Origin of the sequence: Chryseobacterium cupriresistens (genome assembly GCF_046614675.1) — a bacterium.
Taxonomy (GTDB): domain Bacteria; phylum Bacteroidota; class Bacteroidia; order Flavobacteriales; family Weeksellaceae; genus Chryseobacterium; species Chryseobacterium cupriresistens.
Map to the genome: position 1 here is coordinate 1 of NZ_JBKKJT010000005.1, position 230686 is coordinate 230686.

The 230686-nt window shown below is 37.3% G+C and carries 222 protein-coding genes and 2 tRNA genes (1 of these 224 cut by a window edge); 106 read left to right on the forward strand and 118 right to left on the reverse strand.

Translation table 11 applies throughout. From position 1 onward, the window contains the following. Positions 1–135: 135 nt before the first annotated feature. On the reverse strand, positions 136–639 hold the full coding sequence (locus tag ACLI50_RS14415; RefSeq protein WP_062672846.1) for a superoxide dismutase family protein: 504 nt from the start codon (positions 637–639) through the stop codon (positions 136–138). A gap of 238 nt (positions 640–877) precedes the next feature. On the opposite strand from ACLI50_RS14415, the gene ACLI50_RS14420 reads away from it, so the two are divergent. From ACLI50_RS14420 to ACLI50_RS14465, 10 genes are all read left to right on the forward strand, one after another. Continuing rightward, positions 878–1525 (forward strand): 4'-phosphopantetheinyl transferase family protein, encoded by a 648-nt coding sequence (locus tag ACLI50_RS14420; RefSeq protein ID WP_343643835.1) that lies wholly within the window; start codon positions 878–880, stop codon positions 1523–1525. A 90-nt stretch (positions 1526–1615) separates the two neighbouring features. Then, the gene (locus tag ACLI50_RS14425) at positions 1616–2518 is read left to right on the forward strand and encodes an AraC family transcriptional regulator (RefSeq protein WP_343643834.1); all 903 of its coding nucleotides are present in this window, start codon (positions 1616–1618) and stop codon (positions 2516–2518) included. Positions 2519–2611: 93 nt separating this feature from the next. Continuing rightward, on the forward strand, positions 2612–4858 hold the full coding sequence (locus ACLI50_RS14430) for a TonB-dependent receptor (RefSeq protein ID WP_411414092.1): 2247 nt from the start codon (positions 2612–2614) through the stop codon (positions 4856–4858). A gap of 49 nt (positions 4859–4907) precedes the next feature. Next, positions 4908–5567 carry a hypothetical protein gene (locus ACLI50_RS14435; RefSeq protein ID WP_411414093.1) on the forward strand — a complete coding sequence of 220 codons (660 nt, stop codon included), beginning with the start codon at positions 4908–4910 and terminating at the stop codon, positions 5565–5567. Positions 5568–5706: 139 nt separating this feature from the next. After that, entirely contained in the window at positions 5707–7020 is a 1314-nt protein-coding gene (locus tag ACLI50_RS14440) for a 2TM domain-containing protein (RefSeq protein WP_411414094.1), read from the forward strand. A gap of 4 nt (positions 7021–7024) precedes the next feature. Next, positions 7025–7330 carry a 2TM domain-containing protein gene (locus ACLI50_RS14445; RefSeq protein ID WP_411414095.1) on the forward strand — a complete coding sequence of 102 codons (306 nt, stop codon included), beginning with the start codon at positions 7025–7027 and terminating at the stop codon, positions 7328–7330. A 33-nt stretch (positions 7331–7363) separates the two neighbouring features. Further along, on the forward strand, positions 7364–7933 hold the full coding sequence (locus ACLI50_RS14450) for a methyltransferase family protein (RefSeq protein WP_411414096.1): 570 nt from the start codon (positions 7364–7366) through the stop codon (positions 7931–7933). A 124-nt stretch (positions 7934–8057) separates the two neighbouring features. Then, positions 8058–8354, forward strand: a complete 297-nt coding sequence (locus ACLI50_RS14455) for a 2TM domain-containing protein (protein WP_202842121.1) — start codon at positions 8058–8060, stop codon at positions 8352–8354. A 27-nt stretch (positions 8355–8381) separates the two neighbouring features. Further along, positions 8382–8657 (forward strand): 2TM domain-containing protein, encoded by a 276-nt coding sequence (locus ACLI50_RS14460; RefSeq protein WP_227941314.1) that lies wholly within the window; start codon positions 8382–8384, stop codon positions 8655–8657. Between the two features lie 60 nt (positions 8658–8717). Then, complete coding sequence (locus tag ACLI50_RS14465; RefSeq protein ID WP_082798753.1) at positions 8718–9461, forward strand: LytR/AlgR family response regulator transcription factor; 744 nt, start codon at positions 8718–8720, stop codon at positions 9459–9461. Positions 9462–9552: 91 nt separating this feature from the next. On the opposite strand, the gene ACLI50_RS14470 is transcribed toward ACLI50_RS14465, so the two are convergent. Then, the gene (locus ACLI50_RS14470; protein WP_343643829.1) at positions 9553–10779 is read right to left on the reverse strand and encodes a DUF6051 family protein; all 1227 of its coding nucleotides are present in this window, start codon (positions 10777–10779) and stop codon (positions 9553–9555) included. 209 nt (positions 10780–10988) lie between these two features. Then, positions 10989–11885, reverse strand: a complete 897-nt coding sequence (locus ACLI50_RS14475) for a hypothetical protein (protein ID WP_343643828.1) — start codon at positions 11883–11885, stop codon at positions 10989–10991. A 114-nt stretch (positions 11886–11999) separates the two neighbouring features. Between ACLI50_RS14475 and ACLI50_RS14480 the strand changes: the two genes are divergently transcribed. Together ACLI50_RS14480 and ACLI50_RS14485 are read left to right on the forward strand one after the other, a co-directional pair. Beyond that, entirely contained in the window at positions 12000–12728 is a 729-nt protein-coding gene (locus ACLI50_RS14480) for a glycine-rich domain-containing protein (protein WP_411414097.1), read from the forward strand. 14 nt (positions 12729–12742) lie between these two features. Further along, positions 12743–13093 carry a hypothetical protein gene (locus ACLI50_RS14485; RefSeq protein WP_411414098.1) on the forward strand — a complete coding sequence of 117 codons (351 nt, stop codon included), beginning with the start codon at positions 12743–12745 and terminating at the stop codon, positions 13091–13093. 63 nt (positions 13094–13156) lie between these two features. On the opposite strand, the gene ACLI50_RS14490 is transcribed toward ACLI50_RS14485, so the two are convergent. Next, positions 13157–13366 (reverse strand): hypothetical protein, encoded by a 210-nt coding sequence (locus tag ACLI50_RS14490; RefSeq protein WP_411414099.1) that lies wholly within the window; start codon positions 13364–13366, stop codon positions 13157–13159. 127 nt (positions 13367–13493) lie between these two features. Continuing rightward, the gene (mnmA, locus tag ACLI50_RS14495) at positions 13494–14681 is read right to left on the reverse strand and encodes a tRNA 2-thiouridine(34) synthase MnmA (RefSeq protein WP_411414100.1); all 1188 of its coding nucleotides are present in this window, start codon (positions 14679–14681) and stop codon (positions 13494–13496) included. Positions 14682–14870: 189 nt separating this feature from the next. Here mnmA and ACLI50_RS14500 point away from each other — a divergent pair, with 189 nt between their 5' ends. Next, the gene (locus ACLI50_RS14500) at positions 14871–15398 is read left to right on the forward strand and encodes a hypothetical protein (RefSeq protein ID WP_202842112.1); all 528 of its coding nucleotides are present in this window, start codon (positions 14871–14873) and stop codon (positions 15396–15398) included. 142 nt (positions 15399–15540) lie between these two features. Here the strand turns inward: ACLI50_RS14500 and ACLI50_RS14505 are convergent, their stop codons facing one another. Further along, a complete protein-coding gene (locus ACLI50_RS14505; RefSeq protein WP_202842110.1) occupies positions 15541–18075 on the reverse strand; it encodes an ATP-dependent Clp protease ATP-binding subunit in 2535 nt (844 codons plus the stop codon). 150 nt (positions 18076–18225) lie between these two features. Here ACLI50_RS14505 and ACLI50_RS14510 point away from each other — a divergent pair, with 150 nt between their 5' ends. Genes ACLI50_RS14510 through ACLI50_RS14525 form a run of 4 tightly spaced genes read left to right on the forward strand, consistent with a single transcriptional unit; the run spans position 18226 to position 20985 of the window. After that, on the forward strand, positions 18226–18450 hold the full coding sequence (locus ACLI50_RS14510) for a uroporphyrinogen decarboxylase (protein WP_110008987.1): 225 nt from the start codon (positions 18226–18228) through the stop codon (positions 18448–18450). Continuing rightward, entirely contained in the window at positions 18450–19547 is a 1098-nt protein-coding gene (locus ACLI50_RS14515) for a glycosyltransferase (protein ID WP_202842108.1), read from the forward strand. The genes ACLI50_RS14510 and ACLI50_RS14515 overlap by 1 nt, the downstream gene beginning before the upstream one ends. 44 nt (positions 19548–19591) lie before the next feature. Then, positions 19592–20011, forward strand: a complete 420-nt coding sequence (locus ACLI50_RS14520; protein WP_062672886.1) for a SufE family protein — start codon at positions 19592–19594, stop codon at positions 20009–20011. 50 nt (positions 20012–20061) lie between these two features. Then, complete coding sequence (locus tag ACLI50_RS14525; protein ID WP_202844224.1) at positions 20062–20985, forward strand: glycosyltransferase family 9 protein; 924 nt, start codon at positions 20062–20064, stop codon at positions 20983–20985. Here the strand turns inward: ACLI50_RS14525 and ACLI50_RS14530 are convergent. From ACLI50_RS14530 to ACLI50_RS14545, 4 genes are all read right to left on the reverse strand, one after another. Next, positions 20975–22096 (reverse strand): hypothetical protein, encoded by a 1122-nt coding sequence (locus tag ACLI50_RS14530; protein WP_343643502.1) that lies wholly within the window; start codon positions 22094–22096, stop codon positions 20975–20977. The genes ACLI50_RS14525 and ACLI50_RS14530 overlap by 11 nt on opposite strands. A gap of 117 nt (positions 22097–22213) precedes the next feature. After that, positions 22214–22288: transfer RNA gene (locus ACLI50_RS14535), tRNA-Val, on the reverse strand. A gap of 33 nt (positions 22289–22321) precedes the next feature. Next, positions 22322–22396: transfer RNA gene (locus ACLI50_RS14540), tRNA-Val, on the reverse strand. 42 nt (positions 22397–22438) lie between these two features. Then, entirely contained in the window at positions 22439–23683 is a 1245-nt protein-coding gene (locus tag ACLI50_RS14545) for a bifunctional folylpolyglutamate synthase/dihydrofolate synthase (RefSeq protein ID WP_202842104.1), read from the reverse strand. A gap of 182 nt (positions 23684–23865) precedes the next feature. Between ACLI50_RS14545 and ACLI50_RS14550 the strand changes: the two genes are divergently transcribed. The 5 genes from ACLI50_RS14550 to ACLI50_RS14570 are packed head-to-tail and all read left to right on the forward strand — an operon-like array spanning position 23866 to position 28061. After that, positions 23866–25188 carry a TolC family protein gene (locus ACLI50_RS14550; protein ID WP_330744787.1) on the forward strand — a complete coding sequence of 441 codons (1323 nt, stop codon included), beginning with the start codon at positions 23866–23868 and terminating at the stop codon, positions 25186–25188. Position 25189: 1 nt separating this feature from the next. Beyond that, positions 25190–25780, forward strand: coding sequence for a SprT-like domain-containing protein (locus ACLI50_RS14555; RefSeq protein WP_202842101.1), 591 nt, complete (start codon positions 25190–25192; stop codon positions 25778–25780). Positions 25781–25782: 2 nt separating this feature from the next. Beyond that, on the forward strand, positions 25783–26865 hold the full coding sequence (locus tag ACLI50_RS14560) for a mannose-1-phosphate guanylyltransferase (protein WP_238349672.1): 1083 nt from the start codon (positions 25783–25785) through the stop codon (positions 26863–26865). A 31-nt stretch (positions 26866–26896) separates the two neighbouring features. After that, positions 26897–27559: a hypothetical protein gene (locus ACLI50_RS14565; protein ID WP_202842099.1), complete on the forward strand. Its 663-nt coding sequence runs from the start codon at positions 26897–26899 to the stop codon at positions 27557–27559. Continuing rightward, positions 27528–28061 carry a GNAT family N-acetyltransferase gene (locus ACLI50_RS14570; protein WP_110008996.1) on the forward strand — a complete coding sequence of 178 codons (534 nt, stop codon included), beginning with the start codon at positions 27528–27530 and terminating at the stop codon, positions 28059–28061. Before ACLI50_RS14565 ends, ACLI50_RS14570 begins: the two co-directional genes overlap by 32 nt. An 89-nt stretch (positions 28062–28150) precedes the next feature. On the opposite strand, the gene bcp is transcribed toward ACLI50_RS14570, so the two are convergent. Then, complete coding sequence (gene bcp / locus ACLI50_RS14575; RefSeq protein ID WP_411414101.1) at positions 28151–28600, reverse strand: thioredoxin-dependent thiol peroxidase; 450 nt, start codon at positions 28598–28600, stop codon at positions 28151–28153. A gap of 33 nt (positions 28601–28633) precedes the next feature. On the opposite strand from bcp, the gene ACLI50_RS14580 reads away from it, so the two are divergent. The 5 genes from ACLI50_RS14580 (at position 28634) to ACLI50_RS14600 (ending at position 33135) form a co-directional block, all read left to right on the forward strand. Beyond that, on the forward strand, positions 28634–29254 hold the full coding sequence (locus tag ACLI50_RS14580; protein ID WP_343643500.1) for an endonuclease III domain-containing protein: 621 nt from the start codon (positions 28634–28636) through the stop codon (positions 29252–29254). Positions 29255–29561: 307 nt separating this feature from the next. Further along, positions 29562–30335 carry a GLPGLI family protein gene (locus ACLI50_RS14585; protein ID WP_343643499.1) on the forward strand — a complete coding sequence of 258 codons (774 nt, stop codon included), beginning with the start codon at positions 29562–29564 and terminating at the stop codon, positions 30333–30335. A 22-nt stretch (positions 30336–30357) separates the two neighbouring features. Then, entirely contained in the window at positions 30358–31974 is a 1617-nt protein-coding gene (locus ACLI50_RS14590; protein WP_411414102.1) for a vitamin K epoxide reductase family protein, read from the forward strand. Between the two features lie 81 nt (positions 31975–32055). After that, positions 32056–32238: a TIGR04149 family rSAM-modified RiPP gene (locus ACLI50_RS14595; protein ID WP_110009001.1), complete on the forward strand. Its 183-nt coding sequence runs from the start codon at positions 32056–32058 to the stop codon at positions 32236–32238. 66 nt (positions 32239–32304) lie between these two features. Further along, positions 32305–33135 (forward strand): DUF6625 family protein, encoded by an 831-nt coding sequence (locus tag ACLI50_RS14600; RefSeq protein WP_202842090.1) that lies wholly within the window; start codon positions 32305–32307, stop codon positions 33133–33135. A 236-nt stretch (positions 33136–33371) separates the two neighbouring features. On the opposite strand, the gene ACLI50_RS14605 is transcribed toward ACLI50_RS14600, so the two are convergent. Genes ACLI50_RS14605 through ACLI50_RS14625 form a run of 5 tightly spaced genes read right to left on the reverse strand, consistent with a single transcriptional unit; the run spans position 33372 to position 37519 of the window. After that, on the reverse strand, positions 33372–34058 hold the full coding sequence (locus tag ACLI50_RS14605; RefSeq protein WP_411414103.1) for a hypothetical protein: 687 nt from the start codon (positions 34056–34058) through the stop codon (positions 33372–33374). Beyond that, positions 34048–34650, reverse strand: a complete 603-nt coding sequence (locus ACLI50_RS14610) for a hypothetical protein (protein WP_411414104.1) — start codon at positions 34648–34650, stop codon at positions 34048–34050. The genes ACLI50_RS14605 and ACLI50_RS14610 overlap by 11 nt, the downstream gene beginning before the upstream one ends. Positions 34651–34703: 53 nt before the next feature. Beyond that, positions 34704–35150 (reverse strand): DinB family protein, encoded by a 447-nt coding sequence (locus ACLI50_RS14615; RefSeq protein ID WP_227941290.1) that lies wholly within the window; start codon positions 35148–35150, stop codon positions 34704–34706. Between the two features lie 8 nt (positions 35151–35158). Continuing rightward, entirely contained in the window at positions 35159–35716 is a 558-nt protein-coding gene (locus ACLI50_RS14620) for a hypothetical protein (protein ID WP_411414105.1), read from the reverse strand. Positions 35717–35722: 6 nt separating this feature from the next. Beyond that, positions 35723–37519 (reverse strand): DUF885 domain-containing protein, encoded by a 1797-nt coding sequence (locus ACLI50_RS14625; RefSeq protein ID WP_411414106.1) that lies wholly within the window; start codon positions 37517–37519, stop codon positions 35723–35725. Positions 37520–37687: 168 nt separating this feature from the next. Here ACLI50_RS14625 and ACLI50_RS14630 point away from each other — a divergent pair, with 168 nt between their 5' ends. The 4 genes from ACLI50_RS14630 to ACLI50_RS14645 all read left to right on the forward strand — a co-directional run bounded on the left by ACLI50_RS14630 (position 37688) and on the right by ACLI50_RS14645 (position 40361). Continuing rightward, positions 37688–38149: a hypothetical protein gene (locus tag ACLI50_RS14630; protein WP_110009008.1), complete on the forward strand. Its 462-nt coding sequence runs from the start codon at positions 37688–37690 to the stop codon at positions 38147–38149. 170 nt (positions 38150–38319) lie between these two features. Next, entirely contained in the window at positions 38320–39024 is a 705-nt protein-coding gene (locus ACLI50_RS14635; RefSeq protein WP_047426580.1) for a MotA/TolQ/ExbB proton channel family protein, read from the forward strand. Positions 39025–39036: 12 nt separating this feature from the next. Then, entirely contained in the window at positions 39037–39435 is a 399-nt protein-coding gene (locus tag ACLI50_RS14640) for an ExbD/TolR family protein (RefSeq protein ID WP_062672905.1), read from the forward strand. 35 nt (positions 39436–39470) lie between these two features. Further along, positions 39471–40361, forward strand: a complete 891-nt coding sequence (locus ACLI50_RS14645; RefSeq protein WP_202842080.1) for a ferric siderophore ABC transporter substrate-binding protein — start codon at positions 39471–39473, stop codon at positions 40359–40361. A gap of 15 nt (positions 40362–40376) precedes the next feature. On the opposite strand, the gene ACLI50_RS14650 is transcribed toward ACLI50_RS14645, so the two are convergent. The 9 genes from ACLI50_RS14650 to ACLI50_RS14690 form a co-directional block, all read right to left on the reverse strand. Next, complete coding sequence (locus ACLI50_RS14650; RefSeq protein WP_137904524.1) at positions 40377–40769, reverse strand: hypothetical protein; 393 nt, start codon at positions 40767–40769, stop codon at positions 40377–40379. Between the two features lie 65 nt (positions 40770–40834). Continuing rightward, positions 40835–42238, reverse strand: a complete 1404-nt coding sequence (locus ACLI50_RS14655; RefSeq protein WP_411414107.1) for a nucleoside recognition domain-containing protein — start codon at positions 42236–42238, stop codon at positions 40835–40837. 268 nt (positions 42239–42506) lie between these two features. Next, complete coding sequence (locus tag ACLI50_RS14660) at positions 42507–43016, reverse strand: DUF6973 domain-containing protein (protein WP_227941283.1); 510 nt, start codon at positions 43014–43016, stop codon at positions 42507–42509. Between the two features lie 54 nt (positions 43017–43070). After that, positions 43071–43925, reverse strand: coding sequence for an acetyl-CoA carboxylase, carboxyltransferase subunit beta (accD, locus tag ACLI50_RS14665; protein WP_002982142.1), 855 nt, complete (start codon positions 43923–43925; stop codon positions 43071–43073). An 89-nt stretch (positions 43926–44014) separates the two neighbouring features. Further along, the gene (fbaA, locus tag ACLI50_RS14670; RefSeq protein ID WP_137904522.1) at positions 44015–45085 is read right to left on the reverse strand and encodes a class II fructose-bisphosphate aldolase; all 1071 of its coding nucleotides are present in this window, start codon (positions 45083–45085) and stop codon (positions 44015–44017) included. Positions 45086–45156: 71 nt separating this feature from the next. After that, positions 45157–46023, reverse strand: a complete 867-nt coding sequence (locus tag ACLI50_RS14675; protein WP_110009016.1) for an NAD kinase — start codon at positions 46021–46023, stop codon at positions 45157–45159. A gap of 1 nt (position 46024) precedes the next feature. Continuing rightward, a complete protein-coding gene (locus tag ACLI50_RS14680; protein WP_110009017.1) occupies positions 46025–46678 on the reverse strand; it encodes a CBS domain-containing protein in 654 nt (217 codons plus the stop codon). 187 nt (positions 46679–46865) lie between these two features. Continuing rightward, on the reverse strand, positions 46866–47396 hold the full coding sequence (locus ACLI50_RS14685; protein WP_110009018.1) for an RNA methyltransferase: 531 nt from the start codon (positions 47394–47396) through the stop codon (positions 46866–46868). Positions 47397–47401: 5 nt separating this feature from the next. Beyond that, positions 47402–48022, reverse strand: coding sequence for a toxin-antitoxin system YwqK family antitoxin (locus ACLI50_RS14690; protein ID WP_227941282.1), 621 nt, complete (start codon positions 48020–48022; stop codon positions 47402–47404). A 55-nt stretch (positions 48023–48077) separates the two neighbouring features. On the opposite strand from ACLI50_RS14690, the gene ACLI50_RS14695 reads away from it, so the two are divergent. Continuing rightward, positions 48078–48677 carry a hypothetical protein gene (locus tag ACLI50_RS14695; RefSeq protein WP_227941281.1) on the forward strand — a complete coding sequence of 200 codons (600 nt, stop codon included), beginning with the start codon at positions 48078–48080 and terminating at the stop codon, positions 48675–48677. A gap of 12 nt (positions 48678–48689) precedes the next feature. Here the strand turns inward: ACLI50_RS14695 and ACLI50_RS14700 are convergent, their stop codons facing one another. Then, positions 48690–49568: a bestrophin family protein gene (locus tag ACLI50_RS14700; protein WP_110009020.1), complete on the reverse strand. Its 879-nt coding sequence runs from the start codon at positions 49566–49568 to the stop codon at positions 48690–48692. 263 nt (positions 49569–49831) lie between these two features. Here ACLI50_RS14700 and ACLI50_RS14705 point away from each other — a divergent pair, with 263 nt between their 5' ends. Next, on the forward strand, positions 49832–50701 hold the full coding sequence (locus ACLI50_RS14705; RefSeq protein WP_202842068.1) for a cupin-like domain-containing protein: 870 nt from the start codon (positions 49832–49834) through the stop codon (positions 50699–50701). A 196-nt stretch (positions 50702–50897) separates the two neighbouring features. On the opposite strand, the gene ACLI50_RS14710 is transcribed toward ACLI50_RS14705, so the two are convergent. Next, entirely contained in the window at positions 50898–51428 is a 531-nt protein-coding gene (locus tag ACLI50_RS14710) for a GNAT family N-acetyltransferase (protein WP_411414108.1), read from the reverse strand. Positions 51429–51554: 126 nt separating this feature from the next. On the opposite strand from ACLI50_RS14710, the gene mutS reads away from it, so the two are divergent. Then, positions 51555–54146 (forward strand): DNA mismatch repair protein MutS, encoded by a 2592-nt coding sequence (mutS, locus tag ACLI50_RS14715; RefSeq protein WP_343640969.1) that lies wholly within the window; start codon positions 51555–51557, stop codon positions 54144–54146. Positions 54147–54364: 218 nt separating this feature from the next. Here mutS and ACLI50_RS14720 read toward each other — a convergent pair whose 3' ends face one another. The 4 genes from ACLI50_RS14720 to ACLI50_RS14735 all read right to left on the reverse strand — a co-directional run bounded on the left by ACLI50_RS14720 (position 54365) and on the right by ACLI50_RS14735 (position 56016). Further along, positions 54365–54532, reverse strand: coding sequence for a bacteriocin (locus tag ACLI50_RS14720; protein WP_202842062.1), 168 nt, complete (start codon positions 54530–54532; stop codon positions 54365–54367). 154 nt (positions 54533–54686) lie between these two features. Then, entirely contained in the window at positions 54687–54845 is a 159-nt protein-coding gene (locus ACLI50_RS14725; RefSeq protein ID WP_162800871.1) for a hypothetical protein, read from the reverse strand. A gap of 42 nt (positions 54846–54887) precedes the next feature. Beyond that, entirely contained in the window at positions 54888–55049 is a 162-nt protein-coding gene (locus ACLI50_RS14730) for a hypothetical protein (RefSeq protein WP_343640964.1), read from the reverse strand. A 121-nt stretch (positions 55050–55170) separates the two neighbouring features. Beyond that, positions 55171–56016 carry a hypothetical protein gene (locus ACLI50_RS14735; protein ID WP_343640962.1) on the reverse strand — a complete coding sequence of 282 codons (846 nt, stop codon included), beginning with the start codon at positions 56014–56016 and terminating at the stop codon, positions 55171–55173. A gap of 135 nt (positions 56017–56151) precedes the next feature. Here ACLI50_RS14735 and ACLI50_RS14740 point away from each other — a divergent pair, with 135 nt between their 5' ends. The 3 genes from ACLI50_RS14740 (at position 56152) to ACLI50_RS14750 (ending at position 57780) form a co-directional block, all read left to right on the forward strand. Further along, positions 56152–56637: a TlpA family protein disulfide reductase gene (locus ACLI50_RS14740; RefSeq protein WP_343640960.1), complete on the forward strand. Its 486-nt coding sequence runs from the start codon at positions 56152–56154 to the stop codon at positions 56635–56637. Positions 56638–56650: 13 nt separating this feature from the next. Continuing rightward, on the forward strand, positions 56651–57307 hold the full coding sequence (locus ACLI50_RS14745) for a thioredoxin family protein (RefSeq protein ID WP_202842055.1): 657 nt from the start codon (positions 56651–56653) through the stop codon (positions 57305–57307). Between the two features lie 71 nt (positions 57308–57378). Continuing rightward, positions 57379–57780: a ribosomal maturation YjgA family protein gene (locus tag ACLI50_RS14750; protein ID WP_411414109.1), complete on the forward strand. Its 402-nt coding sequence runs from the start codon at positions 57379–57381 to the stop codon at positions 57778–57780. 18 nt (positions 57781–57798) lie between these two features. Here the strand turns inward: ACLI50_RS14750 and ACLI50_RS14755 are convergent, their stop codons facing one another. The 5 genes from ACLI50_RS14755 to ACLI50_RS14775 are packed head-to-tail and all read right to left on the reverse strand — an operon-like array spanning position 57799 to position 62327. Further along, positions 57799–58719, reverse strand: a complete 921-nt coding sequence (locus tag ACLI50_RS14755; RefSeq protein WP_411414110.1) for a YARHG domain-containing protein — start codon at positions 58717–58719, stop codon at positions 57799–57801. Beyond that, complete coding sequence (locus tag ACLI50_RS14760) at positions 58716–59354, reverse strand: DUF2306 domain-containing protein (RefSeq protein WP_343640955.1); 639 nt, start codon at positions 59352–59354, stop codon at positions 58716–58718. The genes ACLI50_RS14755 and ACLI50_RS14760 overlap by 4 nt, the downstream gene beginning before the upstream one ends. Positions 59355–59360: 6 nt before the next feature. Next, entirely contained in the window at positions 59361–59780 is a 420-nt protein-coding gene (locus ACLI50_RS14765) for an energy transducer TonB (RefSeq protein ID WP_202842047.1), read from the reverse strand. Between the two features lie 14 nt (positions 59781–59794). Next, positions 59795–61093 (reverse strand): alpha/beta fold hydrolase, encoded by a 1299-nt coding sequence (locus ACLI50_RS14770; protein ID WP_411414111.1) that lies wholly within the window; start codon positions 61091–61093, stop codon positions 59795–59797. Between the two features lie 31 nt (positions 61094–61124). Then, complete coding sequence (locus ACLI50_RS14775) at positions 61125–62327, reverse strand: BaiN/RdsA family NAD(P)/FAD-dependent oxidoreductase (protein ID WP_202842043.1); 1203 nt, start codon at positions 62325–62327, stop codon at positions 61125–61127. Positions 62328–62441: 114 nt separating this feature from the next. On the opposite strand from ACLI50_RS14775, the gene ACLI50_RS14780 reads away from it, so the two are divergent. The 5 genes from ACLI50_RS14780 (at position 62442) to ACLI50_RS14800 (ending at position 67600) form a co-directional block, all read left to right on the forward strand. After that, positions 62442–62936, forward strand: coding sequence for an acyl-CoA thioesterase (locus tag ACLI50_RS14780; RefSeq protein ID WP_202842041.1), 495 nt, complete (start codon positions 62442–62444; stop codon positions 62934–62936). A gap of 95 nt (positions 62937–63031) precedes the next feature. Continuing rightward, positions 63032–64084 carry a thiamine-phosphate kinase gene (gene thiL, locus ACLI50_RS14785; RefSeq protein WP_202842039.1) on the forward strand — a complete coding sequence of 351 codons (1053 nt, stop codon included), beginning with the start codon at positions 63032–63034 and terminating at the stop codon, positions 64082–64084. Positions 64085–64383: 299 nt separating this feature from the next. Then, a complete protein-coding gene (locus ACLI50_RS14790; protein WP_411414112.1) occupies positions 64384–65205 on the forward strand; it encodes a helix-turn-helix domain-containing protein in 822 nt (273 codons plus the stop codon). 167 nt (positions 65206–65372) lie between these two features. Then, positions 65373–66593 carry a multidrug effflux MFS transporter gene (locus tag ACLI50_RS14795; RefSeq protein ID WP_411414113.1) on the forward strand — a complete coding sequence of 407 codons (1221 nt, stop codon included), beginning with the start codon at positions 65373–65375 and terminating at the stop codon, positions 66591–66593. 98 nt (positions 66594–66691) lie between these two features. Further along, complete coding sequence (locus ACLI50_RS14800) at positions 66692–67600, forward strand: DUF6268 family outer membrane beta-barrel protein (protein ID WP_395972127.1); 909 nt, start codon at positions 66692–66694, stop codon at positions 67598–67600. Between the two features lie 53 nt (positions 67601–67653). On the opposite strand, the gene ACLI50_RS14805 is transcribed toward ACLI50_RS14800, so the two are convergent. The 8 genes from ACLI50_RS14805 to pepT form a co-directional block, all read right to left on the reverse strand. Further along, positions 67654–68388 carry a LytR/AlgR family response regulator transcription factor gene (locus ACLI50_RS14805; RefSeq protein ID WP_395972129.1) on the reverse strand — a complete coding sequence of 245 codons (735 nt, stop codon included), beginning with the start codon at positions 68386–68388 and terminating at the stop codon, positions 67654–67656. After that, entirely contained in the window at positions 68378–69439 is a 1062-nt protein-coding gene (locus ACLI50_RS14810) for a sensor histidine kinase (RefSeq protein WP_411414114.1), read from the reverse strand. The genes ACLI50_RS14805 and ACLI50_RS14810 overlap by 11 nt, the downstream gene beginning before the upstream one ends. 78 nt (positions 69440–69517) lie before the next feature. Continuing rightward, positions 69518–70111 (reverse strand): porin family protein, encoded by a 594-nt coding sequence (locus tag ACLI50_RS14815; RefSeq protein WP_110009040.1) that lies wholly within the window; start codon positions 70109–70111, stop codon positions 69518–69520. A gap of 245 nt (positions 70112–70356) precedes the next feature. Then, positions 70357–71946, reverse strand: a complete 1590-nt coding sequence (locus ACLI50_RS14820) for a DUF3472 domain-containing protein (protein WP_411414115.1) — start codon at positions 71944–71946, stop codon at positions 70357–70359. A gap of 296 nt (positions 71947–72242) precedes the next feature. Next, a complete protein-coding gene (locus tag ACLI50_RS14825) occupies positions 72243–72494 on the reverse strand; it encodes a hypothetical protein (RefSeq protein ID WP_041461961.1) in 252 nt (83 codons plus the stop codon). A 152-nt stretch (positions 72495–72646) separates the two neighbouring features. Next, positions 72647–73954 carry a hypothetical protein gene (locus ACLI50_RS14830; protein ID WP_411414116.1) on the reverse strand — a complete coding sequence of 436 codons (1308 nt, stop codon included), beginning with the start codon at positions 73952–73954 and terminating at the stop codon, positions 72647–72649. A 155-nt stretch (positions 73955–74109) separates the two neighbouring features. Beyond that, positions 74110–74676, reverse strand: a complete 567-nt coding sequence (locus ACLI50_RS14835) for an energy transducer TonB (protein WP_411414117.1) — start codon at positions 74674–74676, stop codon at positions 74110–74112. 6 nt (positions 74677–74682) lie between these two features. Beyond that, a complete protein-coding gene (gene pepT, locus ACLI50_RS14840; RefSeq protein WP_411414118.1) occupies positions 74683–75930 on the reverse strand; it encodes a peptidase T in 1248 nt (415 codons plus the stop codon). Positions 75931–76117: 187 nt separating this feature from the next. Here pepT and ACLI50_RS14845 point away from each other — a divergent pair, with 187 nt between their 5' ends. Beyond that, positions 76118–76966, forward strand: coding sequence for a hydroxymethylglutaryl-CoA lyase (locus tag ACLI50_RS14845; protein WP_227941256.1), 849 nt, complete (start codon positions 76118–76120; stop codon positions 76964–76966). A 175-nt stretch (positions 76967–77141) separates the two neighbouring features. After that, entirely contained in the window at positions 77142–77978 is an 837-nt protein-coding gene (locus tag ACLI50_RS14850) for a sulfurtransferase (protein ID WP_411414119.1), read from the forward strand. A gap of 54 nt (positions 77979–78032) precedes the next feature. Here the strand turns inward: ACLI50_RS14850 and ACLI50_RS14855 are convergent, their stop codons facing one another. Further along, positions 78033–78359: an SUF system Fe-S cluster assembly protein gene (locus ACLI50_RS14855; protein WP_047376050.1), complete on the reverse strand. Its 327-nt coding sequence runs from the start codon at positions 78357–78359 to the stop codon at positions 78033–78035. Between the two features lie 3 nt (positions 78360–78362). Next, positions 78363–79064 (reverse strand): 3'-5' exonuclease, encoded by a 702-nt coding sequence (locus ACLI50_RS14860; RefSeq protein WP_110009046.1) that lies wholly within the window; start codon positions 79062–79064, stop codon positions 78363–78365. Between the two features lie 82 nt (positions 79065–79146). Between ACLI50_RS14860 and ACLI50_RS14865 the strand changes: the two genes are divergently transcribed. Continuing rightward, complete coding sequence (locus ACLI50_RS14865; protein WP_411414120.1) at positions 79147–79917, forward strand: DUF4382 domain-containing protein; 771 nt, start codon at positions 79147–79149, stop codon at positions 79915–79917. 68 nt (positions 79918–79985) lie between these two features. Here the strand turns inward: ACLI50_RS14865 and ACLI50_RS14870 are convergent, their stop codons facing one another. Then, positions 79986–80333 carry a tRNA-binding protein gene (locus tag ACLI50_RS14870; protein WP_076595106.1) on the reverse strand — a complete coding sequence of 116 codons (348 nt, stop codon included), beginning with the start codon at positions 80331–80333 and terminating at the stop codon, positions 79986–79988. Next, on the reverse strand, positions 80330–80839 hold the full coding sequence (locus tag ACLI50_RS14875; RefSeq protein WP_411414121.1) for a hypothetical protein: 510 nt from the start codon (positions 80837–80839) through the stop codon (positions 80330–80332). The genes ACLI50_RS14870 and ACLI50_RS14875 overlap by 4 nt, the downstream gene beginning before the upstream one ends. 287 nt (positions 80840–81126) lie before the next feature. Between ACLI50_RS14875 and ACLI50_RS14880 the strand changes: the two genes are divergently transcribed. From ACLI50_RS14880 to ACLI50_RS14905, 6 genes are all read left to right on the forward strand, one after another. After that, positions 81127–84780 (forward strand): hypothetical protein, encoded by a 3654-nt coding sequence (locus ACLI50_RS14880; RefSeq protein WP_411414122.1) that lies wholly within the window; start codon positions 81127–81129, stop codon positions 84778–84780. Between the two features lie 31 nt (positions 84781–84811). Beyond that, positions 84812–86374: a hypothetical protein gene (locus tag ACLI50_RS14885; protein ID WP_411414123.1), complete on the forward strand. Its 1563-nt coding sequence runs from the start codon at positions 84812–84814 to the stop codon at positions 86372–86374. Between the two features lie 11 nt (positions 86375–86385). Further along, positions 86386–86865, forward strand: a complete 480-nt coding sequence (locus tag ACLI50_RS14890) for a hypothetical protein (protein WP_411414124.1) — start codon at positions 86386–86388, stop codon at positions 86863–86865. A 62-nt stretch (positions 86866–86927) separates the two neighbouring features. Next, on the forward strand, positions 86928–89117 hold the full coding sequence (locus tag ACLI50_RS14895; RefSeq protein ID WP_411414125.1) for a toxin glutamine deamidase domain-containing protein: 2190 nt from the start codon (positions 86928–86930) through the stop codon (positions 89115–89117). A gap of 14 nt (positions 89118–89131) precedes the next feature. Further along, positions 89132–89485 carry a hypothetical protein gene (locus ACLI50_RS14900; RefSeq protein WP_202842009.1) on the forward strand — a complete coding sequence of 118 codons (354 nt, stop codon included), beginning with the start codon at positions 89132–89134 and terminating at the stop codon, positions 89483–89485. Positions 89486–89563: 78 nt separating this feature from the next. Further along, positions 89564–90217, forward strand: coding sequence for a hypothetical protein (locus ACLI50_RS14905; protein WP_202842007.1), 654 nt, complete (start codon positions 89564–89566; stop codon positions 90215–90217). A gap of 127 nt (positions 90218–90344) precedes the next feature. Here the strand turns inward: ACLI50_RS14905 and ACLI50_RS14910 are convergent, their stop codons facing one another. The 7 genes from ACLI50_RS14910 to ACLI50_RS14940 all read right to left on the reverse strand — a co-directional run bounded on the left by ACLI50_RS14910 (position 90345) and on the right by ACLI50_RS14940 (position 95731). Next, positions 90345–91355 (reverse strand): trypsin-like serine peptidase, encoded by a 1011-nt coding sequence (locus tag ACLI50_RS14910; protein ID WP_411414126.1) that lies wholly within the window; start codon positions 91353–91355, stop codon positions 90345–90347. A 72-nt stretch (positions 91356–91427) separates the two neighbouring features. Then, positions 91428–92273 (reverse strand): caspase family protein, encoded by an 846-nt coding sequence (locus ACLI50_RS14915; RefSeq protein ID WP_411414127.1) that lies wholly within the window; start codon positions 92271–92273, stop codon positions 91428–91430. A 263-nt stretch (positions 92274–92536) separates the two neighbouring features. After that, positions 92537–93181, reverse strand: a complete 645-nt coding sequence (locus tag ACLI50_RS14920) for a response regulator transcription factor (protein ID WP_062672986.1) — start codon at positions 93179–93181, stop codon at positions 92537–92539. Then, complete coding sequence (locus tag ACLI50_RS14925) at positions 93178–93948, reverse strand: sensor histidine kinase (RefSeq protein WP_411414128.1); 771 nt, start codon at positions 93946–93948, stop codon at positions 93178–93180. Before ACLI50_RS14925 ends, ACLI50_RS14920 begins: the two co-directional genes overlap by 4 nt. A gap of 13 nt (positions 93949–93961) precedes the next feature. Continuing rightward, a complete protein-coding gene (locus ACLI50_RS14930) occupies positions 93962–94606 on the reverse strand; it encodes a hypothetical protein (RefSeq protein ID WP_411414129.1) in 645 nt (214 codons plus the stop codon). A 13-nt stretch (positions 94607–94619) separates the two neighbouring features. Continuing rightward, a complete protein-coding gene (locus tag ACLI50_RS14935) occupies positions 94620–95165 on the reverse strand; it encodes a hypothetical protein (protein ID WP_137904498.1) in 546 nt (181 codons plus the stop codon). 218 nt (positions 95166–95383) lie between these two features. Further along, complete coding sequence (locus ACLI50_RS14940) at positions 95384–95731, reverse strand: winged helix-turn-helix transcriptional regulator (protein WP_343640896.1); 348 nt, start codon at positions 95729–95731, stop codon at positions 95384–95386. Between the two features lie 120 nt (positions 95732–95851). Between ACLI50_RS14940 and ACLI50_RS14945 the strand changes: the two genes are divergently transcribed. Continuing rightward, entirely contained in the window at positions 95852–96799 is a 948-nt protein-coding gene (locus ACLI50_RS14945) for an NADP-dependent oxidoreductase (RefSeq protein ID WP_411414130.1), read from the forward strand. A 114-nt stretch (positions 96800–96913) separates the two neighbouring features. On the opposite strand, the gene ACLI50_RS14950 is transcribed toward ACLI50_RS14945, so the two are convergent. Beyond that, positions 96914–97738 carry a universal stress protein gene (locus ACLI50_RS14950; protein ID WP_330744838.1) on the reverse strand — a complete coding sequence of 275 codons (825 nt, stop codon included), beginning with the start codon at positions 97736–97738 and terminating at the stop codon, positions 96914–96916. On the opposite strand from ACLI50_RS14950, the gene ACLI50_RS14955 reads away from it, so the two are divergent. The 12 genes from ACLI50_RS14955 (at position 97716) to ACLI50_RS15010 (ending at position 115690) form a co-directional block, all read left to right on the forward strand. Further along, positions 97716–99086, forward strand: coding sequence for a sensor histidine kinase (locus tag ACLI50_RS14955; protein ID WP_411414131.1), 1371 nt, complete (start codon positions 97716–97718; stop codon positions 99084–99086). The two genes, ACLI50_RS14950 and ACLI50_RS14955, sit on opposite strands and share 23 nt — an antisense overlap. Continuing rightward, positions 99083–99847, forward strand: coding sequence for a LytR/AlgR family response regulator transcription factor (locus tag ACLI50_RS14960; protein ID WP_411414132.1), 765 nt, complete (start codon positions 99083–99085; stop codon positions 99845–99847). Before ACLI50_RS14955 ends, ACLI50_RS14960 begins: the two co-directional genes overlap by 4 nt. A 270-nt stretch (positions 99848–100117) precedes the next feature. Then, positions 100118–101239 carry an efflux RND transporter periplasmic adaptor subunit gene (locus ACLI50_RS14965; protein ID WP_411414133.1) on the forward strand — a complete coding sequence of 374 codons (1122 nt, stop codon included), beginning with the start codon at positions 100118–100120 and terminating at the stop codon, positions 101237–101239. Positions 101240–101268: 29 nt separating this feature from the next. Next, positions 101269–104427, forward strand: a complete 3159-nt coding sequence (locus ACLI50_RS14970) for an efflux RND transporter permease subunit (protein ID WP_411414134.1) — start codon at positions 101269–101271, stop codon at positions 104425–104427. Then, a complete protein-coding gene (locus tag ACLI50_RS14975) occupies positions 104414–105829 on the forward strand; it encodes an efflux transporter outer membrane subunit (RefSeq protein WP_411414135.1) in 1416 nt (471 codons plus the stop codon). Before ACLI50_RS14970 ends, ACLI50_RS14975 begins: the two co-directional genes overlap by 14 nt. A gap of 253 nt (positions 105830–106082) precedes the next feature. Further along, positions 106083–106661 carry a DUF4840 domain-containing protein gene (locus ACLI50_RS14980; RefSeq protein ID WP_411414136.1) on the forward strand — a complete coding sequence of 193 codons (579 nt, stop codon included), beginning with the start codon at positions 106083–106085 and terminating at the stop codon, positions 106659–106661. 105 nt (positions 106662–106766) lie between these two features. Next, complete coding sequence (locus ACLI50_RS14985) at positions 106767–107333, forward strand: RNA polymerase sigma factor (RefSeq protein ID WP_343640881.1); 567 nt, start codon at positions 106767–106769, stop codon at positions 107331–107333. Continuing rightward, a complete protein-coding gene (locus tag ACLI50_RS14990; RefSeq protein ID WP_411414137.1) occupies positions 107326–108702 on the forward strand; it encodes a porin family protein in 1377 nt (458 codons plus the stop codon). The genes ACLI50_RS14985 and ACLI50_RS14990 overlap by 8 nt, the downstream gene beginning before the upstream one ends. A 38-nt stretch (positions 108703–108740) precedes the next feature. Next, positions 108741–109703 (forward strand): T9SS type A sorting domain-containing protein, encoded by a 963-nt coding sequence (locus tag ACLI50_RS14995; RefSeq protein ID WP_110009072.1) that lies wholly within the window; start codon positions 108741–108743, stop codon positions 109701–109703. 452 nt (positions 109704–110155) lie between these two features. Continuing rightward, positions 110156–111691, forward strand: a complete 1536-nt coding sequence (locus ACLI50_RS15000) for a YifB family Mg chelatase-like AAA ATPase (RefSeq protein WP_343640875.1) — start codon at positions 110156–110158, stop codon at positions 111689–111691. 440 nt (positions 111692–112131) lie between these two features. Continuing rightward, a complete protein-coding gene (locus tag ACLI50_RS15005; protein WP_411414138.1) occupies positions 112132–115239 on the forward strand; it encodes a non-ribosomal peptide synthetase family protein in 3108 nt (1035 codons plus the stop codon). Positions 115240–115399: 160 nt separating this feature from the next. Then, the gene (locus tag ACLI50_RS15010) at positions 115400–115690 is read left to right on the forward strand and encodes a hypothetical protein (RefSeq protein WP_411414139.1); all 291 of its coding nucleotides are present in this window, start codon (positions 115400–115402) and stop codon (positions 115688–115690) included. Positions 115691–115771: 81 nt separating this feature from the next. On the opposite strand, the gene ACLI50_RS15015 is transcribed toward ACLI50_RS15010, so the two are convergent. The 3 genes from ACLI50_RS15015 to ACLI50_RS15025 form a co-directional block, all read right to left on the reverse strand. Continuing rightward, positions 115772–116998 (reverse strand): spondin domain-containing protein, encoded by a 1227-nt coding sequence (locus ACLI50_RS15015; protein WP_411414140.1) that lies wholly within the window; start codon positions 116996–116998, stop codon positions 115772–115774. 131 nt (positions 116999–117129) lie between these two features. After that, on the reverse strand, positions 117130–117606 hold the full coding sequence (locus tag ACLI50_RS15020; protein ID WP_202841968.1) for a YdeI/OmpD-associated family protein: 477 nt from the start codon (positions 117604–117606) through the stop codon (positions 117130–117132). A gap of 88 nt (positions 117607–117694) precedes the next feature. Beyond that, on the reverse strand, positions 117695–119899 hold the full coding sequence (locus ACLI50_RS15025; RefSeq protein WP_343640976.1) for a S46 family peptidase: 2205 nt from the start codon (positions 119897–119899) through the stop codon (positions 117695–117697). Positions 119900–119985: 86 nt separating this feature from the next. Between ACLI50_RS15025 and ACLI50_RS15030 the strand changes: the two genes are divergently transcribed. Next, entirely contained in the window at positions 119986–120420 is a 435-nt protein-coding gene (locus ACLI50_RS15030; protein ID WP_202841964.1) for an META domain-containing protein, read from the forward strand. 104 nt (positions 120421–120524) lie between these two features. Here ACLI50_RS15030 and ACLI50_RS15035 read toward each other — a convergent pair whose 3' ends face one another. From ACLI50_RS15035 to ACLI50_RS15050, 4 genes are all read right to left on the reverse strand, one after another. Then, positions 120525–120944 (reverse strand): hypothetical protein, encoded by a 420-nt coding sequence (locus ACLI50_RS15035; protein WP_110009079.1) that lies wholly within the window; start codon positions 120942–120944, stop codon positions 120525–120527. Between the two features lie 6 nt (positions 120945–120950). Then, positions 120951–123473 (reverse strand): beta strand repeat-containing protein, encoded by a 2523-nt coding sequence (locus tag ACLI50_RS15040; RefSeq protein WP_411414141.1) that lies wholly within the window; start codon positions 123471–123473, stop codon positions 120951–120953. Positions 123474–123479: 6 nt separating this feature from the next. After that, on the reverse strand, positions 123480–123953 hold the full coding sequence (locus ACLI50_RS15045) for a T9SS type A sorting domain-containing protein (RefSeq protein ID WP_202841958.1): 474 nt from the start codon (positions 123951–123953) through the stop codon (positions 123480–123482). A gap of 147 nt (positions 123954–124100) precedes the next feature. Further along, entirely contained in the window at positions 124101–124808 is a 708-nt protein-coding gene (locus ACLI50_RS15050; RefSeq protein ID WP_238349669.1) for a LytR/AlgR family response regulator transcription factor, read from the reverse strand. 193 nt (positions 124809–125001) lie between these two features. On the opposite strand from ACLI50_RS15050, the gene hflX reads away from it, so the two are divergent. The 9 genes from hflX (at position 125002) to ACLI50_RS15095 (ending at position 134470) form a co-directional block, all read left to right on the forward strand. Beyond that, complete coding sequence (gene hflX, locus ACLI50_RS15055; protein WP_062673053.1) at positions 125002–126225, forward strand: GTPase HflX; 1224 nt, start codon at positions 125002–125004, stop codon at positions 126223–126225. After that, positions 126225–126860 (forward strand): DUF4919 domain-containing protein, encoded by a 636-nt coding sequence (locus ACLI50_RS15060; RefSeq protein ID WP_202841956.1) that lies wholly within the window; start codon positions 126225–126227, stop codon positions 126858–126860. The genes hflX and ACLI50_RS15060 overlap by 1 nt, the downstream gene beginning before the upstream one ends. A 20-nt stretch (positions 126861–126880) precedes the next feature. After that, the gene (locus ACLI50_RS15065) at positions 126881–128167 is read left to right on the forward strand and encodes a cation:proton antiporter (protein ID WP_411414142.1); all 1287 of its coding nucleotides are present in this window, start codon (positions 126881–126883) and stop codon (positions 128165–128167) included. A 6-nt stretch (positions 128168–128173) separates the two neighbouring features. Continuing rightward, positions 128174–128890, forward strand: a complete 717-nt coding sequence (locus tag ACLI50_RS15070) for a DNA alkylation repair protein (protein ID WP_411414143.1) — start codon at positions 128174–128176, stop codon at positions 128888–128890. Between the two features lie 132 nt (positions 128891–129022). Next, the gene (locus ACLI50_RS15075; protein WP_411414144.1) at positions 129023–129691 is read left to right on the forward strand and encodes a hypothetical protein; all 669 of its coding nucleotides are present in this window, start codon (positions 129023–129025) and stop codon (positions 129689–129691) included. Positions 129692–129786: 95 nt separating this feature from the next. Further along, positions 129787–131727 (forward strand): hypothetical protein, encoded by a 1941-nt coding sequence (locus tag ACLI50_RS15080; RefSeq protein ID WP_411414145.1) that lies wholly within the window; start codon positions 129787–129789, stop codon positions 131725–131727. Beyond that, entirely contained in the window at positions 131728–132966 is a 1239-nt protein-coding gene (locus ACLI50_RS15085; protein WP_411414146.1) for a hypothetical protein, read from the forward strand. Between the two features lie 28 nt (positions 132967–132994). Continuing rightward, on the forward strand, positions 132995–133333 hold the full coding sequence (locus ACLI50_RS15090; protein WP_202841947.1) for a DUF6122 family protein: 339 nt from the start codon (positions 132995–132997) through the stop codon (positions 133331–133333). Positions 133334–133399: 66 nt separating this feature from the next. Next, entirely contained in the window at positions 133400–134470 is a 1071-nt protein-coding gene (locus ACLI50_RS15095) for a calcium:cation antiporter (RefSeq protein WP_411414147.1), read from the forward strand. A 96-nt stretch (positions 134471–134566) separates the two neighbouring features. Here ACLI50_RS15095 and ACLI50_RS15100 read toward each other — a convergent pair whose 3' ends face one another. Beyond that, entirely contained in the window at positions 134567–134947 is a 381-nt protein-coding gene (locus ACLI50_RS15100) for a group III truncated hemoglobin (protein ID WP_202841943.1), read from the reverse strand. A gap of 200 nt (positions 134948–135147) precedes the next feature. Between ACLI50_RS15100 and ACLI50_RS15105 the strand changes: the two genes are divergently transcribed. From ACLI50_RS15105 to ACLI50_RS15120, 4 genes are all read left to right on the forward strand, one after another. Further along, a complete protein-coding gene (locus ACLI50_RS15105; RefSeq protein WP_411414148.1) occupies positions 135148–136140 on the forward strand; it encodes a hypothetical protein in 993 nt (330 codons plus the stop codon). Between the two features lie 271 nt (positions 136141–136411). Then, the gene (locus tag ACLI50_RS15110) at positions 136412–137383 is read left to right on the forward strand and encodes an ion channel (RefSeq protein ID WP_202841939.1); all 972 of its coding nucleotides are present in this window, start codon (positions 136412–136414) and stop codon (positions 137381–137383) included. After that, positions 137383–137871, forward strand: coding sequence for a YkgJ family cysteine cluster protein (locus ACLI50_RS15115; protein WP_202841937.1), 489 nt, complete (start codon positions 137383–137385; stop codon positions 137869–137871). The genes ACLI50_RS15110 and ACLI50_RS15115 overlap by 1 nt, the downstream gene beginning before the upstream one ends. Positions 137872–138091: 220 nt before the next feature. Further along, positions 138092–138394 (forward strand): hypothetical protein, encoded by a 303-nt coding sequence (locus ACLI50_RS15120; RefSeq protein WP_110009093.1) that lies wholly within the window; start codon positions 138092–138094, stop codon positions 138392–138394. A 57-nt stretch (positions 138395–138451) separates the two neighbouring features. On the opposite strand, the gene ACLI50_RS15125 is transcribed toward ACLI50_RS15120, so the two are convergent. The 4 genes from ACLI50_RS15125 to ACLI50_RS15140 form a co-directional block, all read right to left on the reverse strand. Then, positions 138452–138805 carry an iron chaperone gene (locus ACLI50_RS15125; RefSeq protein ID WP_202841929.1) on the reverse strand — a complete coding sequence of 118 codons (354 nt, stop codon included), beginning with the start codon at positions 138803–138805 and terminating at the stop codon, positions 138452–138454. Between the two features lie 130 nt (positions 138806–138935). After that, complete coding sequence (gdhA, locus tag ACLI50_RS15130; protein WP_062673086.1) at positions 138936–140294, reverse strand: NADP-specific glutamate dehydrogenase; 1359 nt, start codon at positions 140292–140294, stop codon at positions 138936–138938. A gap of 190 nt (positions 140295–140484) precedes the next feature. Further along, a complete protein-coding gene (gene dprA / locus ACLI50_RS15135) occupies positions 140485–141594 on the reverse strand; it encodes a DNA-processing protein DprA (protein ID WP_411414149.1) in 1110 nt (369 codons plus the stop codon). Between the two features lie 33 nt (positions 141595–141627). Further along, the gene (locus ACLI50_RS15140) at positions 141628–142395 is read right to left on the reverse strand and encodes a rhomboid family intramembrane serine protease (RefSeq protein WP_227941208.1); all 768 of its coding nucleotides are present in this window, start codon (positions 142393–142395) and stop codon (positions 141628–141630) included. A gap of 249 nt (positions 142396–142644) precedes the next feature. Here ACLI50_RS15140 and ACLI50_RS15145 point away from each other — a divergent pair, with 249 nt between their 5' ends. Continuing rightward, on the forward strand, positions 142645–143571 hold the full coding sequence (locus tag ACLI50_RS15145) for a DUF3078 domain-containing protein (RefSeq protein ID WP_343643820.1): 927 nt from the start codon (positions 142645–142647) through the stop codon (positions 143569–143571). 227 nt (positions 143572–143798) lie between these two features. Next, positions 143799–144722, forward strand: a complete 924-nt coding sequence (locus ACLI50_RS15150) for a DUF3078 domain-containing protein (RefSeq protein ID WP_202841914.1) — start codon at positions 143799–143801, stop codon at positions 144720–144722. Positions 144723–144792: 70 nt separating this feature from the next. Here the strand turns inward: ACLI50_RS15150 and sufD are convergent, their stop codons facing one another. The 4 genes from sufD to ACLI50_RS15170 form a co-directional block, all read right to left on the reverse strand. Further along, on the reverse strand, positions 144793–146100 hold the full coding sequence (gene sufD / locus ACLI50_RS15155) for a Fe-S cluster assembly protein SufD (RefSeq protein WP_202844212.1): 1308 nt from the start codon (positions 146098–146100) through the stop codon (positions 144793–144795). A gap of 158 nt (positions 146101–146258) precedes the next feature. Next, positions 146259–147002 carry a Fe-S cluster assembly ATPase SufC gene (gene sufC, locus ACLI50_RS15160; protein WP_110009100.1) on the reverse strand — a complete coding sequence of 248 codons (744 nt, stop codon included), beginning with the start codon at positions 147000–147002 and terminating at the stop codon, positions 146259–146261. 232 nt (positions 147003–147234) lie between these two features. Further along, entirely contained in the window at positions 147235–148683 is a 1449-nt protein-coding gene (sufB, locus tag ACLI50_RS15165) for a Fe-S cluster assembly protein SufB (RefSeq protein ID WP_062673097.1), read from the reverse strand. 81 nt (positions 148684–148764) lie between these two features. Next, positions 148765–149094 (reverse strand): HesB/IscA family protein, encoded by a 330-nt coding sequence (locus tag ACLI50_RS15170; RefSeq protein ID WP_062673099.1) that lies wholly within the window; start codon positions 149092–149094, stop codon positions 148765–148767. Between the two features lie 296 nt (positions 149095–149390). Here ACLI50_RS15170 and ACLI50_RS15175 point away from each other — a divergent pair, with 296 nt between their 5' ends. Beyond that, positions 149391–150251, forward strand: coding sequence for a GLPGLI family protein (locus ACLI50_RS15175; RefSeq protein WP_110009101.1), 861 nt, complete (start codon positions 149391–149393; stop codon positions 150249–150251). Between the two features lie 60 nt (positions 150252–150311). On the opposite strand, the gene ypfJ is transcribed toward ACLI50_RS15175, so the two are convergent. The 13 genes from ypfJ to ACLI50_RS15240 form a co-directional block, all read right to left on the reverse strand. After that, entirely contained in the window at positions 150312–151175 is an 864-nt protein-coding gene (gene ypfJ / locus ACLI50_RS15180; protein ID WP_202841912.1) for a KPN_02809 family neutral zinc metallopeptidase, read from the reverse strand. A 65-nt stretch (positions 151176–151240) separates the two neighbouring features. Further along, positions 151241–153319, reverse strand: a complete 2079-nt coding sequence (locus ACLI50_RS15185; protein ID WP_202844205.1) for an LTA synthase family protein — start codon at positions 153317–153319, stop codon at positions 151241–151243. A 168-nt stretch (positions 153320–153487) separates the two neighbouring features. Further along, complete coding sequence (ribH, locus tag ACLI50_RS15190; RefSeq protein ID WP_034691815.1) at positions 153488–154006, reverse strand: 6,7-dimethyl-8-ribityllumazine synthase; 519 nt, start codon at positions 154004–154006, stop codon at positions 153488–153490. A 3-nt stretch (positions 154007–154009) separates the two neighbouring features. Next, positions 154010–154717 (reverse strand): YfgM family protein, encoded by a 708-nt coding sequence (locus tag ACLI50_RS15195; protein WP_062673110.1) that lies wholly within the window; start codon positions 154715–154717, stop codon positions 154010–154012. 238 nt (positions 154718–154955) lie between these two features. Next, complete coding sequence (locus ACLI50_RS15200) at positions 154956–155492, reverse strand: adenine phosphoribosyltransferase (RefSeq protein WP_110009105.1); 537 nt, start codon at positions 155490–155492, stop codon at positions 154956–154958. A gap of 3 nt (positions 155493–155495) precedes the next feature. Continuing rightward, positions 155496–156692, reverse strand: coding sequence for a hypothetical protein (locus tag ACLI50_RS15205; protein WP_202841910.1), 1197 nt, complete (start codon positions 156690–156692; stop codon positions 155496–155498). A 114-nt stretch (positions 156693–156806) separates the two neighbouring features. Then, the gene (locus ACLI50_RS15210; RefSeq protein ID WP_411414150.1) at positions 156807–157823 is read right to left on the reverse strand and encodes a hypothetical protein; all 1017 of its coding nucleotides are present in this window, start codon (positions 157821–157823) and stop codon (positions 156807–156809) included. An 84-nt stretch (positions 157824–157907) separates the two neighbouring features. Then, the gene (locus ACLI50_RS15215; protein ID WP_034691800.1) at positions 157908–159239 is read right to left on the reverse strand and encodes a hypothetical protein; all 1332 of its coding nucleotides are present in this window, start codon (positions 159237–159239) and stop codon (positions 157908–157910) included. A gap of 8 nt (positions 159240–159247) precedes the next feature. Next, positions 159248–159937 (reverse strand): c-type cytochrome, encoded by a 690-nt coding sequence (locus ACLI50_RS15220; RefSeq protein WP_110009109.1) that lies wholly within the window; start codon positions 159935–159937, stop codon positions 159248–159250. 1 nt (position 159938) lies between these two features. After that, positions 159939–160460: a DUF3341 domain-containing protein gene (locus tag ACLI50_RS15225; RefSeq protein WP_027371993.1), complete on the reverse strand. Its 522-nt coding sequence runs from the start codon at positions 160458–160460 to the stop codon at positions 159939–159941. Continuing rightward, positions 160447–161844 (reverse strand): NrfD/PsrC family molybdoenzyme membrane anchor subunit, encoded by a 1398-nt coding sequence (gene nrfD / locus ACLI50_RS15230; RefSeq protein WP_034691792.1) that lies wholly within the window; start codon positions 161842–161844, stop codon positions 160447–160449. Before nrfD ends, ACLI50_RS15225 begins: the two co-directional genes overlap by 14 nt. Positions 161845–161869: 25 nt before the next feature. Next, positions 161870–164932, reverse strand: coding sequence for a TAT-variant-translocated molybdopterin oxidoreductase (locus ACLI50_RS15235; RefSeq protein WP_110009110.1), 3063 nt, complete (start codon positions 164930–164932; stop codon positions 161870–161872). 23 nt (positions 164933–164955) lie between these two features. Further along, positions 164956–166314: a c-type cytochrome gene (locus tag ACLI50_RS15240; protein ID WP_047426932.1), complete on the reverse strand. Its 1359-nt coding sequence runs from the start codon at positions 166312–166314 to the stop codon at positions 164956–164958. A 184-nt stretch (positions 166315–166498) separates the two neighbouring features. Between ACLI50_RS15240 and ACLI50_RS15245 the strand changes: the two genes are divergently transcribed. After that, positions 166499–167056, forward strand: coding sequence for an SPOR domain-containing protein (locus ACLI50_RS15245; RefSeq protein WP_227941202.1), 558 nt, complete (start codon positions 166499–166501; stop codon positions 167054–167056). A gap of 55 nt (positions 167057–167111) precedes the next feature. On the opposite strand, the gene ACLI50_RS15250 is transcribed toward ACLI50_RS15245, so the two are convergent. The 6 genes from ACLI50_RS15250 to ACLI50_RS15275 all read right to left on the reverse strand — a co-directional run bounded on the left by ACLI50_RS15250 (position 167112) and on the right by ACLI50_RS15275 (position 175267). Further along, the gene (locus ACLI50_RS15250) at positions 167112–168389 is read right to left on the reverse strand and encodes a DUF6080 domain-containing protein (protein ID WP_411414151.1); all 1278 of its coding nucleotides are present in this window, start codon (positions 168387–168389) and stop codon (positions 167112–167114) included. Between the two features lie 74 nt (positions 168390–168463). Then, complete coding sequence (locus ACLI50_RS15255) at positions 168464–169327, reverse strand: T9SS type A sorting domain-containing protein (RefSeq protein ID WP_202841903.1); 864 nt, start codon at positions 169325–169327, stop codon at positions 168464–168466. Between the two features lie 86 nt (positions 169328–169413). Continuing rightward, positions 169414–170955, reverse strand: coding sequence for a protein adenylyltransferase SelO (locus ACLI50_RS15260; RefSeq protein WP_202841901.1), 1542 nt, complete (start codon positions 170953–170955; stop codon positions 169414–169416). A gap of 75 nt (positions 170956–171030) precedes the next feature. Beyond that, positions 171031–173409: a transglycosylase domain-containing protein gene (locus ACLI50_RS15265; protein WP_110009115.1), complete on the reverse strand. Its 2379-nt coding sequence runs from the start codon at positions 173407–173409 to the stop codon at positions 171031–171033. 6 nt (positions 173410–173415) lie between these two features. Continuing rightward, entirely contained in the window at positions 173416–173880 is a 465-nt protein-coding gene (locus ACLI50_RS15270) for a gliding motility lipoprotein GldH (RefSeq protein ID WP_411414152.1), read from the reverse strand. After that, on the reverse strand, positions 173873–175267 hold the full coding sequence (locus ACLI50_RS15275; protein ID WP_411414153.1) for a PSP1 domain-containing protein: 1395 nt from the start codon (positions 175265–175267) through the stop codon (positions 173873–173875). The genes ACLI50_RS15270 and ACLI50_RS15275 overlap by 8 nt, the downstream gene beginning before the upstream one ends. A gap of 430 nt (positions 175268–175697) precedes the next feature. Here ACLI50_RS15275 and ACLI50_RS15280 point away from each other — a divergent pair, with 430 nt between their 5' ends. The 4 genes from ACLI50_RS15280 (at position 175698) to ACLI50_RS15295 (ending at position 180137) form a co-directional block, all read left to right on the forward strand. Continuing rightward, on the forward strand, positions 175698–176936 hold the full coding sequence (locus ACLI50_RS15280; RefSeq protein ID WP_110009118.1) for an OmpP1/FadL family transporter: 1239 nt from the start codon (positions 175698–175700) through the stop codon (positions 176934–176936). Positions 176937–176948: 12 nt separating this feature from the next. Then, entirely contained in the window at positions 176949–178409 is a 1461-nt protein-coding gene (locus ACLI50_RS15285) for a G-D-S-L family lipolytic protein (RefSeq protein ID WP_343643873.1), read from the forward strand. An 85-nt stretch (positions 178410–178494) separates the two neighbouring features. Further along, the gene (locus ACLI50_RS15290; RefSeq protein ID WP_110009120.1) at positions 178495–179433 is read left to right on the forward strand and encodes a ribose-phosphate pyrophosphokinase; all 939 of its coding nucleotides are present in this window, start codon (positions 178495–178497) and stop codon (positions 179431–179433) included. A 56-nt stretch (positions 179434–179489) separates the two neighbouring features. Continuing rightward, positions 179490–180137, forward strand: a complete 648-nt coding sequence (locus ACLI50_RS15295; protein WP_411414154.1) for a 50S ribosomal protein L25/general stress protein Ctc — start codon at positions 179490–179492, stop codon at positions 180135–180137. A gap of 11 nt (positions 180138–180148) precedes the next feature. Here ACLI50_RS15295 and ACLI50_RS15300 read toward each other — a convergent pair whose 3' ends face one another. Then, positions 180149–180295: a hypothetical protein gene (locus ACLI50_RS15300; RefSeq protein ID WP_411414155.1), complete on the reverse strand. Its 147-nt coding sequence runs from the start codon at positions 180293–180295 to the stop codon at positions 180149–180151. Positions 180296–180420: 125 nt separating this feature from the next. Between ACLI50_RS15300 and ACLI50_RS15305 the strand changes: the two genes are divergently transcribed. Next, positions 180421–181641 (forward strand): cysteine desulfurase, encoded by a 1221-nt coding sequence (locus ACLI50_RS15305; RefSeq protein ID WP_202841890.1) that lies wholly within the window; start codon positions 180421–180423, stop codon positions 181639–181641. Positions 181642–181694: 53 nt separating this feature from the next. On the opposite strand, the gene ACLI50_RS15310 is transcribed toward ACLI50_RS15305, so the two are convergent. Further along, positions 181695–181820, reverse strand: coding sequence for a GNAT family acetyltransferase (locus ACLI50_RS15310; protein WP_202841888.1), 126 nt, complete (start codon positions 181818–181820; stop codon positions 181695–181697). Positions 181821–181957: 137 nt separating this feature from the next. Here ACLI50_RS15310 and ACLI50_RS15315 point away from each other — a divergent pair, with 137 nt between their 5' ends. Beyond that, the gene (locus tag ACLI50_RS15315) at positions 181958–182779 is read left to right on the forward strand and encodes a T9SS type A sorting domain-containing protein (protein ID WP_395972184.1); all 822 of its coding nucleotides are present in this window, start codon (positions 181958–181960) and stop codon (positions 182777–182779) included. 78 nt (positions 182780–182857) lie between these two features. On the opposite strand, the gene hemE is transcribed toward ACLI50_RS15315, so the two are convergent. From hemE to hemA, 4 genes are all read right to left on the reverse strand, one after another. Beyond that, positions 182858–183889, reverse strand: coding sequence for a uroporphyrinogen decarboxylase (hemE, locus tag ACLI50_RS15320; protein WP_089692984.1), 1032 nt, complete (start codon positions 183887–183889; stop codon positions 182858–182860). Between the two features lie 46 nt (positions 183890–183935). Further along, entirely contained in the window at positions 183936–184619 is a 684-nt protein-coding gene (locus ACLI50_RS15325) for a uroporphyrinogen-III synthase (protein ID WP_202841884.1), read from the reverse strand. Positions 184620–184683: 64 nt separating this feature from the next. Next, positions 184684–185592, reverse strand: coding sequence for a hydroxymethylbilane synthase (gene hemC, locus ACLI50_RS15330; protein ID WP_202841882.1), 909 nt, complete (start codon positions 185590–185592; stop codon positions 184684–184686). Next, complete coding sequence (hemA, locus tag ACLI50_RS15335; RefSeq protein ID WP_110009152.1) at positions 185579–186853, reverse strand: glutamyl-tRNA reductase; 1275 nt, start codon at positions 186851–186853, stop codon at positions 185579–185581. The genes hemC and hemA overlap by 14 nt, the downstream gene beginning before the upstream one ends. Positions 186854–187244: 391 nt before the next feature. On the opposite strand from hemA, the gene ACLI50_RS15340 reads away from it, so the two are divergent. The 6 genes from ACLI50_RS15340 to ACLI50_RS15365 all read left to right on the forward strand — a co-directional run bounded on the left by ACLI50_RS15340 (position 187245) and on the right by ACLI50_RS15365 (position 193589). Beyond that, positions 187245–188270 (forward strand): rod shape-determining protein, encoded by a 1026-nt coding sequence (locus tag ACLI50_RS15340; RefSeq protein ID WP_002982450.1) that lies wholly within the window; start codon positions 187245–187247, stop codon positions 188268–188270. A gap of 28 nt (positions 188271–188298) precedes the next feature. After that, complete coding sequence (mreC, locus tag ACLI50_RS15345) at positions 188299–189153, forward strand: rod shape-determining protein MreC (RefSeq protein WP_202841879.1); 855 nt, start codon at positions 188299–188301, stop codon at positions 189151–189153. After that, positions 189146–189652, forward strand: a complete 507-nt coding sequence (locus ACLI50_RS15350; RefSeq protein ID WP_002982456.1) for a hypothetical protein — start codon at positions 189146–189148, stop codon at positions 189650–189652. Before mreC ends, ACLI50_RS15350 begins: the two co-directional genes overlap by 8 nt. Continuing rightward, positions 189649–191694 carry a peptidoglycan D,D-transpeptidase FtsI family protein gene (locus ACLI50_RS15355; protein ID WP_227941190.1) on the forward strand — a complete coding sequence of 682 codons (2046 nt, stop codon included), beginning with the start codon at positions 189649–189651 and terminating at the stop codon, positions 191692–191694. The genes ACLI50_RS15350 and ACLI50_RS15355 overlap by 4 nt, the downstream gene beginning before the upstream one ends. Continuing rightward, positions 191691–192920, forward strand: coding sequence for a rod shape-determining protein RodA (gene rodA, locus ACLI50_RS15360; RefSeq protein ID WP_411414156.1), 1230 nt, complete (start codon positions 191691–191693; stop codon positions 192918–192920). Before ACLI50_RS15355 ends, rodA begins: the two co-directional genes overlap by 4 nt. Before the next feature lie 87 nt (positions 192921–193007). Next, positions 193008–193589, forward strand: a complete 582-nt coding sequence (locus ACLI50_RS15365; protein ID WP_395972193.1) for a pentapeptide repeat-containing protein — start codon at positions 193008–193010, stop codon at positions 193587–193589. 186 nt (positions 193590–193775) lie between these two features. On the opposite strand, the gene ACLI50_RS15370 is transcribed toward ACLI50_RS15365, so the two are convergent. The 4 genes from ACLI50_RS15370 to ACLI50_RS15385 all read right to left on the reverse strand — a co-directional run bounded on the left by ACLI50_RS15370 (position 193776) and on the right by ACLI50_RS15385 (position 198992). Beyond that, entirely contained in the window at positions 193776–194486 is a 711-nt protein-coding gene (locus ACLI50_RS15370) for a C40 family peptidase (RefSeq protein ID WP_395972195.1), read from the reverse strand. Positions 194487–194824: 338 nt separating this feature from the next. Further along, positions 194825–197020, reverse strand: a complete 2196-nt coding sequence (locus ACLI50_RS15375; protein ID WP_137904454.1) for a glutamine synthetase III family protein — start codon at positions 197018–197020, stop codon at positions 194825–194827. A gap of 252 nt (positions 197021–197272) precedes the next feature. Then, on the reverse strand, positions 197273–197677 hold the full coding sequence (locus ACLI50_RS15380; protein WP_110009134.1) for a hypothetical protein: 405 nt from the start codon (positions 197675–197677) through the stop codon (positions 197273–197275). Next, a complete protein-coding gene (locus ACLI50_RS15385) occupies positions 197667–198992 on the reverse strand; it encodes a hypothetical protein (protein WP_411414157.1) in 1326 nt (441 codons plus the stop codon). The genes ACLI50_RS15380 and ACLI50_RS15385 overlap by 11 nt, the downstream gene beginning before the upstream one ends. 173 nt (positions 198993–199165) lie before the next feature. Between ACLI50_RS15385 and ACLI50_RS15390 the strand changes: the two genes are divergently transcribed. The 3 genes from ACLI50_RS15390 to ACLI50_RS15400 all read left to right on the forward strand — a co-directional run bounded on the left by ACLI50_RS15390 (position 199166) and on the right by ACLI50_RS15400 (position 203539). Continuing rightward, positions 199166–200857, forward strand: coding sequence for a DUF6909 family protein (locus tag ACLI50_RS15390; RefSeq protein ID WP_202841869.1), 1692 nt, complete (start codon positions 199166–199168; stop codon positions 200855–200857). A 192-nt stretch (positions 200858–201049) separates the two neighbouring features. After that, complete coding sequence (locus ACLI50_RS15395; RefSeq protein WP_202841867.1) at positions 201050–201541, forward strand: DinB family protein; 492 nt, start codon at positions 201050–201052, stop codon at positions 201539–201541. A gap of 159 nt (positions 201542–201700) precedes the next feature. After that, positions 201701–203539: a M1 family metallopeptidase gene (locus ACLI50_RS15400; protein ID WP_202841865.1), complete on the forward strand. Its 1839-nt coding sequence runs from the start codon at positions 201701–201703 to the stop codon at positions 203537–203539. A 50-nt stretch (positions 203540–203589) separates the two neighbouring features. On the opposite strand, the gene ACLI50_RS15405 is transcribed toward ACLI50_RS15400, so the two are convergent. After that, a complete protein-coding gene (locus ACLI50_RS15405) occupies positions 203590–204192 on the reverse strand; it encodes a hypothetical protein (RefSeq protein WP_343640843.1) in 603 nt (200 codons plus the stop codon). Between the two features lie 189 nt (positions 204193–204381). Here ACLI50_RS15405 and ACLI50_RS15410 point away from each other — a divergent pair, with 189 nt between their 5' ends. After that, positions 204382–205140: a type III pantothenate kinase gene (locus tag ACLI50_RS15410; protein ID WP_110009141.1), complete on the forward strand. Its 759-nt coding sequence runs from the start codon at positions 204382–204384 to the stop codon at positions 205138–205140. 68 nt (positions 205141–205208) lie between these two features. Further along, positions 205209–205736: a GNAT family N-acetyltransferase gene (locus ACLI50_RS15415; protein WP_411414158.1), complete on the forward strand. Its 528-nt coding sequence runs from the start codon at positions 205209–205211 to the stop codon at positions 205734–205736. Positions 205737–205804: 68 nt separating this feature from the next. Here ACLI50_RS15415 and ACLI50_RS15420 read toward each other — a convergent pair whose 3' ends face one another. The 12 genes from ACLI50_RS15420 to ACLI50_RS15475 form a co-directional block, all read right to left on the reverse strand. Next, positions 205805–206236 carry a nucleoside deaminase gene (locus ACLI50_RS15420; RefSeq protein ID WP_411414159.1) on the reverse strand — a complete coding sequence of 144 codons (432 nt, stop codon included), beginning with the start codon at positions 206234–206236 and terminating at the stop codon, positions 205805–205807. After that, entirely contained in the window at positions 206236–206853 is a 618-nt protein-coding gene (locus tag ACLI50_RS15425) for a hypothetical protein (RefSeq protein WP_395972201.1), read from the reverse strand. The genes ACLI50_RS15420 and ACLI50_RS15425 overlap by 1 nt, the downstream gene beginning before the upstream one ends. A 53-nt stretch (positions 206854–206906) precedes the next feature. Further along, positions 206907–207827 (reverse strand): helix-turn-helix transcriptional regulator, encoded by a 921-nt coding sequence (locus ACLI50_RS15430; protein ID WP_411414160.1) that lies wholly within the window; start codon positions 207825–207827, stop codon positions 206907–206909. A gap of 117 nt (positions 207828–207944) precedes the next feature. Then, a complete protein-coding gene (locus ACLI50_RS15435) occupies positions 207945–208235 on the reverse strand; it encodes a toxin-antitoxin system YwqK family antitoxin (RefSeq protein ID WP_034691694.1) in 291 nt (96 codons plus the stop codon). A 31-nt stretch (positions 208236–208266) separates the two neighbouring features. Further along, positions 208267–210843 carry a hypothetical protein gene (locus ACLI50_RS15440; protein ID WP_411414161.1) on the reverse strand — a complete coding sequence of 859 codons (2577 nt, stop codon included), beginning with the start codon at positions 210841–210843 and terminating at the stop codon, positions 208267–208269. A gap of 65 nt (positions 210844–210908) precedes the next feature. Continuing rightward, a complete protein-coding gene (locus ACLI50_RS15445; RefSeq protein WP_411414162.1) occupies positions 210909–214718 on the reverse strand; it encodes a hypothetical protein in 3810 nt (1269 codons plus the stop codon). A gap of 6 nt (positions 214719–214724) precedes the next feature. Next, positions 214725–216902: a hypothetical protein gene (locus tag ACLI50_RS15450; protein ID WP_411414163.1), complete on the reverse strand. Its 2178-nt coding sequence runs from the start codon at positions 216900–216902 to the stop codon at positions 214725–214727. 13 nt (positions 216903–216915) lie between these two features. Next, positions 216916–217674, reverse strand: a complete 759-nt coding sequence (locus tag ACLI50_RS15455) for a leucine-rich repeat domain-containing protein (RefSeq protein WP_411414164.1) — start codon at positions 217672–217674, stop codon at positions 216916–216918. Positions 217675–217682: 8 nt separating this feature from the next. Further along, positions 217683–218324: a leucine-rich repeat domain-containing protein gene (locus ACLI50_RS15460; protein WP_343640824.1), complete on the reverse strand. Its 642-nt coding sequence runs from the start codon at positions 218322–218324 to the stop codon at positions 217683–217685. Between the two features lie 227 nt (positions 218325–218551). Continuing rightward, on the reverse strand, positions 218552–218722 hold the full coding sequence (locus ACLI50_RS15465; protein ID WP_167497887.1) for a hypothetical protein: 171 nt from the start codon (positions 218720–218722) through the stop codon (positions 218552–218554). A 234-nt stretch (positions 218723–218956) separates the two neighbouring features. Then, a complete protein-coding gene (locus ACLI50_RS15470) occupies positions 218957–219994 on the reverse strand; it encodes a patatin-like phospholipase family protein (protein WP_137904442.1) in 1038 nt (345 codons plus the stop codon). A 191-nt stretch (positions 219995–220185) separates the two neighbouring features. Next, positions 220186–220686, reverse strand: coding sequence for a M15 family metallopeptidase (locus tag ACLI50_RS15475; protein WP_110008332.1), 501 nt, complete (start codon positions 220684–220686; stop codon positions 220186–220188). 223 nt (positions 220687–220909) lie between these two features. Here ACLI50_RS15475 and ACLI50_RS15480 point away from each other — a divergent pair, with 223 nt between their 5' ends. From ACLI50_RS15480 to ACLI50_RS15505, 6 genes are all read left to right on the forward strand, one after another. Beyond that, the gene (locus ACLI50_RS15480) at positions 220910–222493 is read left to right on the forward strand and encodes a Na+/H+ antiporter (RefSeq protein ID WP_411414165.1); all 1584 of its coding nucleotides are present in this window, start codon (positions 220910–220912) and stop codon (positions 222491–222493) included. A gap of 155 nt (positions 222494–222648) precedes the next feature. Beyond that, positions 222649–223947 carry a Y-family DNA polymerase gene (locus ACLI50_RS15485; protein ID WP_411414166.1) on the forward strand — a complete coding sequence of 433 codons (1299 nt, stop codon included), beginning with the start codon at positions 222649–222651 and terminating at the stop codon, positions 223945–223947. A gap of 55 nt (positions 223948–224002) precedes the next feature. Next, complete coding sequence (locus ACLI50_RS15490) at positions 224003–224278, forward strand: hypothetical protein (protein ID WP_411414167.1); 276 nt, start codon at positions 224003–224005, stop codon at positions 224276–224278. 224 nt (positions 224279–224502) lie between these two features. Further along, positions 224503–225363, forward strand: coding sequence for a complement C1q domain-containing protein (locus tag ACLI50_RS15495; RefSeq protein WP_411414168.1), 861 nt, complete (start codon positions 224503–224505; stop codon positions 225361–225363). A gap of 10 nt (positions 225364–225373) precedes the next feature. Then, a complete protein-coding gene (locus ACLI50_RS15500; RefSeq protein ID WP_411414169.1) occupies positions 225374–226186 on the forward strand; it encodes a hypothetical protein in 813 nt (270 codons plus the stop codon). A gap of 8 nt (positions 226187–226194) precedes the next feature. Beyond that, positions 226195–227109, forward strand: coding sequence for a hypothetical protein (locus tag ACLI50_RS15505; RefSeq protein ID WP_411414170.1), 915 nt, complete (start codon positions 226195–226197; stop codon positions 227107–227109). Here ACLI50_RS15505 and ACLI50_RS15510 read toward each other — a convergent pair whose 3' ends face one another. The 4 genes from ACLI50_RS15510 to ACLI50_RS15525 are packed head-to-tail and all read right to left on the reverse strand — an operon-like array spanning position 227110 to position 230433. Then, positions 227110–228669, reverse strand: coding sequence for a tetratricopeptide repeat protein (locus tag ACLI50_RS15510; RefSeq protein ID WP_411414171.1), 1560 nt, complete (start codon positions 228667–228669; stop codon positions 227110–227112). Positions 228670–228682: 13 nt separating this feature from the next. Then, positions 228683–229027: a YdeI/OmpD-associated family protein gene (locus ACLI50_RS15515; RefSeq protein WP_411414172.1), complete on the reverse strand. Its 345-nt coding sequence runs from the start codon at positions 229025–229027 to the stop codon at positions 228683–228685. A 21-nt stretch (positions 229028–229048) separates the two neighbouring features. After that, positions 229049–229294 carry a DUF1801 domain-containing protein gene (locus tag ACLI50_RS15520; RefSeq protein ID WP_411414173.1) on the reverse strand — a complete coding sequence of 82 codons (246 nt, stop codon included), beginning with the start codon at positions 229292–229294 and terminating at the stop codon, positions 229049–229051. 8 nt (positions 229295–229302) lie between these two features. Beyond that, positions 229303–230433 carry a serine hydrolase domain-containing protein gene (locus tag ACLI50_RS15525; protein ID WP_411414174.1) on the reverse strand — a complete coding sequence of 377 codons (1131 nt, stop codon included), beginning with the start codon at positions 230431–230433 and terminating at the stop codon, positions 229303–229305. A 98-nt stretch (positions 230434–230531) separates the two neighbouring features. Between ACLI50_RS15525 and ACLI50_RS15530 the strand changes: the two genes are divergently transcribed. Continuing rightward, positions 230532–230686, forward strand: partial view of a M48 family metalloprotease gene (locus tag ACLI50_RS15530; protein WP_411414175.1) — the 5' end (the start) only. It continues 1174 nt past the right edge of the window; the window shows 155 of its 1329 coding nt (coding positions 1–155); it begins with the start codon at positions 230532–230534; the stop codon falls past the right edge of the window.

The window sequence follows — 230686 nt, forward strand, 5'->3', positions numbered from 1 at the left end:
AATGCATAACCAATCACAAATTAAAATGAAAACCTATAAAAACAAAAACCAAAGCAATAGTAAAATTACTCTGGTTTAATTATTTATTTTTGTACTATAATCTGTATCAGTTTTTCAGGACTAGTCAAAAGTAGATTACTTAATTTCTACACATCCCACTCTTCCTCCTGCATTTCCGGTAGGCTGAGTATGGAAGTCATCTGCAGCGGCATGTACAATAAGACCTTTTCCAATGATGTTTTTAGACTCATCTGTACAGCCCAGACACCATTTGTCTGTCTTGAAAGTCAATGTTGCTGTTCCGTTCTGATCAGCAACCAGGTTTCCTATATCTCCCATATGGAAATGTTCAGCACCCCATTTACCATGATCATTCTTCGAAGGATTCCAGTGGCCGCCAGTAGAAGTTCCGTCTGCAGCAGAGCAGTCTCCTTTTTCATGAATGTGTACCGCATGGATTCCAGGAGTAAGGTTGGTAATATCCAGCTTCATTGTTACTTCATTTCCATTTTGAGTAAACTTCGCTGTTCCTCCTGTCTGTGTTCCGCTTTTGGCATTTACAGAATAGGTTTTTGTGGTTCCGCATGAAACGGCAAAAACTGCAAATCCCGCCAATAATGCTAATGTTTGTACTTTCATTTGTTAAATGATTTATAGTGATTTTACGATAAATTTAAAAAAGATTTTCCAAAGCGCTTTATGATCTCACTCTTTTTTGAAAAACTTAGTTTAAATGATTGCTTTAATACAGGCTGTTGTAACCTTAAATTCCGAAACTTAGCTCTGAGGCTTACTGATTTAAAACGAGGTAGAAAAAAGCTTATTTTAGTAGCTGGGAAGCAGTGTATAATCTGATCCTTGGAGAAAGAAAAGAAAAATGATTATTCTGTATACATTCATTAGCGAAGAAAAACATCAGTCACGTTTAGACCGATACCTGCCTGCTTTTTCTCAGGAGGTTAATCAGAATATCCTGCGATACAGAAGATGGCAGGATGTGCAGCTTTCTTTACTGGGAAAGGTGCTTTTACAATATGGTTTAAAAACGTATTATAATATTTCTGATGTAAAAACAGATGTTCTTCCCAATAAAAAGCCTTACTTAAAAGACCATCATCTTCATTTTAATATATCGCATTCCAAAGAGCTTGCGGTCTGTGCTATTGCAGAATATCCTTTGGGAATAGATGTTGAATTCAGAGATCCGAAGATCAATTATCAGGATTTTATATTTCAGATGACGGCCAGAGAGCTTCAGGAAATTCATGATGCTGAGGATAAAACGAAAGAATTCTTCACTTATTGGGCAAGAAAGGAAGCTGTAATAAAGGCTCATGGAGCAGGGATGATGCTTCCGCTGGATTCTTTTGAAGTGGTCAATAACGAATGCAGGATTGAAGAAGAAAAGTTCTTTACCAGAGAAATTTTTATTCATGAAGATTATCAGGGGTATATTGCATCTTCAGATCAGAAAATTAAAGAAGATGTTCTTTTATTTAAACGTTTTGAAGAAGATATCTCGTGACAAAAAAGCGAAATGACCTCCAGACAATAGCAATAAAAGACAACAGACTTTCATTCCGGAAAAATATCTTTGTAAACTAATAATTTTGAAGTGGAAGAGTATAAAAAACGGATTGTAAAAACAATTCAATATATTGATAACCATATTGATGCAGATCTTTCTCTGGAGAAAGTTTCAGAGGTAAGCGCTTATTCTCCGTTTCATTTTCACAGAATTTTCAAGCTGGTTACAGGAGAAACCCTTCAGAACTATATCATCAGAAAGAAAATAGAGAAAAGTGCTCTTCATCTGGCGGTTCATAAAAATATGGAGATCAAGGAGATCTATTGGGATCTTGGTTTCTCCAATCATTCAGTTTTCTGTAAAACATTCAAAAAATATTACGGTCTCGCACCCACTGAGTTTCGCAGATCGGCTCCGGAAAAATTTCACAGGATTTTACAAATACAAAGCAAGAACGGACAAGTTGATACGGTTTTCAGCCAATACATTTGCAATATCGAAAACCTGTTAAACTGGACTAAAATGAATTTAAAAATCGAAGTAAAAGAAATGCCGGAAATGAATCTGGCCTCTGTTATGAGTCTTGGAATGGCTAATGTAGAATCTTCTTTCAACATTTTAATAGACTGGGCAAAAAAGAAAAACCTGTTTCCGCGGCAAAATCTTAAAATGATTTCTGTATATCATGACAGCTGTAAAATCACACCTCTCGATAAAGTCAGGATTCACGCCTGTATGCTTTTGGATGAAAAACTTCAGCAACAGGAGGGAGAAATATTTTCAGAAACATTAGAGGGCGGAAAGTACATTGTAGGGAGCGGAGAGGTGACATTGGATGATTTTGAACAATGTTGGGTTTCTTTGTTCTTATGGATGAATGAAAACAATTACACCATGAGAAGAACCTTCCCTTATGAAATCTATCATTCCAATTTTAAAGAACATCCGGAAGGAAAAATGATCGTGGATTTTTGCATTCCGGTTCATTAATTACCATTCGGTAGCAAAAGAATGCCTTTCAGTAATAAATTTTTTACAGAAAGGTATTTCTCATGCTATTTTTGATTCCAGAAAACAATAAAAATGAAAACACAAGGACAAAACATCCTATTTCTGATTCTTCTTCTCACTTCCATTATGGGATATTCCCAGGTGAAAATATCGGGGAAAGTATCCTTCAAAAACAAAGGAGTCGCCGAAGTAAATGTAACACTGAAAGACACCTATGATGGGGCTACAACAGATGCCCAGGGTAATTTTACCTTTGAAACTTCAGAAAAAGGAGCTCATACAATTACTTTTACCCACCCGAAATATGAAAATGTGGAAAGCTCAGTTTCTATTGAAAGTCAGGATATTACCTTGAATATTGATCTTAAAGAACAGATCAGTGAGATTGATGCAGTGGTGGTTTCTGCAGGATCTATTGAAGCCAGCGATAAGAAAAGAGCAACAGCATTACTCACTCCCATTGATATTTATACCACAGCAGGAGCAGACGGACAGATTTCTTCAGCATTGACTTATCTCCCGGGAGTACAGAAAGTAGGTGGAACAGAAGGGCTATTTATCCGTGGAGGTACAGGAACCGAGTCTAAAATCTTTATGGACGGAAGTCTTATCAATAATTATTTTTCCAATTCAGTTCCGGGAATTGCGGGAAGAGATCAGTTCAATACTTCACTTTTTAAAGGAAATATCTTCTCAAGTGGTGGTTATTCGGCGTTGTACGGCCAGGCCCTTTCGGGAGCTTTAATGCTGGAAAGTGTGGATCTTCCGGAAGAAACTTCTTATAATGTTGGGATTTCACCCATTTTCCTGAATGCCGGATTTCAGAAGTTAGGAGATAATAAAAACTATTCTTACGGAGCTACGGCAGGATATTCTCTGCTAAGCCTGATGCAGAAAGTTTTTAATTTTAATACAGATTTTGTTGAAGCTCCGCAAGGTCTCAACGGAGATCTGAATTTCAGATTTAAAACAAAATCAGGAGGCTTTTTCAAATATTACGGAATGTTCAATTCCAATAAAATGGGAGTAAAGTCGGAAAGCCTTGAACCCGGATCCGATTTCAGTCTGGTAAAGCTTAAGGGTAAAAATACATTTCACAACCTTTCTTTTAAACAAAAATTCGGAAAATATCTGCTTAATGTGGGCGGTTCTTATTCCTACAACAGATCGGATCTTCATTTTTCTACAGAAACCAATGATGTTGAATCCAACAGAAGCCAGCTTCTCACTGATGGAAACTATGTGAACTTCAAAGCAGTTCTTGAAAGAAAGATAAACAGAATCAGTGCCGTAAGAGGAGGAATTGAACTGAATAATACCGATGAAAACCTGAATTTTGAAGCTGTACAGAAACATTATAAAGACCTGATCTCTTCTGCTTTTGTGGAAACAGACCTTGGCTTCAGCAATGCATTGTCAGCAAAAATAGGGGTGAGAGCAGAGCATTCTTCTTTTTTAGGAAAGGATAATATTGCGCCTCGTTTTGCGATTGCCTACCGTCTTGCAAAAGACTGGACCACTTCATTAGCTTACGGGATTTTTTATCAGAATCCGGAAAGTAAATACATCAATGGACCTGCCAATCTTGGTTTTCAGAAATCACAGCATTATATTTTCCAGGTTCAGAGAGCTTCAGAAGGCAGAACTTTACGTTTTGAGGCATTTTACAAGAAATATGACCAGTTGATTAAGACGTTCAATATTACCCAGGACAAAGAGCAAAATCAGCAGATTCAGACCGCTTTAAACAATGATGGCTACGGATATGCAAAAGGACTGGAGTTTTTCTGGAGAGATAATAAAAAGACATTTGAAAATATCGATTATTGGATCAGCTACTCTTATCTGGATTCAAAAAGGGATTTCCTGAATTATCCGGTAAGCCTGCAGCCGAGTTTTGCAGCAGAACATACCCTTTCAGCCGTTGCAAAAAGATTTATTCCGGAATGGAAGCTTGGGGTCAATTTATCATATACTTACGCCAAAGGACGGCCTTATTATGACATTGCCTCCACATTTAAAGATGGAAAAACTGTAAATTTTATCCGGAATGAAGGAACACTTAAGGATTACAACGCGTTGAATTTCAGTGTCAATTATCTTCCGAATATCGGTAAAAAAGATGCGAAAGCCTTTCCTGTATTTGTATTGAGCATCAGCAATATTTTAGGATCAAAGAATGTATATGGCTATAATTTTTCAGCCAATGGTTCCAGAAGCTCTGCTATTGTTCCGCCAGTCAATACTTTTGTATTCATAGGAGCATTTATAAGCTTTGGAGTAGATAAAACAGATGATGCCATCAATAATAATTTATAAAAAACATATCTTAGAACACACAATAAACTAACTTTTAAAATTTAATATCATGAAAAAATACCTTTTAAGTTTTGCTTTAGCTTTCGTGAGCTTAACGGCTTTTGCACAGGCAGATTACGATAAAATAATGTCTGAGAAAATTGCGAAAATTGAAACCTGTAAAACCCCGGAAGATTTCCAGGCTCTTGCAAATGATTTCCAGAGAATAGGAAGCAAGGAAAGCTCAAAGTGGTTACCTGCTTACTATGCAGCATTTTCTTATATCCAAAAAGGAAGAACCCTGATGAGGGACGGAAAAATGCAGGAATTGGATGGTATTGCAGATCAGGCAGAGAAAAGTCTTTCATTGGCTCAGAACCTTGCAGGAGCAGATAATGCGGAAATTCATCTGTTGAAAAAAATGTCTTATTCCCTGAGAATGATGGTGAATCCTGCCCAGCGTTATATGACAGACGGGGCAAGAGCTGCTGAGGAACTTAATATTGCAGAAAAATTAGACCCGGCAAACCCAAGAATTGCATTGATCAAAGCAGAAGATGTCTATTTTACTCCCGAACAGTACGGAGGAAGTAAAACCAAAGGATTGGAACTATTTAAAGATGCCAAGGCCAAGTTTACAACATATAAGCCTAAAACAGCTTTAGATCCTAACTGGGGAAGAGGAGAAGCCGATTATTTCCTAAGCTTACCGGCAGAAAAAGCAAAGTAGTTTTCTTTGTATTTCAAATCAATCGACCTTCATTCGTGAAGGTTTTTTTATACCATTCGGAAAGAAAAATCAGCCCTTCGGTAACAATTAATTTTTGATACCTTTAATAAAAACTAATTTTGAGTCAAGAAAACAGATCATGAAGCGTACATATTTGACAACCTTACTTTGGACATCATTGGGAACTACATTGTTTTTCTTTTTGTTTTTTAATGATGAAAAAACTTTGCAGACTTTTTTGATTACGCTGCTCCTTTCCACCATGTACTCGTTTGTTCTGGGATTTGGAAACGGATTTATCAATGAATTCCTCAACAGAAAATTTCCATGGTCCGAAGCTACCCGAACGAGAGCTATTTTAAGTATCATTTCCATTATTATCGGAAACTTTATTCTGGTGTATTTCTGTAATTATATGAACTATGTGGTGATTCAGAAAACAGCAACCACGCAAGAGTTCTTTTCCTCTAAATATGGGGTAACCAATTGGTTTATGATCAATATTGCCCTTCTGATTTCTGCTTTCCTGCACGCGAAAGGTTTTATGGAAGAACTGAAGAAAACTTCCAAAAAAGAAGTGGTGGAACAGAAGCTTATCGCCAAATCCGCCAATGCCCAGTTTGAAAGCTTAAAAAACCAGCTGGATCCGCATTTTCTTTTCAATTCCCTGAATGTTTTAAGCTCTCTGATTGATGAAAATCCCCGACAGGCACAAAAGTTTACCGCTTCAATGTCAAAGATTTACCGGTATGTACTTGAACAAAAAGATAAAGAGCTGGTAACGGTGGAAGATGAAATAGAATTTGCCAGAACTTATTGCGAACTTTTAAAAACAAGGTTTGAAGACAGTGTAGACTTTACTTTTGATGTCGCTAAAGAGGATTATCAAAAATATGTAGTTCCACTGGCTTTGCAGCTCTTGCTGGAAAATTGTATCAAACACAATTTTGCAACGTCATCAAAACCTTTGGTCATCAGAATTTTTTCAGACGGAAATACCCTTTGTATTGAAAATAATCTTCAGGTAAGGGAGCAGATCAAAGAAAGCTCAGGAATTGGCCTTGCCAATATTGTACAGCGTTATTCCCTTATTACAGAGCGAAATGTCTTCATTGAAAAATCCGAAGATTATTTTAAAGTAAAACTTCCGATGCTGATGGCTAAACCGCATATTTCTACATCAAAACCTGAAGATGATTCTGCCGCTTACCAAAGGGCACAAAAGAGAGTAAAAGAGATTAAGAGTTTTTATATGAACCTTATTTCTTACTGTACCGTAAGCGCCTTTTTAATCTTTATTAATCTTTTTACAAGCAGCAGAAATCATTGGTTCTGGTTTCCCGTACTGGGATGGGGAATAGGCGTTGCTTCCCATGCATTTCAGGTGTTTGGAGTAGGAGAATCATGGCAGGAAAAGAAGATTCGTGAAATTATGAACAAACAAAAAAAATAACACCATGGGAAGATTTGACGAAAACAATATTGAATATCAACGGGCAAGAAGGCAGGTAGAAAGACTGCGTGGATTTTACGGACATGTATTCGCTTATATCGCTGTGAATGCTCTGATCGTTGTCTATAATTATATGCACCTGAAGCCTGGTGAAAGCTATTTTCAGTTTAAAAACTTTTTTACGGCAATTTTCTGGGGAATAGGGCTTGCAGCTCATGCGGTGACCGTTTTTCTGCCGCACGTTAATTTTATCAGGAAATGGGAAGATAAGAAAATCAAGGAACTGATGGATAAACAGAAAGATCACTAAAAAGGAAATTTTAATCTAAAAAAATTCTTTACAATGAATACCTTATCAACGCTGTTCTACATTTCAATGGCTGCTTGGTTTCTCACGGAATTCCTTTACAAGAACATGCTGAAGTCCGGCAAAGAAGATCAAAAGAACAAGGATAAATCAACTCTGAATATCCTATGGCTGGCTATTCCGTTTTCTATTGCAAGTTCAGTATTTATTTTTTACAATACTCATTTTCCGATAGTTAATGGAATTTGGATTGTATATCTGGGTGAACTTTTTATCCTTATCGGGATCATTGTCAGATACATGATCATCAGGTCATTAGGGAAATATTTTACAGTAGATGTAACCATCAGACAGGATCATAAAATCAAAAAAGAAGGATTTTATAAGTATCTGAGGCATCCTTCCTATGCTTTTTCTCTGCTGACTTCTCTCGGTCTTGGTTTGTATTTAAATAACTGGCTTTCATTGATTTTTGCTTTTGTTCCTCATTTTTTAGCCTTTGCCTACAGGATTAAGATTGAAGAACAGACGCTGATAGAACAGTTTGGGGATGAATATATTGAATACAGAAAAAGCACCAAAAAATTGATCCCATTTATTTATTAATGACAGGTTTTTACAGTTCAGACAGCATAATCTACCATTCGGTCACATAAAATTGATTCGTAGCACTTTCCTGAGCTAACTTTGATTCAAGAAAAAACAAACCAACCTTTTAAAACAAATCATTATGGAAATTTTACCAGACAAAGAAACAATAGCTTACAGAAAAGCTTCAAGAAGAGTGAAAGACCTGAAAGAATTTTATGGAAACCTTACCTCTTACTGTATCATTATTCCTTTTTTAGCAATACTGAACATTGTAACTGCTCCCGGATATTTATGGTTTCTATGGCCTGCACTGGGATGGGGAGTAGGAATTGCATTTCATGCCATAAGCGTATTCGGGATTGGTAAAAGCTGGGAAGAAAGAAAAATCAGAGAACTGATGGAGAAGGATGAAAAACAGAAAATTAAAACACTATAAACAATTATAATTTAAAAACTTACCATCATGGATTACGAAACTGCTCAAACAAAAACCCGCAACATCAGAAAATTCTATAAAAGCCTTTTTATATTTGCCTTATTTGCCGTTCTGATCATTCCTGATGATATTTTTGGTGAAAAAATGATCAGCTTTCATTGGTTTGACCGATATACTATTCTTGGAATCTGGGGATTTATTATTCTGGTAAAAGCGGCAAAACTATTTCTCTTTGATTCCGAATGGGAAAAAGATATGATTGAAAAAGAACTCAGAAAAGAGAAAAAAACGATACACTATTAAAATCTGTCCACTTTTATATAAATTTATTTCCTAAAATCTGAAAACCAAAACTTAAACTCAATGATCAAAACTGTCATTATAGAAGATGAAAAACCGGCTTCAAGGAAATTAGAGAGAATGCTGAATAACTTTCCTGAAATAGAGATCGTTGCCAAAATAGAATCAGTAGAAGAAGGTGTTGCCTGGTTTTCTGAAAATGAACATCCGCAGCTGATCTTTTCCGATATTGTTTTAGGTGACGGACTGTCTTTTGATATCTTCGAAAAAGCACCTACCAAAGGTTTCATTATCTATACAACAGCATTTGACCAATATACCCTGAAAGCCTTTAAGCTGAACAGTATTGATTATCTTTTGAAACCTATTCTTGATGAAGATCTGGAAGGAGCAGTGGAGAAATTTAAATCCTTCATTCCTGCCAGCGATACCAATGGTTCTCAGGATATCAAACAGTTAATCCGAAAAGAAAAGTCTACGCTTTCCAGAGTTCTGGTGAAAATAGGATACAACCTTAAGATTATTCAGACTCAGGAAATAAGCTGCTTTTTCAGTGAGAATAAAATCGTTTATCTTCAGACGGAAGACCGTACCTATCCATCAGATTTTACACTTGATGAGCTGGAAGATGTACTCGATGAGAAAAAGTTTTTCCGGGTGAACAGACAGTTTATTATCAGTTCGGATTATATCAAAAACATCCATACTTCGCCTTACTATAAGGTGGACCTTGAGTTTCAGCCTGAAGAAGAAATAACGGTCAGCAGAGACCGTGTGAAAGATTTTAAAGACTGGTTGGTCAGTTGATAAAGATTAACTTAAAAACAAACACCATGGATCTTATTCTATTTATTTTTAAACTATTTCTCTCTCTATTTTATCCCTGAAAAATTAATCATCAGGCATTATAGAAATCACTGGCAGATTGTACAAACTGGTGGAATGCGTCGGTAACTTCTTTTGAATGCTTGTGGGTAAGCGGAAATGGAACCATATGGGAATATTCAAAGGGGAAATCTTTGATTTCAATATCTACATTGATGTTCCTGTAGCCACCCTGCAGCGTATTGAGTGCTTCTATCGGAGGAGCTACACTGTCTTTCTCTAATACATAAGCCTTGATCTGAGATTGGATTTCCTGAATTCTTTCCTCTCTTTCCTTCTGGAAATAATTGTAGCGGAGCATTTTTTTGAACCAGCTTTCCTGTGGATGCAATGCTTCATTCTGATAATGTTTCAGACGTGAATCTGACTTAAAATCAGAGCTCAACAGTTCCGTAAAAACAGATTGCATTTTAACTGTTGCCTGAGTATCCATGATGTATTTGGATATAGGAAACATCCTGTCGATCGTCATTCCTCCACAAAAACAAAATACTTTTGATCGGGTAAAATAATGATGAGGATCAGCCATTTTGATAATTAAAGCAAGAAATGATCCTATAGAATACCCAAATAAATCCAGATCTGCTTCTGTAGAAATACCCTTTATTTTACCCTTTTTAATATCTTTTACCACTTCTGTAATATCAGAATAGGTCTGTAGCCCGGACCAGAATATTCTTTGCGGATGCGCTTCCAGTCTGGAACTTATCGCAGCATTTACATAGGAATAATTCATGTTTTCCGGATACTTTTTTTTCCTGAAATTAACCACTTCCATCATGTGACGGCGGTCACTCCAGATAGGTTCTGCTCGATCCATATGAAACGCAATAGGGAACAGTATGATGGCCTTTTGTGTTTTTTGGGCCAATTCATACGCCCATGGCAGGTATTTATCCCATTTCTTTTCATTCAGTCCATGGAAAAAAAACAAAGCTCCTTCGGCTGTTTCTATATCTGCCCGCTTCAGGATATGATATTCAAATCTTTTATTGCATTCAATATCAAAATCTTTGATGTCTACAGCAGGTTGGTTGTATAAGAGATAACCATTTTTGTTGATTTCTAGGGTTTGCTGATGTTTGTTGCACTGTTGTTTCTCTGAGCCATAAAGCAGATCACATACCTTGGATTCAAAAGGAATTGATTCAATGCTTACATTCAGTTCCTGAAGTTCAGCCCTGTCTTTTTCGGAATCAAAATGATTTTTCAAAACTTCATACAATTCATAATATTCCATAGCAAGACGATTGAAGGGTTTATATTTAGAACCATCAAGTTAGAGAATTATTGCGGTAATTAATTGATTTTTAAGGTTTAAATATATTCCAGGCATAAGAGAAATACAATAAACCCCGAAATAGTCTTATTCCGGGGCCATGGTATAGAGATTGATGATGATGTTTATTGTTGAATTATTTTTTGTCCGATAATCTTTATTTTTTTTAACTATCTGTAATCTATTCTGTTAGATTCGGTATCTTCAAGTTGTTTAACAATTGATTCAGGTATTTCGTCACTGTCAATGGGAAAACTGATGGAATCAGAAATGAAGTTTTTTCTGTCCGCTTTTCTGAAGATTTCAAATAAAGCAATCGGCTCCTGATTGAAACTAATGCAGGTGCTTATAAAGTGGATTTCGTGGAGTTTATAGTCTGGGTTCTTAAGTTTTTCTTTAATATCCTTTATCCTTGAAATGAAATGTCTCTGACGAATAAAAGTATTGCTGTTCATGATGATGAAAACATAATCAGAATAGGCGGTTACTTTTCCAAAGTATTTGTGATGATCACCACCGCTTCTTTCAATAAAATATTCTCCTGTGGTTTCCGACTTATAAATTTCCATGGCAGAACGCCATATGCGGTCTTCTTTTGCCATCAAAGGATTATCGGGCAGATTTCTGTTATAAGAATACCAGCACCCTACTAAACGGTCTAAAAGAGCGGTATTCATATTGGTATTATTCATATCAATCCTTAGATCATTAAAATTGAATGCTTCCGTATTTGAATTTATGAAATCTATGTAATTGGAATATCCCAAAACTTTGACAATTAAACTCAGTTTAGCAAGGTTGGGTCTGCTTAAAACTGCATTCTCGTTCTGTTTGAATTTTTTCAGTTTATTGATGATCAGATGCTCATACAGATAATTTGTTCCCAGAATATCAGGTTCTTTTTTAATCTCTTTTTCTGAATGATCATTGATAATCAGTTCATTCAGTTCAGCGCTTATATAAGACCATTCGGTTTTGGTCACATCTTCCCAATGGTTTTTCTTTAAAAATTGCCGGCTTAAGAAATTCATAAGCTTTTCAAGATGCAGGATATCTTCCTTTTTCATGGTATATATTTTATAAGACTAATTTAAGATTTTTATGAAACCAAAAAAGATTTTTGAAAGACTTTTATATTATATAATCCATTGATATTTGAATAGAAAACAAAAATCAAAACAATGGAAACAAAAATGCTATTACTAGATGAGTCCCTTTGGAAAAGGATACAGGAGTTTTCTCTGGATGCTCCCGGGGTCGAGTTCCCTTTCTCAAAAAAACTCGCCAAAGAAGAACGCTGGAGTCTTGATTTCGCAAGAAAAGCAATTGAAGAATACAAAAAGTTCGTGTATCTCTGCTGTATTCTTCCCCACGGAGCTTCTCCCAGTAACATCGTTGACAAGGTTTGGCATATGCATCTGATTTATACGCAGAATTATTGGGAGGAATTCTGTCCCCATATCTTAAAAAGGCCACTTCATCATCATCCATCCAAAGGTGGTTATGCGGAAAAAGAAAAACATCAGAACTGGTTTGAAGATACTTTAACAGGTTATCGGCAGATTTTCCGGCAAGAAGCACCTGAAGAAATCTGGAGAGAGCGTAAGAAAAAGTCAACATTGCAATCATGGCTTAGAAAAATGGCCTTCTTTGCTCCCATATTGGTGTTATTGCTTTTATTTTCGTGTACAGAAGGAGATAACTTTTCAGGGTTAATAGTTACTGCAGTTGTATTTGGGATTATTTTTATTCTGGGAACTATCGTTTCAATCATAGGAGATCAGGAGGTTTCTGACCCTAACAGAAAAGATAAACAAAATAATGACGGAGGAAGTTGTGGCGGATCAAGCTGCAGCGGAGGAGGTGGTTGTGGAGGAGGCTGCGGTGGTTGTGGGGGATGCGGAGGATAATAAAACTAATCATTATGAAAAAACTCATCATTTATTCAGTTCCGGTTGTGATAGGCTTTATGTGGCTTATGGCAGTCCATCAGACATTTAATCCGGTTATTCTTAAAGGACCTGACTTTCTGAGGTTCTATCTCATCCTGATCCTCGGATTTTATGCTTCGCTTTTTATTCTAAAGTCTTTGAAAATAGCTATTTCGAGTACAACACTTTATTTTGCGGGATTTATTTTATTATTGGGAATTATCAAACTTATCAGAGGGTTCTTGTTGGGAAAACCTGTTGGGTTTCTTGTTGTGATATTAATAGCAGAAGGTATTGTTACATTGGTTTTTATCTCAGGTTATGTAAATGAAAAGATAAAATAAAATTTATTATTAAAAACAAACCCGAAACAAAAATGTTCCGGGCTTTATTATGTGTTGTTGATATTAAATATCTTTCTTTTCTTCTTTTGCGGGCTGATAGCCATATTTTCGAACCATAACGGAAGTCAGGACTACCAAAATAAGACTGATCGCGATATTGGAGTTTTCCGGATGTACAATGGCCTGATAAAGATTATAACCGAAAATAGCGGATACAACTGCAATCAGAATATTGTTTACATAAGCATACTGGTTTTTTGTAGATGTTTTCATAGTAGTATTTTTTATTGTTATTTACTCAGTAAGTATGATAACTTAAAAAACGTTACAGAAAAATTTCAAAAAAATATTTTCTTTAAAAAAACAATCTCAATGACCCGAATCCCGTACCCCGAAACTCTTATGAAATAACACCACTGCCGATCAGCTCCTCATCAATATACCATGATGCAAACTGTCCTTCAGCAATAGCAGACTGAAGTTCATCAAATTCAATATAAAAAGCATCCTCAAACTGATACAGGGTTGCTTTCTGCAAAGGCTGTCTGTATCTGAATCTGGCCATTACTTCCATAGATCCTCCGTTCTGAAGTCTCAAATCCTCTCGCACCCAGTGCAGTTCAGAATTGTCTATTTTCAAAGCTTTTTTATGAAGACCCGGGAAATGGCTTCCTTCTCCTACGAAAAGGATGTTGTTTTCCATATCTCTGGAGATGATAAAACAGCTTTCTTTATGGCCGCCTATACCAAGTCCTTTACTTTGTCCGATCGTGAAAAACTGGGCACCCTGATGTTTCGCGATTACTTTTCCGTCAGATTTTTTATAATGGATTTTTCTTGATAAAAATTCAAGTTCTTCTTCTTTGGATGAGAATTCAGGTTTTTCTTCCGAAAATAGAGGAGAATCTTTGAAAATTTCTACGATTTCCCCTTCATTTGGTTTCAATTGCTGTTGTAAAAACTGGGGAAGACTTACTTTTCCGATAAAACATAATCCCTGAGAATCTTTTTTATCTGCCGTTACCAGTCCGATTTCTTTTGCAATTTCTCTTACCTGAGGCTTTGTAAGTTCTCCAATTGGGAATAACGCTTTTGAAAGCTGATCCTGGCTTAGCTGGCAAAGAAAGTAAGACTGATCCTTATTGTTGTCTTTTCCGGCCAGAAGATGGAAAATTTCTTTTCCGTTTTCATCAAAAGTAGAATTTACCCTTGCATAATGTCCTGTTGCTACCTTATCGGCGCCCAAAGACATTGCGGTCTTCATAAACACATCGAATTTTACTTCTCTGTTACACAATACATCAGGGTTGGGAGTTCTGCCTTTTTCATATTCGGCAAACATATAGTCAACGATACGCTCCTTGTAAAGTTCACTCATGTCTATCACCTGGAAAGGAATTCCAAGTTTTTGTGCTACCATCAGAGCATCATTACTGTCCTCAATCCAGGGACATTCATCTTCTAATGTTACGGAAGCATCGTTCCAGTTTCTCATAAATAAAGCCACTACGTCATGGCCTTGCTGCTGCAGCAAATATGCTGTAACACTAGAATCTACACCTCCAGAGAGGCCTACTACTACTTTCATTGTATTCAATTTTACGAAACTCTTAACGGGAGTTCTTAGTTTGATGCGGCAAAAATACAATTAAAAAATTCGTAAAAAAACCATAATTTTAAACATTGATAAAAACGATAGCATATTGATTACCTTTTATCAGTCTCTCTGCAGACGGAAACAGAGGAGAACATAACTTTAAAAACAAAAATAGTATATATGAAAAAGTTTATTATTTCTATGATGCTGATAAGCTCAGGATCAGCATTTTCCCAAATTTCAGTAGGTGCACCGGTACAGGAAAACAGCAAATGGACTTTCGGAGGAGGTATTGGATTAGGATTTGGAAGCAACAGTGCCTTTAATCTGTCGGCTTCACCAAGAGTAGGTTACAGGTTTACAGATGATTTTGAAGGCGGTGTGGTAGGAAGTGTTTCGTGGCAGACTTCTGATTACTATAAATCTACTATGTTTGGAGTAGGTCCTTTTGTCAATTATTATTTTGCCAGATCATTTTACGTGGGAGCCAACTATCAGCATTATTTTGTTGATTACAAGGATAAATACTACGATTATAAATACAATACGGAAGAAAATGCATTGTACCTTGGAGGAGGATATATGCAGCGGATCGGGAATAATTCCTTCATGCAGCTGGGGTTAATGTACAATGTGCTTTGGAAACAGAATTCCAGTGTATTTTCCAGCGGTCTGATCCCGACTATTGGTTTTGTGGTGGGGCTTTAAAGGTTCATTTATCAAGAGGAACGGGCTTTAACCCGTTTAGTCAGAAAACAAAATTCATCCGGCTTCAGCCAAAGCTTACAAAACAAAAATCCCCGGGAAACTTCCCGGGGATTTTCTATTTGAAATTAAATTATTTATTTAATTAAGATTGAGAAGACTTTTCAGCCGATTTCTTAGCTTTCTGTGTTTTCCCGATCAGTCCGTCTTTTGCTTCATTAAGATCAAGAATTACGGTTTCTCCTTCGCTCAATTGCTTGTTTACCAGCATTTCTGCCAATAAGTCCTCAATATATTTCTGAATTGCACGTTTCAGTGGTCTTGCTCCGAAATCTTTATCCCATCCTTTTTCAGAAATAAAGTCTTTTGCTTCTTCAGTAAGATCCACTTTATATCCTAATTTTTCAAGTCTGCCATAAAGCTTATTCAGTTCAATATCAATGATTTTCTTGATATCATCCTGTACAAGAGAGTTGAAGATCACAATATCATCAATTCTGTTTAAGAATTCCGGTGCAAATGCTTTTTTAAGGGCATTTTCAATGGTACTTCTCGCTCTTGAGTCTGAAGTGGTTTTCTTCGCAGAAGTTCCGAATCCTACACCGTCTCCAAAGTCTTTAAGATCTCTTGTTCCGATGTTTGAAGTCAGAATAATGATGGTATTTCTAAAATCAATTTTTCTTCCCAAGCTGTCTGTAACGTGTCCTTCATCCAAAATCTGTAGCAGGATATTGAATACATCCGGGTGAGCTTTTTCAATCTCATCCAAAAGAACCACTGCGTAAGGCTTTCTTCTTACCGCTTCTGTCAGCTGACCTCCTTCTTCGTATCCTACGTATCCCGGAGGCGCACCTACTAATCTTGACACCGCAAATTTCTCCATGTATTCGCTCATGTCGATTCTGATCAGAGATTCATCGGATTCAAAAAGCTCTCTTGCCATTACTTTTGCCAATTCGGTTTTACCAACCCCGGTTGTTCCAAGGAAAATAAAGGTACCGATGGGGCGGTTAGGATCTTTAAGACCAGCTCTGTTTCTTTGAATAGCTTTAACAACTTTCTTCACAGCATCTTCCTGACCGATTACTTTTCCGTTCAGTTTCTCATCCATTTGGGCAAGTTTGTCAAGCTCGTTCTTACCAACTTTCGTTACAGGAACTCCGCTCATCATAGAAACCACTTCCGCTACATTTTCTTCTGTTACGGTTTCTTTTTTCTCTTTTACATCCTTATCCCATTTTTCCTGAGCTGAATTCAGTTCCATCTGAAGACGTTCCTCTTCATCTTTCAGTTTTCTTGCTTCAAGATAGTCCTGAGCTTTTACCGCTTTCTGTTTCAGTTCTTTGATATCTTCGATTTTCTTTTCAAAATCAATAATTTCAGTAGGAACTTTCATGTTTTTGATATAAACACGGGATCCGGCTTCGTCCATTGCGTCAATTGCTTTGTCCGGTAAGAAACGGTCTGTTATATATCTTGATGTCAAATTGACACACGCCGCAATCGCTTCAGGTGTATAAATGACATTGTGATGCTCTTCATACTTATCTTTGATCTGGTTCAGAATCTGAATGGTTTCATCAATAGAAGTAGGTTCCACCATTACTTTCTGGAATCTTCTTTCTAAAGCTCCGTCTTTTTCAATATACTGACGGTATTCATCCAGGGTAGTTGCCCCGATGCATTGAATTTCACCTCTTGCCAAAGCCGGTTTGAACATATTGGAAGCATCTAAACTTCCTGTGGAACTTCCAGCTCCTACAATCGTATGAAGCTCATCAATAAATAAGATGACATCCCTGTTTTTCTCCAGTTCCGTCATGATGGCCTTCATTCTTTCCTCAAACTGACCACGGTACTTAGTTCCGGCAACTAAACTTGCCAGGTCTAAAGTGATCACACGTTTTCCGTAAAGAACTCTCGACACTTTTTTCTGTTGAATTCTTAATGCTAAACCTTCAGCGATCGCAGATTTACCAACTCCAGGCTCCCCGATAAGAAGCGGGTTGTTCTTCTTTCTACGCGATAAGATCTGAGAAACTCTCTCAATTTCTTTTTCACGACCGATCACAGGGTCCAGTTTTCCGTCTCTGGCCAAAGAAGTAAGGTCTCTACCAAAGTTGTCCAATGTAGGGGTTTTACTTTTTGCAGAACCTAGATTTCCTGTAGGTTTTCTCATTTGCTCAAATTCCTCTCTCTCATCATCATCATCGTAAGCACTCATCTGTGGAGACTGGCCTGAATTTTTAAGCATAGTCTGGTACTCTCTTGAAACTCCTTCGTAGTCGATGTCATAAGCTCCCAGAATATTTGAAGTAGGGTCCTCATATTTATAAAGAATACCTAAAAGCAGGTGAACGGTATTAATTTCATTGCTTTTATACTGTCGGCATTCTAACTCTGCACGTTTGATCGCATGATCTGCCATCTTAGTGAAAGAAATATTGGTAACCTCCTCAGAAATAGGATTAAGACTTGCTGTATTTAAAGTTTCAATTTTTCTTCTGATTTGTGTTAAATCCGCATTAAGGTTTTGAAGGATTTCTTTTGCAGAGTTTTCCGTTTTTATAATACCTAAAAGTAGATGTTCTGTATTAAGAAATTCACTTTTCAGCCTTTTAGCTTCGCTTTTGCTTTGTTTGAACACCTGGCTCAAACCTTGTGAAAACTTATAATCCATAATATATCTCATTAGAACAAAGGCAACATTACCTTTTATTCATTATCTAAATTACAAATATTTTACCAAAAATCAATTAATGACTTTATGGCAGAAAAAAATTTATTATCTTATTGAAAATGATTAAGTTTGTAACCTTAAATTTTCCCCATGAATCCTGAACTTACCACTTACATTGGCTATTCTGCTTCTCTTTTTATCGTATTGAGTTTCATACTGAAAGATGTAAAAAAAATCAGAGTGGTTAACATGATTGGCTGTATTTGTTTTGTCATTTATGGTATCTTTAATGGAATGCTTTGGCCGGTTATCATACCAAACGGGCTTATTTGTTTCATTCAAATCTATTATTTAATACTAGACAAGAAAGATTGATGAGGAAAAAAATTATTACTTCTGCTTTTAGTAATCTGTATACTGACCAACGGATAGAGAAGGTATGCAAAACCCTTTTTGATAACGGGTATTCCATAGATCTGATTGGTAACGATTGGGAAGGAAATGAAAAAATGGAACGTCCTTATCCCTTTTCCAGAATAGGATTGAAGTCTAAAAGCCTGAAGACCGCTTATTTTGAATTCAACTGGAAATTATACAAAGAACTGAAGAAAAAAGCGGACAAAGATACGATTCTCCATGCCAATGATATTGATGCACTTCTGCCAAATTATCTCATTGCCAGAAAACTGAACATCCCTTTGGTGTTTGACAGCCATGAAATTTTCACGGAAATGCCATCGGTTCAAAACAGGTTTTCTCAGAAATTCTGGAGAGTGCTGGAAAGAAAGCTGGTTCCCCATATGGAACTGATGATGACAGAAAGTGAAAGCTATGCCGAATGGTTTCATGAACAGTATAATGTCAATCCGGTAGTGGTTAGAAATATTCCGAGAAAAATTCTTTCAGCACCGGAAATTCCTGAAAATCATCCAAAGATCATTCTGTATCAGGGAGCAATTAATCAGTCGAGGGGAATTGAAAAAATGATTGTGGCCATGCATCATATTAAAGATGCTGTTCTGAAAATTGCAGGTGACGGCCCGAAGAAAAAAGAATACGAAGAACTTGTTATTCAGGAGAAACTTCAGGATAAAGTCTTTTTTCTGGGTAAGCTGAAACCGGAAAATCTCAGGGAAATAACAAAAACCGCTGATGCAGGATTCAGTCTCGAAGAAAATAATGGAGTAAGCTACTATTATTCACTTCCTAATAAGGTTTGTGACTATATCCAATCGAGAGTACCGCTTGTGATGATTAATTTTCCGGAAATGCAAAGGATAAAAAATCAATTTAATGTAGGAGAAGTTATTCCGGATCATCAGCCTGAAACCATTGAAAAAGCAATCAATCTTGTTCTTCAGAGAGGAAGACATTATTATCAGAGCGAATTAAATAAGGCAGCAGATGTATTTTGCTGGGAGAATGAAGAGACAAAAATCCTCCAACTTTTTGAAAAAGCATCCTGTAAATAATTTTTACAAAATTGGTTATCTTTGCAAAAGAAATTTGATTTAAAATGACCATTAAAGAAAAACAGCAGGAAATAATAGATGAATTCGCTTTTCTTGAAGATTGGGAGCAAAAGTATGAGTACATCATTGATCTTGGAAAAGAACTGAAAGGCTTGGCTGAAGATAAGAAAACAGAAGAAAATCTGATTAAAGGCTGCCAGAGCAAAGTTTGGATTGATGCTGAATTTAAAGACGGGAAACTTTTCTTTAATGCAGATTCTGATGGTATTCTACCAAAAGGGATCGTTTCTCTTTTAGTAAGTATTTACAGTGGACATTCCACTCAGGAAATCCTGGATTCTGATTTTGATTTTATCGGAGAAATAGGACTACAGGAGTTTCTTTCACCTTCCAGAGCCAACGGACTTATGGCGATGACAAAGCAGATCAAGTTTTATGCAGTTGCTTACCAACTGAAATCATAACCGTGACCAGAATTTTAGCATATCGTTTTTCCGCATTCGGAGATGTTGCGATGACCGTACCTGTTTTCAGAGAATTTCTGGAGCAGAACCCCGGTGTGGAAATTATTATGGTCTCCAGGAAAAATTTTGAGGCGTTGTTTACTGGAATTTCCAATGTAACTTTTAAAGGGATTGACCTGGATGATTACAAAGGTCTTTTCGGATTGAGAAAACTGAGTAACGAACTGATCCGTGAATTTAATCCGGATTGTATTGCCAATCTCCATGATGTAATCCGAACCAAGGTTTTAGACAGAATATACAGGAGGAAAGGGCTCAAGGTCTTTAAAATTGATAAAGGCAAGGAAGAAAAAGAACATCTTACAGATATCTGGAATCTGGAAAAGGTACAGCTGAAAAAAACAGTGGAACGTTATGCAGATGTTTTCCGTGAAATGGGCTTCAAAGTTGAACTCTCTCATCAATTAAGACCGGTTTCGGCGCAAAAATCCGGGATTGGTTTTGCCCCTTTTGCCCAGCATAAAGGGAAAATGCTTCCTTTGGCGAAATCGTATGAACTGGTAAGAATTCTTGCTCAGAAACATACGGTGTATTTCTTTGGAGGAGGTAAAAAAGAAACGGAAACTCTAGAAAAATGGGAAGCAGAGATTCCTAATACAGAAAATCTTGCCGGAAAATTAAATCTTACGGAAGAGCTCAATTATATTGCCGGACTGGAACTGATGATATCTATGGATTCTGCCAATATGCACCTCGCAAGTCTTGTGGGAACCCGATGTATTTCTATCTGGGGAGCTACTCATCCTTATGCAGGATTTCTGGGATTTGGACAAAGTGAGGAAGATGTTGTTCAGGTAAAAGACCTGAGCTGCAGACCATGTTCTGTCTTTGGAGATAAGGAATGTTACAGAGGTGACTGGGCCTGTCTTGAAGAATTTAATATCCAGAAAGTGGTGGACAGGGTTAATTTTTAAAAATTAGCTTTACTATTTCTTCTGCTTTAGCTTTGTCAGAGTGACTTGCTTCTAAAATATTCTTTCTTTTTTCATTGTCATCATAGTCTTTTTCAGCCGAGATGATAATCTGCTGACGGATTTGGCTCATATCATCGCCATACAGGCATAAATTTGTTAAAACCGGATCATCTGTAATATTCCCGTTAATAATCACGAAACGGCTGTTGTAAAGCGTATTGAAAAGCTTCACTTTTGTTCCTGAATTTTGGTAAGAAATTAAAATATTGGCATGAGCACCTTCCAGAAGACGGTAAAGGTTCTCTCTGGTTTGAATAGGAGTAAGGCTGATATTTTCAACGGCTGAGATTTTGTTTTTAATATCTTCACTGGCACGATCGGAGGCAACAATCAATTTATATTGTGGAAGCGTTTTAAATAAACCGATAGTCTCATTTAATGCTCTTTTATTGTCTGCAGTGGTGAGATCTCCATGAAATAGAAAATACTTTCCTTTTTGATCCAATTCCTTTACCGATTCATTACCGTGAAAGATATGAATCAGGTGTGCATTCTTTGAATAGGATTCAACTTCATGATATTCTTTCTCAGACAGACAGAATACAGCGTCAAATTTCTTTAAAAGTTTTTTCTGATATCCTGTATATTTTAAAGATTCAATGGAGTAGATGATCTTTTTGAATAGGTTGTTCTCCGATCCGGAAAGACCTTTATAGTACTCCTTTTCGTTATTGTGATAACGGAGGTAGAGTTTGTGGTCATTCTCTCTCAAAAACCGTATAATTTGCGTGGTTTGTAAACCCTCAAACAAGATGGGAGCTTTATTCCTGTCCAGATTTTTAATAAGTTCTTCAGATTTTCTGATCGCAGCAGCGAAAGGCGTTGATGAAAAATAAAGCAGAGGATTCTTCTTCTTTTTGTAAAAAAATACATTTTCTGTAATCTCTTTAATTTCTCTGTCAATGGTTGAAGGGATCTGATCTATGAAACAGTGAAGATGAATTTTTATTCCCATATCAGATATGGCCTTGATTTTATAATATACATCAATGATTCCACCATAGGAAGGAGGGTAGGGATAATTGAATGATATGATGTGGAGCTGCTTCAAGTTCGGCTATTCGATGTAGGCAAAGGTAGATAAATATAAGGAAAAGTGGAGGAGAAGCTTTATAAATTGCTTAGGGGTAAAATAAAAAAATCTCCCAGAAATCTGAGAGATTTTTTGTGGGTCCTGAGGGATTCGAACCCCCGACCCTCTGGGTGTAAACCAGATGCTCTGAACCAACTGAGCTAAGAACCCGAATTTTTTTGAAAGGTTTCGTTTCCTTTTCTGTGGGTCCTGAGGGATTCGAACCCCCGACCCTCTGGGTGTAAACCAGATGCTCTGAACCAACTGAGCTAAGAACCCTCTAGACTTGTTCTCTTGTTTAGAGTGGTGCAAATATACGACTTATTCTTTAATCTCCAAATTTTTTTCCAAAAAATCTCCCACTACAAAGTTGCTTCCGCCGATAAAAATCATTTCTTCATTTGTACATCGTTCTTTTGCAGAGAGATACGCTTCCTGTACAGAATCAAAAATTTTATAAAAAATTTTCGCCTCCTGAAGCAGATTTTCATAATCTTCCGGGTGTCTTCCCCTGTTGATGGATGGTTTTGCAAAATAGAACTCAGAATTTTCGGGAAGTAATTTCATCACATCATCTATTTTTTTGTCGTTCACAAACCCCAAAATAATATGCTTGTGCCTGTCAATTGAATTTAATTGTGAAAAAACATACTCCAAACCTGCCTGATTGTGTCCCGTATCACAAATCGTAAGCGGATGTTGTGAAAATTCAAACCAACGGCCAATAAATCCTGTATTCTGGTGAACATGGAGAAGTCCTTTTTCCAATGCTTCATCAGAAATATTTACTTTAAGTTTCCTTAATTCTTCTACAGCGGCCAGAACGACTCTGACATTTTTCTTCTGGTAATTCCCTTTCAGATCAGATTCCAGATCTGTATTGATAAGAGTGGCATCTATCAAAGCAGCATTTTCTTTCGTAGCTTTCTTTTTAATGATATTTTTGACAACTTCATTTTCGTCACCGGAAATAATCGGGATATGTTGTTTAATAATTCCAGCCTTCTCTGATGCAATTTCTTCGATGGTATCTCCAAGAATATTCTGATGATCCAGCTGAACATTAGTAATAGCCGAAATCAACGGTTTGATAATATTTGTTGAATCCAGTCTTCCTCCCAATCCAACTTCAATAATGGCAAAATCTACCTGCTGCTGATAAAAATATTCAAAAGCCATGATGGTCGTAAACTCGAAGAAAGAGGGACGGATGTCTTCCGGAATCGTTTTCAGTTTTTGAATAAAATCAAAGACAAATTCTTTATTACAGTTTTTTCCATTCACCTTTATGCGCTCTGTGAAGTCTATAAGGTGTGGAGAATTGTATAATCCTGTTTTATAACCGGCTTCCTGAAGAACAGATGCCAGCATATTGCTTGAAGAACCTTTTCCATTGGTGCCGCCAATATGAATACACTTTATTTTATCCTGAGGATTTCCAAAAAAAGCACAAAGCTTTGTTATATTATCAAGTCCAGGTTTATAAGCCTTCTGTCCATCTATCTGATAGTTGGGCATCTGTACGAAAAGCCAGTCGATAGCTTCCTGATATTGTTCATTTGTCATGGTGCAAAATTCCCAAAAGTTTTTTTAAAATAAAATATAATTTTTCAATCTGTAACTTTTTTATATTTAATTCGTCTAATATTGAAAAATCTTAATATGAAATCGCTGTGATTCACAGATAACAGTACTGATGAAGATGACACGGTTCCATATGACCATTAAAAACAAATAAACATATACATATGAAAAAAGTTTGGATCATCGTTTTTGGATTAGGTTATCTGGGTTTAAGCGCTCAGAAGAAATGGTCCTTAAAAGAATGTGTAAGCTATGCAGTGGAGCATAATCTTCAGGTTATCCAAAATCAGTATAACAAACAAAACCAGGAATATAATCTTAAAGCAGCCCAAAAAGAATATTTACCATCTGTATCGGGGAGTATGACGAATGGGGTGAGTTTCGGGCAAGGGTCATTAGGAGCGGGAAGTTTTAGAAACGATAGATTCAATAACAGTGTTGGTCTGGGAGCCGATATTTTGCTCTATAATAATGGAAGATTAGAGAAAAATGTACGAAAAGCCCAGTTTGATGTAGAAGCAAGCCAATATGACATTGAAACCATTAAAAATGATATCTCTCTTCAGATTGCTCAACAATATCTGACAGCCTTGTTGAATAAGGAGATTGTTAAAATCTCTCAGAGTGCTGTGGATAATGCCCAGAAACAGTTTGACAGAGCTAAGATCACAACCCAGGTTGGGACAACTGCCCAGACGGTTCTAGCTGAGGCTGAAGCTGCGCTGGCAAGAGAGAAACAAAACCTTAAAACGGCAGAAGTAAATGTTGGACGTGCTTTATTTGCCATCGCTCAGCTATTACAGCTTTCAGATTACAAAGGTTTCGATGTGGAAGATGTAAACGTTCCGGAAAAACTTGATTTACAGCTTAATACTGTGGATGAAGTGCTTACAACGGCGTATGAGATACAACCTCAGATCAAAGCAGCCGAAAGCAGGATAAGATCTGCCGAAGCACAAACTGAAGTAACCAAAACAGCATTCTGGCCAACGTTAACGGCAAGTGCGGGTCTTAACACTTTCTATAACAGGCAGTTTGATCCTATGCCAGGTACTGTGCAGGGAACTTTTTTTGAACAATATAAAGATCAGTTCGGGCAAAATGTTGGATTATCATTGAATATTCCTATCTTCAATAAAGGAAAAACAAAACTTCAGGTAGAACAGTCTAAGGTCAATGAGAGTATAGCCAGAAATACACTAGAACAACAGAAACAGACGGTAAGACAAAATGTTCAGAAAGCTCAGTTTGATGCTGATGCCAATTATGAAACCTATCTGGCTGCAGTGGAAGCTGAAAAAAGCTCAAAACTGGCTCTTGATTTTGCCGATAAAAGTTATGCTGCCGGAAGAACCACCATCTACGACGTCAATGTGGCGAGAAATAATTATGCAAATGCACAGGGATCAGTAGCGCAGGCAAAATATAATTATCTTTTTAGTCTTAAACTATTGAATTTCTATGCAGGAATTCCATTAAGTTTGTAAAATGCCAATTCAATCATTAGAAAAATACTTACCTCAAAATACACTTAAATATTTAAGAATCTGGTTTGCAGATTACTATATACATATAAAAGTTACAAGAAACAGAAATTCAAAACTGGGAGATTACAGAAAACTTCCGGACAATTCGCATGAAATTACGGTAAATTCAACCCTTACCCCACAACTTTTTTTCTTTGTGCTCACTCACGAGCTCGCACATCTGATTGCTTTCGAAAAATATGGACGGAGAATTTCGCCCCACGGCAACGAATGGAAAGAAACTTTTAGAAATATGCTTCTGGAAAGCCTTGAAATATATGATGAAGAGCTCAAACCTATCATTATAAAATTTTCAAAATCGCCTAAAGCCAATTTCATGGCAAGCCCTGATCTGGTAAGATATTTTCATACTGAGAAACAGGATGATAGTCTTCATTTTATCGAGGAGCTTAAAAAGGGAGAATTCTTTATCTATCGCAACGAAAAGTATTTATTAGAAGGTCTGGTTAAAAAAAACTATCTTTGTAAGAACCTGGCTACTGGAAGGAAGTATTCTTTCAAGCCTTTAGCGAGGGTAGAAAAATGTAGCTAATAATGTTAAAATCAGATAGATATTGCGTTATAATGGCGGGAGGAATCGGGAGCCGGTTCTGGCCGATGAGTACGCAAAAATTTCCAAAACAGTTTCAGGATATTTTAGGAACCGGGCGCACTATGATTCAGCAGACCTATGACAGAATCAGCAAGGTAATTCCTAAAGAGCAGATATTCGTAATTACGAATAAAGAGTATGTTCCTGTTTCCCATCAGCAGCTTCCGGAAATTCCTGAAGAGAATATTGTGGGCGAGCCCTTGATGAAGAATACAGCCGCTTGTAATCTGTATATGGCCAACAAAATTGCTGAGATTAATCCGGATGCAACGATGATTGTATTGCCGGCAGATCATCTGATCCTTAAAGAAGATGTATTTTTGGAGAAAGTGGAGCTGGCATTTGAGCTGGCTTCAAAAAATGATTATCTGGTAACATTAGGGATTACCCCTACAAGGCCTGATACCGGATACGGATATATTCAGTTTGTAGAAAAAAAGGGTTCGGAATATTTTAAAGTGAAAACATTCACAGAAAAGCCTATCCTTGAAATTGCCCAAAGCTTTCTGGAAAGCGGTGATTTCCTTTGGAATGCAGGAATTTTTGTATGGAATGTGAAAAGTATCCATCATGCCTTTGATCTTTATCTTCCAGAAATGATGCAGCATTTTATGGCTTGTGAGTACAACTCAGAAAAAGAAAATAGCTGTATTGAAACCATTTATCCGAAGGTTCAGAAGATTTCTATTGATAACGGAATTTTAGAAAAAGCAAAGAATGTTTATGTGATTCCATCAGATTTGGGATGGAGCGATCTTGGAACATGGACTTCTGTATATGAAAATACAGAAAAAGATAAAGACGGAAACGCGGTAAAACTGAAACATTTACTTGCTTATAATTCAAAAGGAAATATCATCCGTTTAAAGAATAATAACAAGGCCGTAATCATTGATGGTCTTGAAAACTATATTGTTGTAGATACAGATAAGGCACTTCTGATCTGTCCGCGTGATAATGACCAGCTCATTAAAGACTATGTTCTTGATCTGAAAAACTTTAAGAAAGGCGAGAAGTTCATGTAATATTTGGTATATTTCTGCTGATTTTTAAATTATGAGTAACACTGCAACCCGATTTACAATTCTTACATTTTTACTTCTGGGAATCTTAGGATATTCTCAGGAGAAGAAAAAGTTTTCAAATATACCTTCTGTTTTGCAGCAGATCAACCCAGGAAGCAGAGTAGACTCGTGGGTGCTGATATACAACAGCTACGGTAAAGGTGAAGAAATAAAGACTTCGGGTAAGGTAAATTACACTCCTCAGTTCTCAGGATTCAATCTTTTCCCTAGTGAAGACAGCTTTTATTATATTGCTTACTCAGAAGGAGGTAAAGTAAATTATGTAACGGATGTAGAGGGATTGAAGAAATTTGTTGACAGAATTGATAATGCTCAGGAGGCTGCGGTTGTATTAGCTGCTGAAGGATATATGGTGGATGAGGAATTCAAGGATCTTGCAGGCAATTACCATGAAGATCAATCGAATTATTATCTGGATCTTGGAAAACTCACTTCGAAAGAATGCCCCTATCAGAAAACACATTATACAGTAACGGTAAATAAATCAACCGGTGCCATAAGCAATGTAAAAGATAATGGAACATATATTGAGCTTTACAATAAAAAATGTGCTAATAACCCGAGACTGTTGAAAATCGAAAAAAAAGAAGAACCCAAGAAAGATGAGTCTAAAAAAACACCCAAACGCAGATAATATCTATGAGACTGAGCGATTAATCCTTCGTCCCATGTCCCGTGAAGATAAAGATTTTGTCTTTGACCTTTATAACAGGCCAAAATTCATTCAACATATCGGCAACCGCAACGTTAATTCTGTTGAAGATGCCGAAAATTATATTCTCAACAGATTTGCTCCCCAGATTGAAAGACTTGGATTTGGAAACTATCTTTTAATAACCAAAGAAGGCAATGAAAAAGTAGGGGCAGTAGGAATCTTTGAAAGAGAAGGTCTTGATATCGTGGATATAGGATATTCTCTGCTGGAAGAGTTCGAAGGTAGGGGATATGCCTACGAAGCAGCTCAGAAAGTGAAGTCTATTGGAATGGATGATTTCGGATTAACAAAAATATCAGCCATTATTTCAAAGGATAATATTTCTTCCCAAAAACTGATCGAAAAATTAGGGTTGAGGTTTAAAAAACACGTCATACTTCCAGGCGAAACCGAAGAACTCAACTATTACGAAACCGAATAAAACTTCTAAAAATGCTTTCACAAATAACGTATAGATCGTAAATCGTGTTATTTGTGAAAGCATTTGTGATATTTGTGTTTCAAAAAGAATTATCCTTCCAGAATCTGCTCAGCAGCAGTCTTTGACGTTACTTTTTCAATCACTCTTGTACAGACACCATTTTCATCGAAAATAAAAGTCGTTCTTACAATTCCCATATACGTTTTTCCAAACGTTTTTTTCTCCTGCCAGACCCCGAATTTTTCAATGATATCTCGGTTTTCATCAGCAATAAGATCATAAGGAAATGCAAATTTACTGTGAAAGTTCTTCTGTTTCTTTACACTGTCACCACTTACTCCCAGTAACTGATATCCTGCTTTTTCAAGCTTGGAATAATTATCACTCAGATTGCAGGCTTCCACGGTACACGTTGGGGTATTCGCTTGCGGGTAGAAGAAAACCACCAGTTTTTTTCCTATTAACTTTGATGAGGTTACCGTTTCTCCGTCTTGATTGAATTCTTCAAATTCAGGTAATTTATCTCCAACTTTCAGCATAATGATTTAATTTTGTTCAAATTTAAGGGTTACATGACAAAAAAACAAAGAGCTGAGCTCGTTCAGATAGAACTGGATAAATTATATCCGACTACACCTATTCCGTTAGATCACACCGATCCGTATACATTAATGGTGGCCGTAGCGCTTTCCGCGCAGACCACAGATAAAAAAGTTAACCAGGTTACGCCTGATCTTTTTGCCGTGGCAGGAACTCCACAAAGAATGGCCAGGCTGGAAGAATTTGAAATCAAAGAACTCATCAAAGAAATCGGACTTTCCAATACCAAAGCCAAAAACCTTAAAAGAATGGCAGAACTTCTGCTGGAACGTCATAATGGTATCGTTCCGCAAACTTATGAAGAATTGGAAGCCCTTCCGGGCGTAGGGCATAAAACTGCTTCAGTGGTGATGAGCCAGGGTTTCGGATTTCCTGCTTTTCCGGTAGATACCCACATTCACCGTCTGATGGCACAGTGGAAACTTACCTCAGGAAAAAACGTGGTGGAAACAGAGCGCGATGCCAAGAAATTATTCCCTGAAGAAGTATGGAATAAACTTCACCTTCAGATTATTTTCTACGGAAGAGAATATTCTCCGGCAAGAGGAAAAGGAGAGAAAGATTTTATTACAAAAATGTTATTTGAAAAATAGAATTTAACATTATTTAGGATTTTAAGAACTATTTTCAGTTACAAATAGAACAAGAAGAGCACTATTTTATAGTGTTTTTTTTTATCTCATAATTTAAATTCTAAATTTTTTTTTCACCAATAAAGGATATTTGTAAAATTTCACGATAATTCTTTTATTTCATAAAGAAAACTTTATCTGCTTGATTTATAATATCATTTAGAGACAATAGTTTTCTTTTTCGTAATTTTCTTTACTGTAAATTGTTACAGAAGTATTGTATTTCCATAAAAAGAGATATATTTGGCTCAGTACCATGAAGACCAAAATGAAAAAAATTAATCTTTTCGTTTTTTTTATAGTTTTATATTCCTGTGCCTGTAAAGGGCAGGTTCATCGGTTTTATTATGAACTTACCTATAAACCCTCTACCAAAAATAAGACGATAAAGACCGACATATTCTATCTGGACAGTCTTGATAAAAGGTCTGTATTCATTCGAAAAGAAAAGTGGGAATCTGATTCTCTTTTCACAACACAATCCCCAGTTTTATCATTACGAACAATGAATTTTAAGGTAATAAAAGATCTTGGTAATTCATCAGTTATTCTGAAAGATGATTTATTTATAGGTGTTATTTCCTATAAAGAATATCCTGATCTTCATTGGAAGCTTTTACCGGAAAAAAGAAATACCGGGACTTTTCAAGTACAAAAAGCAGAAGCCAATTATGGAGGAAGACATTGGATAGCATGGTTTACTCAGGATATTCCGGTTTTTGATGGTCCTTATGTTTTTATGGGGCTTCCAGGGTTGATTATAGAGCTGAAAGATGCTAATAATGAATATCAATGGAAATTGAAAGGCAGTAAAAAAAATGTCCGGTCTACATTGCAAACAGAATCAGTAATGGATGAGAGTTTGATGTCAAAAGAAGCCTACATTAAAAATAAAGAAAACTTCATAAATGATCCCTTGCCTGTTTTGATGCAAAGTATGGCAGATGTTAGTAAAAGTCTGGAAATCATGAATAAGATGAATCAACAGGCCGAATCAATAAAAAAATATCACCGGGAAAACGATAATACCATCGAAAGATAGTATCAACAATTCAACTATAACCATGGAATTAAGAAAAGAAATTAACGCTGTTTTTTTATATCTGAAATCGATTGATGTAAAAATTGATAAGAATGATTACATCTATCAGGTAGAATCGCATCCGGAGACACCTAGTCTTCTGGCTTTTAGTGATGCTCTTGGTTTTTTTGGTATTCCAAATGGTGCCTTTACGATTGATTTTCAGGATTTTGATCATTTACCGGAAACATTTCTAACCATATTAGATATAGGAAACGGGCATTTGATTTTATCATATATTGAAAAAAAGGAGCAATCGGTTTTATATACAGATCATGAGGGTGTGCAGAAGACTATCTCCATTCCTGAAATGGAGAGTTTGTGGACTGGTGCGGTACTGGCCGCTGAAAATAACGGAGAAATCACAAAACCGTCTAATGTCTTTTACAATAAACTCCTGCCAGCATTCATCTTTTGTGCAGTATTTGTAGTGTTGTATTTTATCGGAGGCTGGTTTATAAGTGGTTTCGGTGCGATTACAATGGTGGGGTTGCTTTTAGCCTTTGAAGCTATAAAAACAGAGCTGGGGCTGGAGTCTGGTTTTTCTGCGCAGTTTTGTGATGGAAATGAGAAGTCAAGCTGCAGCCAGATTATCAACTCTGAAAAAGGAAAAATTGCAGGGTTCAAATTGAGTGATCTAAGTGTTTTTCTTTTTGGGATTCAGCTTTTTTCACTGCTTGTTTTTAATAAGGAGCTTATCAATAATTATTATTTTTTAATTGGTTTTTCTCTGCTGGGATGTATACCATTTACATTATATTCTGTTTATTTTCAGATGGAAGTAGAAAAGAAGTGGTGTCCAATATGTTTGAGTATTATAGGAGTAATCTATGCACAGCTTATCTATTTGTCATTTAACATGACGGAGATACTGAATAATGTACATCTTGACCTCCTAACAGTTTTGCTTTTGTCATCAGTAGTGATCGCTTTTTCCGGAACCTATATTTTTATTAAAAAAGCTTTGATAACCTATGCAGTGCTGAAAAAGGATGCGGAGTTTGACTCAAGATATATAAGGCATTATCCTTACTTTAAAAATATTCTTACAAGCACAGAACCTCTTGTTTTAAAAGCTGAGCCAATCCTGCTGGGAAATCCAAATGCTCCTGTTACAATTACTTTTATTACAAGCCCTTTGTGCGGATACTGTAGAGAAGCGCATGATTTCTTGCAGAGAATTTACAACCAATATAAAAATCAGGTCAACATCAAAATCAGATTTAATATGACAGGAGTCGTAACTGCTGAAGTAGAAGAGATGTTGATCCAGCTCCTGAACATTTATCAAACAAAAGGCGAAGGCAAATTTATTGAAGCTCTTCATGACTGGTATAGTCACAGACAGGCAGAGAAATGGTTGAAAAAATATAGTACAACTCTTGATAACAGAACCTTTCTACTGAATAAACTGGTTTCTGTTTCTTATGAAAATTTACAGAATAACCTGTTTTTCACACCACATTACTTTATCAACGACTATGCATATCCTGTAAGACTTAATAAAAAGTATATAGAAGTATTTATGCCGGATCTTATTGAGGACGAATGGAATGAACAGCATGATTCTGTAAAGGAATTGGAGGTTGAATACAGATAAAAGAAGAAAATTATTATAATAATTATACAAAGAGGAAGCCGAAAATCTAAAGAGTAGGCAAACAAATTAAAACAAATTTCTATGAAAAAATTACAAAAGCTGAGCTTAAATGCTATGAAAAACGAAATGAGCAGAAACGAAATGAGAGTTATTAAAGCGGGTTCAGGAGGTGAGCCAGGAACTTGTAACTGTAACTCACAGTACTGCTATATGAATGGTATGAGAGCTATATGTGGCGGTGGATGGCCAGCAAAATGCTGCTAATCAATCAAAAATAACTTATATTTTTTCTGTAATTGCAATTCTGCAATTACAGAATTTTTTTAACCTATGAATACACCAAGTTTAGTTTTAATTACATGCTGGTATGGTAAATATCCATGGTATATGCCCTATTATCTGCATTCTTGTGCTTTTAATCCAAGTGTAGATTTTGTGATTATAACTGATAATACAGAGGAGGTAAAAAACTTACCCTCAAATGTAAAAATAGTCCATAAAAATCTGAAAGATATCATCTGCGATACATCTGATAAACTTGGGTTTCCAATCAACATAGATTATCCTTATAAGCTGTGTGATTTTAAGCCTGCGTATGCTTTTATGTTTCCGGAACTTATAGAAGGATATGATTTCTGGGGGCACTGTGATCTCGATCTTATTTACGGAGATATAAGAGCTTTTTTTACCAATGAATTTCTCGATAGCTATGATTATATCAGTGTAAGAGATGATTATACCACCGGATGCTTTGGTCTGTACAGGAATAATGAACTGATGAATACATTCTTTAAAAGAAGTAAAGACTATAAAAAGGTATTTTCTATGCCGGATCACTTCTGTTTTGATGAATGTAATTTTGTTTGGGACGATCTAGCAGAAGGTATTCCTATTTTCGAAATTGAAACAGAAATTGAAAGTTTTACCCATATCATGAAAAATGCTGAAAGAGAAGGAATTCTCAGAACTCATTTTGATTTTATTCTTATGGAGGGCTATACGGGGAGAGTAAAATTTGATAATGGAAAAGTTATTTATAAAAACAAATATGAGGCAATTATGTTTCATATGTTTTGGCTTAAAAAAGTATACAACCCCGAAAAAGTACCTGCAAAAATCCCCAACAGGTATAATGTAAGCCCCACTAGAATTTATTGGTAATTACTGTACTACTAATTAAAAAATAATAGCATGAAAAAATTACAAAAAATGAGCATGAATGTTATAAAGAATAACATGAGCAGAAAGGAAATGAGAGTTATTAAAGCAGGATCGGGCCCAACATCATGTAACTGCCAGGCAGTGATGTGTCTAGTCCATGGGAGTATGGAGGCTTATTGTGGACCTTCAGGAGTGATCTGTTGCTAATCATTTTATGAAAAGAAAAAGAGAGAACCTTATATTGTTCTCTCTTTTTTATTATTTAAAACCAATTGTTTGTACTTTTTTTGATAGATACCAAGGGCAAGATCTGCTGTTTTAAAATAATGTTCAATATTTCCATTAATATTATTCTCTGCAGTAATATCAGAATATCCGAAATCTTTCTGAACGGAGACAAAAGGATATAATACCATTTTATGAGCTGACAGTTGTGATAAAAAGTTATCTGCAGTGTCTTCCGGGCCAAAGTCTGCATTGAGTATATGATCAAAAAAACGACTGTATACCACCATAAACTGGGTACACCAGAAATGATTGATCCAAAACCTGTTTTCTGTAATAGGAACAACAAATCTAAAGCCTCCTCCAATGCCTCCGGCCAGAATATCAGCACCCTGCTCATTAGATTGTATAATATTATTTATAAACGCATCTCTTTCATAATGTTCTGTAAAAACATGGTCATCTTCTACAATGATAATCACATCATCTTCGTTTTCAATAGCAAGAGATACCGTTTTTTTTATGCTTTCCCAGAGGCCTACATTCCCTTTCTCATGCATACATGCCTCTACAATTTGGCAGCCAAATTCCGGTCTGCCTTCAAACTCTTTTAACACACTTTCCCTTCTGTCTTCTCTATGTTTCAGATTGATAATGTAAGTGGGGATCATAATTTCTGAAAAGCTGTTATGGCTCATAGCTGTAGTATTTTTTTATTTGGGAAAGTTCATCAAGAAAAACTTCCGGATTGTCATATATATATTGAAAATCAGTGGTGTTTTCGAATGATTGAAGGTTTCCGTCATCTTCAAACTGAGAAATGAATGGATGCATTACAAAGACATCTTCCAGATGTGATGATAAAAAAACATCAAGAGGCAGCTTAGCATTGAAATTCCTTTGCAGGAAAAGAGAATATGTTTTTTTGAAAATAATCATGAACTGTGATCCCTTGAAACCATCAACCCAGAATATATGATCAGAGACTTCGATCACTTTTTCAAAGCCTAGGAGACCTCCCAGCAATAAATTACCGTCAAGTCTTTTTACCTTTTCAATACATTTTTCAAGATGATCTTGTGAAAAACTAGAACAAAACCGATGTTGAGAGGTTGAAATAATGATATAGTCTTCATCATTACTTTCTTTTATTACCTTTTGTATTCCTTCTGTGAAACTTAAATGCTCATCTGTGGCAATAAATTCAGGTGTAAAATTTCTCTCTGCATAATGCTCTAAGGCACCAGAAAGTTTTTCAGGATTTGAAGATAAAACAAATATTTTCTTCATGATGATTGGGGTTTTCAGGATAAATTAGTTTTAATAAAAATAAAGAAATCAGATTAATTATCCAACAACCTTCTGTGATAATTAACCTGCCCCAGATGATAATCCAGATGAGCAAGCAGATGGATCAGGAAGTAATCGGTTGTCATGGCACTTTCAAAAACAACCAATGGATATTCTTTTTTCAGGTCTTCATCGGACAATTGGGAAAGTACTGAATCTATCATTGCCGCAGTGGCTTTCACCTTTTCAATAAGTTCCGCTTTGGGAATATCCTTTGAAGAAAATTCCAGGTCACGCTGTCTTACATATCCGGTATTTCCAAGGTGTGTTCCTATAAAATGATTAAGATTTCCCACCAGATGAAGGGCGAGGTTACCCGCAGAGTTGGCAATGTTTTTATCCGTTTTCCAAAGATTTTCTTCGCTTTGATAGGCTTCCAGTTCCGTTTTTAACTTATTTAAATCTCTGTTGTAAAGAGATCTTAGGCTTTCTGTGATCATACTAGTTATTATTGTATTATAGTTTTAAAATATCCTTTAAAGTGTTTGTCAACCAAACTGTCAATATTGCATTTGTAATCTATAAAACCATATATGCTGTCATTTGTGGCGAATTTATGGCTGTTAAGAACTAATTTTTGACTACAAACTTCAGATTTTATGAATTTTTCTTCCTTTTTTAAGGTTTTAGGATCAATATCTCTGATGTAAAATTGATTATTAAAAACTTTAATCAAAATACCATTTCCAAAATATCCATTATTGTTATTCAATTTGATAGTAAGAGTGTCATTCAGGTATTGAGTTTTACATTTATAATCATTGAATAAAAACGTTCCCTTACGAAAGCCATCCGAATAACTTGCAGTTTGAACAATATGTGCTGTTCTTGTTTTGCTTTCAACAACTTCACTATTATAAAGCTTCAGTTCCGGATATTTTGAGAGAACTAGAATACTATCATGGTTAGGTAAGCTACTATCAACAGTAAAATTTCCAAAATTATGCTCTTTTTGACAACTCAAAGCCATCAATAAAATACCTGAAAAAAATAAAAATAGTTTCATAAGAAACTATTTTTGTTTTTGAGCCCAAAGCTCCATTTTTCTGTTCAGAACGTCCAGCGGAAGACATCCCTGGCTTAAAACTTCATCATGGAAGCTTGCCAGATTGAATTTGTTTCCCAGTTCTTTCTGATATTTTTCTCTCAGCTCACGGATTCTTAAAGACCCTATTTTGTAGCCTAAGGCCTGACCAGGCATTGCCATATATCTTTCCACTTCTGCAGTGGCCGATGCTTCATCATAAGAAATGTTGCTTAAGAAATATCTGATGGCTTCTTCTCTTGACATTTTTCCGGTATGAAGTCCCGTATCTACAACAAGTCTTACCGCTCTCAGCATCTGATCGCTTAAATATCCCATCTTCTGGTAAGGATCTGTATATAAACCGAATTCAGGGCCTAATGTTTCACAATAATGAGCCCATCCTTCACCATATGCTCCCAACCATCCGAATCTCATGAATTTAGGAAGCCTTGTATTTTCCTGCTGAAGAGAAACCTGATAGTGATGCCCCGGAATCGCCTCATGAAGGAAAAGAGATTCCATTCCCGAAGTAACGTTGAATTTAGTAGGATCAGGAAGCGGAACATAAAATATCCCTGCTCTTTTTCCATCCGGAGTTCCCGGCATATATTCTGCGCTGGCACTTGCTTCCCTAAATTTCTCCGTTTGTCTGATCTCAAACTTTGTTTTTGGCGTTACATTAAACATTGTTTTCAGCTTCGGAGTGATTTTAGTTAAGATCCCGTTGAATGCATTTAAAACTTCCTTAGATGTTTTAAAAGTCATTGCCTTTGGATCCGTCTTAACAAAGGTGATAAATTCTTCCAGAGATCCGGTAAAACCTACCTGCTGTTTTACTTTCTCCATTTCTGCGCGAAGCATTGCGACCTGTTGAAGCCCGATCTTATTGATCTCTTCAGGTGATTTCTTCGTGGTAGTCCAGCTTTTTACATAATAGTTGTAGATCTCATTGCCGTTAGGAAGGCTGTTATATCCATCCGTATCTCTTGCTTTTGGCAGGTATTCTTTTTCTAAAAATGTTCCCATTTTAGTATAAGCCGGGATGATTTTTTTCGTAATAGCATCTTTGTAAAGTGCTGAGAATTTTTCTTTCTGAGCCTCTGTAAAGTTTTTAGGGAAATTTTTAATAGGTCCGTAGAAAATATTCTTTTCCATATCGGAAGTAGTGATTTCCTCAGCTTTCATTTGAGGAATCATTTTGACAACCAGTTTTTTTGGAAGCACTATTTTATTGTTGATTCCCTCACGGAAGTTGTCCGCAGCAGCATTCATCCACTCCGGAAATTTTTCCATTCTTTTCAGCCAGTCACTATAGTCCTTTTCGGTTTTAAAAGGCTGATTGCCCTGTCCGCTTCCATACAATGGGAAAGTAAGTGGCAGCCCTCCGAACTGAGTGAAAGGAATATATTCCGGATGATAGGCATAGCCCTCAATTTTATCTTTTAAAGTATAATCCAACACATCATATACCACTTTATCCTCATCAGAAAGACTTTTGTAATCTACATGTTCCAGCTGTTTCTGTACAGAATTGTAGAACGCTACCTCTCCTGAGATAAAATCTTTATCAATATTAATCGGAAGCTGGTCATTATATCTTGTATCTCCCTGTGCTGTAGCATCTAAAGGATATAGCTTAAGATATTGCTCATAATAGTTCGAAGCGATAGAATCCAGGTTGCTGGGTGTCACTTTTGTAAGGGGAGAATCCGATTTTTTGCAGGAAGCAAGACCAATCATCAACCCTAATCCCAGAATACTTTTTGATAAAATGTTTTTCATCTCACAATCTTTATGAAAACAAAAGTAAGTATTATTGGGATATTCATGCTTATTGAATGCATTGATTTTAAAAAATTATTTTCAAAATCCTTTTAACTTTGAATCAATTTTTTATCTTTGTCTAAAACGTTTAACAATCATATTATTACAGTTCTTTTTTAAGAAAAAATGAAAGGGATTTTAAAAATTTACCATCCGGACGAAACGCTAAAATACAATATCAGAAATACTTATTGTAAGGCCGTTTACAGCAACCAGCAACATTTTTTAGAGGTTGAAGTGATTACGGATGACAGTTTGGATCACGTGGACGATGATTCATTACAGTACAACTTTCCGCAGCTTTCACTTGAAGTTTTTGATTTTCCTATCGAATCGGCGGAAATAGAAGGGAAGACCATCATCATCAATGACTCTGATGAAGAAACCTATACAGAAGTAGACCTTTTTGATGACGAAGATGCCTATATCTATGATAACGAGCTTCTTTTTGAAAAAAATGAAGAAGGAGAGCTTCAGGTTATCTGGAAAGGAACTATTGATGATTTCTATACCGGATCAGATACACCGATCCCTTTTAGATTAAAATGCGAATTTAAACAAGATGATATTGAGGTAGAAGAAGACTAACCGAGCTTCTGCCTTTTTAACTGTACATTTCTTTTCAAATTATTTTTGGAAAGAAATTTGCTGTTTGTAAAATGGTAACAAATTTTAAGTTGTTTTTAAGCAATTTTTAAGAGTTCAATTCATAATATTCTCCTACATTTGTCGTTGAAATTTAATAAAATTTACATTTAATGCTGTTAACGGAACTTTCTCAGATTTTATTCGCACAAATCGCTACCCCTGCAGTTGCTGCAGACAACTTGGAGTTCTCATTCTGGAAAATCATGTTCCATGGAGGAGCTTTCGCTAAAATAGTGATGGTCACTGTATTACTATTGGGAGTGTTTTCTCTATACCTGTTTTTTGAAAGGTTTTTCTTTATCAAAAGGCTGACATCAAAAACAGATTCCAACTTCATGAACAATATCGAAGACTTCATCAAGGCCGGAAAAATAGAGGCAGCAGCAGATTACTGCAAAACCCAGAACTCTCCGGAAGGAAGAATTTTAGAAAAAGGAATTTCAAGATTAGGACGTCCCGTTTCTGATATTGTAAGTGCTATGGAATCACAGGCGCAGGTAGAGGTTGCCAATATGGAAAAAAACCTGAACCTTTTGGCTGTTGTACCGAGTATCGCACCGATGCTGGGACTTTTAGGTACGGTAATCGGGATGATTATTGCTTTCTTTAATCTATCACACGCAACAGGATCATTCTCTCCAAAAACACTTTCAGAAGGTATTTATACCGCTTTAGGGCAGACCGCTGTAGGTTTGGCTGTAGCGATTCCTGCTAACTTCTGTTATAATATTCTACTGACAAGAATTGATAAATTTGTCCTGAAAGCCCAGAATATGTCAGGAGAATTTTTAGACCTTATCAACAAACCTTTATAAATCTTTCTTACGATGAAAATTCAAAGAAGAAATAAAGCGAATCCGGAATTCAGTTTAGCAGCGATGACAGACGTTATCCTGTTGATGCTGATTTTCTTTATGATTACCTCTTCGGCGGCCAATCAAAGCGCCATCGATGTGAATCTTCCGAAAGCCGGAGCAGTTGATGATAATATTCCCAATCCTTTAACGGTAAGCATCAAGCCGGACGGTTCATTTTTTGTAGATGATAATCCTGCCAATAAAGGAGAATTGGAGCAAATTATTGTAGATAAATTAGCCAGCCAGACCAATAAATCATTTACGATCAGAGCTGATGAAAACACATTGCATAAAGATGTTGTTTTTGTGATGGAAATTGCTGAGAAACATAAATTTAATATTGCTATTGCAACCGTTAAAGACAAATAACATATCCGGATTTCCGGAAAGAATTACGTTTTAAGATGAAAAGCTATACAGCAAACAGAAACGAAGAAAATAAAGACAGAGTAAAGAGTGCATTGCTTTCTATTCTCATCTGGGCTGCTATTCTGCTTTTTGTTTTTTTGTATAAATTAAAACCTGAACTGGATAAAGATCCTGAGGTGGTTACTACCATGCTGGTGAACTTTGGAGATAACAGAAACGGAAAGGGAATTGAAGAACCTGCCGAACAGCCGGGAAGCCTTGCCGCTGCAACTGAAGAAGTGGCACCCGAGCCTGCAGAAACTCCGGTTCCGGAAACAAAAACAGTTATAAAACCAGAACCAGTACCAACTCTGGAGCCAAAGAAAACAGAGGTTAAAGAGAAGGTTATTACAGGAAACAATTCAAAAACAACCGTTCCTAAAAAAGAGGAATCCAAAAAAGCTGAGAAAAAAGAAGCAACCAGCACAAGTGCTTCTAAAAATACTAAAAAATCCGGAGCGACCACTGCCAATTCAAAAACAGGAAATGGTGACGGAAAAGGAACCGCAGCCATAGGCAACCTGATTAAAGGCAGAGGAACTAAAGCCGGAAGCCAGGGAACCGGTGATGGTATCGGAAACGCGGGAGATCCTTTAGGCGGTGACGGAAACGGTGACAGTAAAGTAGGAATCGACAGAAAATTGGTTGGTTATATTCCGGGAACAATGGGAAGAGGTGGAGCGCAGCCCTCACACAGTTGTACAGCAAGCGGATCAATTACCATTGCTTACACTGTAGATAAAGCAGGGAATGTAGTATCCGCAAGAAGAGCCGGCGGGATTTCAGATCCTTGTGTCTCATCCACATCTGTGGCCTGGGTTAAGAAATATGTAAAAGCAGAAAAAGCCAATACATCTTCAACCGGAACTTACAAAATTACCTTCTAACAATACAAAAGCACTTTATTCAAGTGCTTTTTTCAATTCATTTATTCTGTTGATGACCGGAAGGGCAAAAATACCGCTTGTCTGAAGATAAAGCTCGTAGAATGTCTTTGCTTTATCCTGAAAATCTTTGTTTTGATCGTGTCTGCTGTTAAAGTAGAAAAGATTTCCCAGCATTTCATAATAATCTTTGTGATCTCTTTCCTGTCTTTCATTGACGATGGCAATCATTTCTTCCTTGGTTTTAGAAGCAACTTCTGTAAAGTTCATTTTGAAAATGTCTCTCATCAATGTGTCAAAATCCAGTTCTTTCTGCATTAGACTTTCTTCAGGTTTATCCAGAATCAATTTTTCCAATGCCTGGGTTAATTGGCGGATGAGTCTTAAGGTGAATTCTTTATCTGTGATCATAATGGATTTAAAGTTTTAAGTTTAATGTTTAAAGTTAATAGCATCTGCTCAACCTGCAGATTTCATTAAGCAAAGAATAAGTAAGCTAATGCAATGGCAGTCATAACGCCGACTAAATCGGCCAGAAGCATGGCAATTACCGTGTATCTTGTATTCTTAACGGCTACGGCACCAAAATATACTGCAATCACGTAGAACGTTGTATCTGAGCTTCCCTGAAGCACTGCGGCTAATTTCCCCTGGAAACTATCAGCTCCAAATGTTGTCATCGTATCTACCATCATTCCTCTGGCTCCTGAACCGGATAAAGGTTTGATCAATGCAGTTGGAAGTCCATCCACAAATCTGGGATCCATATTGGCAACATTGGCGACCCACTTCATTCCATCAATGATTACATCAAATACACCGGAAGTTCTTAGTAACGAAATCGCAATCAGCATTCCAACCAGATAAGGAATAATCTTAACACAGGTGGTGAATCCTTCTTTTGCCCCTTCTATAAAGGCATCAAAAACGTTGATCTTTTTATAAACGGCTCCCAATACAATCGCAAGGAAGATAAACAGAATTAAACCATTACTTAATACTTTACTGAAATCATCCAGTTCATCTTTACTCAATTGTACAAGATACAGTACCAAAAGGGCAATAATAGCCGAAATTCCGCCTACATAAGCGATTACTACCGGACGGAGAAGATTTATTTTCTGATACAAAGAAACGATAATCATTGCAGCCAGTGTAGCGGCAAAAGTGGCAATCATACATGGCAGGAAAATATCTGTAGGGGTTTTAGATCCCATTGAGGCTCTGATGGCAATAATGGAGACCGGGATCAACGTCATTCCTCCGGCATGAAGACACAGAAACATAATCTGTGAATTGCTGGCGGTATCTTTATTAGGATTTAAGGTTTGAAGGCTTTCCATGGCTTTTAAACCAAAAGGAGTCGCAGCATTGTCTAATCCCAAAAGATTCGCGCTGAAGTTCATCAGCATATGCCCGAATGCAGGGTGGTTTTTAGGAATATCAGGAAATAACTTAGAGAAAAAGGGCTGAATCAAACGGCTTAGAAGATTGATGCCGCCTGCTTTTTCAGCAATGCTCATGAATCCCATAAATAAAGTCATGATTCCGATAAGACCAAGACAGATCTTCACTGCTGTTTCTGAAGTTCCGATCACTCCATCGGCTTCCTGAACGCGATAAACATTTACATTCTGTTTTAAAGAATCTGTTTTATAGTGAATTCTGCTGTCTGCAAAATCGTTTTTTTTCATCAGGCTGTCTCTGACAACAGGAGAGAGGCTGTTCATAGGTTGAGAAGCAATCTTTACGGTATCACCTCCTTTTCCCACCACCATATCATTGAAAATGGTTTTGTAGTTACCTGACGAAACGTATTTTATACTGGCAATGGCAATGGCAATGATAATGAAAGCCGACCAAATTCTGCTGAGAACCATCTGATTGATTTAATTGTTTAAACTTATCAAAAATACTTTAAACCACAAAAATAACTAAAGTCTTTTGTTATTCCGGTGCCAAAGAGAACTAATGATGGCTTCTAATCTTAAAATCTATTGTTAACGCAATGCACGCAAAGGCGTTAGTACTAAGCAAAGAGAACTTCATTCATGGAACATAGCTGAATGAAATGCCATTGCGGACGGAAATGCATAAAGTCTTTAAATTTTCCTTGCGATCTTTAGCGTTTAAAATAAAATGATTTATTTACTCCTTCAGGTAAACAAGATGACCTTCAAAATCATCATCCAAATTTTTCAGAATTTTAGCATCATCCATTTTTTTGATTAATGCATCTACAAAGAAGCTTTTTTCAAAAAACTGGCGGTGAATTCCCGGTAAAATTTCCATGAAATAATCCATTCCGATTTTGTTGTTATGGAGATCCATTTTGGTTTCCAAAGGCTCATTCGGGAAAAGCTCTTCATGCATATCTGTTATTCTTTTGCAGAAATCAAGTGCTTTTTTCGGAGAAGAAATTTTACAACAGTACATCATAATGAAGCAGCACCAAAGCGCATGTCTGAAGGCGTTTCCAATTCCATTGTTGGAGGCTGTATCAGGGAATTTTTTCTGTGCAATGGAAAACGCTTTTACTGTTGCATAAAAACTCAGTAAAGCGAAAAGAGGATGGGGAAGGATCAGTGATAAAAGACGCATAATCTTTTTAAAACTCATGCTTCTGATGGTATTGAAAAATATCTTAAAAGTCCTCATAAATAAAAATCTCTCCCTAATTAGAGAGAGATTGTATTGTTTTTGTTACAGATACTATGCTTTTACAGCTAATAAATTAACTGTTTTGGCAACAGTATCCTGAATTTCAGTTCTTTTTACGATGAAATCTACAAATCCTTTTTCCTGTAAGAATTCTGATGTCTGGAATCCTTCCGGTAGATCTCTACCAATCGTTTCACGGATTACTCTTGGTCCTGCGAAACCAATCAGTGCTCCCGGTTCTGCCATGATGATATCAGCGGTCATTGCGAAAGAAGCAGTGATTCCTCCGAATGTAGGGTCGCAAAGGTAAGCGATGTATAAAAGTCCTGCTTCAGAAAGCTGAGCTAATTTAGCCTGAACTTTTGCCAGCTGCATTAAAGAGTAAGTGGCTTCCTGCATTCTTGCTCCTCCGGACTGACAGATAATCATATACGGAAGTTTGTGTGCAATACAGTAATCTACTGCTCTTCTGATCTTTTCTCCCATTACAGAACCCAAAGATCCACCGATGAAAGCAAAATCCATACATGAAACTACCATTTCAGTTCCTTTTACAGTTCCTACAGCGTTTCTGATAGAGTCTGTAAGCTTTGTTTTAGCTTTTACTTCTTTCAAACGGTCTTTATAAGGCTTTGTATCTTTGAAGTTTAAGATATCAATACTTTCAACATTGGCATCCAGTTCGGTAAATTTACCACCGTCAAAAAGGATGTCAAAAAATTCTGCACTTCCTATTCTTACATGAAATCCGTCTTCAGGAGAAACATAGTTATTTCTCTTTAGTTCATCATGTTCCACTACTTTTCCGGATGGAGTCTGATGCCAAAGGCCTTTGGGAACGTCTTTTTTCTCATCAGTAGAAGTGGTAATGTTTTTTGCTTTTCTTTTAAACCAGTCGAATGCCATTTTTGCTTGTATTAATGTATAAATGTAAAAAGTACCAATGTAAATGCATTTCTATGAATACTTTTTACATTGGTACAAATGTACAGTTCTTATTTTAAAGTATCTACGTTATTTAAATCTTCAAATGCTTTCACCAATCTTGCAGAGAATGTGTCCTCACCTTTTCTTACCCAAACTCTTGGGTCATAGAATTTTTTGTTAGGTTTTTCTTCTCCTTCAGGGTTTCCGATCTGAGCTCTTAAATAATCAATATTGTTTACCATATAATCTCTGATACCTTCTGTGTATGCAAACTGAAGGTCAGTATCGATGTTCATTTTGATAACTCCGTAGTCGATAGCCTCTCTGATCTCTTCTAATGTAGATCCTGAACCTCCATGGAATACAAAGTTGATAGGCTTGGCAGCTGTTCCGAATTTTTCCTGAACATATTTCTGAGAATTGTCAAGGATTTTCGGCGTAAGAACTACGTTACCTGGTTTGTAAACTCCGTGTACGTTACCAAAAGCAGCAGCGATTGTGAAGTTATCAGAAATAGCTTTTAATTTTTCATAAGTATAAGCTACGTCTTCAGGCTGAGTGTATAATTTTGAGTTATCAACATCTGAGTTGTCAACACCATCTTCTTCACCTCCTGTTACCCCGATTTCTACTTCAAGAGTCATCTGAAGCTTAGCCATTCTTTCGAAATATTTAGCAGAAATTTCAAGGTTTTCTTCTAAAGACTCTTCAGAAAGGTCCAACATGTGAGAAGAGTAAAGAGATTTTCCTGTCTGCTTGAAGAATTCTTCGTTAGCATCCATCAATCCATCGATCCAAGGAAGTAATTTCTTTGCACAGTGGTCTGTGTGTAGAATTACAGTTGCTCCGTAAGCTTCTGCAAGAGTGTGAATATGTTTTGCTCCAGCAATTGCTCCTAAGATTGCAGACTTTTGTCCGTCATTGCTTAATCCTTTCCCTGCATTGAAAGCAGCCCCTCCATTTGAAAACTGAATAATTACAGGAGCGTTTAATTTCGCTGCAGTTTCCATCGTAGCGTTTACGTTGCTTGATCCAATTACGTTTACTGCAGGTAATGCAAATTTGTTTTCTTTAGCATACTGAAAGATATCAGTAACTAACTGACCTGTGGCAACTCCTGCCGGAAAAATTCTGCTCATGTTTTACTTTTTATTATAAATTTTATTAGGTGTTTTAATTTCGTGTAAAGGTAATCATTTTTAAGAAATTACTAGTTTCTTTTATCTCTGCCCCAAAGGAGCTTCTGACGGATGGTTTCATAGAAACTCAAACTGTTGGGCTGCACCAGAAGAAGCTGGAATTTTGCCTTTTTAATGATGATTTCCTTGTCGGTTTCTATATGTATCAGTCGGGAGTCTAAAGAAAGAGAGTATTGTGGTACACGGCTTTCCACCCTGAATTTTATTTCTACTTTATCATTCACAACCAACGGCCTCACATTCAGATTGTGAGGAGCAATAGGAGTAATGACAAAATTTTCATTATTGGGAGAAATGATAGGGCCTCCGCAGCTCAGAGAGTAGGCGGTAGAACCTGTAGGTGTTGAAATGATCACGCCGTCACCCCAGAATACATTCAAAAACTCGTCATTGATATATGAGTCAACGGTAATCATGGATGTTGTTTCTTTTCGGGAAACGGTAACGTCGTTTAATGCGTAAGGAAAAACTCCCTCCAGTTTTGGAGAAACCACTTCAATGACAGAACGGCGGCTTGTTTTTACATTTCCTTTTAAGATGGAATCCAGTTCCTTAAAGGCTTCTTCTTTTGTGAAAAAAGCTAAAAATCCAAGTCTTCCTGTATTCACTCCTACCACCGGAATTTCAAGATCTTCAATAAATGTCAGAGAGTTGACAATGGTTCCGTCTCCACCAAAAGTGAAAAACAGATCCACTTCTTTATCCAGAAGATCCTGTTTGGAATTGAAAGTTTCGAATATTTTTGAAAACTGAAGTGCTTCAGCCATTTCATCATACAGAACAGATTTTACATCTCTTGCTTCAAGTTCAGAGATAAACTTACTTAAATATAGAAAAGTATCAAGATCCTTTTTCTGAGAATATATGGCTGCCTTCATGTTATATTTCTATGAATTTTTGTAAAAAACCATAACGGTCTTTAAACAGATCGGTTTTCTCATCAGAATAATATTTTTCAACGATTCTGTAGTCATACCGGTCAAAAGTAGCGTCTATCGAGGCCAGATTTTCATTGCTGATCTTTATGGTGACCTGAACTACCTCTTCAGACATAAAGCTTATAAACCCTCCGTAAAATTTCGAATTGTTGCTTTCCACAATGTTGGTAATTTCCGTCATAGAATATTTTCTGGCCGGAGTTTCTACGGTAAGAATAGCCCCTGTTTCTGAAAATAAAGGATAACGGGAAAGGTCCTGAAAAACATCTTCACAGGTAATATACCCAAGATATTTCTCATTTTTATTAATCACCGGAATCACATTGCTGCTGAAGGTATAAAACAGACGGATACTGTCCATAATATTATTGTCCTCCAGAATGGCAAAACGTTCAATCTGGTGTTCCAGATCCTTCAGTGTTCCGCCATCTTCCTCATACAGGAAATCCATAGCAAGAGCTCCGTAGAAGTGATGGGATTTTTTGATGAAAACATGGGAATATCCAAAGTCTTCCAACATATTTCTGGCCGACTCTATAGAGTCAGAAAGGCTAAAACACGGAAAGTCTTTTGAGATATAGTCCTTGATAAACATTGTGCTAATTTATAAAAAATTAAATGAAACTTTTTCTGAAAACACGACTTTTTTTAAGATGAAACAAAAAAAGTGCCGTCAAAATTTGTTTGTAAAAAAAAATAAAGTACCTTTGTCGCCTTTCATTTTTACTTTTTATTAGATTTATTTCAAACTGCACTGTCTACTAAGGACATATGCAGTTTTTTTATTTTAATGCTTTTGCAAATTCCCACATCACAATTCCGGCGCACACACTTACATTAAGAGAATGCTTTGTTCCAAGCTGAGGAATTTCTAAAAATACATCAATATTCGGAAGTACTTCATCACTGATTCCTTCCACTTCGTTTCCTAAGATCAAAGCATATTTTTTCGATCTGTCGATCGTGAAATCAGTAATAAGCCGGCTTCCTGTAGTCTGCTCAATCCCGATAATTTCGTATCCTTTGCTTTTCAGGTCAGCAATTGCGTTATTGGTATCTGCGTCATGAGACCAGTCTACACTTTCCGTGGCTCCCAATGCCGCTTTATGAATCTCCCGATGGGGCGGCTGCGGTGTAATTCCGCAAAGGATTATTTTTTCAATTAAAAACGCATCTGCCGTTCTGAAAGCTGCACCTACGTTGTGCATACTTCTGATATTATCTAAAATGATGACCAACGGAATTTTTTCAACCTTCTTAAATGTTTCTACATCTATTCTGTTAAGTTCTTCCAGTTTTAGTTTCTGTACCAATTGTATTATTTTGTTGAGATTAATTTTCCGTCTTTATAGACCTCTGTTTTTTCTATGCTTCCGTCTTCACGGTAATGAACTCTGTTGCCGTTTCTTTTATCGTTGGCAAGTTCAGTTTCACGCTGTAATTTTCCAGATGGATAAAAAACTTTCCACTTTCCGGTAGCCAGCCCGTTGTCATAATGGCCAATATCTTTTATTGATTTTCCATCTTCATGAAAGGTCTTGCTTTCACCCTGTAATTTATTGAATTTATAATTGGAAATTTCAGTTATTTTACCTGCAGGAGAATAAAAAGTGGCGGTAAGACTGTTATCATAAATATTCTTCTCCCCATTTCTGAAAACTTCCTTGGAAGTAAGAACTCCATTTTTATCAAAATACGACCATTCTTTTACTTTGTATCCTTTTTTATATTCTCCTTTCGACTGCACTTTTCCGTTATCATAATAAAAAACAGCATCGCCATCCAGTTTCCCTTTTTTCCATTCCACAGTATTTTTTACCTGGCCATTGTCATAAAATTCTTTACAGGCTCCTTCCTGTAATCCGTCTTTATATCCACAAGGTTTCTGTGCCGTGATCAGGACAGAAGTGGAAAAAAACAATAGAAATAGGTGCTTCATAGCTATTTTTAATTCAAAAATAGTAAAATACTTATATTTGACTCAAAAATATACTATGAAAAAATTATTCACATTATTCATATTAATATGGGGATTTATTTACCTGAGTGCACAAAATACTTATTATCCTCAAGCTTTTTTTGATAAAAAGCTCGCAAGAGACATGCTTGGATTTGGAAACTCTACCATTGAAGGAGTGGCTTCTACCAAACAAAAAAACAACTGGGGAATCAAACCGTTACTTGGAGAAAAGCATTATGCTCCCAAAGGTACGGTTGTTATGCTTTTTCCTGTTACTCCTTATTTTGAGGAATTTTATAACATGAGAAAGAAATATGAAAATAAAAAGACCACTGTATATATGTCAGAAGAGGCTTTTAAATACAGAGTGGAAGCTTTAACCGATGACCATGGGAGATTTAAATTTGAAAAACTCAAACCCGGGAAATATTATCTTGAAACCATTGTCAACTTTACTGCAACGGCAAGTTATCAGCAGCAGACAGGAACCTCAGATGCTTATAACGGCTATGGAGCTTATCTGTATTCCACTCCTATATACAGCACCTTTTTCTACGGATATTCTGCTGCCAACAGGGAAAGCAAATTTGTAGAGATAAAACAGGATGGCGAACTTAAAGAAATCAAGCTTTAAAAGCTTGATTTTTTATTTTCTGATCATAATCTGCTGTACATTTTTCTCAATGTTCTGAGCTAAGGTTTCCATGGGAATATCATTTTCATCATTATTGAACGGGTCTTCAATTTCTTCTGCAATAAGCTCCAGGCTCATCAAAACATAATACACAAAAACAGTAAGCGGAATCATAAAAAGCCCTATTGTAATAACGTACGCAATAGGCAGCGCAAAAACATACAGAATAATAAATTTCTTGATGAAAGAAGAATAGGAGTAAGGAATCGGAGTATTTTTGATTCTTTCACAACCTCCACATACATCCAGAAATCCTGAAAGCTGGGTGTCTAAGTACAGCATTTCAACTTCAGAAACTTTTCCTTCTTTTTTTAATTGATTCAGTTTATGGCTTAATAGAATAACAATTTCACTTGGTCCATGGTTTTTCAACGAGCTTTCAATTTCAGAATAATCTTCATCCAAAGCCAGCCTTGTAGATTCCTTGGAAAGATGTTTGGCTAAAAAGTGCGGGAAATATTTTAAATATCTGGCAATCTGCTCAGCATCCTGGCGGTTATCACCAAGAATAGTATTGATTTTTATCGCAAAGTTTCTCGTGTCATTCACCAGTTTTCCCCAAAGTTTTCGACCTTCCCACCATCTGTCATAGGCAGTATTCGTTCTGAAAACCAGCAAAAGTGAAAGCACAAAACCCAGCAAAGAATGGATCATACCTACATTGCTCACTCCAGATTTTGTGGTAAGGTGCAGATATTCAACTTCCAGATACTGAATTCCCCATGAATACAGCCCTACAAGAACCATACTCGGAAAAAGAATTTTTAAAGTATCACTTTTGTGTAAGCTGAAAAGGATTTTAATGAAATGTTTGGTATTGTAGACTCTCATAAATTCACTTATTACTACAAATATAAATTTTTCATATGAGCTCTGCCAATAAAGTAAGGAAGTATGAAGCAGGAAGAGGGACGTTATTGAAGCCGAACAGAGGTCTATGTCATTTCATAAAATCTTTTTATGAAATGATGTATAGGCGTTTACAGACAAATATTAACTTCCAGCATCTATCCTCCAGCTTCCCTCGCTTTTAATCTAAATTTTCTCAGGTTTCAAAAAAACACTATTTTTATTTCGCATTAAATACAAAGTACATGATCCTCGAAAACGTAGATATTGTAGATGATATCAGTAAAGAAGATTTTCAGAAGAATTATTTTAAAAAGCAGAAACCTCTTTTAATTAAGAATTTTGCCAGCCGGTGGGAGGCTTTTGACAAATGGAATCTTGCCTATATCAAAGAAAAGGCAGGAGATCAGGAAGTTCCTTTATATGATAACAAACCGGCTGATGCCGCCAAAAGTTCTGATGCTCCGGTGACCCGGATGAAAATGAAGGACTATATTGATACCATCAAAAGCAAACCTTCAGATCTGCGAATTTTTTTCTATATCATCACAGACAGGCTTCCCGAGTTACTGAAAAATTTCACCTATCCTGATCTTGGAATAAAGTTCTTTAAAAGACTGCCGACTTTGTTTTTCGGTGGAAGTGAGGCTCATGTTTTAATGCATTACGATGTGGATTTAGGTGATTTTATGCATATCCATTTTGAAGGAAAGAAAAGGATTTTATTATTTGATCAGAAGCAGTCGCCCTTTTTATATAAAGTTCCTTTGTCTGTGCATACCATTTACGAGGTTGATTATGAAAATCCTGATTATGAGAAATTTCCGGCACTGAAATATGCCAAAGGATACGAAATCTTCATGGAGCATGGTGATGCCCTCTTTATTCCAGGAGCATTCTGGCATTTCAACAGATATCTTGAACCTGGGTTTTCCCTTTCTTTAAGAGCGCTTCCCAATAAGCCCAATGTCTTTGCCAGTATGCTGTACCATGTCTTCATTATGAGGTACACGGATAAACTGATGCGAAAACTTTTCAAAGCTAAATGGGTGAATTACAAGCAGAAATGGGCCTATAAGAAAAGTTCAGATGCTTTGGAAAAGCACCTTTCTTAATGATAAGAATTAGAGTTTAGATAATTTTTAACGCATTGAACGCTAGTTTAATGCTTATCTGTTTATAAAGGGTCGCAAAGGCGTTTCACTCAGCGAGGAAAGCACTTCAATTGCTAAATGAAATGCCTTTGCGAACGAAAATAAGAAGCATCAATATCAATTTTCTTTGCTTCTTAGCATTAAATTTAAAATCAATTTATTTATTAATAAGACCGAAGATCGTTGCATCTACAAATTTCCCTTTTTCAAAGAAATAATCTTTCAACGTTCCTTCTTTGCTGAAATTTAAAGAAGATAACAGCCTTTCAGAAGAAATATTGGAAGGATCTATGAAAGCATCTACACGGTGGAGCCTCATACTTTCAAATCCATAGGTCAGAATCGGAAGAATCGCTTCTTTCATATAGGATTGCTGCCAGAATTTGGGATTGAGTTCATAACCAATTTCAGCCCGGAAATGCTCTTTGTACCAGTTGTGATAGCCGCAGGTTCCAATAACTTTTCCATGGGATTTTAGTTCCAGAGCCCATCTGAAACCTTTTCCTTTTTCGAATTCACTGTTAAAATGCTGGATAATGCGCCGGGAATCATCTTCGGTTTTGAAGGTTTCCAGGTCATAATATTCCATAACTTCATCCAGAGAAAAGTATTCAAACAGGTCCTGGGTATCATTAAAAGTAAGCTGGCGCAAAATAAGCCTTTCAGTCTCTAAGACAGGAAATTCCATAAATAATGTGATTTGACAGGCGAAAAGTACGATTAATTACTGATAAAGAAAAGTCGGGAAGATTAACCCTTAAACAATTCTATTACCCTGAATTTATTTTTTTAAATTTGGGGCTCATTTTTTACTATGGCAAAAACGAAGAAGGAAACTCCATTAATGACTCAGTATAATACCATCAAGGGTAAATATCCGGATGCGCTTTTACTTTTCAGAGTGGGAGACTTTTATGAAACTTTTGGGCAGGATGCCGTGAAAACATCCCAGATTCTGGGTATTGTTCTTACCAAAAGAAATAACGGCGAAGGAAGCGTGGAACTGGCTGGTTTCCCACATCATTCCATAGATTCTTATCTTCCCAAGCTGGTAAGAGCCGGGATGAGGGTTGCAATCTGTGATCAGTTGGAAGATCCTAAAATGGTGAAAGGAATTGTAAAACGTGGTGTTACTGAATTGGTTACGCCTGGTGTTACTTTCAATGACCAGGTTTTGAATTCTAAAAAGAACAACTTCCTTCTTTCATTACATAAGGAAAAAGAGAAGTACGGAATTGCTTTAGTAGATATCTCCACAGGAGAGTTTCTGGTAAGTGAAGGAAACCTGGAAAAGCTTTTGCACATTGTCAATACTTTTGACCCGAGTGAAATTATTTTCCAGAGAAGCACACAGATTCCGGAGCAGATTAAAAATAAAAATGCTTTTAAGCTTGAAGACTGGGCTTTCCAATATAATTTTGCCTATGAAAAATTAACCAATCACTTTAAAACCAATTCATTAAAAGGGTTTGGAGTGGAAGGTCTTCCACTGGCGATTACAGCAGCAGGAGCTATTTTTGCATATCTCGTAGAAGATACCCATCATAATCTGCTGGCTCATATTACGAAACTGCAGATCATTCCTCAGGAAGATTATCTGATGATGGATAATTTTACCCTGAGAAACCTTGAAATTGTTTATCCAAGCAACCCACAGGGGAAATCTCTGCTGGATATCATTGATAAAACATCTACTCCGATGGGAGGAAGATTATTGAGAAGGAGAATTATCCTTCCTTTAAAATCTGTGGATGAGATTATGAGGAGACTTTCCCTGATTGATTTCTTGAACGAAAATGATCCTCTGAAATATGAAATCTGCCAGCTTCTGAAATCCATTTCAGATCTTGACAGGTTGATGGGAAAACTGGCCGCAGAGAAAATTTCACCTAAAGAACTTGGGTATTTACGCCAAAGTTTAATTAATATCCATAAAATCAAAGCGTTATTGCATCCTCATGCAGATGTGCTGGCGTGGTTAGAGCCTTTATTTGATCTGGAAGAATTGATTAAATTCCTGCAGAATCATCTTAACGAAGAACTTCCGGTAAGTATTGCCAAAGGAAATATCATTAAAGAAGGCGTTTCTGAAGAGCTGGACCGACTGAGAAATCTTCAGAGCAAAGGACGGGGTTTCTTAGATGAAATGTGCCAGAGAGAGATTGAAAGAACAGGAATTACCAGCCTTAAAATTGATTTTAATAATGTGTTCGGATACTATATTGAGGTTCGGAACACTCACAAAGATAAAGTTCCTGATGACTGGGTAAGAAAGCAGACTTTAGTAAATGCTGAAAGATATATTACCGAAGAATTAAAGGAATATGAAAACCAGATTCTTGGTGCCGAAGAAAAAATAGGCGTTCTGGAAACATCACTGTACAGAAATGTATGTGGAGAAACAATGGTTTACATCGATCAGATTCAGGGGAATTCCAATATTATTGCCCAGCTTGATGTGGCTGCGGGATTGTCTGAACTTGCTGTATCTGAGAGTTATACAAAGCCCGTTTTGAATGACGGTTATGCTATAGATTTAAAAGAAGCAAGACACCCGATCATTGAAAATGCACTTCCGTTAGGAGAAAAATATATCCCGAATGATATCTTCCTGGATAAGGATTCTCAGCAGATTATCATGGTAACAGGACCTAACATGGCCGGTAAATCGGCAATTCTGCGTCAGACAGCTATTGTATGTCTTCTGGCACAGATCGGAAGTTTTGTCCCTGCAAAACATGCGGAGATCGGGATGCTGGATAAAATTTTTACAAGGGTAGGTGCTACCGATAATATTTCTGCCGGAGAATCTACTTTCATGGTAGAAATGAACGAGGCAGCCAATATTCTGAACAATATTTCAGAACGAAGCCTGATCTTATTAGATGAAATCGGCCGTGGAACTTCTACTTATGACGGAGTTTCTATTGCATGGGCGATTGCAGAATATCTTCATCAGCATCCAACGCAGGCAAAAACATTATTTGCTACGCACTATCATGAATTGAATGAAATGACCGTCAATTTCGAAAGGGTGAAAAATTTCCACGTTTCTATTCAAGAAAACAAAGGAAATATCATTTTCCTGAGAAAGCTTGTTCCGGGCGGAAGCGAACACAGTTTCGGTATCCACGTGGCAAAACTGGCCGGGATGCCTGCCAAAGTGGTAAACAGGGCCAATGAAATTCTTAAAACACTTGAAGCGAGCAGAACTCAGGGAAGTGGAAGTACTTCAGAAAGCATTAAAAGAGTGACAGAAGAAAATATGCAGCTTTCATTCTTCCAGCTCGATGATCCTGTTCTGGAGAATATTCGTGAAGAACTAACGAAAATAGATATCAATACGTTAACACCGATTGAAGCTTTAATGAAGCTGAATGCGATAAAAAAAATGATTGGAGGGTAATCCAATCATTTTTTTAATGCTAAAAGTCTGATTAGCAGCAGTAGCCGTCACTGCCCCTCGGGCCGATAATAAGGAAGTGGCTGACTCCTCTTAGTTTGCATAATCCTTCAGCGCAGGCAGCTGCCCCTCCGTTGATTTCCTTGAGCTCAGCTTTGTTGAGTTTCCTCGTTTTCAGGTTTGAATTTTTCATATTCCTTGTTTAAATAGTATAAACCTGGTTAACAACAAAATCCATCCTGCATGCCGGGAACTCCGTATCGCTCTTCTCCGGTATTCGGATCTGTGCAGCTTATCACTCTTGGGCAGATCGGTCTGTTGGCTCCCCCGCTGATCTCTTTCAGCTCATTTTTGCTAAGTTTTCTTTTCTGATTTTTTGAATTTTTCATAATAATTTTAATTTGGTAAAAGCTAATTTACAAGTTATTTTAATAGCTGCAAAATATTGTGATTCAAATTGTTAACTTTTTGCAAAAGATTTCTCCTTCACAAAAAAAGATTGAGGCCGCACCTCAATCTTAGTATCTAACAAAGCTTTTGCTATTAACAGCAATATCCGTTTCTTCCTACGGGCCCGATTACATATTCCCCGTCACCTCTGTCGCAAAGTCCTTCCGGGCATACAACAGGTCCATTACCTCCGTTAATTTCTTTCAGTTCGCTTTTTGTTAATTTTCTTTTCTGAGCGTTTGATTTTTTCATGATGATTTGATTAGGGTTATTGTTTTATTTAATTTGTATACATTAACAGCAGAAACCGTCTTTTCCTACAAGACCCGGTACCGGTTCGACAGAGTCAGGCAGCATGCAGAATCCACGCAGACACCTTGGAGAAAATGCTCCTCCGTTAATTTTTTTTAATTCACTTTTTGAAAGCTTTTTGGGCTGAATGTTTTGTTTTTTCATGGTAATTTAGTTTTTGATTCAACCCAAATATACAAAACCATTCATATAATTCTATCAATTGTGATAAAATTAACATATGTGTTAATGAAAACAAAAAGAGCGCCTTAAGCGCTCCATTGTATTATAAATGATTATATTCGTAAGTGTTCATTTCACTATTTGTTACCCCAGTTCCTGTCTTATTATAGTATGTTTTGACATTCTTTGTAGGATATCCGCTGCTATTATACTCATAAACGCATTTAAAGATTCCCCATTCCCCACTTCCTGCTCCGTTGTTATAATTAAGAACATGATTATAACTTAGTATATTGTGTACGGATCCGTTTTCATCTTCCGTATCAATAATTTTTAAAAACCCTGTTATATTTTTAAAAGGGACATTTTTGGTATCATACACAATAGGTTGTAAAGCACCTGTTGCACTGTGAAAACCGCCTGTATTACTGGGTACTGATGCCGTTTCTGTCCAGCTGCTAAGAGAACCGTCGGCATTTAATGTGGCCGTTTTGCTGCCTGTTCGTACGGCTGAAGATCCGGTAAAGCTTGCTGTATACGTGATTTTTACACTATTACCGGAAAGATAGTTATAATTGGTTTCTACCGTAGAAATAGTTCCGGACGTAAGGTAAGTCTCACTGTATGTTTTTTTGCTCAATCTGCTGCTTCCATCATAAACATAGGTTGTTTTATAGCTGGTGCTTGAACCCGTTGTTACCTGCTGGGTAATCAGATCTCCTGAATAACTGAAAGAGGTCACTTCACCATTGGTAATGTTTTTAATCTGGGAGATTTTTGAGCCATTGTAAGTATAGGTTGAGGTCTCTCCGTCCGCAACCATTTTTGTTACTAAAACCGGGCTGTTATCATTATTATTTTGATTGTTGTTGGATGAATCTGTATCATCATTGCTGCTTGAGCAGGATGCCAAAAAGAAAACTGGCAGCAGTAAATAAGCTTTTTTCATGGTTTTAATTTAAGCCGTAAAAATATCAAAAAAATGAATCAATGGACAAATAAATTATTCTTTTGTAAGAAATTGATCCAATAGGTGAATTTTATTTTTGTATATTGATGATTTGTAGTTGTTTGTATTTTAAAAATGAAAAATATAGTAAAAATATCAGCCCTGTTTTTGTGCTGCTCGGTTTTCAAAGCCCAGCAGACGGAAGTTTCTGTCGTAAGATATGAAGACCTGGAGAAGCGTATTCAGCAGGAACATGATAAATTGCTTGTTGTGAACTTCTGGTCTACAACCTGCGGTCCATGTGTAAAAGAGCTGCCTCATTTTATGGAAGTAAATACTAAATATGCAGGTAATCAGATGTATAAGATGATTCTGGTTTCATTGGACAGGTCAGCTGATAAAGAAAGAGTAATTAAATTCATTAAAAATAAAAACCTTACTGCTGAAGTACTTCTGTTGGATGATATCAAAAGAATGAATACCTGGATTCCAAGGTTTGAAAAAGACTGGGACGGGAATATTCCGGTAACGCTGTTCTATAAAAACGGATCAAAAATCTATTTCAACGACGGTGAAATGAGCAAAGAAGATCTCGAAAAAACAATTAAAGAAAACCTGTAATAAATAATCGATTATGAAAAACCTGAAAATTGTAATGACCGCATTTGTCGTTGGGCTGGGATTACTGAACTTTACAACGAAAGATGATCATAAGACTACAGATAAGAGCGTGAATGTTTCATCTGTAAAAGGCTACGAAATAGGGGATGAAGCCACTGATTTTAAGCTTAAAAATATTGACGGGAAAATGGTTTCGTTAAGTGATTTCAAAAGCGCAAAGGGATTCATTGTAGTATTTACCTGCAATCATTGCCCGTACGCAAAGAAATATGAAGACAGGATTATTGAGCTGGACAAAAAGTATAAAGCTCAGGGATATCCGGTCATTGCCATCAATCCGAATGATCCCAACGTACAGCCGGAAGACGGTTATCAGCAGATGATTGAAAGAGCAAAGCAGAAAGGATTTACTTTTCCCTATCTTGTAGATGAAGGGCAGAAAATTTATCCACAGTACGGAGCAACAAAGACACCGCATGTTTTTGTACTGAAAAGAGAAAACGGAAAGAATATCGTAAAATACATTGGTGCTATCGATAATAATTATGATAACCCGAATGATGTATCAGAATATTATGCACAGGATGCAGTAAATGCTCTGATCAAGGGGGAAATGGTGAAAACATCTAAAACTGTAGCCATCGGATGTACAATTAAAGTGAAGAAATAATATATTTGTTCCTGTAAAAATAAATCGGTGTTCATTGAATACCGATTTTTTATGCCTAATACCAATTTGAAATGAAATTCCAATTCAGCCTGAAATATCTCCTTCTTACAATTTTTATTTTTCTGGCAGAAGTACTGATTGCCACCAAACTTAATGATATTTTCTTTGTGAGAGCTTATCTTGGAGATGTTATTGTGGTCATGCTTCTTTACACGTTTGTAAAAAGTTTTGTAAAAGTAAATGATCAGAAGCTGATCCCGGGAATTCTTATTTTTTCCTTTGCGGTAGAATTTGCACAGTATTTCCATATTGCAGAAAAACTAGGCTTCCGTCCTGGAAGCCTGATGTATATTGTCATTGGAAACTCTTTTTCCTGGATTGACAACCTTTGCTATGCCATAGGCTGTCTGCTGCTCTATATTTTCGTAAAGATGACAAACAGTGATGGCTTAACCTCAACCCCTAATCCCTGATTCCCTACAACCTATTCTCTATCTGCCAAAACTATCATATTTATCCTCTGCATATTTGGTAAATCGGTTCAGTAAAGCCACATTTTCTTTTTCCAGAGGAGAAAGATCATTGTCCACATTATTAGAAACGGGGATATACCAATCTGTCTGCTCAAAGAAATTTCTGTAGGTTTCTTTTTTGAAAGAGTAACCATGTCTTGCAAATACAGAGTTTTTGATGATCTCGAGATCCAGTTTTCTTAAGTTTTTAAGGTCTTTTTCTGTGAGTTTCTGCTTAGATGCATTCAGCTTGAAAATTGCTTCAGAGGCTATACGGTTTTTAGAGGTTTTATAGCTTTCTGTTTTTCCGGTCTCTTCATCGGTATACTTTTCGGTAAACTCTTTCGGGTTTGACCAGTCTACGAGGTCAGAATCCTTATCCAGCATGAAATTCGGATTGTAAACAAACTCTTTTTTAGTCAGTTTAAGCGTTTTTGAAGGTGCTTTAACACTTGTTTTATCAAAAGCATTCCACTTTCCGGTTAAGCTGTCTCCCTTTAATTTTACTTCAAATCTTCCGTCTGTTTTGTCATTGCCCGGTTCATCAAGCACAAAAGATGCCGTGGATTCATTGAAAACACCTCTGAACGGGCGCTGATTCCCATTTACGATACTTTGTCCATATACGCTATCCTGGGTGATTCTGTTGATCTTTAAAGAAATCCTCTTGTAGTTGCTGACATCATATTCTGAGCCGTCTGTTGGGTCAACAACCTTTTCCATGCCGGCAAATTCACCGGTATAAATTCCGTAATATTCTTTGTGAACCTCGGGGATTATCACAGAGTCTTTCTTTGCAGTCAGAGAATCTTTTCCTGATTCAGTAGTCTTTCGCTCTTTTTTGCAGCTTAACAGAGAAACTGTAAGCAGGGAAATCAATGTGTAATTTAGAATTTTCATATAAGTTTTTTTGTGATTAAATATTCAATAATAAGGATGTTGGGAATCCAGCCCAGCCATGCAATGATCTGATAAACATCCATAGGATTGGGATGAAATAAATATACAATAATTACTTTCCACATTCTCAAGGTAATAGCAGATAAAGTAAAAGCAAAGCTCCGCCACATCCATTGTTTGTGTTCTTTGAACCTTTTCTGTCTCGCCAGCAGATACGCTTTCAACGTTGAAAACCACCATAAAAATCCTAAAATAACAAAAGAAATTTTTGACAGAAGGCCTCCGTTGGCAAAAACTCCCATATAAATTCCTGAAGGTGCTGCAAAAATCAGAATGAGAAAAATATATATTTTTCCCATATTCCTGTGGAAATTTTTTACACCAAAATTCTTTCTGAGGAGGGCAAGAAAGCCTGAAAGAAGTACAAAAATACTCGTATAAACATGAGTATAGAAAAACGAAAGATATTCCGGTCTTTCCAATACTTCTGTCTGTTTAATCATCAGAAAGCTGACTTCAGGATTATAAGGAATATATTCTAATGTAATCTCAAGCATCAGCCAAAAGAAATACCCGAACCCTAAAACTAAAAGGGTTTTAAAGAAAAAGGCAGTATTTCTTTTGGCAGAGAGCATCGGCTGTTAATCAAGTTTTATCGTAAGAGGAAAAGTATAATAGCTACGGGCAATACGACCCTTGGATTCTGCTGGTTTCCATTTAGCTTTCAGAGATTTTATAGCTCTTTCTATTTCTTTATTGAAATCGGCATTATCACCAGTTACTGTGATATCTTCTATTTTACCTTTGATATTAACTATAAACTTTGCCCTCGCTGTGATTGTTCCTTCTATTCCTCCCACATTTATTTTTTTCGTCCTTATTCTGTCAGCAATATCTTTTCGAAGTGCCATCCATCCTCCGGGATATTCTGCAGATTTTGAGTCTTTCGACAAAACATGCTCTTCAGACTGATCTTTAGCCGGTAGAATTTCAGTTTCCTTTACCTGAGAAAATGCGAACCCAAATCCAAGACATAAAATGAATGTTATTATTTTTTTCATGATTTGGTTTTTAGTTATTTATTTTCAAAGAAATCAAGCACTAATTCATTGAATAATTCCGGTTTTTCTTCAGGAACATAATGATTGGCATTGGGGATAATAGCTAATTGTCCTTTTGGGATGGATTCTGCGATTTTTACCGTATGTTCTGTTTTTATAAGATCATTATCACCAGCAATGATTAATGATGGGCACTGAATTTTATTCAGGTCTTCATATTTCCATTGAGGATACTTCAAATCCAGATTCAGAAGATCAATAAAGATGTCATTTTTATGGTCTTTGTTCTCTTTAGTAAGGCTTACAAGCATTTCTTTCATGGATTTTAAATCATGATCTTTCACTCCTTCCGGAAAAATATTGGCTCCTGAACAGGCAATTTTGTCTACCATTTCGGGGTATTTCATGGCCATAGACAGTGCGAGAATTCCTCCGTCACTCCAGCCCAGAATTTTTGTTTTTTTGATGTTGAGCTTCTCTAAAAACTGCTTAAGATCCTCTGTCTGAATATCAAAAGTAAGTTCTTTTGTTTTGTCATAAGTAGACCTTCCTCTTTCGCGGCAATCGACAATTATCACTTTATATTTTTTAGCAAAGGTGTCCTTCTGGTTCATAAAGGCACTGATGGATTGGCCATTGCCATGAAGCATAAGAACCGGCTCACCTTCTCCATAGACTTCATAATATAATTTGATACCATTAACATCCATAAATTTTCCTTCCGGCATTGTTCCGATAATACCACGACCTTTGATCAACAAAGATTTGTTGCCACTGAATGGATGATAATCCGAAGTTTCAATGGTAAAATGTTTTACGTGCTTTATGTTCTGAGAATGGATTCCTTCAAACCAGCCGCCGGATGTGATATCTTTCTCAAAACCTGAGTTTTCCAAAGGGATTTCAATCCACTTTTTTGACTTTCCATCATTAACTTCCAGCTTAAAATCGTCAAAATAAAAATCGCCGTTGTTTTGTGCAAAAGCTCCGATAGTCATGGTCTTCGCAGATGGATTGATGGTTCCCTTTATTTCGTAGGTTTTCCATTCATGGGTTACCTGGATTCCATAATATTGATTTTCAAAGAAACTTGTAGAGTCATCTTTATTATTTATTCTGCTCCATAATCCACAATTGGAGCCATTATCCTCATTATCTTTTCTGATTTTTGCCGTTATACGGAAGTTCCAATTCTGTTTATGCTCTATATTGACAGCTTGTGTGAATGATGTCCAGTCAGAGATGATTGTTTTTTCCTGGCTGTATCCTAAAAAGAACCAGAGTAAAAGAAAGAAACCGAAATTTTTTTTCATGTATTTAGTTTTTATTAAAAGTAATCATTTTTTACAAGCTGTTAAGATCCTGTGCAATCAGCCATCCTTCACTCCAGCATGCCTGGAAATTGAATCCTCCGGTCACGGCGTCAATATTCAGAACTTCTCCGGCAATATAGAAATTGGGAAGTAATTTGGAAGACATGTTTTTGAAGTTAATTTCCTTTAAATCAATGCCTCCGGCCGTTACGAACTCGTCTTTAAATGTCGATTTTCCGGTTACTTGAAACTTCTTTTTGCAAAGATTTTCCAGAACTTTCTGCATTTCTTTTCCGGAAATATTAGCCACCTGTTTGTTGAGATCAACCTTTGAGATCTCTAAAATTTTCTGCCAGAACCGGTTGGTAATATCAAAGATCTTAGATTGTCCGATGGTTTTTTTAGGATTGCTTTGCTTGAAATTCTGGAACATTTCTTCCGCTTCATCTATTTCAACAGAAACGAAATTCACTTCAATTTCAAAGTTATATTTCAACTTTGCCAGGCTTATCGCTTCCCATGCAGAAATTTTCAGAACAGCAGGCCCGGAAAGCCCCCAATGCGTAATAAGCAAAGGTCCGCTTTCTTCAGTTTTCAGCTTAGGAATAGAAATTCCTGCATTTTCAAAGCTTGTTCCCGGAAGATCTTTCAGCAATTCATCTTTAATATTGAAAGTAAAAAGGGAAGGGACAAGGTCTACAATCTTATGACCCAGATTTTCAACGATTTTCAACGATTTTGGCGAACTTCCGGTCGTATAAACGATATAATCTGCTTCAAAATCACCTGAATTGGTTTTCACTATATATTTTTCGTCCTGTTTTTCAATCTCTTTTACCGTACATCTTGTCTGCACAGTGACATTTTTCTTTTGAGTTTCATTCAGGAAAGTATTGATGATAGTCTGGGAAGAGTTACTTTCAGGAAAAGTTCTGTTATCATTTTCAATTTTCAAAGGAACATTACGCTGGTCAAACCATTCCATGGTATCACCAGGCTGAAATTTAGTAAAAACACTTAGCAATTCTTTATTTCCACGGGGATAAAATTGAACCAGTTCTCTTGGATCAAAGCATGCGTGCGTCACATTACAGCGTCCGCCTCCGGAAATTTTAACTTTCTGAAGGACATCTGAGTTCTGTTCTAAAATCGTAATAGTATATTTCTTTTCGTCAAGATTAGATGCGCAGAAAAAGCCTGCAGCACCGCCTCCGATAATAATGATCTGTTTCATGTATGGGTAATCCTATGCGGAAGATTATTTTTTCAAAAGTACAATTTTTATAAACCATCTTATTTGAGTATTTTTGAAGATTATAATTTTAATTATATCAAAAACGATTTTCATATGATTTTCTACCATAAATTTGAAGTAAGATGGAGCGACCTTGATGCCAATAAGCACCTGGCCAATTCATCATATGTGCAATATTGTGCACAGGCCAGAATGGCTTTTATGACTAAAGAGAAAATGGGGGTTACCCAGCTGAGCAGATGGGGAATCGGCCCGGTGATCCTGCATGAAAGATATTCTTTCTTCAAAGAGATCTATGCTGATCAGACGGTAATCGTAAGTGTGGAAATAGACGGATGTGCAGAGGATTCTTCCATCTACCGTTTCGTACACAAATTCTATACACCGGACGGAATGCACTGTGCCACGGCAGAAGCTACAGGCGTATGGATTGATATGATGCTTAGAAAAATGACCACACCACCGGATGATGTAGTGGAAGCAATGAATAAGTATAAAACCCCGGACACTGTTGTATTATCGAAAGAAGACTTCAAAAAGTTTCCTTTCCACCCGCACAATATTGACCCGGCAGAACTTACCCAATAATTCAAAGTTTAAAATTCAAGGTTTAATGTTTAAAGTTTGAGAAGCAATTTTTACATCATTCATACTTTTTACATTGGACATTAATACAAAAAATCATGTTTGAAGATAAATCACAGGAGCTGACGCCCATTTCAAAATTAGGAGAATTTGGTCTTATTAAACATTTGACAGAGTATTTTCCGTTATCCAATGAATCTTCAGAACTTGGAGTAGGAGATGATGCGGCGGTCATTAATCCAGACAGCAAAAAAGTAGTTCTAACAACAGATGTACTGGCGGAAGGAGTTCATTTTAATCTGGGTTATGTTCCTTTAAAGCATTTAGGATATAAAGCGGTGGTCGTGAACCTAAGTGATATTGCTGCGATGAATGCGACACCTACACAGATATTGGTTTCCCTTGCGGTATCCAACCGTTTTCCTGTGGAAGCTTTAGAAGAAATCTATTCAGGAATTCAGGCTGCTTGCGGAAGGTACAAAGTTGATCTGGTTGGAGGTGATACAACAAGCTCCAATTCAGGGCTGGTGATGAGCATTACGGCTGTAGGAATTGAAAATGAAGAAAACATCGTAAAAAGAAGCGGAGCAAAGCCGAATGATCTGCTTGTAGTAACAGGAGACTTAGGTGGAGCCTATATGGGATTACAGATTCTGGAAAGAGAACATGCGGTTTACCTTGCTGATCCGAATATGCAGCCTGAAATGGAAGGCTATGATTATATCCTGGAAAGACAGCTCAAACCTGAAGCAAGAACAGACGTTAAAACAATCCTGGAAGAACTGGATATTAAACCAACTTCTATGATTGATATTTCAGATGGTCTGGCTTCCGAAATCCTTCACCTTTCAGACCAATCCAAAGTAGGTTTCAGATTGTATGAGGAAAAAATTCCGTTGGATAATCTTACCATCTCTACGGCAGATGAAATGAATTTAAACCCGGTAATGACTGCTTTAAGCGGTGGTGAAGATTATGAACTTCTGTTCACGATTTCACCGAATGATTTTGATAAAATTAAAAACCATCCGGATTTTACCATTATAGGACATGCCGTAGAAAAAGAAGATGGAAACTTTATGGTAGCAAGAGGATCCAACCAGCTGGTAGCGCTCACCGCTCAGGGATGGGATGCTTTTTTAAACCAATAAAATGTATACTTTTACAGTACTACCATGTTTAGTAATTATAACGTTTGTAATAGTTACTTTATATAAACATTACATAAAAAAACGAAATCAGAACTTGAAAGAGTCTTTCGTTTTTGTCTTATTTTTTGTGAGCATCTGGAGCTTAATTTATTATTTTGTTTTCAGCTGAACGAAAGGTAGGCCGGAAAAGCATATCAATAAAATTGAAAAATTATATTTAATTTTAAATATTGTAAGAAAACCGCAGCACTTTTTTTGCTGTGGTTTTTGTTTCCAGTTAATTATTTTACACCATAATAATGATTACGCCTGAAAAAGAAATTCCCGTTCACCATCTGACCTCTGAAGAGTTTCAGATGAGTACACTAAGCGCAGCGGGCCCGGAGAATTTTCATGATGTTCACCGGCATAATTTTTTTGAAATCATCTGGTTCAGGGAAGTGTATGAAAACAGCCGCTTGGAACTGGATTTTGAAAGCTATAAACTGGAAAATAATCAAATCTGTATCATTGCACCCGGGCAGGCATTCAATATGAAACTGGAAGGAGAGGAAGGGTATGCAATGGCGATAAGCAGGGAAATTTTCACCGAAGTATGTGATATAGAATCAGTACTTAACGGAGGTGAGCTTCCCTTTTTTTTACATCCAAAAAACGAAAAAACCTGCAGTACAATCATATCTCTGATGGAGCAGGAGTATACGACAACATCAAGAACAGCGCTTTTAAAGGCCTATCTGAAAGCATTTTGCATCATCATCGGGGAGCAGATTATCCCTCAGGAGCCTTTATTGAATGACCGCCAGCGTATTCAGGAGCTGGTGGGACTTATTGACAAACATTATATAGTGCATAAAGAGACTGGTTTTTATGCCGGTCAGTTAAAGATAAGTACCCATCATCTTAATGATATTGTGCGCCATCTGAGAGGAACGACTGTAAAAAAGATGATTTCTCAGCGTCTTGTCCTCGAGGCGAAAAGAGAGCTTAGCTTCGGAGCGCTCACGGTGAAGGAAATTGCTTTTAAACTAGGATTTAACGATGCTTCATATTTTTCAAGGTTTTTCAAGAAACATACGGGGCAAAATCCCGACAATTTTAAGAATAATGAAAAAAGATAATCCTCAATATTTACCACAATAACGGGGATAAATTAATATTTTTCATTTGTTTTTCAGTTTAAATCTTCAGTTTGTCCTATACTTCCTTCAGTTCTTTTATTGAAAAGCGATGCTTTTTACAGCAATTTTGCAGCTGAAAAATCGCCTGCGAAGGCTTATTGTTATTTATGAAGAAGAATTTAAGTATTGTAGTGTTTATTCTTGCACTGCTCAACACGCTGGAGTCGTTAAGTATAGATCTTTATCTTCCCGCTTTCCCAAGTATGGCCGAAATCTTTAAAACGGATATCGGGCATATTCAGGTCTCTATTTCGGCGTTCTTTGCCGGATTTGCATTCGGGCAGCTCTTGTGGGGACCTTTATCTGATAAAAAAGGGCGTAAACCAATGCTGTATTGCGGGCTTTTACTTTTTATTATCGGAGCTACAGCCATCTATTTTACCTCGGATATTTATGTTTTGTGGGCCATGCGTTTTCTGCAGGCATTTGGTGGAAGCGCCGGGATTGTGATCGGAAGGGCTATTATTATTGATCTCTATGATAAGCATAAAGCAGTCACCATCTTTTCGCAGCAGTCGCAGATCAGTGGAATCGCACCCATTGTGGCCCCGCTGTTGGGAAGTGTATTCCTTAAATTCTGGGGCTGGAACAGTTCATTTGCTTTTTTATGCATCATGGGACTGATCACATTTTTCATGGTTTATAAGTATGTACCGGAAACCAATACCAGAATCAAGCTTTCCGATGATGAAATACCGGATGAAAAAGGATTAAAGGATCAGCTGAAAATGATTATCTCCAACAGGGATTTTATCAACAGTACCATCGTGGGAAGTATCGCGTTTGCCTCTTTGATTATTTACATCTCCAATGCCCCGTTTTTATTCATGGAGATCCATGGGTTTTCGAGCAGCACATTCAGCTTTATTTTTGCTTTTAATTCTTTAGCATTGATAACGGCAGCTTATATTACGCCTAAACTGATCAAAAGAATAAGCAATTCCACCCTTTTATTCGCTGCTACCATTGTGTTGCTGGTGGTATGTACACTTCACATATTGATTGCGGCTGAAAATCTTTCTGTAGCATTGGAAATTGCAATGCTGTATCTGTCATTGCTGGCCATTGGTATATTATTTCCCATCACATCAGCTCATGCCTTATCGCCATTCAAAGAGGGAAGAGGAACAGCTGCTGCATTACTTGGTTTTATGCAGCTGATGGTTACATTTTTAATGTCAGCTTTACTTGGCTTTTTGGAAACGGATTCTATTATTCCAATGGTGGTAACGCGTTCTGCTATGGCGTTGATTGCTGTATGGTTCGGGTATCGTATCTTTAAGACTCAAAAAGTGACTGCAGCATTGGTTGCCCAACCTGGAAATTAATCCTCGTATTTGATCCTGTTGTCATACAATCCGGGCACTTAATCAAGTAATTTTTGTAAAAAATAGCCAAAGGGTTCTCTTTGCATAAAATTTAAAATATGAAAAGAACCCTTTCGACAGCTTTATGCTGTATATTACCATTAGGATACTGGATAAATGCACAGTCCGGGCTCTCTGCAGAGCTTAAAACAGAATACATTCCTGCATCCAATTACATCCGTCCGGAAGACAGTACAAAGACCAATTCCAAAAGCGATTTTAAAAGAGTAGATCTGAATCTAAGCATTCCTTTGTCTGTAAAAAAAGATAATGATGGAAAAGTAAGGGCATGGTCTATGCTGCTGAGCGGATCATACGCAAAGATGACTCACAAAAATTACGAAACAGCATTATTTCCGGATCAGATGCTGAACGCACAGGTCGGAATACAGCATATGAGACCGCTGGGTAAGAAATGGAGTTTGATGATGACGGCATCCGTAGGAGTATATACAGACCTTGAGAAAATAGATTTCGATGATGTACTGGGGCAGGGCGGAATTTTGTTTATCAGGCATTTTAATCCAAACCTTTCGTTAGGAGCCGGGCCGGTGCTAACTACTGCTTTTGGGGTCCCTATGATTTTACCATGGATTTATTTCGACTGGAAGACCAACGGAAAGATTAAATTCAAGATCAACTTCCCGGAAGGAATGGAAGCCGGATATCTTTTCTCGGATAAATTTGCTTTAAAAGCTGTTGTGGAACTGAACGGAATGACGGCAGAGAGAAATATAAACGGAAAATCGATGTTGTTAGGGTATCAGCAGATCACCGCAGGGCTCAGACCGGAATTAAAAATCAATGACAGGCTCACCGTACGTCTCACGGGAGGAACAGCGATATTGAGAAGCTTTAGTGAAAATGACCGGAAAATCAGCAGCATTTTCAGAGACAAAAAAATAGCTGATCCAAGATTTTCAAGTACATTTTACGCTGCAGTATCATTACGCTGGAATCTGCCATAAAAAACAGCCGGAAACGGGGAATGTAATAATTTCCGGTTTCCGGCTTCTTTCAGTTACTTACTGATTAATTTCTTATAAACCACTTGGTTAAGCAATTCTTCTTTGCGGGTCCGGGAGATGGGAAGCTCAATTTTATTAATAAAAAGACGTCCTCCGGAAATCATATCAATATGGGTAATATTGATGAGGTATGATTTATGAATCCTGAAAAAATGATCCGAAGGAAGTGATTCTTCAATCGCTTTCATCGTCTGATGGATAATCAATGATTTATCTTTAAAATGAAGCCTGGTATAATTCTGCATACTCTCAATGTACAGAATATCAACCCAGGAAACTTTAATGAAAGTATCAGACTGTCTTACATACAGAAAAGGATCATCCAGCAAAGTGTTTTTTTTCAGCTTTTCACTGATGATAAATTGCTGCTGAGCCTTATTTACTGCCTGGTAAAACCGGTTGAAGGCAATGGGTTTTAAAAGATAATCAACCACCTGCAGCCGAAATCCTTCCAGCGCATATTCGGAATAAGCGGTAGTGAGAATACATAAAGGAGGATTCTCAAGCTGTTCCAGAAATTCAAGGCCCGTAAGATAAGGCATATTGATATCGAGGAAAAGAAGGTCTATTTCACTCTCCTTTACCTTTGCGTCGGCTTCCAATGCTGTTGCGCATGTTCCTTCAACCGATAAAAAATCAATCTGACCGGCCAGTTCTTTAAGATGGAATCTCGCCAGAGGCTCATCATCAATAATAAGGCATTTCATTTTAGGAATATTAGAGCTCATAACTGTCGGATAATGTTAGTATTAATGTTATTCTAAAGATGTGATTATCGGATTCGATTTTCAGATCATGGGAGTCCGGATATTGTAATTTTAAACGTTTTTTTACATTTTGAAGACCGATTCCGCCCGTTCCGTCCTTCTTTTTATAGATTGCCATATCCGAATAGGAGTTTTCGACATAAAAATACAGACTGTTATTCTTTTCTTTACAGGAGATTTTCACATAACCTTTATGTCCCGGAAGCCTGCAAACGTATTTAAATGCATTTTCTATGAAAGGAACCAAAAGTAGTGGAGCAATAGAAGCTTTTCTGTTATTGATCTGCCATTGGGCTTTTACGTCCAGCTCGTTTCCCCACCTCAGTTTTTCTACCTCAACAAGGTTTTGGAGATACTCAATCTCTTTATCCAAAGGAACCAGTGGCTGGTTGCAATGATACAGCTGGTACCGTAGAATATCCGAAAATTTCATCAGTAAAAAATCGGCAAGCTGGGTATCTGTTTTCATCAGGATATGAATATGATTCAGGATATTAAATACTACATGCGGGTTGATCTGATCCTGCAGAAGCTTGAGCTGGTTTTCCAGATGAGCCTGCTGAAGGAGAATATGATCACGCTCTATTCTTCCATGTTCATTATAAAATTTTACACCACACGCTGCTCCGTTGATCAGAAATGAGGCAGGCAGGGACATATAAAAGCCCTTCCACAAAAAAGGTAAATGATCTCTGAAGTTGTCCGGAAGCTCATCTTTGGGTTCCACTTCAAGATAGGTGAATATAACGGAGAAAACCAGACTAAGCATGAAAATCACCATGACCAGCTGTATCAGGAACAGTTTCATTTTCTTTTCCCGAAGTGCTTTCGGAAGAAGCTTATTGGTTAAAAAGTGAGTAAATGTAAACGAAAATGCCGCAATGATCGCAGCCTGGGTCATCGCAAGATAACTTTCTGTTGTACTCTGGAAATTAAACCACAATACAATCGCTAATACAAGCCAGAAAATAAAAGTAAATATGTATTCTTTTGCAACAAAAGATTTTGTCATGGAATTGGAAATAGGTTGATAAAAAAATTAGAAACTGCAGGGAAAACAGTTTCTAATGGTAAAGATAATTTAAGTTTTTTAGAACAGGAAATAACCTATCCCAAGGGAGAAACTGTGGGGTTTGGACTTAAATTCTTTACTGATGCTTGTAAGGCCGGTTTCATATCTCAAATCTACCGTGAAGTTCTTATAATCTAATCCTACACCTCCCGTAATGCCAATATTGGATTTGTCAAACTTTTTAAATCCTTCATGAAGGGCCTGAGACGCAGACACTTTATTGTTGAAAGCATAGCTGTAAACGCCTCCGGCAAATACTCTCACATTAAAGTCATCTGCTTTAATCAGTTTATATCCTACTACCACTGGAATATCAATAGCGTTCCATGAAAGTTTTGAAGAGCTTCCGTCTTGGGACTGGTATGATGTTTTTCTTTTGTTGAACAGAGCTTCTCCCTGCACATACAGTTTTCCGATATCCACTCTTGTCATTACACCTGCCTGATAACCGAATCCGTATTTCCCTTCTAAAGAAGATTCCGTGGAGGTTTTTGTAAAGTTTGCCCCTCCCTTTACCCCAATGTGAAAAGCCGGAGTCTGCTGTGCTTTAGTTTCCATACTGCAAAAAATACATAATAGCAATGCACTTAAAGCGAAAAATTGCTGCTTCATAATTTTATTATTGTTAAAAATCTGATGCAAAACAACAACTATGAAGGATGGAATTAAATTTTATTTGATGAATGGCAGAGATGCTTTGACAAAGATCTGTTTTTAGGTGAAAAATAAAACCGGAAGTTGTCATACTCCCGGTTTTTATTATTTAATAACGCAGCCTTTCTTACAAGGTGTTTACGTGGTTAAATACGTGATATCTGTGTTTGTTTCTGATTGGAAAGACTAAGCCCGCTTTCCATTTAATTTTTAATAAACTTTAAACTTTTTCTGATGGTAGCACCATCATATATATTGAGCATATAGATACCATCCAGCAATGTTGAGATTGATATTTCCTCTCCGTTTGTATGTCCGGTATTAATTATTTTACCCTGCACATTCATGATGCTGTACGAAGCCTGCTTACCTTCCAGTCCGTTTACCTGAATGAAGCTATGAGCAGGATTCGGGAACAATCTGATAGGATCTGTGTTTTCAGGAGCCGCTGCAGAACGCTGTTGTATGGTGCCGGTATTATTGCAGTACGGCAAAGATGATAGATTAATATTTGGAGCCTGAGCAGGTGCAGTAACGCTCAGCAACGTATTTACCGGAGTATATTCATTGGTAAATCCTCCGTTTCTTAAGAAAAATTTATTATTCACAGTTCCTCCGGAAGCATCCACTCTCTGATTGGCGGAGTAAGTAGCATCCACAGTAAAATTCGCTTTTGAAACCGGCATCCATTGTCCCTGTGCGGTTCTTATCCACTGGTTTCCGAATTCAGCCCTTCTGCCCAGATAACCATTTTCAGGCTCAAAATTTTCTACAAAACTGTAAAATCCTTTTAAGTAAGTATTGGTATAAGGTCTTTTCCAGCTTGCAATCAGTTTCCAGTTACCGGCTGTCGGTTCAAAAAACCAGGCTGTATAATCTGTACTGCCTGCTCCATCCGGATTTGCTTTCAGCAGAAATTTATAGGTAAGGCCGGCTTTCCATGGAAATTTCAGGTAGCTTTGCCCTCCAGAGCCTTCATTACCGAATTCTCCAATGGTAACATTCTCCCCTTTACAGTTTAATTTTATCTTTTTATCATCAGGAATTGAATCAGGGTTGTCTGTTGCAAAGGGACTCCATACTGAAAATAAGATACGTCTTTCCTGGGCAGTATTTACCTGCATTCCAAAATATCCTTCTCCAAAACCGTTCACCATAAAATAAGATCCCACCTTATCCTGGCCAACAGGCACCGTTACTTCATTGTAGTAGTAAGAAACATTCTCAGAAGTAGGAATAACATAGCCCAAGTGGCATGAAGGGCCTCTTCTTGCCCAATAATAGTAATCCGGATTGTTAGAGAAAACAGTATTTCCTGATGCTGTAGGTCCGTCAATCAGCAGATCAGATATGCGCCCGAAATAGAGTCCGTTTTTGCTGACACCCTGCAGATCTACTTTTACATATCCTGCGGGTACATAAAAGCTTCCTGCAGAATAAGTATTAAAAGAGGTTCCCTTCATAAAGATTTTGTGTGAAACTCCATTGACAGTAACCTTAATTGTGCTGCTTTTATCAAAAAATACTTTTGCGATTACTTTAATGTTTAACGTTCCGCTGCTGCTTACTTTAAAATAGGTGCTTACTACCGCTTGGGAACTTGTCCAGTTTGTCAGTCCGTAATCGGTAATCTTCTCCGTCCCATTACTTACCGGGCGGGTTATAAAGGCATTTCCTGCAAGAGGAATTTTGTAAGTTTCTCCGTTACAGGTAATGCCTGATCCTGAAGCCGATACAAGATTGGCCGCGAAAAAGAATGTAATTAATGAGAAAATAGATTTTAATACTTTCATTTTTGTGATTTTTAATAAAAATAATAATGTAAAAGATTATAATCGAAAGAAAATTGAAGTAATTTCAAATTTGATATAAATTCACTTATACAGGATTTTTTTTGTTAAAAATATTTTGATTTTAAGACTGTTAGATTTAAAAATAAAAGAAGTACTAGCGCATTTTTTTGACCATAAAGAGTGTTTTTTGAGATTTTTGCATAGATAAATGACAAAATTCCATAGAAGAGGTATCATTTTGAATATAAATGATAATAATATAAAACCGGAAGTAATACTACTTCCGGTTTTTTTATTTAATAAGGCTGTTCTTCACAAATAGAAGGAGGAATGCATCCGCCAGTGCCTCCACCACCAGGATTTCCACCACCGCCAACAGCGATGCATTGCCCCGGTGTTCCGTCTTCATACATTTCACAGGCTTTTCCCCATGCACACTCACAGTCACTCTGACAGTTATAGGAATCTCCGCCCATATGGCACTCATTTCCTCCGCTGCCCAGAATGGCAGATAAATCTTTTCTCAAAAGTTTTTTCATTGTTTTCATGATAATTGGTTTTAATGTTATTGTTTACAATTGTAGTTGATTGTAAATATAATAAAATTGACTTAATGTGTTGTAAATGAATTTCATGTGGAACATTAATAAAGAAAAGCCACTGTAAAAGAGGCTTTCTTATGTTGATTAGTAAAGATATCTTAAAAACTGAACTCCTTCTGATACAGCATACGTTCTTTTTTGAAAAGAGGAATAGTTCCTTCATATCGTAAAGGAGCAATTCCAAAACCATAGAACATATCAGCCTGAATTTTACCTTTTACAGAAATCACACCTTTTCTTTGAGGAACAAGTGTTAATCCCAAAGATGAAAGGGCAGAAGCTCTTCCTTTTACACCTGAATTAGCAATAGGAATGGTAAGGAACATTAGTCCTACAGCTCCTTTTGCTTCTAAACCTCCTTCGGCAGATAAATTCCCCTCTGCAACAGTGATGGCTGGTTCTGATTTCTTTTGGAGATTAATGTTAATCTCTGGATTTTTGCTTACTAAAAAGTTAGCATTTCCTTCAAGATCCAAAAGCTGTGCCTGGACTTTTCCTGTAGCCTGTACTCCCAGGAAAGGACCTGCAGAAAGAGTAGGGCTTAAGATCAATCCTGTAGGTCCTAAAACGATAGGAACAATAGGAATATTCAGGTAGTCTGTTGTACTTGCTGTGTAGCCCAGACTTCCTGTGATACTTACAGAGCTTTTAAGTTTAATATCATCCATGATGAGGTTAACATAGAAGTTGGATAAATGTCCCCATGAGAAGGTGATATTATAATCAATTTTGGGAGTAAAACCTCCTTGTAGGTTAACACTGGATGTTCCTGCTGAAGTCAAGGGAAACGAAAAGGTTTTATTAAAATTATAACGGTTGAATGCAATTAATTTCTGGTTTTGAAGGTTTTTAGCTTCAATAGAAAGTATTCTCTGATTGATTTGTTCTGAAACCATTCCTTCTACTGGAACGTAATTAACCATTTTTCCATCAATATTGACAGGAGCTTTGCCAGATGGATCATACACGCCGCTCAGAGTTCCGCTGTAGATAAATTCTTCAAGCTTTGCACTGGAAGTCTGTACGGTGAATTGGTTATTCAGTTTTGAAACAGAATTTACTTTTGAAAGAATGGTATTCACCTGATCACCTTCTATCTTTGTCCCAACAATAACAGTTCCTACGGAAATGCTATCTGTTTGAGGAGTTTTACGGCTAAATATGATTTCTCCGTTATTATGAGCAGAAATTGCGTTCACTGATTCATCATTCAGAATAATAACATTCTTCTGTAAAGTCAGATTTCCCAACGTTTTCATTTGGGCAGACTCTGCAGGTTTTTCAGCAGGCAGATCGGCAGGATCATCCTGAGAACAAGACGTTAAAATAAACAAACAGAAAATAGATACAAGGAAAGAAAAACAAAAATTTCTGTTGATTTTGAAAGGGTTGGATTTCATTTTCATATAAAGTGATTTTAAGTTTTAATCAAAATTAGGTGAATTATTTAAAACTTACAAAAGAATTGTGTTAAATTAATATCAACAACATAATGATCTTTAATTATGTTTTTATTATATGAAAAATAAAAACCCGCTATCATCATAGCGGGTTCTGTATATTATTTTTTAAAGGACATTGTTAAAGGAACAGAAACATTTGAGGAGACTGGTTTCCCTTTGTCTTCTGCCGGTTTCCATTTGCCTTTATCTTTAATCCGGTAAAAAGCGGCTTCGATGAATGCGTTTACATCTTCATTATTTCCTTTTACATTGGGATTGAGGGCGTTCCCTTTGGAATCTACAACAAAACTTATCGTTGCTTTGTAGGTTTCCGAAGAAAAGTTCAAAAAGTCAAGATCTACAGCCTCATATAAAAGCTTTTGAAAAGCTGCCTTACCTTTATCATATTCTGCGTCCTTGCTCACTTTTGTTTTTACAGGAGGGTCTGCCGAGATCATTTTTTGATCTTCAAGAGAAGCTTTATCCAAAGCGGTCTTGTAAGCTGTTATTTTATCCTCTGTCAAAAGCCATTCTTTCTTGGTTCTTAAATCATTAGGCTTAGGATATTTATTATACAGAGCCGTTTTCTTTCTTTCATAGCGTGAGTCTGCCCTCTGAAATTCAGAAATCTGGGCAGTGCTGAAAATAAAAGTGAAAATGAATGCTGATGCTAAGACCTTTTTCATGATTTATTAAGCTTTTACAATGTTAATAATGACTTCAGTTGCTTTTTCCATGCTTTCCAAAGCTACATACTCGTATGGTCCGTGGAAGTTGATTCCTCCCGCGAAGATATTCGGGCATGGAAGTCCCATATAAGAAAGCTGTGCACCGTCTGTACCTCCTCTGATCGCTTTGATCTTAGGCTCAATACCAGCTTCGGTCATTGCCTTTGCTGCAAGGTCTACAATGTGCATTTTGCCTTCAAACTGCTGCTTCATGTTTCTGTACTGCTCTTTGATTTCCACTTCAGCAGTTCCTTCACCATGTTTCTGATTGAATTCAGATACTTTTTCCTCCATAAATTTCTTTCTGGCTTCAAATTTATCTGCATCATGATCACGAATGATATATTGTAGTTTGGCTTCAGAAATATCAGCAGTAATATCCATTAAATGGTAGAATCCGTCAAAACCTTTCGTAGTGGCTGGAGTTTCGTCAGCAGGAAGCATTTGAGCAAATTCAGCGGCTAAAAGAGCTGCGTTGATCATTTTTCCGTAAGCATAACCCGGGTGAACACTTAATCCATGGATTTTTACCACCGCTCCAGCAGCATTAAAGTTCTCATATTCAAGTTCTCCGACTTCTCCTCCATCCATTGTATAAGCCCATTCTGCGCCAAATTTGGCAACATCGAATTTATGCGCTCCTCTTCCAATCTCCTCATCCGGAGTAAATCCTACAGCAATTCTTCCATGTTTGATTTCCGGATGCGCGATAAGATATTCAGCTGCTGTTACAATCTCTGCACAGCCGGCTTTATCATCAGCACCAAGAAGCGTATTTCCGTCAGTAGTAATTAATGTCTGACCAACATATTTTTTCAAGCTTTCAAATCTTGAAGGAGATAGTGTGAATCCTGTTGCCTGGTTCAAAAGAAGATCATTTCCATCATAGTTTTCCCATACCTGGGGCCTTACATTTTCTCCGCTGAAGTCCGGTGAAGTATCATAATGGGAAATAAACCCTATGGTAGGTCTGTCATCATTTTCCAGATTAGAAGGAACATATCCCATGATATAGCCGTTGCTGTCTATAGAAACATCTTCCAGGCCGATGGTCTTAAGTTCTTCTGTAATATAGTTGGCAATATCCCACTGACGTTCAGTAGAAGGTGTTGTTTCACTTTCTGCATCACTGGTAGAATATATTTTTACATAGCTAAGAAAACGGTTCAGTAATTTTTCTTTCCACAAAGGGTTGAATTCTATTGTACTCATCAGATATCATAAATTTTAACAAAGTTAGCAAATTTGGTGCTGAGAATACATTATTTGCGATTTAATATCAGTTATTGAAATTATGAATCAGATATAAATCTTTGAAAATCAAAATAGTGTTAGCTTTGTATGTACAGTATACCAAGTAGTTTAGTTTTATTATATTTGAGAAAATCAAAAAGTAAAAATGTTTCTTACCGAATGTCCTAGAGATGCTATGCAGGGATGGGGAGAATTTATCCCTACCGATAAAAAAATAGATTATATCAACTCCTTAATGGATGTTGGTTTTGATGTATTGGATTGTCTGAGTTTTGTTTCCCCAAAAGCAATTCCGCAGATGGCTGACTCTGATGAGGTGGCAAAAAATATTGACAAATCACGCTCAAAGACTAAAGTTTCTGCCATTATAGGTAATTACAGAGGTGCCGAAAAAGCATTGAAACATGAGTCTGTAGATATTCTGGGCTTTCCGTTCTCTATTTCTGAAACGTTCCAGCACAGAAATACCAATAAAAGCCAGGAGGAAGCTTTTAATGAAATCATTAAAATGCTTGAACTGGTAAAAAGTGAAGGGAAACAGCTTAATATCTATTTCTCTATGGCTTTTGGAAATCCGTACGGTGAAATGTGGAAATGGGAAGATGTTGACCAGTGGGCACAAAAATTCTCAGATATCGGAGTAAAAGATATCTTATTATCAGATACTACCGGAGTGGCTACTCCTGAAACCATTGCCCTTTTGTTTGAAAAAATACCTTCAAAATATCCGGATATCAACTTCGGAGGTCATTTTCATAACCGCTATGAAGATTCCTATTCGAAATTAAAAGCGGCTTACGATCAAGGCTGCCGAAGATTTGACAGTGCGATCAAAGGAATCGGAGGATGTCCTATGGCTAAGGATGATCTTGTAGGAAATATGCCTACAGAACAGGTGATCAATTTTATGAGTGTGGAAAAAGCTGAACATAAGCTGAACCTTCTGAACTTTGAGAGCTCTTACAACAAGGCGAAGGATATTTTTCATTTTTAAGAAGAATGAATTTCTCGCAAATTCTGCAGATCCCACAGATAGAAAAGTAGATCTGCTTAATCAGCAGAATCTGCGAGAAAACTATCAATAGGAGCGGGCTTTAGCCCGCTTTACTATATTGAAATATACATGGCTTTAACCAAAACGTAATTAAATTAACTCAAAATCAACAAACATGTCTCCAATCATCTCATCATTCGAACTCAAAAATATCCCTGGTGAAAATCTTATTATTCTTGATGCAAGAACCGGAAAAGAGGTAAAACAAAACTACCTTGACAAGCACATTAAAGGAGCAAGGTTTATTGATCTGGATAAAGATCTGGCTGAAATAGGAGAGAATGCAGCTTTTGGTGGAAGACATCCGCTTCCTTCGGTAGACAAGTTTGCTGAAACCCTTTCAAACCTTGGAATTGCTTCAAATTCTCATCTTGTTGTCTATGATGACAAAAATGCTTCCAATGCAGCAGCACGTGCCTGGTGGATGCTGAGATCTTTTGGCTTTAAAAATGTTCAGGTCCTTGATGGCGGAATGCAGGCAGCGGAAAAAGCAGGTTTGGAATTTGCTTCAGGAGAAGAGATCTTTGAGAAAGCTTCTTTAATTAAAAAAGATCATTGGAGTTTTCCGGTTTCAAGTCTGGAAGTAGTTGAAAATGAATTGGAAAACGATTCTTCTACAGTTATTGATGTAAGAGATGCCTACCGGTATAAAGGAGAATCTGAGCCGATTGATCTGGTCGCGGGGCATATTCCGGGGGCGATCAATATTCCTTTTTCTGAAAACCTTGATGAAAGCGGAAATTTTCTGAGCCCGGAAATCTTAAAAGAAAAATACAGCCAATTCTTAAAAGATAAACCTGAACACCTTATTATTCATTGTGGGTCTGGAGTTACAGCCTGCCATACAATTTTAGCCCTGGATTATGCAGGATTTCCGGTTCCGGATCTGTATGTAGGTTCATGGAGTGAATGGAGCAGGAGAGAAGGAAAGGAAATAGCAAAAGATATTTAAAAATAAAAACCCCGAAAATACTTCTTCGGGGTTTTATATTGTTAAAGGTAATTTCTAAAGCATTCCCAGCTCAAACTTCGCCTCTTCGCTCATCATATCCTTATTCCAGCTCGGTTCGAAAGTAAGCTCTAAATCTACACTTTTTACATGCTCTACTTCAGCTACTTTATCTTTTACTTCCTGAGGAAGTGTTTCTGCTACAGGACAGTTGGGAGTAGTAAGTGTCATTATAATTTTTACGTCAGCATCATCGGAGATCTGGACATCGTAAATCAGCCCTAATTCGTAGATATCTACCGGAATTTCAGGGTCATATACGGTTTTTAATACACCAATGATTTCCTCACCAATGTCAGCAATTTGATCGTCTGTAAATTTCATTTTTTAATCTAGATTGATATTCCTTTTCAACAAATCTTCCTGACGCATGCGCCGGAAAATATTTGCCAAAGTTAAGACATCTTTTTCACAATAGTCAACAATTCTCTGCAAGTCTTTTTCTATGTAGTAAATTGATGAAACCATTGAGCCGTCAATATCATCTTTCGGAGTAGGAATACCAAAAACATGCGCCAGTAATTCCAGGGAGACAAAACTTTTATAATCCCCGAACTTCCAGAGTTCCATAGTATCTATATGCGGAATTTCCCAGGGCTTTTTCCCAAACATCTGAAACGGTGCCGGTGGCTGCATCCCATTGATGAGATAGCGTCTGGCAATCCAGGGAAAATCAAATTCTTTTCCGTTGTGGGCACAGAGAATCACATTATAAAGCCGTGGGCTGTTGAAGATTTCTCCAAATTCCTGAAGCATTTTCTTTTCATCATGCCCGGAAAAACTCTTTATTTTTAATGTTTCATTCTTTTCAACCATTCCAATGGTAATACAGATGATTTTTCCAAACTCGGCCATAATACCGGCTCTGTCATAAAATTGTTCAGCCGTAACATCTTCTTTTCTCTGAAATTTTGTTTTTTTATCCCACAGATATTGCTCTGTTTCTGATAACTCGTTCCAGGAGGCGGATTGTGGAACCGTTTCAATATCAAGAAATAAAATTCTTTCTAAAGGAATATTTTGGATCATTTTTTGTTTTTTATAACCGAAATATATGACATAATAAATCAATTATCCAAAACGTTTTTTATTATACATAAATTTTAAGCTTATGAAGAATTTATTCATTATAGGAAGCAGTATCTGCTTATTATACTTGGCATCATGTAATGATTCCGATGAAAAAGGTTCTGCTACAGTGAATGTAAGGCTTACAGACGGCCCTGCTGCATATAATGCCGTTAATATTGATATTCAAAAAATTGAAATTAACAGCAATGGAGAATGGACAGCATTAAACTTTCCAAATCCGGGAGTTTATAATCTTCTTAATTTTAAAAATGGAACTGATTTAGTTTTAGGACAGGCTACGCTCCCTGAGGGAAATGTTTCGCAGATGAGAATGGTACTGGGTCCTAATAATAGTGTGGTTGTAAACGGAGTAACTTATCCGCTGCAAACCCCATCGGCTCAACAGAGCGGACTGAAATTCAACTGGAATCAGACATTATCAGCAAACGGAGCATATACCGTGTGGATTGATTTTGATGCCGGAAGATCTATTGTAACGACAGGGAATGGAGCATATATTTTAAAACCGGTGATACGGGCGTTCTCTGAACTTACCAACGGGCAGATTAAAGGATATGTGCAGCCTCAGGCGGCGCAGGCAGTTGTTCACGCCATTATGGCTTCAGATACGATTTCTACGGCAATCCCTAACACTGATGGATTTTTCATGTTTTCAGGACTTCCGCAAGGAAGTTATACCGTTTCTTACGATGCCGGAAACAGCACTGGATATATGGATGAAAATACACCCAATGTATCAGTAAGCTTTGGACAGGTTACCAATCTTGGGGTAAAAACCCTCCATCAATAAATAATAATATCAAATAAAAAAACCTTAGTGAAAGTCTTCCTAAGGTTTTTTTATGTTTTATTGGCAGGTTATCCTACCTGCATTCCGTTTTTTGTGGGTAATGATGGCGTTAAAAGAGTGACATCTTTTTTGTCTTCACCATAAAGCCCTAACACCAGACATTCACTGAAGAAATTAGCAATCTGCTTTTTAGGAAAATTCACTACGGCTAAAATCTGTTTTCCAATAAGCTCTTCTTTTTCGTAGAGAGAAGTAATTTGTGCAGATGATTTTCTGATTCCTAGGTCTCCAAAATCTATTTCGAGCTGGTACGATGGATTTCTTGCTTTTTCAAAATCATTTACTGAGATTATAGTTCCGCATCTGATGTCTATTTTTTCAAAATCTGCCCAGGTGATGTCTGGTTTTACTGTCATGGTAATTCGTTAATTAGATGTTCTACTTCTGTTTTCTGTTCTGCATACTTTTGCTGCAATACTGAGCCTTCACCCATTCTTTTGTAGTATTCCAATGCTTTTCCTCCAAAGAATTTTTTATGAAAATCCGAAACTTCAGGGATCTGTGGAAAGACTTTGTGAAAAAGCATTTCATAATACGCCTGAAATTCTCTTTCGTTTTTGTCTTCAATCATCTGTCCGGGAGCTTTCTGTCTTACATGAAGCATTTCGTGGGCAACCATATTCAGGACAAGGTTCAGGTCAAAATCAAATAAATTTCGTGGGATCATTACGGTTTGGGGTCCTCCCAGATCTCCTTCTGCTGTCAGAAGCATCGAGGTGGGAGAAAGCTCTTCCCTGAACCCGAATCCCGCAAAGTTTTCATGTTCCAGATTAAAAGAATGGATCAGATATTTTGCTGCATCCAGAATCTGGTTGTGTTCTTTGTAAGCCTCAAGGTGTAAGTTGATCTGCTCGAAATTCATCTGAAGTATGTTTTAAACAAATGTATTAAAATATTGAGAATACCAATAGTTTTTGTTCCAAAGGTTTAGAGTAGAAAAATAAATTTTTTTTTATACGTCAAGTTCTGTCGCTTCTGGGGGTGATCTTTGCTTCAAGAAAAAAACACAATATGAAACTAGACTTAAAAATTCCAGGTGGATATCTTTTGCCGGAAACCACCTAAAAAAATAAGGCTAAAACCTGAAGACAATCTACTAAAAAGAGCTTCAGATCTCAACCTATTTTAACCTACACAAAATTACACAAAATGAACGATATGGAAAATAATACTACAGGCGCACCTGTAGAAAATACACCATCACAAACACTTTTCAGATTTGTAAGTCTCAGAAGCCCGGAACTTTCCGATGATACCAAGCAAGATAAGAGATTCATTGTTATTCCTCAGGATCTTAAAAATAATAATGCTTTTTATGTTCCGGTTGTTAATGGAACCGAAGCTAAGCAAAAGCTGCTGCAGACCTGTGCAGCCAATTATGTAAATAATCCAGAACGTATTTCAATAGAATCAAGCAGCCAGAATAGTTTAGAAGGTTTTAAAAGGACTTATAAGGCTTATTATACATTCGGAACCTGGTTGGCTAAAAATAAAAATACATGTACCTATGAGGAGGTTATTGCTAAAAGAGCAGTATTAACAGATCCACAGGCAGCTTCAATAGCACCGCCATTAATTGGTTTATGGAATAATTTAATTTATCAGGTAGTAACTCAGAAAGATTTTTATGTTAAGGAAGTTGTTATGCAGCAGCTATTGGCTCATCATATTCTTTCTGTATCCAATGAAGAAGAAATGAAAACAGCACTTGCTGCAAGAGTTATTTTGCCCAAAGAACTGATGATGGAAGACGAGAGTATTTCTACATTACAAACTGTTTCAAGAATGGCTTCTGAAGGACCTAAAGAGACTTCTCCAACAGAAGAAATGAAAAGTCAGCAACTTATTTCTGCTACAAAGATTAAACTTGAAAGATATGAAGCTTTAAAGAAAAACCTTTCTACGATTGAAAGATTATATAAAGCAGAGTATCAAAAAGATTATGCAGCAAAAGAAGAAATTCATCAAAGCGAAATTACTTCAATTCTTGAAGGATATAAAAGAGAACTGGCTGCCCATAAACAAAACTATTGTCAGGTAAGAAATCCTGAGGTAAAATATGATCCTTTAGATCCCTGCCAACAAATTCCGGGTATTCCTGAACCTGTATTACCAAAGTTCAATTTTCAGTTCAGAGCCGAAATAGAACCGGATTCTTTATTAAGAGCATTAAAACCTGAAAACTTAGATGCGTTGCTTGATATCTTAGGACATAATTTTCAGTCTGAACCAAATCAAGAGAAGTCTGCAGCACTTAGTTCCTCGGATCTTGCAATACTTTTGGAAGGAAGAAGTACTTTTTTGGAGATTGATTCTCTATTAAAACAAGCCGTTGAAAAAGCCGCCAGTACCATTGTTGAAAATACCAATGTAGATAATGAAGCATATACCAGTATAGGAGGTGTTTTGATTCCAGTTGCAAGAACCATTGCTGTTCCTTTCAGTTATCAGATCTGTCCGAAGTATGTTTATACAGGATTTACATTTGATGCGGCACTTACAGTTCCGGATTCATCATGGGACGTAAATGCACTCTCTTATACTTTAGCCCCTAATAATGGCTCTGCGGCTTTCAACAGTAATTATTTTGTGAAATCAAGATCAGGAAACATCATTTTTCTAAATGATCTTTGTATGCCGGGATTAGATTTTAATACCATACAGGATGCCTCTTTAAGTGTAAAAATCATGTTTACTAATGGAAAAACAGCTAATATTTATGTCAGTAAACTACAGGCAAGAACTTGTTTATCAGATCGTTTTTTACTTGAAGTTGATGAAGAAGAACCTGTAGATACTGAAGATGAAAATAATTTTATTCCATCAGGATTCGGATTCAAACAAATCGGTATTGCAGATTATTTGAAAGTGGAGCAGACAACTCATGCCTATGTTGAAGGAGAAGTTGCCCATATTGAGAATATTATGGCTAGAGAATATCGTGAGAAATCTACCAGAAGGTTAAGAAGAAGTGAAAATACTACGACAACATCTTCCGATACTGAAAGAGAGCAGCTTACTGATACTACTACAGCTACCCGTTTTGAAATGCAGAATGAAATTGCAAAAATGATGCAGGAAGCATCAGACAGCAATACTCAGTTTGGGGTAAATGCGAGCTACAAAACAGGAAATGCAAATATCAATACGAGTTTAGGATTGGGAAACGCCAGCCACAGTTCGAGAGATGAAAGTACCAGACAAGCAGTTACCCAGGCTCAGGATATTACATCAAGAGCTATGGACAGAATTGTTTCAAAAGTTCACGAAGAAAGAATTGAGAAAATTATTGAAGAGTTTGAAGAAAACAATTCTCATGGCTTTGATAACAAGAAAGGAGATAAACATGTCGTAGGTGTTTACAGATGGGTGGATAAGCTGATGAAAAACCAGATCTATGATTATGGGAAACGTATGATGTTCGAATTTATGATACCCGAACCCGCAAAGCTCCATTTGTTAGGAATATCTTCCAATAAAAACACCCAATCATTGGTGAAGCCAGAAGATCCTAGAACGTCACAAACTATGACAATGAAAGACCCTGGGGCATTGGATGATGATACCATCTTTAAATATTGGGTAGGAAAATATAATATTACTGCAGATAAAAGATTAGATCCTGTTATTTATATTTCAAATGCATTTTCTGATAAAAATATTGGAGTTGATAATGAATATGGAGTAGGAAGATGGACCGGTGTGTACCATAATAATGACTTTAAAATTCCCGAAAATTATGAAGCTATTTATATAAAAGGCTCTTTAAGAGCAGGTGCAGGAGCGATGAATGATGGACAGGGAATGAATCCTAAACATACAGTATATGTTTGTGGTAAGGAATCCGGAACTGCAGTAGATATGGCTTTAAATTCTATAAAAGATAAAATTACTGTTTCTTTTATTTCTTGGGATATGAAAGGGATTTCAGGTTCATTGATTGCAACATGTCAGCTAACGCAGGAAGCAAAAAGAGAATGGCAACAGGAAGCTTTTAATGCGATCATCAATGGATATGAAGTGGCTTTGGCAGAATATAATAATGCTATATCTGAAGAGAATAATAAAGCTTCTGCAATTAAGGATTCAAATCCGAATTTTTACAGACAGATTGAAAATACTGTTCTCAGAAAAAACTGTATTTCCTATATGGCAGACAGAGCTTCAAACTCAATTCATGGCTATGGCTTATCAGGTTTAACACAAGGAAGTTCATTTACAGATTATGAAACGAAACTTTCTAAGAATCTAGACAAATACTCTGCTTTTGTAAAATTTATGGAACAGGCATTTGAATGGGAAAATTTATCCTACCACTTGTATCCTTACTATTGGGGTAATAAAGAGAACTGGGTAGAAATGTATAAAGCAGAGAATACTGATCCTGTTTTCAAAGCATTTTTACAAAGTGGTATGGCCAGAGTGGTAGTGACGGTGCGTCCGGGCTTTGAAGGTGCTGTACAATTTTATCTGGCAACAGGAAAAATCTGGAATGGAGGTGAAGTTCCTGTCATCGGTGATGATCTTTATCTATCAATTGTAGATGAATTGAAGCAGCCAAAAGGCAAAAAACATGGAAAAGCATGGATTACCAGACTTCCTACTACCTTAAATATTCTTCAGGCAGAAAGTATCGGACTGAAAGTCGCTCATGCATTACCATTTACTACCGAGAATCCAGATGATTTTGAAGTGCCTTCCGAAGTAATTACTGAGGATAGATTCAATTTCGCCCCTAACAATAACCTTCTTGGAGTAGAATCGCTGGAAGGACAGAAAGTGATTTTGGGAGACTGGAAATAACATAATTATTAACCTTAAAAATTAAAAAAAAATGCCAATTATAGGAAAAATTATACGTGTCAATGAATTGCCTCCCATTGGAGAAAGAGAAGCGAATGCGATCTATCAGGTAGCTGCATTAGGTTCTCCCACTTACACAGATTATGCTGTTGATGAAAACGGAGATTTAAAAACGCATGCCGTTGTTGATGGAACCATTCCCCTGGAATTAGCTGATAGTCATGTCAGTATTTCAAATGCGGATCTTTTAGCAGAAGGGATGGCAAGTCAGGCTCAATATAATATCAAGACACAAGAGAAATTAGCTAAAAAATTAGAAATTCCTCTAACAGATGGAAATGCGCAGGATTATCCTAAAATCATAGGAATGAATGATAACGGAAGTGTTGCCAAACTTCCGGCAGGTGATCTGGGAAAAAATATAGCCAATTCATCACTTACATCTGTTGTGGGAGCAGGACTGAAATTAGGAGCCAACTGGACGTTAGATACTTCAGGACTTTATTATTCGATCACAGGCTTGAATGATGTTTCCAATGATGCTACCTTTAGTACTTTCTTATCTCAGAACTCTTCAGGACGTGTAGGTAAAACAAATGGAAAGCAGCCGTTCTTAAGCTTGCCTGCTACTCTTTCCGAAGCAGAGAAATCAGCATGGAAAACAGCAATGAACGGAGGCTGGACGACTAATACTATGAGTGTTGCTGTTATCACTCCTCCGGTTGTGGATAGGCAGAATAAAAACTACTGGATCAGCTTAAGAGGAGCCAACCTTAACCTCCCTCCCACATCTTTCTCCATAGATATCATGGATGAAGGCGGCTCTACGAAATTAGCGACTGTTCCTAATTCACAGGTACAATTATATACCAATGGATTAGACCTGACATTCTATTACAACTTTAAGGATTTACCCATAGGACAGTATAAGATAAGACTATGGAATGGAGTCGCTTATTATGTGACACCCCTTGCAGTTTCAGTAGTGCAGAATCTACAGATTGCAGATGTATCAGCATTGACATGGACCAAAAAAATTTATAATGATGCATCCAATCCCGACACATTTGGTAGCGGAGGATCAGCTATTTATCAAAGCAACTCTGCTGTAAAAGCTTACAGTACGGATGATCCTACTATCGTAGCAGCACTTAAATCCTCAAAGCTTAATAGTGCCGGAGAAAACTTTTATCTGGAATTTTCTGTCAATTATCAGCATGCTGCTAATATGACCTCAAAAACACAATATGTGGGACTAATGAATAATGCATCGAATGTAGAATTATTGGATCAGACAATTACCCGTTTGAAAACAGTAGGAACACTGGGAAACAGTATAGGATACAGAGTTCATTATCTTAATAATACAGTAGTGGGAGCCGTTAGTGCAGGGACTACCGGAACCAACGAGACCATCAATGTTATTATTGTTAAAAACGGAACCTCAATGACTGTTTCTATGACAGCAAGGGGAGTTACATCACTGGCCATTATTTCTGTTCCTGACGTTGAATACAGCCTGAATATGGCCGTCAACAATATGGGAGGAAATGCAACAACATCGTTAAATATTATCAATTTATACAAATTTTAAAAACAAAAATTATGAACGAACATTTAATTATACCGGAAAACATTAAAGAAATCCTTAATAATGTAGAGAGTATTTCATTAAGCCTGGCGGAACTCCCGCTTCAGGAACATCCGAAGCTTACACAATTTCAAAGAAGTATTCGTGTATTGGATATTGATGCTAAATCTGAACAACAGTTCATCAGTTTCAGATATAAGCAGATACTGAAAGACAAGGAAACAGGAGCAGATATTAATATTTCACTTCCTTCTCCGGAATGGGTAATCTATAAAGATACGTGGAGCTACCTTCGTGATAGTAGTAATAATCCTGTAGAGCTTCCTCTGGCTGAGCCTACGGAGGAGGTGCGTACGGATAAGGTAAAAATTCAGAGCTATAAGTATATGCTTTGGTTGTTGAAAAATAATAAGACTGGCTTTACTGAACTTTTAGCCTCTTATCTTGATGAATTTGTGAAAGACCACAAGGATCAGCTGGACAAGCTTTCTTAAACTTTTTTAATTACTGGCAGGGTCTTAAAACCCTGCCTTTATTCACCTTAAAAAATCACAAAATGAGTTTAGAAATTTTAAATAATCCTTTATTGAGGAACATCACGGATTTCTCTCCCGGAAATGAGAATCCTGATTTTATTAAGACTATTTTTCCGGTTCAGGAATCTCCTCCGGAATTAAAACAAAAAACCTCACTGCAGATTGCAAATACTTACTATGGAGGAAAGCCGGTTGTGGACGGTAATGGATTTCAGATCTATTCGGATGATCCTGTATTTGGAGGAAATATCGATGAAGTTGTTGTCTATAAAAGCAGGTTTAGCCAGACCATAGCCGGAGTTGATGTTGTTCTTTTTGCCAGTAAAAACGGAGCTTTTCTTTTACAGCGTTATTTGGAAGCTTTACCCAATAGCAATGAACTGATTCTATTTTTAGAAATTGATGACCGTTACAATCATAATACGGTAATGCGTGCTGTAGCGGGAGCAGGGCTTACAAATAAAAAGGATATGCCTTTTGCAGACATTCTCGGTTTTACAAGGAAACATGAAGTAACCGTTACACCAAAATCCCTCAAAAACCTTATTGAAAAAGGTCTTTACAGAAATAAAGTAGATTTTATAAGCTGGTTTCTGGGTTTGAAAGACAAAAGCATCGGGGAAATATTCAGTTTTTTTAAGCAGGAAGCTTTGGAAGCAGCTTCAACTTTTTTTACAAAAGGTATTGCCGAAAATATTGTCAAACTAAGAATTTCAGAAAACGGATGGAATCCCAATCCGAAAGAAGGAGAATACAATCCCACTTTTATTCCGGAGGTCTTTTATAAAGAGATAAAAGATTTCTATGAACATAAAGCATCCCAGAATCCTTATGAAAATCTTGCAGGCCAGAAAAAAATCAATGCCAAAATTGTAAAATCATTTTTTGAAAGCATCAATGAAGCAAAAGAAGATTTTAATAGTCTGCTGAACAACGCTGAAACTTTCTTCCCTGCTTTTATCTATAAAAGAATCAATAAATCCCTGACTTTCTTTTTTAACCAGATCGACAAGCTGGAGAAGTTTATTGCAGACCCACTTACCGGAATGCAGCATATTGTCTACAAAAACTATCAGATTGCCAATGCTTTTCTTTGTGGAATTTATAACAGCCTGGTTGATATTATTGCCGGAATCTTTTCCATCATCGGCTTTATCTTCAAAGCAGTCGCTGCCATGGATAAAGTAAATGACAGAAAAGAGGAATATGGGGAAATGTTCCTGGAACTGATGGAAGATTTGCTGGAAGGCATTCTGACTTTTGATTATGTGGAATTCTTTAAGCAGTGCATTACCTTCCAGATAAAAACCATTGTCCGTCTGGTAAATTGGGTGGAAGAAATGATTCCTCAGATCACACTGGAAAAAGGGGCTTATTATTACGGATATATCATTGGGATTATCATCGATATTATTGTGGAAACACTTCTTACAGGTGGAACGGCGGCCGTAGCCAAGCTGGCCAAATCCGTAGAAAGTTTTGTACTGAATCCACTGGAAAAGATCACCAAGGCAATTACAACAGCAGAGAATGGACTGACCAAGATAATAGAATTTATTCGAATGATTCTCCGGGAATTTAAAAAGGGATCAAAAGAAATTTTTTCTAAATTAGAAAAGATTTTAAATGAGGTCTTTGGTTTTGGTGAAGAGGTAGCAGATCATGGTCTGTCTCCAAAACAGAAGATGGCGAAGGATAAGCAGAAGAGGATTCAGGAGGAAATAGACAAGAAGAAAAATGTAGAGAAAAAATCTTTAGATGAAATAGAAGGAGGTGGAATAAGTAAAAAATTATTTTCTATTTGGAAAGTTAATTTGCAGGAAGGAAAATTTAATTGTGCAAACTGTGCTATTGCAACAGATGCTATATTAGCAGGAAAGCCGGCATCTGCATTACCCTATACAATTCAGAAACGATTTAGAAATGGGAATTGGGAAAATTATGTTTCTTTATATGAAGGTACAAAGCCTATAATTTTAGAAAAAGAATTCGGAACTAAGTTTTCAAATTGGACAACTAATTTAAATGACTTAATAAGAGATTTAAAACCAGGTAAAAGAGGAATTATTTTTGGATATAAAGAAGGAACAAATATGGGACATTACTTTAATGTAATTAATGAAAACGGAGTGATTAAATTTCTTGATGGACAAATTGGTAAGAGAGCAAAATTAGTCTATGATTATTATCAATTTTTACCAACAAATTAATTAAAAAAACTATTATGTACACAAAAGAGCAAGCAAGAGCAAAAATGCAAAGATTTGTAGATTATCAGAATAATTTAATAATCTGGAATGAAGAAGGAGATCCAGATATTGTCATATATGATCATCTTACAGAAGAACGTCCTTTCGGGTGGGTGTTTTATTGGCAGGTAAAGAATATTAAAGAAGATTTTTCTAATTTTTTAGCAGGAAATGGTCCTATTATTATTGAGAAAGATACACTAAATGTGTATAAAATGATGACTGCTATTTCTGTGGAAGAAAATATTATGCTTTATAAAAAGGATAAAAATAAATTATTACAGTTGGAAGAAGATCAAGATGGGTTTTTCGATCCTATAAATCTGTAAAAGTCATAACCAAACTAAAAATGGAAATAAAATTCAAGATTTTTTTATTAGTAGAGTTTCAACTTTAAAATTTATTACATGCTAAAAACAAGTTTGATTTTCATTATTATGCTGTTTTTTTGTAAAGGTTATGCCCAAACTAACCTCTATGACTATTATGAAAATGGAAGATACCTTGATAATATAAGTATTAATAATACGGGATATTTTGCGAAAAAAGATCTGATGAAAAGCTATTTTGAATTGTACCCAGCTAAAAAACTAAAGGGTTTGTTTGAAACTTTGGCCTCTCCTAAAGGCTATCATACTGTTTATGAAATAGAAAACAATGAAATCTATGTTAAGGAGTTTTGGATTCTTAAAAAGGAAGATAATGGATTATATACAAATATCACTAATGAGATATTTCCAACCAAAACGGATAGGAAAATAGATTGGTATTCGGGGTTGGTTCTTTTTACTTCGGGTAAGGGAACATTGAATGAAATGAATGTAAACTACGAGAAGAATGCCCTTTTTGAAATCAATAAAGGGAATATTGTAATGAGCCAGCATTTTAATTTAGAACAAATTTTGGATTATAAAGCAAGGTTATTTCAGATATTTAAAAAAACAGAAGAATATAAAATACATAAAAAAGAAGGTAGAGATCGAGGATGGAGAGATAGTACAACAGATGCATTCGAACAAGATATTGTTTTAGATTATTACAATACGATTATTATTAAATAACAGATGCATTTAAATTTTACGCTTTTTAGAAAATGGTTTTTGAGTGTTAAATAAAAGAATATAGAAAAGATTCTTAAAAAATATCCCGCTTTCAAAGCGGGATATTAATTTAAACTAAAAAAATAAATTAAGGATGTTCATTTCTCGCTCTGATGACCAGATTGACTAAATCTGAGCCGCCACTTGCAAAATTATTGCTTGGATTATGTGCGCTTTGGGTTGCTACAGCATACGGAGAGCCATCCCAATATCCCCAGAAAGGACCTCCGCTTTGTCCAGGCCATATATCTGCTTTATGGCTCATGCTTTCGTTGTCATCAGCACTCCAGAAATCTCCATCCAGTGCGATACCTGTCTGGTAGGTAGGTCTTTGCGTTCCGGTAAGGTCTCCCGGATATCCTGCGTGGGTCCAGTAGGCACCACCGTCCCATGAATCTGAATAGGATTTTGAACCTAACCAGCCTGTGCTGTTTCCGATAGGTCTGTCCAATACAATTACCACATAATCATATTGTATCTCTGTAGAATCAATAGAAGGTCCTGCAACTTTATACTTGTAATACGTTAAGGTACCCCAGGCAGTTCCGTAAGGAGCGCTTCCGTTGTAATACATGGGTGTGAATTTCAGCCATCCTGTTGTATTATTAGGCTGCCAGTCTACAATGTGAGAGCAGGTAAGAAGGTGTCTAGGCCCGATCATCACACCGCTTCCAGACCCCAGAGAACTTTCTACTCTGCCGACACATCTCCACGGATAGGCTGTAGAATTGTATACTTTTCTCTGATCGACTCCAAAAATGGTTCTTGCATTTTCAGGAGTCAGGAAAGAATCCCTGTCGATAAATTTAGGTTTACGGTCTCTTTTCGGTTCAAGCTTTGGATTGTACTCAAAATCAGCATGGGTAGGATAGAAATGGTCGGTTTCCAGTGCCCGGTTTTCTGCTGTTTTTTCGTCCATAGGCATTCCTATTGTTTTCATTCCTTTAGGAAAAGTTCTTCCGTTAATGGTTTCCATAGCGGGAGCCTGCTTAAATAGTTTTTCAACTGCTTCTGGTTTTTCAGTTGATTTTGCTTTAACAGTTCTAAGTCTTAGAACTTCTTCAGCGGTCATTGGGTTGTTGTTTTCGGTTTTTGACATGATTATTATTTTAATCTGGTATATTCCTACTCTTTTGATGGCTTTTCGGATTCCGCCGGTAATGGTTATTAGTTAAGTGAATATTTTTTGTGAAAATTCTCCAGTGATGCTTTCTGTCTGGTTGATCTGGGCTGCTCCCATAGCCGCTAAGGCAATGGCAACCTGTTTATCAAGAGTTTTTCTTACAATATTACCGTTGGTAGCACGTAATATTTTACAGAAATGATGCGTAAAATAGCCTCGTATCTGTCCGCTGATATTTCCTTCCATGGACACCTGATTGTCTTTTGCTGCAGCCCATAACGTATGATTCATTCCGGTAACAGGCACAAGCGCTTTAGTGAGAACGGTTGATTTTTTTGAACTTTTAGAAGTCTCCATTTCACTGGCGTAAGTGAGATAAAATTCATCCTCAAGCATTGGAGGGATATAGCGGGCTGTTTCGTTGAGAAGATCAGCTTCCAGTCCCAGATCCATTTTTCTGGTTCCTGTTCCCGAATAACAGCAGTCGAAGATAACTTCCATATTTACTCCGGCTTTTAGCTTGCTGAGAACAGTTTTAAAATCATCATCCCGAATGACACCGTTATTGGCGTAATCATGCGGACAAATAGCCTCGTCCAAACCATCCAGTTCAAGATCCGATCCGATATTGGCCACTCTGGTTCCGTGTCCTGAATAATAAAAAACAAGAGAATCTCCTTTTACACTCGTGCTGATCATGGATTTCAGATAGTTCAATATATTCGCTCTTGTAGCATTCTGATTGGTCAGGATTTTAATCTTTGCCGGACTAAAACCACAGATCACCAATGTGTTTGCCATATCTCTCGCATCGTTTACACAGCCGTTAAGATCCGGACCTCCGTATCCGATGGGTGCATAATCATTAATTCCTACGATAAGTGCTTTTTTCATTGTATTAGTTTTAAAAATATTCCCTACTCTGTTCCGGCTTTTCGGGGGCTGCCTTTTTGTGTTTTTTTCTATGACAAAATTCCATCTTTCAGAAGAGCAAAAACAGAGGAGAAAACCGTATTTTGAAAAAGGAAAAACACCTTTTCGTTTGCAAATGAATGAGTTGTGAAATAAAAATCCGGCAGGTTGAAAAGCTGCCGGATTCGTCAATAGAATGTAAAAATGTTTATTTTTTCAGGAAATAAATAGGATTAAAAATTAAGTCAGCACAAATCATGCTTCAAAGCAAAAAGTACCAGACCCGCTCTGTTTTTTATATCCAGTTTCACAAAAACCGAATCTCTGTAGCCATCAATGGTTTTAGGACTGAGGCACATTTTGTCAGCAATCTCCTTATAAGTAAGTTCGCTGCAGGCCCATTTGATAAATTCTTTCTCCCGGTCTCTCAGCTCAGAAAGCAGGGAGGCATTTTTCGCTTCCTCTGTTTTTACTTTCAATAACTTTTGGGCTACAAAATCAGTATAAAAGCTGCCTTTCTCAAATACCGTTTCAATAGCCTGGAAAAGGATAGAAGGCTGCATGTCTTTCAGCAGATAGCCTTTAGCGCCGGCCTTTAACATTTTAATTAATATTCTTTCATCATCATCCATGGTAAGGGCAATGACTTTAATATCGGGATAATGCTCTGTAAGCCATTCTGTAGTTTCTATACCATTTTTATAAGGCATATTAACATCCATCAGGACTACGGCAGGTAATTCAGAAGCTTTTTCCACGCCCGCAATAAATTCTTCTCCGTTGGGATGATTCATAATGACCCGATATTGAGTGTTTTCTGTGATCATATTCTCCAGTGCTTTGGAGATTAAGGTATGATCATCAACGATCGCTATGGGAATTGTTTTCATAATAAATTTTTATGATAGGTTATCAAAGTTTGTGTTCCTTTATTCAGTTCTGAATGTATAGACAGTTCAGCGTGAATCAGTTTGGCTCTCAGTTCCATGTTTTTTAATCCTGAGCCGTCCTGATTACTATCGATATCAAAGCCTCTTCCGTTGTCCGAGATACTGATATGTAGTTTTTCACAGTCATCCTCCATGTGTATGGAAACATTTTTGGCTTTGGAATGTTTCAAAATATTATTGATACTTTCCTGAATAATTCTGAAAAGGATCAGTCCGTGTTTAGGCGAAATATCAATATCCTGCTTTTGTGTGATGAATTCTATTTTTAATAATTTCAGTTTTTTAATCCTCTTAACTTCTCTTTCAATGGATTCTGCCAGTCCGAAATGAATGATCTGTTCAGTGATTAATGTCTTAGAAAGATTTCTTATATCCTGTATACATTCTCCCAATAATTCATTGAGCTCGATGAGGTCTTCTTTTTCTGAATTCCGGAGTTTGGTAATCAGCTGGTTTTGGCGTAAGCGGACCACAGATAATTTCTGTCCCACATCATCATGCAGTTCCTGCCCTATATAATTGAGCGTTTGTTCTTTCATTTCTACCTGTGAAGTTGCCAGTTCCTTTTCAAACCGAAGATCTTTTTCCTTCTGCTCAATCAGCAGGGTTGTTTTTTTCCGGATAAAAACCGCATAAATGAAGACCATTGTCAAAACAACGATGAATAAAGTAATCGTAAAGATGATAACCAGATTATTCTCTTCCATATCTGCAAAGCATTTATCTTGTTCTTTCCTGTTTGTTCCAGATTAAACCCAATATGAGTATGCCATTACTGATCAGATTCAGCATAAATAAAATAAAAAAATAAATAGTCTCTGATACAGTAGTTCTAAAAAAGAATATCGGGATGCTTCCAATAAAGAATATTAGCAAAGCAACTGATATCCAGAATGGTAAATAATTTTTGATTTCCAATACTTTATCAGAATTAAAGGTTTGGTACAGGAACAAAATGATTGAAAACAGCAACAGGAGGATATCTGCATAGAGCATATTAAAAGAAAAATGATGAAGCAGATCATCTTCTGTATAAAACATCACAACAATATTGAGGACAAAAAGAACCAGGATGATGATCTGTATCTTTTTGAGCAGCGGAACATATAATAATTGGTAATAATACAGTAAGTACAGAAAAAATACAATCATTAAAAAACCAATTACATAGAAGATGTCCGTAGGCAGATTGGTCAGCTTGAAATAGAAATAACAGGAAATATCAATCACGGAAAACAACAGATATCCTATGATAAAAAATAAATTCTCCTTTCCGGTTTTTCTGTATTTTATGACCATTAGAATCATCACTACAATGGATATGGCCATCGATATCTGTTTCCCTGTTTCAATATTCCAGTTCATAATGCTGTGTTTTTTAAGGCATTGTTTCCGATAACGTTTTTGGTGGCGGGGCCAGATTGGTCATGTTCATAGATTCTATAGAAGTAACGTCTGTGTTTTCTTCGGTGGTGGCTGATCTGGCCATGGCCTTCTCTCTTTCTCTTTTTTGGGCAGTAGGCACTAAAAATATAGTTTGATAGCCTGCATATTCCGGTTTTGCCATTCTGTTTTTAGGATGATTCATCGGGTATTTTCCCATGTAGATCCTGATTCCTGGATTTTTTAATTTTTGTTTTCTGGCATTTTCTTTTACATATTTAATATAGCCTTCCATATCTTCAAGCGAAAACCAGTACCATCTCGAATCAGGTTCACCGTTTCTGTACTTCATGAGAATTTCATGATTGGTTCTGGTGTATTCATCAAAAAGAACTCGCCCTTCACGGTAGCTGATCAGTTTCTTTTTATAACTGTTGCTTACAGGTTCTTTAGGAGGTTCGGTGCAGCTAAGCAGACAAAATGCCAGAATAAGAGCTGCACATAAGGGACTTAAAATCTTAGTAAAAAAGGAAGTTTTCATTTTTATGGTTTTAATTTTATGGAACAAAATTAGCGAACGGCACAACTATAAAAAAGGGTGAAAACACTGTTTTTATCCCTTACTAAATTTACGACTTTTTGATATTCAGTTGAATAGGAATTACGAGGTTTGTTTTTTTAATTAAAAATATCCAATGGTATTCCTTCAGCAATAAAATTAAAACCATGATGAACATTCATGGTTTTGAAGGAAACTGTTTACCTTTTTATTCTCTCTTTTTCAATCTGCTGTTCACCCCATAGCCTCAGGTAATCAATAAAAGGAATGAGCTCGGCACCGGTTTTCGTTAGAGAATATTCTACCTTAGGAGGAACTTCGTGATACACTTCTCTATGGATAAGCCCGTCATCTTCCAGCTCCCGGACAGTCTGGGTAAGCATTTTAGGGGTAATATCAGAAAGGGTTTTACGAAGTTCGCCATACCGCATAACTGTCTTCAGATGGAGATACCATAAAATACGGCCTTTGTACTTTCCTCCAATCCGTTTAAAGGCATAGTCAACAGGACAGGATGGCTCATTGGTAACTTTTTTTATTTTTAACATTTTTTCAATGGTTTGATAATCAGTATTAGTATGTTTTTAGTATGTAGATTACCAAAAAGTACATACTTGCTGCAAAGATATGATGAGACTACATTTGCCCGATAATTAAAATCAAAAAAAATGAAAGCTGTTATTGTAAACGAAGCAGGAGGCGTTGAAAATCTTCAATTTACGGAAATAGATAAGCCTGTCATAGGAAATGATGAAGTATTGGTAAAAGTAGTATCGGTAAGCATTAATCCTGTAGATGTAAAGTCCAGAGCATATGAAGGAGTTCTGAACTGGATTTTTGAAGAAAAGAGGCCCGTTATTTTAGGATGGGATATCTCGGGAGAAGTCGTAGAAACCGGGAAAAGTGTAACTGATTTTAAACCGGGAGATGAAGTCTTCGGAATGGTCAATTTTTTTGGAAAAGGAAATGCCTATGCAGAATATGTGGCTGCTCCGGCGGCTCATCTGGCATTAAAGCCTCAAAACATTACCCATCAGCAGGCTGCCGCGGCCTCAATGGCTGCTTCAACGGCATATCAGGCATTGGTAGATGTTGCCGGAATTAAAAAAGGAAGCAGGGTTCTGGTCCATGCCGCTTCAGGTGGTGTCGGCCATTTTGCTGTTCAGATGGCGAAGCATTTCGGAGCGTATGTTATCGGTATATCATCCGGTAAAAATAAAGAATTTGTTTTGTCGCTTGGGGCTGATGAACATATTGATTATACAACGGAAAACTTTTATGAAAAGGTGCAGGATGCAGATATCGTCATTGATACCCTTCAGGGAAAAGCTTTGTCGGATTCGGTAGATATTGTAAAAGAGAATGGTATTATTATAACACTTCCGACGCCTGAGATTCCTGAGGATATTGCATTGAGAGCCAGGAAGAAAAAGGTGAATATTGAGTTTATGATGGTACAGTCTAAAAAAGAAACTGCAGAAGCAATTGCGGGCTTATTGAAGCAGGAAGCATTGAAACCATTTGTTTATAAAACTTTCCCGTTTGAAGACATAGCACTGGCACACCTGGAGGTTGAGACCAGCCGCGTTGCAGGAAAAGTAATAGTAAACCTCTGAAATAAAAACAGGACCGGAAATCTATTCCCGGTCCTGTTAAACAAGATTAAGTGTAAAATTCAGCCTTTACAGGCAAAAAGGATAATTCAAATGTGAACAGATTTTTATTGATTCTTAATCTATGTTTAAGGGAATTGATAGTAATGGTAATTTATTTTTATAGGCCATTATGGCTGTTTTGCTTCGATGGAAAAGAGATTCTACAAGATTGTATTTATAAGGAATCATGGTTAAAAGGTCTGGACTGGTCAGTTTTATTTCCTCCTCAATCGCTTTGATGACTTCAATGGACTGAATCATTTTAAAGCTGTACTTAATATCATCCAGATCGTACCCGGAATTCAGGTCAATATCATGAATAACCTCAGCAAAATCTTCTAATCTTTCACTTACATTGAATACCTCAATCTCAGCATTGAATTCATTAATAAAGTGGTAAATATCATTCATGGCAGACCAGGTCATGCTTTTGTGCGTATCATAAGCAAAAAGAATTTTTCTGATTCCTGTATATTCTATATGAGCGGGAACAATGAGTATCGGTTTTTTAATTCTGTGGATAGCTCTTGTTACACTGTTTCCCAAAAGCTTTTGTTCCAGAGTTTTTTCAGCCATTCCCATCACAATAAAATCACAATCGTGAATCTGCATACAGTTTTCAAGCTCTTCAATAAAATTGCCGGAAGCCAGATGATGCTGGGTTTCGACAGTATATAATCTTTTAAGCTCCGCCGCCTTATCCTCCATTTTTTTCTGATTTTTAAGCGTTTGAGTGTAGAAAAAATCAGCTGAAACCTGTGCATTCAGGGCATGGATGGAAACGGACTGAAGATTGAAAAGCACAATCCTGTATTTGTTTTCTTTAGCCATAGATGCTGCATAATGAGTAGCGTTTTCAGCTTCGTGGGAAAAATCTGTGCAGACAATTATTGTTTTCATTGTACCGGATTTAATACCACAAAACTATGATAGACAGCTATTCCCTGATTATAAAAATACTGTGATGTTGCATAAAATGATGATGAAATGTCTTTTTCTGGTGATGAACCGTCACATTCATTTTAACTCTGCTATTTTACGTTTCAGGTATTGTTTTGGCGGTCTCGTCCAAAATAGAAGATATTCATATAAAATCTATTTCTATATTTACATTCATAAAGTCCCGGATATGAACAGGATTTCTGCCATCAGGAAAAAAATAGTACGGAATAAGAAGATTCTTTCCACCATGAAAAGAAGGCTGGTGATCTGGGCGTTAGCAGTGGTCACTTTCTGTGTTTTTTCCTACCTTATTGATCCCTTTGATCCCGTTTGGAAAGGCTACCTTGATGCTCCTTTAAAAATGATTTTGGAAGACGCCACATGGATTGTCTTTTTTTCCATCATTATTTCTGAGGTAAGTATTTTTATAGACAGGACGCTCAATAAGTGGCTTCCTTGGAGAAACAGGACCGTAAAGCGATTATTCATTCAGTGTTTGCTTCAGATCGTGGGAAGTGTTTTGATTGTGATTATTATTAATGCAATCGTAGATGGCACTTCAGTCACATTACCTGAAATGGATTCCCGCAAAGAATATACACTTCTGGGACAATGGATCGCTACTAATATTGTCATATCATTGATTATCAGCGCTTTTAATACCGTTGATTATTTATTGGAAAACTGGAAAAAAACAGCAGTAGAAGCTGCCCAGCACAAACTGAGGGCATCAAAACACAAGCAGGCTGCAATGGCGGCAGAACTTCAGGCACTTAAGCTTCAGATAGACCCGCATTTTATTTTCAATAACTTAAGTGTGTTGTCAGAACTTATCCTTGAAGATCAGCAGTTGGGGTATGATTATTCCGAGAAATTTGCGAGAGTATACAGATACTTATTGGTGAATTCCAAAAAAGACATTATTGCCGTAGAAGAGGAACTTAAATTTTTAGAATCTTACATCTTTCTGATTGAAAAAAGAATTGGGGAAGGCGTTATATTCAAAATAGATATTCAGGAAGAATACAGATCCAGATTCACCCTTCCGCTGTCTTTACAATTGTTGGTTGAAAATGCCATTAAACATAACCAGACTTCAAAGGTAAATCCTCTGGAGATTCATGTTTATACAAGCCCTGAAGGAGAATTGGTAGTTTCTAATACATTTCTACCTTTAATCAATAAGCCGGATTCCTCAGGAGTAGGGCTTACCAATATCATTGCACGATACGAAATCTTAGGATATCCTAAACCTGTGATTGAAAAAACAGAAGATAAATTTATAGTAAAACTCCCATTGATATGAAGATTAATAAAGTTTTAATCGTTGAAGACGAAAGACCCAATGCAGACAGGTTAAAAAGACTGTTGTTGAAGTTAAGACCCCATATCGAAATTCTGTCTGTGGAAGACTCGATTACCTCAACAATACACTGGCTGGAAAATAATGTGGTTCCCGATGTTATCATGATGGATGTAAGACTTGCAGATGGCCTCAGCTTTGAAATATTTAACAAACATGAAGTTAAAAGTGCCGTCATATTTACAACAGCATACGATGAATATGCTGTACAGGCATTCAAATACAATAGTGTGGATTATCTTTTGAAACCTATTGAAGAAGAAGAGCTGGATGCCGCCTTAAAACGCTATGAAACCTTTATGGAAGCCGTCCCGGTAGTAGGAACAGCCATTGAAGGATTATTAAATTATATCCAGCCGAAAGACTACAGAAAACGTTTTCTCATTGCCCATAGAGATGGATATAAAACCGTGCTGGCAGAAGATATCCTCTACTTTTATACCGAATTGGGAATCAGCAAAGCCATGCTGAATACGGGAGTGGTAGAAAATGTTCCCCAAACCCTGGAAGAACTTGAAAAACAATTGGATCCTAAATTCTTTTTCCGTGCCAACAGACAATTTATCATTCACATCAATTCCGTTAAGCAGATTTTAAATCATTTTAATGGAAAACTAAAGCTGGAGTTGAGGAAACAGCCTGATATGGAAGTGATTGTAAGCCGGGAGAAAGCTTCCGTTTTCAAATCCTGGATGGATTATTAATCCTGGAAAAATACAGACAAGACTGCTTCTATAAAAGCAGTCTTTTTTTGCTTCACTTATATCGTCCACAAATTTGTATTTGACAATTTTACTTATATTTTCATCCGAAATATTCTTTTTTACCACATTTATAAACGAAAATAGCTGCTTTCCCTTCATTTTTCCTATCATACGTTTCATCTGCGATTAATGACACTTCACCCAACTTCTGAATGAATATCACTGTAAGATGAAGTTATTTTGCTCCTGTAAAATTTAAAAACCAATGTTATGAATTACAGAAAAGGATATCTGGTACTTTCACTTACAGCTGCAGCGATATTGTACTCGTGTGGTTCCGGGAGCGGTCAGGAGAATGCCCATCAGATGCAGCAGGCATTGCCTACAGATTTTATTCAGGTAAAATCCGGAGATGCAGATGTGTCTACAGGATATCCGGGAAGTATAGAAGGACAGGACAATGTGGATATCAAAGCACAGGTAACAGGATATCTGGAAGCAGTATATATCAAAGAAGGACAGTATGTAAATAAAGGGCAGACCCTTTTCAGAATAAATCCATCGGTGTACAACGAGCAGGTCAATACCAATGAAGCAGCCTTGAAATCAGCACTGGCGGCACAGGAAACAGCAAGACTTGAAGTAGAAAAGCTGAAACCTCTTGTAGAAGGAAAAGTAGTTTCCGATATGCAGCTGAAAACCGCTCAGGCAAGTTATAAAGCAGCATCAGCACAGGTTGCACAGGCACAGTCATCATTGGGATCCTCAAAGATTAACGCCAATTTTACGTATATCAAAGCGCCAGTGAGCGGATACATAGGCAGAATTCCGAACAGAGTAGGAAACCTTATCAGTCCGTCTGATCCATCACCACTAACAACGCTTTCAAGCATCAACAGCGTGAATGTGTACTTCTCAATGAATGAAGCTGATTTTATTGCACACAGCAGAGCTGCGGCATCAGGAAATACAGCAGAAGATGTAGAACTTATCCTGGCAGACGGTTCCACTTATTCTCTTAAAGGAAAACTGGAAAATGCCAGCGGAAACTTCGACAGAAATACCGGAAGCATTCAGATGAAAGCTGTTTTCCAGAATCCGGATAAATTATTAAGAGCCGGAGGAACAGCCAGAGTGATGATTCATAATGCCCTGAATGGGGTGATTAAACTTCCGAAAACCTCTGTAAAAGATATTCAGGAAAAATTCTTTGTTTATAAACTGAATGGTAAGGATAAAGTGAAAATGACCCAGATTACCGTTTCAGGAAGTACCTCCCAGGATTACTTCATCAAAGAAGGCGTGAATGCAGGAGATAAGATTGCCATTAACAGAATTGATGCTCTTACAGACGGAGCACAGGTGGTGGCACACACTGTTCCTTTGAAATAGTTGTATAACCTTTCTTAGAAAATTCAAAAATGTTAAAAAAGATAATAGACCGTCCTGTACTGGCGACGGTAATATCCCTTATCATTGTTATTTTAGGGATTATAGGATTAAACCAGCTGGCGGTGACCAGATTTCCGGATATTTCTCCGCCCACGATTACCGTTTCAGGATCATATCCCGGAGGAAACAGTGAAACCGTGATCCGTTCTGTGGTAACACCGCTGGAAGAGCAGATCAATGGGGTGGAAGATATGGAATACATGAAATCTACGGCAAGTAATGACGGTACATTCTCGATCTCCATTATATTCAAGCAGGGAGTGAATGCTGATCAGGCAGCCGTAAACGTGCAAAACAGAGTACAGCAGGCCACCCCGATACTACCGCAGGAAGTAGTGAGAATGGGATTGACCACCTCCAAGCAGCAGAACAGTATGGTATTGATCTTCAATATTTATACGGAAGATAATAAACAATATGATGAAACTTTCCTTCAAAATTATGCGAATATCAACCTTATTCCACAGGTTAAAAGAGTAAAAGGGGTTGGGCAGGCCATGGTTTTCGGGCTTAAGGATTATTCCATGAGAATATGGCTTAATCCTCAGAAAATGTCATCTTACGGACTCGAGCCGGCAGATGTTTCCAGAGCGATCGCAGACCACAGTTTGGAGTCTGCTCCGGGTAAACTGGGAGAAGAATCGGATGCTGCTTTAGAATATGTCATCAGATACAAAGGAAAAAAGAACAAGCCGGAACAATATGAAAATATTATTGTTAAAAATACCGGAAGCCAGATCATCAGGCTTAAAGATGTTGCCCGTGTGGAATTCGGAGCGATTTCAAATACGGGAGATAACCTTTCCAATGGGAAAAATGCAGTGACTGTGGCGATTATGCAGACTACAGGTTCCAACGCCAACCAGATTGAAATTGGGGTGAACAAAGCTCTTGACCAATTATCAAAATCATTCCCTCCTGGTATCAAATACACAAAGGTAATGAGTACCAAAGAAAGATTGGATGAGGCTACAGGACAGGTAAAATCAACACTTATAGAAGCTTTTATCCTTGTATTTATCGTGGTTTTTATATTCCTGCAGGATTTCAGATCTACGATTATTCCGGCAGTGGCAGTTCCGGTGGCGATTATCGGTACCTTCTTCTTCCTTCTGGTTTTAGGATTTACGATCAACGTACTGACGCTTTTTGCTCTTGTACTGGCCATCGGGATTGTAGTAGATGATGCCATTGTAGTGGTGGAAGCCGTTCACAGTAATATGGAAGGAACGGACCTTTCCGGAAGAGAAGCTACTCATAAGGCAATGAGCGAGATCACAGGAGCGGTTATTTCCATTACTTTAGTGATGTCGGCGGTATTTATCCCAATTGGATTTATGTCCGGTTCAGCAGGATTATTCTATAAGCAGTTTGCGTATACATTGGCCATAGCCATTATTATTTCAGCGGTTAACGCATTGACATTAACTCCGGCTTTGTGTGCCGTGTTTCTGAAAAACAATCACTCGGGAGAAGGTAAAAAACCACAAGGATTCGGGCAAAGATTTGCTGTGGCATTTAATGCAGGATTTAATAATATGACCAATCGTTATGCGAAAGGCGTTAGATTTTTAATAGGAAGAAAATGGATTGCAGGAGGATTAATCATAGCCGTTATCGGGGTTGCAGGATGGCTGATGTCAAGTACGCCAAAAAGTTTTGTACCAATGGAAGACGACGGATTCTTTATGTACACTTTAAGCATGCCTCCGGGGACAGCATTGGCCAAAACGACAGAGGTTTCCAACAAGATCAATGATATCTTAAAAGGAGTGGAAGCGGTGCAGGAAAATACTTCCATTACAGGATACAACTTACTCAGCAATAGTGCGGGACCTGCTTATGCGATGGGATTTGTTAAACTGAAACCTAAGAAAGAAAGAGGTGATGTTCAGGATATCCAGGAAGTGGTAGACATGGCGACGGCAAAATTGGGAGTGATCAAAGAAGGAAGTGTAATGACCTTCAGAATGCCTCCGGTAGAAGGATACGGAATGACGAATGATGCCGAAATCGTACTTCAGGACCGTATGGGAAGAGATCCTCAGGTTCTTAAAGCGAAAGCAGATGAACTGATCGGCCAGCTGATGCAGGTTCCGGAAGTAGCATTTGCCTACACGATGTTCAGGGCAGATTATCCTCAGATGGAGCTGGAAGTGAACGAAGATAAAGCAAAACAGCTGGGAGTAAGCATTTCCAATCTGTTGGGAACTGTTCAGACCTATTTCTCGGGAGATCAGTCTCAGAATTTTTCAAGATTCGGGAAGTTCTATAGAGTGAATATTAAAGCTGACGGTGTTTTCAGAATGGATGAACAGGCCTTCAATGATATTTTTGTAAAAAATGAAAAAGGGGATATGGTACCAGTGAATACGCTGATTACTTTGAAAAAAGTCTACGGTCCGGAATCCGTTCAGCGATACAACCTTTACAATTCATTAAATATCAACGTATCTCCAAAACCAGGCGTAAGTAATGGAGAATTGATGGGTAAACTGGAACAGACTTTAAGCAAACTGCCATCTGACTACAGCTACGAATGGACAGGGCTGAGTTTGGAAGAAAAATCAGCAGGAAATCAAACCATTGCCATTTTTGGATTGTGCTTGCTTTTCGTGTACCTGCTCTTGGCCGCTCAATATGAAAGTTATATCCTTCCTCTGGCGGTAATGCTTTCCATTCCAACAGGGATTGTAGGTGCATTTTTAGGAATAAAAGCCATCGGACTGGATAACAACATCTATGTACAGGTAGGACTCATCATGCTTATCGGTTTATTGGCCAAAAATGCGATCCTTATTGTAGAATTTGCCATACAAAGGCGAAAGGCAGGACTTTCTATTCTGGATTCAGCACTGGAAGGGGCAAAGGCAAGGTTACGTCCTATTATCATGACATCATTAGCTTTTATTGTGGGAATGGTTCCACTGATGATTTCTTCAGGAGGAATGGCTTCCGGAAACAAATCCATCAGTACAAGTGCTGCCATGGGAATGTTGAGCGGAGTGGTTTTAGGAGTTTTCGTCATTCCTGTACTCTACATGTTTTTTCAGTATCTGGATGAGAAATTTTCTGCCACAAAGAAGTACAATACGATAGAAAATCAATTGACAAATGACACTATTTAATATAAAGAATTTCCTTATTTCAGGCGCAATGGCATCACTGCTGATGTCTTGTGCCGTAGGGGAGAAATATACAAGAACAGACCTTCAGATTCCTGAAACCTACAAAGAATCTGTGCGGGTGACAGGCGATACTGTAGTGTTGCCATGGAAGACTTTCTTCAAAGATCCAAAATTGATTGGTTTAATAGATAAAGCCCTTTCAAGAAACAATGAAGTGAATGTTGCTTTGAAAAATATAGAACAGCTGGATCTGATCTACAGGCAAGCTAAGCTTAGTTTGATGCCAACACTTGATTTCACTGCAGGAGCAAACAGAAGCTGGGCTTCCAAAAATACCCTTAACGGCTCTCTGAACGAACAGTTTGTCGGTACAAAATACATGGATGATTTCAGTGCTGCACTGAGGCTTTCCTGGGAAGTAGACATTTGGGGAAAAGCTAAAATGCAGAAAGAATCTGCAGCAGCAGAATATTTTGGACAAAAGGAAAATTTAAATGCCATCAAAAGCAGAATCGTCGTTCAGGTAGCTCAGGTTTATTATAATCTGATCAGTCTAGATGAACAGCTGAAAATAGCCGAACAGAATATTGAGTTGAGTGACAATACCCTTAAAATGATGAATCTTCAGTTTGCGGCAGGACAAATTAATTCATTGGCGGTTCAGCAATCGGAAGCTCAGAAGAAAACCGCTGAGCTGCTGATTCCTTTGGCAAACCAGAATATTTCCATTCAGGAAAATGCGTTAAGTATTCTTTGCGGAGAATATCCCGCTAAAGTAGAAAGGGAAGGAACCCTTAAAACAATGATTCCTGAAAACAAACTGTCTGAAGGATTACCGGCACAATTGCTGAGCCGAAGACCGGATCTGAAGATGGCAGAGTTCAACGTGATCAGCTTAAATTCCAAAACCGGACTGGCAAAAGCAGCCATGTATCCGAGTATCAGTTTAAGCCCGCAAATAGGAGTCAATTCCAATAAGTTCAGCTCATGGTTTGACATTCCCGGATCTATTACCAAAGCCATTGCCGCTAATCTTGCTGCCCCGATTTTTCAGAAAAAAGAACTGAAAACAGCGTATGAAACGGCTTTGATTGAACAGGAAAAAGCAGCCATCAATTTTAAGCAATCCGTTATGACTGCGGTGGGAGAAGTTTCCGATGCTATGGCGAAATCTAAAGGTTCTTCAGAAAGATTACAGCTTTTAGAACAGAGAACAGCTATTCTGGACAAAGGAATCAATGATGCATTGAAGTTATATAAAAGTGGTATGGCAACCTATCTGGAAGTCATCACCGCCCAGAACAATAAGCTTCAGAATGATCTGGAAGCCATCAACGTTACCCTTGAAAAATTAAATGCTGAGGTTGATCTTTACAGAGCACTTGGCGGCGGAGTACAATAGAGCATACCTTAAAAATAATAAAAGGAAACTATATTATGTAGTTTCCTTTGCTGTTTTTGTCGCATCAATACAACTCAATTTTCACAACAGGTATGGAATTTGCAATGAAGTGGTGAAATTTTACATTCACAAAATCAACAGGTTATAAAATTTTTATTCTTTTTTCTAAAAAAGTATGCAAGATTTTCAGGAAACAGGATTTATATAGATGAGTACTCGAAAAAGAATTAATGTTTAACGAAAATGTAATGCAATGAAAAAATTGACAGTACCCCGATTTTTTATGACAGTTTTAATGGTTTTGGCAGGATTGACCTTATTCTCATGTAATGATAATGATGGACCGGACATTCCTCCTGTAAAAATGGAAGAGTTACCAGGAAACTATAAAGGAAAACTGATTATTGTACAAGGAACTATCAAAAGAGAAGGAATAAAAGAATTTAAAGTAAAAAAAGATACAATCTCTTTTGCTGAGTTTCCAATAGGTGAAATTGTAAAGACTGTGGTAAAGGATCCTGCAAAAGCAGAAAATGCCATGAAATCACTGGGAAAGGTGAAATATGATATTAAATATGCAGCAGTGATCAATACTGCCAATAATGTGATAGAGCTTACTCTTGCCCCAAAAACAATGGAGCTTCAGATTCCGGTAGACGGAGTGAATAAAAAGACCGTTGTGGAATTCGTTTCTAAGCAAAAAGGATATTATGTAGGGATGGATAGAACGCTTAGATATGCGCTCACAGCAGATAAAATTACAGTAGACGGAACAGTGGTTACTCCTTATGAAGTGATCGATTATAATTTCCCGTTCTGTATAAAAAATTAATAAATAAATAGTATCATCATAGATTGCGCTTTATTAAAAAGATGCAATCTATTTTTGCCTGACAGTTTTATAACATCCCGGTGGATACGGAGGCCGTTGCATCATATGGAAGAAAGTAAAGAACAGATTTTGGTAAAGCACCTTCTGAAAAAGGAAGAGGCTGCCTGGAAAGAGCTTTTTGGAGCTTATTCCGGAAATCTGTCCTATATATGCTCCCGTTATCTGGCAGAAAAAGAAGATGTTCATGATGTGCTTCAAAACAGTTTTATCAAAATGTTCCGTTCGATAGAATCTTTTGAGTACAGAGGTAGTGGTTCTTTAAAAGCCTGGATGACCCGTATCACAGTCAATGAATCTTTGAAGCATATTAAACAGAAAGGGGATTTTAAATCTGCTGTAGAGGTAGACGATCTTGCGGATATCCCTAATGAAGAAGAACCGGATTTTGAAGAAATCCCCCGCGATGATATTATGATGATGATCAGAGCTCTTCCTGATGGCTACCGGACTGTTTTTAACCTGTTTGTATTTGAGAAAAAAAGCCATAAAGAAATTGCCGGGCTGCTGGGAATTGCAGAGAATTCTTCCGCATCACAGTTTCACCGTGCAAAAGGATTGCTGGTTCAGAAAATAAAAGAATTTAAAATGTCAAAAAAAGCACAATATGAATAACGAATGGCTAAATAATCTGCGTAGCAGAATGGATGACCATGAAGAGGATGTTCCGGAAGGATTGTGGGATGACATCAGAGATGAATTATTTTCAGGAGAAGAAAATAGCAGCATTCCCGCATTTGTTCCTGAAATGCATGAAGGAGAAACGGAAAAGGCAGAAAAGATAGCCGGCAGAGGGCAAAAATCCCTGTTTTATCGTATCGGAGGAATTGCTGCTGCTATTGCATTGCTGCTTTTGCTGACAAAATTATGGCCACAGAACGATACAGAGACAATGCTGTCTCAGAGACAGACAAACGTGCAGAAAGAAAAAAAATCTTTAAAACCTGTACGGGCCGAACATGCTTCAGCAGAAGAAATGACATCGGTGTCAGAAGCTCCATTAGCTGAAAATATAGTGAATACCGGACCTTGGTTGAAAGAACAGACCCGAAAATATTTTGAAACCGTAGGGAAAAATGAGTTGAAGGATATAATTAAACTGCCAACGGCTTCAGAATCTTTTCAGCAGGAAAGTAAGATCGCTCAGAAATTATCTCCTGTTGATGATACAGCAAAAGAGCAGGTTGTGGAAAATAAAAATGATGAGGTTCTTTTTAAGCAGGAAAAAATAAAAGAAGTATATGCAGGAAATGCAACCCATCATATCAGAAAATCCAGAGACAAAAAATCATGGATGCTGGGTATGCTTACAGGCAATATGGCTTCCAATTCTGCAGAACAGCAGTTTCCGGGTTATGCTTCAATCACAGGAAAAGCGATGAACGTTGAGCAGGTATGGACGACTTCCCAATATCATGATGATCCTCTGACGGCTATATTACTGGCCAATCAAAGTCAGCCGGTAGAAGCAAGAATCAGACATAAAGTGCCTGTTACATTTGGTCTTTCTGTATACTATAATTTGGGGAAAAGATGGGGAATAGGAACAGGACTGAATTACACCAAGCTGTCTTCTGAACTGCATTCCGGAAGTGACAACAATTATATTAAAGGAGATCAGACGGTTCATTATCTGGGAATTCCGGTACAGGTTAATTATAATGTCATTCAAAAAGGAAGATTCACAGGATACATTACAGGCGGAGCCCTGGTAGAAAAACCGATAGCAGGAAATATTACAACAACATATGTTGTGAATGATGAAATAAAGGAATCCTCAAAAGAACGTCTGGAGCCAAAACCTTTCCAGTTTTCTGTTAATGCGGCAGCAGGCCTGCAGGTGAAGCTCATTGACAAGGTTGGAATTTATGCAGAACCGGGAATAGGATATCATTTTAAAGAAGAGAATGCTCCGAATACCATTTATAAAGAAAAGCCCCTTCATTTTAATATGAAATTCGGAATCAGAGTGCTGCTGGATTAATGCAGCCCATTTAAAACACCAAACTTAATAATTGATATATGAAAACAAAACTAATCTTTTTAGTGGTTTTATTATTCTCCGTCTTGGATATAAAAGCACAGTGCACGCCTACAATTACCAGTGCGAGACTCGGACAAAAATATCCGGGAACGATCTTATTCTGTGATACGGAAGATGAAGTTCTTTCCACGACACAGACTTACGCAAGTTATCAGTGGTATAAACAGGAATGGACCTGGCAGACCCCTAATAACAACCCTTGGGTAGCCATTCCGGGAGCGACATCACAACAGTTAACCATTAGTGGTAATGACCAGCTGAATTATTTTAAGGTAGTTGTTTCCCAAGGCGACTGTACAGCGGAAAGTCCTACAGCATTTGCAGATGGTTTTGTATATGGACTGCCGGCAATGATGACTACTTATACACCGGGCACCTATGAAGAAAATATGGGAACAGTGAAGGTCTGCAACGGAGCTTCTGTACAGTTTGACAATATATTTCCTTTAGTGTATGGCAAGCATACCTGGTTCAAATGTGTGCCAGGGAGCAATCCGCCGGTAGCAGGAGATCCTTGTATTATTGCAGGTGTAGTAGGAGACACCTATGTTGCAACAAGCTCAGGGAAATACGGATTTTATGCATGTACGGAATATTGTCCGGATCAGTGCCAGATGTTAGATCCGTTTGCTTTTGTTGAAGTGACTTTCGGAGATTGGGAATTCTGCAGCAATCTGGGGACAGGAGAAACAAAAATTAAAGATAATAATCTGAAAATTTATCCTAACCCTACGGCACAGCACCTTTATATCGGTAAAGAATCTGATAAAATCTATAAAGAAGTTATCATTATAGATATGTCCGGAAAACTTGTTCTGAAGAAAAATGATCACAGGTATAATCAGCCGATCGATGTAAGCGGTCTGGTTCCCGGGAATTATATCATTGTTTCCAGGAGCACAGACGGAACAGAATATAAAAACAGATTTATAAAAAAATAATAGGATTATAAAATCTGAAGATGCTAAAATATTGATTGTGGGAAGGAAGATTGGATGTCTGAGGAGGGATGTTCCTTGTATTGAAGAAGAACTGAAGTGATTTATTTTAATACTTTACGCTCATAGATACATTTTCATCCTTGTTAATCTAATGACGATCATAATTACCCCAAAAAGGAATTTCCTCTTTCCGGCATCCGCTTCCTGACTTACACTTAATGTTCAGTAATTCAGATGGCATAATCTTTTTCGTTAGTTTTTAATAATGGTTGAGTCGGTACAAAGAAATTTGTACCGGTTTTTTTATTATCATCATCGTGCTTCTACAAAAATATCTGAGGATCTGTTTTCTTAAAATCTTTTTTTAAATATCTGTCTGGCTAGAATACTGTTAATATAAAACCCGGATTTTCAAAATAGTATATTCATTACTTTTACTTCAAAAACACACCATGCTGATCAAAATTTATGGAAGTGCCATTCATGGAGTGGCTGCACAGACAATTACTATTGAAGTGAATGTAGATACCGGAGGAGTAGGATACCATCTTGTGGGGCTTCCTGATAATGCTATTAAAGAAAGCAGTTACAGGATTTCTGCAGCATTGAAAAATGTAGGATTTAAAATTCCCGGAAAGAAAATTACCATTAATATGGCTCCTGCAGATCTTAGAAAAGAAGGCTCTGCTTATGATCTCAGTATTGCTATTGGCATCCTAACCGCCTCAGATCAGATATTGGCAGAGAACGTTAAAGACTTTATTATTATGGGAGAACTTTCCCTGGACGGAAGTTTACAGCCGATTAAAGGTGTTTTGCCCATTGCGATACAGGCCAGGGAAGAAGGGTTTAAAGGAATCATTCTTCCAAAACAAAATGCCAGAGAAGCAGCCATTGTAAATGACCTCGATGTGTACGGAGTAGAAAATATCAGAGAGGTTATCGATTTTTTCAACGAAGGAAAAGCGCTTGAAAAAGTGACATTGGATACCCGAAAAGAATTTCATGAAAAGATCAATAATTTTCCTTTTGATTTCTCTGAAGTTAAAGGCCAGGAAACAGCCAAAAGAGCTATGGAAGTGGCAGCAGCAGGTGGACATAATATTATTCTGATCGGCCCGCCGGGAAGTGGGAAAACAATGCTGGCCAAAAGAGTTCCCAGTATTTTACCTCCTCTGACATTGAAAGAAGCGCTGGAAACAACAAAAATTCACTCTGTAGCCGGGAAAATAGGAACAGAAACATCATTGATGACTGTTCGTCCCTTCAGATCTCCACATCATACTATTTCAGATGTTGCTCTGGTAGGAGGAGGAAGTTATCCACAACCAGGGGAAATCTCTCTTGCTCATAACGGAGTTTTGTTTCTGGACGAAATGCCCGAATTTAAGAGGACTGTGCTGGAAGTCATGAGACAGCCTTTGGAAGATCGTGAAGTAACGATTTCAAGAGCCAGATTTACTGTAAACTATCCGGCAAGTTTTATGCTGGTAGCTTCTATGAACCCCAGTCCAAGCGGGTTTTTCCCCGATGACCCTAATAATACCTCATCCGTTTATGAAATGCAGCGGTATATGAACAAACTTTCAGGGCCTCTTTTAGATAGAATAGACATTCATATTGAAGTTCAGAAAGTAGAATTTGAACAGCTTTCCGAGAAAAGAAAAGGAGAGAAGAGCAAAGATATCAGAGAGCGGGTTTTGAAAGCAAGAGATATTCAGAATAAAAGATATCAAAACCTCAATATCAGCAGTAATGCTCAAATAGGACCTAAGGAAATTGAGGCCTATTGTGAACTGGATGAAACGTCTTTCGGTCTCATCAAATTAGCTATGGAAAAACTTAATCTTTCGGCAAGAGCTTATGACAGAATTCTTAAAGTTGCCAGAACAATAGCCGACCTTGAAGAATCTGAAAATATCCTGTCACATCATATTTCTGAAGCTATACAATACAGAAGTCTGGACCGTGAATTCTGGAATGGTTGATTTTATTCTATTTCGTTGATTTAAAACTAAATACTAAGTTTTATTTTCATAAGTTTAATTCTTACCTGTGAGTTTAACATAGGAATTATGTAACACATAGGTTGAAATATTATGTTAAGTTTGATTACCAAATTATTTATAATATCATATTATGGAAGTCAAATTCATAAATACTGCATAGAAAGCGTACCTCATTTATAAGGATAGAAGAAATATATTCTTACTTCTTTTTGAATAAATACATAACGTTTGAATGCAGAATGCCGATCCACTCATACAGAGGTCGGTGTATAACCTGTATCATCCAGTTTTGAGAAACGAATAAAGAAAACACATGTAGTAAATAAACGGTGGTTATTCCTCATGTCTTTACTTTTTAAATGCTTTCTATAGTTGAAACTCCACTCACAAATTTTTAAACCAATCCAAATCAAATTATTATGTCAAACACAATTCCCTCATCAGGAACCTTATCGATAGGTTCAGCGGTATTACTGTCTTCTGAAGACAGAGAAAAATTGCTCAACGGATTTAATAAAACCAGTTGGGATTATCATCATGAAGAAACCCTGGAATCTCTTTTCCGGAAACAGGTAATCCTTCATCCTGATAAGACTGCTGCGGTTTATCAGAATCAGAAGATTACGTATGGAGAGTTGGATCAGAGAAGCAATCAGGTAGCCAACTTATTACTGAGCCATGGTATCAAAGAAGGAAAATATGTTCCCATCTGGCTGGACCGCTCTTTAGAATGGATCATTGCTGTACTTGGAGTTATCAAAACAGGTGCGGCCTATGTTCCGATCGACCCTGCTTATCCTGTCAAAAGAGTTGAATATATTCTTTCCGACACCACTGCTGATCTTATCATTACCAATCAAATTCTTGGAGAACTTTTATCAGAAACCGAAAAGGTAAAAGTATTTGGTCTGAGCAATATGGAGAATCTTAATCAGTTATCATCAGAATATCCAGGAATTAATATCCATCAGAATGCCCTTGCATATACCATTTATACTTCAGGCTCGACGGGTAAACCCAAAGGTGTAATGATTAGCCATCAGGCCATACAACATCTGGTAACATGGCACAACCATCATTTTCATGTGGATCACAGTTCAAAACTGACTCTCGTGGCGGGATTGGCATTTGACATTTCTGTGTGGGAAATATGGTCGGCCCTTACTTCAGGTGCAACGGTTTTTATTGCAGACAATGAGGATAGAACAGAAGCTCAGGCGTTGATAGATTACTACAGAAAAAATCATATTACCCATGGCTTTGTGCCTACTGTTCTCGCTCCTTCTGCAGTGGATATTACCCGCAATTATAATGACCTGAAGCTCAAATATCTCTTTACAGCAGGTGAGAAGCTAAAGCCGGTACTTACTTCAGAATTAAGCTATGAGCTGGTGGATTATTATGGTCCCACAGAATGTACCGTATACGCTACTTATAAAAAAGTGAAAGATATTAACGGGAAATATGTTTCATCTATTGGCAGACCCATTGCCAATGCAAAAGCCTATATTTTAGGTGAAAACAAGGAATTGCTGCCCGTAGGAGCTGTTGGAGAACTCTGTATTGGAGGAAATCTTTTAGCAAAAGGGTATCTTAATAATAAAGAACTTACGGATGCTAAATTTATTACCAACCCATTCAATGAAAAAGAAAAACTGTACCGTACGGGAGACCTGGCCAGATGGAAACCGGATGGTGAGATTGAATTCTTAGGAAGAATTGATAATCAGGTAAAAATCCGGGGATTCAGGGTTGAACTTGGGGAGATAGAACGTTCACTGATCCGGCAGGAAAATATTAAAGAAGCTGTGGTTATTGGTAAGGAAACGGAAGGAAGTACCAAATACCTGATTGCTTTTGTTGTATTAAAACCCCACGTGACAACAGATATTTCATCAATCCGGAATGCTCTCAAGGCAGAACTTCCAGGGTATATGGTTCCTGCACAGATTATTTTTATAGATAAAATCCCGTTAACAGCAAATGGTAAAACAGATATTCAGGTATTAAAAAATCTGGCCGATAAAGAAGTAAAAGAATTGGTTTCATCTGAACCGCCAACTAACGAGACAGAGAGAATTATTACAGATGTCTGGTCGTCTGCATTGGAGCGGCCTGTTATTAATATTACAGATAATTTTTTTGATATCGGAGGAAACTCACTGCTGGTTGCAGTTGTTGCAGTAGCTTTACAAAGAAAGCTGGATGTGAAGGTGTATCTGCGGGATATCTATCAGTATCCGGCACTGCAGCAGCTGTCGGAAGTTCTTATTGAGAGATCCGGAGAAACCAGAGAAGCTATCCCCGTGGAAGATGTAGAGCCCTATGTAGAACTTCAGAAAGATGTGTATCTCGCTCCCGGAACTGTTTTTGCCGGCGGATTTGATCCTCAGCAGGTGGAAAATCCTGCCGCTATATTTTTAACGGGAGCTACAGGATTTGTAGGAATTCACCTGTTGCAGGAACTTCTGGATACTACAAATGCTGATATTTACTGCCTTGTAAGAGCTCAGGATGAGTTCTATGCGATGGAAAAGATTGACAAATGCTTTAAACAATACCATATTCCACAGAATCCGGAACAGAAATCACGGATCATTCCTGTTATCGGAGACCTGACCCTGCCATCCTTAGGATTGTCTCAAGAAACATTTACAAAGCTTGCCAGGCAAACCGATCTGATTTATCATTCCGGAAGTTCCGTGAACTTCATAGAACCCTATTCCTATATGAAAGCTCCCAATGTAGAAGGACTAAGGGAAGTCATAAAACTGGCAGGAGCAGAAAGAACAAAATGTCTCGCCTTGCTGTCAACCATTTCCGTATACAGCTGGGGGCATATATTTACAGGAAAAACGGTAATGCTTGAATCGGATGATATTGAGCAGAACCTGATGTCTGTAAGTAAAGATATCGGATACGTAAGAAGTAAATGGGTGATGGAAGCGGTTGCCGATTTAGCAGCAAAAGAAGGACTGCCATTGATTACTTACCGTCTCGGATATGCCATGTGCCACAGCGAAACAGGAGCAAGTGCTTCTTACCAATGGTGGTCCGGATTGGTGAAAAACTGTATAGAGTTCAAATCTTACCCGGCACTTACAGAGCTTAGAGAAGGTCTTATCACCGTAGATTATATGACCAAAGCCATGGCTCATATCACAAAAAATAAAGATGCGATAGGCAAAAAATTCAATCTGATTGCTCGTCCGGAAACCGATCTCACTTTAGAAGAATTCTTCGAACTTTTGAAAAAATATTATCCTTTCACACTCGAAAATCTTCCTTATAAAGAATGGAGAAAGCAGTGGGAAGATGACAGTAAAAACCGATTGTATCCATTAACAAGTCTTTTCAGGGACAATATTCATGAAGGCTTATCCACTGTAGAACTTTACCAGAATACTTATATATGGGATTGTTCCAATGTTATTCAGTATCTGGAGGGATCAGGCATTCAGGAACCGGTATTTGATAAAAAAATGCTGGACTCCTACTTAAAATATCTCGGAATTCCGGTTGAATAGTATTGAATCATTGAAAAAGCCCAGACAGAATATGTTTGGGCTTTTAATTTTTATTCGGCAAATACGTCAGGTTTTGTCGCAGTGGGCCAGGATATTTGTATCAGGGTAATGAAAAAATCTTATTTCATTTTCTTAATTAACTGAAAACCAAACAGGATAGATGAATAACGTTATAGTATTGTCAAAAGATTTCGCTGCTAATGAAAGTGCAGTGGTGGATATTAAATCACGGGGATTGGTAAATCCATTGGGAGTTCTTACAATTCAAAACAAAACAGGACAGTCTGCACAATTTCTCTGGCAGGGAGATACGTTCTATAACAGAGAAAATGCTGGATATTTTAAAGAAATAAATAACGACCTGGGAGTGAAGGTAAGCCATTATGAAGGCTTTATAACCGTTACCAATGGAGGAGGAAAACAATATCTGGAAGGAGCCCTGAAACAATAATAAAACGGATACACTTTTATTTTCCGAACAGCATAATAAAAAAGGTCAAACAGTATTGTCTGACCTTTTCTTATCTGAAGATTAGTTGATGGTTACTTTAATCACATGCTGTACAGCAGGAACAGGATATTGGGTTCCTACTTTGGAAATGCTCATGTTTTCACTTTGTGGAGTTCCGCCAAACAGAGCCTGATGATTTCCGGCTCCCGGATATTGGTCAATGCCCGTCCCGGAATCAAATAGTGAAGTTTTTGAACTAAGGTCACCTTTAGTATCCGCATCAATATTTTGTTCATTGGCATAGAACCAGTCATTGGAAAATCCGAACATTGTTACGTAGGCAATTTTATCGCCCGGCTCAGCATTAAAACTTGTTGTTACTTTGCTTCCCGGTGCTACAGGAGCACTCCCCGCAACATATACACCTTTCACATCAGATAGAGATTTCAGACTATTTTGAAGCTTGGTTACGTTTCCAAACTGTGCAATGTCTTTCAGACCTATTCCGCTGTCTGATTTGCCTAATTCATAAATTGGATTTTTATCGCCGCGGTACACAACCACCAGGGCAGGAGAAAGCCCGGTCATAATTCCTGTGTTTGCGTTCAGTTTCGTCATCATTTTACTTATATTTCCCATTTGAGCAATATCTGTAATTTCAGGATTTGATAAAGCATCAGGAGTAAAAAACGGAGCACTGTTCAGCAGTTGAGAGCCATTATAATTGGAAACAGCCCATACACCTGGAGAAAAAGGAGTTTCGTTGGCCGTTCCGCCGGATGTATTGGTAATGGTGAGCGTAAACTCCGAACTTACATCATTGTAAGAGAGATTGAGTTTCATAAGCTGGGAAGCATTGACATTAGGAACCTGCATGACAGGCTTGCTTTCAACTTGTCCGGTGGTATCATTTTTGGTTCCGTTATCCCATAACCGGACACTTGAAGAAACATCTCCGGTAATAGCATTTCCATTGGCATCAAACAGTTTGATACCTGGCTGCTGGGACGCAAAAAACCAGTCTTTTGAAGCCCCGTACATGGTGGCAAACATTAAAGCCTGAGTTTTTCCTGCACTGAATGTAACAGAAACCGATTGTCCGGGCATAATAACAGGAGGAGTTCCCGTTCCCTGAAAACTTCCGCTTTGCACAAAATCTTTGGGAGTTACAATGTTTTCAAAAGTAATAGTTCTTTGAAAAGCCGTATCCGTCATCATGGCATTATCCGAATCACGGCATGAAGAAAGAGTAAATGCAGCTAGAGTAGCTGCTGCTAAAACTGATGTTCTGAAAATAAACCTGTTCATAAAAGTAAATTTTTATAGTTATAATTGATATCTGTAACTATAGTCGGCTACTTTTTGTGATCCTGACAAAAAATATTTTCTTAATTCAGTTTTTTTTCAGGTATAGTTTTTAGAATGAAAAATAAAATCAATTATATTCCCTTTTTTCCGTCCAGAATCATCTGAATCATTTTTATCTTTCGGTTTTCTCTGGTTTCCGGTTTCCTGGCTTCCTCAATCCAACGGATGTATTCCTTTCTGTGGGTGTAGCTCATTGCATCAAATAAAGCTTTTGCTTCAGGATTTTCCTTAAAAACAAGGGCGATGTCATCTGCAATTTCAATCACTCTTTCCTCCTTATCTTCAATAAGGGAGACGGAAACCTCATCTCCGAAGCTTTTACCCAGTTTCTTCCTGATTTCCTGTGTCAAGCCTAAAATATGGCAATCGGATTTCATTTTGGCAAGGCTTCCACGGTATTCAACTTTATCATCAAACAGGGCTTTTATCTTTACCTGTCCTTTTTTATGAAACAATTCTTCTGTAGAAAATGGAAATTCTACAAACGCAGCATTCATTGCTCCGTTCTGTTGAATAATGGCTGTGAATTGGATAGGTTTTGCATCCATGATGAAATATTTTTTGTTTTTAATAATCAAAAATAAAAAAACCGTGAAAGTAAATTTCACGGTTTTAAAAATATATCGGTTAAGATGATTATTTTTTAGCTTTCTTAGGCATTGTTGTAGTACCTGAGTTTTTAGTTTTTGTATCCGCCGGAGTATTGGCATCTCTTACAAGCTTCAGCTCGTCAACTAATCTTCTTGCCCCCGCAAACTTATCGATTGTCCAAAGAACAAAACGAACGTCTACATTGATGGTTTTCTGCCATTCAGGCTCGAATACGATATCACCGCTTAATGCTTCGCTGTTTCCGTCGAAAGCAATACCGATAAGGTTCCCGTCTCCGTCAATTACCGGAGAACCAGAGTTACCTCCAGTAATATCGTTGTTAGAAAGGAAGTTTACAGGCATGTAACCTGCAGCATCAGCATACTGACCGAAATCTTTAAGGTTGTAAAGATCAATCACTCTTTGAGGAAGATCAAATTCTTCATCCCCTTTCTTGTATTTTCCAACAAGACCGGTCATATCTGTATAGTAGTTATCAGTAATTCCGAAGTAGTTTCTGTCATTTCTGATAGGTAATTTATCTACAGTACCGTAAGTTAATCTCATGGTAGAGTTAGCATCCGGGTAGAATTTCTTCTCAGGCATAGCTTTCATTAATCCCGCTAAGAACAGACGGTTGTTTTTTGCAAAGTTGTCATCTATTTTTACAAATCTGTCTGTGCTTATCTTTTGATCAGCAACAATTCCGTTAGCTGCTTTCCAAAGTGGGTCAGCATCAAGCTTCAATGCATCCGGGTTTAATAAGAAGTTCGTTGCAGAAGTCTTATTAGCGAAGATTGAAGAATACGCTAAGTTAGAAACGGTCTTAGCATCCAGTCCTAAAATAGTAGCAGAAGCAACGTCCGGGTTTTTAACTCTTGCCTGGTAAAGGCTGGTCATAGCAGCAAGCATTTCTCCTTCCAAAGCTGGATTGAAGTTTTCATAAGCCGCTTTGATGGCAGCTTCAGTTTTAGCTTTCATTGCCAATCTTCCCTGCATATCCTGAGCAGCATAGGCTTTAAGAGCAGATCCGACCTGAGCAGCAAGGGTAATATATTTTGCATTTCTTGTAAACTGAGTTGCATAGTTTCTTTCAACATTTCTATCAGAAACCTGCTTGTAGTATATACCAATATCTTCTAAAACGCCATTGTACTGATCATTTCCTGGCATTGCAGCCCACTTATTGTAAGTTTCCTCAATCTTTTGTTTGTCAGAAATAGTTCCGTTTTTCTCTACGGCATCGATAGTACCTTGTCTGTTTTTCCAGTAGTTAGCTACAGAAGCATATTGAGAAGCATAGTTAAGCTGAGTTGCCTTATCCTTGTCCATGTACTTTTTCATAACGTCCATAGCCAATTTGGAAGCTTCAACCCATGCCGGATAATCTTTAGTTACCATCTGCTGAATTCCGTAAGAAGTCAGGTAACGGTTTGTTCTTCCAGGGTATCCTAAGATCATTGAGAAGTCACCAGGCTTAATTCCTTTAAGAGAAACCGGAAGGAAATGCTTAGGCTTCAGCGGAGTATTGCTTGGAGAATATTCAGCAGGATTTCCTGCAGCATCAGCATACACTCTGAAAACGGTAAAGTCTGCAGTGTGTCTTGGCCATTCCCAGTTATCTGTATCTCCTCCGAATTTTCCTAATGATGAAGGCGGAGCACCTACCAATCTGATATCTTTATAATCCTGGTATACAAAATAGTAGAATTCATTTCCGTTGAAGAAATCTTTTACGACTACCGTATATTTTCCGTTTTCAGAGTTTTCTGTCTGGATAGCCTTAGTTTCAGCATCGATAACAGCTTTTCTCTCTGCTCCGGTCATATTGTTGTTTAGCTTAGAATTGATTCTTTGCGTAGCATCATCCATTCTTACTAAAAATCTTACATAAAGATCCTTTGCATTGAATTCGTCTTTCTGTTTCATTGCCCAGAAACCGTTCTTCAAATAATCTTTTTCTGGTGTAGAAGCCGCAGCAACAGCACCGTAACCACAGTGGTGGTTGGTAAATATAAGTCCTTTATCAGAAACAATCTCCCCTGTACAGAAACCACCGAAACTTACGATAGCATCTTTTAAGCTTGAATTGTTCACTGAATAAATTTCTTCAGGCGTAAGATGCAGACCCTCTTTTTGCATATCAACACCGTTAAGTCTTTTGATGAGCATTAGCAGCCACATCCCCTCATCCGCCCTCATCTGAGCAAAGCCCAGTAAGAAAGTGAATAGTAGAAATAGTCTTTTCATTTTATAAAATAATTTTTGTGTCGCTAATTTACTAATTTTTACGAGATTCTGTCCCGGAATGGTATGAAAATGGGATGATAATTCACATGAAAAAGATACTATTACCACTTTTTACAGTTTTACTTTTAGGAGTTGTTTTGAACTGTTCTTCAGTACCCGCCAAAGATCCCTTTCTTCAAAGGCAATGGATGCTGGTTTCTTTTGATGGTTTTTCAAAAGACCAATTAATGGCTAATAAAGCCGAATTCAATCTGACAGCCAATAAGGTAAAGGGTAAAATTCAGGCGAGCTCTTATATGGGATGCAACCGGATGTCTTTTATGACTGAATTTAAAACAGGAGGAAATGTGAAAATCTCAAAAGGAGTGAGTACAATGAAAGCCTGTCAGGATATGAATCTTGAAATGTCTTTTCAGAAGAAAATAGAAACGATGACTCATTATTCTATTGACGGGCATTTTTTGAGTTTATCCGATGATCATGGAAATTCAATGAAATTTGTAGCTGCTGATTGGGATTAATGAAGCTCCCTTACCATACAAAAGTCCGCCTTGCAGCGGACTTCTTTGATTGAAAAATCTAGTTTGGTTATCAGCTTTTTGAGGTTATTAGCCTTTGAGAGTTATTAGTTTTTGGGAATCGTTTTTTTTATTTCTTCCAGAGTTGCTGTGTTAGGCAGCCCGGTAACATTCATTTTTGTGTTCCTAGAATTTGTAGTATTGTGATATGCCTGTCTGTTGGGAATTGTTTTTTTGAGGTCTTCGAGACTAGCTGTGTTGGGAAGAAGCTTGCCTGAATTGTCTGCAGCTGCTTTGGTTTTGGATTCCTGTTTTTTTACTTCAAGGCTTTGATCAGAAGCAAGACCTGAGTTTACGGTTTTCTTTTCATTATTTTCCTTAGCTTCCTGCATGAGTTTAGCCTGCTGTTCCTGTGCCTGTTTTACAACCAATGTCTGATCTTCCTCTGTCGGAGCTGCCTTTTTATTTTCCTGCGCATAGATAATAGTGCTTAAAAATAATAACGGGATAATGTATGCTATTTTCATGACGGTTTATTTTATGTTGACTAATACTTGAATTTTTCCAATCTCTTTTTGGTCATAATCCTGAAGTGCTTTTCCGATTACCTGTCCTATTTTTACCTTTTTGATATCTGCTTTCATGGCAACACCTGCTTTAGATGAAGTTACCAAAAGGTCTCCTCTTTTTATTTTTCCGTTCTCAAGACATACCTTGGTCGGAATGACACCAATGACACCCATTGGAACTTTATCAGAAATATCAGTGTCAATATGTTCTTCTGTGAGAAGTACACCAGGTTTGGTAGCATATACACCTGCCACAAGACCAGAATAAGGTGTTGATGATTTTTCAACGGTTCTGTCTGCGCTGGTTGAGATGACCAGAATATCACCGGGTTCATACTGGGCAATACTTCCGTTTACATCAAACGCTTCAGCAACGTCAGCACCGCTGTTTTGAGTTCCGCCGTTAAAAAATCCACGTCCTGCAGAATTGATTCTTGCTACATTCACTGTACCCGGATTTCCGGACTTAAATAAAGCAATAGATCCGTTGCTGTGGGTTTCAACAGTAAGTGCTGGATTGGTATTGGCCGTATTGTAATTTACAAATCTTGCAGCTCGTCCTTGTCCAAAATTAGGAACCCAGGCATAGATAGCATTTCCTGTTCCGTCTGCAGTGGTTTCTACACCATCTCCAGTGTTGGATGCATTAGCGGTGATACCATTACCGTTACCATCTGCAATGGCAATCAAGGCAGGGCCGTTTCCGGCAGGATTGGAAGCGTGGAATAGACCTGCGTATCCTCCGGTTCCGGAAGATATTCCATAAATTCCTGCTGTGCCGAAGTTGGCAAACTGAGAATTGACTTCTCCTCTTACTGCAGGAGAGGTTCCGGTCACTTTATCTACCTTGAAATTACCTGCAATACCGTTTCCAACAGTGGTTACAGTGATAACATCGCTGGTGTTTGATTCATTGAAAATATTAAATCTTCCTGCACGTCCTGTAGCAAAAGTAGGAACCCATGCATAAAGCGCATTTCCGGCACCGTCAATATTGGTTTCAACCCCATTGCCGTCTTTACCCGCATTGGCTGTAATGGCGTTACCGTTACCGTCTGTCAAAGCGATCAGTGATGATCCGTTTCCGGCAGGATTGGAAGCGTAAAATAGCCCGGCTCGCCCTCCGGTTCCGGATGAAACACCAAAAATAGCGGCAGCACCAAAATTTCCAAAAATAGTATTGACTTCCCCTCTTACAGCAGCTCCAACACTATTGGTATTATTGAGTACAAAAGAAGCAGCATTGCCTTTGGTATTATCAGGGATGTTTCCATTTCCGTTAGATGCCACTTCAAAAGTATTAGCATCAGTATTTGTATTGTTGAAATTTTCAAATCTTCCCGCACGTCCGGTACTGTTATTTAAACCTACCTGACCGTAAACACCGATACCCGTTCCGGCTGTATTGGTCGCTACAAATCCTCTTACTCCATATCCGCCTCCGTCATTACGGCCTACGACTGCTCCGGCAATATCGCTGGTGGTTCTGCCCACTACAGCTTCACCACCACCATTGTTATCACCTACAACACCGGCGGAAGTCTGTGAGGAAGTTATTCCATGCAGCCCGAATCCGGCTCCTGTAGAACTTCTGACTCCGGCTCCGTTTCCTGAAGTGGTAACATTGATAACCGTACCGTTTCCTACACTGGATGCACTGAGGGCAACATTATTATTCGCATTATTAAAGATTGAAATACTTGCGGGAATCCCGTTATTACTGGTAGCAGTAAGACCTGTTCCTGTATTACTGTTGGCGTAAACCCCGGTTCCGTTGGCACTGGCATTACCATATACACCCAGTCCGTTCGGAGTAACACCATATACTCCCCAGCCGCTTCCGGCCTGGCTTCCGTAAACCCCGACTCCAAGTCCTCCTGTACCATTGTTAATACCACGTACAGCACTGGAAAATCCACCGGGAGAAGCACTGTTTACAATTCCTCTTACTGCAGAAATATTGGATGTGGTAGCATTACTTACTCCCTCAAGAGAAGTACCATCTCCATCGTTGATCAATGAAAACAGAGTCGAAGCATTATTAACAGTTGTGCTGTAAGGAATGGCAAAGCTTCCGCCGCCGCCACCCGCAGATTTGGCATACATTGCATAAGGAACACTTAACAGCTGGCTGGTTCCTACTATGGTATAGCTGGTTCCTCCGGCAGGATCTGTTTCTGTTTTTAGATAATAGCTTCCTGCAGGCCAGTTGATGGTAGCGAATGTTCCTGTAAGTACAGTTCCGGTTCCTATTTCAAGGCTGATAAGTCCGTTGGCATTTGTGTTTCCGGTGAGTCTTTCAGAGTAGACTGCGGCTCCGGCAGGAGATCCCTGTAATATGCTTACTTTTACAGCAATGGCCTGATTGACTAAAAGTTGTCCGGATCCGTTTCTCATGACAGCCTGGTAACTCATTTTTTCCGGAGCCTGAGAAAGTCCCATAAAGAAACCTATCAGAATCCAAAACAGTGATAATATTTTTTTCATGGCGTTTTATTTTTTAATGATTTTAAAAGTTTTGATATTTTCCCCATTTTGGATAATTCTGATAATGTACATAGCAGAAGGAAGTGAGGAGAAATTAAGCTCAGATTTTGATTGTGAAATCTCGTCTTTTTTTACCAGTTTGCCCTGAGCATCAAATAACTGATATTCTGATCCTTTAAAATTATTTGAGGTAAAATCCAAATACAAATAATCTCTGAAAGGATTTGGATAAAGCAAAATGCCGTTCAGTTCCGATGTGTTTTCATGAGTAGTAAGCGTAACAACCTCATAAGATTGTTGAACACCTTCGAGAATCTGTCCTGTTCCTTTTTCGAGGTAGGTTGTCTGGCCTACACTGTAAGAAACAAAACCATTAGCTCCTGATGCATCCAGTCCGGTTGCCAAAACTGCAGATTGTGCGTGCAGTATGGGGATGGAAAAGACAGACAGAATAATACAGTAAATAGATATTCTTTCCATGGATAACAGTTTTGGTGATTAATAGATGTGTTTTCTTGGGGAATTTGGGAAGACTAAATTACCACCTATCTCCATTGATTGGCAGGAAAATAGACCAACGGCAGAAATAATCGACCAATGGCATTGGTGAATTATTATGATGTATTTTTAAGGATTAAAAAAAGAAAGATTGTCCTTGTAAGTTCGGCCAATAGGAAGTTTTATACGATGCGGAAGTTCTATTTCGTGACAGCTTTTTCCGCGGATAAGATGACGCGGGACAGCATAGCTTCTGTGTATTCTGACAAAAGAATTAAAAAAACTTTTTTGCAGAAGATTTCCCAGCGAATTTAAAATACAATGATTTTTTTCCAGTGTGATGATTCTGGTGTAATCTTTCAGAGCTTCCAGGTAGAGAATATCTTTCATCTTAATCTGAAAAACATGACCACCCTCTTTTATTTTGATGCAGTTTTCTCCCACCATGGCATCATAGCATTCACATTTCTCTTTTACTTCAAAAAAATCAAAAAGCTTTTCCATGGAATAATGAAATCGTTCTGCGGTAAGCGGTTTGGTAATAAAATCTAAAGTATTAATCTCAAAAGCTCCGGCAGCCAGTTCGGGATGAGAGCTTACGAAAATACAGGCAGGGATCTTATGGGCCAGCTTTCTGAACTCAAGACCGTTCATACCCCTTAAATTGGTTTCGGTAATCAGGAGATCAACGGGAATATCAAGATAGGGAACTGCCTTTTCAGCAGAGTCGAAAGTGGCAACAATTTCAATGTTTTGATATTGCCTGATATAATGCTGAAGAACCAGCCTGTCCAGTTCATCATCATCAATAATCATACATTTGATATGGGTAACCATGATATTCCGGAGATTAGTTTTTGATTTAAATAATTAAAAATCAGAAATTTATTATATAAAGTTATTGATTTTTTATAAATCATTCATCAGTAAACTTAAATTTATATTAAAATATGTTATTAAGTAAAAATTGATTTTGTTTTTTTTCTGAAAAATATTAACTTGTAAAAATCATAAACATAGACAGAACTTAATGTTAGAAAAGAAAGAACATAACTATGAGAAAGCTGTCCTGGTGGGTGTTATTACCCAGAATCAGGATGAAGAAAAACTGACGGAGTATTTGGATGAACTTGAGTTTTTAGCTTTCACAGCAGGAGCAACCGTACAAAAGCGCTTTACCCAAAAATTAACTCAGCCTGATTCCAAAACCTTTATCGGTAGCGGAAAAGCCATCGAGATAAAAGAATATGTAAAAGAAAACGAGATCGGAACCGTAATTTTCGATGATGAACTCTCTCCTTCACAGCTTAAAAACCTGGAAAGGGAAATGGAGGTTAAAATCCTGGACCGTACCAATCTTATTCTTGATATTTTTGCCCAGAGAGCACAGACTTCATATGCAAGAACACAGGTGGAGCTGGCACAATACCAGTATCTTTTACCACGACTGACAAGAATGTGGACCCACCTTGAGCGTCAGAAAGGGGGAATCGGGATGAGAGGTCCCGGGGAAACGGAGATTGAGACTGACCGTCGTATAATCCGTGACAGAATTACATTGCTGAAAGAGAAACTGAAGACGATAGACAAGCAGATGGCTACCCAGCGTAACAACCGTGGGAAAGTGGTTCGTGCTGCTTTGGTAGGATATACCAACGTAGGGAAATCTACCCTGATGAATTCCATTTCAAAATCTGAAGTTTTTGCTGAAAATAAATTATTCGCTACGCTGGATACCACGGTAAGAAAAGTGGTAATTGGAAATTTACCGTTTCTGTTGACAGACACCGTAGGGTTTATCAGAAAACTTCCTACTCAGCTGGTAGAATCTTTTAAATCTACATTGGATGAGGTTCGTGAAGCCGATCTTTTGATCCATGTGGTGGATATTTCTCACGAAAGCTTTGAAGATCATATAGAATCTGTAAATCATATCCTGATGGAAATCAACGCTCATCAGAAGCCAATGATTATGGTTTTTAATAAAATTGACGATTTCAGCTATGAGAAAAAGGATGAAGATGATCTTACGCCTTCAACCCGTAAAAATATTTCTCTTGAGGAATGGAAAAAGACGTGGATGGCAAAGTCAAAGTATCCGACAGTTTTCATCTCTGCATTAACGAAAGAAAACTTCCCGGAAATGAAGAAAATGATCTATGATGAGGTCATGAAGATTCATATTTCCAGATTTCCATACAACGATTTTCTTTTCGAATATTTCGACAACGACGAAGAAGAAAGCAACAATTAATGAAGTATCACTTTTTCCTTTTATTCATCATGTTTTCGGTTTTTGGGTTCAGCCAGAAATCAAAAATTGATTTAAAAGCTATTGAGAAAAGTCTCAGGACTTCCGATTCGCCGTACAATTACGAGAAGCTTATTTTCAAATTTAAAGGATACCCAAAGTCTCTGGATAGCATAGAAGCTCAATATCTGTATTATGGAAGAAATTTTAGAAACGATAAAATAAGTACATCAGATGATAGTTTTAAAAGTCTTGTAGAAGCCTTTAAGCAAAATAATTTTGCAGACTGTATCAAGCAGGGAAAAGCTTTGTATGGTAAGGATCCTACCAACCTGGATATTCTGTTGATCCTTCTTAGGGCTTACGACTCGGTAAAAGATGGAAATAACTTTGTACACCATCTGAATCAGTTCCGTACCCTTACCGAAGGAATAAGAAGTTCCGGAGACGGAAAATCCGAGAAAACAGCCTATATCGTCAATTCGGTAGGAGATGAGTATATTCTGCTCAACATTCTGAATATAGGACAGGATTATACCAGGAGTTCAAAAGCTTCTAAAGATGCGATGTTTGATATATGGGAAAAGGACGGGAAGCAGATTTATATCAAAATACTCTATTTGGAACTCACCAATTAATCTTAAAATAAAAACACTTAGTGGAATTATATTATTCATTTTCAGCATTAATCGTATTAGCATCAATATTTGCCTATCTTAACTATAGGTTTTTAAAACTTCCGAGTACCATCGGAATTATGGTCATTGCCATTGTGGTTTCCATTTTTCTGGTCCTTTTCGGAGAAACGGTTCTTCCCAGAACTTTCGGACATCTTCATAACCTGATGAACGGAATTGATTTTACAGAAGTTCTGATGGGTGCCATGCTTAATTTTCTGCTCTTTGCAGGAGGAATTCATATTAATATTAATGACCTCAAAGAACAGTTCAGACCTGTAGTAATATTTTCCACAGTAGGGGTTGTGATTTCTACTTTTGTAGTAGGATTTGGAATGTTTTATCTGCTTCCTTATGTGGGGGTTAAACTTCCTTTTATCTACTGTCTTGTTTTCGGTGCCTTGATTTCTCCTACCGATCCGGTAGCGGTTCTGAGTGTCCTTAAGCAAGCCAATGTATCCAAATCACTGGAAACAAAAGTGGCCGGAGAGTCTCTTTTCAATGACGGTATGGCAGTTGTGGTCTTTACAGTGATTTTGCAGCTGGCGATCGGAAAAGAAGTGGATCTGAGTGTTGAAACGATAGGATTGCTTCTCCTTAAGGAAGCTGGTGGAGGTCTTTTACTCGGGGTTCTGTTAGGATGGGTTACTTCAAGATTGATGCGTGAAGTGGACGATTATATTATTTCCGTATTAGTAACGCTTTCGGTGGTAATGGGAGGTTATCTTATTGCCCGTCAGATGCATATATCAGGTCCATTGACTATGGTGGCGGCAGGATTATTTATGGGAAATTTCAACAGAAGTTTCAAAATGAAGTCTGTTACCCAGGATTATCTGATCAAATTCTGGGAATTGATTGATGAAATCCTGAATGCTGTATTATTCCTGTTTATTGGGTTTGAACTTTTGATGATTAAAGATCTCAGACATTTCATGATTCCGGGCTTAGTGGCCATTGTGGTAGTTTTGCTGGCAAGATTTATTTCGATCTGGGGACCTACAAAATTTACTTCCCTGAGAAGAAGTTTCAGCCCACAGACGGTGAAAGTCCTGGTTTGGGGAGGAATCCGGGGAGGAGTTTCCATTGCATTGGCGATGTCTATCCCTAAAAGTGAATACAGTGAAATTATTTTAAGTATTACCTACTGTGTTGTCGTATTCTCAATCATTGTTCAGGGACTTACCATTGCTAAAGTGGCCAATCCGAATAAGATTGCCAAAGAAGAAGAGGAGAAGGAAAATATTGCTGTAGAAGAAAACGCTTAAAATCATATGAGCATTGTTAAAGAAATACAGGAAGCGCTTGCTGTTTTATCCATTCCTGAAAAGGCGGAGTTTTTTCCGAGATTTTTCAAAACAGGAAAAGGAGAATATGGCGAAGGCGACTTGTTTCTGGGCGTAAAAGTTCCGGATCAGCGCTCTGTTGCAAAAGAATATTACTCAAAAATAAGCTTAAAAGAACTCAGCACATTACTTTCTTCAACATATCATGAACATAGGCTGACAGCTCTTTTTATGCTTATTTTAAAATTTGAGAAAACGAAAGATAAGGCAGTAAAAGAAGAAGTGGTCGCTTTTTATCTGGATCATCTTCCTTATATCAATAACTGGGATCTTGTAGATTCTACCTGCTATAAAATTTTAGGCAGATATGCTTTTGAAAATCAGAAAGAAAGCCTTCTTAAGCAACTCTCGGAATCTGATGAGATGTGGCATAAAAGGATTGCTGTTGTCGGAACAATGCATTATATAAAAAAAGGTTCATTTGATCTGACCAAAGAATTTGTTACCAGAAATCTTAAACACTCCCATGACCTGATGCACAAAGCAAATGGATGGCTGCTAAGAGAAATGGGAAATAAAAATGAAGGAGAACTGATCAGCTATCTGAATCTGTACTACAAAGAAATGCCCAGAACCTGCCTTCGGTATGCTATTGAAAAGCTGGATGAAGATCTTCGCCAGGATTATCTTAAAGGGCGTGTTTAAAAAATAATATACGGAAGCAATACCGTATTTTCCCCTGAAAAAGTACCGGGAAACAGCTATTTATGCCCAAAAAATCAAAGATTATAAGGATGTAAGGCCAGAATTAAGTAATTTTGTGCTTTTAACCTGATCATGAAAAAAATATTAAAACTATTTCTTCTTCTGCTTCCCCTGCTTTTTTTAACAAGCTGCTTCGATATCCTGGATAAGGTGAACGTAAAAGCTGATGGTACAGGAGAATATACCATTATTCTTAACGCAAGCAAGAGCAAAACAAGACTTGCTTCAATTTCTAAAATGGAAACCATCAACGGAAAAAAAGTTCCTAAAAAGTCAGAAATTGAAAATAAAATCAATGAAGCTGCCAGAATTTTTAAAGGAACTTCCGGAATCAGCAATGTGAAAACCTCCATGGATTTTGATAATTACATCATCAAACTGAGCTGTAATTTCAAAAAGATTGAAAACATTAATGCAGGTCTGGAAAAACTGAAAGCCCAGAAAATATTGGGTAAAATGGTTCCAACCCAGGTTTACAGTCAGAATCTTGAAAAAAAGACCTTGACAAGGAATAAAGTCAATACTTTCAAAGCTGACTATGACAAGATGAGTAAGGCAGACAAAGAGGTTTTTACTGATGCGAAATATACTTCCATCATGCAGTTTGAAACTCCAGTGAAATCACAATCGAATACTACTTATGTGCTTTCTCCCAACAAAAAAGCTCTTAAACTGGAAGCTGATATTCTGGACCTCATCCTTCAAAAAAAGCAAATTCAAAATACCATTCTTTTTCAATAAATTTCTAAACTATAGTCATGAAATCTATCTTATTAAAAACGCAAAAAATATTTTTCATACTCTTTGGCTTTACATTGGTTTTGGGCCAAAACAGTATGAAAATCCCTTCCGACGCTGTATTTTACATGGAAGTCAACGGAAAGCAGCTTAATAACAAAATCAACTGGGATAAACTGAACCCTTTGCTGCATGAGCTCAGCAAAAAGAGTAAAGAAAAGCTTTCGTGGACAGATTATTCCAAAACAGGAATTAAATACGATGCTGTTCAATACCATTACGCAAGTTTTAATGATTCTATTAAGACCTACAATACTCATTTTATCATTGATAATAAAGAAAAGTTTCAGGAGTTCATTAATTCTGTGAAGAAAAAAGGACAGGAAGTTTCCAGCAGAAAGAACTATTCTTACGTAGATATCAATGATGATGTTTTTGTGGCTTGGAACGGGAGCCGTGCCGTTCTCAGTATGATCAGCTATACCAAACCTTATAAGGATCTTTGGGCAGAGGAAGCAGTTACAGACAGTACAGCAGTTGCGGTGGTGGACTCCGCTTACGCAGAGCCGGGAGATACAGTGTATACCGAAGAACCGGAAAAATCATTCGATTATAAAGAAGAGATTAAAAGTCTGAAAGAAGATATCAAATACCTGAAAGAAAGTATTAAAGAAAACAACAACGAGATTGCAAGAATCCAGAAAGATATCAAATACCTGGAAAAACATCATAAATATCCTGCAGAGAAAGAAAGTGCTGAGAATTCTGAAAATGGAGAGGAAATGCCTGATGCGGAATATGATGAGGAAGAAGATAAAGCCTATCAGAAAGAGCAGGACTCTATCAGGAGAGAAAATTTTAAGGTGGTTAAAAAGAACGCTGAAGATCGTTTCGACCAATATTTCAGTTCAAATTTAGAGATTGAAGTTCCTAAAGAAATGCTTTCATTCAGAGATGCCAATTCCGATGTTTTTGTGTACACAGACTATGGAAGGATTGTAAATGAAGGGATCTATGGAAAAATGACGAAGTATTATGGCTACGGACAGTTTTTCAAAAACATGTACAACTCCAATTATGTATACAATCTGTATTTTGATAAAGATAAAGTAAGACTTGTCAATAATTATCAGCACAAAAATGCTGACATTCAAAAGAATATTTCTGCCATTTATAAAGGGAAGAAAAACAAAAAACTGCTGGAGCTGATCAATGAAAAAAGTGTAGGTTACTATGCCATGAATGTGAATGGGGCAAAATGTTTCGACATGATGTACAGCCTTCTTCAGAATTCCGGGGAAAATGAATACAAAAAAGAAATGGAGCTGATCATGGAAACTATGAAGATAGTACTGGATGAAGAAGCCATTGCCAAAATTGCACCTGGAAACGGAATCTTTGTTTTGAATGAATTAAAATCCAAAACCGTAGAATACACCGATTATGAATACGATGCTGATTTCAATGAAAAAGAAGTAAAGAAAACCAAAGAAATCGCTGTTCCTAACTTCACTTTCGCTTTTGCAACAGAGAATGAAGGCTATTGGAATCGTATTTTTGATATGCTGACCACCAATAAAAAGTTTTCTGAAAGATTCTCTAAAAAAGGAAATGTGTACACCTTTAAGGAAGAAAAAAACGGCGGTTATGTTGATCAGTTATTCTTTACTGTGAAAGATGGGGTGGTGTACTTAATGAGTGCTGCAGATAATAATTTACCGGTAAACCAATCTGATATTTCCAGAAAATGGGCAAAAGACTCTGCTAAATATCCTTTATCCGGCAGATTGGATATCAAGAAACTTTTAACAGGATTAGACAAAGAATTCAAAACTCCGAAAGAAAGAAAAACATTAGAGGCGATCAAAAAAAATGTAGGAGAGTTGTATTATAAAACGGAAGTAAAAGGAGAAAGTATCCAGACTGAAATGAACTATAACATCAAAGATTCTTCGGAAAACAGCTTAATGTATTTCTTTGATATATTCGATCAGGTTTTTAAAGCTAAAGAAACAGAAAAGAAGCCTCAAATTTTATAGATGAACAAAAAAAAGATTATTGTCCCGTTATTTTTATTGCTGGCTGTTGCAGTATATTTTATAGCTTTTCACAAAGATAAAAGTCTTCAATATATTCCTGATAGCGCAGATGCAGTCGTCTTAATCGACACGAAGAAATTAACGGGACAATACCTCTTCAGTTTAGTAACCCATCCTTCAAAATGGTCCGGAAGAAAAGCAAAGAGTAAAAGCTCCGGTTCACTGAAAGATTCAGGAATCAGAATTCCGGATTTTCTACAGATATTTCATATTAAAGGCACTAAATTTACAGAATGGTACAGTGTTTTAGAGCTTAAAGATTCGCAAAAATTCATTACCTATTTAAAGAAACAAAACTTTGTAGCCAAAGGAAATAACCTTTTTCAGAAAGATCAGTTTTTCTTTATGATCAATGGGAACCATTGCATTGCAGGAACTTCTGACCTTGCTTTTGAAACCCTTCAAAAAAGACTTCTTCAGAATTCTGTACATCATGTTTGGGAGGCAGACCGCTTTATTCAAAATACAGTGGGAAGCATTTCATTCATTTCAGGGCAGAAAATCCGAAACTTTTCCATTGAGCTAAAGGAGGATGAAATTGAAATCAATAATAATTCAAATCCGGAGATTCTTAATATGATTGCTTCAAAAGCTGAGAAAGGAAATCATTTTCTGGAACTTGAATTAGACAAAGAAAACATCAGGAATTTTACCCGTTTTTTCAAAAAAAGTATAGCAGATTCTTCACAGATAACATCTTTAAAGGCTGCTGCAGATCTTAGACAGATCAATGATACCATCGTCACGTATGAATATGATGATAATTTTAATGAAGTTGAAAGAAAGACGGTTCAAAAGATCACCCAGCCCAGCTATATGATCGATATTCTGAGTAATGATCCTGAAAAAACCTGGCAATATTTCCAGTCTGAAAAATGGATCAACAACGAAAATCAATTTACTGCAATTCCCTTTCAACCTAATAAAATCGCGCAAAATAATAAAGGTGTTACGATAAAATCAACCCGAAATCCGATATCATTACCCAGCCGGTTAAAGCAAAACTATATTATAATCAGAAATAATGCTTTGCTGTATTCATCTTTGAAAATGCTGAGTAACAGTGAAAAAAAGATCATTTCTGACATTGATTACGTGTTGTATGGGAACAAGGCTCAGAATTATTGGGTAAAAATAAAAGCGAAGAAAGGAGAATTACCCTTACTTTTACGGTGGTAAGCACAGAACCCGAATAAAACTTTCTTAAATGGCTCCATCAGATATCGCACTGCTCAAAACTTTTACCCATTATTTTTTGCATCTTATTTTTCCGGTCTTTATTGCATTGATTTTTTATCGGAAAAACTGGAAAAAGGCATATTTTATTCTTCTTGCTACCATGCTGGTAGATCTTGACCATCTTTTTGCCAATCCAATTTTTGATCCTTCAAGAGGAAGCATAGGTTTTCATTTCTTACATTCTTATTATGCCATTGCGGTGTATTTTTTGCTGTTGTTCTTTAAAGGAAATATCAGGATCATAGGAATTGGGCTTCTGTTTCATATGTTCACAGATTATCAGGATTTTAACTTCTGGCCTCATTAAAATATTATTAATATTTTCTTTTAATATTGAAATTATTATAGATTTTTTGTATTTTGTAGTCACGATATGAGACTAAAAGAACTTTTACATTATACCTATATTTTTCCTATTCTGGCAGTAGGATACTACTTTTCCGGTTTGATGGGAAGTGGTGTTCTTTATGATATTCTTGCCGGTATTTTATTAATCGGAAGTGTTTTATCTGCAGTACATCATGCTGAAGTAGTAGCTCATAAGGTAGGAGAACCTTTCGGAACGATTATCCTGGCTCTTTGTATCACCATTATTGAAGTAGCGCTTATCATCTCGCTGATGGTTGCCGGCGGAGATCAGGCGATCACGCTGGCCAGAGATACCGTTTTTGCTGCCGTAATGCTTATTCTTAATGGAATTCTGGGGATATGTATTCTGGTAGGCGGCGTTAAATATCATGAGCAGTTCTTTGCAAGAACTTCAGCAACTACTTATCTGGTGAGCATTGTTTCTATTCTGGTACTTACCCTTGTTCTTCCCAATTTTACTTCAAGTGTCAACGGACCTTTCTATAACGAAGCACAGCTTATTTTTATATCCATTGCGTGTCTTGCCATTTACGGGGTTTTCCTGATGGTACAGACCGTTCGCCACAGAAGCTATTTTATTGTTCCTGATGAGCATCCTGAAGAACATTATATACCTTCGTTATCAAAAACCCTTATCAGCTTTATTTTTCTGGTAATTTGTCTTGTTATTGTCGTGCTGATGGCGAAAGGGTTATCCGATACCATAGAAGCAATGGTACAAAGCCTTGGAGCTCCGAAATCTCTGGTGGGAGTCATTATTGCTGCCGTGGTTCTTCTTCCAGAAGGGGTGGCAGCGATCCGTGCGGCAAGAGCCAATCAAATCCAGTCCAGCTTAAATCTGGCATTGGGTTCTGCACTGGCAAGTATTGGTCTTACTATTCCTGCGGTTTCAGTAGTCTGCATCATGTACGATATTCCGCTTGTATTAGGGCTGGATAAAAAAGACATTATTTTGCTTTCTTTATCTGTATTTATCGTAATGCTTTCATTAAGCCGGGGTAAGACAAACATCCTTTACGGAACCGTTCTTTTGGTGAATCTGGCAGCCTATATCTTTACAGTGATTGTTCCATAAAAAGAAAAAGTACAAAATTACATATATGTTTATTTGTAAAAGAAATCCAGGAAGTTAACCTCGATATCTATATCCCGTACCCCGAATCCCGTATCACTACAACCTTCTCGCCAGCTCCATTTTGAAAGCCATCAGTTTTGCTATATTCTCTGACTTGTAAATCGCCATGTCAGCATTTTCCCCTACGAAGTTTTCCTCAATAGTGCTGCGCCAAAGTTCCAGCCATCGGTCAAAATGTTTCTGTTCCATAGCCTGTATCTCGTTAATCGGGAAGTGTACACCCATTGGATTTCCTTTATAAGTCATCTGTCCGAAAAGGATAGACTCCCAGAAAGAATACATTTTAGGAAGATGCTGATCCCAGTCTACCTTAGCGATATCATTAAAAAAGAAACCAATAGTTTCATCTTTAACAACTTTGTTGTAAAATGAATTGACAAGGTGTTCAATATCTTCTCTTGATTCAAGCTTTTTCATAGTTCAAAGTTAGTACAATTCGTATTAAAAATTTCAGTCGGGAAATTGATAAATTTCATGTAAACAGTATTTTAGAGCACAACATAAAATAATACAATGAAAAATTATGAAAGATTAAAATTTGATTAATTCGCAAAAAAACACCTGAAAAGAATTCATTTTTTGTAAATTTAATTATTAAACACTAAAAAATTATTAAAATGATCAAAAAAATCAATTCTATTTGTATTCTCTTACTGATGTTTTCGGTATCATGTTCAAGAGATGAAGTGAGTGCTATTAATGATGATTCGGAAAAAGTAAATTATTCTGAACTAAACAAATCACAGATGACGGAGGCAGAGATGCTTCAGCAGGGCTGGAAAATTGTAGATGAGTTTAAATTACCGGGGAATAATAATCTTGGTGCCAGCTATAGTTCGCCAAATGAAGAGCGTGAAATCCCTTTCAAGGCAAATCATCTGAAAGATATGGGATATGATGTCAGTTATTCCGGAGAAAGAACACGGTTGAAAAACGTTTTTGCTTATTCCGGCCAGGTTCCGGATGGAATTATATTTAATCCTGACCTTTCTGTAGACGGAGATGCCCGGAATACAGCTCCAAACCCTAATGTTTCCATTGTTTTGGGAACTCCTGAGGTGACTATAAAAACAGACGGTGCAGATCTGCCGGACAATGCCTATACTACGGAGGCAATTAACAATGGCGACAGAGAAAGTGAAATTACGGTAACGTATTCTTATAAAAAAGGATATTCTACTTCCTGGAAGCGTACTGTATCGGGTTCATTTGAAGTGGCAGCTTCAGTATCCGTTGATATTCCGCTGGTTGCAAAAGCTTCAGCAACCACAAAAGTTGTGGTGGGAGGAGATACCACGGAAGGTACGGAAAATTCTGAAGAAATTACCGAAACCAGCAGCTACAAGACCATTGTGCCCGCTCATTCTAAAAAAACAATTTCTGTCCTTACAAAATTGAAGGGATCATCCGTTGAATACTTTGTACCGATGAAATTAAAAGGAAGATTACAGGCGAACTTTCCTTCTCCCGTAGATGGCCATTATTATTGGGCTTTTCCTATCGAAAGCTTTCCAGATTTTCTTACCAATATACATGGAGAGTCAGGAATCGTAAAATCTGTCAGCAATGTAAGTGTTACGGTAATGGAATCACCTGCGCAAAGGATTTAAAAGTACTTTAATATACATTAAAAAAACAGCAGAAATTCTGAATGTCTGCTGTTTTTTGTGTTTTGTTATCTGGACAAAGTTCAATTAAACCACTGAGAAAGCCATCTGCCATCTGAATAGTAAAGTTTAAAAATGATTACTAAAAAGCATTGATATCTTAATGGATTCTATTCTTAACTTTGCTTTTTATATGTTGAAAGAATGAGCAGATTATTAAGGGGCTTATGGGTAGCGGACAATCATAATATAATAAAGTCAAAATGATTACAAAATGACAGGAGGATTCAGAAAAAAAATCCGTCAGAAAAATGCGGAAAACAGTGGTTTCGGAACCAATGCATCCGGAAGATTTATCAATAAAGACGGCCTCCCGAATGTTCAGAGAAGGGGAGTGAATGTTTTTAACAGGCTAAGCTGGTACCACACCATGCTGAATCTCTCCTCATTCCGTTTTATATCTTATCTGGTTATCGCTTATATTATCATTAATCTTTTGTTTGCAATGATTTATTATCTGATTGGTGTAGAGCATCTTACCGGAATTGATAAGAGTGATCCGCTCAATGAATTTATCGATGTCTTTTTCTTCAGTTCTCAGACATTTACCACCGTTGGATATGGAAGAATAGCTCCTGTAGGCTTTTTGGCAAGTCTTGTAGCCACATTTGAAGCTTTTCTGGGATTGCTTACCTTTGCTATTGCAACAGGGCTTTTCTACGGAAGATTTTCAAGACCCCGGGCATATCTTAGATTTTCTGATATAGCAGTTATTGCTCCTTTTCAGGAATCTTCAGCATTAATGTTCAGGCTTGCTCCCTATAAAAACAATGCATTGACGGATGCAGATGTAATTGTATCAGTGGCTATAGAAGTAATAGAAAACGGAATCGCCAAAAGCAATTTTTACCGGCTTACAACACAGATGAGCAAGATCAATACACTGGCGCTCAACTGGACTGTAGTGCATAAAATTGATGAAAACTCTCCGTTTTATGGCTTTTCCGAAGAGGATTTTAAAAATACGGATATTGAGCTTATTGTGCAGGTTCGCGCATTTGATGAAGTATTTTCAAACACGGTGGTTCAAAGATCTTCATATACAACGGGAGAAATTGTATATGGGGCCAAATTTGTTCCGATGTATTATCCAAATAAGGAAAACCTTTCAACAGTACTGGATCTGGATAAAATCAATGAATATAAGAAAGAAGAGCTTCCGGAATCAGTGAGAAATAAAGAATAATGGATTTAGATTTTTATAAAAAACAAGCGATACAAAAGCAGAAAGAGCACAAGAAATTTCTGGACGGATTGAAGAAAAAACCGCCCAAAAATCTCGACTATGTAGTGCAGGAAACCCACGATGAAGTTTTTGAGGAAATTGATTGCCTGCAGTGTGCCAATTGCTGCAAAACAACAGGCCCGCTTTATACTGAAAAAGATATTGAGCGAATTGCCAAACATCTCAGAATGAAGTCCGCAGACTTTGAAGCAAAGTTTTTAAGAGTGGATGAAGATAATGACAAAGTGCTGCAAAATCTTCCCTGCTTTTTTCTGAACAGTGATAATACATGCTCTATCTACGACGTAAGACCGAAAGCCTGTCGTGAATATCCTCATACAGACCGTAAGAAGATTTATCAGATCAATAACCTGATGCTGAAAAACACGGTAATCTGCCCGGCTGCATTTGAATTCGTAGAAAAGATGATGAAGAATATAGTGAAGTAACTTTGCAGGAAGAGGGAAGATGGGGCTGAGAACTCTTCTCGTTGGTTATTTCTACTCTAAAAAACTTGCAGTTTCAAGCGCTACTCTTCCAGTCAGTTCAACCGGACTCATTTTTGCAAATTCCTCTTAAATAATTATAAAGTACGTTAAATAAGCTTTTTACGCATAATTTTCTAAATGATGCTTCGTTTAAGTTAAACAATCATTTAAATATTACATTATGAAAAAGTTATTTTTAACGGCAGCGTTTACATTAGTCGGAGTAATCGCAGTATCAGCACAGTCAACACCACAAAAGCCAGCCGATACTTCTACTAATAACCCTACGACAACTCAAACCCAACAAACGAATACGCAGACTACAAGTCCTGCGGATCCAAAGAATCAACAGGACAAATCACCTGCCACTACAATGGAAACTGCACCGGCAACTGATCCGTCAGTAAGTACAACACCTACTGATGCAACAAAGCCTGCAGATACTCCTAAAGAGGAAAAGAAAGACAAAAAGAAGAAAAAGTAAGCACTTTAGCAAACACTAGTCGAATCCTGAAATCTTGTATTTCAGGATTTTTTTTGTTCAAATTTCTTGTGCCCTGAACAGGATGATCTTAATGATCAGATCGAGCGGAAGATTTTCATGAATTGGAAATTGCACGGCTCCTTTAGAGAATTTATATTTTCTCTCTTTAAAATCTGTTTCAAAAGTACGGATGCCTTCAGCTCCCGGATAGAATCCGATATGCTTTTTATATCCGGCAAAATAAACCAAAGGTTTTCCTCTGTACCGGAAGGCGGGCATCTGATACCCAATATATTCTTCAATATCCGGAACCTGTAGATGGATTACTTTTCTAAGTTCTTGAAGCTTCTTCTGTACTTCTACCGGAAACAGAAGAATATATTCATCAATATTTGTAAAGGTGTTTTGCATGATATAAAAATAAAAAAAGCACTGCATATAGCAGCGCTTTCTCCTTTCACTTTTTACTTTTTTCCCATTATCCCGGGAACAGGCTATATCAAAAAAGGTCGGGATTTTTTCCCAACCTTTGTTTTTTTTGTTACACCACTCCTTGAGCCAACATTGCTTCTGCTACTTTTACGAAGCCGGCAATATTTGCACCTTTTACATAGTTTACATAACCGTCCTCGTCTTTTCCATAGTCTCTGCAAGCTTTGTGGATACCGATCATGATTTCCTTTAATCTTGCGTCAACTTCTTCAGAAGTCCAGTTCAGACGGATAGAGTTCTGAGTCATTTCTAATCCTGAAGTCGCAACACCTCCAGCATTGGAAGCCTTACCAGGAGAGAATAATACTTTATTGTCTAAGAAATAGTTGATCGCATCAAGTGTAGAAGGCATGTTAGCCGCTTCGGTTACACAGATACATCCGTTTTCAACTAATTTTCTTGCATCATCTAAATCTAATTCGTTTTGAGTTGCAGAAGGGAAGGCAACATCACACTTCACATCCCAAGGACGTTTTCCAGCGTGGAATTCAGCAGATGGATATTTTTTAGCATAGTCTTCAGCTCTGTTGTTTCCTGAAGATCTAAGTTCCAATAAATAATCGATCTTTTCTCCGCTGATACCATCTTTATCGTAGATATATCCGTCAGGACCAGAGATTGTTACAACTTTAGCACCTAGTTCGGTTGCTTTTTTGATCACTCCCCACGCTACGTTTCCGAAACCTGATACTGTAACGATTTTATCTTTGAAATCTTGTCCGATCGTTTTAAGCATCTGCTCAGCGAAGTATACTACACCGTATCCTGTAGCTTCAGGACGGATTAATGAACCTCCATACGCAAGACCTTTTCCTGTAAGAACACCGGTAAATTCGTTTCTGATTTTCTTGTATTGTCCGAATAAATATCCGATTTCTCTTGCTCCAACACCGATATCTCCTGCAGGTACGTCTGTTTCAGGACCGATGTGCTTGCATAATTCTGTCATGAAAGCCTGGCAGAAACGCATTACCTCCATATCAGATTTTCCTTGTGGATCAAAATCTGAACCTCCTTTTCCACCTCCCATTGGAAGAGTTGTCAAAGAGTTTTTGAATACCTGCTCGAAAGCTAGGAATTTAAGAACGGATAAGTTTACAGTAGGGTGGAAACGGATTCCTCCTTTGTATGGTCCAATAGCAGAGTTCATTTGAATTCTGAAACCTCTGTTAACCTGAATTTCTCCTTTGTCATCAACCCATGGAACTCTGAAAATAATAATTCTTTCAGCTTCAGCCATTCTTTCAAGCAGCTTCATTCCGGTATATTCTTTTTTAGTAGCAATGAATGGAATTACGGTTACGGCAACTTCTTTTACAGCCTGTAAAAATTCCGGTTCGTTAGGATTTTTTGCTTCAATTTTTGCAATAAACTCTTGGATTTTCTGGTCAATATTATATTGTTCCATATATTAAGGTTGAATATTATTGTCAACAAATTTAATTTTTTTTTCAAGATTCACAACACTATATTTTAACATTGTTAAAAATTAAATAATAATGTTTCGTAATATTATTAAATTGATAATTTATGTTCAAATTTTATTAAAAATGAAATGTTATGTGTGAAATAATGCAGTATTAAGAAATCGTTAAATCTTAAATTGCTATGAATTGCCTCCCGGAAAATGATTTTACTTTCCCTAAAAGTTCCAATTCCAAAATTATTGGTAAGATTTTGTGGGTAGGAAGATCAATTTTCTGTGCCAGATCATCTAAAGAAATCTGAGGCTGGTCTTTAACAGATTGATATATTAAGTTTTGATTATCAGATAATTGGGTGATAGTCTCACTATAAGGAAATAACTCTTCCATTTTTTCTTTGGGTTCATTTAATCCAAGGAGTCCGATAAGGTCTTTCACGGTAGAAATGGCTGTCGCTTTATTATGGAAAATCAGCTGATTACAACCCTGGCTGGAGCTGTCCGTAATTTTTCCAGGCAGTGCAAAAACATCACGATTATAATCATTAGCAAAGGCTGCGGTGCTTACAGAGCCTCCTCCAAAACCGGTTTCCACTACAATCGTTGCCGGAGATATTCCTGCCACAATTCTGTTTCTCTGGATGAAGTTTTCCCGATCCGGTTTTCTGGATGAACTAAACTCTGTGATTAATGCACCACCTTCCAGTAAAATTTTTTCAGATAGTTTTCTGTTTTTGGCAGGATATAAATATTTAAAACCATGGGCAAGAACAGCCACCGTAGGTTTTTGATGACGAATAGACTGTTCGTGAACCTCTTTGTCAATTCCCAAAGCGAGGCCGCTCACCGTTACATATTTTGAAGATTGTGTCGCTTCGAAAAAATCGTCAAGGAATTGTTTCCCATACGCTGTCATATTCCGGGTTCCTACAATACTTACCTTAGGTTGTATATTTTCAATATTCCCTTTTTGATAAAGGATAGCCGGTGCGTCATTACATTCGTTAAGCAGGGAGGGCGTTTCTTTAAGGTGTTTCAGCCTGATTTGAATATTATTTTTTTCGCAAAAATTTAATTCATCTTCTGCGAATTCCAAATGAGATGTATTTCCAATATCTGAAACTGTTTTCTGTCCTATTCCATCAAGTTGTTTATACTCTTTTTTTGCTCTTTTCCAGACCTCCTGGGCGCTTCCGAAAGTATGGACAAGCTTATGAAAATGGATATCACCAATCTGGCTGCACTCGCGGAGGGCGATGGCATAGAAGTATTCTTCGGAATTCATGTGTGTTTTTTTTCAAATGTAATGAAATAAGTTTTATCTTTTTCTTAATTCATCCAAATGATCCCAGATATCATCCTTTTTCTTGTAGGGAAGTTCCATAAAATCTTCAGGATGGTTTTCCCTGTATTCCTGCCATAATTTATCATCCTTTTCGCTGTAATAATTCGGAAACTCCCAGATAAATTTTTTCTTCTTTTCTCCCACATTTTTAAAGGCAAAGGCGATAATACTGCCTACTACAGCTCCGGAAAGATGGGCCTGCCATGAAATTTTACTTGGTTCCTGCATGTTGTAGAACAGTTCCTCCGGAAGCATTCCCCATACCAGACTGCCATAATAAAGCACAACAAGCATTGAAATCGTAAGAAGTTTCGTATTCCATTTAAAAACGCCGCTGAAGAAAAGGAAAAAGGCAAGCACATATACCACACCGCTGGCCCCAATGGTGCAGGTGTACATATATTCACCGGTAAGAATATCAATAGGAGGAAGAAGCCACACCAATAGTCCTGTTGCCAGCCAGCCGATAATAAAGACTTTGTTGGCCACTACCGGATAAAACTGATACAGCAAAAACATAAGTGCTGCTATCGGAATAGAGTTTCCTATAATATGATCAATATTTCCATGTAAAAGGGGAGAGGTAATAATGCCAAGCAATCCCTCGGGTAAGAGGGGAATAATGGCTCCAAAACAGCTTTGAAAGAAGCCCTGCATTTGTAAAAAGTACCCGAACCACATTGCTGAAAGCATCAGCAATGGATAGATAACCGCTCTTTTGGAAATTACATTTTTGAACATGTGGATTTTACGTCAAATCAAAAGCCAATGATAAATTTCGGAAAATTTGTCGATGAATAAGTTTCTACCGGCCTGATTTTAAGACAAAAGGTATTAAATTTAACTTTTGAACTCATTATTTGGCATTGATTTTATAGAAATATCTTGTTATGAGATCATTAAACTTTATAGAAATGGGTTCTTTTAAAGCTGAATTTAGCTTTTAAAAAAATTATATTAATATTTTTGCATTGAAAATTATTTAGAGTAATGAAGAAGTTTTTATTGATTCTTTCCTGTTTTATAGGAATATATGCAAGTGCACAAGAAGAATTGAAAAAAGATTCCGCAGTGGTAGACACCATAAAATACTGGTCGGTTTTAGGAAAAAATACATTAATGATTAATCAGGCTGCCTTTTCAAACTGGGTAGGAGGTGGGGCCAATAACGTGGGATGGCTTGCCGGAATGAATTATAATCTGACATATGAAAAAGATAAAGACCTTTGGGAAAATATCATTATTCTTGGATATGGGCAGAATGATACAAAAGGGCAGGGAATCAGAAAAACACAGGACGTTATCAATGTTTCTACCAATTATGGGCGAAAATTCTCAAAAAGCTGGTATTTCTCTATGGGTGCAGGATTTCAATCACAGTTTGCTGCAGGATATGAAGATGGAAATAATCCTGATGCAAAAAAGATATCCAATTTTATGGCACCGGGCTACCTGAACGTCGGGATGGGTATCACGTACAGACCCAATGATGATCTCACGGTAACATTACGTCCTACCAACGCCAGATGGACATTTGTACTGGACAAAGATCTCCAGACAGCAGGAAATTATGGTTTAAAGAATGATGGTGATACTTCTTTATTACAATTCGGTTTTCTGGGAACGGCAATATATAAATTGAAAATAATGGAAGATATTTATTTAACCAATACAGCGTCTGTCTTCTCGAATTACCTTGACCACCCGGACAGATTAGTTCTTGCCTATGGAGCTTTGCTGAACTTAAAGGTAAATAAATACATCTCCTCCAATGTGACCGTTGATTTGCTATACGATCATAATCAGATAGAGAAAACACAGCTGAAACAAACTCTTGGAATCGGATTTGCCTATACGCTGGCAAATGGTGTAAAACGTTCTGATCGCAAAGACAGCCAGTGGTGGATCAAAAAATAGTCAGAATACTTATATTTTAATTAAAACACTTCAGAAATGAGGTGTTTTTTTGTTTTTAAAATGCCTGAATTTTAAGTTGACTTAAGTTTGTGAGTCGTAATTTTTGTTTTTCAAGTCTTTTGTTTTCAGTTGATTATGATGTATTTTTTAATTATGTTAAATTCATTTTAAAGTGAATTTTATGTCGGCATAAATTATTATTTATACATTTGTAATAAATCAACATTATGAAAAAACTTTTATTGATCAGTTCTATCTCTTTTGGGGCTGCAGCACTCGCTCAGGAGGCTAAGACGGAAGCTCCGGTATCAGACACAGCTAAGGCATGGTCTATTCAGGGACAAAATACATTAATGCTTAATCAGGCTGCCTTTTCAAACTGGGTAGGTGGAGGAGCCAACAACGTAGGTTGGCTTGCTGGCGTTAATTACAACCTGACCTATGAAAAAGGGAAAGATCTTTGGGAAAATATTATCATTCTGGGGTACGGACAAAATAACACACAAGGAACAGGAGTTAGAAAAACGCAGGATGTCATTAATCTTTCTACAAACTATGGTAGAGAATTTGCCAAACATTGGTATTTATCTGCAGGGGCGGGGCTTCAGACTCAGTTTGCTCCGGGTTATGAAGATGGAAATAATCCTGATGCAAAAAAGATTTCCAATTTTATGGCTCCCGGATATCTGAGTGTAGGAGCAGGGGTTACATACCGTCCCAATGATAATCTTACAGTTACTTTACGGCCTGCGAATGCCAGATGGACTTTTGTTTTAGACGAAGATCTTCAGAAAGCAGGAACTTACGGTCTTAAAAACGATGGAGATTCTTCTCTTTTCCAATTCGGTTTCCTGGGAACGGCAATGTACAAACTGAAGATTATGGAGAATATAACCTTACTGAATACGGCTTCTGTATTCTCAAACTACCTTGATCACCCGGACAGGCTTGTCCTTGGATATAGCGGAGTTTTGAGCATGAAAATCAATAAATATATTTCTACCAACGTTACCCTTGACCTTTTGTATGACCATAATCAGATATGGAAGACCCAGCTGAAGCAGACATTGGGCGTAGGATTGGCGTATAATTTTGATAACGGTAAGAAACGTTCAGAAAATAAAGATAACCAAAGCTGGTTGAAAAAATAAGAGACACACAATCTGTAAATACAAAAAAAGCACTTCATTTGAAGTGCTTTTTTATCAATATATATAAGTTTTAAAATTCTATATCAACTTCTAATTTCTCAGCCAGCAGCTTTGAAATTTTCTCTTTTAGAGGTTCTATATCAATATTCTGCATAGCATCATTCGCAAAAGCATATAAAAGTAGTGCCTGAGCTTCTTTTTTCGAAATTCCTCTGGCTCTCAGATAGAATAAAGCATCTTCATTCAATTGTCCTACTGTACATCCGTGAGAACATTTTACATCGTCTGCAAAAATTTCTAACTGAGGTTTTGTATCAATACTTGCCCCTTCGCTTAGCAATACATTGTTGTTTTGCTGGTAAGCATTTGTCTTCTGAGCAATTTTGTCCACAAAAACTTTTCCGTTGAAAACTCCATGGGCGTTACCATCAAAAATTCCTTTGTAGTTCTGGTAACTTTCACAATTCGGGAAGTTGTGGTGAACTGCTGTATGGTGGTCTACCAACTGATCTTTCCCGATAATGGTAATTCCGTTCATGAATGAATTGATATTGGATCCGTTATGAATAAAATCAAGGTTGTTTCTTACCAGTTTACCTCCGAAAGAGAATGTGTTTACCGTAGTTAAGCTGTCCTTCTCCTGTTTTGCAAAAGTATTATCGATAAGATAGGTTGTGTTGTTATCGTTCTGAAGTTTGTGCCAGTCAGCTTTCGCATTTGGGTATGTAAAGATCTCTGTTACAGAGTTTGTCAGTACGTAAGTGGTGTCAAAATTATGGTGGCTTTCAATCACTTCTACTTTTGCTCCTTCTTCTACGATCAAAAGGTTTCTGGTATTGTAGAATGTATTTTCTTCCTGATTCTGAGAAATATAAAAAACGTGGATTGGCTTTTCAATCACTACATTTTTAGGAACTTTAAGGAAGAAGCCATATTTGCAGTAAGCAAGGTTCAGGTTCGTAAAAGCCTGTTCTTTAGAAGCAATGGTATTGAAATATTTTTCAAAAACCTCCTTATGTTTCTCATCATTCAATGCATAATTGAATGAAAGGAACTCCACATTTTCAATAGAAACTTTAGAAAGCTCTTTGTGAAGTTTACCGTTTACAAAAACAATCCAATCAAAATTCTCTTCACCAAGATGCAGTTCATCAAACTGCTCTTTAGTGATATTGTGGTGCTCTTTCGGGAAGAAGTTGTAGCTTTTTTCCGTGATCTCCTTTAGATTGGTATATTTATATTCTTCGTCTTTTTTAGTAGGAAAACCAAAGTTTGCAAATTTTTGAAGCGCTGTTTTTCTTTCCTCATCCAGAAATCTGTGACGAAGACTCTCCAAAAATTCACTATGGTTCTCTATAATTTGTTCTTTTAATGCCATTACTGGTATGTCTGTGGTTTGCACCATTTTTTCTTTTTTTTGAACTAAAATATTGTTATTCCGAGGAATAGGAATCCAATTTTTACTTTAGAGATTCATATTTGCTACACTTCATAAATGGTTGGCATAATTTCAAATCTCAAATAGTAAATTTCAAATTAATTTAAAAGCCAGTCGTAACCTTTTTCTTCAAGTTCTAATGCTAAAGATTTATCACCGGTTTTGATGATTTTCCCGTCTGCTAACACGTGAACGAAGTCAGGCTGAATATAGTTAAGCAATCTTTGATAGTGGGTAATCAGAAGAACTGCATTTCCTTCATTTTTGAAGTAGTTTACTCCATCTGCAACGATTCTTAAAGCATCGATATCCAATCCTGAATCAGTTTCATCAAGAATAGCCAATTTCGGATTAAGCATCATCATCTGGAAGATCTCGTTTCTTTTCTTTTCACCTCCGGAGAATCCTTCGTTCAATGATCTTGAAAGAAAATCTTTTTTGATTCCCAGTTTTTCAGATTTCTCACGGATTAGAGCAAGCATTTCTTTTGCCGGCATTTCTTCCAGTCCGTTTGCTTTTCTTGTTTCGTTTAAAGCGGCTTTGATAAAGTTCGTTACAGAAACTCCTGGAATTTCTACAGGATACTGGAAAGAAAGGAAAATTCCTTTGTGAGCTCTATCTTCAGGAGCATCTTCGCTGATGTCCTGTCCGTCAAAAAGGATCTCTCCACCAGTCACTTCGTAATCTTCTTTTCCTGCGATTACAGAAGAAAGGGTAGACTTACCAGCTCCGTTTGGTCCCATGATAGCGTGAACTTCGCCCGGCTTTATTTCAAGATTAATCCCTTTTAATATTTCTGCGCCATCTTCAATTTTGGCGTGAAGGTCTTTAATTTGTAACATTCTTGCTAACTTTTGCTTTATAATTGTGTGAGCTTCTCATTGTGTATTCACTTTGTCTTTAACTGAAGTATTTCCTCAGCGGACATAGAAGCTTTTTATATTTTATTTTACTAATAATCTCCTGTGAAGATTACAATTTATTTCCCGTTGATAACGGTTGATCATCTGATAAAAACTCTGAAAACCTTGCCTTTAAATCAGTTGGTTTTTATCTGAAAATCCTTTTAAAAGATTAACCTACCGAACCTTCTAGTGAAATTTCAAGTAGTTTCTGTGCTTCAATAGCAAATTCCATTGGAAGTTTATTTAAAACTTCTTTACTGAAACCATTTACAATCAGAGCAATAGCTCTTTCTGTGTCAATACCTCTCTGGTTACAGTAGAAAATCTGGTCTTCCCCGATTTTTGAAGTCGTAGCCTCGTGCTCTAACTGTGCCGTAGGGTCTTTGATTTCAATATAAGGGAAAGTATGAGCTCCACATTCATTACCCATCAATAAAGAGTCACATTGTGAAAAGTTTCTGGCTCCTTTTGCAGAAGGCATTACTTTTACCTGTCCTCTGTATGAGTTTTGTGATTTTCCGGCAGAAATACCTTTTGAAATAATCGTTGATTTGGTATTCTTTCCAATGTGGATCATTTTTGTTCCTGTATCTGCATATTGGTGGTTGTTGGTTACCGCAATAGAGTAGAACTCTCCGATAGAATTGTCTCCTTTTAAGATACAAGAAGGATATTTCCATGTTACAGCTGAACCTGTTTCAACCTGTGTCCAGGAGATTTTTGCATTTCTTTCGCAAAGTCCTCTCTTCGTTACAAAGTTGAATACACCTCCTTTACCTTCTTCATTACCCGGGTACCAGTTCTGTACCGTTGAATATTTAATTTCAGCATTATCTAAAGCGATAAGCTCTACAACCGCTGCGTGAAGCTGGTTTTCATCTCTTGACGGTGCTGTACATCCTTCAAGATAAGATACATAACTTCCTTCATCAGCTACAAGAAGCGTTCTTTCAAACTGTCCTGTTCCTGCCTGATTGATACGGAAATAAGTAGAAAGTTCCATCGGGCATTTTACTCCTTTAGGAATATAACAGAAACTTCCGTCAGAAAATACTGCGGAATTCAATGCTGCATAAAAGTTATCTCCTCTCGGAACTACTTTTCCAAGATATTTTCTTACCAAATCAGGGTGGTTTTTAATAGCCTCAGAGATCGAGCAGAAAATAATTCCTTTTTCTGCAAGTGTATCCTGGAAAGTGGTTTTCACAGAAACTGAGTCCATTACGATATCTACAGCAACTCCTGAAAGTCTTTTTTGCTCTTCGATATTAATCCCTAGCTTTTCGAATGTTTTCAATAGTTCAGGATCTACTTCGTCAAGGCTTGCCAGTTCAGGCTTTACTTTTGGAGCAGCATAGTAACGGATTGCCTGAAAATCCGGTTTTTCATATTTGATATTAGCCCACTCAGGCTCTACCATTTTTTGCCAGATTTTGAAAGATTCCAATCGCCATTCAGTCATCCATTCCGGCTCTTCTTTTTTAGCAGAGATCGCACGGATGATATCCTCGTTTAAACCAGTCGGGAAGTCTTCATAATCAATCTTCGTCTCCCAACCGAATTCATATTTTTTATTTTCTAGATCGACTCTTAGATCGTCTTCTGTATATTTACTCATTATTTTTTTTTAGGTTTCAGATTAGATTTCAGAAGTCAGAATAGCTCTGAGGTCTGAAATCTAGGATCTAATGTCTTTTCTCTAAAGACTAAATGATTCCCCACATCCACATGTTCTGGATGCATTCGGGTTGTTAAAAACAAACCCTTTTCCGTTCAATCCTCCTGAATACTCAAGAGTTGTTCCTGCTAAATAAAGGATGGATTTTTTATCTATAATAATTTTAATGTTATTATCTTCAAAAATCTGATCTGTGTCTGTTTTTTCGTTGTCAAACTTTAAAACATACTCTAAACCAGAGCATCCGCCGCTTTTTACCCCTACTCTTATATAATCTTCAGCAGGGTTAAAACCATCTTCCGTCATTAACTGGATGGCTTTCTCCTTTGCATGGTCTGATACTTTTATCATTGTATTTATTTAGAATGATTTAATGATGCAAAAATACAAACTAATTTCCGCAATCTCAAATCGAAGATGTCTATTTTAATGATTATGATATTAATAGCAATTTATCAGAGGATAAATGATGTTAAAAAAAGATAAACTGAGCCGTTTTCTGTTAAGGTTTTATTCATAATTTTAACCTTGAATCGTATTTTAAATCTATAAGGAAGACATATAATCAAGCAATAAGGGAGAAAACTTGTCAAAAATAAAGTACAATAAATCTTTCTTTTAATAATGCTCAATAAATAAAAATATAAATGAAAAAAATAGGTATTATCGCATTGGCGCTCTTCATACAGAATGTTTCTGCACAAACCAACAGATTCGTATATCAGGTGACGATGAAGCCTGATGCTGAAAATAAAACAGATATCAAGACTGAAAATGCTTATCTGGATATTTCTCCGGAAAAATCTGTGTTTTATTCTGAAAACAGAATCAAAAGAGATTCTATTATGCAAAAAGCATTTCAGAGCGGAGGCGGAAGAGCAAGCATCAACAGAGATCAGATGGAAGGATTGAAAACGAATATCAGCTATTCCATTGAAAAAGATAAAACCAATCAAAAGACCTATTTTAAAGACAGAATCGGGCGTGATCTCTATTCGTATGAAGAAGACAGACCACTGAACTGGAAAATAGAGTCAGAAACGAGAAAAATAGGCGAGTATAAAGTTCAGAAAGCTGAAACTGATTTTGGTGGAAGAAAATGGACGGCATGGTTTACAACAGATCTTCCTTATCAGGATGGACCTTATAAGTTCGGAGGACTTCCGGGGTTGATTGTAAAAGTGGAAGATGATAAAGGAGATTATTCTTTTGATCTTATGAAAAACTATAAAATTGCTGAGTTTCCGGCTTTGAACCAGTTTGGAAATACTTTGAAAGTAAAAAGAACAGATTATATCAAACAGCAGCAAAAATTTAAAGCTGATCCGATGTCGTTTATGAGCCAAAGTGGCAGTGGACAAGGTGGATTTTCTAATACAATAAGAATAGGCGGAGGCGGAAGAGGCTCCGGCGGCGGAAACCAAAATCCTGCTGATATGAGAAAAAGAATGGAAGAAAGGGTGAAAGAAGAGGCTAAGAAAAATTCTAATCCGATCGAATTGCAATAAATAAAAAAGCGGTCTTGACTTAAGACCGCTTTTTTATATCATTATAATTTTTGATAAAAACTATTTTAATAGCTGGTTGAAAGTATCACCCTGTCTGATATCTCCGGTGTTGTACCCTTTCATAAACCATTCTTTACGCTGTGCAGAAGAGCCGTGGGTAAAACTTTCCTGATTCACATATCCCTGTGCTCTTTTCTGAATATTATCATCGCCAACCGCTTCGGCAGCATCTATGGCAGACTCAATATCTCCGGGTTCCAGAATATGTTTGCTGTCATTGGTTCTTTTTGCCCATACTCCGGCATAGAAATCAGCCTGTAATTCTGTCGCAACGGATACTCTGTTCATCTGCTCTTCGGAATATCTTCCGCTTCTTCTTAGCGCATCCACTTTCTGTGTAGTTCCCAAAAGGGTCTGAACATGGTGTCCTACTTCATGCGCAAGAACATAAGCTACCGTAAATTCTGTTACTTTAGCTCCGAATTTTTGCTGAAGTTCACCAAAAAAACTCATATCCATATAGACTTTCTGATCGGCCGGGCAATAGAATGGCCCCATGGCAGATTGAGCCGTACCGCATGCTGAAGATGTTGTATTTTCGAAAAGAACAATTCCTGGATCGGTATAGGTCATGCCATTTTCTGTGAAAATCTGATTCCAGGTCTGGCTATTCCATGCGTCCATCATTTTGACCATTTCTCCGATTTGTTTTTCATCGGCAGTAAGCTCTCTCTGTTCTCCGGAATTTCCTGAAGGCTGCATGCCTCCGGAATTCAAGATACCGGATGGATCACCTCCCAAAAAGAATACGATGGCTGCTATAATTAAAGTTCCGAGTCCGCCTCCTACAATCATACCGCCACTTCCGCCTCCTGAACCACGGCGGTCATCAACGTTTCCGCCTCTGTCGTCTGTCCATTTCATACTAATAAATTTATGGGTTAATTTAAATATTTTACGCCAGATTATAAGCGAAAATATTTAGATATTTATCTGTTGAGTTGTTTCGTTTTTAGCCAGTAAGAGGTAGACTGATAAGCTGATACAGCATCATCCACCAGTTTCTGATCTGGATTTTTTAATAATTTTTCGTCGTAATATAGTTTAAACTCAGGTTTCAGATCACTTTTTTCCAGTTCCAAAGAATATTGTTTTACCTTTTTTACCGGCGAAATAATGGTCAAACGTTCACCTTTGATAAATCCAAGATCCTGATAGGTTGCCACATAAGCTTTAGGCTGGAATTCCGGTTTGAACACATCCTGACCCAGGAATTTAGACTGATAGCTGAAGTTTAATAAGCCCAAAACGGTCGGCATTATATCGATCTGCGACATCAGCGCATCAAATTTCTGAGGCTGAATAAATCCTTCAGAAAATACCATAGCAGGAATTCTGTATTTATCCATCGGAAGTTCCGTTTTTCCCGCACTGGATGCACAATGGTCTGCAATGATAACAAAAACCGTATTCTTGTACCAGTCTTGTTTCTTAGCCATATCGAAGAACAACTTAAGAGAGTAGTCTGTATACTTTACACCCCCTTCACGGGATTTTGCCGTTCCCGGAATATCAATTCTTCCGTCAGGATAGGTAAATGGTCTGTGGTTGGAAACTGTCATCCAATGATTGAAAAACGGTTTTCCTGACTTAGCTTCAGCATTCATTATCTGAATAGCTTTTCTGGCCATATCTTCATCAGCAACGCCCCAAACATTGGCAAAAGTAATTTCTTCAGGTTTAAAGTTATTTCTGTCTACGATACCATAGCCGTTTCCTCCGAAGAAATCCTGCATATTATCAAAATAGCTGTATCCGCCGTATAAAAATTTAACATCATATCCTTTAGACTTGAAAACACTTCCGGTTGTGAATTTATTCTTATTGTCATCTCTCTTGATGATACTTTCTCCTGCTGTAGGAGGAATACATAATGTCAAAGCTTCCAGTCCGCGTACTGTTCTGTTTCCGGTTGCATACAGATTGGTAAACATGAGTGATTTATCAGCAAGACTGTCCAGGAAAGGAGTAATTTTTTGGGTATTGCCATAATGTTCCATGAAATCTGCAGAAAGACTTTCAATGGAGATCAATACTACGTTTTTCTTCACTTCAGGCTGTTCTGCAACAACAGCTCTTGATAAAGTAGGTTGTGGATACTGGCTTAAGAAATTCTTTTCAGCCTGCTGTTGGTTAATCTGTGAATAAAACTGGAAATAATCCAGTTCATTATGGGTAAACGCCCAGTAGAACTTAGGAAGTCCGTTGGCTTCAATTTCGTCTGCGAAAACATTGTCGGATCTGATTTGCATCAAGGATGGTATTGCCAGTGCACTCAACGCACAAAGTACCATAAAACTACCCAGCAGCACCATTTTTTGTTTAAAATCTGGTAGTTCCAGAAGCTCATCTTTTGTTTTCTTATAAATAAACCATGTGATGACCAGGGTAACAATCATGATGGCAGAAAACAGCGGAATAACCGGATAGCTTTCCATGATATTCCCAATCACCTCATTGGTATAGATAAGATAATCTACAGCAATAAAATTATAACGAACTCCAAATTCATTATAGAAAAAATATTCACTTACCCCGTTGAAAATGATCAGAAGAACATATAACAGTAATGTGATGAAATATAATATATTACGGATCTTAATTCTCTGTGCAGGAAGGAACAGCATCAATCCGAAGAAAAGGGCCTTAATTCCTACGAAAACAAGGGCTATTTCCATGATGGAACCTCCATACTGCTTGAAAATATTGTTCGGCACAAGCCATATATAAAGGAAGAATAGAACCAGAGCACTCAGAATAATGTGTCCGTAAGGTTTTTTATATTTTGAATTGGAAAGAAAGAGGAAGTAAAGAGCGAGAATGGAACTGGCCAGTATGAAAACAAAAATGTCATTCACCAGACCTATCAGCAAAACTTTTACAACTTCGAAAAATCCAAAACTAGCAGTAGTAATAGGATGAAAAAAGAATACGGTTCTTATTATCAACGAAATAATAAGATAGAAAATTCCTAAATACAGGAAGGGTTTTATTTTTTTTAAAAACATGTATTGTCTGTCTTTATTAATTTTCACAAAGATAGTTTTTGTAGGGAACTTTTGACGGAAAAAAAGAAAAACATCCTTTTTATTAATAAGATTTATGAATTATTTATATACTAATAAAAAAGGGACTATTAAAAATAGCCCCTTTATATTGTTAAAGTGAATAAAAAGTTAAGAGTGTCCGAAACCGATATTCCCCTTTTTATCAGATAATTTCTTTTTGAAATCAATCATTCTTAGCGCTGTAACGGCTGCTTCCACTCCTTTATTTCCAAGATCTCCACCGCTTCTTGCAATAGATTGTTCTTTGTTATCATCTGTTAATACACAGAAAATAGTAGGGGTGTCCGTCATGATGTTACAGTCTTTGATTCCCTGCGCTACTGCAGAGCATACATAGTCAAAATGTGGAGTTTCCCCGCGGATCACACATCCTATAGAAATTACTGCATCATATTTTCTCTCTTTGCAAAGCTGCATACTAGCATAGCTTAATTCGAAAGCTCCTGGTACAGGGAAAAGTTTGATATTTTCAGGTTTTACCCCTTCTTTTTCAAGGATTTCCAAAGCTGCATCACGAAGATTGTAAGTTACAAAATCATTCCACTCAGAAAAAACAATGCCGATAGAAAAATCTTCGGCATTCGTTATATGAAGTGGCTTGTAATCGGATAGATTAACTGTTGCCATTTTTTAATAATATTTAGTCATTTCGATATAAGAATCAGACATTCCGTTGTCGTAGTCCTGATATTTCTCGTCAATTGCAGAGAAGTATTTTTTAGCTTCTGCATTTTTCTTTAATCCTAAAGCAACAATACCTGCTTTTCTTGTAAAATAATACGTTGTATAAGGATCATCAGATGCTGTAGCAGCCTGATCTAATAAGGACAGAGCTTCATCATTTTTGTTAAGACCTGATTTTGCATCAGCCATTGCTCCATACTTCATTGCCATCAAAGTTTTGTTTTTGGAAGAGAATTTATCCAAAAGATCATATGCTTCCTGGAATTTTCCTTCTTTGAATTTTAATAAACCAGCATTGTAAGCAGAAAGTTTACCAATCTCAGTAGAAGAATATTCATTAGCTGTACCTATAAAACCAGGATTAGCAGCAGATTTTCCACCTAAAGCATCTTTATCTTTGCCTTCTGTAAGGTTCTTTTGAGCAGCAAGGAAACTTTTTACAGCCTCAGTGTTCTTTGGAGCAATTACAAATTGCTTATAAGCAAAGAATCCTAAAACTCCTAAAATCAAAGCTCCAAATACAAAACCAAGCGGCTTTGAATATTTTTCAACAAATCTTTCAGTGTTTAAAGCCTCTCTGTCAAGGTCTTTAAAGAACTCAACCGTTTCTTTACCTTCTTGCTCGTTCTGAGCACTCTTTCCCAATTTTGCCATAAGTTTTTAAAAATTGAAATGCAAATTTAATTGTTTCTGAGAGATTTACAAAATACTTTGTGAGTATTATTGACGAAATCTTGTGAATTGTTAATGGTTAATGATGAATTTATTAAAAAAAGATGCTTCGAGATGCTCAGCATGACACTTCTGATACTGCTTGTTCTAATCTCACAGTAAATTATTAGCCATTGTCATGCCGAGCGGAGCCGAAGCATTTATCTTGTTAGGATCAATCTTAATAACTTAAAATATGGTAGATCTCTGCCCCGAATTTCTTCAGTTTTTCATCTCCATTTAAGCCTTGTAAACCGATAAGGAAACTGAACTGTGAAACTATTGCGCCTTGCTTTTCTACTAATTTGGCAGCAGCTTCAGTAGTTCCTCCGGTTGCCAGAAGATCATCATGAATCAAAACTCTTTGTCCGGGTTTTATCTGCCCTTCACGGGTTTCTATAATAGCGCTTCCATATTCCAGGTCATATGTTTCTGAAATGACAGGAGGAGGAAGTTTTCCCGCTTTTCTGATTAAGATGAATGGAACTTCCAATGCCACAGCGATAGCGATTCCAAAAAGGTAACCGCGGCTTTCAATTCCGCAGACTGCATCGATTTTCCCTTTACTGAAGGCTACAAGATCTGCAATAACGTCTTCATAAAGTTTTGGATTTAAAAAGATGGGTGAAATATCCTTAAACTGTATTCCCGGAATCGGAAAATCAGGAATGTTTTCAATTGTTTCTTCTAATTTCTTGATCAGTTCTGCTGAAGCCATTTATTAATTGATTTTATAGCTGGAAATTTTCCAGTCTCCGTTTACATTTTTAAGCCCGAAAGTTACTTTTAAAGAAGTTGTCTTCCCGCTTTTATCCGTCACATCATAAGTGGCGTTTACACTTGCACTGTTGGCAGTGGTACCGTTAGTTGTAATATTTTTTACACTTACATTCTTCACCGATCCAAAACCTGAAGTAGGATTTGAGAAAGACTCATAACTTCCCCAGCTTGGATTGCTTGCCGTTTCGTATGCTGCTTTTAAATTCTGAGAACTTACATTGTTCAGAAACTTGCTTACCGTATTCTTAGGATCTGCTGTGGGCTGCTTTGGAGCTGCTGGTGTAGCAGGAGTAGCTGTTGGATCAGTCGTTGCTGCAGGTGTAGCTGCAGGATTGTTTGGATCCACCACTGCACTTGGCTGTTCTGTCAGCGCGGTTGAATCTGTTTTTGGAATGGCAGGTACTTTTAAGGCTGCAGCATTCACATCAAGTCCGATTTTTGACATTTTGAAAGTTTTTGCCGTAGTTTTTACGGAAACCGTGATGTCAATTTTATTATCTACCACTTTTGAAGCAGGGATAGATGAGAATTTTAAATTGAATCCTTTAAAGTTATTATCCTGCATCAGGTTTTTAGCTGTAGCTAGTCTTACACCATTGCTGAATACTTCAAGAGTGGCTTCAAGACCTGCACCTGTGAAAGATACCGGGTTTCCGGCTGCATCTACAAGTCTTGGAACAATCTGAATGGCCGTAGGCGCCCCGGTTCCGTCATCACCTGTAGGTCTTGTCACAAGGCTTAGTGATCCTGCTTTCACATCATTAGGATCGCTTTCTTTTGCTTTATCATCCCCGAAGATATTCATTTCTCCCAGTGATGGTGGGGCAGTACTTGCCCATTCAATTCCGTTTTTCTGAGCCACTTCATCAGCCAGAGCCATGATTTCAGGAACTTTTTTTCCGTTGATCAGTTTTCCCAGGGCTTTCAGCTCATTGATATCACCATCAGCTTCTACTCCAAATGTTTTAAGGATGTAAAGAGCTTCATTAAACTTAATCTGTTTAATGGTTGGTAAACTGGAAGTCATATCATTGATACTTGACTGCAGTGTTTTAGTATTCGTAGCATCTACATGATCTTTCTTGCATGCTGTAAAAAGCAACAGACTGAAAACAAGTAGAAAAGAAAACTTTTTCATTTTTATTTGGTTTGTTGCAAATTTAATAAAACCTTTATTAATACTAGATTTTATTTTCACTTTATGTTTTATGACTTATTTTATTTCTTTATCACAGGAGCCATAATCTTATTTTTACTTTTTGTTGGGTTGTTCTTTTAAGTCTCCTTTAAAAAAATTACTGAAGATGGTCTGCATATTCGGGAACGAAGGATTCTGCCAGTAAGACGTCTGGTAACTGCTGTTATCTTTATTGAATTTTACCTTTTCAATATCGTTGTCATTAGTGAAACTAAGTTCCGCAGGGTAGAAATTAGTGTAAAGTGCAATCTGATTGTATTCAGGTTCACTTTTATGTTTTAGTTTAACAAAAACGAGTTCGTTATATTCGAGGAAATCTTTTAGTGTTTTTTCTGATCCTTTCTCAAACGACATATTCAATATGGTTCTGATATCATAAAATCTATATCCGAAGAATGAAAATTCTTTTTCCTGAAGGGCGCAGCCTGTCACTTCAATCTGATCTTTACGATCGCCTTTCAATTCTCTGATGATATTTCTTTTGGTTTTATACTCTTCAGGATTTCCTACATTTTTAAGTTTTGGGATTTGCAGAGAGTTCCCATAATCCCATGATGAAGTTTCTTTTTTCTCGTTTTTAGAGTCTGCCAGTCTGAAAACTCTGTATTGTTCTACATTGGAGCTTTTCAGTTTTTTTGTTTTATTGTCAAAAATGTAAGTTACAATTCCATCGGCATAGCTGTTAAGCTTATTGTTTACCGTTACATAGGCGTTAAAATTTCCCTTAATGAAAATATATTTTGCCGGTTTGTTATTTTTGATAACGACAGTTTCAATTTCCTTTACCTGATCATTGATTTTTATAACGGATTGATCAAAGTCTGAGTAAGATAAGGTGGCCACCGGAAAATTATTGTAGACAAGCTGAAATTTCTCCTGGGAAGGCGAGAGGGATTGTTTGTCTATCTTACCTTCAATATCAGAATAGGCTAAAATAGTTCCGTCTTTTCCAAATACAGAAACTCTTGGAAGAGGGTTGTTATTTTTTTCAGAAACAAAGGTGATGGTCTGAGCCTGAATAAAACTACATAGCAAAAGGAAGAATGTGTAAAGGCAAAGTTTTGTTTTCATAGTAAGTTTGTTGATTGATGTGCATAAAAAAAGACTGATCGTTTTAACAATCAGTCTTTTATCATTTTATTTTGTTACAAGTCCTTAGAAAGGATACTCATAAATTTCAGATTCGTGTAAGAATGGGTTTCCTGTAGGAATCAACTTCAGTTTAGATAAAGCTGAAAGTACAGTAAACATAAATAATCCGGCTACGAATAAGATTGCTCCAAGGATTAACAAGAATACTTCAGGAGTGTTCCAGTATGGTCCTACCGTTCCCGGCATTACCATGTTGAAGTAGTCTAAGATGTGTCCTAAGATTACTACTACTGCCATTGTAGTAACTACTTTGTAGTTTCTCTTGATGCTGCTGCTCACTAATACCAATAATGGTAATAAGAAGTTGATGATCAACATTGGTAAGAAAGTAGGAGAGTAGTGCTGGAATCTACCGAAGAAGTAGTTAACCTCTTCCGGAACGTTGGCATACCAGTACAACATGAACTGAGCAAACCATGTATACGTCCAAAGCATACTTGTAGCGAAAAGGAATACCCCTAAATCGTGTAAGTGGTTGTCATTGAACTGTGGTAAGAAACCATTTTTCTTAAGATAAACACTTAATAGAATGATTACAGCGATACCACTTGAAAGGCAGCTAACCATTGAATACCAGATATACATTGTAGAATACCAGTGAGGGTCAATAGACATCAACCAGTCCCAAGCCCAAGCTGCAGAAGCAAATCCGAAGAATGCAATATATCCTACTGCCCATCTGTAAAGCATTTGATACTCTACTTTAGATTTAGTTTCGTCTACTTTCTTAGACTGAGCTTTTAATTTCCAAGCGAAGAAAGAAGCACCAATCACATAGATTAAAGTTCTTACTGCGTAGAAAGGAATATTTAAGAATTTTTTCTTTTCGAATAAGATCACATCAAAATGCGGAGAATCCGGGTTTGTCAATTCAGGGTCCATCCAGTGGAATAAATGACCATTATGAGTGATGTTTAAGATCATCAGGATTACTAAGATTGCACCACCGTAAGGGATATAAGAAGCAATAGCTTCCATTACTCTTGTAATGATGATCGGCCATCCTGCGTGTGCAGCGTGCTGAATAGAATAGAAGAATAATACGCAGCAACTTACTCCAAAGAAAAATACAGCTACAAAATGTATTGCTGCTAAAGGCTGGTTGTGTACCTGCAATGTAGCATGCTCAAGGTGAGCCGCGTGATCCTGAGGTCCAACCATTTCACTTGAGTGTGTAGGAGCAGTATGACCTGAAGCATGAACAGCTTCCATCATTTGTTCTATTTTCTCAGTAGAAATTCCTTTGTTCAAAAAGAAACCAATACCGAAAAGAACTAAACCTACAACAAGAAGTATTATAGAAGTTGATTTTAATTTTGGTGAAAAACTATACATTTCTTTTCTTATTTTTTAGTTTCGGTAGTCGTTTCAGTTGTTGCTGGTGCCGCCGCTGTAGCTGCTGCCGGTGCTGCTGCTCCTTTTTTGAAAGCACTCATCACATACATTGCTACTCTCCATCTGTCTCCTGCGTTCAATTGTCCCGCATAAGATCCCATGGCATTTCTACCGTTTGTTAATACATAATGAACAGATCCTACAGTAAGTTCTCTGTCAGCATAGTTTGGCACTCCGGAGAATGCTCCACTTTGTACGATAGGTCCTTGTCCGTCACCTCCTGTACCGTGACATGCAGCACAAGTGTGATCAAACAATATTTTACCTCTTTCAAGATCCTTCGCTGCATTAGCTGGGTTCAAAGGAGATACTGTAAGTTTTTTAGAGGCTTCATACCCTGCGTTGTACTCGTCAACATTTTTAGGTAATAAGCTTTCTTCAAAAACTCCATCTTTATTCTGAGCAACTGATCCTTCTACCGGAGAAAGACCTGTTGCACCATTATTTTTAACAAAAGCAGGAATTTCATTTTCATGATCTGAGTAAGCATCCTGAGCTTTCATCAACGGATCATAAGCTACCGGAAAATACATGTCCGGGAAATATACCAACGGAGTGTTCTCCTTTGGTCCGCAAGAGTTAAGTAAAACTGTTGTTAAACCTAAAACCGCTGTAATTTTTAATACATTCTTTTTCATTTTAAGCGTCTTTAACAGTTATTTCTTCAACTCCAGTTTCAATAAGCAACTGTTTTACAGATTCTACATCTTCAGTTACGAATTCCATCATGAATTTATCATCAGTAGTTCTTGGGTCCGGGTTCTGAGCAGGAGCTCCTGGATACATTTTGTTTCTAACCAGGAAAGTTAAAGACATCATGTGAGCTGCACAGAATACCATTAATTCGAACATTGGAACTACGAATGCCGGCATGTTGTGCCCCCAGTCAAAAGCTGGTTTACCACCGATATTCTGAGGCCAGTCGTGATTCATCACATACCAGGTAAGAGTAGCACCGATCGTTACACCATAACAAGCATAGATGAAAGCGGCATCAGAAATTCTGGTTTTCTTTAAACCTAAAGCTTTGTCTAGTCCGTGAACCGGAAACGGAGTATAAACTTCGTTGATTGCGATTCCTTTATCGTTGAATGCTTTAACGCCGTTCATTAAATCGTCGTCGTCAGCATAAAGTCCGTATACAATTTTAGTGGTGCTCATCTCCTTCTTTTGCTTTATAAGTTTCACCTGAGATTTTCAAAATCGATTTTAATTCAGCCTGTGCAATTACAGGGAATGTTCTTGCATATAATAAGAATAATACAGAGAAGAATCCGATTGTTCCTAAGTATACACCCACATCAATGATCGTTGGCTTAAACATAGTCCATGATCCTGGTAAGTAGTCTCTTGAAAGGTTGATAACGATGATATCAAAACGCTCGAACCACATACCGATGTTGATGATCAATGCAACAATGAATGTCCAGATAATGTTCGTTCTTAGTCTCTTGAACCAGAAAGAAGCAGGAATAACAAGGTTACAGATGATCAATGACCAGAATGCCCACCAGTAAGGTCCTACAGCAGCACCCGGAGAAAGATATGTGAAATCTTCAAATCTGGATCCTGAGTACCATCCGATGAAATATTCAGTGGCATAAGCTACAGTTACCATACCACCCGTTAAGATGATTACGATGTTCATAATTTCGATATGATACATTGTAATATATTCTTCTAAGTGACATACTTTTCTTGCAACCAACAATAGGGTCTGTACCATTGCAAATCCTGAGAAGATCGCACCGGCAACGAAATAAGGAGGATAGATTGTTGAGTGCCATCCTTTAATTACCGAAGTTGCGAAGTCAAAAGATACGGTAGTGTGTACTGAGAATACAAGTGGAGTTGCCAAACCTGCAAGAACCAAAGAAAGTTCTTCGAATCTTTGCCAGTGTTTTGCTTTACCACCCCAACCGAATGCAAGGAATGTATAAATTTTCTTAGTCCAAGGAGTTTTCGCTCTATCTCTGATCATTGCAAAGTCAGGGATTAGTCCCATGAACCAGAATACAGTTGATACTGAGAAATATGTAGAGATCGCAAATACGTCCCAAAGTAGAGGAGAGTTGAAGTTCCCCCAAAGAGAACCGAATTGGTTTGGTAAAGGGAATACCCAGTATCCAACCCAAACTCTACCCATGTGGATTACAGGGAAGATTGCTGCCTGTACAACCGCAAAGATCGTCATCGCCTCTGCAGATCTGTTTACAGACATTCTCCATCTCTGTCTAAATAATAATAATACTGCGGAGATTAGGGTCCCGGCGTGACCGATACCTACCCACCATACGAAGTTGGTAATATCCCAACCCCAGTTAATAGTTCTGTTAAGCCCCCATGCTCCAATACCTGTCCCGATAGTGTAAGCGATACAGCCGAATCCATAGAGGAATAGAACTAGTGCAGCATATAATGAGATCCACCATAATTTACCTGCTCTTTCTTCGATAGGTCGTGCGATATCTTCTGTAATATCGTGATAAGTTTTGTGACCAATAATTAGAGGTTCCCTTATCGGAGCTTCGTAATGTCCTGACATTTTTTACCTATTTATTATTTAAACTTTATTTTTCTACTCTGTTTCTTACTTTAGTGTGATAGAACACGTTTGGTTTTGTTCCGATCTCCTCTAGTAAATAATATCTTCTGTTAGATGCATATTGCTCTCTGATCGAAGAATCTTTATCATTCATGTCTCCAAATGTCATTGCTCCAGTAGAACAAGCTTTAGAACAAGCAGTCTGGAATTCTCCATCCTTCACTCTTCTTCCTTCTTTCTTAGCCTCAAGAATTGTATTCTGAGTCATTTGGATACACATTGAACATTTCTCCATTACCCCTCTAGTTCTTACAACTACGTCCGGGTTAAGTACCATTCTTCCTAAATCATTGTTCATGTTGAAATCGAACTTGTCATTTAGGTTATAAGTAAACCAGTTGAAACGTCTTACTTTGTATGGACAGTTGTTTGCACAATATCTTGTACCGATACATCTGTTGTAAGCCATATGGTTTTGACCTTGCTTACCGTGTGAAGTAGCCGCTACCGGACATACAGTTTCACATGGAGCGTGGTTACAGTGCTGACACATTACTGGCTGGAAGATCACATCCGGATTATCAGCAGGGTGGTTCAATGCACCTCCTTCTTTGTTGAATGCAGTACCGTATAATTCTGGTACAGCCATTCCTTCTTTTAACCCTTCGTATACTTCTACCGTTTGTCTTGAAGAATAGTAACGGTCAATTCTTAACCAGTACATATCTCTGGACATTCTTACTTCTTCTTTACCTACTACAGGAACGTTGTTTTCTGCCTGACAAGCAATGATACATGCTCCACAACCAGTACAAGAGTTCAGGTCGATAGATAAGTTGAAGTGAGGACCATCTGTATCATCAAAAGCATCCCAAAGGTCGATTTTTCTCGCTGGAAGTGCTCCGCTGATCGTGTGGTATTCCAAAGGTTTGTTCCATCCTTTGTGCTCATCATCGAAAGCTACGTTGATGAAATCTGCCAAAGGAACTTCCTTCGCGATTTCATAACGACCCATCAATGTATTTTGAAGCTGGATACCTGCGAATTCGTGATCTTCTCCTGTTTTCTCAATTTTAACACCTGAAAGAACAAGGTTAGAACCGTCAAATAAAGGATAAGCATTTACACCGGTATCAGCAGTTGCTCCTGAGTTTTTCTTACCATAACCAAGCGCAAGACCTACAGATCCTTCAGCTTGTCCAGGTTGTACGAATACAGGAACATCTTTTATTGTTACTCCGTTTACAGTAAGGTTTACGATAGAACCATCCAGCTGCATTCTTGCATTAAGATCGTTATCAATTCCGAACTTTTCTGCGTCTTTTGGAGAAATTGTCAGATAGTTATCCCAAGACATTCTTGTGATTGGATCAGGTAACTCTTGTAACCAAGGGTTATTTGCCTGAGTACCATCTCCCATTGAAGTCTTAGTGTATAATACTAATTCTAATTCAGAAGCTTTAAAGTTTCCTAGTTCAGCAACAGCCTGAGCAGCGTTTCCACCTGCATAAGCTAAAGTAGTTGCGTTGGTAGAAGCGTTGATACCGTTATACAATGCTTTGTTGAAAGAAGTACCACCTAAAAGAGAAGCAGAGTTTGCTTTTAAATAATCGTAGTAATTGTTTGCTGCATTGTTTTTTCCGTTCTTCCAAACCAATAGAGATTCTTCAATCTGTCTTGATTTGTAGATTTTCTGGATTGTAGGCTGCATTAATGAATATACTCCTGTCTGTGGTTCGATATCTCCCCAAGACTCCAGCCAGTTGGCTACAGGAATTACAGCTTTCGCTGCTTTGTACATTTCATTTTTCTTATCTGCTACAGCAATTACGTAAGGAACTTTAGATAAAGATTTCTTGAAATCTTCTCCTTTTGGATGAGAATAAATAGGGTCTACGTTGTTGGTAACCAATACACCAACTTGTCCACCGTTTATCCATCCCAGGAATTCCTGGTATCTTGCTCCGTCAAATTCTTTAAGGAAGTTTGCTTTACCTGTGAAAGCTACTGAACCTAATTTCTGGTTGATTAAGTGTGCTAAAACCTGTGCTCCTTTAGAACCGTCAGCAAAAACAACAGCTTTGCTACCTTTTGCTTTCAATTCGTTAGCAATTTCAGTTGCAGTCTTATCAGAAGTACCGCCACCTACGATTGCGTTGTAAACTTCAACTAAAGTTTTGTTTACAGCACTTGGTTTTAATCTGTATCTTGAGTCAGCATTAGCACCGGTTAAAGACATGTTAGATTCCACCTGAATGTGTCTCAACATGTTTGGTCCTGGCTTTCTAGCTGCTGCATAAGAAGTTTCTAAGCTTGAAGCGTTATAGTCTCCTAAGAAATCAGCCTGGAAAGAAACTACCAATTCAGAACCTTTAAGGTCATAAACAGGTAATGCTCTTTGTCCGAATACTTCCTGAGCTGCATCTAATCCTGCAGAGTAAGGGAAAGCATCATATGTTACTAATTCAGCTGTAGGATATTTAGCTTTGAATTCAGCGAATAACTTTTTGAAAGTTGGTGAGGCAAAAGAGTGTGATAAAACCACAATCTTTTTGCCAGACGCTTTAGCTTCTTCCAACCCTTTAATAACAAAACTGTCTACTTTATCGAAAGTTTCATCTTTACCATCCAGTTTAGGCTGCTTTACTTTATCATTATCATAAAGAGAAAGTACACTTGCCTGAGCTCTTGCGTTAGTTTTACCTAAATCGCCGCCAGCTGGGTTGGGTTCAATTTTGATAGGTCTACCTTCACGGGTTTTTACCAAAACACTAGCAAAGTCGAAACCGTCAAAATAGGTTGAAGCGTAATAATTAGGGATTCCCGGAATAATATCATGCGGTTTTACCACGTAAGGAATCGTTTTGATTACCGGAGCTTCGCAGGCAGCTAAGGTAACTGCTGCTGTAGAGAATCCTAGTAATTTAAGGAAATCTCTTCTTGAAGTACTTGATCCGTTTTTCTCAGCATCTCCAAGGAAATCTTCTACCGGAATTTCTTCCTGAAACTCTTTCTGAGCCAGCTTATTATTCAAAGCCGGATCTTTAAGTTCATGAATACTTCTGAATTGTATTTTGTTTGAAGCCATTTATACTTCTAATTTTTTAGTTATTAATAATGACATTTACCACACTCAAGACCTCCAATTGCATCTACAGTGATCTTACCTCCATCTTGTGGATATTGTTTTTTCAACTTGTCATGTAGATTTTTGAAGTACTCTTTATTATAACCGTTGTTCATATCAACTTCAGTCGTTCTGTGGCACTCGATACACCATCCCATAGTAAAGTCGTTAGCCATCTGAACAACATTCATTGTATCAATTTTACCGTGACAAGCTTTACATACAACATCAATTTTGTTGTTAGGATTCTTTTTGTTGAAAGAATTGATGATCGCCTGTTCTCCAGCAATTACGTGCTGAGAGTGGTTGAAGTAAACGAAGTCTGGCATGTTGTGGATTCTTGTCCATTCAACTGGCTGTGTTTTTCCTGTGTACTGTTGTTTTGCAGGATCCCAACCTGTTGCTGCGTAGATCTTCTGGATTTCACCGTCATAGAATGCCTTGTCTTTTCCAGGCTCCATGTAGTGATCTGCGTTGTATTCAGAAATTGTTCTGTGACAGTTCATACAAACGTTCATAGAAGGAATTTCAGATACTTTTCCGTATTTAGCACTGGAGTGACATAACTGACAGTCAATTTTCTGTTCTCCGGCGTGGATTTTGTGAGAGAAGTAGATAGGCTGCTCAGGTTTGTACCCTTTGTAAACCCCGATCCACATTAACCAGTTCCATACTCCGTAAGCGGCTAAAATAGCAAGGATTGCCAATAAACCTTTACCAATGAAGTGGAACTTCTCGTACATTTCACTGAAAGAACGAACTCGTGTTTCATTAAGTCCGGCTAAATCTTCAGACTGACCCAGTTTCACCAATTGTCTTAGTTTAACCAAGATCCAAACCAGTAAACCTGCGATCGCTAAAAGTGAAATGATGACAACGTTTGTTGTAGTTTTGTCTGCAGGTGCTGCCGCAGTAGCGTCAGTTGCAGGAGTTGCTTCCGGCTTTTTCTCCTCCGGAGCAGGAGGGTTAGTTGTGAAAGCTAAAATGTCGTCAATATCCTTATCTGTAAGATTCGGAAAGACCTGCATTTCAGTCTTATTAAACTTTTCAAAAATCTCATTAGCGTATTTATCCCCAGAAGCTCTCAGAGCTTTGTTGTCTTTGATCCACTTGTGAAGCCAATCTTTGTCTACACCACCTTCTGTCTTTACTCGTTCTACAACCCCTTTTAATGGTGGCCCTACAACTTGTTTGTCCAGCGCGTGACATGCAGTACAATTCGCTTTGAAAAGTTTCTCTCCGTTTTTAGGATCGCCGTCTTGCCCGTAAAATGAAGCACTGGTTGATAGCAATAAGCCTATCGCGATCAACGTTTTTTTATAATGCTTTCTCCAACTAATCATTTAAATTATCTTATGTTAGTAAATTATTGAACATTCAATCAATTCCGCAAAAATAATATTTTTAACAGGAATTTAACGGTATATCGAAAAGGGAAAATATCATTTACGTTTAATTTGTATTGATTCTAAATAACCAGTTTGGTATAGTTTTTTAATTTGTATAAATTTGCGGAAACAAGTTTAAATGAGAAATCTAATCAAAATATTTTCGATATTATCATTATTTGGATTTTATAATATTGAAGCACAGCAAGTTGTTAAAAAGGACACCCTGTCAGGAACAGAGCTTGTAATGACAATGGATTCCAAAATAAATGCTGCTTTGGAAGGAATTGAAGGGAAATGTGCTAAAGCTGCGCCAACAAATTCTTCCAGAGATTTCAGTAATAATGATAGTGGAATTTCTACAGGAATAACTACAAAACCACCTAAGATCTTTGTGCCAAGCAGAGAACTTACCAATGCTGAAATCTGTAAGAAAAATCCTAGAATTTTAGGATTTAAAATTCAGATTACAACAGTGAAAAGTAATGAAGAAGCCAACGAGGTGAAGTCTTATTTCAGAAAAAGATTTCCCAACCTGAAAGTGGAAACAGATGCGTCTTTAAGACCCAACTATAAGATTTTGGCCGGAAGTTATTTCACAAAACAAAGTGCTGCCAGTGATCTTTCCAGAATCAGAGAATACTTTAAATCTGCAGTAGCAGTACAGTATAGAATTTTCTGTGCCGAAGCAAAATAAGAAGAATTTATTTCAACATAGAAAAACAAAAAGCTGAGAAACATTCTCAGCTTTTTTATTTATAATAATGTTCCATAAACCAGAAAAATTCTGTCATTCTGAAAATATTAGTGGCGAGCAGATAAGTGAATAACACGACAACCGTTAATGTTAGCAATGACATGATTTTAGGTGATGATCTGTAAGCAAAAAAGAGCCATCCTAAAAGCAAAGGATATACAAAAACAAAATGTCCTCCGTAAATGTAGGAAGTATGAAGACCAAACCTCATCACACAATGGATCGCAATGTCAATGAAAAATGAAATGGCAATCACCTGAACCCATTTATTTTTGAAATTTTTACAATAACTCCAAATGATCAGAATCAACAGCAGGATTACAAAAAAGTAAGGAAACACTGATGAATAAAGGTCCATGTAAAGGCCCTTGAAATTAAAGCCTTTCATATTATGCTTGTCTGACATAATAAATCCGGGGAAAAGAATATTACCTCCGAAAAAGAACGAAAGAATCATGTCCCATGTCGGCATCGACTTTACATTGGAGAACTTTTCATATTGCTGATTTGTTTTTGAAAAAATAGTCTGATATTTAAAATCAATTCTGTTCAAATAAAGAAGTACAAAACAGATCATAGAGACTGTTACTCTAAGCACTGCATTTCCGAATTTTTTCCAGTTTCTGAAAAGTCCTTTTTCAAATAAAAGTGGGATGAAAACTTTTACAAAGTTGGTTATGGTAAGCCCTCCGATGGCAGTTCCTGCCAGTGATAAGGCGGTTGCAGGTATTTTTTCTTCCTTCTTTAGTTTTATTGCTGCATAGTGATTGTATAATGAGAGTAAGAATAAAGTGTAGGTGAAGTTTTCCGGAGTAAAAGACAAGATGATGTTGGTTGAAAAGGCACCGAAAAAAAGAATAATTAAAAGGTTTAACCATAAAGGAAGGCAAATGATGTTCTTTACATATTTAAAGACCTGAACTATATTCAATGTGATGATGATATTACTGAGCCATGCCAGCGTGAGTCTGAAGCTGGCATCCATTTTTCCTCCTGAAATAAATAATGAAAATTCTCTTACCCAGTTAAAAAAGTAGTAGGACAGAGGGTGTCTTTCAAAGCTGCCTCCTGTCATAAGGATCGATTTATTATCAAAACTGAAATAAGCGTCCCATGGAATTCTATTGTCAAAGATAATTCTATAATGCAGGGCTATATAAGATCCTAATATTCCATAACAGATCATGAAAAACAGAAATATTGCCAGTTCGGTATAGGTGGATGGGAAAACCAGTTTTAAAAAATGGATAAATTTTGTTTTGATAGAAGACACGTGTCAAATTTTTTGCAAAAGTAAAATAAAAAAACCACCAAAATTGGTGGTTGTAAAAGTTTGTATAAACGTTCTTACTGTTTGATTACTTTCTCGGTTTTGGATGTTCCATCAGAGAAGTCTACTTTTAGTAAGTAAGTTCCTTTTGGAAGTGACGAAATATCTGTAGTTTCAGAATTGTTTGTACTTATAGTTTTACCTGAGATATCAATTACAGATGTAGCTTTGATTTTTTTATCTGTTTTAATGCTGACTATACCTTTTGTAGGATTCGGATAAACTGAAAGGTTATCCACTTTTGTTTTTGAGACTTCAGATGTACCAAGAGTTCCGTTAGCAATAACCTGTACATCATCAATAGAAACAGCATCTGCATCATTGGCAACATATTGGAACCGTATTTTTACGTTAGCTTGCCCAACATATGCAGCAAGACTTTTCTGTACAGTAACTGTGTTGTAGAAATCCGTATCGATATTACCATCACCATCATCAGTAAAACCAGGTTCGCTATCTTCGTTCCAGAGAGTCGTCCAGTTTGTTCCTCCGTCTGTTGAAATCTGTGCCAGAAGATTTCCCTGGTTAAGACTTATCATATAACCCCAGCCAACTTTTACTTTAAAGCTAAAGGTAGGGCTTGTAGCTCCTACCAGACTGAATGCCGGGCTTACAAGATTTGCTGTATTAGCTCCTGATATCCAGTCAATCGTAGCTGAATTATTTCCCGCGATAGTAAACCTTGTTTTTAATTCAATTGAAGAAGCGGAACTACCTGAAAAAACATTGCCTGTTAAGTCCCATGCTCTGGATACATTAGTGTTTGATTTTGTCCACCCTGCAGGAGGAAATGTTGTTCCTTCAAAATTTTCCGAAAGTAGAGTTTGCGCATTTCCCAATATAGAAGAGACTAAGAAGATGAATAGTAATTTTGTTTTCATTTGGTTTACGTTTAAAGTTGACAGTAAAAGTAATAAAAAAATGAAAATAATTACATGTTTTTTAATTTTTTATGAATAATAATCAATTATGAACTACATGAAAGTGTGGAACATCCCGCTGTATCATCATATCCCGACGGCCTTTTGACGGAGAATTCAGGGTAGATTTCCTGATATGGATTTTCAAGAGCTTTGGTAAGCTTTTCCAGCATTTCCTTTTTACCGTTGCTGATCTCTTCAATACATTCGTAAAGAAGATAATTTCTAAGAATAAATTTTGGGTTTGTTTTTTCCATCATGGCTAAACATTCTTCTCTGGAATTAGAGTTTAATTCTAATCTTGATCTATAACTTTTGATGAAATTATTAAGTTTTGTCAACTTTTTTTCGTCCAAAATAATATAAGAGACCTCTTTAAAGTGCTCTGATATATTGGTTTCTTGAGTTGTTTTTGCCAGTTGATTGAAAAACAGGGTATAATCCAGCTGAAGCTCTTGCATAAGACCTTGCCAGTTGGTGAAGAAATCCTCATCTTCTTTTCGCAGCTGATCAAATCCGAACTTTCTGCAAAGCATCTGGTCGTGGGCTTCCCAAAAATAGGTGCCAAAATTATTTAAAGTATCTTCCAAAAACTTTTCATCTTTGATTAATGGATGAAGAGCATTGGCCAGCTGCCAAAGATTCCACTGAGCGATCTGTCCCTGTTTTCCGAAAGCATATCTTCTTCCTGGAAGATCTGTAGTGTTGGGAGTAAAATTCAAATCATATTCATCCATCATGGAATAGGGGCCGTAATCAATCGTTAATCCGAGAACAGACATGTTGTCTGTATTCATCACTCCGTGTACAAAGCCTACTCTGAACCATTCAACCATCAAGTCGGCAGTCCGGGTACATATATTTTCAAAGAAGTCTCTGTATTTTTTGTCGTCAGTTGATGTAATTTCCGGATAATAGTTTTCAATGGTAAAGTCGGCAAGCTCCTGAAGATTGTTGTATTCTCTTTGGGCAGACATGAGTTCAAAATGTCCGAAACGTAAGAAACTTTCAGCAGTTCTGATAACCACTGCACCTTTTTCCAGTTTTGGATTTCCGTTATACATGATGTCACGCATTACATCTTCACCTGTGAAAGCCAGGCTAAGCGCTCTGGTTGTAGGAATGCCCAGATGATACATGGCCTCACTCATCAGGTATTCACGTACAGAAGATCTTAACACAGCTCTTCCATCGGCATGTCTGGAGTAGGGTGTTGCTCCGGCTCCTTTCCATTGAATCTCGGTCTTTTTTCCTGCCTCATTGATAATTTCACCGGCAAGAATGGCTCTTCCGTCTCCAAGTTGTCCTGCCCAGTTTCCGAACTGATGTCCTGCATATGCTGTGGCATAGGTTTGAATATTGTCCGGAAGATGATTTCCAACCAGAAAATCCAGGTCTTTATCTTCATATTTTCCCAAGCCTATTTCCTCTGATAATGCTTCGTTAAAAGTTATCAGCTCAGGTTTATCAAAGCCTGCGGGTTTAATGGTGGCAAATAAAACCTTCGGGGTATTTCTCTGCATTGGGTTGTTGGAGAAATCACCCGGGAAATTTTCAATAAATGGCTGTCTGATACGTTCGATATTCATCCTTCAAAGGTATTAATTATAAAAGAAAAGACCTTTCAGATTATTGAAAGGTCTTATGTATTTCTAAAAGAGAAATTATTTATTGAAATCTACTTCATCATTGGAATGAAGGTTTTCATTGATGTTGTCCTCTTTCTTTTCTGTTGGTTTTTTAGGCGTTGGATCTGCCGGCCTTGGATTTTTGATCTCATCAATGGTTTGAAGGCTTCCTTCATCTCCATATCCTCCGCTTAATCCTTTAAGGTTTGAACATCCGTCTTTCCAGTCTGAAGGTTTTACAAACTTATCATCAGGGGTAACTCCCAGGCTCTTATCTGCCCATACTTTCTTCATGAATATAGCCCAGATTGGCAATGCCATTTTTGCACCCTGACCTTCACCTGTTCCATAAAAGTGGGTAGCTCTGTCTTCCCATCCAACCCATGCTCCGGTTGCTAATTTTGGAGTAATTCCCATAAACCATCCATCAGAGTTGTTTTGAGTTGTTCCTGTTTTGGCAGCAATTTCTACTGCTTTTGAAATTCCTCTTCTTCCCAGTTCTCCGGAAGCGGTTCCGTATTGTGCAACACCTTTCATCAGTTCAATCATGGTGTAAGCATACATTGGGTTCATTACTTCCTTAGGTTCCACGTTTACTTCCTTGATGACTCTACCGTTGGCATCTTCAATTCTCCAGATCATTTCTGGTTTGTTATAGTTACCATAGTTGGCAAAAGTACTGTAAGCACCAAGCATTTCGTAAATTGTAATGTCTGATGAACCTAAAGCAATTGTATTGTTTCTTGGAATATCTTCTGTTACTCCCAGATCTCTTGCCGTCTGGATTACAGCGTCTACTCCTGTCATTTCAATAAGTCTTGCGGCAACAGGGTTTTGAGAATGTGCCAATGCATCTTTTAAAGTTAGCATTCCGCCTCTTCCCGGTACATGCCATCCGTTATGATCGTATGTTCCGTTAGAAACAGCTGAACAAGGTGTCATTCCGAGTTTCATAATCGCAGTGGCATATACGAAAGGCTTAAATGTGGATCCTACCTGTCTCTTACCTTGCTTGATGTGATCATACTGGAAGTGCTGCCAGTCTATACCACCTACCCATGCTTTGATTTCTCCTGTTCCCGGAACCATAGACATTAAACCTGCCTGTGCAATTTGTTTATGATATCTGATAGAATCCCATGGAGACATTTCTATCTCTTCTTCTCCGTTCCATGTGAATCTTGAAGTTTTGATAGGTTTTTTGAATTCCATCATGATAGAATCATCAGGCATACCGTCTGCTTTCAACATCTTGTATCTTCCGGTTCTTTTCATAGCCTGAACCATCACATCATTGATTTGTTTGTCGTTCAGATAGTAGAAAGGTCTGTTCTTTCTTCCTCTTTGTTCCGCATCAAATCTTTTCTGAAGATCCGTTAAGTGCTCCTTAATTGCCTCTTCCGCATATTTCTGCATTTTAGAATCAAGGGTAACGTATATTTTTAAACCGTCTTTGTAAAGGTTTAGTTTTTTGCCGGTTTCTTTTTCGTGAGTTTCAAGATATTTATCAATCTCTTTTCTCAGATAAAACTTGTAATAGGCAGAATAATCATCGTTAATATTTTTGATTGGATGATAATCTAATGCAATAGGTGTTGCAACTGCTTTGTCAAACGTAGCCTGATCTATGTAGCCTGTTTTCAGCATTTGATCCAAAACAACATCTCTTCTCGCTTTTGCTCTTTCCGGATTTCTCATTGGGTTGTTTTTTACCGGATTTTCAAGCATAGCAACAAACATGGTTGCTTCGGGTAAAGTAAGTTCGGAGGTCTTCTTGTTAAAGTATATTTTGGAAGCCATTTCAATTCCGTTGGCATTGTAAAGGAAATCAAACTTATTGAAATACAATGTTACAATTTCTTCTTTGGTATATCTCTTTTCAAGACTTACAGCCACTACCCATTCTTTCAGCTTTTGAAAAACAGCCTTAATTTTATTATCTGCTCTTTTCCCTGTGAAAAGTAATTTTGCCAGCTGCTGGGTAATGGTAGATCCTCCACCTCGGCCGCCACCAAAAACTACTGCTCTGGCAACAGACTGAAGGTCAATTCCTGAATGTTCTTTGAAACGCTCATCTTCTTTAGCCTGAAGCGCATAGATAAGGAAAGGAGGAAGGTCCTTATAAACAATGGGCTGAGTTTTTTCTTTTTCGAATTTACCCAAGGTTACTCCGTCTGAAGAAATGATCTCAGAAGCAACAAAGATGTCCGGATTTTCAAGTTCTTTTACATCAGGCATTTCACCAAGGAATCCTTGGGAAACCGAAAAGAAAAGTACTGAAATTCCAAGAACTACCGCGATGAGTCCTATCCAAATAAATGAAACCCATTTTCTCCAGGAGGTATCTTTCTTTTTCTTGGGAGGCAGAGGAAATGTTTTCCCCTTATTTCCTGCATTTTTTTTGTTTTCTTCCATTTATGGTTACGGTTTAGCCGTTTCTATTTTTACCCCAATATCCTCAATTCCCGGAAGGTTGTCGTTTCTCATCGCCTGGGTAAGACCGATTTCATATTTTCCTTTTCCTGGAAACTGGTAATTTACTTTATACTGAAACAAAGTTTCTTTCGTATCACCAAACCCTGTACCAAGCCATTCTCCGTTTGGTTTAGCCAGAACATAATTTAAAGTGTCTGTTTCCTTTTTTTTGTTCTGTAGATTGGTGAAATTCACTATAAACCTTATATTGCTGTAAGGATAAGTGTTGTTATTTCTTACGACAAATATAATATTTTTAGGATTCTGCGGATCTGAAACTTCAAGATTAAATTTTTGTTCACTTTTCTTATTCCATTTGTTATCAACGGAATTCATAATGATGTCTCCTCCTGAGGAAGAGTTACAGCTAAAGAAAAGGATAAGTGACAGTAATCCTAAAATTTTATGCATTATTATCTTTTTTTGGAGGATATCTCTTTTTGAATTTTTTCTTATTTGGATTGCTCTGTGGCTTCTTATCAGCATCAGAGTTGTTCACCGCTTTTTCCACAGGTGCTTTTTGCTGTGGGTGCTGCTTTTGAGGTCTAGGCTGATTGGCAGACTGGGCATTTGGGTTTTCGGTTTTTTCAGATCTTTCCGGCCTGTCGTTTTTCTCCGGTCTGTTTCTTTTTTGTCCTTGTCCCTGACCTTGGTTTTGTGATCCCTGTTGTCCGTTATTCTGCTTATTCCTGTTTCTGTTTCCTCTGTTTTTCTTCTCAAATCGGTCCACATTATTTTCCTGGATCAGGTCAATAGTATGAGTAGAGGCTTCCGGCTGTTTCAAGTCTTCAAGAGGAAGCGTTTTTTCACCTCTTTTGTTTTTTGAAATCAGTTTTTTAACAAGATCAATATCGAAATCATACCATGCGATTGAACTATCCACGTAAGCAAACCACATTTTCTTTTTGAAAACATCAATTTTGATACAGAATGCTTTTCCTTTTTCTGTTTCCAAAGTAGTTGAAGAAGAAGGGAAGTTGCTTAACGCATCCAGATAGCTGTCAAGCTCATAGTTAAGACAACATTTAAGCTTACCGCACTGTCCTGCAAGTTTCTGAGGGTTGATGCTCAGTTGTTGATATCTTGCAACGTTGGTGTTTACAGACCTGAAATCTGTAAGCCATGTAGAACAGCAAAGCTCACGTCCGCAAGATCCGATTCCGCCCACCTTGGCTGCTTCCTGTCTGAAACCAATCTGTTTCATATCAATTTTAGTACGGAAAGCTCCGGCGTAATCTTTAATTAATTGTCTGAAATCCACTCGGTTATCAGCAGTGTAATAAAAGGTGATTTTTGAAGCATCCCCCTGATATTCCACGTCAGTAACTTTCATTTCAAGACCTAATCTTTGTGCAATTTTTCTTGCTTCAAGCTTTACGCCATCTTCTTTTTTTCTTGCTTCCTGCCATACCTCAAGGTCTTTTTGGTTGGCCTGTCTGTATATTTTGAGTGCCGATTCTTCAGAAAACTTTTTCTTTTTCATCTGAATCTTTACTAATTCTCCCGTAAGGCTTACTACGCCTACATCGTGTCCCGGACTTGATTCTACTGTAATTACGCTACCTATATGTAAAGGAATATTATTTACATTTTTATAAAACGATTTTCTGTCATTTTTAAATCTAACTTCTACAAAATCACACCTGTTCGGTGCCGGATTGTTGATGTTAGAAAGCCAGTCAAAAACACTTAATTTATAACTATTCCCGCAGGTATTTACATTTTCACAGCCATTTGCGGTTTTTTTAGGGCCGCAAGAATGTGCAGAATCGCCGGATGTTTTACATCCACAACTCATATTTTCTATTATTTATAATCTGCAAATTTATGTATTTTTATCTTTATGCGATTCTAAAATACTTAAATAAGCTGAATTCGGCATAAAACATTTTCATATTTTGACTAAGAATGATGGCTGTAGACTTAATCAGATGCTAATATTTATTCTATTTTGTTTCCTTTAACATTTATTATCTTTTTACTTTCCTGTATTGCTTTTTTAGAGCATTATTGTTTGGTTTTAAACAATCGTTTAAAACTAAACAATGAATATGACTTGGTTTATCAACTGTTTTAAATAGTTAATAATGATTATTTTGCATTTTATTTTCTTCGAGGTGTTATTTTAAACATAGTTTTCTTTTGCAATATTGTTTAAAATATTAGGAAATATTAACAGACGTATTCAAAATAATTTTATATTTGGCTTATATATATAATAATAGTCTATGAAAAAAATATTAGTATCAACTGCTTTATTGGCGGGAGTTCTATCTTATGCAGGAGGCTTCAGAGTTTCCCTGCAGGGGGTAAAACAATTGGCAATGGCGCATACTAGTGCTCATGCCGAAGACGCGAGTGTGACATTCTTTAACCCGGCGGGTATGTCATTTATCCCTTCCAAGCTGAGTGTAGTGGCAGGAGGGTTTGGTGCAAGTAATAAAGTTACTTTTCAAAACTTCAATACTTTACAAAGTGCAGAAACAGATAACCCTATAGGAACACCTATATATGCTGCAATTACTTATAGACCCATAGAGAAACTTACCGTAGGGTTCAGTTTTTCAACGCCTTTTGGAAGTACAATCAAATGGCCTGATAACTGGGAAGGTAAGGAATTGGTACAGAAAATGGAACTGAAAAGTTTCTATTTCCAGCCAATGGTCTCTGTAAAATTGGCTCCATGGGTATCTTTTGGTGCCAGCTATATCTACGCAAGAGGAAAAGTGGATTGGGACAAGGCAGTGACTCAATTTGACGGAAAGGTTAATATTAATGACGATAATGCAACCGGCCACGGATATGGATTCGGTTTCTATTTCAGACCTGACCCGAAATTAGATGTGAGTATTGCATATCGTTCAGCAATCGATATGAAAGCTAAATCAGGAACTGCTACATTCCAGTTCCCTTCTCAATCTGTTTATAATCAGCTAAAACTGAATGCTGCAGGACAAGATGGTTTCTCAGCAACGCTGCCATTGGTTGAAGAATATACCATTGGTTTGACTTATAAGATAACACCGAAGTGGCAGGTTTCTGCAGACTTTAACTATCACGGATGGGAAAGATACAGCAAACTTACATTGGATTTTGAGAATGCGCCTATCGGAAACAATCCGTCAGACCCAACGATTCTTACCAATCCTAAGAACTTCAAAAACTCCAAAACTTTCAGACTGGGAACCCAGTATGCATTCACCAATATGATCTACGGACGTTTGGGAGCTTATTATGATGAAGCACCTTATACTACGGATAACTTTATACCGGAAACTCCTTCATATGATACCTATGTGGTTACAGGTGGGGTAGGCTTCAAGCTGAAGCAGTTCGGAATTGATGTTGCCGGAGGATATGCAATGCCTCAGTACAGAAAGGTGAATAATGTTAATATAGGGCTTAACGGACAGTCAAAAGCAACTGCTTTCTACTTTGGTCTAGGTTTCTCTTATAATCCATTTTAATTTTAGAAGACTATGAAAAAAATTATAATATCGACAATGGCAGTTTCTGCACTTCTTTTTACAGTAAGCTGTAATACGGATTTCGATACGGATGTGAAAGATATCCCGGTAACAAAAGGAGACGCAGACTTTTCAAAATATATATCGTTAGGAAACTCATTAACTGCTGGTTATAGAGATGGAGCACTTTACAGCAGTGGACAGAATGAATCTTATCCAAGCATGATTGCAGCGCAAATGCAATTAGCAGGTGGAGGCGCTTTTAAACAGCCAATGATGCCTAATGACACAGGAGGGTTTACCAATTTATTTAACCCAGCAACAGGAGATTTTGCAGGTAAATATGTGTTAAGTGTGGTGAACGGAGCATTAACTCCCGGTCCAACAGCTCCAGGAGCAGCATTAGATAATGTTTCTGCTGGTGGTCCTTACCAGAATATGGGAGTTCCGGGAGCAAGAGTAGCGCATTTACTGGCTCCGGGATATGGGAATCCAGCCGGATTAATCTCTACGCCTGCTACTGCAAATCCATATTTCGTAAGGTTTGCGTCATCAACAACAACTTCAGTAGTAGAAGATGCCCTAAAACAAGACCCAACCTTCATTTCTTTATGGATAGGAAATAATGATGTTTTATTATATGCAACTTCAGGAGGAGCTGATCCGAATGTTCCGATTACGCCAGTAGATGGTGCTGTAGGGGTAGGGTTCAGTAATACCTATGCTTATTTAGTAGATAAACTATTCCCTGCCGGTACAAAAAGAAAAGGTGTTATTGCTAATATTCCTACAGTTACCAATGTCCCTTACTTTACGAGAATTCCTGCTATGCCTCTTACGGGTTTGACAGATGCTCAGGTGACTCAGCTGAATACAGGATATGCTCAGTATAACGCAGGATTGCTTCAGGCTAAAACCTTAGGAGCGATCAGCGATGCGGAATATCAGAGAAGGTTAATTAAATTTACTGCCGGAGCAGCAGTCAACGGAGCTGTAATTGTAGATAAAGATCTGTCAACTGTTCCGGGGCTTCCAAAATACAGACAAACAACAGCGAAGGATTTAATTCTTTTACCAGCTAGTAAAGTTCTTACTCCACAGGCTGGAGGAGGTACTTCCGTACCATTAGAAGATAAGCTTGTCCTTACTGAAGCTGAGACTGCAAAAGTCCTTGCTGCTACTGCAGGATATAACACAGCGATAAAAAAAGCAGCAACAGACAAAGGTCTTGCCTTTGTGGATATGGACGCTAAAATGATGGAATTGAATTCTAAATCAGGAATTATTTGGGATGGAGTAAAATATACGGCGACATTTGTAACCGGCGGAGCTTTCTCTTTAGACGGAGTTCATCTGACAGGACGCGGATATGGTATTGTTGCTAATGAATTTATTAAATCTATCAATGCTAAATACAACTCTACACTTCCACAGGTAGATCCGAACAAATATTCAGGAGTTAAATTCCCTTAATAATTGATAAAATAAAAACTTAGAAACCACAGGAGTAAATCTTGTGGTTTTTTTTTAAATTTGCAAAATCTTTTAAAAAGTAAAAATGGCCGATCAGTTAAGTTATCTATTTTGTACAAGAACCAGCAGGGACTTGGCAGAGAAAATTGCCCAGAATTATGGGAAAGAATTAGGAAAAATCAACTTTCAGGAGTTCAGTGATGGGGAATTTGAGCCTGTTTTGGACGAATCTGTAAGAGGAGGAAGAGTTTTCCTGATTGGATCTACATTCCCTCCTGCAGACAATCTTTTGGAACTTCTTCTAATGATTGATGCAGCAAAAAGAGCTTCTGCAAAGAGCATCACCGTAGTAATTCCTTACTTTGGTCTTGCCAGACAGGACAGAAAAGACAAACCAAGAGCGCCGATCGGTGCAAAATTAGTTGCCAACCTTCTTACTGCAGCAGGAGCAACAAGAATCATGACAATGGACCTTCATGCAGATCAAATCCAGGGATTCTTCGAAATTCCGGTAGATCACCTGTATGCCTCTACTATTTTCGTAGACCACATCAGGTCTTTGAATCTTGATAATCTTACCATTGCTTCTCCGGATATGGGAGGTGCGAAAAGAGCGAAAAACTATGCCGGTCACCTGGGTGCTGAAGTAGTAATTGCTTATAAGGAAAGAAAAAAAGCAAACGTTGTAGAAGAAATGTTCCTTATTGGTGATGTTACAGGTAAAAACGTAATCCTTATTGATGATATGATTGATACTGCAGGTACACTTTGCAAAGCAGCAGATATCTTGATTGAAAAAGGAGCAAAAACAGTAAGAGCTATGGCTACCCACGGAGTGCTTTCTGGTAAGGCTTACGAGAATATTGAGAACTCAAAATTGCTGGAAGTTATTGTAACTGACTCAATTCCTGTTAAAAATAATTTGTCATCTAAAATAAAAGTGCTATCTTGCGCCCCGTTATTTGCAGACGTTATGACAATGGTTCATGAGCATAAATCAATTAGTAGTAAATTTGTTATTTAATTGATTTTAAAGAGATTGCAAATTGAAATTAGAACAATTTTTTAAATTTTTTATAAATGAAATCTATTACAATTCAAGGTACAAAAAGAGAAAGCGTGGGCAAAAAGTCTACAAAAGCTTTACGTGATGCTGAATTAGTTCCTTGTGTTGTTTATGGAGGTGAAGCACCTTTGAACTTCTCTGCTGAAGAGAGAGCTTTCAAAGGATTAGTATACACTCCTGAAGCACACACGGTATCTATTGAGGTTGACGGAAAAACAATTCCAGCTGTTCTTCAGGATATTCAGTTTCACCCGATTACTGACAAAATTCTTCACGTTGACTTCTATCAGTTATCTGATGATAAGCCAGTGATCATGGAAGTTCCGGTAAGAATTACAGGACGTTCAAAAGGTGTTGTAGCTGGTGGTGTTTTACGTCAGTCTTTCAGAAAACTAAAAGTAAAAGCTATCCCTGCTAACCTACCTGACGAAGTAGTAGTTGATGTTACTCCATTAAGAATTGGTAACAAACTTTACATCGGTGGTATCAAAACAGAAGGATATTCTTTCATGCACCCTGACAACGCAGTAGTAGTTGCTGTTAAGATGTCTAGAAATGCAATGAAAGGAGGTGCAGCAATGCAGGATGATGATGAGGATGAAGAAGTTGCAACTGAAGAAGGTGTTGCTCCTGAAGCAGCAGCTGAAACTGCAGCAGAATAAGAATTGCTTATTTAAACAATATAAGAACCCGTCAGTTTTGGCGGGTTTTTTATTTGATAACGAGTAAGCAGGATACCTAAACAATCTGGTAGGCTGCTTTCAATTTTGTCTTTTTGCCCTTTAGTAATTTCATCTTTTGTTTTATTGGCTTTCTTCACCTTACCCTATTGAATATTTCTATCAACAGATAGCGATCAGTACCCAACCCATGCTTCCTTTCGGAAAAAAAGCCGTAAATTTGAAGAGTTCTAAATAAGGACGTTTTAATTTAAAAAATAAATAAATGTTTGACATTCAGGAAATAAGAAGCCAGTTTTCTATATTGGACAGAGAAGTGAACGGTAAACCTTTGGTTTATCTGGATAATGCAGCTACATCCCAAAAACCAAATTCAGTTTTGGAAGTCTGTCACGCATATTATACAGAACTTAATGCTAATGTTCACAGAGGGATTCATACGTTGAGCCAGCTGGCAACAGAAGAAATGGAGCTTTCAAGAAGAAAGATTCAGAAATTCATTAATGCTGAACATGACTTTGAGGTGATTTTTACCAAGGGAACAACAGAAGGGTTGAACCTCATCGCTTATATTTTAACACAGAAACTGCAGAAAGATGATGAAATCATTATTTCATATCTGGAGCACCATTCCAATATTGTTCCATGGCAGATGCTGTGTGAAAGAACCGGAGCGAAACTACGCGTGATTCCTATTGATGAGAACGGAATCCTTCAGATGGATTATTTTGATCAGTTTTTGAGTGAAAAAACGAAGGTTGTTTCTGTAAACCAGGTTTCCAATGCATTAGGTATTGTGAATCCGATTGAAGAGATTATTGCCAAAACAAGAAAGAATACAGATGCTTATGTTGTGATAGACGGAGCTCAGTCTGCTCCGCATTTCAATATTGACGTACAGAAGATGGATTGTGATTTCTTTGTGTTCTCAGGTCATAAAATGTATGCTCCGATGGGAACAGGTATTTTATATGGAAAACAAGAAATATTAGAAGCTTTACCACCTTTTCATGGAGGAGGAGAGATGATTGCAACCTGTTCTTTCGATGGTACCACTTATGCAGGTCTTCCATTCAAATATGAAGCGGGAACACCGAATGTAGGCGGGAATATTGCTTTAGGTGCTGCTGTTGATTTCATGAATAGAGTAGGTCATACCCATATTCAGAATCATGAAAATGCTTTATTGGAATATGCGCAAAGACAGCTTTTGGAAATAGATGGTATTAGAATCTATGGTGAAAAAGCGAAGAGAACCGGGGTTGTTTCTTTTAATCTGGAAGGAGTAGGAATTGCCTCTGATGTAGGAATGATTCTTGATAAAATGGGAATCGCTGTAAGAACAGGACACCACTGTACGCAGCCTATTATGAACTTCTTTAATATTGCCGGAACAGTGAGGGCAAGTTTTGCTGTTTATAATACTTTCGAAGAAATTGATGCTCTGGTGGAAGGTGTTAAAAAAGCACAGAGAATGTTGAGCTAATCAATATTGGATCTCTGATATACAATTAAAAGCAGCTGTTGAGCTGCTTTTTTTTAATCTATTGAAATACAATAGCACCGGCCTTCAATAATGACCTGATAATAGCCGATAGCACATTCCAGACAGATTTCTCCTCCTGCCATAATGCTTTTCATCTTTTCTTTGTTTAATTTTTTCATATGATGCGATTTAAAGGTTAAGTATAAAATTCTGATCTTTTCTAATAATTTCATGTAATGTATTGATTTTATATATAATTATTAATGTTTTATGAAAAATATTTCGCTAATTTTATATAAACATCAAATATTTTATTATGAAAAAATTCTTTATTCTATTATTGTCGATTTGTGGTCTGTGTGATGCACAAGTTTTTTCTGAAAATTTCAACGGAAATGCTTTGCCGGCCGGGTGGATGGTAGAGAATCCGGATAATTCATTTAACTGGAATGTGGGTGCCCAGAATGGTTTCGCTGGCTTTCCCGATGGAGCAGCTTTTTTTGATGATGATGATGCAGGACCATCCGTAGTTAATACGAATGCCAGACTGATTTCTCCTGTAATTAACCTGGCCGGAGTAGTAAATCCAAAGCTCTCGTTTAATTATGCTAATATGATTGATAATCTTGATTCTACTTTAAAAGTTGAAGTTTTCAATGGAACTTCCTGGATTCAGGTTTTTACTTTTTCAGGTGACGCAGGAATATGGGACCTTGATTTTAATACTTTTACATTTGTAGTAACCAGTTATGATACTGCCGCCAATATAGATCTGACACCCTATGCTAATGCAGCTTTTAAATTAAGATTTGTTTATGATGATGCCGGAGATTATTCTTACGGTGTTGTAATAGATAATGTAAAGATTACAAGCGGCCTCCTGGCAACGTCAGAAGTTTCGTATGCAGATCATATAGATGTATATCCGAATCCGGTTAAGGGGGATTTTTATATTAAACAAAGCTCTCAAAGTAAGTTTGAAAAGATTTCTGTGATTGATCAGTCAGGAAAACTTGTGAAAACATTTAATAAAGCATCTGATTCCTATGACTTATCAGATCTGCCAAAAGGAGTCTATATTATAATGATCAGTAATCCTGATGGAAAAGTTGTTAAAAAGAAAGTGATGAAGGAATAATCATTAAAAAAATAATTCTAACAAAAAACCCTTATAGAATGCCTATAAGGGTTTTGTATATTTTCAAAAGAAATAATCTTACAAATTCGGTTTCCAGTCTACTACCGCTCTGATGAATGCTTCCGCATTTTCCACAGGAACATTCGGTAGAATTCCGTGACCTAAATTAGCAATGTATCTGTCTTTTCCAAAACGGTTGATCATCTCATTCACCATTTTCTTGATGGTTTCAGGAGTTGAGTGAAGTCTTGCAGGGTCGAAATTTCCCTGTAGAGTCATCGTATGGTTTGTTAAAGTTCTTGCGAATTCCGGCTTAATAGTCCAGTCTACGCCAAGAGCCGAAGCCTTTGACATTGTCATATCTTCCAGTGCGAACCAGCATCCTTTCCCAAATACGACAACGTGAGTAAGCGGACTTAATGCTTCAACAATCTGATTGATGTACTGCCATGAGAACTCCTGATAATCCGTAGGAGAAAGCATTCCTCCCCAGGAATCGAAAACCTGTACGGCAGAAACTCCTTTTTCTACTTTTCTCTTTAAATAAGCGATTGTAGTATCTGTGATTTTCTGTAATAATAAATGTGCTGCTTCAGGCTGTTGGAAACAGAAAGATTTTGCAATATCAAAAGCTTTGCTTCCTTTTCCTTCCACACAGTAGCAAAGAATAGTCCATGGAGAACCGGCAAAACCGATCAATGGGATTTCGTTATCCAGCTTCTGTAAGGTAAGTTCAATAGCATCAAAAACGTAACCTAAAGTGTCATTCACGTCGGGAGTTTCAATATTCTGAACCTGTTCCATCGTTCTGATGGGAGTATCCAGCCAAGGGCCAACAGATTCTTTCATTTTGAAATCAATTCCCATTGCCTGCGGAACTACCAGGATATCAGAAAACAGAATCGCGGCATCCAGAGGAAATCTGCGGATAGGCTGCAGGGTGATCTCGGCGGCAAGTTCAGGAGTCTGACATCTTGTAAAGAAATCATACTGATCTCTTAAAGCAATGAATTCCGGCAGATATCTTCCAGCCTGCCTCATCATCCAGACAGGAGGTCTTTCAACGGTTTCTCCGCGAAGTGCTTTTAAATATAGGTCGTTTTTTATCATAATCTATTGTAACTAATATTACCGGCAATATCCGGTAACAGATATTCTAAATCCTACTTCCGATTTCTTTTCTGATCAATGCAAATATTGATGTCAGAGTATTTTCTTCTGAAGTAAAAATTTCTTCCTGCGTATAATTTCTCAGCTCACCGGAAGTGGTTTCGCCAATGGAAAAAAGCTTCATGCCTTCCAGAGAATTTCGCCTTGCAAAACTACGAACTCCGCTCGGACTAAAAAATACTGCAGCATGATATTTTTCAGTTATTACAGGATGAGTTTCCTCAGTATTATAAATGGTAACTTTTTTGTACTTAATGTTTTGTAACGGAAGGTCTTTGTCCAGAACATTGATGGCAAGATTGCCACAGAAGTGCAGGAACTGCTCGTGCTGGCATTTTCCGATAATGAATCGCGAAAGAGTTTCAGCATTTTTCAGTACCTTAAATGTTCCAAAACCATGTTTCCTCAGCTCTCTTTTGGTCTTTTCACCTACACAATAGATTTTGTTATAGTTTTTTGCGGTAAAATCTTCATTGGGTTTGAATCTGTTTTTAAAAAAAGAAGCCACTCCATTGACGCTGGTAAAAATCAGAGAGTAGTTTTTCAGATCAAAAGGATTGATCATAATAGGGCTGGTCTTAATTACCTCAACACAGTCAACCAAAATATCCTCTCCTAATTCTTTGGATATAATAGATGGGTCTATATTTTTGGTAAATAAGATTTTCATGTCTGTAAAATTAAGAAAATGAAAAAGTGTGGCTAAAGGAATATAAAAATGTAAATCTGAACTATCAGATCTGGCTTTTGATTTCTGCCATTAATTCTTTTCCTCCGTTCTCAAGAACAACTTTTGCAAACTTTTCTCCAAAATTCTCATTTGGAGTATAGACAAAGTTTTCATCTACAGCAATACAGTTTTTACCGTCCAGAGAGCAAAGTGCTGCTTTGAAGCGGATCTGGTCGTCGATAATTTCTGCAAATGCTCCGATAGGTGCAGTACAGCCTCCTTCTAAAGTGCTCAGGAAGTTTCTTTCAATTTCCACACAGATCTGAGTCTGTTGGTGATTGATCTGGCGCACAATTTCATTGATCTCCGGCTTGTCAGTATGTCCGGCTACAGAGATTACGCCTTGTGATGGGGCAGAGATCATTAATGGAAGCATTTCATAATCAATTTCCATTTTCATTCTTTTGATGCCTGCCAAAGATAAGATCGTAGCATCGAAATCTCCTTCTTCCAGTTTTTGAAGTCTGGTTTGAATATTTCCCCTGATATCCGAAAACTCAGCGGTAGGATAATTTCTCAGCCAGAAAGCTCTTCTTCTCAAACTGCTGGTGGCAAGTTTAAGCTCATGGAATTCTTTATTCCTTGCAGATTCTTTTCTGATCAGAATATCCTGTGGATAATCTCTTTCCAGATAAGCGATCATCTCAATATTTTGAGGCAATTGAGTGGGAACATCTTTTAAAGAATGTACGGCAATATCAATTTCATCATTCAATAGGGCAATATCAAGATCTCTTGTGAAAACCCCGGTAATTCCTAAAGAATAAAGCGGCTGATTAAGGTTCTTATCGCCAGAAGAAACGATAGGAACAATTTCCGTTAAATAATTGTTGTTCTGAAGGTGCCTCGCAACCTCTCTAGCCTGCCAAAGTGCAAGTGCGGAATTTCTCGTTCCGATTCTAATGCTTTTCATTGAATTCGTTGTTTGGTTGTTCAACTAATATTTCGTGCATTAATTTACTAATTTCTTCGGCTTTTAAAGGATTATCGATGATATATTTTGCAAAACGGTTGGTGATTTTCTGGATCATTTTATCAGAAAGTTCCATGTCCGTGATGTTTATGTATTTATTTTTTTTGTAGAAATTATGCATTTCATTACGCTCCATGTTCTTTAGAACGGCTTTGAAATGATGAATATTAGGGGCAAGTTTTCTCTTTTTCTCCCATTCAATAAAGTCTTTCATCAGTTCCTTAATGATTTTTTCAGCTTTCGGGATTTCTCTTTCGCGCTGTTGAATCGTTTCCTGAATCTGTTTTGAAAGCTCATCCACATCAATCAGAGTTACGTTTTTATTTTCAGTAACATTCTTTTCAACGTTATGAGGAATGGAAAGGTCAATGATCAGTGTTTCTTTTCCATTAGGGAAATGAGACCGGTTGACAATAGGATGCTTGGCTCCTGTTGCCACAATAAGAATATCTGTATTTTTTAATTCCTGGTCAAAATCAGAATAATCAACGTGAGGAATATTATATTTCTGGGAAATTTTTTCGGCTTTCTCCTGAGTTCTGTTGGCAATTTTAATTTTCGGCTGGTAGACATGCTTTACCAGGTTTTCAACGGTATTCTGTCCTATTTCACCTACCCCTAAAAGAAGGATGTTTTTTTCAGTAATCCTTTTCTGGTTGTTTAAAATATAATGAACGGCCGCATAAGAAACCGAAGCAGCACCATTCGAAATGCCGGTTTCATTTTTTATTCTTTTCGAAATCTGAATCGCAGCATTGATGGCTCTTTCCAGATAAGGATTCGAATTTTGTCTTTCTTTTTTGAAACGGCTATATGCTTTTTTTATCTGCCCGATAATTTCAAAGTCTCCGATAATCTGGCTTTCAAGGCCTGCCGCTACTCTGAAAAGATGAATCAGAGCTTCCTCTTTGGTAAGAATATTTGCAAACTGAAGAAAATCGGTAAGTTGTACTCCAATCGTTTTGCAATACTCTTCCGCTACTAAAAGATAATTGGGAGAAGTGGTATAAATTTCGGTCCTGTTACAAGTGGAAACCACAAATGCATCACCCAGATCTTCCTGATGGACTCTGGAAACAAAGTTTTTGATGTTCTCATCAAAGAATGCAAACTTTCCTCTCGTTTCTACGTCGGCTTTCTCGTAGCTTATTGAAAGCACGGCAAAATTTGACGTTCGATGAATGTTGGAATACTGTAACATAAGCAGTGGCAAATTTACGATTTTTTTCATTAACCTTTCTCAGATAGTGTATATGATAATTATCGTAAAAAACTATAAAAGGGAATGCCGCAAAGGTGAAACTGTAAAATGACAAAAAATGCATATTGTATGAAAGCTGTTACGCTTTTTAAGTTTTATTTATGCCTTTTTTGTTGAGCTTTCTTAGCCTTTTTACCCTTTTGCTAATTCGCTTTTCAGCCCTTTTAACATCCCATGAATTTTAGTTGAAATCAAACTCTGTAAATGTCTAAACTAAAACTTAATAAAGAATTATAAATTTTAATAAAATTTTAACCAAATTAAGTTGGTGGGAAATTTCTTTACTAGTGTTAAATTTATATCTTTGTAATCTTAAAATCAGAAGAAAAATATGAGTTTATTTGATATGTTTACGCAAGAAATTGCGATAGACCTTGGAACTGCTAATACCCTAATCATCCATAATAATAAAATTGTTATTGATCAACCTTCAATTGTTGCAATTGAACGTTCATCGGGTAAGCCGATTGCCGTCGGAGAGCAGGCCAAGCATATGCAGGGTAAAACTCACGAGGATATCAAAACCATCCGTCCTTTGAAAGATGGGGTTATTGCTGATTTCCACGCTTCTGAGCACATGATCAAGGAATTCATCAAGAAAATTCCTGGAATCAAAGGTAAATTCATTCAACCGGCATTACGAATTGTAATCTGTATCCCTTCTGGTATTACTGAAGTTGAAAAAAGAGCGGTAAGAGACTCTGCTCAGAAGGTAAATGCAAAAGAAGTAAGATTGATCTACGAACCAATGGCTGCTGCAATTGGAGTTGGGATCGACGTACAGAAACCTGAAGGTAACATGATTATCGATATAGGTGGTGGTACTACGGAAATTGCTGTTGTTGCTTTAGGAGGTATCGTATGTGATAAATCTGTGAAGATTGCAGGAGACGTATTTACCAATGATATTGCTTATTATTTAAGAACTCACCATAACCTTTATATCGGGGAAAGAACAGCTGAAAGAATCAAAATTGAAGTAGGTTCTGCAGTAGAAGATCTTGATGTAGACATCGAAGATATCCCGGTACAGGGTAGAGACCTTATTACAGGTAAGCCTAAAGAAATTATGGTTGGATACAAAGAGATTGCACGTGCATTAGACAAATCGATCATCAGAATCGAGGATGCTGTAATGGAAACATTATCTCTTACCCCACCGGAATTGGCTGCAGATATTTATAAAACAGGTATTTATCTAGCTGGAGGAGGAGCGTTATTAAGAGGTCTTGCGGACAGAATTCACAAGAAAACAGGTCTTCCTGTATTTGTAGCTGAAGATCCGTTGAGAGCTGTAGTTCGCGGAACAGGTATTGCCCTTAAGAATATGGATAAGTTCAATTTCTTAATTAAATAATTTTAACTTTTTACGACTTTATATCTGAATGGGATTTTTGCTGAGATTATTTTCGAAGAATACTCTTTTCGTCTTCTTTATATTCCTGCAAATTATTGCTCTGGTTTTGATATTCTCAAGAAATGCCATGCAGAGATCCTGGATTGCGGGCCAGACGGCTGCGTTCAACTCATGGGTGTCCGGATATATTGACGAAGGAGTTTCTTATCTGAAGCTAAAACAGATCAATGAAGATCTTGTGGTTCAGAATAAAGCCCTTATGACTGAGCTCTATGGAAAAGACGGGTCAAAGAATCCTGTTTTCAAGAGAGTTCATGATACCATTGGTGGAGGGCAGATCTATACTTTTGTTGATGGAGAGATTGTTTTCAACAGTATCAACAGAAGAAACAACTACTTTACAATCAACCGTGGACGCAGAGACGGTGTCTTTCCTCAAATGGGAGTAATGGCGCCGAGAGGTATTGCGGGAATTGTAATCAATTCTACAGATAGTTATGCATTGGTTCAATCCGTGTTAAGTGTTAACAAGATCAGAATTAATGCAGCACTTAAAAACTCAGGGTATTTTGGTACTTTAACATGGAATGGAGATAACTCAAGGGTAATGCACCTGGCAGATATTCCAAAATATGTAGCCCTGAAAGTAGGCGATACTGTTGTTACAGACGGTAAATCTGCTATTTTTCCTAAGGGAGTTACCATTGGTACCATTGCAGGATACTCTGTAGATAATAAAACCGGCTTCTGGGATATTTCCGTAGAGCTGAGTGAAAAAATGGGAGCGTTGAATAAAGTGTATGTAGTGAAGAATCTTAAGAAAGCAGAAGTGCAGAAGATTCAGGACACTATGCAGGCTGTAATAAAAAAGGAAAATGATTAGCAGGACTTTATTTACCGATATATTGATCATGATCTTTCTTGTTGCATTACAGATATTTGTATTGAACAGGATTACTCTTTTCGGGAAATATACTCCGGTATTATATCCTGTATTTGTCATGTTCTATCCGTTTTTCAGAAACAAATTTCAATTCCTGGCATTGAGCTTTTTAATAGGATTGTCTATTGACGGTTTTCTTTATTCGTGGGGGATCAATGCATTTGCAACAACGTTAATTGCCTATTTCAGAACGTTGATCTTCAGGACTTCCACAGATACGTCTACAGACTTTTTCTCATTTCAGTCCCTTCAATGGGCGCAGTTTTTGCTGTTTTTATTTTCAAGTATTTTCCTGCATCAGCTTTTAGTACAATATATCGAGTTCTTTAAGTTCAGCAGGTTTTTTGAAATATTATTTAATGTGTTGGTAACAAGTGTAATTTCATTTATCTTTATAGTCATCTACGCATTAATATTTAAAATCAAACAAAAAGTTTGAACACACGTTATTTAAAAATTTTTTCCATTCTTGTTGTCATCGCCCTTATTTTTGTGGCGAGACTTGCCTATTTGCAGCTGTTTACAGACCGCTATGCACTGAATGCGGCTAACACCTCCATTAAAACAGAATATGTTATTCCACAGCGTGGGGTAATTTTTGACAGAAATGGTAAAATCATGGTGGGAAACCAGCCTGCTTATGAAATTTCGTTTACCCAGGCTTTGATGAAGCCTGATTTTGATACGCTGGCTTTTTGTAGTTTAATGAAAATTACAAAACAGGATTTTATCAATAAAATCAATGTTATCAAAAAAGAAAAATATTACTCAAAGCTGACGCCGATGACTTTCATTAAGGACCTCAGCAGAGAAGATATTGCCAGAGTTCAGGAAATTATTTTTAAGTATCCAGCATTTAATATTGTATCAAGACCTCAGCGTCAGTACGAAGTTTCCACATCCGGAAACCTTCTTGGTTATACCAGTGAGGTAAATGAAAGAGATATTAAAAAAGATTCACTCTACTATTTACCGGGAGATTTCATTGGAAAAACAGGGGTTGAAAAATCCTACGAAAAAGAACTTCGCGGGGTAAAAGGTGTGAAATATATCCAGAAAGATATCAAGCTTCGAAATATTGGTTCCTATAAGAACGGTTCTTTAGATAAAGATGTGATTACCGGTAAAGATATTACGTTAACCATTGATTATGATCTTCAGAGAACAGCTGAAGAAATGCTGGTCAACAAACATGGTGCAATTGTAGCGTTAGATCCTAATAATGGAGAAGTTTTAGTCGCTGCAACCGGACCGGACATTGACCCGAACCTTTTTACAGGACCTAATAAATCAAAAAACCTATATGCCCTATCAAAAGATACGCTTTATGAAAATAAACCTACTTTTGACCGTGCGTTGCAGGCAGGATATCCTCCGGGATCCACTTTCAAACTGCTGACTGCTTTAGCAGCTATGCAGATGGGTGTGATGGATGAGAAAACGATCTTCCCTTGTGGCGGCGGATTTTTCTACAAAGGAAAAAGAATTAAAGGCCATGGTGGAGCAGATCCGCTTATCCCTTCCATTCAGGTTTCGAGTAACTGTTTTTTCACCTACGCATTTATTGCCATTATCAAGAAATATCCGGGAAACCCTTCAAAAGGTGTTGATGAGTGGAAAAAAATCATGAGCAGTTTCGGAGTTGGAGAATTCTTGAATAATGACTTTGCTGTTGGGGCAAAGGGGAGAATACCTTCAGGAGATTTTTACGAGAGAAGATTTAAAGCGATCATGAAGGCAAGCGGTTCCCAGAGAACTGATTTTAAAAACTGGGATGAAATGTCTACGGGTGCCATTTATAACGGAATGGGACAGGGAGATGTTCTGGTAACTCCTATTCAGCTGGCCAATTATGTAGCGGCGATTGCTAACAGAGGATGGTATTATACTCCTCATATCGTAAAAGCAATTGATGGAAAGCCAAATCCTGACCCAAGATTTAAAGTGAAACACAAAACTCTGGTTGATCCAAAACATTTTGAGCCTGTTTTAAAAGGAATGGAAGCTGTAGTTTTAAGAGGAACTGCAAGAGGACTGAAATCCAATGATTTTACCCAACTGGCAAAAACAGGTACCGCACAGGTTCCGCAAGGAAAAGATAATTCCATCTTTGTATTGATTGCCCCTGCTGATAAACCTAAAATTGTTGTAGTAGCGGTAATGGAACATGCAGGATTTGGAGCTACATGGGCAGGACCAGCCTGTACCGTGATTGCTGAAAAATATATTACAGGTGATCTGAAAAGAGAACATCTTTACAAAAAAATGATTACCTCGAGTTTCATGCCTGAATACAAAAGGCAGTGGATTGCTGATTTGAAACGTAAAGGCTTATATATTGATCCTAAACCTGACTCAATCAGACAGAAAAGAATAAAAGATAGCCTGGAGCAGGTAAAACAGCAAAAGGCTAAGCTGCAAAAGAAAATAAACGAAGAGACTAAAAAAAATAACACGGCTAAAAAAACTGCGAAGCAATGAAATGGACAGAAGGAATAGATAAACTTGGCCTTGGGCTGTATTTCCTGCTTTGCATTTTCGCGATTGCAAATATTTACAGTGTGGACCAGAAACTGGGTGAGAAACAGTTGATCTTTTTCTGTATCTCATTATTTGTGGGGCTTATCATCTTTGTCAGCAGAAGTAAATTCTTCGAGAATATGGCAGGAATTATTTATATTGGCGGTGTGCTGCTGCTGATAGGGCTTTTTCCGTTTGGTAAAGAAATCCTTGGCCAGAAGAACTGGTATAAATTCGGAAGTTTTACCATGCAGCCCGTGGAGTTTGCCAAGATAGGAACAGCTTTAATGCTGGCTAATTATGTTTCAGGACCTGATTTTAATCTTAAAAACAGAAAGTCTTTATGGACTACTTTAGCCATCGTTGGTATTCCGGCAGTAGTGGTTCTTGCTATTCCGGATGTGGGCTCCATGCTTGTATTTATTGCATTTTTCATTGCTTTATATAGAGAAGGACTGAGCGGGCTTTTATTCGGTATAGGATTTATTTTTGCCGGAGTTTTCCTGATCTCACTGGCTATTCCTCCTGTTTATGTTGTGATTGCAGTTTTAGTGATTGCCGGTGTTCTGATAGCAATGAATTATCATAGAATGTCATGGGATGTAATTTCTATCTCAGGAATTGCGGGCTCTATTCTTTTATTGTGCGGACTGGCTTTCGGGTCTCCTTATATTTTAGAAAAACTGCCTAAGCACCAGAGAGAAAGGATTGAGGTTCTTTACAAAGGGGAAAAGGCATTCAGAGATACTTCCGGATACAATCTTTTGTATTCCAAAACAGCGATCGGATCCGGCGGACTTTGGGGAAAAGGTTACCGTGAAGGGTCTGTAACCCAGGGGAAATTTGTGCCAGAGCAGCAGACAGACTATATTTTCTGCGCGGTAGGGGAAGAGTGGGGATTTATCGGAAGTGCTATTCTGGTGCTTGCTTATGTGGTATACATAGGAAGAATCTATTATCTTTCTGAACAGCAAAAATCAACTTTTAACCGTGTATTCGGATATTGCTTTGCCTCGATTCTGTTGATGCACTTTTCGATCAATCTGGGAATGGTAATGGGGCTTTTCCCGACAGTTGGGATTCCGCTTCCTTATTTCAGTTATGGAGGAAGTTCTTTACTGGCATTCTCTATGATGACTTTTATTTTCTTTAAACTTAATTACTCTGATAAGAACAGTTTGGTGTAAAAGAGGGAGTTTGGAAGCTGGATGATGGAAGTTTATCATTGTTCTGCTGATCATTCATCTTCAAAATCAACTTCATCAACAATTTGTATGAAACAATCCTATTTCTCAGACGAAGATTTCGAGAGCAAAGATTTCACGCAACTTCCTTTAGAAAAAAGTGAGTACGAAAACTGTACGTTCAGAAACTGTAATTTTGAATACGGAAACCTATCCGGTTTCAGCTTTACAGACTGTGAATTTATCGGATGCAGTCTCAGTATGGTAAAACTGATCAAAACAGCATTTCACCGGGTTGTCTTTAAAGAATGTAAAATGTTCGGACTTCAGTTTGATGACTGCAATGCGTTCGGATTATCCTTTACTTTTGATGGAAGTTCATTAAACAATTCCGTTTTTTATCAGACATCCGTTAAAAAAACTGTTTTCAAAAATTCAAAATTAATTGAGGTAGATTTCAGTGAGTGTGATCTTTCCAATGCAGTCTTCAGTAACTGCGATCTGTCGGGCGCTGTTTTTGACGGCACAAACCTGGAAAAAGCAGATTTCCGAACTTCGGTTAATTATTCGATAGATCCGGCTTTAAATAGGCTTAAAAAGGCCAGATTTTCGCTTTCTGAGATCCATGGACTGTTATATAAGCTGGATATTGAAATTGATAAGAACAGTTGATATCTTTGGTTAAGTTCTGTTTGCTTATAAATTATCAATATTAAAATAATAGGAGAGGGGTTTTAGCCCGTTTTTTTCCTTCTTGGATATTTAACCTGGCTTAGCTGGAATTTAGTCGAAATAGTGTATATAAAAAAGCCATCAGGATTCTGATGGCTTCATTATTTAAATCAATTATTTATAAAATTAAAAATTTGCGGGTGTAGGAAGAGTAGCTGCTGCTAAGTTGTTGTAAGCCTCTCCTTCTTCGTTGATCACTCTTTTTGCGAATCTGAATTTAGGTCCCCAATAAGAATCATTCAGTGAAGAAATCATTACTCCTTTTGATGTTGCTGCGTGGATGAATTTAATCTCACCATCTTCAGAAACACTTTCTACAATACCAACGTGAGAAATTCTTCTTCCATGAGAAAAGAAAATCAAATCTCCCTTCTGTAACTCTCCTTTTTCAATTCTTTCACCTTCCTGAGCCTGAGATGCTGCTACTCTAGGTAAACTAAGACCTGCTGCTGCTCCGAATACAGAAAGAACAAAAGCTGAACAATCTATACCGTTTCTGGTTGTTCCTCCATATCTGTAAGGAGTTCCAAGGTATGTTTCAGCTTCTTCAAGGATACCGTCAATGGTTTTATTATGTTTGATTGCTTTTGCAATCTCAGAATTCTTAACTGCTTTTTTAGCACTAGCGATAGATGCCGCCTTTTCTGCAAGGAATGAGTCGATAAGTTTTTGCTTATCCTGCTCCATTTTTTTGTTATCTATAGAAGCTAGTTTGGCATCTGTTTTGTATTCTTTTGTGTAAGTTGCTGGTTTTGAAACCACATAATTTGTAGCACACGATTGCAATGAAACTGTAGTAACTAAAGCAACTAAATAAAACAAAACTCTTTTCTTCATATATATTTGATTATCCGTGTTAAAAAGGAATATTTATTTTCAAAAGCATTACAAAAGTAGAGATTCCGAGCAAAAGACCCCTGATATGATAATTGTCAGGATCTTATTTTAACACATTTTAACATATAATTTACATATGTTAAAGAAAAATAAACCGCAACAGCCTGTTTTTGGTAAGTGTGCGGTTTTTTTTATTAAGATTCTTTAACAAACTTCTTCGATTTTCTTCTATATATCACGTTTTGTGATTCAAAGTCTTAATTTTCAGTGCTGTTAAAAAAACAAAAAAATTCCCCGGTTTTCCGGGGAATTTAAACTAATATGGAACTTTACAGGTGTTATTTGGTAAACAACATTTCTCTGTATTTTGTCATTGGCCAAAGCTCATCATCCACCATCATTTCCAAAGCATCAGAAGCTTCTCTGATAGGATCAAATAATGGTTTTACTTTGTTACAATAGTTTTCTGCCTGTTTTTGGCTGTCTGATATGGTTTTTGCAGCCTCTCTGGCTTTGATAAGATCTTCAACACCAAGCTTGATTTTAGAAACATTTTCAGAAATGCTTGTAATTAAACTCATTTGCTCTTTTGCCAGCGTTTTAAATTCTTTATCACCAAAGATATCTTTAAGACCTTTTACGTTTTCAATTAATCTGTTCTGATAATTTAATGCAGATGGAATGATGTGATTTCTGGCGATATCACTTAGCACTCTTGCTTCAATATCAATTACAGTAGAGTATTTCTCTAATTTAATCTCGTTTCTCGCTTCAACTTCTCTGTGGTTGAAAATTCCCATCTCTTCATAAAGGTCTAGGAATTTCTTGTCCATTTCCTGTTTTAAAGCTTCAGGAGTCGTCTTAAGGTTGTTCAATCCTCTTTTCTTAGCCTCTTTCGCCCAGTCATCAGAATATCCGTCACCTTCAAACATAATGTTTTTACACTGCTTGATGTATTCTCTCAATACATTAAAGATCGCTTCGTCTTTCTTAAGACCGGTTTCAATTAAAGCATCCACTTCTTTCTTGAAATCATTAAGCTGTTTAGCTGCAATCGTGTTCATTACGGTCATAGACTCTGCACAGTTTGCAGAAGAACCTACCGCTCTGATCTCAAATTTATTTCCTGTAAATGCAAATGGTGAAGTTCTGTTTCTGTCTGTGTTATCCAGCAGGATTTCAGGAATCTTACCAACTACATTTAATTTTAATTCTGTTTTCTCTTCCGGAGATAGTTTTCCGTTGGTTACTTTTTCAAGTTCTTCCAATACACTGAACAGCTGGCTTCCGATGAATACGGAAATAATTGCCGGCGGCGCTTCGTTGGCACCAAGCCTGTGGTCATTGCTTGCAGAAGCGATACTTGCTCTTAGAAGATCTGCATATTCGTGAACCGCTTTAATGGTGTTAACAAAGAATGTCAGGAACTGTAAGTTTTTCTTTGGATTTTTTCCAGGGCTTAACAGGTTTTCACCAGTATCTGTTGCTAAAGACCAGTTGTTGTGTTTTCCGCTTCCGTTTACTCCTGCGAATGGTTTTTCGTGGAAAAGAATATGGAAGTGGTGTTTGTGTGCTACTCTTGCCATGATGTCCATCAACAAAGAGTTGTGGTCTACAGCAACGTTAACTTCTTCAAACATTGGTGCAAGCTCGAACTGGTTAGGGGCAACCTCGTTATGTCTTGTTGTTGCAGGGATACCCAATTTCATACATTCGATTTCCAGCTCTTTCATGAAGTTCATTACTCTTGTCGGAATAGAACCGAAATAATGGTCATCCAGCTGCTGTCCTTTTGCCGGAGAATGTCCTAATAATGTTTTACCTGTTAATACAAGGTCCGGACGTGATTGGTATAATGCTGAATCAACAAGGAAATATTCCTGCTCCCAACCCAAAGTAGGAGTTACCTTTGTTACATTTTTGTCAAAATACTGCATTACATTCGTTGCAGCTTCATCCACAGCGTTCAAAGCTCTTAAAAGAGGTGCTTTATAATCTAACGTTTCTCCTGTATAAGAAATGAAGATGGAAGGAATACATAATGTAGTTCCCATAATGAATGCCGGAGACGTAGGGTCCCAAGCTGTATAACCTCTTGCTTCAAAAGTATTTCTGATACCTCCGTTAGGGAAAGATGATGCATCCGGCTCCTGCTGGATAAGCATGTTTCCACTGAATCTTTCAATGGCTCTACCTCCTTCGATTGGAGTGAAGAAAGAATCGTGCTTTTCTGCAGTAGTACCCGTCAAAGGCTGAAACCAGTGCGTATAGTGTGTTACACCTTTGCTCATTGCCCAGTCTTTCATCGCTACAGCTACCTGATCTGCAATATGTCTCTGGATTTTAGTTCCTTTTTTAATCGCATCCATGATAGAACCGAATGCTTCTTTTGTTAAATATTCTCTCATGGTTTCTTCTGAGAAAACATTTTTACAGAATAGCTCTGATAATTTCGCAGGGATCTCAACAGAGTTGTCTTTTCTGAAATCCTTAAATGGAAGGGTTTCTAATGCTTTGAATCTTAAGGTTGACATAATTGGGTTGATTTTTTACAGCGCAAATTTACAAAAAAAATGAATTGAAAATATTTTAACCCTAAAAATTTTAGGGGTTGTTTGAAATTTTATATAATGTAAACAATTGTTTGGTGTTTTTTTACAGGGGTGTTTTGTGGTTTTGTATTCAGAAGGACTTGGAGTATGGAAGCTAATTGTCCGGACGGTGCAAAGAGCAATTGTATTTGCTGTCTTCCAGGATATATCAAATTAAAATTACAATTATTTAACTTAATTTTTGAGATTTTTTCTGAAAATAAATAAAAATATAGGCAGAAAAATAAAAAATGAATAGAGAAAAGGCCTAAAATAATCCATATCATAAACATCAAATACATAGAATAAAACATGAGTTCCAAAAGTTATGAAGAGATATGGTAATATTTTTTTAGAAGAAATCACCTGGTTTACAAAGAACATGGTCAGCATTTGAAGGAGAATTACCAAAGGGAACTTATCAAATAATCCATAGATTCCTGCAAAAGGGGATATTAAAATTGATTTAATAATTTGGGTAAGGTTTGGTGCTTCATCAAGCTGAAACAAAAAAAATAAAGCTCTGATAGGAAAGTATATAAAGATATGACAAATCCATATTTTCCAAAAAAGAGAAATTCTGTTTAATTTATTTTTCATAAGGTTTAATAATTTTTACAATTTCATTATCGACTGTTCCATCTGGATTTAGTTTGCCCTTGAACCCATACCATTTTGGTTTATGCTTGTATAAATATAGCATTAATAACGGTAAGTCTATTCTAAACTGTGAATCTGTTACTTTAGCATTAGGTGTAAAATCATCGAATGCCGGAACAATGTCGTTGAACCAACTAATTGCCTGAGCTCCGGCTCCATGCCATCCACCCTGAGGGTCTTTGTCTGCCATATTCTGAAACCTAGATATAGTTGATGAACTTGTTTTTCCATAAATGGGAGGAGCTACAACCCCTTGCTCATGTTGTATAAATTCTTTATCCCAGAGGTAAGCGGCGTCTCCTTTTAAAGGAGTTTTAGCATATTGACCATACATAAGCTCATGAAATTTGGTTATTGCAAAATCACAGATCCCTAAATTTAATTCATTTAAAATAGTTTCAACATCATTTGCTAGAAAACTATTCCCTCCTTCCAGTGAGTTTGATAATGCTTTTACCAATCCTTTAGCGCCTTTGCACCATTTTACATCATGCCCGAATCGATTTTTAATATTCCAGTCCACGCCCTCGTAAAAATCATAAATTTGTTTGAAAGGGGCAAGTCTTCCTGGTATTTTGTGTTCAATAATATAAGAATAGGCTCTTCTCCAGGTATCATTATTTTCTGCCCTGTCTTTTGTCAGCCATGAACCATCCTGTCCTTTCCAGTCTTCTATTTTTATAGCTTTGTTTCGTAAAGCAAGTTTGTATGTTTCATAATCGGGAAATTCTCCTCCAATATATTTTTCTACAGAATTTTTGTTGGTGAGGAAATCATACATCAACTGAGGAAAATTATTACCAACATAATTTTTGGGAAGGAGTATTTTAATTTTACCCCCATCAATATTAATGTATTTTGAATGATGTATGGCAGAATCAAAGTATTTTACTCTAGAAGATCCTTCTACAATTTCTATAACAAGTGGATTGATGTTTTGCTCCACATCTTTTACCCCTACGTAGTTGAAAAGAATATTAATTACCGGAAAAATTTTTCCCACAATAAAGACTCTTTCTTTTGGGAAAATATCTGTAGAATAATCAGATAACTGAATGGGCTTAATATATTTTCTGTAATAATTTGCATTACGAATCTGAAAAAGAGTTTTTACCGTATTAAGCTCTGTTTTATTGAGAAAGAGAACATCTGCGTCTTCCCTATCTTTTACTGTTAATATTTCCTGTTCTGCAAGACTTGAAATTCTCATCGATGGATATTGGGTATGTAACCCTAATCTTTTTGGATAGCTCATCTGTATATGTTTTAATTATGAATATATGACAAACTTAGGCTTGGAAGACGCCAAATCTCGACGTATTAAAAACAAATAGGCATCAGCCTGAAGGATATGTTTTAAACGACTTGTTAAAAGACAGTTAAAATAAAGTGGGCAAAGATTTTGTATATTTGTGTGAAATTTATTTTATGACAAATTCTAGAGCAAGAGAAACAACAGAGGCTATTGAAAGACTATACATCTCTATGAGACACTTATTTTATAGAGGATTTTTCAAGCCGGGCGGAGTTTCAGGAGAAAGTATCAGAAGTTTGTTAAAGACCATCAATCCGGAAATTTATGGAACCATGAATATTCCGAGCAAATTGGAATTGGACGGTTTGATGTATGTACTGGACAGACTTCCGGAAGGAATTGAAGAATGTGCTTTTATTCATCTTACATCTGATGAAGGGTTTGATAAAGGAAGTTTCGAACCTATTGTTCCCAAGAAAAGAAGAAGAAACTGTTATAGAATAGACGAACACCAGATGAATATTGAGGTTCTTTTGGGCCGTTCTGAAATTTATGACATTCTTACCCACCTTACCTTCCTGTTTATAGAAGCTGATAAAATCCGTAATCTGGCATTCATCCAGGATGAAAACTGGAAACCGACACGTGCCTTCAAAATTATTGAAGAAGTAGTGAAGGGAGAAAAGAAATTCAGCAGAAAAGAAAAAGAAGTGGCACTTATTCATCTTTCTTCTTTAATAGGAAGATCTTTTGATGAAACTTTAAGAGCTTATAATACTTTTGGTGACGATCATAATCCTGACCGTCTGTTCAAAATCATTTACAACTTAGGAAAAGTAAGTCTTGATGATGCAAAAGGTAGCAGAGAAAGAGAAATTCATTTCAGTTCTATATTGAAAGAAAGAGTAGGGCACCATTATTTTGGAGAAAAATGGGCAAACAAAGTGAAGGAAGTTTTATTTGAAAACAATCTTCATATGCGTCCTTTACACATTATTTCAGCCAATATGCACTCGGTGAAAAATATGCTGTATGCCAATAATGCCCTTAAAAAGAAGCAGCACCACGAGGTAGATTATAAACTGTACGAAGAGATCTCCAATAAGAAAGAACTTCGTGATAAAGTTTTAAAATATGCTTTGGAGGAAGGGATGATTCATATTGCTGACAAGAGTGGAAGTAATATTGACGTTCAGATTATAGACCTCAGCAAAACAGATCTGAAAAATACACCATTTGCAGACATCAAGTTCTCAAGTGATGATGTAGTAATGGTTTTTGACTATGCCTTCGGAGAGCAGGCTTTCGAAGTAATGGACGAATTGCTGAGACCTTTTGAACATAAAGGAGAAGTATACATGATGCATGTAAAATCCGTTTCCATCATGGGTAAAGCAGGTATTCTTACCGGAGCGAAAGGTGATATCATGATCCCTACTTCTCATATTTTCGAAGGAACTGCAGATAACTATCCTTTTGAAAATGCCTTAAAACTGGAAGATTTTAAAGATGATGAATTAAAAGCTTTTGAAGGACCAATGATTACGGTGCTGGGAACCTCTCTCCAGAATAAAGATATCCTTTCCTATTTTATGAATACTTCATGGAAAGCTATTGGTCTTGAAATGGAAGGAGCACACTACCAGAAAGCTATTCAGGTAGCATCCAAGATCAGACACCATATTTCACCGGATTTGTTTGTCATGTATGCTTATTATGCATCGGATAATCCGTTGGAAACGGGAAGCACACTGTCTTCAGGAGGCCTGGGTCTTACAGGAGTAAAACCAACGTATCTGATCACTTTAAGAATCCTTGAAAAGATTTTAAGAAGCGGTAAGAAAGAAGCTTCGGCTAAAAAATAATTGTAATTCAATCATTATAATATCAACCTCAGATACTTTTGTATTTGAGGTTTTTTTGTAATTAGTTAAACACAAATATCACGAATTTATTTCACAAATTGCACTATTTTATTGTGTTTAAAATAGTGGTTTTCATTGGTGAAATTTGTGTTTAAATAAAAACCTATCTTTAGGAAACATAAATATATATTCATGAGTTCAGTTTCACAACTCGCCAAAAGATTCAGAGAAGTTTTGCTGGATGGTTTCTGGATCGCCAATACCAATTTTAAAGATCAGCTTTCAGAGGTGACCTGGGAACAGGCGGTAACAAAAGTAGATACTTTGAATACCATTGCGATGCTTACTTTTCACATCGATTATTATATTGCAGGTATTATCAATGTCTTTGAAGGAGGAGCTCTTGAGATTAAAGACAAATTCAGTTTTGATCTTCCTCCCATAGAATCTCAGCAACAATGGGAAGACTTGCTGAGTAAACTCTGGACGGATTCTGAAAAGTTTGCCACATTATTGGAACAGATGCCGGATTCCCAACTGGATGAGGTTTTCGTTGATGAAAAATATGGAACTTACCGAAGAAATATCGATGGAATGATTGAACACAGCTATTATCATCTGGGACAGATTACTTTAATCAAAAAAATATTAAAAACATATGAAAATAGGAGAAGCAACTTTTAAAAACTGTAAATCGGATTATTGAAAGAAAGCTCAAAAAAGAATTTAACAATTCAGATTAATATCCATCTAAAACCATAATAAACAGAATAAAACCTCGGGATAACTCCTATTTGAGGTTCTTATATAAATTACCTACCTTTAGAAAAAATAAAATTTTAAATGAGAAAATCGGCTGCAATCATTTTTGCGTTTATCATTTCACAATTTCAGGCTCAGCAAGGAGCTTATTATCAGCAGGCTGCGAAGTACAAGATGGATATTGATGTCAATGCTGAAAAATTTACCTATCAGGGAAAACAAACTTTAGAATACACCAATAATTCACCCGATGAGCTGAATGTGGTTTATTTCCACTTATACTGGAATGCTTTCAAACCTAATTCCATGATGGATCAGAGAGTGGCTTCCCAGGGAAAAAATGGGGACGGGAGACTGCAGAAAGATGGTATTTCAAGACTCGCTTCCATTCCAAAAGATCAGGAAGGAGCTCAGAATATCCACTGGATTAAGCAAAACGGGAAAGACCTTAAGTTTGAAGTTCAGGAAACCATTATGAAAGTGTATCTGGCAGAACCTATCAAACCTAATTCTACGACTACCTTTACAATGGATTGGGATGCTGTGATTCCTATGCAGATCAGAAGAAGCGGAAGAAACAACAGAGAAGGAGTAGACATGACCATGACGCAGTGGTATCCGAAAATTGCTGAATACGATTATGATGGCTGGGCCACTTTCGATTATCTGGGAAGAGAATTTCATGCACCTTTCTCCGATTTTGATGTTACCATTAAAATCAACAAAGATTATGTCGTAGGAGCAGGAGGAATTCTGGAAAATCCAACAGAAGTAAAAGGCTACGATGCCAATGCCAAAATAAAAACAGAAAAAGACAAAAAAGTGGTCTGGAAATGGACCGCAAAAAATATCCTTGATTTCGCATGGAGTGCAGACAGAGATTATTCTGTAGAAAGCTTCAATGTTCCGGAAGGCCCGAAAGTATACCTGGTGTATCAGAAAAATGATAAAACGAAAGCATGGGGTGAATCTCAGCCTTATATCACGAAATATTTCCAGATCATGAATGCTCACTTCGGGAAATATGTATATCCTACCTATGCATTTATCCAGGGAGGAGACGGCGGAATGGAATACGGGATGTGTACTATGATTTTAGGGGAAGCTAAAAGTGTTAAAGATTTGATGGGATTAATGGCTCATGAGGGAGCTCACTCATGGTATCAGCAGATGCTTGCCACTAACGAATCTGTACGTCCGTGGATGGATGAAGGTTTTACAAGCTATGCGGAAGGCTATACCATGTATCAGTTATTCCCTGAAGATCTTCCGAATCCTTTTGTTGAAAGATTGGATGCCTACAGAAACTTCGTTAAAAAAGGAATTGAAGAACCTGCCGTTTGGTTAGGTGACCATCATGATAACGGTACATCTTATACCTATGCATCCTATGTCAAAGGAGAGTTGTATCTGGTGCAGCTTGGATATATTATGGGAGAGCAGAATCTTGCCGAAACCTTAAAGCAATATTATGACCTGTGGAGTATGAAGCATCCTTCAGACAGGGATTTCCTTCACATTGCACAGAAAGTTTCAGGGATGGATCTGAAATGGTTCCATAATTACTGGATCAATACGACAAAAACTATCGATTACGGAATTAAGGATGTAAAGTATGATGCGAAATCTACCACCATTACCCTGGTTAATAATGGCCAGGTTCCGATGCCGATTGATTTTGGTGTGATGACGACCGATAAGAAAGTCGTTACCTATCAGATTCCGATGAATATGACCCATACATGGAAAGAAAAGGATATTTATGGTGAGTTTAAAACAATGCCTTACTGGCCATGGACTCAGAAAGAATATACCCTTACTATTCCTTACACAAAATCCCAATTGTCTGTCCTGGGAATCGATTTCAGCCAGAGAATTGCAGATGTGAATATGGAAAATAATTTTGTTGAAGTGAAATAACAATTAACATATATAAAGCAAATCCACAGATGAGTCTGTGGATTTTTTTATTATTGTATTCCAAATTGCTGTACCATCCAGTGATGGGGATGATTTTGGATAAGATCTTTCCTCAAAGTTTCCTCTTTGGTATTTAGATAACTGTAAACCTTTAAAGGAACAGAATCCGGATATTCTTTTAAACCGCTTGCGACCGTCATTTTCGCTTCTTCTTTTTTTGAGCCGCTATCTAAAGCCTCTGCTTTAAAAATGTAAATGATTGCCGGGAGTTTTCCATATACTTCTTTTGTTTCGCTTTCCAGAAGATTCATTGTTTCTATCTGAAACACAGGATTAGGACTCTTTCCTTCTGCTACGGCCTGGCTGATATGCTGCTGATACATCAGAAAAAGATAAAGCAGGTGTATATTTTTGGTATTCGGATCGGAAACGGCTTTTTTAAGCTTGTGGGTAAATTCGGGAGTCATTTCATCATTGTCAGCCTGAAGATTTTTTTGATAAAACTCATCCATCAGATCATAAACTGTTTTATCCTGAGTATCAATTTTCGACTGACTCTTTATTTTTTGTAAAATGCTTGCCATTGAATTGCCGGATTGCGCAAAAATGGAGACGCTGAAGCATAGTAAAGTACCGAGGATCAGTTTTTTCATGAGATAGTCAGAATAATTATATTGTGTTACTAAATATAGTGATTTGTTCTCAGGAAAGAAAAAATAAGTGAGCCATTGTAATTTAGTTGGATAATGACAGGTTCTTTTTTTTAAAATTATTAAATTTAGTGCCTCAAAAATAAGCAGGATTTCAATTTATATAATGAATTTCTTCTGAAAAATATATCAATGAATTCAATTGTAATAAACGTAGGAAACAGCAATATCAGATTCGGTCTTTTCAATGGCGATAATTGTGATATTTCTTGGGTCATCAATACAAAACCTTACAGAACAGCAGATGAACTTTATGTACAGATGCTGATGCTCTATCAAACCTATAAAATTGATCCGAAAGAGATTGATAAGGTAATTATCGGATCCGTAGTACCTCAGCTTACCAAAGTAATGAGCTCCGGGATCAAAAAAATTCATGGAACAAATCCTGTGATTGTTGACAGAAATACACCTTCCGGAGTGCAGGCTAAATCCAAGCAGATGGGAACCGATATCTATGCAAACCTGGTGGCTGCACACAATTTGTACCCAAACAGAAAGAAGATTGTCATAGATTTCGGAACAGCACTTACGGCAAGCTGTGTAGCAGAAACAGGGGAGACTTTAGGAGTAATTATCGCTCCGGGAATTGTAACTTCTCTGAATTCACTGATTAACCAGACCGCACAGCTTCCGGATATCGAACTGAAGAAACCAAAATCTGTTTTGGGACTGGATACGGTAACCTGTATGCAAAGTGGTATGGTATATGGTTTTCTCGGTATGGTAGAAGGCTTTGTCAGCCGTATCAACGAGGAAGTAAATGACGATTGTTTCGTAGTAGCAACGGGAGGTGTTTCCCATGTTTACAAACCCCTTACGGATAAGATCCATGTGATGGACAGGCTCCATACGTTGAAAGGTCTGTATTTCCTCGGAAAAGATTTATAAATTTAGATGATTAAGGTTGAGGTTGGATCCAGCTGATACTTTAGTACCTCAATCTTACTATTAACATAATGGAAAAATTTCCCGTACTACAAACCGAAAGACTGATCCTTTCACAGCTGGAAGAAAAGGATATTCCTTTTATCGTTGAACTTCTTCAGCATAGGATTTTTTCTGATCTTACTTCCAATATTCCTTATCCATATGTGGAAAATGATGCCAGATCCTGGGTGAAAATGTCAAACGAAGCTTTTAAAAATAATACAGGGTATACGTTTGCTATCCGTAATAAAGAGGGGCAAATCATAGGAGCTATCGGGCTGCATGACAGAGATGATGATAAAGCTGAACTTGGCTACTGGATAGGAATTCCTCACTGGGACAAAGGGTATGTAACCGAGGCAGCAAAAGCAATAATAGATTTTGGCTTTAATGAATTGAAGCTGAATAAAATCTTTGCTACTCATTTTCCTCACAATCCGGCTTCGGGAAGAATTATGGAGAAAGTAGGAATGGAGCAGGAGGCTGTTCTGATAAAAGAAGTGAAAAAAGACGGAGAATATTTTGATCTTGTGAGATATTGTATCTTAAAAGACTGAACAGATCGTCTTACTATTATAAAATTGAAAGCCAAAGAATGTCACTATCCTCCGGCTTTTGTTTTTAATTATCTTTTACTTTTAAAAAATTCTTTAACAATAGAAGAGCATTCCACTTCCATGATTCCTATAATAACTTCTGTTTTAGGGTGGAGAGAAAGATGTTTATTGATAAAACCTCTCTGTTCATCACGTGCTCCAATCACTACTTTCGAGATCTGAGACCAGGAAAGAGCTCCTGAACACATGACACACGGTTCCATCGTTACGTAAAGCGTACAGTCTTTCAGGTATTTTCCTCCCAGGAAGTTGGCAGCAGAGGTGATGGCCTGCATTTCAGCATGAGCGGTCACGTCATTTAATGTTTCAGTGAGATTGTGGGCTCTTGCAATGATTCTGTTGTTGGAGACTACCACACATCCTATAGGAACCTCATCTTTTTCTAAAGCGGCCTCTGCCTCCTGCAGCGCCATTTTCATGTAATATTCGTCGGTAAACATTAATCTGTTATCGTTAAGGTTAAAGGAAGTTTAAAGCGGTAAATCGTAGGATCACCTTTTATCATTGCAGGGGAAAATTTTTCCGTCAGCGAATATAAAGCAATTTCTGCCTGTCTGTTAAAGGTGAAATTGTCTCCCTGTGCACGGACATTACTGACTGTTCCATCTTTCTCAACAATAAAGTCAACATCCGTTTTTATCATCTTCTCTTTAGAATATACCCCATCAACATACAAAAGATTGGCAACTTCCTGTCTCAAAGAATTAATTCCACCTGGATAATCCGCAATCTTTTCAGCATCTGCAAACTTTTCAGATGAGGTGAGCCTGGGATTTTTGATGGTTTGAAGGTCCTCCAGATTCCTGACTTTTAATAAAGCTCCGATCAGAGCATTGTTTTCAATGCTATCCATTTTTTTCATGAAGAAAAGGAAGTCTCCCTTTATCGCAGCTTTTTTTACCGTATTGGATTCTGCATCAAATTTCTTTTTGAACTCTTTATTCAGCATATTTCTGTGCTGGTTATAATAACTCTTTACAAGCCTGAACTCTTCTTTCTGCTGTGCGAGAAAAAAGGAAGAGATAAAGCAGCTGATGCCAATGAATAAAGTTTTCAATAATGGTATATTTATGTAAATATAACAAAAAATATGAAATATATTCCTGATGATCAGCTTTCAAGATAACGGTTCAAAGATTCCTGTAAATGATTGCGGATATCTTCAACTAAGGTTTTCGGTTCCAGAACGGTTACTTCTTTTCCGTAAGAAAGAATTTCCTGCATGAAATCATAAGTAGGGTGGAGGAAGAACTCAAAATAGATCTCTTCCGGCGTTTCTTTGGTTTCTTTCTGTGACTGATGAAGTGGGAAACTTCTGATGTACTCTCCCTGATGGCGGCTGCATTTCAATACAATGTTCTGCGGATTCTGTTCTGTCAGGTTCATCACTCCGAATGCATTTTTAAAGTGCTCTCTGAAGTTGTATTTGTATTTTTCCCTGAACTGATTTTTAGCCACATCAAGATAATTGATCCTGTCAAGCCCGAATGATTTTAAAACTTTGTCTTTGGTATCAATAGCAATAAGATACCATCGGTCTTTAGATTCTTTTAAAGCCAAAGGATGCACTTTTCTGGAGGTCATCAGTTTGTTCTTGTAATTGTAGTGTTCAAAACTCACAACTCTTTTATTTCTGATCGCAAAGAACAGGTCATAAAAATGTTCCACACCGGTTGGTTTGCGGCTTTCAAAAAAGATAAAATCTGAAAAGTCCGGATGAAGATTCAGGGCGTTGCTTACCTGGAAAGATTCAAGAAGTTTTTGATTGTATTCATCTACTTCCATAATCGGGCGGCTCTCGATATAATACCGGTTGTCACCCTTTTTTTTGTTGTGAATAGAGAGGTTAAAAAGATCGGAAATCTCCCGGATATCCCTCTGCAGGGTACGGATAGAGTAGCTCTTGATTCCCGCATCCTGGAATTCAAAAGAGTTTAAAAGATAGTCCTCCAGCTGGGAATAGGTAGCCGGAGAACTTTCTAATCTTTTAATAATTAAGGCATATCTTGTCAGATAAAAATCTTTCTTCATTTCTCTATTTTTTAGGGTGCAGCAACGCTGCATTCATGGTAAAGTTTTATAAGACAAATATATGCGGTTCATGCGACAAAACGTGTCGTGTTTTATTTTTTATTTATTCTATTTTTATTAGAAGGATGCCGTCAAATTACCATTTTCATCCCATTTTTTATAAGTGCCGTCGTATTCTACGTTGTTATGGGCTTTGTATTCTGTGTATTTTTTACCGTTTTTATGATAAGATCTGAACCATCCTTCCTGATAGCCATCTTTATATTCCTCTTCGCAAAAAAGCTCGCCAGTGTCATAGTATCGTAAAACAATACCTGTAAAAGGGCTGCCATTGTGATAATATATAGGAACTCCTCCGCCGTCTAAACGGTTACATGTTAACTCGCTTTCTTTTATTTTTAATGCCATGATTATTCGATTAATGTATTAAACAAATTTATTAAAATCCCATGAATCTAATTCCTGAGGTTAAATAATAACAATGGACACATGGAGGTTGTAATTTATCGGCAATTCTTAAATATCTGTTGTATCCGATAATATCATGAAAGACTGCTTCTCCCAGTTTTCCTTCAGGATCAATAGTAGTTAACAGCCTATCTAATGCTCTGATCTCTCCATGAGACCCCATTGCACCAGCCCTTAATATGTCAATTTCTTCAGCAGGAACCCCTTTCATTTTTAAACGGGCAATATGCTTTTCCAACCTTATTTTAAGAGTAGGGTGGATATTATCAATGAAGTTTTTATATACTTCACCTTTTCCTTTTCCTATTTCTGCTTTCAAAAAATTGGTTTCAGTTGAAATATACCTTATTCCATTTTTTACATAAATGAAACCACTTATCATTGTTTTTTCGAAAATAACACCAGCATCGAAAGTAGAAAGAATTTTGGCAGCATCTATATTCACCTTTTCTACGAGGCTTCTACCCCAATCCCCATATTTATTATAAGCTTCTGCTTCAGTAAGTAAATCTTTTAAATTACTTGTAGGATATATTTTACCATATGTAAGAAGTTCTTCAGCTGCTTTAATAAATTCCTTTGGGTTATTAAGGTGCTTCAACAGCTTGTTGGCCTCTTTATAAAACTCGGATTTTTGAGCTCTTGTAATTATTTCACCTTTATATACTATAGCAATCTCGTTATTAACTTCTTCTACAACCTTATTTTTTACAATTCTTTGAGTCTTGAACTGTCCTTCTATAAGGAACATGCCATATTTATTTAGCATTTTTGATTTAGCTTCGTTTACAAGACCTCTTGTTGCATCTATTAATTCCTTGTTTGTCAGGAGTACCTTAAATGTATTTTTGGTAAAGTTAGAAATTTCTCTTTCAAGCATTACTTTTACCATGCAGCTCATTACAAAATTCTTTACTTCTGCTCTGGTTTCTTCGGCTAATATCTTTCCCCCTATTTTGTATAATTGTTGTACTACGGCTGTTGTAGCTGTTGCATAACCTGCTGTTTTATAAATTTTCTCCCATATATCCAGAAATTCTTTCGTTAGGTTATCTTTGGCTAATTGAATTCCCAAATCTCCTAAGGCGATGGCTCCGTCTACAGCTACTAACATTCCCCAAAATGTAATAGAGCTGGCTCCTTCAGCAGCTAATAAACTTGTTCCAAGGGTTTCTACAGCTAATGCAATCGCCAGCATGTTTATTCCAATTCTGATTGCACTGGCCAGTCCTTCCATGTTTTTCTGATGCTGTTTATCATAGAGAAACAATGCAGGTACAAATAAGAGACTTTGAGTTTCTTCTTCTATAACAATAACAATATCAAGTGGATTTAGTTTTATTGCTCTTGTTGTAATGGTATTACTACCAATATCCATGATAACACTTCCGGTATCTATTAATTGTTCGTCTGTAATATATTTTTGTTGAACATAGTATTTGTTTTTATCCTCTTTTAGATTGGACTCTATTTTTTCCAGACTTACAAAAGATTTTTTTCCAACTGAAAAAAGATGATTAGTAAAAGTGAAATTATCTTTTGCGATATGAGAGAATGAATTAATGATACTTATAAAGGCCATTCTACAAGGAACCTCCTGGCCCATAAAAGCTATCTCATCATCCAAAGCATGATAGAGGTTAACTACAAAACTTTGGTTTTTATTGAATTGTTGCATCAAAAATGAGATTCGTTGAGGAGTGTTAAATGCAAATAATGCTTTCATTAACGCAGGACTGGCATCTCTTACAAAGCTGAAAAAACCGTTTACATCATAGCTGTAAAAAGAACAAATGTTTTTCCATAAGACTTCAGGTTTTAAGCTGGATAATGTGAAATCAGGGGCGTTTTCATATAACCAAATAAGTTGTTTAATATCTGTAGTCCTTTCAATTAATGGAATATATTTGTTGTTAATTAATTGTTGAAACCATTCAGGGGTATCTCCTTGGATCTCTTTGATTAAGTAATATATATCCGTAATGTTTTCACTGAAAAACATAATGCCAACATATTTATCATTAATGCTAAATGCATTTTCTGAAGTTGTTGACTGTACAGAATTCCGATAATGTTCTGTATTTTTATAAAAGTATGCTGCCTTACACTTAATTTGTTCTTGGTTGCTGTCAATTTGAAAAGATATTGATATTGTACTGTCAATATTATCTATTTTTCTATTGATACCACAGCTAATCGATGTTGTAATTTTCTGTTTATAAGAGTTGATATAAGAAAAAGGAATTGTCTCATTAACTTTTCTCTTTACATCAACCACACCATCTGTACCAATTACAACACTTTCATTAATTATTTTTGTTGGGGCAATAAAGTTAGTCCAGTCTAAAGGTTTTTCTGTGCCAGTCTTCAAGTATTTAACTATCTTAGAAAAATCAATTTTTTCATTTCTTTCTAATCCATAAAAATCTTCTGAATATTTACCAGTTTTTTTTGGGGGTAGCCCTAGCGGAGGAATTGCTTTTATGATTTGAGATGGAGAGGAAATATCCTGTATTTTTGGAACTTTTAATGCTTTTATTGTGCTCATCTTTTTAGTTTTTAATGTTATGAGAAATAAAATGGCGGATTAACCGCCATTTTGTTGAATAAATATTAGCCTAAAGTGCTGGTGTCTTTTTCTCCATGCTGTAACTGTGCATCTTCATCTAATCTGAAACTTGTTTCAAACTCCAGTTCTGATGGGTTTTCACAATTCTCAGGGGCATTTTCAGGGAAAATCGGTAATGGCTGATTTACCGGAAGTCCTGTAGATTTATCCTGAAGGATCGTTAGGGTAGTAGGGATTCTGGTAATCCAGTATTTACCCTGAGGCTCTCCGGTTGGCTGTCTCATTTCGTCCACGATACTCATGTACATTGGATCTCCGATTACCGGAACAGAACCGCCATTCCAGATCAATCCTGTTTCAAGGAAGAACTGAACAGCTGCTTCGAAACCTGGTTTTACGGTAACGATAATCCTTGCCATACCTGCCTGCAGGAAACTTCTGAACAATGGGTCCATACTTTCGCTGATATAGAATTCCTGCCAGCTCTTACGGTTGGCCCAATAGTAAGGATAGAAGGTATAATCCATGATTTCCCATTCAAATGCCTGCTCCATGAACTTGGCAAGGGCTGTATATCTGTCCAGATTTTCATTCAGGTATACCTGGAAATTATCCATGGTTGTTTTCTCATCAGCACCGTTGGTTGTTTCCTGACCTAATGTATAAAGGTAATCCTGTAATAAATAAGCGATACAGTTGTGCTTTAAGACATCATGTTCCATATAGCGGTAGAAAGTATCCTGTCTTTCTTTAAGCTGAGCTTCTTTTTCTTTTTGCTCTGCATCCAGCCTTGCCTGATCTTCCTGGAATTTGGCATAAGCAGCTTCATAGGCTTTAATAATATCATTAAAACTGTCTGTTTTCCACTTGTTGATAAAGGCATCGCTCAGCTCACAGTTCACAACAACTTTGATGGTATAACTTCTTACGTTGTGGCCCTTCACCTGGAAAGATACATTACCTGTGATATTGAAACCAGATGACCCATCGTCAAAATTAAGGTCTCCACCACGTTCAGAACGGCCAATCATATCTCCTTTTAAGTTAGAGAACATCACTTCAGAATAACGTGACCCTGACCATCCACCACCTCTGTTTCTGGTTGATCTGCAGGCAAAGCTTGCATTTTTTCCGGCATAATTGTCCGGGATGGTAAACTGTGTATAGTCAATTCCAAAATCATCATTTGTCTGAGGAACGCTGGAAGCAGTATGAATTACTTGTTTGGTTGCTTCCGGGAATGCCTCTAAAGTTACTCCGTATTCCTGAGCCCAATGCTGGATCTGTACAATCGTTGCAGATTTTGGATCTGCCATTAACCATGGTTCCGGTGCTTTTCTTGGATCTACAGGAGCTTTAAGTACCTGAGCTTTGGCAACAGTAAGAGCCAGACGGTGTAATCTTGAAGGTTCAGGAACCATAAATTCAAACATCGTACGCTTACCATAGTTGTAGATCTGGTTTTTCATTTTCTTGTCGATCCATCTGTAAACTCCGGTAATGTGTTTAGGCTGTGCAGCTTCAGCATTATCAGTGTTGGTTACCTTTCCTCTGTTATCATATTCATGAACATTGGTTTCCGTATATTCCTTGATGATTTTCTGAACTCTTTCTTCTGAAATTTTAGTAAGAACTCTTTCCATTGCTCTTTCTGTAATTTCCTGAGATTTCATTACGGCTTGTCTTGTACTGTCGTGCTGTGCTGAGTTATTGGCATAATCTGCTCCGATTTCAAACTTCATGGCACTGTCATTTCCATAGCTGAATCTTGTGTAGGCAGAAATACTCTGCTGCTTTTCAATTTCTTTCGCAACTTCGGTCTGCATATCCGTTCTGGAAGTTTTGGAAGTGTCTGACATCTTCTCTGTTTCCTGAGATTTGGAAGTTGTATCTGTAATTTCAGAGTACTCTCTGGAAACGGAAGACTTATGTCTCAGTTCGCTTGCCATAACGTTCTCAATATTGGAAACCTCTCCCGGAACATAAGCATGAACACTTTGCACGACTTTCATATAATCTGCTACGCCCAATCTTTTGATCCCGAAATTTTTACGTTTTTGGGTTGTACCTGGTTCAGGTGTTCCTGGGTTTTCCACTGCTGCACGTTTTAAAGTCAGCATTCCGGTAAGATTTAAGTCTTCTTTCAGATATTGTGTGGCAATCTCTCCATAAGCCTGGCTTCCGTTATCAAAAATAATTTCTATTTTGAAACTAAAGCTGGTTCTGAATCTGTTTACCAAAGCCGCAGGTAAGGTAATTTTATTATCAACTACAGAAATATTGCTGTAATTTTCTTCGAAAGTTCCGGCAGCATCTGTTGTAGCCGTAATTTTAGCATTGGCAACGCTCCACGAAACATCTTCAACTTCAAAAGAAAAATTAACAAATCCTCTGCTGCCTGCTACTACGTAAGCACTGTGAGCATATAAGCTGTATGCCATCGGTGTTCTGGCTGTATTCTGAATAAGAGGTATTGAAGCTCCGCCGATATTGGCATACTGTTGTTCCGGAAGAGGACTATTTTGAAGTGCGGTCTCCATGGAAGCAGAGATATTGTTTCTTACAACAAATAAAGCATCAGCATAGCTTTCAATCTCATCATCAAGAACAATGGTCTGAGCACCCATTCTTAAGGTGTCGTGCGAAAGGATCTGAAGACTGTCTGTATCTTCTGCCACAGAAGTTAAGCTGGTTGTAGATTCACCGAAAAGTTCTACAAAAAGGTCGAAAGATTCTGGAGAAAGCTTTGCCTGCAAATCTTCCAAATTGATTTCATTTTTGTACGTAAATACGAAAGGAGCAACTTCATATTCTTTCAAAGTGCTGTAAAGACGTTCTTTTTCTTCTTCGGACATGTCCGGAGTGATTTTACTGTCTACTTCGGCCAGCTTTCTGTCATAGAGTTCCAAACGCTCTTTGTTTTCTGCCATATATTTGGAATACTCGTCCTGGTAGGCCTGATATCTGGATTTATAGAACTTTTTCTGAAGTTTTTCCAGCTCGGAATTCAGTGTGTTCAGAGATTCTTTTCTGTGGATCGCTTTGCTGGATACAAAAGAAGCTCTTGCTTCAGATTCTAATCTTTGAACCGTTCTTGCTGCCAAAGCAGGCTCGGAACCTTCAGCGTTTGCAGATGAAACTAAAGATGCCGTTTCCGTATCCTCTGAAAATAGAATGGTAGGAAGTATAATTTTTCCATCCATTGCCTTCTCCAATGGTTTTTCTCCATTAATTTTGATGATTTCCTGATCAGTAAGGTCCTGATTGCTGGCAAAGCCAAGCTGAATAGCCATTAAAATGTGGCTGATGGCTTCTTTAATATAGAAATCTCCCTGGGTAACAATCTGATAAATATAATTATTCCAAAGCTGGGAAAATATAGCAATTCCTTCTGCGTTCAGCTGTCTGTTGGTATTAATAAGGCTTTTGTAATAATCCGTAACGAACGTCCAGTCAGCGCTTTCTAATGTTTCTTTTTTAGAAAGCTTTCTTCCGATCATCAGAAGGTCTTTAAATGCTCCTTCTTCGATTTTCTTCTCGCTTTCGAATCCGGAATTGTTAAACTCACCGGCAGCCCTTTTCATAGCTGTAAATTTTAAAGTTTTGGCAGGTCTTCCAACGACTGCTGTATCAAAGACACCGGTGACTCCTTTAGGTCTGTGGATAAATCCTAAGTTTTTGTCTTTAATTTCTGTTAATTGCGGGTTTCTCAGACTTACAAATCTGAAAAGTGATTGTGATGCGTTATTGGTATTCATAGGGTTTGTTTCTTTGTAGTTAATAATTCCTTCTCCTATTAGGGATTTTCCGACAGTAAATGCTGATTTTACTGTTGATGTATTATTTGTTGACATGGTTGATTATTTTTTTGTGTATTCAAGGGTTAGGGTAAATGAATTGATAAGAGAATAATTGTAATCAGTTACATTCAGCAGCTCAATAATGGCTCTTTCTCTTTCGATTGTGATATAGGCTTTTGTTCTCCATTGGTTACCTGCAAATGCAGCTTTAAGATCATCCCATTCTGTAAACATTTCATTGGAGATAATGGTTTCAAGGTCCGGGAATTCAGGTCTCAAATCGATTTCACCTGTTCTCGGAATCTGATTCAGATACAGGGTCTTTTTATAAACAGGCTTACCGTTAATCCATTTTCCGCCTGTCAGTTCTTCTTTGGTGCTGTAGGAATGCTGTTTGTCTGCATATTGTTTCTGGATGTAATCATTTTCCTGGGCATTGTCTCCAAAATAAGTTTTAGAACTTAATCCTCTGGCATTTGATACCTGATGCTCTACCATAACAGGTTCATCTGGATAATTGCTTACCATGATTCCTTTTCCGTCAGAATGATCGGTAAAGCTCGTTAAAGAAGCTCCGGCATTACTTAAACTAAGTTTTGCACCATAAGCTCTTGCCAATACACCATTTTCTTTACTTACATCTACACTGGAGGCATTTGTTCCATCTAAATTGCCTGAAAACATCATTACAGATTCAGGAAATAAACCGAGTGCACTTTTTACACCATCAAGTTCATTAGTTCTGTAAATGATTCTCTCTTCCGGGTCTTCATCTGTAAACTGGATATTACCTGTCACTGGAGCTCCCGTCCCAGTTCCTGTTAATGAAATGAAATCAGTAAAGTCCGATAAGTTTTTATATCCAAGTACATTACCGGCGTTCAGAACCGCTACTTTTGTATAGGTGTTATCCGCTAAAGGTGTTCTTTTTGCAGAAACCACAGCATCAAAATCCAATGTTCTTGCAGCAAAGTCTCCACCAATTAAAGGCGTTACAAAATCATGGCGTCTTGCTACCGGATTGGATTCAATCACCAGTTTGTTGAAGGTTGAACCTCCTAACGGGGCATTACAGCCGATAACAACATTGTTGTCACCCCAAACCCCCATAGCATGTGTAGTGGAGGCGGCATTATATCCAACAAAAGTATTCGATCCCCATGCACCCGAAGTTGTCGCTTTTCCATGAATATTTCCCGCAAAAGCACCTAAAAAGGTATTCTGGGTTCCATTAGTTAAGGAATAAGCGGCTCCAAGCCCAAGCGCAGTGTTATTAGTTCCGGCAATATTTTTGTTTCCTGCCTCATCTCCGATATACGTATTTCCATTTCCTGTTGTTGTTTCAGTTCCCGCCTGTGTTCCGAAAAAAGCATTGAAATTACCTGTTGTAAGTTTAGTTCCGCTTGAAACACCCGTTGCGGTATTCCATCTTCCCGTAGTGGTTTCATTTAAAGCATAAGAACCAAGTGCTACGTTATTTGCTCCGGTGGTTAATTTTGATAATGTATTATAACCAATTCCCAATCCGTAGGCTCCGGTGTGATCCGTATTCAAATTTCCAAACCAGAAGGAATACGTTGTAGGACTGAAATTGATTTCGCCTGCTCTGCCCTGGCTTGGCTGAAAAATAATAGGTTTGGTTGTTCCGTTACCTCTGTCGATGACATTTTGTAAATTATCATTCCCGCTAAAAGTGGGTTTGTCAGAAAGGTCATTATAACTGCCTGTTACAGCTACTTTTTTCAGGATAACTTTTTCCTGTCCTTCCTGTGACAATGTAACACTTCCATCTGCATTGGTGGTGGGAGTGATACTGAATTCCGAAAGATTAATCTGAAAGGCAGAGCCATCATTCTGGGTAATGGTAATAATATTTTGAGAGGCATCATATGAAGCATTCTCAATACTGATATCACGGGTTACCAAACTGCTTAAATCTACCGATTTACTTTGCTGGACACCATTCTCACCTGTATAAAATACCGTTAAGATATTTCCATTTAATTGCGGAGCCTGAATAGCTGTCTGCGTTTCAATTTTTTCTTTCCAAAGCTGAGCATTCTGCGGATTTATATTGGATGCATTTGCATCTGCTTTTTGTGACAGATCATAATCTAATTGAGCTGCAGGAATCTTTTCATCTTTGTGCCAGTATGAATCATGCCATTCCCAGAATTCTTCCTGTACCGGGATATCTCCGTTTTCGAAATATTTTTTTAATTCTTCTTTTGTTTTCATTTTTCTAAAAATTTTAATTGATGAGTTTTCCTCCCACGATTTCCACTGTGCTGTCAAAAGAATAAGGTAAATAGGTCGTTTCAGGGCCTAATGTTACTTTTGTAAGCTGGTTAACTCTGAAAGCATTGTTTTCAATTTTGAGTACACTGGCCGGAATTGTCACTGAGGTGAGTTGATTACTGACAAAAGCATCCGATCTAATTTCTGTTACTCCATCGGGAATCTCAACAGATGTCAGTTTATTGACAGAGAAGGCTCCCTGTGAGATCATTGTTATTCCTTTAGGAAGGCGAACTTCTTTCAGCTGATTGGCTGTAAATGCCTGTATTCCAATATTGATAACGCTGTCCGGAATAAATAAAGACGTCAATCTGTTATTGTAAAAAGCCCAATTGGGAATTTCGGTTACCTTTGGAGGAATTGTAAGGGTTGTTAGGCCTCCGTTACTAAATGCGCTTTCCTGGATACTTGTTACGGAGTCGGGGATTTCTACATCAGTTACCTGCAGACCTGCGGCGAAATTTTTGGGAATAGTGAGTGTTCCTTCTTTTATCACAATTTTTCTTTTTGAAAAGAAGGCTAATGAAGCATTTTTATCAGCATCCATTTCAGCATAGAGTATGTTGAATGTACCATTCTCCAGACCTGCAATCTTGCGCATGTCAATTTTCTCATCCTTATGCCAGTAAGCGTCCTGCCATTCCCAGAATTCTTCCTGTTTTGGGATATCTCCATTTTCGAAATAGAGTTTTAATTCTTGTTTTGTTTTCATAATGTTATTTACATGTCAATGATTAAACTTCCACCCACAACTGTTGTTTGGGCATCAAAAGCATCAGCGTAATATTGGGTTGAGTTATCCAGCCTTACATACAATAAATCAGGATTATTGCTAAATGCTTTGGAACCAATCATGGCAACCGTAGAGGGAATAGACAAAGAGCTGATTTTGTTATAGCTAAAAGCTGAATTTTTAATTTCTATGAGACCTTCAGATAAGGATAATGTTGTGATTTGATTGTTAGAAAATGCATAATCATAGATGGTTTTAACCTGAGCGGGAAGATGTACAGACTTAATAAGGTTATTGCCGAAGGCATCTTTTCCAATGGTAGTAACGCTGTCAGGAATTGATATTTCCGATATCCCTGTATTAAGGAGAAACCTTTCAGGAATGGATAGTGTTCCTGCTTTAATAAATACTCTTTTGACTTGTAAATGAGCCAGGGAAGCATTTCCATTTTCATCGATCTCAGCATAAAAGTCATTAAAACGTGGTAATCCGTTTTCCAGACCTGCGATTTTTGCCATATCGATTTTCTCATCCTTATGCCAGTAAGCGTCCTGCCATTCCCAAAAATCTTCCTGTTTTGGGATATCTCCATTTTCAAAATAGAGCTTGAGTTCTTGTTTTGTTTTCATAAAACTTGTGTGATTTGTTGGTTAATAAATTGATTGTAGTATCCCTTTTTTAGTGGAGGATGCACTTTTTGCTATATTTTCAGACATAGTTCTGGCTGTCCAGCATTTTGTGAATGGTGAATTCAAAGGGGTTCGGGGTTGTTTAATGAGATTGCTGTGCGTGTATTACAGAGATTTAAAGGTAATGGCGGACAGCGTCAGAACTTGTCGTGTTTTTTTAATTTTATTTAAAAAATATCTTCTTCAGGTATTCCTTTTTCAAAATCTTCTCTGAAGAAGTTTTCAATGTCGTTGAGATAGTTTTCATAATCCATCTCAGCATTTTCGATATCACTCCATTCTATCGTATAGAGATCTTCATCGATGAGTATATCTGTATTGTGATCTGGTGTTTCCATGTTTTGTGTGATAAGGTGTTGGTTATATTTTTTGAACATATTTCAGGCTGTTCAGCATAGGGAAATGTTGAATTCAAAGGCTTTTTAAAGTTTTTTTAGATTGTTGTTCTGTGTCTTTTTGATACTCCAAAGGTAGTGGAGCGAAACGACAAAACTTGACGTGTTTAAAAAAGATTTTTTAATTTTTAAATATAATCTTAATAACTTATATAAGGTAGTTATAAGGCAAAAAGCTTATATTTTATTTTTGATGAGTTTCTGAACAATCTGGTTCAAAGTTTCTCGGTTATCATCAATATAGCTCAGTCCGGCCTGTATCAGATTCTCAATATTGGATCTTCTTACATTATCCATGGCGGGAGAAGCATTTTTCAGTGAAGGATTCAGACGATAATAATTTTTTTGATTTCTAAGTCCCAGAGTCTGAAACATCTGTTCCAGCTGGTAATCTACTGTTTCCGCATTGGCAGACATCAAAATGTCAACAATAGGGCTTACCCAGCCAATTTTTCCTGCTTTTTCCAGTCTTTTAAAAGAGTAGGGCCTTGCTTCGATCCCTGTTCCGATGGAAACTATTATCATATCGTTTACCGTGGGACGGTTAGCTTTCTGATGATTTTTTAAAACTTCTGCAAAAGGAATCTTTCTGGCCTCTGCATAAGCACACAATGCGGGATTATTGGCAAACATACCGCCATCAATCAGACTGAAAATCTGGCCATACATTGATTTAATCTGAACAGGACTGAAATACGTAGGAGCTGCTGAAGTCGCTCTGCAGATATCTCTTACATAGAAATTGTCTGTGCTGAGGTTGGCTTTCCAGGAGTTGAAAAGCTTTGCTCTTCTGTTTTCTATATCATAACTTGTTATCAAACAGGGTTTTATTAATTCTTTTAATTCTAAATTTCCAAAGAAATCATGTAAATTTTTTTCCAGAGCTTCCTGGGAAATTTTTTCATTCAATAATCCGAATGGATTAACCAGTTTTTCCCAAAAGGAAACCTGGAAGATGTCGCCGCCCTTTTCAGCATATAATTCCAATCCTTTCTGAATAGAATATTTTGCTTTTCGGGTTTCATCAGGAGAGAGAATAATAGAAGCAATCAGACCTCCGGTGCTGCTGCCAGCTACCAGATCAAAATAATCTCCCAGCTTGGCGGAAGGCTTATCATAATACTGGAGCTGTTCTTCTATGTAACGCAGAATAATGCAGGTTACAATTCCCCTTATTCCACCTCCGTCCAAAGAAAGAATGGTTGTCTTTTTCATGTGATATTTTTAATGGTTTGTTAAAAGGACACATGCAATCTTACATCTACAGAATCTGTTTAATATTTTAAAAATTGTGGAGATTCCATACTTAGATTTCATTGCTTTTTTTGTTGTTTTCTTATAAAGCAAAGGTAGTCTGGGGAAGCGACAGAACGTGTCGTATTATATTTAATTTCAAATAAATGAGACTAAAAAATAACGTAATTCTGCTGGTCTTTTGGCATCTTCAAAAGCGTTCTCCAGCTGGTTTTTACAGGTCCTTTTTTAGAGGGAATTGTCTTTTTTTCAAAGTGGGGAAGGTCTTTAAATGTTTTCCAGTTTCCGCCCCAATCCCAGCCGTGGCGGGCAAAGATTTTTACACATTCGTACCAGTCTGCAACGTTGTCATTATCCCAGTCTTTTGCCGTATCCCAGCTTGCTGTTTTTCCGTCAATCATAAGACAGATATCTACTGCAAGGCCATAGTTGTGAATGCTTTGCCCTGCCTTGGCATTGGTTACTTTTTTTCCTGAAGTAATTCTTCCGATTGCATAAAGCTTTTCCTGCTCTTCAAAAGATCTTAATCCCTGAGTGATCCGCACTTTGGCTCTTCCGGTAAGTGCTTCATCACATTCCTGTATAATTTGCTTCACTTCATCTCTTACCAACGGGTGAAGTTTCTGAATCCGTTCTAAGGTTACTTTGTCCATATTTCTTATTTTCTTGTAGAACAAAAGTATAGCGCGGATGCGACGAAACTTGACGTGTTTTATTTAAAATTCTATAAGTATTCAACCTGAGGTGAAAAACATAAAGTAAAAAGATTTAGAAGGAGATAAATTCATCCGTACACAAAAAAATAAGAAAAAATTGTTTTTAAATTTTTAAAAATCAAATAGAAGTAGTAAATATGACGGATAAAACACAATATCAATGCATACCATCCTACCTTTTTTATTGGCCATGATTGTGGCTATTGTGCTGCTCAATATGTGGGCTACAAAATTAAAAATTGCTTATCCTGTTTTACTCGTTGTATTCGGACTGCTTGTTAGTTTTGTGCCAGGTCTTCCGGTGGTAAAGATCAATCCGGATCTTATCTTTTTTATCTTTTTGCCTCCTCTTTTGTTTGAGGCTGCATGGTCAATTTCCTTTAAAGAAATGAAAAGATGGTGGCGTATTATCGGAAGCTTTGCTTTTTTAGTGGTCTTTTTTACAGCGCTGGCAGTAGCGGTGATAGCGAATTATTTTATTCCCGGATTTACACTTGCTCTCGGGTTTTTGCTGGGAGGTATTGTGTCTCCACCAGATGCTGTGAGTACAGGAGCCATTATGAAATTTGTAAAAATACCATCCACTACATCTGCGATTCTGGAAGGAGAGAGTCTGTTGAATGACGCTTCCTCTCTTATTATATTCCGTTTTGCTCTGATTGCTGTAGGAACCGGACAGTTCGTATGGCAGGAAGCTTCTCTGGATTTTTTATGGATGGTAATCGGAGGCGCAGGAATCGGGTTAGTACTTGCATGGATTTTTGTACAGGCTCACAAACGGCTTCCTACAGAAGCTGCTTCTGATATTGCCCTGACCCTTATTGAACCGTATCTGATGTATTGGGTCGCAGAGCAGTTTCACTGTTCCGGAGTTTTAGCTGTAGTTTGTGGTGGGTTGTATATGTCTGGAAAACGAATGATATTTCTAAACAGTACCAGCCGTATCATGGGGTATAGCGTATGGGAAAGCTTCGTATTTATTCTGAATGGCATCGTATTCTTAATAATAGGGCTCGAGCTTCCTGAAATTGTTGGAGGGCTGCGGTCAGAAGGAATTCCTTTGAGAATTGCTATCCAATATGGAGTGTTGGTGACCGGTATTCTGATTGCCGCCAGAATCATAAGTTCTTATGCCGCCATGCTGGCTACATTGATTTTCCGGCCAAGTGTTGCTCCCCGTGCTTCTTCTGCAAGAAGACGTCTCCTGATGCCTTTGATGCTTGGATGGACAGGAATGAGAGGTGTTGTCTCACTGGCTGCTGCCCTGGCCATTCCGATTACCCTTGAAAACGGACTTCCTTTTCCCAACAGAAACCTTATCCTGTTCATTACTTTCGTGGTAATCTTGCTTACCTTACTCGTACAGGGACTTACTTTGCCTTACTTTATAAAATATGGACATGTATTTGATGATTTCACAGATGAAGAAAAAGATAAAAAGACAAGGGAAGAAATAAAATATAAACTAAAGCAGCATGTCTACCATTTTCTTAAAGCCAAGCATGAAACTGAACTGAACAGCCATGCAGGATTGGAAAGAATGCTGAAACAATGGGAAGAAAAAATACAGACCAATAATACCGAATGGATGAATGAAAAGACCAAAGATATCTTTTTTGAAATGCTGGAAAGCCAGAGACAGTTTCTTTCAGAACTGAATAAAGATATTTCCGTCAATGAAGAAATTATCCGTCATCAGCTCTATCAGCTCGACCTCGAGGAAGAACGGCTGAGGATGATTTAATCTATCATATAATTTGTGTTTTTGAAAACAAAATTACTGCGCTAATGCGACAAAATATGTCGTATTATAAAATTTTATTCGTTTGTTTTTCAGAGTGTTAAATATGATGTTAATTGTAGCTTAAAAGATGGTTTTATTCTTTAAAAGCTATAATTTTGTATAGATTTTACTATACAATTGTCATGTACGCTCTGGTAGATTGTAACAATTTTTTTGTTTCCTGTGAAAGGACTTTAGATCCTGATCTTGAAGGCAAACCCGTTGTGGTTCTTTCCAACAACGATGGATGTGTTGTGTCCAGAAGCAAAGAAGCAAAAGATCTGGGAATTCCTATGGCTGCTCCTGCATTCAAGTATAAAGAGCTTTTCCGGAAACATGATGTGAAAAGTTTTTCTGCAAAATTTGAACTGTATAATTATAAAAGCCAACAGGTTATTAATATTGCCAAATCTTATGTGCTTGACCATGAAGTGTACAGTATCGATGAGCTCTTTCTTGATTTGACAGGTTTTAAATACATTGATATGTATGAATATTGTCTTAAGATCAGAAATGAGATTAATGAGAAAGAAAATATTCCGGTAAGTATAGGAATTGCACCCACCAAAACTTTATGTAAAGTAGCCAACAGGATCGTAAAAGAATTTCCGGATAATTTTAAAGGAGTTTATATTCTGGATACTCCTGAAAAAATTGAAAAAGCTTTGAAATGGCTCAATATAGGAGATGTATGGGGAATAGGACGCAGGCTTGCTGCTAAAATGAATGACAGTGGTGTTTATAAAGCATGGGATCTTCTTCAGAAGCCTGAAATGTGGGTTCGAAAAATCATGGGAATTCATGGAGTAAGAATGGTCAATGAATTGAAGGGAATTCGTCAGCTTGAGCTGGATGCTCCTTCACCTAAAAAATCTATCGCAGTTACCCGAAGCTTTATGCAGATGCTTACAAAGAAAGAAGAAGTACGGGAAAGGGTAGAAACTTTTGGAATGTATTGTTCGGAAAGACTCAGAAAGCAGAACACTTGCTGTAAAATGATAACTGTTTTTGTACAAACCAACCGGTTCAGAAAAGACCTTCCTGAATACAAAAATGCAATGACCCGGATCCTTTCCAATCCTACCAATTCGTCCATTCTCATCGGAAGAGTGGTTAATGAACTTTTTGAAGCCATTTACAGAGAAGGATTTCATTATAAGAGAGCAGGAGTAATGGTAAATGATTTTGTACCTGAAGATCAGAGACAGATCAGCCTTTTTGAAGAAGATATTCAAAACCAGCATCTGCCTGTGATGAAAGCAATGGATGCCATGAACAGAAAGTTTGGTAAGGATAAGGTACGTCTGGGAAGCATGAGTGGAGAAAATACCTTCGGCCGTGCAAAGCTGTCTCCTGAATATGAAGCCTTTTTAAAAAAGAATACATTACCGGAAGCGAACTTCAGATTTCATTAAGAATCATTTTAATTCAAAAACTCTGTTTATTTTCCCCCTTATTATTTCTTATTGAATGGAAAATAAAATACCTGAAATCAATAATTTAATACATAAACTTGCATTTGAAGACTTTTCCGGATATGAATTTGTAGATTACTGGGACGCAGATACTACAGCTTTAGGGCTGAAGAAGGGAAATGTTCTCATTTATATTTCAGCATACGACTATTTTAAAACCAATGGCTATGATGTCATTATTGAGGAATCTGAAACAGGAACAATATTGAGATCGGAGTATAGGAGATCATATGATGAACTTATTAATGACATCCAATCTTTTCTGAAATAATCTTTTTCATCAAAAAACATAAATCCTTAAAATTTCTTACGAAATAAGGTTCAGTTTTATGGTAAAATAATAAAATTCCGTATTTTGATAATGTAAAATAATGTTCTATTTTGCTTATTATCAATATTTTAAGTATTTGTGTCTTAAGCGGGGCTATTGTGTGGGATGTGCTTTTACATTTATCTTTGACCAAGAAATGTACTCGTTTTAAAACCACAAATTAAATGAAAAATCTAAGTATTTTGATGAAGGGAATTCTGGTTCCCTTATGCTTTACCATAAGCTATTCAAAAGCTCAAGTAGGTATTAATACTTCAAGCCCTCAAACTATTTTCCATGTGGATGGGGCAAAAGATAATCCCTCATCCGGAGCTCCATCCTCTACCCAAATTTCCAATGATGTTGCCATCACTTCTGCCGGAGAAATCGGAATCGGAACTTTAACACCGGCCACCAGAATCGATACGCGCTCAGCTAACAATACTGATAATGCAATCGGAATTGGAGAAACCAGTCAGACAGCCTCGACTGCAGGCGGAGGTGCTGTACGGTATAATCCGCTGAATGGTGGAAAGATGCAGTATTCGGATGGTATTGTATGGCAGGATCTTATTTCTTCCCCAACAAAGGCAGTAGTGGTAGCCAACCTTCAGGCTGCGAACTTTGCCGTTAAAATTCCCTATCAGACTGCTACAGGTATTACAGGCTGGACAGAGGTTTCCGATCCGACAGGAAATTTTACTCCCGGAACAGGTGTTTTTACAGCGCCAAGAACAGGAGTATATCTTGTTTCTTTTACGTATGACTTTGTAAGAATTCCTATTGTTTCAGGCTATTTTTCAGAAGCAAGATATGTTGTAAACGGAAGCACTACGATAAAAAAATGCGTGAAATCTTACTCCAATATCTCAAAACAGGCACAGGTGGCAGGATCCTGCGTTGCAGGCGTTCAGCTCAATAAGGGAGACACGCTTCAGCCGTATATCTATCAGTCTGTCTATAATGGCAACCTGAGTCTGAGAACCGATACTTCTTCTGCAAGCAATGAATATGGCTTTGTAAATCTTTCTATTCTGGAACAATAACACATTGAATATGATAAAAAAATTAGGACTGGCCCTGATCATTTGCAGCAGCATAGCGATGAAGGCCCAGATAGGAATCAATATGTCTTCCCCGGAAGGAGCAGTACATATTGACGGACAGAAAAATACAAATACCTCAATACTTTCCAGTTATTATGATGATGTAGTCATTACTTCTTCCGGAAATGTAGGAGTAGGGAGAAAATCTCCCAAAACAAGACTGGATCTGAGATCAGGGGAACGCCTGAATGCTATTGGCATCGGAGGAACTTCACAATCTGCATCTGCAGCAAAGGCAGGAGCGATGAGGTATAATTCCGGAACTCAGGATCTGAGCTATTCCAACGGAACAGCTTGGGTAGCACTGGCTCATAAGGCTCCCAATGATTTTGTGGATGCTGAAAATGCTTCCATACAAAGTTTCAGCAATGGAGTACAGACTGCCGTTACGGGCTGGACTAAAAAAACAGATGTGAACAGCAGCTTTAATGCCGGTACAGGTACTTTTACAGCTTCAAAAACAGGGGTATATATTGTATCCTTTACCTTTTCACTGGCTTCCGGAAGTATTGCAGACGATTCAAGATATGAAACCTTGATCCAGACCAATTCTACCTCTTCCGCAACCGGTAAAGTTTTCAAATGTGTAGGAAGTTATCCCGGAAACAATACCATTGGAAACCGCGTCGCAGGAAACTGCTCAGGTATTTTCAACCTGAACCAGGGTGATAATATTACCGTAAGCCTGAATCAGAAACTGGGAAGTTCAAAAACCCTGGATACCGATTCTACGCTTACCTCTTTAAGTATTTTCGGATTATAAAAACATACATGATGAAAAAAAATTGTTTACTGATTTTAATGACGTTAAGCTTCCAGTGTGCATTTTCACAAATTGGAATCAATACCCCAAATCCGCAGGGCATTTTGCATATTGACGGACAAAAAGATAATCCTGCTTCAGGGGCTGTATTTACTCCAGCCCAGCAGAGTAATGATATCCTTGTGAACAGTGCAGGGAAAATAGGAGCAGGAACTTTGAACCCGGCAGTAAAAGTGGATGCCAGAAATTCCGGAAACGGAGCCATTGGTTTTGGAACATCTGCCCTTACAGCCGCAGCCGCAGATGAGGGTGCCGTACGGTATAACAACGGTGTGGAATATTCCAATGGAAATGAATGGCTTCCTTTGCTCACAGCACAGTCTGCCAGTAATAAAGTAATCGTTATTGCAGCCAAAACGACCAATAATGTAAAACTGACAACTCCTGCTGCTCCCACTATAACTGCGGGTTTACAGAACAGAGCAAGTAATTATCTTGTAGACTGGAGTAAAACTTTTGAGAGCAATTCCGGGACGAGCTTTAATGCTGCGACAGGTATTTTTACAGCTCCCAGAAATGGAATTTATGTAGCCACTTTCACTACAGATCTGGCTCCGCTGGCCATTAATTATACAACGGATCCTTTAAATCCTATTCAGATAGAAGCCATCTGGCAGCTTTATGATAATACGGGCGGACTGGCTGTCACCAATATTATCAACACCGTAAAATGTGCCAATACCATGTCCTCAAACAGCGTAGGAAATATTGATGCAGGAAGTAACTGTACCGCTTCATTCTACATGACAGCAGGGCAGAGGCTGATGCCTTATATCTGGTTTAATTTAAATAATTCAAACCTCGCGAATTTTTCACTCAACAATACGGGTGGCTATAATAATCTTACCATAGCAGAACAGTAATCAGGAGATTTCATCAAGGGTTTTGATAAAAGCAGACGGGTGAAGTCCTGTAATCTTTTTGAACTCAAGAGAAAAAGCACTGTGGGAGGAATATCCCGTAATTTCTGCAAGGTGATTGATCTTATACTTTCTGTATTGAGGTTCATTTTTCAACTGGTTAACAATGTAATTGATCCTCAGATGATTAATGTATTGGTTGAAATTGAATTTCTTATGTTTCTTAATAACCGTTGAAAGATATTTTGTATTGATATTCAATGTGTTGGCAAGATTGTAACGCGAAATGTTTTTGTTGTTAAACTCAAGGTTTTCTTCAAATATTTTTAATCCCTGTAATATGTTTTCCTCTACTTCCGGCGAAATTTTTATTTCTGATGGAGTAGAGGTATTTTTTGCCTGAATATCCTCAGAAATTTCCTGTGGATCTTCCTCATAAATAACAGGAGAAATGCCTTCTCTGTAAATTCTGGAAACAGCTTCTTTATGTTTTTTACGGAGACGGAGGCTATTGAAAATCACAGCTCCTGAAACAATTAATAATGCAAGGCACGCAATAATAAGCCCTTTTGAGACAGAATGGCTTTCATTGAGCTGCTTATGAAAACTCTCTTCTTTTTTAGAAAGTGTTTTGTTGACGGCCATGGCCTTGTTGTAAGCAATGCTGTCTTTTAATGTAAGATTTTCAATTTTATATTTTTCGGTATTGGTATCGTCGTGAAGCTGGGCGTAGGCTTCTTCAAGATTTTTAGTAACCTCAATCTTTTTTTCATTGAACCCATACCGGTCTACAATGGCCAGGGATTTCTGATAATAAAGCACCGCACTGTCCGGTTTATTCTGTTTTGAAAAAGAAAATCCGATATCATTCAGGATGTTTGCCCGAAGATAATAATTGTTTTCCCCTACCAGCGAAAGGGCTTTTACAAAATAAGGTTTAGCCTCCCTGAATTTTTTTATCTCAGATAAATTATATCCCATATTGGTATAAGCGGAAATCAGCAGTTCATTTCTTCTGTTGACATTCTTAAGCTTCTGAAATTCCTGTATGGCACTTTTGGAATAATACGCTTTCTCTTTATACTGTCCCTTGTTAAGAAGGATCAAAAAAGAATTATAGATCATTCCTTTCAGCTCATGTCCTTCCTCGGTATTATTATTTTTTACTTCAGCAAGTGCATTCCGGAGGCTGGTAGAAGACTCTTTAAGTAGCCCGAGCTTTGCATATTGAGTTCCCTGCATTCTGTATGCCAGCGCTTTTCCGATGCTGTAATCGCTTTGGGTCGCTATTGTAAGCGCCTTATCTGCAAAATCAAGACTTTTCTCAGCATCAGATCTCAGATAGCTGTTGAAAGACTTTAAATAATAAGCTTTTGCTAAAAATTCCGGGAGATTTCTTTTCCGTGCAGAATCTATAATCTTATTCAGAACGATTTCTGAGCTGTCCGGATTTTTGGACGATAGTGTTCGGGCATACTTATATTGTCCCTCAAAATCAAATTCCTGAGCGAATGTAAAAATTGAAATAATCAGGAAGAAAAAGAGAATAATTTTTTTCTTCATTGTGTGTGTTTTTTTATTTTTTCTGGTACTTCCAGTTGCGGCCTTTACCTTCGGCTATCCATTCCAAAGACTGTTCCAATCTTTTATTTCTGGTAGCTTCTGTTTTGGCTTCTGTAAGCCATGCAATATACTCTTTTCTGAAAGATGGTGAAGCTTTTTCAAAAATTTCTTTTGCTTTCGGCTGAGCATTCAGGGCAGATTGAAAATAATCAGGAATTTCCATTTCTATCCTCGATGGAGGTGCTTTTTTCATCATTACACCCATATCTGTAAGCTCCATGGCTTCTTTAATCGCTCTTTTCAGCTGAGGTTGGGATGGAAGATCTTCAAGACGGGTTATTTTTCCTAAACTGAACATTGAACTTTTTTCAGTATTTGTTTATATTTCCTGTAAAGTTTTCATTTCCTGATGCAGCCAGAATCCAAGGCTGCAATATTGCTTGAAAGCGGTGATGGAACATAAAATCTTCCCTTTATACATGAAAGTGGGAAACTTCCATTTGATGGCTTCTTCCGCATCGGGGCAGGCTTCATGAATGATTTCACGAAGATAATCTAAGATAGGTTTTGCAAAATCGGGAGATTTTTCAATGTATTCATCAACTTTTGCGCTATGTTTTTCCATACTGTTTATCAGAATAGTTCTACAATTTCATTCACAAGGAATTTTACCTGGTCAGGTCTTCCTCTGTCATTCTTAGGATTGTTGGAATAGCTTCCGGTTTTTACAATAACCATATTATGCTCCGGAACCATGATAATATATTGTCCCTGTAATCCGAGGAAATAATAATGTTTGACAGGATTGTCATGATTGATCCAAAGTCCCATTCCATAAATGTTTTGAGACTTTTCAGTAGGAGTTCTCATCTGTTCAATAAAGTCTGCATTGAGAATCTGATGATCTCCGGCTTTCCCATCATCCAGAAAAAGTTGTCCCAGTTTGGCAAAATCTCTTGCATTGGAATGAATACAGCAATAGGCTTTTTCCATACCGTGATCATCTGTACTCCATTTGGCATTCTGTTCCATTCCCAGAGGAATCCAGAATTTTTCGGATAAATAGGCGGCCAGTGATTGATTCAACGCTTTTCGGAGTGCAAAACCAAGAAACTGTGTCGAGCCGCTTTGATACTCAAATCTGACTCCGGGTTCTTCTTTAAATCTCCGGGAAAATACAGCTTTTACAAGGCTTTTTCCATAATAGGCTTTAGTATTGGGCAGAAAAGGATTGTTGTAATCTTCATTCCAGTCCAGTCCGGCTTCCATCTCGGCCAAATTCTTAAGGGTAACCTGATTTCCAAAGGGTTTGTTTTTAAATTCGGGATAAAAATCTGAGAACTTTTCATCCAGAGTTGGAATAATTCCTTCTTCCAGTGCCTTTCCCAGAAGCATCACCGTCACTGCTTTTGCCATAGAAAAAGAATTGGTTTGTGATAGCTGATTGTAGCCGTCCCAATACTGTTCATGAAGAATTTTTCCATTCCTTATCACTACCAAAGCAGCTGTTCTGGAGCGTTTTAAGTTTTCAACTAAATATTTAGGTAATTCTGTTTTATTGTAGTCCGGATCTTCCTCCCAGAGTTTGGGTTCTTCTGTTGCAACAGGATTGCTCGGGAAAAGATTTCCATCATCAATATGGGCACTTGATTTTCCTTTCAGATAGGTTTTGGAAATGCCATTGAATAAATAATCATATCCCAGAAAATAAGCTGCTGCCGCACCGGCTACAGCCCCGCCTATCATATATTTTAGTATTCTCATTTTTTATGAATGGGTCTTTAACAAATTTAAAATAATTTGGTTATAAAATTTAAAATGAATCAGCAAATAAGTTATTTTTGTTCTTATTGATGAAAACTATGACCAGAAAAATTTTTGTATTGGGGTACTTCCTGTTTTCAATCCTGGGAACAGCCCAGATTTATAAACCGATAGATACTGCAGATTATATACAGAGAAAAGCATTTTTAAAGAGTTTTGAAGGGAATAATGAAGCAACTGTAAAGAGATTAAA

Excerpts from the sequence above, each read along its gene's own strand:
- ACLI50_RS14415 (WP_062672846.1), bottom strand. The coding sequence starts at position 639 with ATGAAAGTACAAACATTAGCATTATTGGCGGGATTTGCAGTTTTTGCC.
- ACLI50_RS14420 (WP_343643835.1), top strand. The coding sequence starts at position 878 with ATGATTATTCTGTATACATTCATTAGCGAAGAAAAACATCAGTCACGT.
- ACLI50_RS14430 (WP_411414092.1), top strand. The coding sequence starts at position 2,612 with ATGAAAACACAAGGACAAAACATCCTATTTCTGATTCTTCTTCTCACT.
- ACLI50_RS14435 (WP_411414093.1), top strand. The coding sequence starts at position 4,908 with ATGAAAAAATACCTTTTAAGTTTTGCTTTAGCTTTCGTGAGCTTAACG.
- ACLI50_RS14440 (WP_411414094.1), top strand. The coding sequence starts at position 5,707 with ATGAAGCGTACATATTTGACAACCTTACTTTGGACATCATTGGGAACT.
- ACLI50_RS14445 (WP_411414095.1), top strand. The coding sequence starts at position 7,025 with ATGGGAAGATTTGACGAAAACAATATTGAATATCAACGGGCAAGAAGG.
- ACLI50_RS14450 (WP_411414096.1), top strand. The coding sequence starts at position 7,364 with ATGAATACCTTATCAACGCTGTTCTACATTTCAATGGCTGCTTGGTTT.
- ACLI50_RS14455 (WP_202842121.1), top strand. The coding sequence starts at position 8,058 with ATGGAAATTTTACCAGACAAAGAAACAATAGCTTACAGAAAAGCTTCA.
- ACLI50_RS14460 (WP_227941314.1), top strand. The coding sequence starts at position 8,382 with ATGGATTACGAAACTGCTCAAACAAAAACCCGCAACATCAGAAAATTC.
- ACLI50_RS14465 (WP_082798753.1), top strand. The coding sequence starts at position 8,718 with ATGATCAAAACTGTCATTATAGAAGATGAAAAACCGGCTTCAAGGAAA.
- ACLI50_RS14470 (WP_343643829.1), bottom strand. The coding sequence starts at position 10,779 with ATGGAATATTATGAATTGTATGAAGTTTTGAAAAATCATTTTGATTCC.
- ACLI50_RS14475 (WP_343643828.1), bottom strand. The coding sequence starts at position 11,885 with ATGAAAAAGGAAGATATCCTGCATCTTGAAAAGCTTATGAATTTCTTA.
- ACLI50_RS14480 (WP_411414097.1), top strand. The coding sequence starts at position 12,000 with ATGGAAACAAAAATGCTATTACTAGATGAGTCCCTTTGGAAAAGGATA.
- ACLI50_RS14485 (WP_411414098.1), top strand. The coding sequence starts at position 12,743 with ATGAAAAAACTCATCATTTATTCAGTTCCGGTTGTGATAGGCTTTATG.
- ACLI50_RS14490 (WP_411414099.1), bottom strand. The coding sequence starts at position 13,366 with ATGAAAACATCTACAAAAAACCAGTATGCTTATGTAAACAATATTCTG.
- mnmA (WP_411414100.1), bottom strand. The coding sequence starts at position 14,681 with ATGAAAGTAGTAGTAGGCCTCTCTGGAGGTGTAGATTCTAGTGTTACA.
- ACLI50_RS14500 (WP_202842112.1), top strand. The coding sequence starts at position 14,871 with ATGAAAAAGTTTATTATTTCTATGATGCTGATAAGCTCAGGATCAGCA.
- ACLI50_RS14505 (WP_202842110.1), bottom strand. The coding sequence starts at position 18,075 with ATGGATTATAAGTTTTCACAAGGTTTGAGCCAGGTGTTCAAACAAAGC.
- ACLI50_RS14510 (WP_110008987.1), top strand. The coding sequence starts at position 18,226 with ATGAATCCTGAACTTACCACTTACATTGGCTATTCTGCTTCTCTTTTT.
- ACLI50_RS14515 (WP_202842108.1), top strand. The coding sequence starts at position 18,450 with ATGAGGAAAAAAATTATTACTTCTGCTTTTAGTAATCTGTATACTGAC.
- ACLI50_RS14520 (WP_062672886.1), top strand. The coding sequence starts at position 19,592 with ATGACCATTAAAGAAAAACAGCAGGAAATAATAGATGAATTCGCTTTT.
- ACLI50_RS14525 (WP_202844224.1), top strand. The coding sequence starts at position 20,062 with ATGACCGTACCTGTTTTCAGAGAATTTCTGGAGCAGAACCCCGGTGTG.
- ACLI50_RS14545 (WP_202842104.1), bottom strand. The coding sequence starts at position 23,683 with ATGACAAATGAACAATATCAGGAAGCTATCGACTGGCTTTTCGTACAG.
- ACLI50_RS14550 (WP_330744787.1), top strand. The coding sequence starts at position 23,866 with ATGAAAAAAGTTTGGATCATCGTTTTTGGATTAGGTTATCTGGGTTTA.
- ACLI50_RS14555 (WP_202842101.1), top strand. The coding sequence starts at position 25,190 with ATGCCAATTCAATCATTAGAAAAATACTTACCTCAAAATACACTTAAA.
- ACLI50_RS14560 (WP_238349672.1), top strand. The coding sequence starts at position 25,783 with ATGTTAAAATCAGATAGATATTGCGTTATAATGGCGGGAGGAATCGGG.
- ACLI50_RS14565 (WP_202842099.1), top strand. The coding sequence starts at position 26,897 with ATGAGTAACACTGCAACCCGATTTACAATTCTTACATTTTTACTTCTG.
- ACLI50_RS14570 (WP_110008996.1), top strand. The coding sequence starts at position 27,528 with ATGAGTCTAAAAAAACACCCAAACGCAGATAATATCTATGAGACTGAG.
- bcp (WP_411414101.1), bottom strand. The coding sequence starts at position 28,600 with ATGCTGAAAGTTGGAGATAAATTACCTGAATTTGAAGAATTCAATCAA.
- ACLI50_RS14580 (WP_343643500.1), top strand. The coding sequence starts at position 28,634 with ATGACAAAAAAACAAAGAGCTGAGCTCGTTCAGATAGAACTGGATAAA.
- ACLI50_RS14585 (WP_343643499.1), top strand. The coding sequence starts at position 29,562 with ATGAAAAAAATTAATCTTTTCGTTTTTTTTATAGTTTTATATTCCTGT.
- ACLI50_RS14590 (WP_411414102.1), top strand. The coding sequence starts at position 30,358 with ATGGAATTAAGAAAAGAAATTAACGCTGTTTTTTTATATCTGAAATCG.
- ACLI50_RS14595 (WP_110009001.1), top strand. The coding sequence starts at position 32,056 with ATGAAAAAATTACAAAAGCTGAGCTTAAATGCTATGAAAAACGAAATG.
- ACLI50_RS14600 (WP_202842090.1), top strand. The coding sequence starts at position 32,305 with ATGAATACACCAAGTTTAGTTTTAATTACATGCTGGTATGGTAAATAT.
- ACLI50_RS14605 (WP_411414103.1), bottom strand. The coding sequence starts at position 34,058 with ATGAGCCATAACAGCTTTTCAGAAATTATGATCCCCACTTACATTATC.
- ACLI50_RS14610 (WP_411414104.1), bottom strand. The coding sequence starts at position 34,650 with ATGAAGAAAATATTTGTTTTATCTTCAAATCCTGAAAAACTTTCTGGT.
- ACLI50_RS14615 (WP_227941290.1), bottom strand. The coding sequence starts at position 35,150 with ATGATCACAGAAAGCCTAAGATCTCTTTACAACAGAGATTTAAATAAG.
- ACLI50_RS14620 (WP_411414105.1), bottom strand. The coding sequence starts at position 35,716 with ATGAAACTATTTTTATTTTTTTCAGGTATTTTATTGATGGCTTTGAGT.
- ACLI50_RS14625 (WP_411414106.1), bottom strand. The coding sequence starts at position 37,519 with ATGAAAAACATTTTATCAAAAAGTATTCTGGGATTAGGGTTGATGATT.
- ACLI50_RS14630 (WP_110009008.1), top strand. The coding sequence starts at position 37,688 with ATGAAAGGGATTTTAAAAATTTACCATCCGGACGAAACGCTAAAATAC.
- ACLI50_RS14635 (WP_047426580.1), top strand. The coding sequence starts at position 38,320 with ATGCTGTTAACGGAACTTTCTCAGATTTTATTCGCACAAATCGCTACC.
- ACLI50_RS14640 (WP_062672905.1), top strand. The coding sequence starts at position 39,037 with ATGAAAATTCAAAGAAGAAATAAAGCGAATCCGGAATTCAGTTTAGCA.
- ACLI50_RS14645 (WP_202842080.1), top strand. The coding sequence starts at position 39,471 with ATGAAAAGCTATACAGCAAACAGAAACGAAGAAAATAAAGACAGAGTA.
- ACLI50_RS14650 (WP_137904524.1), bottom strand. The coding sequence starts at position 40,769 with ATGATCACAGATAAAGAATTCACCTTAAGACTCATCCGCCAATTAACC.
- ACLI50_RS14655 (WP_411414107.1), bottom strand. The coding sequence starts at position 42,238 with ATGGTTCTCAGCAGAATTTGGTCGGCTTTCATTATCATTGCCATTGCC.
- ACLI50_RS14660 (WP_227941283.1), bottom strand. The coding sequence starts at position 43,016 with ATGAGGACTTTTAAGATATTTTTCAATACCATCAGAAGCATGAGTTTT.
- accD (WP_002982142.1), bottom strand. The coding sequence starts at position 43,925 with ATGGCATTCGACTGGTTTAAAAGAAAAGCAAAAAACATTACCACTTCT.
- fbaA (WP_137904522.1), bottom strand. The coding sequence starts at position 45,085 with ATGAGCAGAATTTTTCCGGCAGGAGTTGCCACAGGTCAGTTAGTTACT.
- ACLI50_RS14675 (WP_110009016.1), bottom strand. The coding sequence starts at position 46,023 with ATGAAGGCAGCCATATATTCTCAGAAAAAGGATCTTGATACTTTTCTA.
- ACLI50_RS14680 (WP_110009017.1), bottom strand. The coding sequence starts at position 46,678 with ATGTTTATCAAGGACTATATCTCAAAAGACTTTCCGTGTTTTAGCCTT.
- ACLI50_RS14690 (WP_227941282.1), bottom strand. The coding sequence starts at position 48,022 with ATGAAGCACCTATTTCTATTGTTTTTTTCCACTTCTGTCCTGATCACG.
- ACLI50_RS14695 (WP_227941281.1), top strand. The coding sequence starts at position 48,078 with ATGAAAAAATTATTCACATTATTCATATTAATATGGGGATTTATTTAC.
- ACLI50_RS14700 (WP_110009020.1), bottom strand. The coding sequence starts at position 49,568 with ATGAGAGTCTACAATACCAAACATTTCATTAAAATCCTTTTCAGCTTA.
- ACLI50_RS14705 (WP_202842068.1), top strand. The coding sequence starts at position 49,832 with ATGATCCTCGAAAACGTAGATATTGTAGATGATATCAGTAAAGAAGAT.
- ACLI50_RS14710 (WP_411414108.1), bottom strand. The coding sequence starts at position 51,428 with ATGGAATTTCCTGTCTTAGAGACTGAAAGGCTTATTTTGCGCCAGCTT.
- mutS (WP_343640969.1), top strand. The coding sequence starts at position 51,555 with ATGGCAAAAACGAAGAAGGAAACTCCATTAATGACTCAGTATAATACC.
- ACLI50_RS14720 (WP_202842062.1), bottom strand. The coding sequence starts at position 54,532 with ATGAAAAATTCAAAAAATCAGAAAAGAAAACTTAGCAAAAATGAGCTG.
- ACLI50_RS14725 (WP_162800871.1), bottom strand. The coding sequence starts at position 54,845 with ATGAAAAAATCAAACGCTCAGAAAAGAAAATTAACAAAAAGCGAACTG.
- ACLI50_RS14730 (WP_343640964.1), bottom strand. The coding sequence starts at position 55,049 with ATGAAAAAACAAAACATTCAGCCCAAAAAGCTTTCAAAAAGTGAATTA.
- ACLI50_RS14735 (WP_343640962.1), bottom strand. The coding sequence starts at position 56,016 with ATGAAAAAAGCTTATTTACTGCTGCCAGTTTTCTTTTTGGCATCCTGC.
- ACLI50_RS14740 (WP_343640960.1), top strand. The coding sequence starts at position 56,152 with ATGAAAAATATAGTAAAAATATCAGCCCTGTTTTTGTGCTGCTCGGTT.
- ACLI50_RS14745 (WP_202842055.1), top strand. The coding sequence starts at position 56,651 with ATGAAAAACCTGAAAATTGTAATGACCGCATTTGTCGTTGGGCTGGGA.
- ACLI50_RS14750 (WP_411414109.1), top strand. The coding sequence starts at position 57,379 with ATGAAATTCCAATTCAGCCTGAAATATCTCCTTCTTACAATTTTTATT.
- ACLI50_RS14755 (WP_411414110.1), bottom strand. The coding sequence starts at position 58,719 with ATGAAAATTCTAAATTACACATTGATTTCCCTGCTTACAGTTTCTCTG.
- ACLI50_RS14760 (WP_343640955.1), bottom strand. The coding sequence starts at position 59,354 with ATGCTCTCTGCCAAAAGAAATACTGCCTTTTTCTTTAAAACCCTTTTA.
- ACLI50_RS14765 (WP_202842047.1), bottom strand. The coding sequence starts at position 59,780 with ATGAAAAAAATAATAACATTCATTTTATGTCTTGGATTTGGGTTCGCA.
- ACLI50_RS14770 (WP_411414111.1), bottom strand. The coding sequence starts at position 61,093 with ATGAAAAAAAATTTCGGTTTCTTTCTTTTACTCTGGTTCTTTTTAGGA.
- ACLI50_RS14775 (WP_202842043.1), bottom strand. The coding sequence starts at position 62,327 with ATGAAACAGATCATTATTATCGGAGGCGGTGCTGCAGGCTTTTTCTGC.
- ACLI50_RS14780 (WP_202842041.1), top strand. The coding sequence starts at position 62,442 with ATGATTTTCTACCATAAATTTGAAGTAAGATGGAGCGACCTTGATGCC.
- thiL (WP_202842039.1), top strand. The coding sequence starts at position 63,032 with ATGTTTGAAGATAAATCACAGGAGCTGACGCCCATTTCAAAATTAGGA.
- ACLI50_RS14790 (WP_411414112.1), top strand. The coding sequence starts at position 64,384 with ATGATTACGCCTGAAAAAGAAATTCCCGTTCACCATCTGACCTCTGAA.
- ACLI50_RS14795 (WP_411414113.1), top strand. The coding sequence starts at position 65,373 with ATGAAGAAGAATTTAAGTATTGTAGTGTTTATTCTTGCACTGCTCAAC.
- ACLI50_RS14800 (WP_395972127.1), top strand. The coding sequence starts at position 66,692 with ATGAAAAGAACCCTTTCGACAGCTTTATGCTGTATATTACCATTAGGA.
- ACLI50_RS14805 (WP_395972129.1), bottom strand. The coding sequence starts at position 68,388 with ATGAGCTCTAATATTCCTAAAATGAAATGCCTTATTATTGATGATGAG.
- ACLI50_RS14810 (WP_411414114.1), bottom strand. The coding sequence starts at position 69,439 with ATGACAAAATCTTTTGTTGCAAAAGAATACATATTTACTTTTATTTTC.
- ACLI50_RS14815 (WP_110009040.1), bottom strand. The coding sequence starts at position 70,111 with ATGAAGCAGCAATTTTTCGCTTTAAGTGCATTGCTATTATGTATTTTT.
- ACLI50_RS14820 (WP_411414115.1), bottom strand. The coding sequence starts at position 71,946 with ATGAAAGTATTAAAATCTATTTTCTCATTAATTACATTCTTTTTCGCG.
- ACLI50_RS14825 (WP_041461961.1), bottom strand. The coding sequence starts at position 72,494 with ATGAAAACAATGAAAAAACTTTTGAGAAAAGATTTATCTGCCATTCTG.
- ACLI50_RS14830 (WP_411414116.1), bottom strand. The coding sequence starts at position 73,954 with ATGAAAATGAAATCCAACCCTTTCAAAATCAACAGAAATTTTTGTTTT.
- ACLI50_RS14835 (WP_411414117.1), bottom strand. The coding sequence starts at position 74,676 with ATGAAAAAGGTCTTAGCATCAGCATTCATTTTCACTTTTATTTTCAGC.
- pepT (WP_411414118.1), bottom strand. The coding sequence starts at position 75,930 with ATGAGTACAATAGAATTCAACCCTTTGTGGAAAGAAAAATTACTGAAC.
- ACLI50_RS14845 (WP_227941256.1), top strand. The coding sequence starts at position 76,118 with ATGTTTCTTACCGAATGTCCTAGAGATGCTATGCAGGGATGGGGAGAA.
- ACLI50_RS14850 (WP_411414119.1), top strand. The coding sequence starts at position 77,142 with ATGTCTCCAATCATCTCATCATTCGAACTCAAAAATATCCCTGGTGAA.
- ACLI50_RS14855 (WP_047376050.1), bottom strand. The coding sequence starts at position 78,359 with ATGAAATTTACAGACGATCAAATTGCTGACATTGGTGAGGAAATCATT.
- ACLI50_RS14860 (WP_110009046.1), bottom strand. The coding sequence starts at position 79,064 with ATGATCCAAAATATTCCTTTAGAAAGAATTTTATTTCTTGATATTGAA.
- ACLI50_RS14865 (WP_411414120.1), top strand. The coding sequence starts at position 79,147 with ATGAAGAATTTATTCATTATAGGAAGCAGTATCTGCTTATTATACTTG.
- ACLI50_RS14870 (WP_076595106.1), bottom strand. The coding sequence starts at position 80,333 with ATGACAGTAAAACCAGACATCACCTGGGCAGATTTTGAAAAAATAGAC.
- ACLI50_RS14875 (WP_411414121.1), bottom strand. The coding sequence starts at position 80,839 with ATGAATTTCGAGCAGATCAACTTACACCTTGAGGCTTACAAAGAACAC.
- ACLI50_RS14880 (WP_411414122.1), top strand. The coding sequence starts at position 81,127 with ATGAACGATATGGAAAATAATACTACAGGCGCACCTGTAGAAAATACA.
- ACLI50_RS14885 (WP_411414123.1), top strand. The coding sequence starts at position 84,812 with ATGCCAATTATAGGAAAAATTATACGTGTCAATGAATTGCCTCCCATT.
- ACLI50_RS14890 (WP_411414124.1), top strand. The coding sequence starts at position 86,386 with ATGAACGAACATTTAATTATACCGGAAAACATTAAAGAAATCCTTAAT.
- ACLI50_RS14895 (WP_411414125.1), top strand. The coding sequence starts at position 86,928 with ATGAGTTTAGAAATTTTAAATAATCCTTTATTGAGGAACATCACGGAT.
- ACLI50_RS14900 (WP_202842009.1), top strand. The coding sequence starts at position 89,132 with ATGTACACAAAAGAGCAAGCAAGAGCAAAAATGCAAAGATTTGTAGAT.
- ACLI50_RS14905 (WP_202842007.1), top strand. The coding sequence starts at position 89,564 with ATGCTAAAAACAAGTTTGATTTTCATTATTATGCTGTTTTTTTGTAAA.
- ACLI50_RS14910 (WP_411414126.1), bottom strand. The coding sequence starts at position 91,355 with ATGTCAAAAACCGAAAACAACAACCCAATGACCGCTGAAGAAGTTCTA.
- ACLI50_RS14915 (WP_411414127.1), bottom strand. The coding sequence starts at position 92,273 with ATGAAAAAAGCACTTATCGTAGGAATTAATGATTATGCACCCATCGGA.
- ACLI50_RS14920 (WP_062672986.1), bottom strand. The coding sequence starts at position 93,181 with ATGAAAACAATTCCCATAGCGATCGTTGATGATCATACCTTAATCTCC.
- ACLI50_RS14925 (WP_411414128.1), bottom strand. The coding sequence starts at position 93,948 with ATGGAAGAGAATAATCTGGTTATCATCTTTACGATTACTTTATTCATC.
- ACLI50_RS14930 (WP_411414129.1), bottom strand. The coding sequence starts at position 94,606 with ATGAACTGGAATATTGAAACAGGGAAACAGATATCGATGGCCATATCC.
- ACLI50_RS14935 (WP_137904498.1), bottom strand. The coding sequence starts at position 95,165 with ATGAAAACTTCCTTTTTTACTAAGATTTTAAGTCCCTTATGTGCAGCT.
- ACLI50_RS14940 (WP_343640896.1), bottom strand. The coding sequence starts at position 95,731 with ATGTTAAAAATAAAAAAAGTTACCAATGAGCCATCCTGTCCTGTTGAC.
- ACLI50_RS14945 (WP_411414130.1), top strand. The coding sequence starts at position 95,852 with ATGAAAGCTGTTATTGTAAACGAAGCAGGAGGCGTTGAAAATCTTCAA.
- ACLI50_RS14950 (WP_330744838.1), bottom strand. The coding sequence starts at position 97,738 with ATGAAAACAATAATTGTCTGCACAGATTTTTCCCACGAAGCTGAAAAC.
- ACLI50_RS14960 (WP_411414132.1), top strand. The coding sequence starts at position 99,083 with ATGAAGATTAATAAAGTTTTAATCGTTGAAGACGAAAGACCCAATGCA.
- ACLI50_RS14965 (WP_411414133.1), top strand. The coding sequence starts at position 100,118 with ATGAATTACAGAAAAGGATATCTGGTACTTTCACTTACAGCTGCAGCG.
- ACLI50_RS14970 (WP_411414134.1), top strand. The coding sequence starts at position 101,269 with ATGTTAAAAAAGATAATAGACCGTCCTGTACTGGCGACGGTAATATCC.
- ACLI50_RS14975 (WP_411414135.1), top strand. The coding sequence starts at position 104,414 with ATGACACTATTTAATATAAAGAATTTCCTTATTTCAGGCGCAATGGCA.
- ACLI50_RS14980 (WP_411414136.1), top strand. The coding sequence starts at position 106,083 with ATGAAAAAATTGACAGTACCCCGATTTTTTATGACAGTTTTAATGGTT.
- ACLI50_RS14985 (WP_343640881.1), top strand. The coding sequence starts at position 106,767 with ATGGAAGAAAGTAAAGAACAGATTTTGGTAAAGCACCTTCTGAAAAAG.
- ACLI50_RS14990 (WP_411414137.1), top strand. The coding sequence starts at position 107,326 with ATGAATAACGAATGGCTAAATAATCTGCGTAGCAGAATGGATGACCAT.
- ACLI50_RS14995 (WP_110009072.1), top strand. The coding sequence starts at position 108,741 with ATGAAAACAAAACTAATCTTTTTAGTGGTTTTATTATTCTCCGTCTTG.
- ACLI50_RS15000 (WP_343640875.1), top strand. The coding sequence starts at position 110,156 with ATGCTGATCAAAATTTATGGAAGTGCCATTCATGGAGTGGCTGCACAG.
- ACLI50_RS15005 (WP_411414138.1), top strand. The coding sequence starts at position 112,132 with ATGTCAAACACAATTCCCTCATCAGGAACCTTATCGATAGGTTCAGCG.
- ACLI50_RS15010 (WP_411414139.1), top strand. The coding sequence starts at position 115,400 with ATGAATAACGTTATAGTATTGTCAAAAGATTTCGCTGCTAATGAAAGT.
- ACLI50_RS15015 (WP_411414140.1), bottom strand. The coding sequence starts at position 116,998 with ATGAACAGGTTTATTTTCAGAACATCAGTTTTAGCAGCAGCTACTCTA.
- ACLI50_RS15020 (WP_202841968.1), bottom strand. The coding sequence starts at position 117,606 with ATGGATGCAAAACCTATCCAATTCACAGCCATTATTCAACAGAACGGA.
- ACLI50_RS15025 (WP_343640976.1), bottom strand. The coding sequence starts at position 119,899 with ATGAAAAGACTATTTCTACTATTCACTTTCTTACTGGGCTTTGCTCAG.
- ACLI50_RS15030 (WP_202841964.1), top strand. The coding sequence starts at position 119,986 with ATGAAAAAGATACTATTACCACTTTTTACAGTTTTACTTTTAGGAGTT.
- ACLI50_RS15035 (WP_110009079.1), bottom strand. The coding sequence starts at position 120,944 with ATGAAAATAGCATACATTATCCCGTTATTATTTTTAAGCACTATTATC.
- ACLI50_RS15040 (WP_411414141.1), bottom strand. The coding sequence starts at position 123,473 with ATGAAAAAAATATTATCACTGTTTTGGATTCTGATAGGTTTCTTTATG.
- ACLI50_RS15045 (WP_202841958.1), bottom strand. The coding sequence starts at position 123,953 with ATGGAAAGAATATCTATTTACTGTATTATTCTGTCTGTCTTTTCCATC.
- ACLI50_RS15050 (WP_238349669.1), bottom strand. The coding sequence starts at position 124,808 with ATGGTTACCCATATCAAATGTATGATTATTGATGATGATGAACTGGAC.
- hflX (WP_062673053.1), top strand. The coding sequence starts at position 125,002 with ATGTTAGAAAAGAAAGAACATAACTATGAGAAAGCTGTCCTGGTGGGT.
- ACLI50_RS15060 (WP_202841956.1), top strand. The coding sequence starts at position 126,225 with ATGAAGTATCACTTTTTCCTTTTATTCATCATGTTTTCGGTTTTTGGG.
- ACLI50_RS15070 (WP_411414143.1), top strand. The coding sequence starts at position 128,174 with ATGAGCATTGTTAAAGAAATACAGGAAGCGCTTGCTGTTTTATCCATT.
- ACLI50_RS15075 (WP_411414144.1), top strand. The coding sequence starts at position 129,023 with ATGAAAAAAATATTAAAACTATTTCTTCTTCTGCTTCCCCTGCTTTTT.
- ACLI50_RS15080 (WP_411414145.1), top strand. The coding sequence starts at position 129,787 with ATGAAAATCCCTTCCGACGCTGTATTTTACATGGAAGTCAACGGAAAG.
- ACLI50_RS15085 (WP_411414146.1), top strand. The coding sequence starts at position 131,728 with ATGAACAAAAAAAAGATTATTGTCCCGTTATTTTTATTGCTGGCTGTT.
- ACLI50_RS15090 (WP_202841947.1), top strand. The coding sequence starts at position 132,995 with ATGGCTCCATCAGATATCGCACTGCTCAAAACTTTTACCCATTATTTT.
- ACLI50_RS15095 (WP_411414147.1), top strand. The coding sequence starts at position 133,400 with ATGAGACTAAAAGAACTTTTACATTATACCTATATTTTTCCTATTCTG.
- ACLI50_RS15100 (WP_202841943.1), bottom strand. The coding sequence starts at position 134,947 with ATGAAAAAGCTTGAATCAAGAGAAGATATTGAACACCTTGTCAATTCA.
- ACLI50_RS15105 (WP_411414148.1), top strand. The coding sequence starts at position 135,148 with ATGATCAAAAAAATCAATTCTATTTGTATTCTCTTACTGATGTTTTCG.
- ACLI50_RS15110 (WP_202841939.1), top strand. The coding sequence starts at position 136,412 with ATGACAGGAGGATTCAGAAAAAAAATCCGTCAGAAAAATGCGGAAAAC.
- ACLI50_RS15115 (WP_202841937.1), top strand. The coding sequence starts at position 137,383 with ATGGATTTAGATTTTTATAAAAAACAAGCGATACAAAAGCAGAAAGAG.
- ACLI50_RS15120 (WP_110009093.1), top strand. The coding sequence starts at position 138,092 with ATGAAAAAGTTATTTTTAACGGCAGCGTTTACATTAGTCGGAGTAATC.
- ACLI50_RS15125 (WP_202841929.1), bottom strand. The coding sequence starts at position 138,805 with ATGCAAAACACCTTTACAAATATTGATGAATATATTCTTCTGTTTCCG.
- gdhA (WP_062673086.1), bottom strand. The coding sequence starts at position 140,294 with ATGGAACAATATAATATTGACCAGAAAATCCAAGAGTTTATTGCAAAA.
- dprA (WP_411414149.1), bottom strand. The coding sequence starts at position 141,594 with ATGAATTCCGAAGAATACTTCTATGCCATCGCCCTCCGCGAGTGCAGC.
- ACLI50_RS15140 (WP_227941208.1), bottom strand. The coding sequence starts at position 142,395 with ATGTTCAAAAATGTAATTTCCAAAAGAGCGGTTATCTATCCATTGCTG.
- ACLI50_RS15145 (WP_343643820.1), top strand. The coding sequence starts at position 142,645 with ATGAAGAAGTTTTTATTGATTCTTTCCTGTTTTATAGGAATATATGCA.
- ACLI50_RS15150 (WP_202841914.1), top strand. The coding sequence starts at position 143,799 with ATGAAAAAACTTTTATTGATCAGTTCTATCTCTTTTGGGGCTGCAGCA.
- sufD (WP_202844212.1), bottom strand. The coding sequence starts at position 146,100 with ATGGCATTAAAAGAACAAATTATAGAGAACCATAGTGAATTTTTGGAG.
- sufC (WP_110009100.1), bottom strand. The coding sequence starts at position 147,002 with ATGTTACAAATTAAAGACCTTCACGCCAAAATTGAAGATGGCGCAGAA.
- sufB (WP_062673097.1), bottom strand. The coding sequence starts at position 148,683 with ATGAGTAAATATACAGAAGACGATCTAAGAGTCGATCTAGAAAATAAA.
- ACLI50_RS15170 (WP_062673099.1), bottom strand. The coding sequence starts at position 149,094 with ATGATAAAAGTATCAGACCATGCAAAGGAGAAAGCCATCCAGTTAATG.
- ACLI50_RS15175 (WP_110009101.1), top strand. The coding sequence starts at position 149,391 with ATGAAAAAAATAGGTATTATCGCATTGGCGCTCTTCATACAGAATGTT.
- ypfJ (WP_202841912.1), bottom strand. The coding sequence starts at position 151,175 with ATGAAATGGACAGACGACAGAGGCGGAAACGTTGATGACCGCCGTGGT.
- ACLI50_RS15185 (WP_202844205.1), bottom strand. The coding sequence starts at position 153,319 with ATGTTTTTAAAAAAAATAAAACCCTTCCTGTATTTAGGAATTTTCTAT.
- ribH (WP_034691815.1), bottom strand. The coding sequence starts at position 154,006 with ATGGCAACAGTTAATCTATCCGATTACAAGCCACTTCATATAACGAAT.
- ACLI50_RS15195 (WP_062673110.1), bottom strand. The coding sequence starts at position 154,717 with ATGGCAAAATTGGGAAAGAGTGCTCAGAACGAGCAAGAAGGTAAAGAA.
- ACLI50_RS15200 (WP_110009105.1), bottom strand. The coding sequence starts at position 155,492 with ATGGCTTCAGCAGAACTGATCAAGAAATTAGAAGAAACAATTGAAAAC.
- ACLI50_RS15205 (WP_202841910.1), bottom strand. The coding sequence starts at position 156,692 with ATGAAAAAGTTTTCTTTTCTACTTGTTTTCAGTCTGTTGCTTTTTACA.
- ACLI50_RS15210 (WP_411414150.1), bottom strand. The coding sequence starts at position 157,823 with ATGAAAACAAAACTTTGCCTTTACACATTCTTCCTTTTGCTATGTAGT.
- ACLI50_RS15215 (WP_034691800.1), bottom strand. The coding sequence starts at position 159,239 with ATGTATAGTTTTTCACCAAAATTAAAATCAACTTCTATAATACTTCTT.
- ACLI50_RS15220 (WP_110009109.1), bottom strand. The coding sequence starts at position 159,937 with ATGAAAAAGAATGTATTAAAAATTACAGCGGTTTTAGGTTTAACAACA.
- ACLI50_RS15225 (WP_027371993.1), bottom strand. The coding sequence starts at position 160,460 with ATGAGCACCACTAAAATTGTATACGGACTTTATGCTGACGACGACGAT.
- nrfD (WP_034691792.1), bottom strand. The coding sequence starts at position 161,844 with ATGTCAGGACATTACGAAGCTCCGATAAGGGAACCTCTAATTATTGGT.
- ACLI50_RS15235 (WP_110009110.1), bottom strand. The coding sequence starts at position 164,932 with ATGGCTTCAAACAAAATACAATTCAGAAGTATTCATGAACTTAAAGAT.
- ACLI50_RS15240 (WP_047426932.1), bottom strand. The coding sequence starts at position 166,314 with ATGATTAGTTGGAGAAAGCATTATAAAAAAACGTTGATCGCGATAGGC.
- ACLI50_RS15245 (WP_227941202.1), top strand. The coding sequence starts at position 166,499 with ATGAGAAATCTAATCAAAATATTTTCGATATTATCATTATTTGGATTT.
- ACLI50_RS15255 (WP_202841903.1), bottom strand. The coding sequence starts at position 169,327 with ATGAAAACAAAATTACTATTCATCTTCTTAGTCTCTTCTATATTGGGA.
- ACLI50_RS15260 (WP_202841901.1), bottom strand. The coding sequence starts at position 170,955 with ATGAATATCGAACGTATCAGACAGCCATTTATTGAAAATTTCCCGGGT.
- ACLI50_RS15265 (WP_110009115.1), bottom strand. The coding sequence starts at position 173,409 with ATGGAAGAAAACAAAAAAAATGCAGGAAATAAGGGGAAAACATTTCCT.
- ACLI50_RS15270 (WP_411414152.1), bottom strand. The coding sequence starts at position 173,880 with ATGCATAAAATTTTAGGATTACTGTCACTTATCCTTTTCTTTAGCTGT.
- ACLI50_RS15275 (WP_411414153.1), bottom strand. The coding sequence starts at position 175,267 with ATGAGTTGTGGATGTAAAACATCCGGCGATTCTGCACATTCTTGCGGC.
- ACLI50_RS15280 (WP_110009118.1), top strand. The coding sequence starts at position 175,698 with ATGAAAAAAATATTAGTATCAACTGCTTTATTGGCGGGAGTTCTATCT.
- ACLI50_RS15285 (WP_343643873.1), top strand. The coding sequence starts at position 176,949 with ATGAAAAAAATTATAATATCGACAATGGCAGTTTCTGCACTTCTTTTT.
- ACLI50_RS15290 (WP_110009120.1), top strand. The coding sequence starts at position 178,495 with ATGGCCGATCAGTTAAGTTATCTATTTTGTACAAGAACCAGCAGGGAC.
- ACLI50_RS15295 (WP_411414154.1), top strand. The coding sequence starts at position 179,490 with ATGAAATCTATTACAATTCAAGGTACAAAAAGAGAAAGCGTGGGCAAA.
- ACLI50_RS15305 (WP_202841890.1), top strand. The coding sequence starts at position 180,421 with ATGTTTGACATTCAGGAAATAAGAAGCCAGTTTTCTATATTGGACAGA.
- ACLI50_RS15310 (WP_202841888.1), bottom strand. The coding sequence starts at position 181,820 with ATGAAAAAATTAAACAAAGAAAAGATGAAAAGCATTATGGCAGGAGGA.
- ACLI50_RS15315 (WP_395972184.1), top strand. The coding sequence starts at position 181,958 with ATGAAAAAATTCTTTATTCTATTATTGTCGATTTGTGGTCTGTGTGAT.
- hemE (WP_089692984.1), bottom strand. The coding sequence starts at position 183,889 with ATGATAAAAAACGACCTATATTTAAAAGCACTTCGCGGAGAAACCGTT.
- ACLI50_RS15325 (WP_202841884.1), bottom strand. The coding sequence starts at position 184,619 with ATGAAAATCTTATTTACCAAAAATATAGACCCATCTATTATATCCAAA.
- hemC (WP_202841882.1), bottom strand. The coding sequence starts at position 185,592 with ATGAAAAGCATTAGAATCGGAACGAGAAATTCCGCACTTGCACTTTGG.
- hemA (WP_110009152.1), bottom strand. The coding sequence starts at position 186,853 with ATGTTACAGTATTCCAACATTCATCGAACGTCAAATTTTGCCGTGCTT.
- ACLI50_RS15340 (WP_002982450.1), top strand. The coding sequence starts at position 187,245 with ATGAGTTTATTTGATATGTTTACGCAAGAAATTGCGATAGACCTTGGA.
- mreC (WP_202841879.1), top strand. The coding sequence starts at position 188,299 with ATGGGATTTTTGCTGAGATTATTTTCGAAGAATACTCTTTTCGTCTTC.
- ACLI50_RS15350 (WP_002982456.1), top strand. The coding sequence starts at position 189,146 with ATGATTAGCAGGACTTTATTTACCGATATATTGATCATGATCTTTCTT.
- rodA (WP_411414156.1), top strand. The coding sequence starts at position 191,691 with ATGAAATGGACAGAAGGAATAGATAAACTTGGCCTTGGGCTGTATTTC.
- ACLI50_RS15365 (WP_395972193.1), top strand. The coding sequence starts at position 193,008 with ATGAAACAATCCTATTTCTCAGACGAAGATTTCGAGAGCAAAGATTTC.
- ACLI50_RS15370 (WP_395972195.1), bottom strand. The coding sequence starts at position 194,486 with ATGAAGAAAAGAGTTTTGTTTTATTTAGTTGCTTTAGTTACTACAGTT.
- ACLI50_RS15375 (WP_137904454.1), bottom strand. The coding sequence starts at position 197,020 with ATGTCAACCTTAAGATTCAAAGCATTAGAAACCCTTCCATTTAAGGAT.
- ACLI50_RS15380 (WP_110009134.1), bottom strand. The coding sequence starts at position 197,677 with ATGAAAAATAAATTAAACAGAATTTCTCTTTTTTGGAAAATATGGATT.
- ACLI50_RS15385 (WP_411414157.1), bottom strand. The coding sequence starts at position 198,992 with ATGAGCTATCCAAAAAGATTAGGGTTACATACCCAATATCCATCGATG.
- ACLI50_RS15390 (WP_202841869.1), top strand. The coding sequence starts at position 199,166 with ATGACAAATTCTAGAGCAAGAGAAACAACAGAGGCTATTGAAAGACTA.
- ACLI50_RS15395 (WP_202841867.1), top strand. The coding sequence starts at position 201,050 with ATGAGTTCAGTTTCACAACTCGCCAAAAGATTCAGAGAAGTTTTGCTG.
- ACLI50_RS15400 (WP_202841865.1), top strand. The coding sequence starts at position 201,701 with ATGAGAAAATCGGCTGCAATCATTTTTGCGTTTATCATTTCACAATTT.
- ACLI50_RS15405 (WP_343640843.1), bottom strand. The coding sequence starts at position 204,192 with ATGAAAAAACTGATCCTCGGTACTTTACTATGCTTCAGCGTCTCCATT.
- ACLI50_RS15410 (WP_110009141.1), top strand. The coding sequence starts at position 204,382 with ATGAATTCAATTGTAATAAACGTAGGAAACAGCAATATCAGATTCGGT.
- ACLI50_RS15415 (WP_411414158.1), top strand. The coding sequence starts at position 205,209 with ATGGAAAAATTTCCCGTACTACAAACCGAAAGACTGATCCTTTCACAG.
- ACLI50_RS15420 (WP_411414159.1), bottom strand. The coding sequence starts at position 206,236 with ATGTTTACCGACGAATATTACATGAAAATGGCGCTGCAGGAGGCAGAG.
- ACLI50_RS15430 (WP_411414160.1), bottom strand. The coding sequence starts at position 207,827 with ATGAAGAAAGATTTTTATCTGACAAGATATGCCTTAATTATTAAAAGA.
- ACLI50_RS15435 (WP_034691694.1), bottom strand. The coding sequence starts at position 208,235 with ATGGCATTAAAAATAAAAGAAAGCGAGTTAACATGTAACCGTTTAGAC.
- ACLI50_RS15440 (WP_411414161.1), bottom strand. The coding sequence starts at position 210,843 with ATGAGCACAATAAAAGCATTAAAAGTTCCAAAAATACAGGATATTTCC.
- ACLI50_RS15445 (WP_411414162.1), bottom strand. The coding sequence starts at position 214,718 with ATGTCAACAAATAATACATCAACAGTAAAATCAGCATTTACTGTCGGA.
- ACLI50_RS15450 (WP_411414163.1), bottom strand. The coding sequence starts at position 216,902 with ATGAAAACAAAAGAAGAATTAAAAAAATATTTCGAAAACGGAGATATC.
- ACLI50_RS15455 (WP_411414164.1), bottom strand. The coding sequence starts at position 217,674 with ATGAAAACAAAACAAGAATTAAAACTCTATTTCGAAAATGGAGATATC.
- ACLI50_RS15460 (WP_343640824.1), bottom strand. The coding sequence starts at position 218,324 with ATGAAAACAAAACAAGAACTCAAGCTCTATTTTGAAAATGGAGATATC.
- ACLI50_RS15465 (WP_167497887.1), bottom strand. The coding sequence starts at position 218,722 with ATGGAAACACCAGATCACAATACAGATATACTCATCGATGAAGATCTC.
- ACLI50_RS15470 (WP_137904442.1), bottom strand. The coding sequence starts at position 219,994 with ATGAAAAAGACAACCATTCTTTCTTTGGACGGAGGTGGAATAAGGGGA.
- ACLI50_RS15475 (WP_110008332.1), bottom strand. The coding sequence starts at position 220,686 with ATGGACAAAGTAACCTTAGAACGGATTCAGAAACTTCACCCGTTGGTA.
- ACLI50_RS15480 (WP_411414165.1), top strand. The coding sequence starts at position 220,910 with ATGCATACCATCCTACCTTTTTTATTGGCCATGATTGTGGCTATTGTG.
- ACLI50_RS15490 (WP_411414167.1), top strand. The coding sequence starts at position 224,003 with ATGGAAAATAAAATACCTGAAATCAATAATTTAATACATAAACTTGCA.
- ACLI50_RS15495 (WP_411414168.1), top strand. The coding sequence starts at position 224,503 with ATGAAAAATCTAAGTATTTTGATGAAGGGAATTCTGGTTCCCTTATGC.
- ACLI50_RS15500 (WP_411414169.1), top strand. The coding sequence starts at position 225,374 with ATGATAAAAAAATTAGGACTGGCCCTGATCATTTGCAGCAGCATAGCG.
- ACLI50_RS15505 (WP_411414170.1), top strand. The coding sequence starts at position 226,195 with ATGATGAAAAAAAATTGTTTACTGATTTTAATGACGTTAAGCTTCCAG.
- ACLI50_RS15510 (WP_411414171.1), bottom strand. The coding sequence starts at position 228,669 with ATGAAGAAAAAAATTATTCTCTTTTTCTTCCTGATTATTTCAATTTTT.
- ACLI50_RS15515 (WP_411414172.1), bottom strand. The coding sequence starts at position 229,027 with ATGTTCAGTTTAGGAAAAATAACCCGTCTTGAAGATCTTCCATCCCAA.
- ACLI50_RS15520 (WP_411414173.1), bottom strand. The coding sequence starts at position 229,294 with ATGGAAAAACATAGCGCAAAAGTTGATGAATACATTGAAAAATCTCCC.
- ACLI50_RS15525 (WP_411414174.1), bottom strand. The coding sequence starts at position 230,433 with ATGAGAATACTAAAATATATGATAGGCGGGGCTGTAGCCGGTGCGGCA.